The following is a 228,204-nucleotide window of genomic DNA, read 5'->3' as shown; positions in this document are numbered from 1 at the left end:
GCGACAGTCGGCCGCCGTCGTTCACCGCATCTCGGCCAGCACCCGCACCCACGCGCCGAGGAGCAGGAACGGACCGAACGGCAGGCTCGCACCGCGCCCGCCCGCCGCGACGACGCCGACGGCGGCGCAGCCGGCGGCCACGAAACCGAGGGCGATCCCGGATGCCACGGCCTCGGGGCCGAACCACCCGAGGTGCGCGCCCACGAGCGCGGCGAGCTTGACGTCGCCGCCGCCGAACGCCTCGGGCCGCGCGAGGCGCACCAACAGACACGCGCCGAACGCCCCGAGGGCGCCGAGGGCGACGTCGGCCGCGCGCGCCGGGCGGCCGGCGATCGCGGCCGCGATCGACAGGACGAGTACCGCCGCGATCGTCGCCGGGAGGACGACGACGTCGGGCAGTCGACGTCGACGCACGTCGATGACCGCGAGCACGACGCTCACGACCGCGAACAGCGAGAGGGCGAGGGCGGGGAGAGCCGTCGACGAGGCCCCGGACGACTGCCGCAGCACCGCGCGCCTCAGGCGTCGAGAACGGCGAGCTCCACCACGACCGTGCCGCCCGGTTCGATGCCCTCGGCGTCGCGGACCGCGCGCTTGAGCGGGAGGACGTAGACGCCGCCCGCCTGCGGGAAGATCGACGTGCGGAACACGGTGGCGCCGATGGTGGCGTCGACGCGGACCCCGCCGAACCCGCGGCGGAACGTCTGGGTCTCACGGATGTCGTCGCTCAGCTCGGGTGGGAGGGCGACGAAGTACCAGTCGCTGTCGCTCCGGGCCTCCCACCGGAACACGACACCGTAGAACTGCACGAGCACCGGCCCCTCCTTTCGTCGCGGAACCGTCACGCTACCGCGCGGCGCCCGGGCGTCGCGGTATCCGTCCCCGGGGAGGAGCCGTCAGGGAAAGGGCTTCGCCCCGGCAATGTCGCCGACCCTCGGCGGGGCCGCCCTCACCGCGACCGCGCCATCGCCTCGGCCCGCCGACCGCGCGCGCCCGACACCGCGCGGTCCACGCCGAGAGCGCTCGCGACGGCGAGCACATACACGACGAGATCGCGTGCGTCGAAGCCCGAGCCGAGAACGAGCGCGGCGACCGGTATCCGCTCCGCCAGGGCGACCGGCACCCCGGTCAGCTGCAGCAGTTCGACGGCGATGCACCACAGCGCCGCGGCCGCCGCGAGGACGGGCCGTCGCGCGCGCGGGAGGAGCAGGACGAGCCCGGTGTAGGCCGCGACCGCGTAGAGCGCGTCTCCGGCGACGTCGGACGCGACCGAGGCGGGCAGCAGGCGGTGCACCGCGAGTCCCGCCGCGACGACCGCGACGAGGGCGACGAGCGCCGCGAGCCGCCGGGTCACGAGAGAACCCCGGCCGCACGTGCGGGCGCCGCGTAGGCCGCGGCGAGGGAGTCGACGGTGTCATGGGCGTTCAGTCCGCTCGGGTTGGGGAGGACCCATGTCTCGCACCCGGCGATCGACGCGTCCTGCCGTCCCGCGACGGCCTTCCGGCGATCGAACCCCTGCCGATAGGCGGTCAGCCCCACGATCGCGACCACCCGGGGCCGCCAGGTCGCGACCCGCCCCGCGAGCGCCTCCGCGCCCGCGCGCAGCTCGTCGCGCGACAGCTCATCGGCCCGGGCCGTCGCGCGCGCGACCAGGTTGGTCACCCCGATGCCGGCATCGAACACGAGCCGCCGATCGGACTCCCCCAGCGTCGCCGAGTACGCGGGGACGCGGGGCAGGATCCCGGCCGTCACCAGGGCCGGCCAGAAGCGGTTGCCGGGGCGGGCGAACGGCGTGCCCGTGGCGGCCGTCCACAGCCCGGGATTGATGCCGACGAAGAGCAGCCGCACCCCGGGCTCCACGAGGTCGGGCACCGTGGCATCCCGGAAGGAGTCGAGCTCGGCGCGCGTGAAACCCATGAGACCACTATGACCAGTACCGCGGGCCGCGCGCGGCGTTCTGCCAGGATCGGAGGAATGGATGCCGTGCCCGCCCTCACCGAGATCCCTCCCGCGCAGTTCGTCATCGTCGGCGACAACGTGCGCCTCGCCACCTACTCCTGGGGCGATCCCGAGGCGGATCCCGTGTTGTGCGTGCACGGATTCGGCTCGAGCACGCGTGACAACTGGATCAACACCGGCTGGGTGCGCGACCTGCTGCGCGCGGGCTTCCGGGTGATCGCGGTGGACCAGCGCGGTCACGGGGCGAGCGAGAAGCCCCACGATGCCGCGGCGTACACCATGCCCACCCTCGTGGCCGACCTCGTCGCCGTTCTCGACACGTATCTCGTCGATCAGGTGCGCTACCTCGGCTACTCGCTCGGCGGTCGGGTGGGCTGGCAGCTCGCCGTCGACGCCCCCGAGCACGTCGAGCGCGCGGTGCTCGGCGGCATCCCCGACGGTCGACCGCTCGCGCGCCTCCAGGTCGAGCAGGCCCGGGCGTTCCTCGACCACGGCGAGGCCGTTCAGGATGCCACGACCCAGCGTTACGTCTCGCTCGCCGAGCGCGTGCCCGGCAACGACCTGCGCGCGCTCGTCGCGATCGCCGAGGGGATGCGCCTGGGCGAGACCGATCCCGACCCGACGTCTCCCCCGCAGCAGCCCGTGTTGATCGCGACGGGGACCGACGACCCGATCCACGATCAGTCCGCGCACCTGGCGAGCCTGCTCCCCCGCGGCGAGTTCGCCGACATCCCGGGGCGGCACCACGTCAACGCGCCCGGAGCGCGTGCGTTCCGCGAGGCGGGCCTGGAGTTCCTCGGCCGTCCCTAGCCGCCTCGCCCTCCCCTGGGCAGAGCCGTCCGGTGCCCGCCCGCCGCCCGCGCCGCCTCGCCCTCCCGTCGCGACGCGTCGTCCGCCGTGGCGCCCGCGGCTCGATCGAGTGTCCACAACACCCGGAGGTTCCGCGGAACCGTCCGCGTGTCCTGGACGCTCGATCCCGTCGACGGTGGCGGCGGGAGCGGCCCGATCAGGAACAGGCGTAGACCGTCGAGGGCGCGCTGCTGTCGATCGCGCAGTTCTGTCCGACCCACTCGCGGATCTGGGCCGAGGTGCTCGAGCTCGACGCGGACGACGAGCCGAACCCTCCCCCACCGCTGCGCTCCTGGCCCTCGATGACGTAGCGCACGTCGCCCGCCTTCACGAGTGAGACGAACTCGTCGAGCGTGGGCACGGCATCCGTTCCGTTGAATCCGCCGATGGGCAGGAACGATCCGCCGTCGCTGGCGAGGATGAGGGATGCCGCGGACTGCGCGCCGAAAGTCGCGGCGAGGTACTCCGAGCCCGCGGCGTTCTGCTCGAGCCACGAGAGCAGGGCCGTGTCGGCGGCGCTCGTCCCGCCGCCGACACCTCCGCCGCCGGCCGAGCGGCCCGCGCCGTCGCGCGCCGAGGAGCCGCCCGCGGCGGCGCCCGGCCCGGAGCCGCCCGCCGCGCCGCCGCCCTGCGTGCCGGGGATCGTGCCCGCACCCGGCGCCGACCCGCCCGGCGCCGCCCCACCCGGCGCTCCACCACCCGGCGCCGCAGCTCCCCCGGCGAACGATCCCGCACCGCCCGTCCCGCGGCCGGCACCCGGCATCCCTCCGCCGAAGCCGCCGCCCGACATCTCCGACACGCCGCCGGCGACCGGATTGATCGAGTTGGGATGCGCGATGGTCACCGCCGACCACACCGCCGGGGTCAGCAGCAGGCCGACCAACATCACGGCCGTGGCGAGGGTGCCCGAGCCTCGCCGCGCGATCAGCAGCACGATGGCCACCGCGGCCGCGACGGCCTGCGCGATCGAGACGGGGATGCTGTACCCGCCCGAGGCGAGCCCGATCCCCAGCGCCGTGACCGCGGCCGTGCCGACGATCGCCACCTGCGGCCACGTGCGCCCGGCGCGGTGCGCGACCGCCAGAGCCGTCGCCACGACGAGGCCGAGCGGCACGGCCAGCGCCGCGGTGTAGAACTGGTGCATCCCGGCCACCGCCGAGAACATCGCGACGAAGGTGGCCGTCCACACCGTCAGCAGCACGGTGAGCGGCCGCGGGAAGCGCAGCATCCACAGCATCGCGATCGCCACGACCGCGGCGGGGATCAGCCAAGCGATCTGCCCGGCGAGCTGCGCGTTGAACAGACGCAGCACCCCCGGATCGCCCGAGAACGGCGGAGTGAACGATTCGTAGGCGCTGCTGTCGCTCGTCGCGGTGAACCGGCCCAAGCCGTTGTAGCCGAACACCATCTCCCACGGGTCGTTCGACAGCGTGCTGCCGATGTAGGGGCGGCTGCCGGCGGGGATCAGCGCGACGATCGCCACCCACCACAGCGAGGCCGCGAGACTCACCGCCCCGGCCACCAGCAGATGCCCCACGCGGCGCAGCCACGACTGCCGCGTGAAGAGGTACGCGGCGGCGAGGGCGGGCCACACCGCCCACGCCTCGAGCATGTAGAACTGGAACGACAGCCCCACCAGCGTCCCCGCGGCGACCAGCCACCCGAAGCTGCGCTGCTGGACGGCGCGCACGGCGGCGTAGGCGGTGAGCGAGAGGCCGAGGACGAAGAACGCCTCGGGCTGATTCGACCGGGCCACCGCGACCAGGATCGGGGTGACCGCCACGATCGCGCCCGCGATCAATCCGGCACGCTCGCCCGCGAGCCGTCGCGCGGTGACGGCGGTGAGGAGGGCGGCGCCGACGGCGGCGAGGGAGTTCGGCAGGATCACCGCCCACGCCGAGTAGCCGAAGACGCGCACGAGCAGCGCCGGGACCCAGAACGAACCGGGGATCTTGTCGAGCGTGACCGTGCCCGCCGGGTCGACGGCTCCGAAGAAGAAGTTCGACCACGATCTGCTCATCGACAGCGCGATCGAGGCGTAGTACTCGCTCGGCGCCCCCGCCCACACCTGCCACCCCGTCAGCACCAGGGCGAGCAGGCCGATCGCGGAGAGCCCGAGCGTCCATCCGCCGGGACGGCGGAGCGCGCGTGGAGACGAGACGGCGGGTGTCGGTGCGGGTGTCAGAACGGCGGTCACCCGCGCAGCGTAGACAGCGCCACCCTCGGTCGACCCTCACGCTTGTTATGCGTGAGCGATGGATGCCGGCATCCCGGGCCCTCCGCCACCGTCGGCCCCGGCCGCGTCGTCACGCGCCGGTGAGACGCCCCGACTCTGCGGCGGGCCGCCGAGCGGAATCCTCAGGATGCCGAGACGCGCAGCGCGGGCGCAGCGGGCGCCTTCGTCGCCGTGGCCTGGAATCCCACCCGCACGGTCTGTCCGGGGGCGAGGGCGGCTGCCCAGTCGCTTCCGGTGCACGTCACGGTGGTACCGCCGACGGTGCACGACATGCCCCAGGCGTTGCTCACCGCCGTCGTGCCCGGGGCCTCGAACGACACCGACCAGCTCTTCACGCTCGCGCCGGCGGTGAGCGCGAGCTCGGCGACGTACCCCTCGCCCCACGCGCTCTGCGGCACCCACGCCGCCGAGAGACGGGGAGCGGACGACGGCGAGGCCGAGGGTTTCGGTGAGGCCGTCGCGCTCGGCTTCGGCGACGCCGTGGGGCTCGCGCTCGGCTTCGGCGACGCCGACGGGCTCGCAGTCGGCCTCGGCGACGTCGTGGGCTTCGGCGTCGTCGTGGGCTTCGGCGTCGTCGTGGGCTTCGGCGTCGTCGTGGGCTTCGGGGACGTCGACGCGCTCGGCTTCGGCGAGGCCGTGGGGCTCGTCGTGGGCCGGGGAGCGGGAACGGTCACAGGCGTGAGGATCGGCTGCAGCGCCGCGAGCTTGGCCTTCTGCAGCGTGCGCCAGTCGTCGGCGACCAGGCCGCCGGTGTCTCCGCTGTTCGGGTTGAACGACCAGTACGCGTAGCTGATCTTCGTCTTGGCGAGATAGGCGACGAGCGTGCTCATCCACGCCTTGTCGCTCGCGGTCTCGAGCTTCGTCCCGAATTCGCCCAGCAGCACGGGCGCGATGTTCTTGCGCACGAGGTAGCCCCAGTTGGCATCCCACACCGCTTCGAGGTTCGCGGGGTAGTTCGGTGCCGAGAACCACGACTGCTGGTGCACGGTCGCCGGATAGTCGTGCGGCGAGTACACCACGCGGTTCTTGACCGACAGGGTCACGGGCGCCGCGCCGGCGTCGCGGAGGCCGCCGCCCCACCACGTGCTCGAGCCGTCGTTCTGACGCTCGACGCCCTCGACGATGATCAGCAGGTTGGGGTTGACCGACAGCACGGCATTGCCCGCGCGGGTGGCGGCCGCCCTCCAGTCGCGCGCGGGATCGCCGCAGTTCCAGCAGGCCGGTCCGTGCGGTTCGTTGTGCAGGTCGACGCCGATCACCGCGGGTTCGTTCCGGTAGCGCTGCGCGAGCATCTTCCAGTCGTCGATCCACCGCTTCTCGCTGTAGGCGCCGGTGTACCAGAGCTCGCTCTGCGCCGCGGAGTCGGGGCGGTGACGGTCGAGGATCACCGACAGGCCGTAGGTCTTCGCCCGGGCGATCACGGTGTCCATGAGCTTCAGCGGGCTGAGGGCGACGAGATCGGCGTTGACGGCGCCGTTGATGGAGTTCGACGACGAGGCGGCGAGGCACTCGTTCGAGAAGGGGAGGCGGATCGTGTTGAAGCCCATTCCCGCGATCGCTCGCAGACCCTCGTCGAGCGAGATGGACCACAGCCCGTGCGGCGCGCAATTGGAGGTCTCCATGCCGAACCAGGCGACGGCCTTGATCGTGTACGGAGTGCCGGCGGAGGTGACGATGCTCGCCCCGCGCGTGGAGAGCCAGCCGGGCAGGGCCGTCGCCGCGGTCGCGCTCGGCGCGGAGACGGCGCCGGACACGGCGAGCGCGGCGACGGCGACCGCGGCCGCCGAGCGCAGGACGGTGCGGCGCGCAGACGACCACCGTTCGAGCCACCCCGACATCCGCACCTCCGCGGTCATCGTAGCGGCGCCGCGTGTCGGCGCGCGCACCGGAGGTGCCGCCGTGGGGAGCCGCTGAGGCCATTTACGACGGTTTCCGCGCTGTTACGCCCTCGTAAATGTCGAGATCATCATTGATTCAGCGAATGATCCGCTGATACCGTCGCCGATCATGAGCCCCACCGCCGACCGCAGCACCGTTCTCGATCGCGTCTCCAAAGCGATCGTCGAACAGTTGCAGGAAGACGGCCGTCGCTCCTACGCCGAGATCGGCAAAGCCGTCGGTCTCAGCGAGACCGCGACGCGCCAGCGGGTGCAGAAGCTCCAGGATGCCGGCATCCTGCAGATCGTCGCGGTCACCGATCCGCTGCAGTTGGGCTTCGCGCGACAGGCCATGATCGGCGTCCGCGTCTCGGGTGACACCCGCGTCGCGGCCGCGCAGATGACCGAACTGCCGGGCGTGACCTACGTGGTCTCGACCGCGGGCTCGTTCGACCTGCTCGTCGAGGTGGTCTGCGAGAGCGACGACGACCTCATCGACCTGCTGAACGACCGCATCCGGTCTCTGCCCGACGTCGTCTCGACCGAGACGTTCGTCTATCTCAAGCTCCACCGTCAGCTCTACAACTGGGGAACGCGATGACCCTCATCGAAACCGATCAGCACGCCGACCTGCAATCCAAGGCCCGCGACCACCTCTGGATGCACTTCTCGCGCCAGTCGACCATGACCGACGGCCCGGGCGTCCCGATCATCGTCAAGGGCGAGGGCCACCACATCTTCGATGCCACCGGGAAGCGCTACATCGACGGCCTCGCGGGGCTCTTCGTGGTCAACGCCGGACACGGGCGGCGCCGCATCGCGCAGGCGGCGGCGAAGCAGGCCGAGGAGCTGGCGTTCTTCCCCCTGTGGTCGTACGCCCACCCCGCGGCGATCGAACTCGCCGATCGGCTCGCCGATCTCGCCCCCGGCGATCTGAATCACGTCTTCTTCTCCACCGGCGGAGGCGAAGCCGTCGAAACGGCGTTCAAGCTGGCCAAGCAGTACTGGAAGACGCAGGGCCAGCCCACCAAGCACAAGGTCATCTCCCGGGCGATCGCCTATCACGGCACCACGCAGGGCGCTCTTGCCATCACGGGGCTGCCCGTCATGAAGCACATGTTCGAGCCGGTCACCCCGGGAGGCTTCCGGGTCCCCAACACGAACTACTACCGCGCCGAGGAGAGCGGATTCGGGGGCGGCACCCCCGAGGAGTTCGGGCTGTGGGCCGCCGACCGCATCGAGCAGATGATCCAGTTCGAGGGCCCCGAGACGGTCGCGGCGGTGTTCCTCGAGCCCGTGCAGAACGCCGGCGGCTGCTTCCCCGCACCCGCGGGATACTTCCAGCGCGTGCGCGAGATCTGCGACAAGTACGACGTGCTGCTCGTCTCCGACGAGGTCATCTGCGCCTTCGGTCGTCTCGGCCACTACTTCGGCGCCTCGGCGTACGACTACCAGCCCGACATGATCACCTTCGCCAAGGGCGTGACCAGCGGCTATTCGCCGCTGGGCGGCACGATCATCAGCGACCGCATCTACGAACCCTTCGCGCACGGCGACGCCACCTTCCCCCACGGCTACACCTTCGGCGGACACCCGGTCTCGGCTGCCGTGGCGCTGGAGAACCTCGACGTGTTCGAGGAGGAGGGGCTGCTCGAGAACGTGCGGACGAACTCCCCCGTGTTCCGGTCCACCCTCGAGCGGTTGCTCGACCTGCCGATCGTGGGCGACGTCCGCGGCGACGGCTACTTCTTCGGCATCGAACTCGTCAAGGACAAGGCGACGAAAGAGACCTTCGACGACGACGAGTCGGAGCGGCTGCTGCGCGGCTTCCTGTCGAAGGCGCTTTTCGACGCGGGCCTGTACTGCCGCGCCGACGACCGGGGCGACCCCGTCATCCAGCTCGCCCCGCCCCTGACCATCGGCCCGTCCGAATTCACCGAGATCGAGCAGATCCTGCGCTCGACCCTCACCGAGGCCTGGACCCGCCTCTGATCACGGGGGATGCCGACACCACGAGGGTCGGCATCCCTCCCCGCCCGCCGGTCGCCCCGATCGGTCGACGACCCCCATCCGGCATCACCCCGCCGACCTCCCCCGCTCTCCACCCCGAGCGGTGCTCCGATCGCTGTACCCCCGACATCAGCCCACGGACGCGACACCCGATCGCGCACCGCACCCCTTAGGAGGAGCCACGAACGAGAACCTCGCCGCCGACGCGGCCACGTCACGCTCGGGAGCCAAACTCGCCCGCACCCTCGGTCTCTGGTCGATCGTCGGCCTGGGCCTCGGGTACATGACCCCGACCGTCGTGTTCGACACCTTCGGCCTCGTCGCCGACAAGACGAACAACGTCGTCCCCGCGGCCTACGCCGTGGCCCTCGTCGTGCTCGTCTTCACCGCCATCAGCTACGGCAAGATGGTGCGCGTCATCCCGAGCGCCGGCTCGGCGTACACCTACGCGCGCGAGTCGATCCACCCCGGGGTCGGATTCGTCGTGGGGTGGACCGCGCTGATCGACTACATGCTCCTGCCGATGGTCAACGCCCTCATCCTGCGCAGCTACATGGAGGCCCTGTTCCCCGACGTGCCCGGCTGGATCTGGGTGGTCGTCTTCACCGCCGGCGTCACCGGCGTCATCTACCTGACGATGCGCGGCACCTCGAACGTCAACATGGTGCTGCTGGTGTTCTCGATCCTCGTGATGACGGTCTTCGTCGTCATGGTCGTCGTGCAGCTGGTCGGCGGCGCGGGAGCCGGCACCGCCGTGTCGCTGGCCCCCTTCGCCCACAGCGACGTGCAGTTCGGCGCCGTGCTGGCGGGGGCGACGGTCGTGTGCTTCTCGTTCATCGGGTTCGACGCGGTGTCGATGTACTCGGAAGAGGCCAAGACCCCGAAGATCATGCCGCGGGCGATCGTGCTGACCCTCATCGTGGGCGGTCTCATCTTCCTCATCGCCTCGTACGTGACGCAGTTGCGCTTCCCCGACGCCACGGCGTTCCCGCAGGAGGCCATCGAAGACAGCACGCTCCCCGAGATCGGCGTGCAGGTCGGCGGGCCGGTGCTGCAGGCCGTGCTCACCGCCGCGGGCTTCGCGGCGACCCTGGCGTCGTGGCTCGCCTCGCACGCCTCGGTGGCGCGCATGCTCATGGTGATGGGCCGCAACAACGTGCTGCCGCGTCGCATCTTCGGTTTCATCAACCCGAAGACCCACACCCCGACGTTCTCGATCGTCATCGTGGGGCTCGTGAGCCTGTTCGCGATCTCGTTCACCCTCGAGCAGATCGCGGCGTACATCAACTACGGCGCCCTGGTCGCGTTCACCTTCGTCAACATCTCGGTGATCGCGTGGTTCGCGGTGCGCAAGGGGCTCCGCAAGACCCCCGGCGACATCGCGCGCTACATCGTCATGCCCGCGATCGGCATGGTGCTGACGGGCCTGCTGTGGGTCAACCTCGACATGCACGCCCTCGTCGGCGGTCTGATCTGGACCGGCCTCGGCGTCGTCTACCTGGTGATCCTCACGCGCGGCTTCCGTCGCCCGATCGCGTCGTTCGACGAGAACCAACCGGTCACCGGCGTCAACAAGGTGGCCCCGGGCCCGCGCTCGGAGGTCTGACTCCGCACCACCCGATCGCTGCGTTTCGGCCGCGGCATCCGACACCGGATGCCGCGGCCGTCGCGTGAACGCCCCCTCCCGCGTTCCGCACACCGGCGCGGGCCACTCGGGTGCAGTCACAGCGGGCTGATAGCGGAGCCATACGCACCGCCGTTGCACGCGGAGCACTCTTCTCGTCGTGATCTCTCGCGTCGTCCTCGCGCGCTGGTGGCGCGAACCCTGGTGGGCCCGCATCTCGCTGACGCTCATCGTCGCCGCGTTCGTCGTGCTGACCTGCTGGAACCTCGCGCGCGGCGGCGACTTCTCGTTCTACGAGGCCTCGGCGCGATCAATGGCGTCGTCGTGGCACGCGATGCTGTTCGGCGCGTTCGACCCCGCGGCCACCGTCACCCTCGACAAGCTCAGCGGGTTCGCGGTCCCCCAGGCGCTCGGCATCCGTCTCTTCGGGATGTCGACCTCGGCGATCGCGCTCCCCCAGGCGATCGAGGGCGTCGTGACGATCCTCGCGTGCGCGCTCATCGGGCTGCGCTTCGGCGGGCGAGGGGTGGGGCTGGTGGCCGCGGCGGCCGCGGCCTCGACGCCGATCTTCGTGTCGATGTTCGCTCATCCGATGGAGGACGGGCTGCTCACGATGGCGCTGGCCGTCGCGGTGGTGTGGTGGCAGCGGGCCGTGCTCACCGACCGGTGGTGGCCGTTGCTGCTGTGCGCGCTGTTCATCGGCGTGGGGTTCCAGGCCAAGATGATGTCGGCCTGGTTCGTGCTGCCCGCTCTCGTCGTCGGCACCCTCCTCGCCACGGGCGGTCGTCGCCGCGCGCTGGCGCGAGCGGGTGTGATGACGGGTGCCGCGGTGGTCGCCTCCGTCGCCTGGATCACCGCGATCGCGCTCGTCCCCGCCGGCGCACGACCCTACATCGACGGCTCCACCGACGACGACGTGTTCGCGATGGTGTTCGGCTACAACGGCCTCGACCGCTTCGCTCCGGGCGCCGTGCCCGGCTCGGTCGGCGCGACGGCGTCGACGGGCGGCTGGGGCGCGACGCTGAGCGCGATCGTGCACGCGTTCACGCAGCACGGCTCCGCCTCGGGCGGGTCGTCGTCGATCACGAAGCTCCTCGAGCTGCCGCTCGTGACGCAGATCGGCTGGCTCTACCCCGCGGCGATCGCCGGCGTCGTGCTGGGCCTGTGGCGATGGGGGCGGCGCATCGGTGGCTCGCCGGTGTACCGGCGCTCGCGGACCGCGGACCCCGACGGGCCCGGCGCGGTGGCGGACCCCGGCGGTGCGGCCGGAGCCCGCGCCCGATTCGCCCTCGTCGCCGTCGCGGCGGTCTGGCTCGTCACCTCGGCGGCCGTGCTGTCGTTCACGCGGGTTCCGCACACCGCCTACGTCGCTGCGCTGGGCGTACCGCTCGTGCTGCTGACGGCCGTGGCCTGGGGCGAGGGCGTGCGCCTGCTGCGCTCGGCCTCCCGGGGGCGGCGACTCGTGCTCCCCGGCATCGTCATCGTGCAGGCGGTCTGGTGGGCGGTGCTCGTCTCCGAAGCACGACTCCCCGTCGTGCTGCTGATCCCGGCGATCGCGGCGGGAGTCGCCGGAGCGGGGATCGGGATCGTCGCGGCGATCTCGGGCGCGCACCTGCGACGCGTCGCCCCCGCCGCTCTCGCCGTGGCCCTGCTGTGCCTGCCGATCGCCACGAGCCTCCAGGTGCTCGACGACGCCCGCGACGGCAGCGGAGGCGACGCGTACGTGGGCGTCACCGCGCAGAAAGGCGATCCGAACGAGACCTTCGCCATCTCGAGTCCGGCCCCGTGGGGCGGCCGAGCGGGACTGACCCCCGCACTCGCGCAGCTCGTCGACACCGCGCGTGCCCACGGCGGCGGCAGCGACGGGCGTGCACTGATGGTCACCGACTCCTGGGCGATCTCGGCGCAGATCATCGACGCGACGGGCGACGACGTGCTCACCGACGGCGGCTATTCGGGCCACGTCAGCGTTTTCACGGTGAAGGCGCTCGAGCAGATGGTGCATTCCGGTCAGGCGCGTCTGCTGGCCGTCGCCCAGGGCGCTCCTGAGTCCGATCCCGTCCGCCACGTCGCGACGGAACCCGGATGCCGACAGGTGGGTGCGTGGTCCTTCTCCGCGGCGCACGAAGGGGGCGACGTGCAGAAGGTGTCGGGCGTCACCCTCTACGCCTGCGGCGGCGCGTGAGGCGTGCCGGTGCGCGCCGCGGAGAATAGGCGCGGCCGGCTCCCCCGCGTCATGACGGCGCGGTGAACGCGGCCGTCACCGGATCGCTCGTGACGGCGACGCCCGTCGGGAGCGTGCCGCTCGCCCCGATGCTGACGCTGTAGGAGTGCCCGGGCAGCACGTCGAGGAAGTCGGTCGACCGGGTCGCACCCGCCACGTCGACGCGGTAGACCCGCCCGCTCGTGGTGTCGGTCACGGCGATCGCGAACGAGGTGAGGGTGCCGATGTCGTTGACGGTCCACGAGAGGGTCTCTCCGCCCGTGGCACGGGTGGCCGTGACGGTGAGCACGCGCGGGACACCGCGGATCGCGGCGAAGATGTTCGCGGTGCCGTCGGGCAGGCCGGTGAGGTTCCCGCTCGCACCGGGTGTCGAGGTGAGAGCGGCCTTGACCTGCGCTGGCTTCCAGGTCGGATGCTCCTGCAGCAGGCGAGCGGCGAGACCGGCGACGTGCGGCGTGGCCATCGAGGTGCCGCTGATGGTGTTCGTCGTCGAGCCGATCCAGGTCGAGGTGATGTCGGAGCCCGGCGCGAAGAGCGTCACGCACGAGCCGACGTTGGAATACCAGGCGATCTTGCGGGGACGCTCGATCGCTCCGACCGTGATCCCGTTCGGCGCGTGCGCCGGTGAGGATGTGCAGGCGTCGACGGCGTCATTGCCCGCCGCGGAGGTCATCACGTACCCCCGGTCCACGCCCCGCTGGATGTACTTGTCGATGGTCGCGTTCACCGACGTGCTCAGACTCATGGTGACGACCGACTTCGTGCCCGAGTGGTTGTTGTAGATCCAGATCAGACCGTAGAGGAAACCCAGACCGGTTCCCTTGCCGTCGCAGCCGATCACCCGTACGGGAACGAGGCGAGTGGCCTTGGCGACACCGTAGGTCGTGCTCCCGACCGTCCCGGCGACGTGCGTGCCGTGGCCGTTGCAGTCCTCGGTGCCGTTGCCGTCGTCGACCTCGGTGTGCCCGTTCACGGCATCCACGCGTCCGCCGAAATCGGGGTGCGTCGACTGGATGCCGCTGTCCACGACGTAGACGGTGGTCCCCGCGCCGGTGGTGTCGGACAGGTAGTGCTGGTCCTGCGACGCGTCGGGGCTGTCGACGGCGTCGAGACCCCACGACGGCGTCGGAGTCTGGTCCGCGGTGGTCGTGACCTCTTGGTTGGGCGTGATGGGGCTGTCGGGGAAGGCCGTGCGCACGGCGTCGACCTGGTCGGCCGGGACGGCGACGAGGGTGGTCCCCTCGATCGACTGCGCACCGATGGCCCCGGCCGCCACCGCGCGGAGGTCGGCGAGGCGGTCGTCGGGGATCTCCACGAGCGAGTACGTCAGCTCGATGCGGCGCCGCTCCTCAGGACTCGCTCCCGGCGGCACGGGGAGCTGCTCGGCGAAGGTCGGGGCGTCGGGGGCTGCGGGCGTGGACGGCTGCTCCGCGGGCGCGGCGCTCGGTCGCTCGGGCGCGGGAGTCGGCGGGAGGGGCAGCTGGGCGGCGCCGACGAGACCGAGCACGACCGCGACGGCGGCGAGGGAGGCGAGCAGCCAGCGGCGGCGGGGAGGGATCGACATGGGGTGCATCCGTGGGTCGGGGTCAGCAGGTCGGAACGGGGGCGACGACGGGAACGGCCACGCGCGAGCCGCCCGCCGCGACCGGTACCGGCTGCCCGAACCGCCCGACGTCGAACGCGACGGCGCCGACGTCGGCTTGATGGACGGTGCTCGCCGACAGGAAGAGATCGGCCCCGATGGGCACTGCCCCCGGCGGAACCTGCGCGACGGTGCGGACATGCCCCGCGGCCACGTCGAGGAGGGCGGCCGCGCCAGCGGCGGTGCGCAGCGGCAGGAGCCGTTGACCCGAGAAGTACGGGTTCGGCGTCAATGCGCCCCACGCGTCGATCTGAGAGGCGAGGGCCCCTGTCCCGAGGGGGTTGGCCCCGTCGGCGCTGACCCGGTACAGCGTGCCGTCGGCGATGAAGAGGTCGCCGGCGACGGGGGTCGCGCCCGACGGAGGCCCTCCGGCCTGCCCGAACTCGTGCGCGGTGCGCACCTCGTCGGCCGGAGAGCGGTACAGGCGCGGCGAGCCGTCGACCGCGCGGAACGGCAGCTCGAACTGCCCGGTGGGGCCGCTCCCCTGGTCGTGCTCGACGAGCTGTCCGTAGGCGGCGACCCCGGATGCCACGGCCACGCCGCCGCGGTACAGCGTCGTGCCGGACAGGAAGAGGTCGGCCGCCACCGGCGTGGCACCCGCGGGGGTGCCGACGGCCGGAGTCGACGTGTTGCCGACGGTGTCGAACACCACCGCGGAGCCGTCGACGAGCAGCAGCGGCAGGAGGAAGGAGCCGTTCTTCGCGGGACTCTCGACCAGCGACCCCGCCGCGGCGACCTCGCGCTGCACGACGCCCACCCCGTGGCGGTAGAGCACGTGGTCGCGGAGGAACAGGTCGCCCGCCACCGGGGTGGCTCCCGCGGGCACCTCGGTGGCGGCGACGCTGCCGCGCGGGACGAACAGCACGCGACCGTCGGGCGTCGCCGACAGCGCCGCCGTCGCCGATGCCGCACCGGCCGCCGATGCGGTGATCGTGCCGACGGACCCGCCCGACGGAACATGGATGTCGCCGCACGCCGCCGTTCCGTCGGATCCGGTGACGACCGTCGTCGAGGCGGAGCCCCCGTCGAACGCGAAGCCGCCGCTGAGCTGGAGGGTCACCGCGACCCCCGGAGCGCCGGAACCCCATGCATCGGCTCGCACGGTCGCACCGATGATGCTCGCGCAGGCCGGCGCCTGGTAGGCGGTCGCCGAGAACGACAGCGCAGCGCCCGAGGCGGCGACGGCCGGTACGGTGGCCGCAACCGTCACGACCGGCAGGGCCCACGCCGCCGCCCCGATGAGCGCGCGACGCGAGGGAACCGCCCGCAGACGGGTCGGCGACACGAGCGGGGTCTCACGGTGGGCGCTCACGGAGGTCCTTCCGGCACGGGCACGCGCGGGATCGGCGGCACACAGGTCACCCGGCACTCTGCCCCGCTCCTGGAGCGCCGCGGACCCCGCCCTCCGGCCTCCTGCCGAGGTGATCCCGGTGTCGCCCTGCCCGGGCCGCTCCCCCGGCGCGGCGGCTGAGCGCGGTTCACCCGCTCCGTCATCCGCATGGCGGCCCGGGCCCGCGCCGGTAGACTCGAGCCAGTGACCCGCACCCGAGCCGAAGCCGCGTACCTGCGCTCGGCGGCGGCGTTCAAGAACCCCACGCTCGACCTGCTGCACGGGCGCTTCGCCCCCTTCGTCGTCGCCGCGCTGTCGGTGGTGTTCACGCCCGACCGCCCCGCCGTCGCGGTCGCCGACGCGCACGTGGAGGTCGCCGAGGCGATCGAGGAGCTGCGCGCCGCCGGGATCGACGCCGACGACGACCGCCGCATCCCCGCCGGCTCCGCGCGCGAGATCTGCCGCGGCTGGGTGCGCGTGGGCTGGCTGGGCCTGCAGATCGAGGACGACGTCGAGGTGTACCGGCTCTCGGCGCACGCGGTCGGGGCCCTCGAGATCGCGGGCCGCGCCGGCGGAGGACGGGCGCGCGTGTCCCGCTCGCGCGTGCGCACGCTGCTCGACGCGGTCGAGCGACTCGCCCGCGACGCCGAGAGCGACCCCGCGCGGCGCCGCGAGGCGCTCCTCGCCGAACGCGCGGCACTGGATGCCGAGATCGCCGCCCTCGACGAGGGCATCGTCGAGCCGCTCGACGACGATCACCTGCTCGAAGAGGCCGAGAACGTCATCCATCTCGCCCGCGAGCTTCCCGCCGACTTCTCGCGCGTGGCGGAGTCGATCACGGCGATGCAGCGCGACGTCGTGGCGGAGCTGCGCCGCGACGTGCGTCCGACGGGCGACGTGCTGCGCGAATACCTCGAGCGGGGGCGCCAGGTGATGCAGGCGACCCCCGAGGGCCGAGCGTTCCAGGGGGCCCTGCGCCTCATCGGCGATCCCGAGCACATCGACGACCTCACCGAGCAGCTGCACGCCGTGCTCACCCAGCCGTTCTCCCGCCTCATGACCGCCGAGCAGCGTTCGGAGCTGGATGCGATCGCGCGCCGCGTCGAAGCGGGGGTGCAAGAGGTGCTGACCGCTCAGCGGAGGGCGTCGCACGTCATCACCGCCCAGGTGCGCACGCACGATCCGATCCGCGACCGCCAGGTCGACGATCTGCTGCGCGGCGTCATGGCGGGGCTGCACCGCTGGAGCCAGACCCGGGCTCCCGGCCGCGTCGAGCCCGTGCGCACCCTCCCGCTCGCCGACATCGGGCACCTGCGCCGCTCGCTCAGCGACGTGCGTCCGCCCGGAGCGCCCGAGCCCCTGGCATCCACCCCCGACGGCGCCGACGTCGAGTTCGACACGGTCGACACGCGCGCGTGGGGCGGCCCGCACTATCCCGAGCTCGAGGCGTACGTCGCGGGGCTCGGCGACTCCTTCGACCTCGCGACGGCCTTCGCGGGCGCCGATGCGCAGACCCGGCGCCCCGTCGACCTCGTCGGCCTGCTCGAGATCGTGCACCGGAGCGGTCTGGTCGAGACCGACGAGGTCTCGATCGTGGAGGCCGTGCGACCCGACGGCACGACCCGGCGCTTCGCGTTCGGCGCGGTCCGCGCCCAGAGCCCCACAGAAACGGATGCCGATGACTGACATCGCCCTGTCCGCCGATGCCGACGCCCCCGGCGACGACACCCCCGCGTTCATCGCCCCGGTCGCGATGGAGAACGACCCCGACGCGCTCTTCGCCGGCGACCGCGGCGTGCTCGACGCCGACGTGCGCCGCGTGCTGGTGCGGATCCTCCAGCGTCGCTTCCTGCTGGCCGAGTCCTCCCCCGCCGAGTGGAAGCTGCTGCTGGAGCACCAGCAGATGATCGAGTCGCGCCTGAACGACCTGTTCGTGCGGCTCGTCGTCGACCACTCGCGGGGCGTCGCCTACAAGGAGCAGGTGCGCAGCGACGAGCTCGACGTGCCGATCCTGCTCAAGGACGAGGCGTACTCGCGCGCGGAAACCCTGGTGCTCGTCTACCTGCGCACGGTCTTCCAGCGCGAGATCACCGCGGGCACCGGCTCGGCCCGCGTCGACGTCGAAGAGGTCGAGCAGACCGTGCTGACCTACTTCTCCGAGAGCGACGGCACGCGCGCGAGCCAGCAGCGCGCCGTGCGCACCGCGATCTCGCGCCTCGACCGCGAGGGCATCATCGAGGAGGAGTCCGAGGGCCGCTACCGCATCGGTCCGCTCATCGAGATCGTCCTGAGCGCCGAGACGCTGCGCGAGCTGCAGCGCTGGCTGGACGAGCAGACGACGGATGCCGGGGCGCCCCCCGCGCGTGCAACCGAGGCGGAGCTCGTGGCATCCGGAACGACCGAGGGAGAGCTCGTATGACCATGCTCGAGACCCTCTTCGGGCTCATCCCCGCCGCCTCCCGCGGGCAGCAGTGGGTGGCCGAAGACCTGCAGCTGATCAACTGGGGCGGCTACGACGGGACGCACCGCGTGCGCTTCGCCCCCACCGCGACCCTGCTGTGCGGCGGGTCGGGCTCGGGCAAGTCGACGCTCATGGACGCCTACGTCGCGCTCATGATGCCGCACACGACCCCCTTCAACGGCGCCTCGAACGGCGCGGTCGTGGGGCGGCCCCGCGGGCAGGAGCAGCGCAACATCCTCTCGTACGGACGCGGCAAGCTCGACGAGTCCCGCACCGACGAGGGCACGAAGGTGCGGGTGCTACGCGGCGACGGTGTCGACACGTGGACCGCGATCGCGATGACCTGGGCCGACCACGACGGCGCCCGCTTCACCGCCGTGAGGGCCTGGTACATCCCGGCGGCGGCGCGCACCCTCGACGACGCGGTCAAGGTGCGCGCGACCGTGCACGGCGCGTTCGACCTGCGCGACCTCGAGAAGGCGGCTCGGAGCCACCTGTCCGACAGCGCCGTGCGGGCCACGGGGCTCGACACCCTCGCCACCGACCGCGAGTTCTCGGCGCGCCTGCACGCGGTGCTCGGGATCGGCGCCGCGGGGTCCGGGGCGAAGGCGATGAGCCTTCTCGCGCGCATCCAGGCCGGTCAGCAGATCACCACCGTCGACGACCTCTACAAGCGCATGGTGCTCGAGGAGCCCGAGACCCTCGCCGTCGCCGACGCCGTCGTGTCGCACTTCGACGGCCTCGAGGGCACGCGCACGCGCATGCTCGAGGCGCGCCAGCAGGTGCGGGCGCTCCAGCCCATCCGCGCGATGAAGACCCGCATCGACGAGGCCGCCGAGCGGCTGCGCCTCATCGACGCCCTCGGGCGCTTCGGCGACCCCGAATCGCGCGCCTCCCTCTGGCGCGCGCAGCGCCGCGTCGACCTGCTCACCGCGGTCGAGACCGAGCTGCGCGAGCGCACGCACGCCACCGACGCCCTCGTGCGCGAGCGGCAGGCGCTGGCGGATGCCGCGGAGGCCGAGCGGGAGGGACTGGGCGACGTGCTGCGCGCGGCCGGAGGCGACCAGCTCGACGCCGCGCAGCGCGAGCTCCGCGCTCTCGAGCGGCGCCTCGCCGGGATGCAGCGCGACCGGGAGCGGTTCGACGCCGCCCTCGCCGTGCTGTCGACCGAGGTCTCGTCGGCGAAGCAGTTCACCGCGATCGCCGACGAGGCGCGACGCACGCTGGGCGATGCCGATGCCAAGACCGCCGTACGCGACGCCTTCGTCGCCGCGAGCAGCCGGCACACCGAGCTGCGCCGGCAGCTCTCGGCGCTGGAGGCCGAGCACCGGCGCACCCAGACCCGCGACGACAACATCCCTCCCCGCCTGCACGAGGCGCGCGAGGCCCTCGCGGAGGCCGCGGGACTCACCGCCGCCGAGCTGCCCTTCGTCGCCGAGCTCGTCGACGTGCGCACCGAGTTCGAGCCGTGGCGCGGGGCGTTCACGCTGGCCCTCGGCGGTTTCGCGACGACCCTCCTCGTGGATGCCGCGCACCTGGCATCCTTCCGCTCGGCGATCGACGGCGTGCGCCTGTCGGAGCGCCTGCGGTTCGAGGGCGTGTCGACCGACCTGCCCGAGCGCACGGGACTCGACCCCGCGACGCTCCCCGGACGCCTGGAGTACCGCCGCTCCCCCTTCACCGGATGGCTGCAGGACCGGCTCGAGCAGCAGTTCGCCTTCGTCTGCGTGGATGCCGCAGCCGAGCTGTCGCAGCACCGTCTGGCGCTCACGATCTCGGGGCAGACCAGTCAGGGCTCCCGTGGCGCGCACGGCGGATCGGTCCGACAGAGCGTGCTGGGCTTCTCCTCCCGCGTGCGACTGACCGAGCTCGGCGAGCAGATCGTCGCGGTGCGCCGCGACCTCGCCACCGCGAAGTCCGCGGTCGACGACGCCGCCGCGGCCCTCGACGCGTTCGACGAACGGCGCAGCGCCCTCGAGAAGATCGCCGATCTGTCGTGGGACCAGGTCGACACGGCATCCGTCGAGCGCGACCTCGAACGCTGGAACGAGACGATCGTCGAGGTCACCGCGGGGAACCCCCGCATCGCGGAGTTGCAGGAGCAGATCTCCGGCACGCGCGCCCGGGCGGCGCGGTTGCGCGAGGAGATCGGTGCCGCCAAGACCGAGCAGCAGGCGCTCGCCGCGCGCTGGGCCGAGGTCACCGACGAGGTGGATGCCGCGAACGAGCGGCTGGAACGCGCCGATGACGCCGGGATGACGCTCACCTCCGACGAAGCCGCGTACCTCGACGCTCTGTTCGTCGCGCCCGCCGACGACGCCTCTCCCTCGCAGCTGCTCTCGCGCTTCGATGCCGCTCTGGAGTCCGCCTCCAAGCGCCTGCTCGAGGAGCAGCGCTCGGCGCAGGAGACGTGGAGCGACCAGCGCGAGAGCCTGCGCCGCACGCTGACGGCCTTCACCGACCGGTGGCCGAGCCCGAACCTGCTCGCCGACCCCGACGAGTCGCTCGGGGACTTCGAGCGCATCCTCGCCGACCTCGAGGCGAGCGGCCTGCACGAGCTCGAGGCGGAGTGGCGGGACTCGCTGCTGCAGCTGTCGGGGAACGACCTCACGAACCTCGACTCGGCGCTCACGCGGGCGCTGCGCGAGATCCGCGAGCGCATCGCGCCGATCAACGACATCATGCAGGACCTTCCGTTCTACGACGACGAACACCGCCTGCAGATCGTTCCGCGCGAGAACCAGTCCGAGGTGCGGCGCCGCTTCCGCCGCGAGCTGCGCGACGTGCGCGCGGCGATCGACGCGGCCTCCTCCGACGAGGAGCGCGAGGCCGTCTACGGACGCATGGCGCGCCTCATCGGGCGGATCCGGCCCACGGCTCCCGACTTCGCCGACCTCGTCGACGTGCGCAACCACGTGCGCGTCAGCGCAGAGCGCTTCCGCGCCGACACGGGCGAACACGTCGCGCTGTACGACCACATCGGCGAGAAGTCCGGCGGCGAGTCGCAGGAGCTCATCGCCTTCATCGTCGGCGCGGCCCTGCGCTATCAGCTCGGGGATGCCGGATCGGAGCGTCCGCGCTACGCCCCGGTGTTCCTCGACGAGGCGCTGATCAAGGCCGACGCGCACTTCACCAAACGGGCGATCGGCGCGTGGCGCGGTCTCGGCTTCCAGCTCGTCATCGGCGCCCCGAACGACAAGTACAGCGCCATCGAACCGCACGTCGACGTGGAGTACGACATCCTCAAGGACACCCGCGGTCGCTCGTGGGCGAAGGCGAAGGTGGGCGTCGCGGGCTGACGGTCGTGCACGCGGCCCCGTCCGCGCGCGCATAACCTCAGCGATTCGCACAACCTCCGTTCGATGCGGGCCCAGGTGACGGAGGTTGTGCGCGTCACGGAGGTTATGACGCGGCATCCCGAGCGGAGTCGCGTGCGATCTCCTCGGATGCTTCCACGCGCTCCCTCACGGGGACGACGCGCTCAGCCCTCGCGAGCCCGAAGCGCGTCGTCCACCCCGCGCAGGACGACGGGTCCGGGGCCGTCCAGCTCGGTACGCGCCGCGGGGACGTCGCGGAAATAGCGGACCACCGTGGCGACCTGATTTGGATCCGACCCCAGCGCCAGCATGGGCGCCTCGACGCGTGGCCCGGCTCCATCGGCGATGAGGTGGAGCGTGGCGACGGGACCTGCGCCGACCCCCACCTCGGCGAGCTCGTCCCACGTCCAATCGACGCGGCCGCGACCCCGGATGCCGGTGAGTCCTCTGGACGTCAGATGCAGCCCGGCCGGCTGCCGCAGACGCACGGCGCTCGTGACGACGACCCCCAAGCCGAGAAGCCCGAGGGCGTACGGCGCACGGGTGAGCAGGAACGACGGCATGGTCGGCAGGCTCAACGCATCGACGAAGATCTGGGCTACGGCGGGCAGAAGCAGCAGGATCCCCAGCACGAAAGGCACAGCGGTCGCTGCCGGGGCGGGGCGGAACCAGACCCCGGATGCCGACGGGTCGATGCGCAGCAGCCGTTCCTGGATCGTGCCGAAAAGCACGTTCAGGCAGACCGCGGCCCCGAGGATGGTGAGGGTCGATGCTCCCATGACGAGGCGCAGACCGATTCGGTCATCGGCAACCGCCATGAGGGCGGGCAGCACCGCGAAGAGGACGACGACGACGACGAGCCAGGTGGGGCGCCGGCCGTTCGGGAAGACGGGGATACGCGGTTCGGTGGACGGAAGTCTGGGCGACATCGTGGTGAGGGACACGGTCGCGTCTTTCCGTGTGCCTCCCCTTCTCCCGCCGAGCGACATCGTGGATCCCCCTGTCCGAACCGTTCGGATAGCCTATGGCGGCCGGGGAACGCCCGCCCACCGGTTGCGCGCGGACACCCCGTGCACCGAACGCGTCAGGGGTCGGGAATGTCCGAGCCCCTCTCTACGCTGAGTGCTGAGGGCACGGCGAAAGGCGGCACGCATGCAGGGACTCGAGATCACGGTTCTGCTCGGCCTCGCGATGCTCGTGGGCACGGTCCTGGCGCCCCGACTGCGCGTCGCGACACCGCTGGTGCTGCTCGTCATCGGCCTCGCGCTCGGCTTCATCCCCGAGCTCCGTCAGATCGAACTGCCGCCCGAGACGGTGCTGCTGCTGTTCCTTCCGATCATGCTGTTCCGCGAGGCATGGACGACGTCGCTCCGGTCGGTGCGCCGGTCGCTGCGCTACATCATCCCGATGAGCACGCTGCTGGTCGTGGCATCCGCGTTCGCCGTCGCCGGAGTCGCCACGCTCCTCGGTGTGCCGTGGGAGGCCGCTCTCGTGCTCGGCGCGGCCGTGGCACCACCCGACGCCACCGCGGTCGCCGCCCTGGGTCGCCTGCTGCCGGCGAAGACCTTCATGAAGCTCAAGGCCGAGAGCCTGACGAACGACGGCACGGCCCTCGTCCTCTACGCGATCGCCGTCGCGCTGCTGCTGGGCGACCAGATCACTCCGCTGCAGATCACCGACATGGTGCTGCTGTCGTACCTGGGCGGAGCGGCCGCGGGGATCGCGGTGGCCGCGGCGGCGTTCTTCGCCTTGCGACGGATGCAGTCGACCCTGACGATCAACCTCACCTTGGCGCTCGTGCCGTTCGTGTCGTTCCTGATCGCCGAGCTCATCGACGCGTCCGGCGTGCTCGCGGTCGTCTTCGCCGGCCTCATCATGGCCTGGGTGTCGCCGCGGATCACGACCGCGATGTCGCGGAGGGCGGCGGATGCCACCTGGCCCTTCGGCGTCTACCTCCTCAACGGCGCGCTCTTCGTGCTGATCGGCCTCGAGGTGCAGCTCGTGCTGCACGAGATCTCGGGGTCGGAGATCGGCATCCTGCTGATCGTCACCGTGGCGGCCTGGATCGCGCTCTTCGTGGTGCGGTACCTGTTCCAGTGGCTGTTCTCGCCTTTCTCGCGGCCCGCCGCCGGATCGTCGCGGTCGCTCCGGCATCGGTCGCGGATCGTGAGCACCGTGGCCGGGTTCCGCGGAGCCGTGTCGCTGGCCATCGCCCTGTCGGTGCCGGTCACGACGGCTGCGGGCGACCCCGTGGCGGGACGCGACGCGATCGTGTTCGTCACGGCGGGCGTCATCGTGCTCACCCTGCTGGTGCAGGGACCCCTGCTTCCGGCGGTCATCAGGTGGGCGAAGCTGCCCAATGACGACGCGGCGATCGAGGAGTACGAGCTCGCCGAACGCGCGATCTCGGGAGCCGCTCTCGCGGCCCTCGACGACCTCGCGGTCGAACACGGCATCAGCGATCGCGTGCGCGACCGCGCCCGGCGAGAGGGATACGAGCGTCTCGAGCTCGCCAACGCGCGGGCCGTCGCCCGCCAGCGCGCGATCGAGGAGCGCGACCTCGCCGAACTCGACGCCTCGCTCGACGACGACAGCTCCGCGACCGGACCCGTTCCGCCCGACGCTCCCGACACCGACCGGCGCACCGGGGACCGCGCCGTCGCCGGCGACGACGCCGAGGGCGCGGCCTTCACCGGCCCCCTTCAGATGATCGCGGTCAGCGAAGACATCGACGTCACCCAGCGCTCCCCCCTGCTGCGTCACAAGGAGGCGCAGCGTCTGCGGCTCGCGGTCCTCGACCGCAAGCGCGAGGTGCTGCTCCGGCTGCGCCGCGAGGGCACGATCGACGACCTCGTCGCCCGCAAGATCCTCGCGGGTCTCGATCTCGAGGAGATCCGCACGAGAGGCCTCGAGAAGGCGGGCGACTAGCGCCGGCACCTCGGCTCTGCCACCGGCGGGTCCCGGCCGCGCACCGCCGGCCGGAGGCGTTCGCCGCGGAGCGAGCGGCGGGGTCGGCGCCCGACGGCCGCCCCGAGCCGTGCGGTTCAGCGTCGCGCGACCCTGCCCGGCCGGAGCGTGGATGCCGTGCCCTCCCGCGTCAAGAGGGCGTCGCCGCCGCGCTCGCGAGACGCCCGCGCCGCCAGCCCCGCCTCGCTCAGCCGCCGGCGGAGACCGGACGGCAGCGCGGGCAGACTCGCCGCCATCCCCGCGGGTCGGCGCGCCAGGCCGAACAGCAGCACGAGCCCGGGTCCGATCATCGGTCGCAGTTCGAGGCGGGTCGGCGTCTCGAGCGCCGCCCACCGGATCGCCCGGAGCTCCGAGAGCGCGAGGTCGGCGATGGGCGCGGCATCCGGCATCCGCTCGACTCTGATCCGGTCGACCCCGACGCGCACCATGACCTCGACGGTGCGCGAGCGCGCGCTCAGCACCAGGCCGCCGTAGACGGGGAGGCCGACGAGCCAGCCGAGGACGACGACGATCGCCAAGGGGCTCATGCGCATCGCCGTGTCGGAGAACCCGATCACGAAGGCGAGCAGTGCTCCCCCACCGCCGGCGACCAGGATGCCGAGCACCAGGCGGTAGGTCGACAGTCGCACCGGTACGACGGGCAGGCGCAGCTCCCACGCGTCCGGCGTGCGGGTCCACTCCGGAGGGACGAGCCGTGCCGCACGACGCGCCGAGTCGGCTCGGACGAGGCCGGAGACCCGCCCGATCAGCGTCAGCCAGACCCAGCCCGCCGCCGGAACGGCCGCGAACGACACGGCGGTGGTGACCGCCGGATCGACGGGAGCGGGCGTCACCCCCCGCGTCAGCGCGAAGAGCGCCACCCCGGCGGCGACGGCGAGAACGATGTGCAGCGAGAACGACTGGGCGGCAGGGCGGAGGGACAGCAGCCCGCCCACGAGCGCGTGGGCGAGGAGCCAGCCGGCGGCGAGGCAGAGCAGGAACCCGCCGAAGTCGAACGGCGTCCCCAGCAGGGGCACGGCCGCGAGAGCGCACACCACCGCCCAGAGAAGCGGATGCGTGACGACGCGGCGTACGCCGGAAACGCGCCCTCCTCCGCTCATTCGATCCCCCGCTCGTCGACGTCGACCGGTGGCCCCCGGCGCCACGATCCTATGAGGCCCCGCGCATCGGCCGCGGCCGCGAGGTCGCCCCGATCACGAGCCGCGACCGGTCGCCGCGTCGGCTACTGAACCCGCGGCGCACAGCGATTCATCGAGTCTGGCCCGGCGACGGTTGCTCACCCCGCCCGGGTCGCCGTCACTCCCCCGGGACCAGGAGTCCGCTCTCGTACGCCGCGATCACCAACTGCGCGCGGTCGTGCGCGCCGAGCTTGAGCATCGTGTTCTTCACGTGCGTCTTCGCCGTGTGCGGAGAGATGAACAGGGATGCCGCGATCTCGTCGTTCGATCGACCGCGGGCGATGTGCCGCAGTACCTCCCGCTCCCGTTCGGTCAGCATGTCGAGCGAGGGCGCCTCCCCCGCGACCGGCGCGCCGCGCCGCACGTACTTCTCGATGAGCCCGCGGGTCGCCGTCGGCGACAGGAGCGCGCCGCCCTCGTCGACCGCGAGCACGGCGTGGATGATCTCCTCGGGCTCGGCACCCTTGCCGATGAAGCCGCTGGCTCCCGCGCGCAGGGCGGCGACGACGTAGTCGTCCTCCTCGAACGTGGTGAGGATCAGCACGCGGGTGTCGGCCAGGGTCGGGTCGGTGCAGATGCGGCGGGTGGCTTCGATGCCGTCCATCCGCGGCATCCGGATGTCGCACACGACGACGTCGGGGCGGAGAGTGGCGGCGAGCGCGACCGCCTGCTCGCCGTCGGCGGCGTCGCCGATCACTTCGATGCCGTCGGCCGCGTCGAGGAGGTCGCGCACCGCGGCACGGATGAGCGCCTGGTCGTCGACGACGAGCACGCGTGTCGGGCTCATGCGGATCCTCCCGGTCGGGTGGTGGGTCGGGTGGTGGGTCGGGTGGTCGGGCGGGCGGCGGGCACGGGGAGGCGCGCGGCGAGGCGATAGCCGCCGGGAGCGGGTCCCGCGTCGAGGCGACCCCCCGCCGACTCGACGCGTTCTCGCAGACCGATCAGGCCGAAGCCCGATGGAGAGGGCTCGGCGGCGGTCTCCGCGGGGTGGAAGGGGTTGGTGACGACGACCTCCAGATCGTCACCGTCGCGACGCAGCAGCACGTGCACGCGACGGGCCGTGCCGTGCTTGAGGGCGTTGGTCAGCCCCTCCTGCACGACGCGGTAGGCCACGATGTCGACGCCGAGGGGCAGGACCTCCGCGGGGTCGCGCTCATCGCGCACGGCCACGTCCCACCCGGCCACGCGTACCGACTCCACAACGGCCCCGAGGCGCGCGAGTCCCGGTTGGTCGCGGGCGTCGACGTCGTCGGGGGTGCGCAGGATGGCGAGCATCGAGCCGATCTCGGCGAGCACGTCCCGAGAAGCGGTGCGGATCGTGGCGAGGGCCTCGCGCGCCTTCTCCGGGCGGGTGTCGAGCGCCGAGCTGGCTACTCCCGCGTTCAGGCTGATGACCGAGATCTGGTGGGCGACGGCGTCGTGCAGGTCGCGGGCGATGCGCAGGCGCTCCTCGCTCACGCGGCGACGTGCCTCGGCCTCGCGCGTCTGCTCCGCGCGGCGGGCGCGCTCGAGAACGGCGGCGACGTACGCCCGGCGCGAGCGCGAGGCGTCGCCCAGCGCCGCGGCGAGCGCGACGGCGAGACCGACCTGCAGGAACCGTGTGTCGAGCCCCGTCATGAGGGTCACCACGATGCTGGCGCCCACGAGCCCCACGACCCCCGCGATCGCCACCGGCGCGGCTTCCCGGCGCCCGACGCGGTCGGCCATTCCGTAGGCGGCCAGGGCCGTCGCGAGGGCGGCCCCGGGTGCGAGGGTGCCGAGCGCGAGGGCGCTGACGAAGAGCGCGATGCAGGCGACGAAGACGATCCGCGGCCATCGGCGGCGCAGCGGCAGCAGCAGCGCGGGCAGCACGATCAGCACGTGGACGAGCGGACTCGACGGGCGCAGCTCGGGGAACGGGACGGGCGCGAACGACGGCACGACGACGAGGATCGCGATGACCAGGTCGACGAGCCAGGCGCGTCCCGGCGGCACCAGGCGCGGCGGGGTGTCCGTGGCCGGGTCGGGTCGCATCCTCCCAGTCTGGACTGCGCGCTCCCGCGCGGGTATCGCCCGCACGGGGCATTCGAGGAATACCCCCGCGGGGGGAGGCCGGCCCCCCGCCCGAGCGACGCGGAGCCCCGGCCTCGCGGGCGACAGTGAGGTCATGGCATCCGAACCTCCTCCCCCGCTGCTCTCCGTCACCGATCTGCACAAGTCGTACGGCCGCGGATCCGCGCGCTTCGATGCGCTGCGCGGCGTGAGCCTCGACATCCACCGCGGCGAGAGCATCGCCATCGTCGGCAAGAGCGGCTCCGGCAAATCGACCCTCATGCATCTGCTGGCCCTCATGGATGCTCCCTCCAGCGGCACCGTGCGCCTGGAGGGGAAGGATGCCGCGACCCTGCGCGGCCGCCACCTGAACCGCACGCGCAACAAGACCTTCGGCTTCGTGTTCCAGCAGTTCTTCCTCACCCCCAGCGCATCGGTGCTGGAGAACGTCATCCTGCCGTTGAAGATCGCCGGTGTCGGACGCGCGGAACGCCGTCGGCGCGGCCTCGCGGCGCTGGCCGAGCTCGACATGCAGGACAAGGCGAAGAACAGGGCCACGGCCCTCTCGGGCGGTCAGAAGCAGCGCGCTGTGATCGCCCGCGCCCTCGTGAACGACCCGCGGGTGATCTTCGCCGACGAGCCCACCGGCAACCTCGACTCCGCGACCGGCGCGGTGGTGGAGGACATCCTCTTCCGCCTCAATCGTGAGCACGGCATCACCCTCATCGTGGTCACGCACGACGACGAGCTGGCGGCGCGGTGCGACCGTCGGGTGCAGATCCGCGACGGCGTGATCGTCGCCGAAGAGCGGAGCGCCGCATGAACACCGTCGATCTGGTCGCCACGGCGGCCGCGAACACGTTCCGCTCCAAGACGCGCACGATCCTCACGGTGCTCGCGATCTTCGTCGGCGCCTTCACGCTGACGCTCACGAACGGTCTCGGAACCGGCATCAACCGCTTCATCGACGACACCGTGTCGTCCATCGGCTCAGCCGACGTGCTCACGGTGACGAAGACGGGCACCGGGGCCGCGGCATCCGGAGATCCGCAGAAGTACGACCCCGACGCCGTCGCGTCGGCGAACACGAACCCCGGACGACCCGGTGCCACCGCGACCGTGTCGGCGCTGACGGATGCCGACATCCAGACGCTCGAAGCCCTCCCGGGCGTCGCGGCAGTGACCCCGACGAAGTCCGTGCAGATCGACTACGTCCAGGTGGACGGCGGTGAGCGCTACGTGGCGAGCGCGGGGTCGCTCATCGGCGGGCAGACCCCGCAGCTGACGGCGGGCACCGCCCCCGACGCCTCCGCCGAGGCGCTCCAGACGGCGATCCCCGAGTCGCTCGTGACGCCCCTCGGCTTCTCCGATGCCGCGGATGCCGTCGGATCGACCCTCACGATCGCCGTCTCCGACCCGGTGCGCACGCAGCACGTGGTCTCGGCGACCATCACGGGTGTGACCGAGGGCGCCTTCGCCTCCGCGACGGCCCTGACCACCAACCCCGCGCTGGAGGACGCGCTCTTCGCCGCGCAGAACACGGGAGTGCCGTCCGATCAGCTCGACCGGTACGCGAGCGCGAGCCTGACCCTGTCGTCGGCGACGGCGCAAGACGTCGACGCCGTCAAGACGGCCCTGACGGATGCCGGATACTCGGGCCAGACCGTCTCGGACCAGCTGGGCACGTTCAAGGCGGTCATCGACGGGATCGTGCTCGTGCTCAACGCCTTCGCGATCATCGCCCTCCTGGCGGCGAGTTTCGGCATCGTCAACACGCTGCTGATGTCGGTGCAGGAGCGCACGCGCGAGATCGGCCTGATGAAGGCGATGGGGATGGGCAGCGGCCGGGTGTTCTCGCTGTTCAGCCTCGAGGCGGTGATGCTGGGGCTGTTGGGCAGCCTGATCGGCGCGGTCGTCGCGATCGGCGTCGGAACGGCCGTCAGCGCGCAGCTCGGGCAATCGCTGTTCAGCGACCTCCCCGGACTGCAGCTGATCGCGTTCGATCCCCTGTCGATCCTCACCACGACGGTGGCGATCATGGGCATCGCGTTCCTCGCGGGCAGCCTGCCCGCCGCGCGGGCGGCGCGGGCCGATCCCGTGGAGTCGCTGCGGTACGAGTGACGGCCGAGCGGGCTCGGGGCCACCGCCCCGGGCCCGCTCAGGCGGTGAGGCCGCGATGCGAGACGAGGCGAGGAACGGGCGGCTCGATCGCCAGGCCGCGGCGCTCGCACGACGAAGGACCGGAGCCGATCGGCATCCGGTCCTGTCGTGAGAGGCCCTCGAGGGCCCGCGGGACGCTCAGTCTCCGCCGTTGATCACCGAAAGATACGACCCGAAGGGGCGCGCGGTCTCGGAGGCGGAGAAGTCGTCGGCGATGCCCTCGTGGGGCGTGTTGTCGAACTGCATGCTTCGAGTGTGCCCGTGCGGGCACGTCACCGCGGGGCGGTTGACAAGTCGCCGATATCTCTTCTAGCTAACTACTCGCCGATCTAACTGATCGATACGCATCTCTTGAACACAGGATGCCGTCACTCCGGCGCCGCGGCAGCGGATGGCGCCACGACGATGATCCCCGCTCCCACCAGCGCGACGGCCGAGCCGACGTAGTCCCACACCGTCGGGCGGAAGCCGTCGACGACGATCCCCCAGGCCAGCGAGCCGGCGACGAACACCCCACCGTAGGCGGCGAGCACGCGCCCGAAATTCGCATCCGGCTGCAAGGCGGCGACGAAACCGTACGCTCCGAGCGCGACGATTCCGAGCAGAGCCAGCCACCAGCCCCGGTTCTCGCGCACCGCCTGCCAGATGAGCCACGCGCCGCCGATCTCGGCGAGCGCGGCGAGGGCGAAGAGCACGACGATGCGGACGGTGACCATCGGGCCATTATCCCTACGAGGCCCCGCGACACGGTGCCGGGTCGCCCCGGGAGACGACGCGGAGACGCCCCGGTTACGGTCATCGACGCACACATTACGGAGAGGGAAAATCTCGGCCGGCGCTTATCTCGAAGGACTAGATTTCCCGCAGGGAGTGATGATGACTCGACCTCGCACCGTGACACACATCTACACACTCGCGGGTGGCTGGCAGAAGGCCCCCCACGAACCCCTCACGCCAGAACGAGCCGCCGCGCTGCGCGAACAGGGGATCACGCTGGTCCGCGCGCGTCGCGGCTTCTTCGACACGCGTGAGATCTCGCTGCGGCAATATCCGCCGACACGCTGACCCTCCGAAGAGGGGACAGACACCTCGACCGACGACGCGTAACGTCGTCCTCCTCCGCTCCAATGGTGCAGCACCCTCGAAAGCCCGTTCTTTGGAGTGGAAATGACTCGCCCTCGCACCGTGACCCACGCCTACCGCATGCCCGGCGGATGGGAAGCACTCGCCCACCGCCCCCTCACCACCGAGACCGCCCACGCGCTGCGTGGCGAGGGCTACACCCTCGTCCGCGCCCGCCGCGGGTGGGGAAGCTCGAGAGAGCTCTCGCTCTCGATGTACACCCAGCAGCCCGCCGAAAACGCGCCCTGGTCGGACGCCGACATCCGACCGTCGGGGTCGACCGCGGCCTGACCCACCCGCGCTCCGAACCCGTTCCTCCCGCGGAGGAGGCGCGGATGCCGTCGGCGGTCTCGGGCAGGTGCTCGCTCCGCGCGGCGGCCTAGCGCGCGGCATCCATGTGTCGCCCGCGCGGACCGAAGGTCGGCCACCTCTGATCTGGGTCGCGTGTCGTGTTCCGGATAGCCTTAGCGCATGACGTGCACTCGCCCTCCCTTCGCCGACATCGCCCAGTGGGTGGACGACTACGAGAAGCACGACCGCGTCGCTCACGCGACCGTCCACGTCCTCCCCCAGGACGACCCGGAGCACAGCGACTCGGGTATCGTCGCCGTCCACCTCAATCACGGTCCGGCGTCCATCTACCTCAATGTGGACTGCGAGCGCACCTGGACCGCGACCCTCACCGAACGCTCCGGCGAGTTCCCGCTCACCGGGACGCACCTGATCGCCCTCGGCGAGGAGCTGCTGACCACGGGCAAGCTCTGCGAATACCTGCAGAAGCGGACGGATGCCGCCACGCGCGGCACGACAGAGAACGTCTGACGCGCCCCGGGCGTCGGCGCATCGACAACACGCGCTCGTCGATGATCTGACCGCGAAGCTCGCGACGCCGCGCACAAGGGTCCCGCGGGGCTCGGCGTCGGATGCCAGACTGCCGGTATGGAATCGCTCGAGGACTCACCGCCCCGCCGCTCCCGCGCACAACTCGAGGCCTGGGTCGCGGAGTTCGAGAACGAAGAGCACTGCATCGCCGGCTCGATCTCGATCGCGCCGCAGGAGGACGACGGCCACGACGACACGGGCCTGGTCATCCTGCGGCTGCGCAACGCATCGGCATCCATCTACATGCGGCCGCGCAGCTACGACGATCCCCTGTGGGAACTCACCCTCAGCGAGCAGCCCCAGAACCTCTCGATGTCGATCCACGACATCACGAGCCTCGCGGCCGAATACGTGATCGCGAGCAACCTCTGCACGTTCCTGCAGTGGAAGTCGCTCGAATGGGACCGCGAGAGCGGGCACCGAGCCGGCTGAGGTCCTGCCTGCGCGGAGCGTCGTTCTCGCGCACCGCGAGAGCGGGCACCGAGCCGACTGAGGTTCCGTCCGCGCGGTGCGCCGTTCTCGCGCACCGACGCGCTCAGAGAGCCGGCGATCGCGAGTTGGGCGGCCCCAGGGTGGGGCATGAGCGGACGATATACAACCCACCCCCCCGAAATCGCCCGCCCCAGCGGTCGAGGCGCACACTGGGGAAGATGCGACAGGTCAGCTATGCGGGTGGACGGTTCGTCACCACCGACGAGATCGCTGACGCGATGCTCCACCTCGTCGTGGGGATCGCTTCGACAGGCGTCCCCCAGCTCGTGGAGGTTCCCATCGTGGTCGTCGGCGCAGGTCAGGACGTGGCGTGGATGACCGTCGGGCCCTCATCGTCGATCCTCAGCATGCCGTTCGCCTGGATCGACGAGGTTCCCGATTTCTCCGATCAAGTCACCATGATGCGGATGCAGGCGTCGTACCCGAGGAGCACCAACATCACCGCGGGCTCCCCCTCCCAGGCCTGGGAATCGACCCGCGCCGCCCCCTGGGATGACGACGACTACTACGGACTGTGACAGCGCGCCCGAGGGCACCGCTCAATTCGTGACGCCGACCGCCTCCAGGTGCAGAGCGGTACGTTCGTGCACCTCGCAGCTCACGTCCACGCCCCCCGGCCAGCAGACCCGGATCACGCTCTTCATGGTGTCGGTTCCCAGCCCGAATCGACGCACCTCGAACTCGACCTCGACCCTGCCCACACCCGGTACGACGAAGGTCTCCATTCGCGCAGAATACGCCTGCGTCTGACGCGTGCGCATTCGACGTCGTCTCGACGAGGACACGAGCACAATATGCGAAACGGTTCTCACGCTTTCCGCTTCGAAAGTCAGGGGCATTGACACGGGTTGTTCAAGGTGCATGAATTCTTGAAAACCCCACTTTTCCGGGGTTCTGTGATTTTCTCGCGCTCTTCGAACGCCGCTCAACCGACCTCATTCAAGAAAATGACGGCAAATAAATATTGCGCGTACAGTCGAAGATATGTGGCGCACTCTTGTAATTCTGCTCGTCGTCTGGGCTGTGCTGGCCGTCGTGGGGTTCGCCTTCGAAGGACTCGTGTGGCTCGCCATCATCGGCATCATCCTGTTCGTGGGCACTCTCCTGTTCGGTCTGATCCGATCGCGCTCAGGACGTCGAGCCTCCTGACCCCGCCGCGATCGAGCCCCTCGACGCGAAAACCCACCCGCCCGGCTCATCCCGTGGCACCTATCGAGGAGTCCAGATCCCATGACCACTTCCGCATCGACCACATCAGACCGCTCGGACCCGCTCGGTCTCACGAACGTCCTGCCCGGCTCTCTTCCGCGCACTCTGGGCACTGCCGAAACGCCCGACTCCTATGAAGTCGACGCGGTCTTCTCCCGTCGGCCCTCCCCCGAAGAGGTGGTGGCCATCCACTCCGCGGCGACGAAGCAGGCTCTCGTGAGCGCCGGGTATCCCTCCGTGACGCTGCGGGTCTCCGACCGACGCCTCGAAATCCACGGGACGACCCTGGAACAGCTCGAGATGGGTCTGGCCACCCTGCTCGCCGACCAGCTCGCGCAGATCACCTCCCAGATCCGAGACGAGCAGGCCACCGCCCGGAAGCTCATCGAAGAGGCGGCCGGCGCGGAAACCACCAGAGCCGACTCCGTCGCGACCCGCGCAGCGGCCGTCCGATTCCAACGGTCCGACGATCGAGGGTGAGTCCGTCCTCCCCGGGTGCGCAGTGCGTCAGCGCATGCGTCGGGAGTAGACGAGACGGACCCCTGGCTCGGACCCTGATGTCGGATGCCGCTGCTGACGTCGAGCACATGCCGGGTGAGTGAGGTAGGGCTGTTCTGGCCTCATCGCAGGAATGCCTAGGCCGCTTTTCTCAGGTAGTGACGCAGATGAGGGCTGAACATCGCCTCGGGTAATTATCGGCCAAGCCCGGAATCCTATTTCCGGGCATCTTCGACGGCTGCGGACCGAACATTACGACCCCCACGGCCTCCTCTGTATCCCTTCTAGTGAGACACGGGATTTGACGGGCTGAGCCGGAATCACATCGACGTCGATTGGCTGATCGTCATTCCCGTGGGCGATGACGAGATATCGCGCACCCGAACCCCAAACAGTGCCTCCAGCGATTCGCCGCAAACGATGTCTGTCATCGTGGCGAGGACCTACCAGCGATGGGCCCGGGCAGTCGGCGAGAGCCTCCACACGTTCCGGCGCTCACACCGACTGGGCCGAACGACGACGAAGGGCCGGAATCCCTCACGATTCCGGCCCTAATGTCGACCTTGACTACCTCTGTTCCCATATATCGACCCCTGTTACGGCGGACCGGATGCGGCTGATTCTGAAGGCCGCCGATGAGGACGCGACGGTTGCTCGAACTATTACGCGTACAAGGCCGTGGACCCGCCTGTCGCCAGCGTCCCAGGATGAGGTCGTTCGTAGGTACTCAGACGGCAGCGCAACGTCGACCGCCCTCGCCGAAGAGTTCAAAGTCGCGAAGTCAACCATCCTCCGGATCCTCCGCGAGAACAACGTAGTCGTCCGTCGTCAGCCGCTTACGGGCACGCAGGTGACTCAGGCCAAGCGGCTGTACAAGTCCGGATTGTCGCTCTCGGAGGTGGCCGCGCAGATGTCGGTTAACCAGGAAACGATGCGCGTTGCCATCATCGCCGCTGGAGTGAAGCTGCGCCCGCCGACTGGCGGCCGCAAACAAAAGAGCCCGCACATCCGGTAACTCGACTCACCCCAACCGGATCCGGAGCCTACGCGCCCGCTCCTCAAATGCAGGCTTGCCGCCCTCGAGGATTTCGCACACCTCATCTCGCACCGTCGGGTTCTCGAGCCCTCCAGAGACGTACGTCAGCTTCGGCAGCCCACCGGGCACGTGTGCGCCCGCATTCGCGACAATGACCTGATCGGCATCGGTGTTCACAACCAGGTTCGCGTTGTGGGTGACGATGATGATCTGACGCCGGCGCCGAGTCTCGACGAACCGCCCAACAAGCTCGTCGAAGATCGACTTCGGATCGAGGTTCTCTTCCGGCTGGTCGATAATCAGCGGCCGGTCGTCGGACTGGTCGATCGCCAAGTAGAGCAGAAGCAGCACGATGCCACGTGTACCCGGCGAGAGCTGCTCGATATCGACGCCGTCGTACTGCACGCCGTAGCTCACCGTGATGTGGTCAGTGCTGTTCAGCCAGTCAGAGACTTCTTTGCCCCAGGCCCAAAATGCCTTGGAGTCGGTACGCGGCACTCTTGCCTGCTCCATGAGGTGCTGGTTGTGATCAGCCCGGAAGGTGTTCATCGCCTCCGCGACTGCAGTGCTCGCGCCGTCCTGCCACGCCGGGAGCAGCGTGTCTCTCGCAACTCGGAGCAGCTCGCCGCGGCCTCGGAACTCACCGGTGCGAAGGTCCAACAGGCTCTCGCCGCGCGTTGCCCACGCCTCGACATCGACGACACGGCGCACGCTGAAGTTCAGCTTGCCGAGCGTGCCCAGTTCTGATTCCAGCATCTTCTTGAGCGGCGCGTACATCGCGGTGAGCTCGTCTTGTTCGGCGGCAAACCCATCGAACAGGGACGAGTACGCCTGCTTGCGCTTGAGCTGCAGTGCCTTGATTCGGTCGCTCGCGCCCGACGCATTGGCGACCTTCTTGTCGGCTGCAGTGAGGAGCGACTCGTTCCGCGCGATGCGCGTGTTCAGCGCCTCGAGTTGCTTCTGCTTGTCGCTGTCGAGGCCGATCAGGTGACCCAACCGCCATGCCTCTGTCCGGAGCACGCTCAGGGTCTCCTTGGTGAGGTCTGCGTCATCGGCGACAAACGCAGGCATGTCGGTAGGGGGTACGTCTGGACGTGTCGGCATGACGCCGGTGAGGTCGCTGATGCTGGTCTTCACGGCGGTCAACTTGGCGTCGAGCGTGGCGACCGGGTCTCCGACGAACTGGATCTCGAATGCTTTCCACTCCTCGGCAGTTAGGCCTGCGGCTTCGTGATTACGCATGAGGGTCGCGGTAGCGCCCGGCAACCGCCGATCCTTCAGGTCCGTCGTGGCTGCGCGCAGCTCCCCGAGAGCCTGCTCGCGGCGACGAAGCCCGTCGATCGCGGCTTGCCTGGTAGCGAGTTCCGCGTTGACCTGATCAAGCCGTTGAGACCGCGCTTCGCCGCCGACGATCACGAGCTTGCTCCGCGCGCCTTTGTCCTCGGTCAGGACCTTGGTGAGCTGAGCTTGTTCGATCTTGAGGGTCGGGAGCTGGTCTAGCGTGGCGCGTTCCGCGTCAATCTCAACAGAAAGTTCGTCGATCTCTTCCTTCGCGTATTCGCGCAGACCCCGGCCGTGGCTCGCCCGGATGTCGAGCAGTTCCCGGAAGGTCGAAGCACCGAGCCGTTCCTCGAACGGATGCGCCTCGAAGATGACGCGCTCGATCTCCTCGAGCAGCTCGTCTGTGATGCCTTCGGACGAGCAGAGCCTCTCAACAAACTGCTGAGACAGGTACTGCACGGCAGGCGTCTCGTCGGGGTCCACGATAGGAGGGAGTGCGGCGTTGGTCGTGCGGCCATCTGCCCAGGTCAGGTCCACGCCGGCACCTTCGACGTGCCGCTTGGCACGCTGGAGGAAGGTCTTGTCGGTCGCGTCGTCGCTGGCTGCCCCCGCGCCGGCCGCAATGAGATCAGCAAGAGCCGTCTTTCCTGACCCGCGCGCGCCGATGATCGCGACAAGGCCGGGCGAGACCGGCACGCTTCCGTTGCTGAACCACGGAGCGCCGCTAACGGAGATCTCTTGGATGACACGGTGCGGCAAAGCACCAGACGGCGGCGTCTCGGCAACGGTGGCGCGCTCGCGCGGCTCCAGGCACGCCTGACGGAGCGCCTCGAACGTCGCGTCGCCCTTGATCCAGGAATAGCGGTTCTCTGCGGGCTTCCCGACGGCGGCAAGGCTGTGTGCGTCGCTTCCGTGGAGGCACACCTTCACGCCGTCGTACTTCTCGTTCAGAGTCTCGATCGAATCGACACCATCGCCAATCCAGAAGGCGCGCTGCTTGGGCGAGCTCGCGAAGATAACCCGGGCGACGCGCTCGATCTCGGTACGCACGGCGGCAAGGGAGGCGCCGTCATCGCGCACGCCAGCAGTTCCATCAGTGGAGCTGGCGGCGACCGCGACGATGATGTGCTGCTGCGCCCACGCGCTCTCGGAGAACGACTTCTTCAGGTTCTCCATCGTGACCTTGAAGAGGTTGGTTCCCGCGCTGAGAGCGGCGCCCTCGCCCATGATCTTGGAGTTGGACTTCTTGCCCAGGCGAATGAGGTCCGCCGGATTACAGACGTAGGTCTCCTGGCCGTACTGGAAGGTCAGGGTGTTGAGAAAGCGCTTCGCCTCTTCAACGTGGTCGGGATCTTCCGGCGAGATGAGCAGGTGGATGTTGACCGGATTGGTCGAAGTCGCAGTGGGCAAGCGCATCTCGACATTGGCGAACACGAGTCCGACGTCAGGAAGACGGCCATCCTCCTTGAATGCGACAACCTTCTCGTAGTCGGCGATGCTGTAGTAATCCGTGACTCCGAGCGCCTCGATGCGAGGCTCCGATTGCTCGATGCGCGTTAGGTACTCGTCCCAGTCATCGGCGCCGAACTGGTTGTTCAGCGCCGTCCCCGGTGCGTGGATGTGCGGATCCCACCGCCGCCACACGGAGCCCCGCGGGTCTGCTGTCGAGGTCACAGGTTCCAACTCCCCGGCACGGAGCGCGCGTAGTCCCCAACGCCGATCGCTTCGAAATGCTGCTTCGCCGACTTGATCTTGGCGAGCTCGGTCGGTCGGAGCTTCGAGTCGTCGAGCGTGCTCTTCGTCTCCCGAATCATGTACACGCGATCCTCGCCGTCCTCGTGCTTGATGATGGCCCAGTCCGGGTTGTACGGCCCAACCGGAGTGTCGATCTTGAACTTCGCCGGAAGCTTCATGAAGAGCTTCACGTCTTCGCGACCGTCCAGGAGTTCGGCGAACTGCCGCTCGACATCGGAGTCGTAAACCACGTAGTCGAAGTCTGTCTTCTGGGCGTTCTGCACCTTGTACATCTGGTCGAGGAAGCGTTCCTTCTCGTCGTCGCCGTCCTTCTGAAGTTCCCGGAGCTCGTACACCGAGCCGGAGATCTTCTCGTACTGCACGCCCTCGACAACGATCTTCGCGAGCTCGGCCTTCATGAGCCGCTTAGCCATCGCGATATAGTCGTTCGGGTTCCCGAGGAACTCGGATAGCCGATCGCTGCCGATCAGGATGTCCACGATGGTCTTGCGGGTCAGGGAGGTGGCCTCCTGCAACTCCGCGATGATGTCCGGGAGGTCGTAGCTACCCTTCAGATCTGCGGAGCGGCTGCCGAGTTCTTGACCCTTCGCTCCCCCGCGCAGCACCTTGACGCCTGCCCGGGTCACCTGAATGCGTAGTGGATCGATCTTCGGAGCTGCCTTGATCGCCTCGACGGTTTTCTCGACGATCTGCTCGCGGTCGACGCTGACGCGATAGGTAGTCCGGCGGCTGATGGCGTGCCAGAACTCTTCGAACTCGGGCGTCGCGTAGAGCTGCTTATTGACCTTTCGGGAATGACGCTTGCTCGCCGGCTTCACGTATGTCCCGATGTGAGCACGCGCAATGAGGGCAGTGATCTCGGGCTCGTAGTCGACGTAGATCTCGGGGAGGTTCAGGCTGAAGTCGATGGTGTTCGGCTGGAACTTCGCGGTCACCTTGCCGTCCACGATGAACTTTTCCCGAGCGAGGTGCTCCCATACCGAAGCCGATCGCTCGTACCCGAATAGGTCATCGGTCAGGTTGCCGTCCGCCCCGATGAGCGGGATCTTCGAGAACTCGCTTCGCCGAACCGCACCGATCTCGACGCCAGCAGACTTGTACTCGCTCTGCAGACTCTTCGCGAAGGCCTGATATGACTCGTTGGCGACGACCGTGAGCGTCGCGATGCCGGGATCTGCAACACGCACGAAGCCCTCGTCCGTCTTGGTAACGGGTAGGCGAAGGCCACGTCCGATGGTCTGTCGGCGTTCGACCTCTGCACCCATCTCGCGAAGGGTGCAGATCTGGAAGACGTTTGGGTTGTCCCACCCCTCGCGCAGCGCGGAGTGGCTGAAGATGAACCGGACATCTTCAGCCTCATCCAGCAACTGCTCCTTCGCCTGCATGATCAGCTCATAGGCGTCGTCGTCGGCCTTCGTAGCGCCGGTGCTGTCCTGGGCGATCTTCGTCTTGCCGCGTTTGATCTCGGAGAAGTACGCACGGCGGAGCGCACTCGGATCTTGCGGCAGGAGCTCTCGATAGCGAGCGAGCTTGGCGCGCTCTTCGACGAACACCTCGTCGAACCACTTCACGAAGTCACCATCGGCGGTTGCGTTATCTGTGCCGTCGCCCATGTAGCTGGCGACCTTGTCAACAAAGAACAGGCTCAAGACCTTGATGTTGCGGGGTCGCAGCATTGCCTCTTTGCGGAGGTGCTCTCGAACGGTCTCGCGGATCATCTCCTTGTAGATCGCCCCGGACGATCCACCGATGCTCTGACCTTCCTCTAGGAAGCCGTGGAGGGTGAGATCGATGAACGCTGGCTCGATGCTCATCTCATTGATGCGCCAACCGTCGTAGATCGGGTTGTTGGTCACGCGCTCGTCGGAGAGCTCCTGGTGCTGCTTGACACTGACCACGCGGCGCTCACGAGTGCCGTCCGCTTTGAGGCAGGAGAGTTCGAGCTTGGCAGTCCAGGACGGCTCCCGCTTAACCTCGACCAGCTTGATGTACGGAGTCGCATCTGCGCCCTGTTGCTGGACGTCGGCGACCACGATCTGCTTTACGAGGCCGAGGTCGTGTGCGTCCACGGGATCGAGTCGGTACACGACGTTGCGCTGCTTCTTGTGCGTAGCGCTGAAGCGGAGCGTCGCGGCCGGGTCGAGCTCGCTGACCGCCGACTGCGATAGGAGAGACTCCATGTTCTGCGGCTCGTCCATGATCACGACGGGATGCGTGGCCTTGAGGTAGTCGATAGGACGCAGCCCGTTGAGCTTGTCCTTCGCCTGATGGATGATACGCGTGTTCGCGGTACCTCGGATCGCGTCGATCGTCATCACGAGAATCTGGATGTTCGTGGCTGTCGCGAAGGACTGTACGTCCTCGGCGTTCTTGCCGCTGTACACGGAGAAGTCGAATGGCTGACCAGGGTAGAGGTCGCCGAAGTGGCCACGCATCAGGCGGATGCTCGTCGCCACCCCTTCTCGGATCGCCACGCTCGGGACAAGGATCACGAACTTCGTGAAGTTGTAGTTCTTCGCGAGCTCAAAGACGCTGCGGAGGTAGACGTAGGTCTTCCCGGTTCCGGTCTCCATCTCGATGTCGAAGTCGAGTGCTTCGTCGTAGAGCTTCGGCGCCACTTCCAAGCCGTTGCGGTCCTGGATGCGCTGCAGGTTCGAGAAGACAGTCTCGCGCTCGAGCACGAGGTTGTTTCCAATCGCTCCGACTTCTTGCGTGAGGTCGAGATCGAGGGTTGCTTGCTCCGTGTCCTTCAACACGGCCTGCCCGCGGAGGGTCAGGACGAGCTTGTCCGCGTCCTTCGGTTGGCCGTCGAATAAGTCGACGACCGAGCTCACCGCGTCGAGTTGGTACGGCTGGCTGGGATCGAACTGAAAGCCTGAACTACCCATTACGCCGTCCAGAGCTCCACGTTCTTGGACTTCGCGAGCTGCACCAGATTCGTCTTGAGTTCGTCGTCGCCTTGGAACGCGTCTTCGAGGATGATCATCCGCGTCGGCTGAGTGTCGACGATCGCGCGTAGCTGCTCCAGCGTCGGCTTCGTGTGCTCGTCGAGGTAGGCAAGAACGGCGACGTCACCATCGGCGTCGTGCACAGCGCGCAGCTCAACACCACCGATCACCGTCGTTGTGATCTTCTCCGAGAGCGAGTAGCCCTGCTTGAGCAGGATCTCGACGAGAAGGTCATCCGCGGTCGCATCGTCGGAGCTACTACTGTCACGCAGATCGAGCAGGTGCTGCTGGAGCGCGTCGACGTCAATTTCATTCGTGACTCGCCACTTGGAGAAGTTCGTGTCGGCAAGCTTGTAGGCGCGTACCCCCACATCGAAGTAGCCGCGATCGGTGAGCTGTCCGTCGAGAGACTTCGAGACTGCTTCACCGGCTGCATGAATTCGAGCAAGAGAAATGTTTGCGATCGTCTCGTGACCAACAGACGTGGCCGCATGATCGTCGCTGAGCGGCTCGGGGAGCTGCACTTGAATGAAGCGACGATTGCCCCCATCCTCCGCGTTGAGCTGCATGACGGCATGCGCGGTTGTCCCTGAGCCCGCGAAGAAGTCCAGAACCAGAGAGTCTGATTCGGTAGCTGACTCGACCAGAAGTTTGATTAGGTTGACTGGCTTGGGGTAGTCGAACCACTTTGCATCGAGCCCGAGTTTTCCGATGTCCGCAATTCCCTCATTGGTGGCCATATCCATCACAACGTCCTTGAGCGCGGCCGAATCGACATCCCTAACCTTCGTGAACACCTTCCATCCTGAGGGCGACTCCACGAAGGCAAGATCATGAGTCTCCGCAAGAACCTTGCGTGTGCTCCAACGGAAGGCGTGGTACTTGTTCGTTCCGTTGTTGTTCTTCTTGGGCGGAATCTTTGCGAAGCCAGGATGGACATGCACCTCAGAGACGGGCTCGGTCTTAACCTCTCCAGTCGAGGCGTCGAAGTAGATGTCAAAGACGAGGTTGGGCCGGGTGACTTCGTTGAACGCCGAGTTCGTGTTGTACAACTCGTTCTTCAGGACGTAGGGCCCGCGCTCGTCCGTCTGCGCGGTGTAGTTGAATCCCTTGTAGACCGTTGGCATCAGCGATTTGAGCTTCGACCCAGAGGCGCGGAACTCGCCAGCTTCGTCGCCCCTCCGGGCATAGCAGAGTATGTACTCCTTCGTGCCCGCAGCTCCACTCGCGGAGATCTGCCGCCCCTTGAGGTTGCTCACCCAGACGAAGGTGTTCAGGTAGTTTGCCTCGCCGAAGACCGCGTCGCTCAGCTTCTTCAGGTTGTCGTACTCGTGATCGTCAATCGAGATGAAGATGACGCCATCATCGGTGAGGAGATTCCGCGCCAGCTTCAGCCGCGGGTACATCATGTTCAGCCAGTTCGAGTGATAGCGCCCTTCAGTATCCGCGTTCGTTGAGAGCTTCTTGCCCTCCTCGCTTACTTGCCGCGTCCACTCGAGGTAGGTACCCAGCCCCTCCGAGTAGTTGTCCGGGTAGACGAAATCCTTGCCTGTGTTGTACGGCGGATCGATGTAGATCAGCTTCACGCTGTTGTGGTAGTGCTTTTGGAGGATCTTCAGCGCTTCGAGGTTGTCCCCCTCGATGAACACATTGGCCGTGCTCTCCCAGTTCTTCGAGTTGTCGAAGTCTGGGCGCAGCGTTGCTGACGTCGGCTCCTGGGCCGCGCGGAGCGCGCGTTTCTTGCCCGGCCAGAACAAGCCAAACCGCTCATTGCCTTCGGCAGCGTCGGTGGCCAGCAGCTCCTGGAGCTTGACGACGTCGACCTTCCCGTCGGCTATCGCCTCGGGTGCCAGCTCGGCCAGCTTCGCGGCGAGCTCGGTCTGGAAGTTAGGTGTGGTTGATGGAGTGTCGTGGATGTCGTCGCTCATGTAGGAATCTTTCTCATTACGTTGTGTTAATCGGTGTTCTCGTTCCCGCTACGCGTCGATGCGCCAGCGGATCGAGAAGAGGTGCTCTGTGGTTTGGGTGCCCCGCAGGGATTGCTCGATGAGGTCGAGGAACTGGTCTGCCTCATCACGAAGCTTCTTGCGGGCATCGCGGAACTGCTCATCGGCATCTTCGGCTCGCTGCTCCCACCGACGCGCTTCCTTCTTGAGGCGCAGCTGTTCCATCGGATCGTCCACTTGCCTCGCTCGGCGACGCGCGTCCTTCTCTTTCGCCCGGTAGTCGCGGATGGCTCCTTCGTGTTCCGCTTTGCGATCCTGTTGGTTGCGATAGATCAGTTCTTCCTGCTGGTCGTAGAACCGCGAGTTTCGGCCCTGCACCTCGCGCTCCAGTTCGACTCGACGAGCGTCCAGCATGGGTGCCAGGCGCTCCGTATCGATCTCTATGGACCCGCCGACGCCGATGCAGGCAAGATCCAGGATGTCCGCCACATGCTCATCATCGAGCGTTCCTCCGACATCGGTGCGGCCGGCGGCGAGGATGTAGGACTCGGAGATGTTCTCGTCGCGAGCCTTCATAGAGAAGGTGACCATGTCGACGATCAACTCGCCGCTCTGCCCGATGAGGTCGCGCACTCCTGCCGTGACTCGAACCGACCGCGCCGCGCTGAATGTCAGCTCACGAGACGGAGTGTCGCGGGCCTTGGCGGCCTCGATCACGTGCTGCCCCAGGGGGCTGCCATACCGGTACTGATGGGCGTTCTCTAGCGGCTTGCTCTTGAAGTAGTAGCGACCCGATGGAGCATCATCGACAGGTGAATGGTGCAGAAGGAAGGTGCGGCCGTCGCCCTCGAAAGTGGCATTGTTCTGCAACTCGTGCATCGTCACCGCTAGTAGGAGGCGCTCGAACTTGTTGAGGACGTCTCCCGACTGCGCGTCGTAGGCCTTCAGCCGGTCCTGGACGTGCGGATCGAGGTTGTCGAACACCTTCGATTTCGCGTTCGCCATCTCGCGGGAGATCTCCGGCGCGTACTGGGCTTCCAGCTCAGCGAACGCATGGTCAATCTCCGCATCCGTACGACTGCGGGTGAGGATGCCGCTGATGATCTTCTCGAAGTCGAGACCGTCTTCAATTGCGCCGAGCACCTCATCGCTGGCCCCGAAAACGCTTGAGAAGAGATGGAACTTGTTCGCGAGGAGCTCGAGGATCCGTTGCTCGGCGACGTTGCCCTTGTTCGAGAAGTTGACGACCACGACGTCGAACCTCTGGCCGAAGCGGTGCGCGCGCCCAATGCGCTGTTCGACTCGCTGAGGGTTCCAGGGAAGGTCGTAGTTGACCACCATCGAGCAGAACTGCAGATTGATGCCCTCTGCTGCCGCCTCCGTGGCGATCATGATCGTTCCCTCCGACCGGAAGTAGTCCACGAGCGCCTTGCGCCGATCCGCCGCCACGATGCCAGTTATGAGGTCGCCGTCGCGGTTCGCCTTCAACCACGCCTGGTAGATGGCAGTCTGCTCCGGCGAATCGTTGGAGCCATTGAAGAGAACGATGCCGTCGCCACGACCTGACTCGCGAAGTGTCCGAGCGATGTACTCCTGCGTCTTCGTGGAGTCGGTGAAGATGATCGCCTTCTCAGGCGCGCCGAGTTCTCGCAGCCGTTCGAATCCGCGATCAAGCGCTTCTCCGAGCTTCACCGCCTTCTGGTTGACTGTGATGGAGCGAGCCAGCGCTGCATAGTCGCGAAGCTCTGCGACCTCGGCCCTCATTGCCTCGAGCAAGTGCGGGTCTCCGAACGCTGCGGCTGCCGGGCCGAAGGTTGTCCCGGTCTCTTCCAGTTCCTCCGCCTGCTCAAGCTCGTCGCTCGTAAGATCTTGACCTACGAAGTCGGCAGCGATCAATCCACCTCGAGCGTCGCGGCGCTGGCCGGCCTCGACTTCCAGTGCGAGCCGGTTCGCGATGTTCTCGAGTGTGCTCGCGACTGCATAGGTCGAGGAGCCGAGTCGCTTACGGATGATGAGCGCGGAGAGGTGGCGCTGAGCACCGCCAAACGCGAACACCTCTTCACGCTGAAGGTAGTCGTTGACGAGGTCGTACAGTCGGACCTCATCCAGACTCGGCGTGAACTCGACAGTGAGTGGGAGCCGCTTCGTGAAGTGGATGTACTTGTCGGCATCGCGCCGGAGGGTGCGCTTAGATATTGTGCCTACGCGTTCAGCGAGGTCATCGCCGGACTGATCCCGGTCCTTGATGTACCGCTCACGAAAGGCTCCGAGCGAGTAGAAGTAGTCCGGAGAGAAGACGGATACGAGCCCGTACAGCTCCTCGAGCTTGTTCTGGAGCGGTGTGGCGGTAAGCAACACCGTCTTGTGTGCACCCGCGACGATATGGGCCATAGCTTCAGCTGCTTTGGCCTTGCCCGTCCAGAAGTTGCGGAGGCGGTGCGCCTCGTCAGCCACCACCAAGTCCCAGGCGCGCAGCAGGGACTGCTCATGCCGAAGGGCGAATTCGTACGAGCAGATCAGCACCTCGCCGTTGCGTCCCCCCGCACGCGAGAGCAAGGCGTCCTTCGACTTCGGATCGAGGATGCTGGCAGGGATGAGGAACTTCTCGTAGAGCTCCTGCTTCCACTGCTGGCGGAGGCTAGATGGGGTGACGATCAGAATGTTGCGCCGTCGCTCGGCCCAGTACTGCGAGATGACGATGCCCGCTTCGATCGTCTTCCCGAGCCCGACCTCGTCGGCGAGAATCACGCCGGGTAGGTAAGGGGTCTGCAACGCAAACAGTGCCGCGTCAATCTGATGCGGCTTCGGCTCCACCTGGGCGTCAAACAAGAGGCCAGCTAGCTTGCCGACGTGGTCACTCGCGTAGCTACGCTGCAGCTCGTGCGCGAAGTACTTGGCCTGGTAGTCGCTGAGCTCGTTCACTCAGCGCGCTCCCCGGCGCCGAAGACGCCTGTGTATCGGTCGCGTCGCTGACCCGCACCATTGCTCCCCATAGTTCTGCTGCCGATCTCCCCACGCCGAGCGTGGTCGTTAGTAATTACTTCTGCATTGCCCTCAGGTTATCGACAGCCCTATGTCGCCTCGGGTTTGCGCATTCACGGCGCGCCGAGAGCTGTGCTCAATCAGCCGTGCGCCAATACCTTATTTATAACATGACCAGGGTTTTTCGTGAATGGTCAATGGTGACAGCCCGCTGAGCCGACGCGGGCTGGCAGCCGCAGGGCATCAACGAAGAATGGAGTTGGTCGTCCGGGAGAGCGCATAGCGGCGCTCCATCCCGGACGACCGAAGGTCAGGTGCGTGTCCCGACGTAAGGTCGAACGCGAAGCTGCACGCCGGGCTTCACTGAGCGGGTGAGCAGCATGCACCACAGCGCTGCGTCGAACACGTCGTCGAAGCGTGCCTTCGTTTCGCGCCAGAAGCTGCCGGAGTGAGATCTGGCGTCGAGCGTGAACTTCGTTGCGTCGAAGACGTCGCGGACGAGCAGCTCCGGCACGCCACCGTCGTTCTCCTCGGAGACACCGCTGAAGACGACGTCGCCGCACAGCAGCGGGTGCTGCATCGGGTCGACGGCGTACAGCCACCAGAGCGCCATCGCGCGCTGGTTGAGCGGCGCGTAGTCGCGCTGGGCCGCCTCGTTGACGTAGATCGTGACGCCGATAGCGGGCGCCTCGATCAGCTCGAGCCACCCATCGACCGCCTCCTGGAAGGCGCCGATGTCAGCCATCTCCTGCAGCCGCGGCCGCTGGGATTCGTCGTGCGGGATGACGATGCTCTTGACCATCGACACCATCTCCTTACTGTTGTCGCGGCCGAGAACTCGTTCGTTCTCTTCAAGCCGCGGGGCAGCAACGAGGGCATAGGTGTCGGTGAAGCGTCGAGACGTCCGGGAGAGCACGACGGTGCTCGATCCCGGACGCCCGGCGTGGGTCAGGCCGGAGCCTGTTTGGTGGTGCGTCCGCCCTTCGGCGCGCTCCCGAAGATGGCCTCGATCGCGCTCTGCTTGGTCTTGGCCTCGCGCTCGATCTCGGCTCGCACTGTCTCGGCGCGCTGGAGCACCTTCGGGTCGGACTTGCTCGACTCGACCCAGGCCTCCAGCGCCAGACGGATCTCTTCGGTGACGCTCCGGTCGTTGAGTTGCGCGATGACCTCGAGTTGCGCTCGCAGCCCGTCGGTGATGCGCACGCTTAGCGGGCGGGTGGGACCGAGAGCCGTGGCCGGCACCTCGGGCGATTCGTTCTCGCTCATGGCGAGCCTCCTCATCGGATGCGGCCGACGAACCCCGGATGGGTTCCTCTCGGTAAAGCCGCGTCCCGGCGAGGAGGACTGCTGAGTATGACGGCTCGTTTCAGGACGTCAATGCGCCGGTCGCGCACGTTGCGAAAAGCACAACGTTCGATTACTTCTCGCTGGGCGCCTCGTTTGTCATAGTCGTAAGCAGACATGAGCACCCACCTACATTCCGAACAGCACACGCGAGCCTGCCGATGATGATCGACTACAAGGTCAGCGACCATTGGCCGAAGGACACGCCGGATTGGCTTCCCTCCCTGGTGTCGTCGCTGGATCGCCGCCACGGGCTCAGCGCCGTCCTCCCTCTGGCGGTCATCGTTAGCGAGATTGCCGAGTGGGTTCAGCTTGCAAGCGGTACCGACGCCTGGAGTCCCAAGCCGAACCGCACCTCGCTCGCGCTAGATATCCACCAGTCCGTGAGGACGCTTGGCCCCGCCCTTCGCGCCGACATTTCGGCACCGTTGGCTGCCTTCGAGGCGGCGTTCGCAGCGCTCATCGGAAGCCCTCGGGCTGTCGTCGAGCAACCGCCTGGGACGCGGAGCGCGGCCGTGTGGGTCGACGTGACGACGTCCGCCACGGCGTTGCTCACAGCGCTCGACAGCGATGCCGCTACTCGCGCTAGCTGGGACGATCTGGTTGCTGCCGCGCAGGACAGAATGCTCGTCCACGGCAATCCGGTCTCGTTCGCCGTCGTGCAGTCTGTGCGTGAGTACGCCGAGTTCATCAGCGGTACGGCACTGTACAGCGCGCTCGAGTCCTTCGTCGATGGCACCGACCCGAAGGTTGCCCTCGCGGAGCGAACTGACGAGTTCGCTGCTATGCAAGCAGGGAAGGACGCCGCGACGTATTGGCGTGAGCGCGTTGCGGCTGAGGGTTGGCCACGGCCGTAAGCCAGGGCTGTCTCGATTCAATGTCGGAGGCCGCTGTCACTCTGGGAAGGTGACTGAGCTTGCATATATGGTGCGCGAAGACTGGGGACAGCACGGCACCGCGATGATCCCGCAGAGCGCCGTGATCCGAGACTGGATCGGTGAGCCGCCGTACCTCTTCGCCGTGACGGACACCAAGAAGTTCAACCACAACGACCGCGGCGCAGACATCGAGGCCGCGGATTTCATAGCGCCCGAGAAGACCGATCGAATCGTCTTCGACATCCCGGAACTCGGCAGCTTGGAACGCGAGGACAAGGTCATCGACCACGCGGTCGTCGTGTTGCACCCATACGAGCAACGTGAGCTTGAGACGATTCGCCGCGCGGTTGAAGCAGACTCGATCGGCAAGCTCTTCGTTCTGATCTGGTCGCGGTATGACATGGTGCGCACCTGGCTCGATGGCCTCGGCGCGCTCAACCTCCACACCCGAGAAGCCCGCCCGGCCAGCGACCCGCTTCTCCTCTCGGCCGCTGAGATGATTAGGGACCACGACTACAACGGTCTGAGCTCGGGACGCGGTAAGGACGCCGTGGTGCAGCTTGTCCGAGCCTTCGCCGTCGAGGGCTATCCCGTCGAGCCGGAGACCTGGCTGCGCGCCTACTTCGCGGTCGGCGGCAGCTTTCGCCACGCCGAGTTGATCGAGAAGCTGGTCAAGGAGATGAAGGCGGGGACGCGCCACCGCGTGAAGCCGCGTTACCGCGACAACATCGTTGAGATCATGCGCGAGCAGCTGGCCGCGAAACAGTAGACGAGCCTGACGACAAGTGCGCGCGAAAGACGGCACGATCGACTCATGGCTCTGACTCTCGGCCCGCTCCTCATCGACGCCGGCATCGACCCCGCGCAGGCGCTCGTCATCCGCCACGGCTTCGTGACCGAGCCAGAGGAGAGCGGGCTGCAGGGACTGCACGCGGACTCGACCGACGCAGAGATTTTGTCCTATACGGCGACGCAATCCTCGGACACGAGACGGTTCCCCGCGGTGCCGCCGCGATTCTGGGTGGTGTTCATCAAGGAAGACGGAGACCAGGCGCGGTTCTGGTCCGTGGTGGAGAACCGTGGCCAGATCGCTTACGACGACATCCGACGCACCTTCGACGTCGTCGAGTCCGACCACATGGCCGATCTTCGGAAGCGGCTTGTCATCGGCTGGAAATCACCACGCACTTGGCGAATGAACGCAAGCACCGCTGCGAGCTATCCGGTGGTCGGCATTGCAGACGCCGAGCCGATCCCGTTCCCCGGCTTCGACCGCCTGGTCCTCAGCCATGTCCAGCTTCAGGCGGTGATGCGCGAGCATCGATACGCCTCATGGCGCACTGCGCTGCCATCGGTGGTTGGGATCTATCTCATCACCGACACTTCGGACGGGCGGCACTACGTCGGCAAGGCGGACGGCGCCGAGAGTATTCGGCAACGCTGGAACGCCTATGCCACGAATGGCCATGGCGGCAACGTCGAGCTGCGTCGTGTCGACCCGACGAGCTTCCGCTTCTCACTGCTCCGGGTCTTCGATCCGTCCACGCCAACGCGCGACATTGACGCGGCTGAGAGCCACTTCAAAGACGCGCTCGACAGCCGCCGCCACGGACTGAACCGGAACTGAACTGGATTCCGGTTCGTCACTTCTTGGCGTCGCCGGCCTCGTCCTCGGTCGCCAGACTCTCCGGAATCATCTCGGCATACTGCTCCCGAATGAAGGCCAAACCCTGGGCGAGTGACGGGTCGAACTCGAGCGAGTTCGTCACGAACTCCAAGCGACGCTTGTTCTCGTCGATGATGTCCCGCCAACGTCGCACGTAGGCGCGAACCGCTGGACGCCCCGGCTTCTTGTCGGGCTCAAACACCAACCCGAGTTCTCGATCGGATCCGATGATCGAGTTGTCCATGACCCCGTCATAGTCCGTGACGACAAGAATGAACTCCCACACGGATCGGTCGCTCGCAAACGCAGCGTTGTCGATGACGACATTGATGTAGTCCTCGATCTGGTACCGCTCAACGCGGCCTGCGGTGATGTCAGGTGCCTTCAGCTCCACCACGAGATGGCGGATCCGGTCGTGCTCCTTCGCCTTCACCGCTAGATGGAGGTCGATCCGGCCCGTCTTGCCGTCCCAGCGCTTGACAGGCTCGACCTTGCCGTCCGGGAGCCCCTCGAGCTTGAGGTGGGTACGCAGCATCTGCGTCAGCCCTCGCTCGCTGTTCATGAAGTGGTACTCCTCACCAAAGATCCAGAGCTCGTGCTCCAGGAACTTGTGGAGGTGGTCACGCTCGCCGACCTTCTGCGAGTCCTCCGGATCGAACAGCAAATGCTCGAGGCCAGCGAGGAACTTGCTGCGGCTCGTAACGAGGTTGGCGCTGCGGATCACGCCGGCCAGCGACGTTTCGCTCAGCAACTTGGTGAGTGCCTCGCGGTCCTGCTCGCTGAGCGCGACGAACTCGCTCACAAGCACGGCGAGGTTCTCGGGGTCGGTCTTCAACGCATCGCGCAACAGGTTGAGGGTGAGCTGCGCCCCGTCCCTACGCTTCGGAATCTGGGGCACCAGCGCACTCGACACGATGTCGAAGACGGCGCGCTCCGCCTTGTCCGCCTCGGTCGCGGGCTCCTCCTTGTAGGGATAGATGCCCTTGTTCTTCCATTCGTCGATCTGGTCTCTGCGACGAGCGCGACGACGCGCGGCGAAGTGGTCTTTCACCGCCGTTCGAGTCGCGCGCCAGACCGCACCGGCCGGGTCGGGAGCCATGTCGCCAAGACCGAGATCGGCGAGCGATTCCGTGTCAAACCCGGGCCAGGTGACATACGCCGAGTACGCCGCCTGCGCTTCGATCTCAGATCCGGAGGCCTCCACCACGAATCTCTCAGCATCCTCGCCGAAGTAAATCGCCCGGTGCTTGCCGGTGCGCCATTCAATGATGCGGATCGACACGACAGCATCACCGTCACTGTCGAGAACCGCGGTCACCGTCGTGTCGTCGAGGATCTCGTCGGCGGGGTCAAGCTTGGCGCCATCGAAGATGACGGTGAGGGAGTCATCGTTGAGCAAGACAGGCGCGAAGTGTGAGGTGAGCACCGTCAGCGTCGACTCGCTGATGAGCGAGTTCAGGCTGCGGTCCTGCTCGTTCATCGCGGTAACGACGGTGCCCGTCACCGTCTCCGTCGACGGAGACGCTTCCCAGCTGAAAGGTTCCGCACGCTCCTTTGCGCCCTCGATGACAACCCGCTCATGGTCGCCTGCGGTGTTGACGCTCTCGCTGGCCCAGGTCACGCGTGATCCAAGCGCGAACGCACGAAGGCGGCCTTCACCGAGCTTGCCGTGGAGTCCGCGCTTACCGTTCTTCGACCGTGCAGCGAGTGCCTTCCATGAGCCACCGATACGACCGAACGTCGCCTGCACTTCGTCGGAGGTAATGCCGTGGCCGTCGTCCTCGACCGTCACGCTCTCGATGGCGTCCATATTGGAGCGGGCCAGCGCGACACGGACGGTATTCGCCTCGGCATCAATCGCATTCCAGACGAGCTCGACGACAGCGCGAACGGGATCGCGCTCGCGCGCCAGACGGGTGACGAGGTCACCGCCGGCGGAAAGTGGAAGGTCCCTCTCCAGACTCACTGTAGGGCCCGTGTTCATCTCGAGCCCATCGGCTCAGTCCGGGAATGGCGGCTCGTCGCCCCACATGCCGGAGGCGCCGCGGTTGCCTGCACCGCTCCCTCCACGGTTCGCCGAGACCGAATGACTCGAGATCCGAGCGGAGTGCGTCGAGCGGTAGACGACCCGCTCGCCCAAGATAGTGCCCGCGTAGCGACCCGATGGGTCGAAGACGTAGTCGCCCTTGATCTTGCCCACGTACGTTCCCGAGCACATAAACAACTTGTCACCGCTGAGCCGAAGCGGACGGCCATTCTTCGTATAGAGGTCTGCCACGCCATCAGTGTGCGCTGGGCTTCCGACATCGAGAGGAGCGCCGGATGCCGAAGCTGACGGACGAGCAGAAGGCAGCCCGCGCTGCCAAGCGGCAAATGACTAACGCGCTGAAGGAGGAGGCGAGGGCGCACCGCGACGAGGCGAAGCGTCGAGAGTGGCGCGAGAAGGGGATGTACCTGACCCGCGAGCAGGCAGCGACCGGCGAGCCATGTCGAGGCTGCGGGCTGCCGGTCATCGACAACCTCGGCAACGGGCCCGGCACGATGTACCTCACGCCGGAGCAGAAGGTCGAGTACGACGCCGACCAGGCGAAGTACAAGGAGAGGCATCCGAACTGCGACGGCCACCGCTGGAGCATGTCGGGATCTCGCGCCACCCACTGCGGCTGCTGCTGTCCGCCCATCCCGATGTCGCCGGAGCAGTACGAGAACATCAGCAAGATCCTCCTGGGCAGCCCCCGCCGTGAGGAAGAGCTCGACATCTGGGAGCGCACCCTCACCTGCGGTCACACCGTGGAGCAGAGCGTCCACCACACCAATCAGCACCCGAGCTTCTCGACCGCCTGGTGTCCGGAATGTGAGCTGACCCGTGGTGTCGTGAGTTCGGTCAAGACTCTCGGAGCGGCAGTACGGATGGCCGAGGCGAAGCGCAAACGCAACGACCAGGTCGCCCGTGCCGAGCGAGAACTCAAGAACGCAGAGAAAGCAGCGAGCGAGGCTAGGAAGCGGCTTGCTGATCTGAGATCGAATCCGTAGCGCCACGCGCGCCGCCGGCAGTGCATGTCGGAGGTCGCTGCTGTAATCGAGCTATGCAGTGAGCGACATCAACCCGAACGGAGCACCCACGTGAACTTCTTGAAGTACGACCTTGGCCGCGTCGAGAAGGGCTCCACGGTTGTCGTGACGCTCAGCACCGGTGCGAATGTCCGCCTGATGGACTCGTCCAACTTCAGCAACTACCGAAACGGTCGCCGCCACACCTACTACGGCGGACTGGCGAAGGTGTCGCCGTCCCGGATCGTCGTTCCTTCGACCGGGCACTGGTACGTGACCATCGACCTCGCCGGCCTTCGTGCGAGCAACGTCCGCGCCAGCGTCAACGTGGAGCCCGGCGCGCTGCGGCCGCTGCGCTCCACAAGCGGCTCGCTGGCCGGTATCCGCTCCGAGCCGCCCGTGCGCCTCACGCCGGACGAGAGCGGCCAGACCTGGGACGTCTTCATCTCGCACGCAGGCGAGGACAAGGCCGCGGTAGCGCTGCCGCTCTACGAGGCACTGACGGCGCGCGGTCTCAAGGTCTGGCTCGACAAGGGTGAGCTCCGCATCGGAGACAGCCTGCGCCGCAAGATCGACTACGGCCTGGCGCGCTCCTCGTTCGGGGTCGTGGTGTTCTCCAAGTCCTTCTTCGCGAAGGGGTGGCCGCAGTACGAGCTGGACGGCATCGTCGGACTGTCGGTCGCCGGCAAGCAACGGATGCTCCCGATCTGGCACGAAATCTCGAAGGACGAGGTCGAGTCGCAGTCGCCATCACTCGCTGACAAGATTGCGCGCACCACGGCCACCAGCACCATCGCGGAGATCGCAGATGAGATCGCTGAGGTCGTGCTCGATGCCGACGCCGCTTGAGTAACCCTCGCGCCCGATAATCTCGACTCACCAGATCAGCGCAGCGAATGGGGCTCGTATGTCGGACGACGATGAGCGGCGCCACGAGATCGAGCTGGTCAGCGACGGAGACAGCCTTGCGGTCATTGGCGACCCGCTGGCGGTCGATCGGTTCCTCTCCACGGCGGGTGTGGCCTCCCGCGAGTTGAACCTCGCGCACGCCGTCGGCGGTGCGCTCAACGTCGGTTCGGCTGCAGCGAAGGGCGGATCCGAGGTCGCTGCCAACGCGGGGCGCTGGGTGAAGCTCACCGAGGAGTCCGCCAAGGCGCTCAGACTCGGCAACGCCATGAAGGGCTCGTCAGACAGCGTCAGCCGCGCCATCGCGACCACGAGCAAAGGCAAGATTTCGAGCATCCTCGAGTTCGTGAAGCCCGGCACCGTCGGCTCAATGCTCACCAACCCGGCGATGCTGGCCGGCGCAGCGGGCATCATGGCTCAGCTCGCCATGCAGCAGACCATGCAGGAGATCACGGACTACCTCGCCGTAAACGACGAGAAGGTCGGCGACATCTTGCGAGCGCAGAAGGACAGCGCGCTTGCAAGGCCGGCGTACTTGATCTCGCGCGATCGAGCAAGCCCTCAAGGCGCTATCGATAGCGCTCATGCTTGACATTTCAACGCTAGAGGCGCATGACTATGCCCAGAAGACATGGAGGAACTCTGGGTCTTTTCGTGTACCCACGCGAGTTCGATCCGTTCGCGGCTCCGCTCGGGAGCAAGTGCGCCTTCGTCTCGATACCGAGATGACCGCCGACCTGCGTCCGCAGGAAGGAGTCATCCGAATGGAGATAGCCCATGCTCGTGCAACAACAGAACACTGTCATCGGTCGGCGTTTGAACATTCCCCAGGTCGCCCTGACGGAGGAAGTAGAGGTCGTCGTGATCGACGGTCAGGAGTACGAAGGAGTTCGGATCGATAGCGAGCGCACGGAGTTCAGCCGAACCCTCCACGAGTGGACTGCACAGCGCCGCCTCGCTGAGACCGGCCACACCACCGACAAAAAGAAGAGAGCCTCCCGCATTTCTGCGGAAGGCTCTCTTACTTCGACCTCCACTGGCCTCAACGAGTCCAATGGTTTGAGCAACTCAATAATGGTCGGGATGACAGGATTTGAACCTGCGACCCCTTGACCCCCAGTCAAGTGCGCTACCAAGCTGCGCCACATCCCGTTCCCCGCAAGCGGGCAACTCCCCTATATTAGCCCCTCCCCGGCACTGCCGCGAACCAGCGCCCACCCCGGGCGTGTGGCGCCGCAGCTGCCGACGGCGGAGCTTCCTTGTCGATGTCGGAACCCCTCGCTAGCGTCGCGACATGACGATCGAGATCCTGCCCGCCACCGGCGACCGCTTCGACGACGCCGAGACGGCGCTCGACAGCGGTGACGGCCCCGGATGCCAATGCCAGTGGTGGCTCCTCACCAACGCGCAGTTCCAAGAGAGTTCGCGTGACGAACTCACCGCGCGCTTCCGCGCTGAGATGCAGAAGGAACGACCACCCGGACTCATCGCCTACGTCGACGGCGAACCGGCCGGATGGGTGCGCGTCGGTCCTCGCACCGCACAGGCGCGGCTACTCCGTACGCGCGACGTCAAAACCGCCACCGCCGAACCTCTCGACGCCGAAGACGTCTGGGCGGTCTCGTGCTTCGTCGTGGGCACGAGGCACCGCGGCCAGGGCCTCACCCGCATACTGCTGGATGCCGCCGTCGCCACCGCACGCGACGCCGGCGCCCGTGTCGTCGAGGCGTATCCCCTCGATCCGACCGTCTCGAAACGCTCGGCCAACCAGCTCTACCGCGGCACGGTCTCGGTCTTCGAAGACGCCGGCTTCGACATCGTCGACCGCCCCAAGCCCGACCGGGCTCTGGTCTCCCTCACGCTCCGCGACTGAGCGCCCGTCTTACGATGGAGGTTCGCCGACGAAAGATGTGACATGACGGATGCCACGACCACCGCGCGCGTCGACGCGTGGCTGTGGGCGGTACGCGTCTACAAGACGCGGTCGGCCGCGACCACGGCGTGCCGAGCCGGGCACGTGCGGGTCAACGGCGAACGGGCGAAGGCGGCCCAGCCGGTGCGGCCCGGCGACGAGCTCCGGGTGCGCATCCAGGGGTTCGATCGCATCCTCGTGGTGAAGAAGACCATCGCGAAGCGCGTGGGCGCGGCGCTGGTGGCCGAGTCGGTCGACGATCGCACTCCCCCGCCCCCCTCGAAGGAGAGCATGCCGTTCGTGCCCGTGCGCGACCGCGGCGCGGGACGCCCCACGAAGCGCGACCGCCGCGAGATCGAGAAGCTGCGCGGGCGCGAGCTCGATTGAGCGTCGCTGTCACTGCGCGCAGATCCCGGAGCTCGCGGGAGGGGCCGGTGGCTTCGACAGGCTCAGCCACCTCACGCTGCGCCAGGTCGACAGCCCACTGCACGCGGCCGGCGGCTTCGACAGGCTCAGCCACCTCACGCCGCACCAGGTCCCTGAGCTTGTCGAAGGGACCGACTGCCGCGGCGGCGTCAGCTCAACTGATCCAGCAGCCAGCGCGCGCCGCGCACGGTCGCGCCGAGAGCCTCGACGCGGGCCGAGAGCTCCCGGTCGCCGGTCACGACCACGACGGGTGCGAACGCCCCTGCGAGATCCCGGACGGCCGCGACGATCTCGTCGTCGCCCTCGCCCGGGGCCCGACGCACCTCGAGGGCGGGTGCCGGAGGCTGCGCCGCCTTGGCCTGTCCTTCGAGCACGGCGATCACCCGCGGGAACCAGCGCGTGGCGGAGAGGCCGAGGAGGTCGGCATCCACTCCGCGCTCGACGAGACGAGAGGTCTTCGTCACGAGGCGGGTCGCGGCTGCCGCGCGGTCCTTCCACCAGCCGTCGGGGACCGACCCCATGACGTTGGCCACGTCGATCACGATGGCCGGACGCGCGTCCAGCGCCGCGCGGAGCGCGGGCCACGACGCGGCGAACCCCGGATGGAGGGGGAGCTGGGTCACCCGGTCGACCGCGACCCATTCGAGGGCCACGCTCTCGGGGTCGCTGATGACCGGCTCGAACGGGGTCGTGACGTCGGCGACGAGGGTGGAGTACGACCAGATGCCCAGGTCGAGGACGCTTTCGAACCGCGCGCGCACGGCATCCACCGGTACGCCCGCCTCTTCACCCGACTCGCGCAGCGCGCCGTCGCGGGCCGACTCCCCCTCGTGACGCGCTCCACCGGGCAGTGCCCACGTGCCGCCGAAGTGGCTCCACGAGACCCGGTGCTGCAGCAGCACTCCGCGCTGGGGGTCGAGGGCGAGCAGTCCCGCGGCGCCGAAGCGTCCCCAGTACTTCTCCCCCGTGGGCGCGACGACCCACGCGTCGCCGGGGTCGCGCGGCCCGTGCGGACGCCGCGGTTCACCCGGGGCGGGAGGCTCGATGGTCATCCCGTCCAGCCTGGCACACCCCTCGGGTGAGAGCGCCGCCGCGCGTCATCTCGCGCCATGTGCCATGAACGGTCCGCCCACCGCAGAGCGCCGGGAAAGACGAACGTCCCGACCCTACGCGAGGGCCGGGACGTCCGAAGGTCGACGTCAGGCGTCGAAGCGGGCTCCGCGGGGATCGCTCGGCAGCACCTCGAAGACGAAGAGGATGATGCCGCCGACGAACGGCACGAAGGCGATGAAGATCCAGAACCCGCTGCGGTTGGTGTCGTGCAGGCGACGGACCACGAGCGCCAGGTGCGGCACGAAGGTGGCGAGACCCCACACGAAGAGCAGGACGAGGAACACCACGCCGAGACCGCTCGGCGGGAGCGGGCTACCGGAGGCGTCGACGCCCCCGCCGCCGCCCGTGATCAGCGCCAGGAGGCTGAGCACGAACGAGACGATCGCATTCGCGAGGATCCACCACCAGAACTCACTGCGGCTGGCGCGACCGCTGAAGGTCGCGTACTTCTTGAAGAAACGCTGCACTGCGGCGCCGAACGAGGCGCCGTAGAGCGGCTGAGACAGCGGAGCGGTGTTCTGCGTGTACGACATGTGTGTCCCCCTGACACGATGACGGATGATGCCCGAAGCGGCGGCTGATCGGCCCCCGCTCGTGCACTGTATCGACACCGCACGCCCGCCGTGGCAGAACGACGCTCCGTGTCGCCTCAGGCGTCGAAGCGCGCGCCTTCGGGCCGCGGCCCCTGCACCGTGAAGACGAAGAGGACCAGGATGCCGATCAGGGGCACGATCCCGATGAGAACCCACAGGCCGCTGCGACCGGTGTCGTGCAGGCGACGCACCAGCACGGCCACTGTCGGCAGGAGCGTGCCGAGGGCCCAGACGATCCAGATCAGCGACAGGATCACGCCGTGCGGCCCGGTGATGGTCGTGGAGCCGTCGGCCTCGATCCGCACACCGTCGGTCAGGGTCGGCAGCGCGTTCAGCACGGTACCCACGACGGTGCCGGTCAGCACCCACCACCAGTATTCGCTGCGACTCGCGCGCTCCCGGAAGGTCGCGTACTTCGCGAAGAACCGCCGGACCGCCGCTCCGAGGGGTGCGCCGTAGTACGGCTGGTCGAGCGGTGGTGCGATCGCGGTCATGGCGTGCCTCCCGGGAGGATCGTGGATGCCACGGCCCCCGCCGTCGCCCGTGCACTGTATCGACACCCGACGCCCGGCCGCGGGCCCTTGCATCCACGCACGCGACTCGCCACCCCGGCCACAACGCGAACGCCCCGGCCCCCACGCGGGGACCGGGGCGCGCGACGAGCAGCCTCAGCGCTGACGCTTCTCGCGGATGCGCATGTTCAGCACGATCGGGGTGCCCTCGAAGCCGTAGATCTCGCGCAGGCGCCGCTGGATGAACCGGCGGTAGCCCGGGTCGAGGAACCCGGTCGTGAACAGCACGAATGTCGGCGGACGCGTCGCCGCCTGGGTGCCGAACAGGATGCGCGGCTGCTTCCCGCCGCGCAGCGGGTGCGGGTGCTCGGCGACGAGCTCCGACAGGAACGCGTTGAACTTGCCGGTGGGGATGCGGGTGTCCCACGACTCCAGCGCCGTCTCCAGAGCCGGGACGAGCTTGTCGAGGTGGCGGCCGGTGCGCGCCGAGATGTTCACGCGCGGGGCCCACGCGACGTGCGCGAGGTCCTGCTCGATCTCGCGCTCGAGGTAGCGGCGACGGTCCTGGTTCTCCATGTCGTCGTCGTTGAGGCGGTCCCACTTGTTGAACGCCAGCACGAGCGCACGACCGGACTCGAGCACGAGGTCGATGATGTTCAGGTCCTGCACGCTGATCGGCTGCGACACATCGAGCACGACGACCGCGACCTCGCTCTTCTCCAGCGCGGTCGAGGTGCGCAGCGAGGCGTAGAAGTCGGCGCCCTGCGACAGGTGCACGCGACGACGGATGCCGGCGGTGTCCACCAGCGTCCAGAGCTTGCCGCCGAGCTCGACGACCTCGTCGACGGGGTCGCGGGTGGTCCCCGCGAGCTCGTTGACGACGACGCGCTCCTCGCCGGCGGCCTTGTTCAGCAACGACGACTTGCCGACGTTGGGCCGGCCGAGGATCGCGACGCGGCGCGGTCCGCCGATCTCGTACTTCGCGACCGCCGAGACGTCCGGCAGCACCTTCATGAGCTCGTCGAGCAGGTCGGCGACGCCGCGTCCGTGGATGGCCGACACGGGGTGCGGCTCGCCCAGACCCAGGTTCCACAGGGCCGTGGCCTCGGGCTCCTGTCGGGCGTCGTCGACCTTGTTGGCGATGAGGAAGACGGGCTTCTTGCTCTTGCGCAGCAGCTTCACGACGTGCTCGTCGGTCGAGGTCGCACCCACCGTGGCATCCACCACGAACAGCACGACGTCGGCGAGGTCGATCGCGACCTCGGCCTGAGCGGCGACGGAGCGGTCGATGCCCTTCGCGTCGGGCTCCCACCCGCCGGTGTCGACCAGCGAGAAGCGGCGGTCGAGCCACTCGGCCTTGTACGTGACGCGGTCGCGCGTGACGCCCGGGGTGTCCTCGACGACGGCCTCTCGACGGCCGAGGATGCGGTTCACCAGCGCCGACTTGCCGACGTTGGGGCGACCGACGATCGCGACCACCGGCAGCGCCGGCAGGAACTCGATCTCGCCGTCGCCCGAGGCCAGGCCCGCGAGCAGCTCGGCGTCGTCCTCGTCGAGGTCGAAGTCGGCCAGGCCGGCGCGCAGCGCCTCGGCCCGCTGTTCGGCGAGGACCTCGTCGAGGTTCTGCATCTTCTCGGCGAGCTGATCGGGCCCGCCCTCGTACTCTTCTTCTTCAACGCCCATCGCGGGCTCCCATCGTGTTGTCGACGACGCTCAGTACGGCGTCGACGGTCTGTTCGAAATCGAGGTGGGTCGAGTCGACGACCTCGACGCCGGGGGCGGCGGTGAGGAAGTCGACGACCGTGGAATCGGCGGCGTCGCGCTGGTGGAGCGCGGCGGCCACCTTGGCGGCGTCGTGGTCGGTGAGCTCGGCGCTGCGGCGGGCGGCGCGCACCTCCGGAGCCGCCGTGAGCAGGATCCGCACGGGCGCGTCGGGGAACACCACGGTCGTGATGTCGCGCCCCTCGACGACGACGCCCGGCAGAGCAGCGGATGCCACGAGCCGGCGGAACAGCTCGTTCACCGCGTGCCGCACCGAGGCGACGCGGGCCACACCGCTCACGGCATCCGTCACGCGGGGCTCGCGGATCGCGGCCGTGACGTCGACCTCGCCCACGCGCACCCAGCGATCGCGCGCGTCGAGCGAGATCGCGTAGTCGAAGTCGCCGAAGACCTCGAGCACCGCGGTGGCGTCGGAGGTGTCGGCGCCGTGCGCGAGGGCGTGCCAGGCGAGGGCGCGATAGGCGGCGCCGGTGTCGAGGAAGCCGTAGCCGAGCCGCAGGGCCGCGGCCTTCGAGACGCTCGACTTGCCGCTGCCGGCGGGGCCGTCGATGGCGACGACGACGGGCGCGGTGCCAGACGTCGTGGGAGTCGATCCCGCAGCGGGCTTGGTGAGGGGCTCAGTCATGGGTGGTGCTCGCAATCCGCCATCCGCGCTGCTGGAGCCCGTCCACGGCTCGGCGGACCGCGTCGGGCACGACGCTGATCTCGGCGAGACCGAAGGGGGCGCCCGGCGAGTGCTCGAGGCGCAGGTCTTCGACGTTGACGTCGAGGTCTCCGAGCTCGCCGAAGAGGCGGCCCAGCTGTCCGGAGGTGTCGTCGACCATGACGACGAAGGTATCGAAGCGTCGGTTCTGGCCATGCTTGCCGGGCAGGCGCTCGACGCCCTCGTTGCCCCGGCGGATGGTGTCGGCCACCGCGCGGCGGGCACCGGGAACGTCGGGGTCGCGCAGCGCGTCGGCGACGCCGGCGAGATCGGCGGCCAGCCGGTCGAGCACCTCGACCACGGGGGCGGCGTTCGCTCCCAAGATCTGCACCCACAGCTCCGGAGCGGATGCCGCGATGCGCGTCGTGTCGCGCACGCCCTGTCCGGCGAGCCGGAGGGAACCGTCGGGCGCCTCGACGAAGCGTCCGGCCAGCAGGCTCGCGACGAGCTGCGGCACGTGGGACATGAGAGCGACGGACTCGTCGTGTTCTTCCGGGGTCATCTCGATGAGCGTGGCTCCCAGGTCGAGGGCCAGGCCCTCCACCAGCGAGAGGTCGTGCGCCGAGGTCTCACCGTCGCGGCAGACGACCCACGGGCGCCCGACGAAGATGTCGGCGCGCGCCGAGATCGCCCCGCCGCGCTCACGACCGGCCATGGGGTGGGAGCCGATGTAGTGCCGCAAGTCGACCCCGCGCTCGCGCAGCGTGCGCAGCGGCTCGAGCTTGACGCTCGCCACGTCGGTGACCACGGCATCCGGGTACAGGGCCAGCTCGCGCTGGACCACGTCGGCCGTGACGTCGGGCGGGACCGCCACGACGATCAGCGACGGGGTGTCGTCGGGGCGCTCGGCGCGCCCGGCGCCGTAGTCGATCGCCAGTCGCAGCTGCGAGGGGGACGCGTCGACGAGCACCACGTCGACGCCGCGCGCGGTGAGCGCGTGGCCGATGCTCGCGCCGAGCAGGCCCGAGCCCACGACGCGCACCGTCCCGCTCGTGCGGGTCGCCAAAGGCCCCGCCGCGCGCGCGGACGCCTCGTTCGATTCGCTCATCGGGTCTCCTGCTGCCCTGGGCGACGCTTCCCGCGCCGCGGGCGCCCGGAGGCTCACTCCGCCGGATCGGCCGAAGGATCGCCGTCTTTCCGGGACAGCGTGAGAAGAGCGCCGCGTTCTACTGTAGTCAACTCGCGCGCCTTGCCCACCGGGAGTGTTCCCAGGTGCAGCGGTCCGAACTGCCGACGCACGAGTTCGACGACCGGGTGACCCACCTCGGCCATCATGCGGCGCACGATGCGGTTCTTCCCCGAGTGCAGGGTGAGCTCCACGAGGCTCTCGCCCCGCGAGGAGTCCAGCAGCCGCGCCTTGTCGGCCGCGATGCGTCCGTCTTCGAGCTCGACGCCCTTGATCAGACGCTGAATCGTCTGCGGCAGCACCTGCCCGTCGACCTTGGCGATGTAGACCTTCGTCACCCCGAACGACGGGTGGGCGAGCACGTGGGCGAGGTCGCCGTCGTTGGTCAGCACGAGCAGTCCGCTCGTGTCGGCGTCGAGGCGGCCCACGTTGAACAGGCGCTCGTCCCAGTCGGCGGTGTAGCGACGCAGGTCGGGGCGACCGCGGTCGTCGCTCATCGAGCTGACCACCCCGGTCGGCTTGTTCAGGATGACGTACCGCTTGGACGCATCCAGCTGGATCGCCGTCCCGTCGACGTCGACCAGGTCGGTGTCGGGGTGGATCCGCGACCCGAGCTCGGTCACGGTCTCGCCGTTCACCCGCACGCGTCCCTCGACGATCATCTGCTCGGCCACGCGCCGCGAGGCCACGCCCGCGTTGGCGAGCACCTTCTGCAGGCGTACGCCCTCTTCGCCCCCGGTGGCCGGGCCTGTCGAACCGTCGCTCATTTCAGTACCTCTCCGTCGAATCCGTCTGCGCCGTCGTCGAGCAACGGCGAGATGTGCGGCAGCTCGTCGAGCGAGTTGATGCCGAGGTTGACCAGCAGCTGGTCGGTCGTTCCGTAGTGGATCGCCCCCGTGTCGGGGTCGGTGAACACCTCGGTGATGAGACCCCTCGCCAGGAGGGTGCGCACCACCGAGTCGACGTTCACGGCACGGATGGATGCCACCTGCCCGCGCGTGACGGGCTGCTTGTACGCGATCACGGCCAGGGTCTCGAGCGCGGCCTGCGACAGCCGCGAGGGAGCCTGCGTGTTGACGAACTCGCCCACGACGTCGTCGTACTCCTCGCGGACGTACAGACGCCACCCTCCCCCGACCTCGCGCAGCTCGAAACCTCGGCGGGGGCCCCCGCTCTCGCCGTCGTAGTCGGCGACGAGAGCCTCGACCGCCTGACGCACGGCCGGCACCGGGGCGGCGACCGCGGCCGCCAGGCTCACGAGGCTCTGCGGTTCTTCGAGCACGAGCAGGATCGCCTCGAGGCGGCGGGCGACGGATGCCGGGTCGACGGCGCGGGGCGCGGGTGTCGGCGCCTCCGTGGCGGGAGCGGTGGCGGCGGCCGTGTCGGTGGCCGTCTCGGCGGCGGGCGGCGAAGGGTCAACGGTCATAGTCGGCTCCGAGGGCGGCGAGGTTCTCTTCGGACCACCGTTCGGCGGTCCAGCGCAGGGTCAGCTCCCCCAGCGGCTCGAGCTGCTCGAACGAGAGGGCGGCATGGCGGTAGAGCTCGAGGATCGACAGGAACCGCGCGACGACGACCCCCGTCTCGGTGACCCCGGCGACGAGGTCGCGGAAGTTCAGCGTCCCCGCCGACCGCAGGAGCGTGACCACGATCGCGGCCTGCTCGCGGATGCTGACGAGCGGCGCGTGCAGGTGATCGAGGCCCACGGTCGGGACCTGCTTCGGGGCCATGGCCACGACGGCGAGCGCCGCGAAATCCTCCACGCTGAGCGTCCACTTCAGTTCGGGCACGGCGCTGCGGTACTTCTCGTCGAGGCGCACGGCACGCGTGTGACGCTTGTCCTCGCGCTGCAGGCAGCGGGCGAACCACGCGGACACCTCCTTGAACGCGCGATACTGCAGCAAGCGCGCGAAGAGCAGGTCGCGAGCTTCCAGCAGCGCCACCGACTCGGCATCCACCAGTTCGCCCTGCGGGAGGAGTCCGGCGATCTTCATGTCGAGCAGGGTCGCGGCGACCACGAGGAACTCCGAGGCCTCGTCGAGATCGGCGTCGGGCCCGAGGGCGCGCAGGTAGGCGATGAACTCGTCGGTCACGCGGCTCAGCGCCACCTCGGTCACGTCGAGCTCGGCGCGCGAGATGAGCGTGAGGAGCAGGTCGAAGGGGCCGTCGAAGTCGGGGAGCGAGACGCGGAAGCGGGGTCCGTCCGTGCCGGTCCCTTCGACATGCTCAGGGACCTGCGTCGCGGGCTCAGGGATTTCGGACCCCAGGTGGCTGAGCCTGTCGAAGCCACCGGACGCATCGGTCCCGGTCCCTTCGACAAGCTCAGGGACCTGCGTTGCGAGCTCAGGGATTTCGGACCCCAGGTGGCTGAGCCTGTCGAAGCCACCGGACGCATCGGTCCCGGTCCCTTCGACAAGCTCAAGGACCTGCGTTGCGAGCTCGGGGACCTCGGACCCCAGGTGGCTGAGCCTGTCGAAGCCACCGGACCCGGCGGGGTCGGCGAAGGTGTCGTCAGGCGACGGCGCCACGGGCGACCAGCTCCCGCGCGAGCCGCAGGTAGGCCTGAGCGGCGGCGTGCTCGGGGGCGAATTCCGTGATGGGCATACCCGACACCGAGGCGTCGGGGAACTTCACCGTGCGGCCGATCACCGTCTCGAGCACGTCGTCGCCGAACGCCTCGACCACGCGCTCGAGCACTTCGCGCGAGTGGAGCGTGCGCGGGTCGTACATCGTGGCGAGCACCCCGTCGAGCTCGATCGCCGGGTTGAGGCGGTCGCGCACCTTGTCGATCGTCTCGACGAGCAGCGCCACACCGCGCAGGGCGAAGAACTCGCACTCGAGCGGGATGAGCACACCGTGCGCGGCGGTGAGCGCGTTCACGGTGAGCAGGCCCAGCGAGGGCTGGCAGTCGACGAGGATGACGTCGTAGTCGGCCGCGACCTTGCGCAGCACGCGCGCCAGGATCGTCTCGCGCGCGACCTCGTTGACCAGGTGCACCTCGGCCGCCGACAGGTCGATGTTGGCCGGGATGATGTCGAGGCCCTCGACGCGCGTGTGCACGATGATCTCGTGCGGGTCGCGCTTGGTGTCGAGCAGCAGGTCGTAGATCGTCGCCACGTCGTGCGTCTGGATGCCGAGACCCGCCGACAGCGCGCCCTGCGGGTCGAAGTCGATCGCCAGCACGCGTCGACCGTACTTGGCGAGCGAGGCGGCCAGGTTGATGGTGGTCGTCGTCTTGCCGACGCCGCCCTTCTGGTTGCACAGGGCGATGATGCGGGCGGGACCGTGACCGTCGAGCGGCTTCGGGGTGGGGAACCCCTGGTAGGGGCGTCCGGTGGGCCCGAGGATGACCTCGTCCACGCCCGTCTTCGTGCCCTTCGTGCTCGCCGACACCGAGTCTCCCGCCTTCGTCATAACGTCCCCGAGTCTAGCCGCCGCCCGCTCCGCGACCTGCGTGACCCGCGGGTGCGGGCAAGGTCCGCCTCCCGTGCGCACCAGAACGCCGGCCCCCGGCGTTCTGGTCCGTCGAACGGGCGCCGACGCGCGACCGGCGTGCGCACAACCTCCGCGATGCGCACGACCTCAGCCCGAGACGACCCGCACCGGCTGACTTTGCGCGCATGACCGACTTCGCACACGCGTCAGACCACCGGCTCACACTCCCGAACCCGCCGCGACAACCGCCGCGATGCGCACGACCTCAGCCCGAGACGGCGACCTTCAGCGGGCTTTGCGCGCGTCGCCGACTCTGCGCGCGCGCCGCAGCTGCACGAGAACCGCGAGAGCCAGCGTCACCGCACCCCACGCCGCGGCGACCTTCACCAGCACGCCGTAGATCAGGTGGGTCGGGGTGTAGTCGGCGTCGAAGCCTCCCGCGATCACGATGGCGACGAGGGATGCCACGACCAGCGCCAGAGGGAGCGAGAGCCACCACGCCACGCGCACGGCATCCGGAACAACCCGGTCCACCGGCTGCGGCCGCTGCCGCGACAGCCACCACACCCCGAACACCGCGAGTCCGGCCAGTCCCAGGACACCCGAGCCGTACTGCAGCCACTTCACGCCCGGCAGGGGCCCCCACGGCTGCTCCAGCGCCGGGAACAGCGCGTCGCCCGCTCGCCCCTCGTGCGTGAAGAAGTCCCACGCGATGTGCGACGCCACCCCGAGCGCGAGCGACAGCACGAGCCACAGGATGCCGACGGCTCCCCCGCTCACGCTCTCGCGCGCCGCGGCGCGGGCTCCGGCATCCCACCCCGCGGGGAGGCGCTGCGCGATGCGGCGCGGCACCACCTCGCGCGTCGCGGGGCGCAGGACGCACCGCCACACGAGCAGCAGCACGAACGCCACGACCACCGTGAGCGGCAGCCACGCGGGATCGTGCGTCATGCCGTAGTCGGGGACCATCCCGCGCAGGAACAGCGGCAGGTCGGGGGTCATCGACCCGATCGCGATCGCCGCCGGAACCAGCCGCGTGCGCAGAAACGGAAGCGCGACGACGGCGTGGCTCGGCGTGAACGGCACGTCAGCTCAGGAACAGGCCGGCGAGGGTCTTCTTGCCGCGGCGCAGCACCGAGACCCCGCCGGGGAGGGTCCCCTCGACGATCGCGTCGTCGGCGGCGACCTTGACACCGTCGAGAGAGACGCCGCCCTGCGCGATCGCACGGCGCGCGTCGCTGAGGCTCGACGACAGGCCGGTGGCCGTGAGTGCTTCGACGACCGAGGAGCCGGGGGCGAGGGTGGCGTGCGGAAGCTCCTGCAGCGCCGTGCGCAGCACCGTGGCATCCAATCCGGTCAGGTCGCCCTGGCCGAACAGCGCCTCGGTCGCGGCGATCACGCTCTCGGTCGTCTCGGCGCCGTGGACGGTGGTCACGACCTCGCGGGCCAGACGCTTCTGCGCGGCACGGCGGAAGGGCTCCTCCGCGACCAGCCGGGCGTACTCCTCGATCTCGGCCCGCGAGAGGAACGTGAACACCTTGAGACGCTCGACGACATCGCGGTCGTCGGTGTTGAGCCAGAACTGGTACATGACCCACGGGCTGCACATCTCGGCATCCAGCCAGATCGCGTTGCCCTCGCTCTTGCCGAACTTCGTGCCGTCGCTGTTGGTGATCAGCGGCGTGCCGATCGCGTGCACCGACGCGCCCTCGACCTTGCGCACGAGGTCGGTGCCGCTGGTGAGGTTGCCCCACTGGTCGCTGCCACCGGTCTGCAGCACGCAGCCGTACTGGCGGTGCAGTTCGAGGTAGTCCAGGCCCTGGAGGATCTGGTAGCTGAATTCGGTGTAGCTGATGCCCGCCTCGGAGTTCAGGCGCGCGCTCACGGCATCCTTCTTCAGCATCGTTCCGACCCGGAAGTGCTTGCCGATCTCCCGCAGGAAGTCGATCGCGCTGAGGGGGGCGGTCCAGTCGAGGTTGTTGACGATGCGCGCGGCGCTGTCGCCCTCGAAGCTCAGGAAGCGCTCCACCTGGGCGCGGAGCTTTCCGACCCACTCCTCGACGGTCTCGCGCGTATTGAGCGTGCGCTCGGCCGTGGGGCGCGGGTCGCCCACGAGCCCGGTCGACCCGCCGACGAGTCCGAGCGGACGGTGACCGGCCAGCTGGAGACGGCGCATGGTGAGCAGCTGCACGAGGTTGCCCAGGTGCAGGCTCGGCGCGGTCGGGTCGAACCCGCAGTAGAACGTGATCGGATCTCCGCCGAGCAGCTCGCGGAGCTCGCCCTGGTCGGTCGACACGTGCACCAGCCCGCGATAGACCAGCTCGTCCCAGACGTTGTCGAAGGTCGGGTCGTTGGCGGGTGCGAGGGCGCTCACGGGCGCCGCATCGGTGGAGGCAGACACCGGTTCAGGCTACCAGCGGGCTCGAGAGCCTCCGGATGCCGGGGGTGGCACGTCCCCACCACACCGCGGTCCGTCATCCGCGCGAGGAACTGCTCAGCCCGCGTTCACGCCCCACCAGACGAGGAAGGCCGCGGCGAGCGAGGTCACCCAGCTGACCAGGCTGCCGATGAGGAAGTACTCGGCCCGGTCGCCGTCGTCGCGATCACGCGAGATCTCGGGGAATCGCACGATGCCCTTCGCCGCGAGCACGGCGGCCAGCAGGGTGTAGGCGCCGGCCAGGGTGAGCACGAACACGAGGATGCGCTCGAGAGGGCCGATGAGCCGCCCGCCCTTGAGGGTGGGCGCGGACTCCTCGTCACCGGGCGCCCCGCCCATCTCCGAACGCAGGGCGATGCGCACGACGGCGTTGCCCGACTCGAGCAGGAAGACGAGGCAGCCCACCACCAGCAGCACCACGTCGATCGAGACCGCGTCGCCGGGTCGGTAGGCGGCCCAGGCCGCGCCGATGAGTCCCGGGCGCGCGCGGCCGGGGGCGATCACCACGCACGCGGCAGCCGCCAGCGCCAGCAACGCCACCGGCCAGAGACCCGCGCGCGCCGGTCCCTTCTCGGGGATCACCCGGGTCCAGATCGCAGCGACCGCGACCGCCAGCACCCCGGCGATCACGGCGTCGAGACCGGCCGAGACGACGATGAGCAGCACGGCGGCGACGGCGAACGCGATCCACCGGCGGGAACGGATCATCTGCCGCAGCAGATCGACCCCGCCCACCGCGAGCAGTAGGAGTCCCGCGGCGATCACGCGCGCACCCCCGCGACCAGCACGTCGTACCCCTCGACGATCGCGGCCGAACCGGCCGAGGCGAGCGCCTGCGACACCGCGGATTGGCTGATGCCCTCCTGCTCGGCGAGCTCGCGCTGCGACCGGCCGAGACAACGCCCGAAGGTGAGGCGGCGGGCGCGCTCGCTCATCGCGGAGACGGACTGATCACGACTCAAGGCGTAGGCGGTGGCCAGGGCGATGGTCTCGGTCATGGCGGCATCCTCTCCCTCCGCCAGCTCGATCCACGTGCGCGCGAGCGGCGCGGCGCGCTGCTGGAGGCGCTCGACCTGTTCGATCGCGGCCCGGGCCGCCCACCAGGCCGGCCCCTCGGGCAGCTCCCGCCCCTCGAGCGCGATCGGGCGCACCTCGCCGACGCCGACCCCGAAACGGCAGTCGACACCCTCGGGCAGGGCGAGGCGCAGCAGGAGGAGCGATGCGAGGGCCGTCGACAACGACGGGTACTCCCCCTGCAGCTCGTCGCCGACCACCGCCGTGAGCGGCGCCGTCGCGACCGGCAGCGCATTCTCGACCCCCGCGACGGCGTCGGCGATGGCGCGCTGCGCTCCGGCGCGGTCGGGCAGGCGCCGCGAGGCGACGATATCGGCGATGACGGCGACGCTCATGCGATAAGCCTAACGCTTATAAAACCCGTTTGATAAGCGAAAGACTGATAATTACGCCACGAGGGAACGGGCGGCCGCCTGCGCACGGGTGACCAGCTCTTCGCGTTGCTCACTCACACGCACCGGAGAGGTGCCGCCGACGCCGGTCCGGCTGGCCACCGACCCCTCGATCGTCAGCACCTCGCGCACGGCCGGAGTCAGGGCCGGGGACACCGAGGCCAGCAGTGCGTCATCGGCGTCTTCGAGGCCGATCTCGCGCTCCTCGCACGCGCGGACGAGAGCGCCCGAGATCTCGTGGGCGTCGCGGAAGGCCACGCCCTGGCGCACCAGCCATTCGGCGACGTCGGTCGCGAGCGAGAACCCCTGCGGGGCGAGCTCGGCCATGCGGTCGGCGTGGAAACGCAGCGTCGCGATCATGCCCGAGAACGCGGGGAGCACGAGCTCCAGGGTGCGCACCGAGTCGAAGACGGGCTCCTTGTCTTCCTGCAGGTCGCGGTTGTAGGCCAGCGGCAGGCCCTTCAGGGTCGCGAGCAGGCCCGACAGGTTGCCGATGAGGCGACCCGCCTTGCCGCGCGCGAGCTCGGCGATGTCGGGGTTCTTCTTCTGCGGCATGATGCTCGACCCGGTCGAGTACGCGTCGTCGAGCGTGACGAAGCCGAACTCCCGCGTGTTCCACAGGATGACGTCTTCCGACAGGCGCGAGAGGTCGACGCCGATCATCGCGGTGATGAACGCGAACTCGGCCACGACGTCACGCGATGCGGTGCCGTCGAGCGAATTCTCCGACGGGCGCGCGAGACCCAGGCGATCCGCGACGAGCTGCGGGTCGAGGCCCAGGGTCGCTCCGGCGAGCGCCCCTCCGCCGTAGGGAGAGACCGACGCGCGCACCGACCAGTCGCGCAGGCGCTCGATGCCGCGCACGAAGGCCCAGCCGTAGGCCTGCAGGTGGTGGGCGAGAAGCACGGGCTGAGCGTGCTGCAGGTGCGTTCGTCCGGGCATGATCGCCGAGCCGTTGGCCTCGGCCTGCGCGACGAGGGCGTCGATGAGGCGCAGCAGCTCGCGGGTGAGGGTGCGGGAGTGGTCGAGCAGATAGAGCCGCACGAGGGTGGCGATCTGGTCGTTGCGACTGCGACCGGCGCGCAGCTTGCCGCCGAGGGCGGGTCCGACGGTCTCGATGAGCACCCGCTCGAGAGCGCCGTGCACGTCTTCGTCACCGGGCGATGCGACGAGGGAGCCGTCTTTCACGCGCGCGGCGAGGGCGTCGAGGCCCTCGTGCATCGCCCGCGCCTCATCGGCGTCGAGGTACCCCGCCGCTTCGAGGGCCGCGGTGTGGGCGTGCGACCCCTGGATGTCGTAGAGGGCGAGGTCCCAGTCGAAGTGCGTGGAGCGGCTCAGCGCCGCGAGTTCGGGAGACGGTCCGCCCGAGAAACGGGCGCCCCATAGGGCCCCCTCGTTCGTCGCCTGGCCGGTCTCGCTACTCATCCCCCCAGCCTACCGAGGGCGGCCGACATCCCCCGAGCCGAGCCGCCGTCGCGACGGCGCCGAGGGCTCAGCGCGGCTGCGCCGCCGGGCTCTCGGCATCCCGGCCGACGACCGCCCGAACGACCCGGTCGATGAGGGTCTCGAGCGGCCCCCGCCCGATCACGAGCACCCAGACCGTGCAGAAGACGACGAGACCCGCCACGAGCGGCGTGAACAGCCCCGCCTCGCGGATGCCGTACAGATCCGACGTGTCGCCCAGGAGCGCGAGAGCGACGATCGCCCACACCACCAGCTGGAGCACGTACGCGGTGAGCGGCATCGATCCCACGGCGCGCAGCGGCACCGCCACCCACCGCAGCGGCGTGCGGCACAGCAGCAGACACGCGCCGATGACCGCGATCGCGAACCCGCCCGAGCCGATGACCTCCCACAATCCCGCCGAATGGTCCTCGGCGGTCAGAACGGTCGAGAGGTAGGCGCTGCCCTGCACCGCGGGGGCCGTGAGCAGTGCCGCGCCGTACCCGGCGAGCGCGAGGGCCCCGCCCGCGGTGACGAGCAGGCCTTGGTCGGGCAGCGCCCGCAGATCGAGGCGGCCCACCCCCATGCCCGCCAGCAGGAAGGCGATCCAGGTCGTGAACGGATAGTTCCACCCCACCAGCGCCGCGAGCTCGTCGCCGCCGGGTCCCGCCCAGATCGGCGCCGCGTCGAGGACGGGCTGCACCCACGGCATGACCAGGGCGAAGACCGCGGCCGCCGTGAACAGCCCGCGCGATCGCATGCCGAGGAACGGCAGCGCGAGCACGAACAGCAGCGCATACGCGGGAAGGATGACGTAGACGGGCACGCCGGTCATGACCAGGAGCAGTCCGATGACCCACAGCATCGCCCCGCGCATCGCCAGGCGCGCGGATGCGCGAGGGCGACGCGAGGGAGGCAGAGGACGCGTCCCACCGGTGACCAGGGCGATCGACACCCCCGCTAGCACCGCGAAGAGGATCGATGACCGGCCGTTGACCAGAGTGATCCACGACGCGGGGTCGGGGGTGAGCACCCGCTCGGTGTCGAGCAGGTGCGCGGCCAGCATGCCCAGCACCGCGAGTCCGCGGGCCAGGTCCACGCCGGCCAGCCGGCCCGGCCCGTCGAAACGGGTCCAGAGCCGGCTGGAACGCGAGGTCAGTCCTGGCGCAGAAGCCACACCAGCAACGCCTTCTGGGCGTGGAGACGGTTCTCGGCCTCGTCCCACACGACGCTCTGCGGGCCGTCGATGACCTCGGCGTCGACCTCGTAGCCCCGGTCGGCGGGCAGGCAGTGGATGAAGATCGCGTCGGCGTCGGCACGGGTCATGAGTTCGCTCGTGACCTTGAAGCCGCCGAGGTCGCGGATGCGCGCGATCTTCTCCTCCTCCTTGCCCATCGACACCCACGTGTCGGTGACGACGACGTCGGCCCCGGATGCCGCGGCCTCGGGGTCGGTGAGCAGCGTCACCGATCCGCCGGTCTCGGCGGCGATGCGCTCGGCATCCGCGATCACATCGGCGCGGGGGGCGTAGTCCTCGGGAGCGGCGACGCGCACGTGCATCCCCGCGGTGACGCCGGCGAGCACGTAGGAGTGCGCCATGTTGCTCCGACCGTCACCGAAGAACGACAGGGTGAGACCCTTCAGCTCGCCCTTGTGCTCTCGGATGGTGAGCAGGTCAGCGAGCAGCTGACAGGGGTGGAAGTCGTCGCTGAGGGCGTTGACGACCGGCACGCGGGTTCCGCGCGCCATCTCCTCCAGGCCCGCCTGCGCGTACGTGCGCCACACGATCGCGGCGACCTGACGTTCGAGCACGCGAGCGGTGTCGGAGGGGGTCTCCTTGCCGCCGAGCTGACTGTTGGCGGTCGAGATGATCAGCGGCGAGCCGCCCAGGTCGGCGATTCCGACCGCGAACGACACGCGGGTGCGCGTGGAGGACTTGTCGAAGATGACGGCGACCGTCTGCGGACCCTCGAGCGGCTTCTGCGCCCAGCGGTCCTTCTTCAGCTCGATCGCGAGGTCGAGGATCTCGGCCTGCTCGGCCGGAGTCAGGTCGTCGTCGCGCAGCAGGTGGCGGGTCATGCGGGTACTCCTACGATGAGGGCGTCGTCCACGGTGGCGAGCGCGGCGGCGAGGAGGTCGAGGAACTCGGCGACCTCGGCATCCCCGATCGTCAGTGGCGGCGCGATGCGGATCGTGTCGTCGTTCGCGGCGTTCACCACGAGCCCGTGCTGCTGGGCGGCGGCCACGACGGCCTTGGCGACGGGGCTGGTGAGGCCGATCCCGAGGAGGAGACCCTTTCCGCGCACGCCGGCGACGAGCGGCGAGCCGAGCGCGGCGATGCCCTCGCGCAGCTGCGTCTCGCGCCGAGCGGCGTTGTCGACCAGACCGGCCGATTCGATCTCCTGCAGCACGGCTCCCCCGACGGCGGTGCCCAGGGCGTTGCCGCCGAAGGTCGACCCGTGGGTGCCCGGGAAGAAGAGCTCGCTCGCGGCGCCGAAGGTGATCAGCGCCCCGATCGGGAAGCCGCCGCCGATGCCCTTGGCCACCGTGATGGCGTCGGGGACGATGCCGGAGTGCTGGAAGCCGAACCAGGCACCGGTGCGACCCGCGCCGGTCTGGATCTCGTCGACGATGAGCAGGGCGCCGTGGCGCTCGGTGATCTCCCGCGCCGCCTGGAGGTACCCCTCGGGCAGCTCGACGACACCCGCCTCGCCCTGGATGGGCTCGACGAGAAGGGCGGCGACGCGGTCGTCCATCGCGGCCTCGAGGGCCTCCACCGTCGCGTCGATGTGCTCGACGCCGGGGACCATCGGCAGGAAGTCGGCCTGCAGCGCGGGCTTGCCGGTGAGAGCCAGCGCACCCATCGTGCGCCCGTGGAAGCCGCCCTTGAGGGTCAGGATCCGCGTGCGGTCGGTGCCGCGGCCGTGCAGACGAGCGAGCTTGAGGGCTGCCTCGTTGGCCTCGGCGCCGGAGTTGCCGAAGTACACCCGGCCCGACTCCCCCGTGCCGGCGAGGCGCTTGAGCCGCGCGGCCATGGCCAGCTGGGGCGGCGTGGCGAAGTAGTTGGAGACGTGCGACAGGGTCGAGGCCTGCGCGGTGATCGCCTCGACGAACACCGGGTGGGCGTGACCCAGGGCGTTCACGGCGATCCCGGCGAGGAAATCAAGGTACTTCTTGCCGTCGCCGTCCCACACGTACGCGCCTTCACCGCGCACGAACAGCGCCATACGGTCGCCGAAGCTGCGCACGAGGTCGCGCCCGGCGTCGTCCTGCCAGGCGGCGCGGGGCGTCGCGGGTTCCTGAGTCGTGTCCGCGTTCACGCGACCACCTCCGTTCCGATTCCTTTGTTGGTGAAGAGTTCGACGAGCACCGAGTGCGGGACACGCCCGTCGATGATGGCGGCGGTGGGCACTCCCCCGTCGACGGCGTCGAGGCACGCCTGCATCTTCGGGATCATCCCCGACTCGAGCTTCGGCACCATCGCGCGCAGCTCCGTCGAGGTCAGGTGCGACACCAGCGAGTCGCGGTTGGGCCAGTCGGCGTACAGGCCCGGCACATCGGTCAGCACGACGAGCTTCTTCGCGTTGAGCGCGATCGCCAGGGCCGCCGCCGCGGCATCCGCGTTGACGTTCAGCGACGATCCGGGGTGGTCGAGGTCGGGAGCGATGCTCGAGACGATCGGCACGCGTCCGGCGGCGAGGTGGTCGAGCACCGGCTGCGGGTCGACGGTGACGACGTCGCCCACGCGCCCGAGGTCGTGCTCGACGCCGTCGACCACGACGCCGCGCCGGCGTCCGCCGAACAGGCCGGCGTCCTCTCCGCTCAGGCCCGTCGCGAGCGGTCCGTGCGCGTTGACCTTCGCGACCAGCTGCGGGTTGATCTGACCGGTCAGCACCATGCGCACCACCCCGATCGCCTCGGTCGAGGTCACGCGGTACCCGCCGCGGAACTCGCTGGGGATGTCGAGGCGGTCGAGCATCGACGAGATCTGCGGACCGCCGCCGTGCACGACGACGGGCTTGACCCCGACGTAGCGCAGATACGCGATGTCGGCGGCGAACGCGTTCTGCAGCTCGTCGCTGACCATGGCGTTGCCGCCGTACTTCACCACCACGACCTGGTCGCGGTACTTGCGGACCCACGGCAGCGATTCGACGAGCGTGACCGCCCGCTCGCTGGCTTCGGCGGGATCGGTGTCTTGGAGGTCGACGTGGGTCATGAGGAGTAGGCGCTGTTCTCGTGGACGTAATCGTGCGTGAGGTCGTTGGTGCGGATCGTCGCCGCGGCGTCGCCGACGCGGAGGTCGACGACGAGGTCGGTGGCGCGCGGCGTGAGGTCGACGTCTTCGCGGGGGCGGTCGGGGCCGCCCGCCGTGCACACGCGCACCCCGTTCATCCACACGTCGACGTCGTAGGGGTCGAAGGCGGCGTCGGTCGTGCCGATCGCGGCGAGCACGCGGCCCCAGTTCGGGTCGTTGCCGAAGATCGCGGCCTTGAAGAGGTTGTTGCGGGCGATCGAGCGGCCCACCTCGACGGCGTCGTCCTCGTTCGCGGCGTTGACGACCCGGATGGTGATGTCGTGACTCGCGCCTTCGGCGTCGCCCTGCAGCTGGGCGGCGAGGTCGTCGCACACCGCGGCGAGAGCGGCGGCGAACTCCTCGGCATCCACCCGGATGCCGCTGGCCCCGCTCGACAGCAGCGTCACCTGGTCGTTGGTCGACATGCAGCCGTCGGAGTCGAGGCGGTCGAAGCTCACGCGCGTCGCCGCGCGCAGCGCCGCGTCGGCCTCGGCGGCGTCGAGAACGACGTCGGTGGTCAGCACGACGAGCATGGTCGCAAGACCCGGGGCGAGCATCCCCGCGCCCTTCGCCATGCCGCCGATGCTCCAGCCCGCGCCGCGGTGCGCGGCGCGCTTGGGCTTCGAGTCGGTGGTCATGATGGCGAGCGAGGCGTCCTCTCCGCCATCGGCCGAGAGCGCGGCGACGCCCTTGTCGACGCCGTCGAGCACCTTGGCGCGGAACACCTCGTCGCCCGTGCCGATCAGGCCGGTGGAACACACGACGACGTCGCCCGCCCCCACGCCCAACAGCTCCGCCGCGCGCTCCGCGGTCTGGTGCGTGGTCTGGAACCCGAACGATCCGGTGAAGCAGTTCGCCCCGCCGGAGTTGAGCACGACAGCCTCGACGACGCCGTCCTTCACGACCTGCTCCGACCACAGGATCGGGTTGGCCTTCGCGCGGTTGGAGGTGAACACGGCGGCGCCCACCTTGAGCGGACCGCGGTTCACGACGACGGCGACGTCTCGCGCGCCGGTGGACTTGAGCCCGACGGCGACGCCCGCCGCTTCGAATCCAGAGGGGACCGTCACACTCACGGGGCGACTCCGTTCACGGGAAGGGCGGTGGTCTCGGCGAGGCCCAGCGCGATGTTGAGGGACTGCACGGCGGCTCCCGCCGTGCCCTTGACGAGATTGTCGACCGCGGCCACGACGGTCACGCGGTTCGCCGCGCGATCGATCGCGAGACCCATCGACGCGATGTTGGCGCCGAGCACATCGGCCGTGCGCGGGAACGTGCCCGCGGGCAGCAGTTCGACGAAGGTCTCGTCGGCGTAGGCGCTCTCCCACGCGGCGCGGATCTCGGCATCCGTGGCGCCCTCGACGATCGGCGCGGAGGAGGTGGCCAGGATGCCGCGCGCCATCGGCACGAGCACGGGGGTGAACGACAGGCGGATGCCGTCGCGCGGCGCGCCCGCGGCCGCCAGCGCCTGACGGATCTCGGGGATGTGCCGATGTGTACCGCCGACGGCATATGGATTCGCCGTGCCGAGGATCTCGCTGGCGAGCAGGTTCGTCTTGGCGGACTTCCCGGCGCCGCTCGGACCCACGGCGAGGACCGAGACGATGTCGCCCGGATCGATCACGCCCGCGGCCACGCCCGGCGCGAGCGAGAGCGCGACGGTCGACGCGTTGCAGCCGGGGGCAGCGATCCGCGTGGCCCCGCGGAGGTGCTCGCGCTGCTTCACCCCGTCGACGAGCAGCTCGGGCACGCCGTAGGCCCACGGATCGGGGTGGTCTCCCCCGTAGAACGCCGCCCAGTCCTCCGCCGACGTCAGGCGGTGATCGGCCCCCGCGTCGATGACCAGCGGGGTGCCGGCGAGGGCGTCGGTGTACTGCGCGGACTGCCCGTGCGGCAGGGCGAGCACGACGACGTCGTGACCGGCGAGCACGTCGGGCGTGGTCGGCTGCAGCTCGAGATGCGCGAGCGAGCGCAGGTGCGGTTGATGGGCGACGAGCCGCTGGCCGGCGCTGGAGTGCGCGGTGACCGTGCGGATCTCGACGTCGGGATGGTCGGCGAGGAGGCGGAGGATCTCGCCACCCGCGTAGCCGGAAGCGCCGGAGACGGCGACCGAGAGGGTCATGTATCCACCTTACGAGTCGGGGCTGATGCTGCACGCAGCGTGAAGCGGGGCGGCGACGCCCGTATGCCCGACCGGTGGCGGGTTACGAGGTCGCCGAGAATCGGCGCGCGACCCGACGTCGACGCTCGTCACCGGTGCTCACGAAGAGCTCCTCGGTGCGCGCGACGGTCGACGACATGTGGCGAGGGTATCCGCCGCGGGGCGGACGGGGCAAATCGGGGACTCTGTGGTCCGCCCGGCGGTGCTGACGGGGGCATCGACCGGGCAGCATCTGTCATGTCCCCCAAATGGGGGACAAAAGGGGGATATGCTGTGACCCTGCCCTCATCGCCGGCACTTCCGACTGCCCCCTTTCCGGCGATGAGGGCAGCCCTGCGCCTCCCCGGTCCGCGACCGGGGGAACGACCGGCCCCTCGCCCGGACGCACCGGAGCGCCGCGCGGCGTGAGCCGGGCGGCGCTCCAGGGAGAACGGCCGTCAGTCGCGGATCGCCGCACCGAACCGCTCGGCGGCCACCGCGACGCCGGCGAGCTTGGCATCCGTCGCCTCCGCCGCCGTCAGCGTGCGGTCGGCGGCGCGGAAGCGCAGCGCGAACGTCAGGCTCTTCGTGCCTTCGGCGAGTCCGGGACCGCGGTAGTCGTCGACGAGGCGGGCGCCCTCGAGCAGGGGCGCTCCCCCCTCGACGAGCGCGGCGCGCACCTCTCCCGCCGCGACGTCGAGCGGAACGGTCAACGACACGTCCTGGGTCGCCGCCGGGAATCCCGACAGGGATGCCGCGACCACCCGCGACTGCGCCAGCTCGAGCATCGCGTCGAGGTCGAGCTCGGCCACGAGCACGCGTCCGGGCAGGTCGGCCGCGGCCGACACCGCGGGCAGCAGCTCGCCGACGTAACCGACGTCCTGCCCCGAGGCGAGAACGCGGGCGGTGCGGCCCGGGTGCAGGGCGGCGCGCTGCGCCTGCACGAGCTCGATGTCGAGCCCCGCGGCCGCGGCGAGCACGCGCACCGCGTCGACGGCATCCGCGAGGTCGGCGGCCAGGGCGGGCTGCCCGGGCTGCTTGGCGACGGAGTGCCCGGTCAGCAGGATCGCGACGTGGCGGCGCTGCGGCGGGATCGACGCGTCGAGCGCGGCCAGGGTGGCGGCGTCGGGCCGCACGGCCAGCGGCGGCACCGAGGGCGTGCCGTACTGCACGCCGGGCTTCGGGAGGAACACCGTCCCCGCTTCGAAGAGCGCGAGATCGACGATGCCGCGCGAGACATTGCGGTGCGCCACCTGCAGCAGCGCCGGGATCAACGAGCGGCGCAGGAACGGCGCGAGGCCGTCGAGCGGATTCGCGAGCTTGACGCTGGGCAGCGGGTCTCCGGAGGGCGAGCCGTGCAGCGCGTTCTGCTCCTCGGTGGTGAACGGGAACGACGGCGTCTCGACGAACCCGGCCGCGGCCAGGGCGTTCGCCACGCGACGGCGGCCCTGCTGCGCCGAGGTGAGGCCCCGACCCGAGGGAGGCGTGGGGAGCACGGAGGGGATGCGGTCGTACCCCTCGATGCGGGCGACCTCTTCGGCCAGCGTCCACTTGTCGGTCAGATCGTGACGCCACGACGGCGCCGTCACCACCCACCCGCCGTCGCGCTCGTCGACGGTGCATCCGATCAGCCGGAGAGCGGCGACGGTCTCGTCGTCGGTGTAGTCCACCCCGATCAGCCCCGACACGAATCCGGCGGGCAGGGTGAGGGGCTCACGGCGGTGCGTCGAGGCGAGGGAGCCGCCGAGATCGGTGTCGAGCGTGCCGCCCGCGAGCTCCACCATCAGCGAGGCCACGCGCTCGGCCGCCACGTACGGCACCAGCGGGTCGACTCCGCGCTCGAAGCGGCGCGACGCCTCCGACGGCAGCTTGTGGCGGCGCGCGGTGCGCGCGATCGTGACCTGGTCGAAGGTCGCGGCCTCGATGAGGACGTTGCGCGTCGCATCGCTCATCTCGGTCGGCCCGCCGCCCATGACGCCGGCGAGACCGATCGGCCCCGACTCGTCGGTGATGAGCAGATCCTCGGCGTTCAGGGTGCGTACCTGGCCATCGAGGGTCTCGAGCTTCTCGCCCTGTTCCGCGCGGCGCACGGTGATGCCGCCCTGCAGGCGGTCGAGGTCGTAGCCGTGGATCGGCTGACCGAGCTCGAGCATGACGTAGTTGGTGATGTCGATGAGCACGCCGAGCGAGCGGATGCCGGCCAGCGACAGGCGCGTGATCATCCACGGCGGCGTCGGGCGTGACGGATCGACGTCGCGCACGATCCGCGCGACGAACTCGCTCGCCCCGGCGCGGCCGCGGATGGGCGCGCGGTCGTCGACGGCGATCGGGAAGCCCGAGGGCGTGCGCGAGACGGCCGCGTCGTGGCCCGTGCCGGGATCGCGGAACGCCGCGCCCGTCGCGTGCGAGTACTCGCGCGCCACCCCGCGCAGCGACAGGGCGTAGCCGCGGTCGGGGGTGACGTTGATCTCGACGGCGACGTCGTCGAGGCCGAGCAGCGCGATGGCATCCGTGCCCACCGGCGCATCGATCCCGAGGTCGACCAGACGCAGGATGCCGCTGTGCTCGCTGCCGAGGCCGAGCTCCTTGGCCGAGGCGATCATGCCGTCGGACACGTGGCCGTAGGTCTTGCGCGCCGCGATCGGGAAGGGACCGGGCAGCACCGAACCCGGCAGGGTCACCACGACCTTGTCGCCGGGGAAGAAGTTGCCCGCGCCGCACACGATGCCGCGCACGCCCCCGTGCGCCTCTCCCACGTCGACCTGGCACCAGCGGATCGTCTTGCCGTTGGACTGCGGCTCGGGGGTGAACTCGACGACCTGACCGACGACGATCGGGCCCGACAGCTCGAAGCGGTGCACGTCTTCTTCTTCGAAGCCGACCGACACGAGCGCCGCGAGGACGTCGTCGGGCGTGGCCTCGGCGGGCACGTCGACGTACTCGCGCAACCAGGAGAGCGGGACGCGCATCAGACCACCATTCCGAACTGCTCGCTGAAGCGCACATCGCCCTCGGCCATGTCGCGCATGTCTTGCACGTCGCTGCGGAACATGAGCGTGCGCTCGATGCCCATGCCGAAGGCGAAGCCCGAGTACTCCTCGGGATCGATGCCCGCGGCGCGCAGGACGTTGGGGTTCACCATCCCGCAGCCGCCCCACTCGATCCATCGCGCCCCGCCCTTGAAGGTGGGGTGCCACAGGTCGAGCTCGGCGCTCGGCTCGGTGAAAGGGAAGAAGTTGGCGCGGAAGCGCGTCTTGGCCTCGGGTCCGAACAGCACGCGCGCGGCGTGGTCGAGGGTGCCCTTGAGGTGGGCCATGGTGATGCCCTTGTCGACGACGAGCCCCTCGAACTGCGTGAACACCGGCAGGTGCGTCGCGTCGAACTCGTCGGTGCGGTACACCCGGCCCGGGCACAGCACGTAGATCGGCAGTTCGCGCTCGAGCATCGACCGCACCTGCACGGGGCTGGTGTGCGTGCGCAGCACGAGGTGGCGGGCCACCGGGTCGACGAAGAAGGTGTCCTGCATCTGTCGGGCCGGGTGGTCGACGTCGAAGTTCAGGGCGTCGAAGTTGAACCACTCGTGCTCGAGCTCCGGCCCCTCGGCGATCTCCCATCCCATGCCGACAAAGATGTCGGACACCTGCTCTTGCAGCAGCGAGATCGGATGCCGCGCCCCGACGCGCGCGCGCTGTGGAAGCGCCGTGACGTCGATGCGTTCGGCCTCGAGCTGAGCAGCCGTCTCGGCCTCGGCCAGCTCGGTCTCACGGGCGGCGAGCGCCTGGTTGACCTGCCCGCGCGCCTGGCCGACGAGCTTGCCGACCGCGGCCTTCTGGTCGGGGGCCACGTGGCGCATCTGGGCGTTCAGGCGCGCGAGGGGGGATTGCTCCCCGGTGTGAGCTGCGCGGGCGGCTTTCAGGTCGGCCGTGGTCGCGGCCGCCGCGATAGCCGCGAGGGCGGCATCCACGGCGGAGGCGACGGCCTCGGGGGTGATCTCGGGAGCGTCGGACACGAGATGAGAGTCTACCGACGGGCGGGGACACTCCCCCGCCCGTCGGCCGTTCAGATGCTGGTCGCGTCGTGCTTGCCGAGCCCGCGCTGGGCCACGATGAGCGAGGTGTCGGTCGTCCCCTGCGCCAGCGGCGGCACCGGACCCGCGACGGCACCGCGCGGCGAACGGCGCAGGCGCTTCTCCACGACGGTCGCCACGAGCGAGAGCAGCAGGCACAGCGCGATGTAGATCGCACCGACCACGATGGTCGCGGGGATGATGGGCGAGCCGACGGTCGGCTGGGCACCGATGTACTTGGCGTAGAACAGCAACTCGGGGTAGGTGATGATGAACCCGAGCGCCGTGTCCTTGAGCGTGACGACGAGCTGCGCGATGATCACCGGCATCATTGCCCGGATCGCCTGCGGCAGCAGCACGAGGCGCATGACCCCGGCCTTGCGCAAGCCGATCGCGTAGCCGGCTTCGGCCTGACCGCTGGGCAGCGACTCGACACCGGCGCGGATGACCTCCGCGAGCACGGAGCCGTTGTAGCAGACCAGGGCGATCACGACGGCCCAGTACGGCTCCATGCGGATGCCGATGACGGGGAAGCCGTAGTACAGCAGGAACATGAACACCAGCACCGGGATGGCGCGGAACACCTCGATGACCGCCGTGAACGGCCAGCGCACCCAGGCGTGATCGGAGAGGCGCCCGATCGCGAGCACGAAGCCGAGGGCGAGAGCCCCGACGGCGGCCACCACGAAGGCGGCGATCGTGCGGAGAGTGGCCTCGCCGATCTGCACCCACACGTTGGTGTAGGTGAAGGCCGACCACTTCTTGGCCGTGAACTGACCGGTGTCGGCGAGACGCCAGACGAAGAAGCCCAGGATCGCCAGCACGACGAGGACCGTGAGGACGCCGAGGATGCGGTTGCGGATGATGGCCTTCGGGCCGGGGACGTCGTACAGGACGCTGCTCATCGTGCGACCCTCCATCGGTTCTCGAGCGTTCGCTGCAGCCACGACAGCAGCAGCACCAGCGCCACGAAGACGACCATCACCCACAGGATGACGATGAACGCGTTCTCACCGCGCTCGCTGAGGTAGTTGCGCACCGAGCCCAGGTTGATGATCGAGAAGCCGGCGGCGACGGTGGTGTTCTTCAGCAGGGCGATCAGCACGCTCATCATCGGCGGGATGACCGAACGGAACGCCTGCGGCAGGACCACGAGCGTCATCACCTGCCCGAAACCCAGGCCGAGAGCACGGGCGGCCTCGGCCTGGCCCACCGGGACCGTGTTGACGCCGGAGCGGATGGCCTCGGCGACGTAGGTGGCGGTGTAGATGCCGAGCGCGCAGATGCCGAGGGTCAGCGAGACGTCACCGGTGAGCCGCAGGCCCAGCAGCGGAGGCAGGGCGAAGACGAAGGCGAAGAACACCAGGGTCAGCGGGGTGTTGCGGATGACGCTGACGTAGAAAGTGCCCACGCCGCGCGCGATCGGCACCGGGGAGACGCGCATCGCGCCGACGATGATGCCCAGCACGAGCGCGAGGGCTCCGCCGGCGAAGAACAGCACCAGCGTGCCGACGAGCGCCTGGCTCCAGATGTCGAGGTTGTCGGTGATGACACCCATGCGTGGTCCTTAGATCGGAGAACGGGATTCGGGGGCGGCGCGATCGCGCCGCCCCCGAACGGATCACTCGTCGGCGGTGGGCTGCTCGCCCTTGATGCCGGAGGGAGCGAGGTTCTTGTCGAACAGGGCCGTCCAGACGTCGCCACCGTCGTTGAAGAGGGTGTTGATGTGGTCCTTCAGGACCGTGTCGCCCTTGGGCAGGCCGACGCCGTAGCGCTCCTCGCTGAAGGTGTCTCCGGCGATCTTGAACGCTTCGGGCTCCTGCGCCACGTACCCGGCGAGGATCGCCTGATCGGTGGTCACCGCGTCGACCGAGCCGGCGCGCAGCTGCTCGAGGCACTGCGTGTAGGTGTCGTACTCGACGGTGTCGCCCGGGGAGTACTCGTCGCGGATGCGCTGCAGCGGGGTCGAGCCGGTCACCGAGCAGACGATCTTGCCGGCGAGGTCGTCGGGACCGCTGATGTCCTCGTTGTCGGCGGCGACGAGCAGGCCCTGACCGGTGATCAGGTAGGGACCGGCGAAGTCGATCGACTCCTTGCGCTTGTCGGTGATCGAGTAGGTGCCGACGTAGTAGTCGATGTTGCCGTTCACGAGCTCCTGCTCGCGGTTGGCCGAGGGGATCGTCTTGTACTCGATCTTGTCGGCGTCGAAGCCGAGGGACGCCGCGATCCACTGGGCGATCTCGACGTCGAAACCGCCGCGCTCGTTGCTGACCGGATCCTTGAAGCCCAGGCCGGGCTGGTCTTCCTTGACGCCGACGACGACCTTGTCGGCCGAGACCATGCGCTCGTAGGTGGGGCTGCCGTCGAGCGAGACGTCGGAGGCGACCTCCCACAGCTGCGTGGTGTCGGTGCCGTCGCCCTCGGCGGGAGCGGCGCCGGGGGTGCCGCTGTTGCAGGCCGTCAGGGCCAGCAGGCCGGCGGCGACGATGCTCGCGCCGGCGAGAAAACGTGTCTTACGCATGTGATGTCTCCTTGGTTACGTGTGCTGTGCGGATGAGGGTCGATGACGACGGCGCGCGAGAAGGACCGGGGGGAACGGTCGAGATGCGGTCGGCGGGAGAACCTCCTCGTTCATCGCCGTCGAAGAGGAGCGTCAGTGGGTGATGAGCTTCGAGAGGAAGTCCTTCGCCCGGTCGGACTCGGGGTGGGTGAAGAACTGCTCCGGGGCCGCCTGCTCCACGATCTGGCCGTCGGCCATGAAGACGACGCGGTTGGCGGCCTTCCGAGCGAAGCCCATCTCGTGCGTGACGACGATCATCGTCATCCCGTCTGCGGCGAGGCCGACCATCACGTCGAGGACCTCGTTGATCATCTCGGGGTCGAGGGCGGAGGTCGGCTCGTCGAAGAGCATGACCTTCGGCTTCATGGCCAGGGCCCGTGCGATCGCGACACGCTGCTGCTGGCCGCCCGAGAGCTGGGCCGGGAGCTTGTCGGCCTGGTGCCCGACGCCCACGCGGTTCAGGAGAGCGCGCGCCTCCTTCTCGGCATCCGCCTTCTTGAGCTTGCGGACCTTGATCGGCCCGAGGGTGACGTTCTCGAGGATCGTCAGGTGCGCGAAGAGGTTGAACGACTGGAACACCATGCCGACGTCGGCACGCAGCTCGGCCAGGCCCTTCCCCTCTTTGGGAAGCTCCTTGCCGTCGATGGTGATCGAGCCGCTCGTGATGGTCTCGAGACGGTTGATGGTGCGGCAGAGCGTGGACTTCCCCGACCCCGAGGGGCCGATCACCACGACGACCTCGCCGCGGTCGACGGTCAGGTCGATGTCTTTCAGGGCCTGGAACTGGCCGTAGTGCTTCTGCACATCGGACACGACGACCAGGGGCTCGGAACTCGCCGGGGGAACGGATGCCATGCCTTCACCCTATGAGGATGTTGTGCAAGCGACCACATTCCTGAGCGCGCCTTAACCGTTCTGTAACAGCCGGGGTCGCGGCGGGGCGCCGCCTGGATCAGCGCGCCCGCTGGGCGAACGCGGTCTCGTACAGGCAGACGCTGGCCGCGGTCGCGAGGTTCAACGACTCCGCGCGACCGTAGATCGGCAGGCGCAGGGCAAGGTCGGCGTGCGCCAGCGCGTCGCCGTCGAGACCCCGCGCCTCGTTGCCGAACAGCCACGCTGTCGGCTCGGCGAGACGGTCGCGGGATGCCAGGAAGTCATCGCCGTCGACATCGGCCGCGACGACGCGCAGCCCCGCCTCGTGCATGCGGGCGACGACGTCGGCGAGCTCGAGGTCGACGGCCACCGGGACGTGGAACAACGACCCCGTCGTGGAACGGACGACCTTGGGGTTGTAGGGGTCGACGGTGCGGCCGGTGAGGATGACGGCGTCGGCGCCGGCGGCGTCGGCGGCGCGGATGATCGTGCCGAGGTTGCCGGGATCGCGCACCTCCTCGCAGATCGCGACGAGGCGGGGGCCGGCCGCGAGCACGTCCTTCAACGCCGTGGGCGACTGGCGGGCGACCGCGACGATGCCCTGGGGCGTGACCGTGTCGGCCATGGCATCCAGCACCGCTTCGGTCGTGTACTGCACCTCGACGTCAGCGCGCTCCGCCGCTTCTCGCACGTCGGGGTGCTTCTCCATCGCGGTGGGCGTCGCGTACAGCTCGAGCACCGTCTCGGGCGCGTAGGCGAGCGCCTCTCGCGCGGCCTGCGGTCCCTCGAGCAGGAACAGACCGGTCTCCTGACGGGCAGCGCGTTTGCTGAGCTTGGCCACGGCGCGCACCCGCGGCGAACGGGGGTTCTCCAGCACGTGACCAGTGTATGGCGCTGGCGGCATGAGGCCCGGGATGCCGCGCGTGGACGACGAAACGGGCGCCCTCCGAGGAGGACGCCCGTTTCGGGGAAGACGAGTCTCAGACGGTCTTCGGAGCGTTGACGTCGCTGGGCAGCGCAGCCTTGGCGGTCTGCACGAGCGAGGCGAACACAGCGGGCTCGTTGACCGCGAGCTCGGCGAGCATGCGGCGGTCGACCTGCACACCCGCGAGGCCGAGGCCCTGGATGAAGCGGTTGTACGTGAGGCCGTTCTGACGCGACGCCGCGTTGATGCGCTGGATCCACAGGCGGCGGAAGTCGCCCTTGCGCTTGCGACGGTCACGGTACGCGTAGACCAGGGAGTGGGTGACCTGCTCCTTGGCCTTGCGGTACAGGCGCGAACGCTGTCCGCGGTAACCGGAGGCGCGCTCGAGGATGACGCGACGCTTCTTGTGGGCGTTTACTGCCCGCTTGACTCTAGCCATTTCTGTTTCTTCCTAACGTGCGTCGGCGCTCAGAGACCGAGGAGCTTCTTGGCGACCTTCGAGTCACCCTTGGCCAGGACCTGCTCCTGGTTCAGGCGGCGGGTGCGCTTCGAGGCCTTGCCTTCGAGGTTGTGGCGCATACCGGCCTGCTGCTTCATGAGCTTGCCGCTACCGGTGAGCTTGAAGCGCTTCTTGGCACCCGAGTGGGTCTTCTGCTTCGGCATCTGTCTTCCTTCGTTGGTGTTCCCGGCGGAGCGGGAGTCTGGGGGCTTTACTCGGCGGGGGCCGAGGTCGGCGTTTCTTCCGAGGCCGAGTCGCCACGGGCTGCGCTGCGCGCCGCCTCGCGGTTCGCCGCGCGCTGCGCGTTCTGCTCGGTCTTGACCTCGGACTTGTTCTTGTGAGGAGCGACCACCATCACCATGTTGCGGCCGTCGATCGTGGGGTTCGACTCGACCGTGCCGAACTCGGCGACGTCTTCGGCGAACTTGCGGAGCAGGCGCACACCCTGCTCGGGACGCGACTGCTCACGACCACGGAACAGGATCATGGCCTTCACCTTGTCGCCCGCCTGGAGGAAGCCCTCGGCGCGCTTGAGCTTGGTGATGTAGTCGTGGGCCTCGATCTTCAGACGGAACCGGACCTCTTTCAGGACCGTGTTCGCCTGGTTACGACGCGTTTCCTTGGCCTTCTGAGCGGCCTCGTACTTGAACTTGCCGTAATCCATGATCTTGACCACGGGCGGCTTCGAGCTCGGCGCAACCTCGACCAGGTCGAGGTCCGCTTCCTGGGCCAGGCGCAGCGCAGCTTCGATTCGGACGATGCCGACCTGCTCGCCGTTGGGTCCGACGAGACGGACCTCCGGGACTCGGATGCGCTCGTTGGTGCGGGGATCGCTGATGCGGAACTCCTCTTGTGTGCGGGTGGTGGCCGCCGCGATCCGATCGAATCGCGGGCGAAGAGGAGTACACACGCCACCCGGCACGGTGCTGTCAGCACCGGCTTCTGCACCCAGACGACCCCGTGCGAAACGGAGCGGAGTGCGGGAACCCGGTAGCCTGGAGCGGCAAGCGCGGGTGGGATGTGATCCTCTTTCGTACGGAGTGAAACACTCCGAAGCCCGCCATAGTCTAGCAGAGAGATTCACGTGGACACGATCCCCTCCGACCAGCCCTCCGACGACCAGGCCGCGCACCGTCACGGCGGAGAAGACGAGCGGCTCGCCCGCTGGGAAGAGCAGGAGCGCGCCTCGGCCTCCGCGACGCGCGACATCGCCGACGTCCCCGCCGTCGAGGTGATCACCACCGCCGCCGTCCACCTCATGAGCGCCGCCGCCGTCAAGACGGGTCTGGCCGACAACCCCGCCGAGCAGCTCGACCTCGACGAGGCCCGCAAGCTCATCAACTCCCTCGCGGGCCTCATCACGGCCGGCGCTCCGGAGATCAGCGACATGCACGCCCGGTCGCTGCGCGACGGGCTGCGCTCGTTGCAGCTCGCGTTCCGCGAGGCATCCGTCATCCCCGACCCGATCGGTAAGGGGCCGGGCGAGAAGTGGACGGGTCCTGTCACGTAGGTCGTTCGTTCTGGGGTACCGGCTACGGGGTGCCCCTCTTCGGAGGCAAGAGCGGGGCCCCTTCCCCGATTGCCTCCGAAGAGGGGCACCCCTTCGCCTGTGCCGCAGGCCGACTCCGCCGTGACACCCGCGGGGTGGGGAGCGGGGCCCCTTCCCCGATTGCCTAGGGAAGGGGGCATCACTGCGCCCTGTGCCGCAGGCCGACTCCTCCGTGACACCGTGGGGGTATGGATGGGGCCCTTCCCCGATTGCCTCCGAAGAGGGGCACCCCTTCGCCTGTGCCGCGGGCCGACTCCTCCGTGACACCCGCGAAAGTGTGAACCGCGACTCGGTCTGGACGACGGAGCTGTGGCATCCGGTCCCCACCCCCGCGCCAGGACAGGGGATGCCGCGAGAACAGGACACACGCGCCGGGCGCGGGCCTGCTCCCGAACGATCGGCTGTCGCGGAGCGGTCGCGTGCGAGGCGCGCGGGGCGGGTCAGGCGTCGGTGCTGCGGTGCAGCTTCACCGTGAGCGAGTCGACCAGCACCGCGATGCGATCGTCGGCCGACCACCGGCGTGCGAGGCGCGCGAGCACGGCATCCAATTCCTCCTGCTCGAGGCCCGACATCAGCTGGAGGTGCACGACGAGCTCCGGACCGCGCAGACGACCGGTGGGGTCGCCCGACTCGACGGCGAGGTCGAGCACGGCGAGTTCGCCGGAGATGCTCTCCTGCAGGCCGGTGAAGATCGCGGGCGAGATGTGCGCGGGCTCCCACGCCTCCCCCTGCGCGATGGCCCAGACGGCGGGGCGACGGATGACGAACTCCGTCTCCGACGCGGGGTCGATGACGATGAGCTCGGTGTCTTCGGACGCCGCGGCCAAGGCCGTGCGACGGCCGTCCGCGGGGACGGGGCGGGCCGTGGCATCCCAGGTCTGGAGGGCGGTCACCGACGTGAAGACGGGGAGCACCTTGCGACCGTCGGGGGCGGCCACCGTCACGATGGACAGTTCCTGCGTCTTGTCGACCTCGAGGCCGTGCGCCCCGATGCCGTGGTCGCCCTTCTCGGCGACCAGGGGGATCAGCAGTCGGGCGTCGCGATAGGCGTCGACGACCGCACGCGCATCGCCGTCACCGGCGCGGAACGCCACGAGAGCGGCCAGCAGCGCGGGGTCGGCCGAACCGTCGTCGCCGGAGTGCGGGTTCGACTCGAACCGGCGTCCCTCCCACGGGACACCCGCCGAATCGGCGCGGTGCCCGTGGTCGTGGGGACCGCCGGAAGAGGGATCGCCGGCGTCGCGACCGTCAGTGTCCGGCGACATCCAGCGCCTCGGCGAGGGTGAACTGCCCCGCATACAGTGCCTTGCCGACGATCGCGCCTTCGACTCCCAGCGGCACGAGCTCGCGCAGGGCGGCAATGTCGTCGAGGCTGGACACGCCGCCCGAGGCGACGATCGGCTTCGGGGTGCGCTGGGTCATCTCGCGCAGCAGTTCGATGTTGGGCCCGCGCAGGGTGCCGTCCTTGGTGACGTCGGTGACGACGTACCGGCTGCAGCCCGCATCCTCCAGGCGCTGCAGGACGGTCCACAGGTCGCCGCCGTCGCGCGTCCAGCCGCGGGCGGCGAGCGTCGTGCCGCGCACGTCGAGGCCGACGGCGATCGCCTCGCCGTAGCGGTTGATGACGTCGGCGGCCCACTCGGGGTTCTCGAGCGCGGCCGTGCCGAGGTTGATGCGGCTCGCGCCGCTCTCGAGGGCCGCTTCGAGGGAGCGGTCGTCGCGGATGCCGCCCGACAGCTCGACCTGAACGCCCTTGACCTGCTTGATGACCTTGCGCATGACGTTCGCGTTGCTCCCGCGCCCGAAGGCGGCGTCGAGGTCGACGAGGTGGATCCACTGCGCACCCTGGCGGGCGAAGTCCGCCGCGGCGTCGACGGGGTCGCCGTAGCTGGTCTCGGTGCCGGCCTCCCCCTGGGTCAGGCGGACGGCCTTTCCGTCGGCCACGTCGACCGCGGGAAGAAGGACAAGCTCGGGCGTGGACGCGAAATCGTTCATGGCTCCTCGTGCCGGCAGGCGCCTCTCGCCAGCCCCGGGCACGAGGTCACACAGTAGTCGTGCGCAGCCCGTCGATCCAATTGGCCAGCAGACGGATGCCGGCTTCGCCCGACTTCTCGGGGTGGAACTGCGTCGCCGCCAGCGGGCCGTTCTCCACCGCCGCGATGAACGGGGCACCGTAGGTGCACCACGTCACGGCGGGCTGCGGGAAGGGCGGCGTCACCTCGAGCGACCACTCCTGCGCCGCGTACGAGTGCACGAAGTAGAAGCGCTCCCGCTCGATGCCCTCGAACAGACGCGAGCCCTCGCCCGCGGTGACGGTGTTCCAGCCCATGTGCGGCAGGACGGGCGCCGCGAGCTCGTCGACCGTGCCCGGCCACTCGCCGAGTCCGGGCGTGTCGGTGCCGCGCTCGATCCCGCGCTCGAACATGACCTGCATGCCGACGCAGATGCCGAGGACCGGACGCCCGCCCGCGAGACGGCGATCGATGATCTCCCCACCCCGACTGGCGTTCAACGCCCCCATGACGGCGCTGAACGCCCCCACGCCGGGGACGAGGAGCCCGTCGGCATCCATCAGCAACGACCGGTCGGACGTCAACCGCGCGTCTGCCCCGGCTTCGACCAGAGCCTTGACCGCGGAGTGGACGTTGCCCGAGCCGTAGTCGAGGACGGCGACGACGGGCTTCGCCGTCACAGCGCGCCCTTGGTGCTCGGGATGCCGTCGACGAGCGGGTCGAGGGCCTTCGCCTGGCGGAAGGCGCGCGCGAGCGCCTTGTACTCGGCCTCGGCGATGTGGTGGGGGTCGCGCCCGCCGACCACGCGGACGTGGACGGTGAGACCGGCGTGGATCGAGATGGCCTCGAACGAGTGACGCACGAGCGACCCGGTGAAGTGTCCGCCGATGAGGTGGTGCTCGAACCCGGCGGGCTCGCCGGTGTGCACGAGGTAGGGCCGTCCGCTGATGTCGACGACGGCCTGCGCGAGCGCCTCGTCGAGCGGGACGAGCGCGTCACCGTAGCGCGCGATGCCGGACTTGTCGCCGAGGGCCTGCCGGATGGCCTGGCCGAGCACGATCGAGGTGTCCTCCACCGTGTGGTGGGCGTCGATGTGGGTGTCGCCCGTCGCGCGCACGCGCAGGTCGGTGAGCGAGTGCTTCGCGAACGCCGTCAGCATGTGGTCGAAGAACGGCACGCTCGTGGAGATGTCGCTGACGCCGCGACCGTCGAGGTCGAGCTCGAGCTCGACGCGGGATTCGCTCGTCTCGCGGGTGATCGAGGCGGTGCGGGGGGTGGCGGGGGCGGTCATGCTCGGGATCCTATCGAGGCGAGGGCGTCGAGAAAGGCGGTGGTCTCGTCGGCCGTCCCGGCCGAGACGCGGAGGTGGTGCGCGATGCCGACGTCGCGGATCAGCACGCCGCGGTCGTAGAGGGCCTTCCACGTCGCGGCGGGATCGTCGACCCCGCCGAACAGCACGAAGTTGGTCCACGACTCGTGCGCCGTGTAGCCCAGAGCGGAGACGGTCGCCGAGATGCGGTCGCGCTGCGCGACGATCTCATCGACCATCGACAGCATCGTGTCGGCGTGGGCGAGGGCCGCGGTCGCGGCCGCCTGTGTGAGGGCGCTGAGGTGGTACGGCAGGCGCACCAGACGGAGCGCGTCGACGAACACCGGATCGGCGGCGAGGTACCCCACGCGGGCTCCCGCGAACGCGAACGCCTTGCTCATCGTGCGAGAGACGACCAGGCGAGGGCGACCGGGCAGAAGCGAGATCGCCGAGGGCTCGTCGCGCGGGGCGAACTCCTCGTACGCCTCGTCGACGATGACGATGCCGTCGAAGGCGTCGTAGACGGCCTCGACGACGTCGAGGCGCAGGGGCGTACCCGTGGGGTTGTTGGGGGCGCAGAGGAAGACGATGTCGGGGCGCTGCTCACGGACCTGCGCCGCCGCGGACTCGGCGGAGAGCGTGAAGTCGTGCTCCCGCTCCCCCGCGATCCACCGGGCGCCGGTGGCGCGGGTGAGGATCGGGTACATGGAGTACGTGGGCGCGAAGCCCATGGCGGTGCGGCCGGGCCCTCCGAACGCCTGGAGGATGTGCTGCAGGACCTCGTTCGAGCCGTTGGCCGCCCAGATCTGGTCGGGATTCAGGCCGTGGCCGAGGTACTGGGCGAAAGCCTCGCGGAGGGTGGTGAACTCGCGGTCGGGATACCGGTTGACGTCGCGAAGGGCTCGGGCCACGGCATCCAGGATGTCGTCGGCGACCTCGGACGGAACGGGATGCGTGTTCTCGTTCACGTTCAGTGCAACGGGCAGCGCGGCCTGCGGTGCCCCGTAGGGCGTCATGCCCCGGAGATCGTCGCGAAGCGGGAGGTCGTCGAGGCGTACGTTCACCTCACCCATCGTAGGCGGCGACGACCTCGGCGGCTCACGCTCACGCCTCGGGCCGACGACGCCGACCGCCGACATCGATCACTTTCGGGCGGTCAGTTCGTCGGCGCGTATTCGGCCGGGATCGCGATGCGCTGACCGGCCGTGACGGACCCGCCCGACAGGGCGTTGAGGCGCGTGATCTGGGCGATCACGTCGCGCGGGTCGGCCGCGGGCGCGAGCTCTTCGGCGATCGACCACAGGGTCTCGCCGCTCATCACGGTGATCTCGGTGAACGACCCCGCGGGTGCTCCCGCCTCGTTCGATGCGAGCGCGGCTCCCCCGCCGACGACGGCGAACCCCAGGGCGATGGCGAGGGGAAGGGCGACCAGGAAGGCGAGGACGCGGCGGCCGCGAGCGGTGATGCGCAGGCGGGTGGTCGGTGCGGTGATGGCGATGCTGCTCATGATGTGCTCCTCGGTGGGGAGAGATTCGCACCCCGCCCTCGGCCGGGAGGGCAGGGGTGCGAATCTGTATTCCGAATCTATCTTCGATACTTTCGATGTGTCAAGACCGCGGATGTCGTAGACGGATCGAACGCGACACGCGCGCCGTTCCGTGTGTTTCGGCTCGTTGACCGGATACGGTTTCGACACGGAGACCTCATCACCAACCTCCGACATTCGAATTTCCGCCGCATCGACCGCGGCGCGAGGGGAGCACAGATGACCGACGCGACGACCGCCGCCGGCCGCGAACGTCCGCAGACTCGGCGACGCAAGAACCTCAGCGACAAGCAGCTCGCCATCCTCGAGGTCATCCAGCGGTCGATCGCGCGGCACGGCTACCCGCCGAGCATGCGCGAGATCGGCGACGCCGTCGGCTTGAAGTCGCTGTCGAGCGTGACCCACCAGCTCAACCAGCTCGAGCTGAGCGGCTACCTGCGGCGCGATCCCGGCAAGACGCGGGCGATGGAGGTCTTGATCGACCTCCCCGGAGCCGCGGCCGAGAACCCCGCCGACACGGCCCCCGCGCTGGGCGATGCCGCCCTCGTGCCCCTCGTCGGCCGCATCGCCGCGGGCGTGCCCATCACCGCCGATCAGCAGGTGGAGGAGATCTTCCCCCTCCCCCGCCAGCTGGTGGGCAAGGGCGAGCTGTTCATGCTGAAGGTGTCGGGCGACTCGATGATCGACGCCGCGATCTGCGACGGCGACTGGGTGGTCGTGCGCTCCCAGGCCACGGCCGAGAACGGCGAGATCGTCGCCGCGATGCTCGACGGCGAGGCGACCGTGAAGACGTTCCGCCGCCGCGACGGCCACACGTGGCTGCTGCCCCGCAACAGCGCATTCGAGCCGATCCTCGGCGACGAGGCCGTCGTGCTCGGCCGCATCGTCGCCGTGCTGCGCGCGGTCTGATCAGCCGCGCCCTCGTCGCGGCGAGCGACGGTCACGGCGCGCAGTAGCATGACCGCACGCGCGCCCGGCGGCGCGCGGAGCGAAAGCGAGAGTCGTGTCATCCAGCCCCATTCCGGCCGAGCCCGATCGGACCAACCCCGTGTCCCCCGCGAGTGCGGCCGAGACGCACGAGAGCGCGACGGCGGATGTGCCCCTCGACGGCACCGCATCGCGGTCGCGACCACGACGCAGCACCGTGGTCCTGGGCGTCGTCCTCTCCGCGGTCGTCGTGGCCTCGGGCGCGGGCTTCGCCTGGATGTCGGCGCAGCTGTCGGATTCCCGCTCGCGCATCACCGACCAGGAACAGCGCCTCCAGGACCAACAGCGCGAACTCGACGAGCAGCGCGAGGTCATCGAGCGCAAGGAGCAGTTCGGCGCGGCGATGGCCGATCTCTACGCCACGGTCGACCCCCTGGTCGGTCTGCCGTACTCCTCGCTCGTCCCCTGGGCGCAGATCGAGGCCATCGCCGGTCGCGCTTGGCAGCACCGATGGACTCCCTCCGCGCTCGACCGCGACATCCTCGACCTGGAGACGCTGACGACCGATCTCGTCGTCCGTGCCGACGCGGCGCGGGAGCAGGCGGCGACGAACGCCTCGGGCAGCGTCTGGGAGGCGACCCTCGACGAACTGGGCGGCGGATGGGTGTCGATGGGGTTCGACGAGAGCGGTCGCCCCTGCGGCCTCGAGGCGATGGCCTGCATCTCGGGGGCGTCGCCGTTCCACGTCGAGGTGAGCGCGGGAACCCGTAGCGACGGACAGCTGACGGACTGGATGCGCACCGGCGTCGCTTACCACGAGTTCGCCCACGTGCTGCAGTTCACCAACCCCGAGGCGACGGCATCCGCCCTCACGGCCTTCGCCGACGATCCCGAGACCATGGCGGACTGCTACGCGTTGACGGTGCTCGACGGATGGACGCTCGAGCACGAAGTGCCGATCGACGCCACGTCGTACTGGGAGGTGCGCCTCGGCTACGGCTACACGTGCGACGACGGCCAACGGCAGGTCATCAGGGACTGGCTGAGCGCTCTCGGCGTGCAGAAGCAGATCGTCGGGGCCTGACCCCGCCCGCGCGACCTCGCGCGGGTGGGGGGTCCGCCTGTCGTACCGCTGCACCGGCGACGCCGCCCGCCGGTGTCGGGGGCTGTCCCTAGGCTGGAGTCATGGCTGACACCCTCCCGTACGGTTCCTGGCCCTCGCCCATCACCCCCGAGTCGGTCGCGCAGGCCTCGCCCCGCGTCGACGGGGCCCGACTCGTCGGCGACGAGGTGTGGTGGGGCGAGTCCGTCCCCCACGAGGCCGGCCGCGTCGCGGTGAAGCGTCGCCGCGCCGACGGCTCCGTCGAGACCGTGCTCCCCGCCCCCGCGAACGCGCGATCGGCCGTGCACGAGTACGGCGGCGGCGCCTGGACGGCGTCCGACGACGGGGAGCTCTACTACGTCGAGAAGACCGACCAGCGCGTCTACGCGCTCCGCCCGGGCGAGACCGCACGGCCCCTCACTCCGGCCGACGACGCCGTACGCCACGGCGGCCTGCGCTGGGAGCACGGCGTGCTCCTCGCCGTCCGCGAGACCCACGGCTCGTCGCGCGTGCCCGACCGGGCGATCGTGCGCATCCCGCTCGACGGACGAGCCGAGGTCCTCGCCGAGGGCAGCGACTTCCTCGCCCAACCGGCCCTCTCGCCCGACGGGCGCCGCCTGGCCTGGGTCGCGTGGGATCACCCCGACATGCCGTGGGATGCCACGGTGCTGCGCGTCGCCGATCTCGAGACGGGTTCCGTTCACGACGTCGCGGGCGGCTCGCACCGCGCACCTCTGCAACCCGTGTGGATCGCGGACGACGAGCTGCTCTACGCCGATGACCCGGAGGGGCGGTGGAACCTCTTCCGCCGACCGCTCGACGGCGATGCGCAGCCCCTCGCCCCCGCCGACGCCGACACCGGCGGCGGCCTGTGGGTTCTCGGAACCCGGTGGTTCGGGGCGGCCGACGACGGGCGCGTCGTCGCCGTGCGCACGAACGGCGCCGACGAGATCGTCGAGATCGCCCCGAGCGGCATCCGCCCCCTCGACGTCCCGGTCGTGGCCGGCGCCGCCGTCGACGACGTGCGGGGCGCGCGCGTGCTCGTCTCGGGTTCCGATGCCGGCGGACGGTCGGGCCTCTGGCTCGTCGACCTCGATTCCGGCCTGGTCGACCTGGTGACGGGCGGCGCCGCATCGTGGGGTGACGAGTGGATGCCGACCGCCCGCGCACTGTCCACCGACGGCCCGCACGGCCCGGTGCACGCCTTCGCCTACGCCCCCACCAACCCCGACGTCGCTCCGGTCGCGGGCGAGCGCCCCCCGTACGTCGTTCTCGTTCACGGCGGACCCACCTCGCACGTCGGTCCCGCCCCGTCGGCCAAGACGGCGTTCTTCACCAGCCGCGGAATCGGCGTCCTCGACGTCAACTACGGCGGTTCGACGGGCTACGGTCGCGCCTATCGGGACCGCCTGAAGGGCCAGTGGGGCGTGGTCGACGTCGACGACGTCGCCGCGGCGGCATCCGCCCTGGCCGAGGCGGGACTCGCCGACCCCGATCGTCTCGCCATCGCGGGCGGCTCGGCCGGCGGCTGGACGGTGCTCGCCGCCGTCACCCGCACCGACGTCTTCTCGGCGGGTATCTCGCGCTATGGCGTCGGGGACGCCCGCGCTCTCGCCGAAGACACCCACGATTTCGAGGCGCGCTATCTCGACGGGCTCATCGGCCCCCTGCCCGAGGCCGAGGCGGTGTATATCGAGCGCTCACCCCTGGGGCGCCCCGAGCTCTTCCGCGTGCCGCTGCTGATCCTGCAGGGGTCGGAAGACCGCGTGGTCCCCCCGTCGCAGGCGGAGGCCATCCGCGACGCCCTCACGGCGCACGGTGTCCCGCACGCGTACGTCCTGTACGAGGGCGAAGGGCACGGGTTCCGCCGGTCGGAGACGGTGATCGACTCGCTCGAGCGCGAACTCGGTTTCCTCGGCGCGGTGTTCGGCTTCGAGACCCCGGGTGTCCCTGCGCTCGAACTCGACTGACGTCATCCGGAGCCGCGGCGCGCCCTCTCCCGCGAAAGGAGCAGACGTGCCGCCGCCGCCAAAGTCATGGGCCCCCGCGCACGCGCGGGGGCCCATGACGGCCCGGCTCAGACCTCGAACGCCGCCAGCTCGGCGGCCAGTCGTGCGCCGACGTGCGCGTGCAGGAACGTCCCGCTCTCACGGTGCTCCTGCGCGACGATGAGGCCGCTCTCGTGCACCGCCGAGACGAGGTCGCCACGGTCGTACGGCACGACCGCCTGCACCTCCACGGCGGGAAGGGGCAGCGCGTCCTCGATGGCGGCACGCAGCTCCTCGATGCCCTCGCCCGTCCGCGACGAGACGAACTTCGCGTTCGGGGCCAGTCCCCGCAGCACGAGCCGGTCGTCCTCGCTCACGAGGTCGGCCTTGTTGAAGACGACGATCTCTTGGCCGAAGTTCGCGTCGACGTCGCCCATCACGTCGCGCACCGTCATGAGCTGCGCGGCCGGATCGGGGTGCGAGGCGTCGACCACGTGCAGGATGACGTCGGCGTCACCGACCTCCTCGAGCGTCGACCGGAACGCCTCGACCAGCTGGTGCGGCAGGTTGCGCACGAAGCCCACGGTGTCGGTCAGCGTGTAGACGCGTCCGTCACTGGTCTCGGAGCGGCGGACCGTGGCATCCAGCGTCGCGAACAGGGCGTTCTCGACCAGGACACCGGCACTGGTGAGGCGATTGAGCAGGCTGGACTTGCCGGCGTTCGTGTAGCCCGCGATCGCGACCGAGGGGATCGTGTGACGCTTGCGCTCGGCGCGCTTGGCCTCGCGCGCGGGGGCGAAGTCGCGCAGCTGCTTGCGCAGCAGGGCCATCTTCGTGCGGATGCGACGACGGTCGAGCTCGATCTTCGTCTCACCCGGACCGCGCGAACCCATTCCGGCGCCACCAGCGCCGACCTGTCCACCGGCCTGACGCGACATCGAGTCACCCCATCCACGCAGCCGCGGGAGAAGGTACTCGAGCTGCGCGAGCTCGACCTGCGCCTTACCCTCGCGACTCTTGGCGTGCTGGCTGAAGATGTCGAGGATCACCGTCGTGCGGTCGATCACCTTCACCTTCACGACGTCTTCGAGGGCGCGCCGCTGGCTGGGGGCGAGCTCCGTGTCGGCGATCACGGTGTCGGCGCCCACGGCGGCGACGATGTCGCGCAACTCGGCGGCCTTTCCGCGACCGACGTACGTCGCCGGATCGGGGTGGGGTCGCCGCTGCAGCACGCCGTCGAGCACGACCGCGCCGGCCGTCTCGGCCAGAGCCGACAGCTCGCGCAGCGAGTTCTCGGCATCCGTCTGCTCACCCTGGGGGTGCACGCCGACGAGGACGACGTTCTCGAGGCGCAGCTGGCGGTACTCGACCTCGGTGACGTCTTCGAGCTCGGTCGAGAGCCCGGCGACGCGGCGCAGCGCCGCGCGTTCCTCGCGGTCCCACTGGTCGCCGTCGCTGTCGCCGCCGTACGCGGTGGTGCTGTCCTGCAGGGCCTGAGCGGCACCGAAGACCCGGACCCCGCGGTGCGCATCGGCGCGCGCGAGCACACGGTCGACCGGGTCCACGGCAGACGCGTCGATGCTCGGGGGCGTGGTCTGTTCGGTCATGTGTTCCTTTCGTCGCGGGCTCGGCCCGCGGTGGTACTGATGTTCTGGCACTTTATCCGGCCCGGCGGTCGAAGCCGCGGTCGGATATCCTGGGCGGATGGGGAGCGAGCACTACTTCAGCGCGTCGCCGTCGAGTCCCGAGCAGCTCCGCCGCATCCGCGTGACGTTGGCCGGCCGAGAGCTCGAGCTCGTCACGGCGGGCGGCGTCTTCAGTCCCGATCACGTGGATGCCGGGACCTCGGTGCTGCTCGCCAACACGCCTCCCCCTCCCGCCGGTGGGAACTTCCTCGACCTGGGATGCGGCTGGGGTCCGATCTCGATCTCGCTGGCGCTCGCGTCACCGCACGCGACCGTGTGGGCGGTCGACGTCAACGAACGGGCTCTCGATCTCGTGAGGCGCAATGCCGAGTCGCTCGGCCTCACCAACATCAACGCCGTTCGACCCGAGGATGTTCCCGACGACGTGACGTTCCGCACCATCCGGTCGAACCCGCCGATCCGCGTGGGCAAGAACGAACTTCACGAGATGCTCCAGCACTGGATCCCCCGTCTCGCCGAGCGCAGCGACGGCTGGTTCGTCGTCCAGCGCAACCTCGGATCCGACTCCCTGCAGCGCTGGCTCGCCGCGACGTTCCCCGACGGCTACAGCGTCCAGCGTGCCGCCACCGGACGCGGTTTCCGCGTGCTGCGCGTGCGTCGCCACGGTTCGCCGCCGAGCGAGCTGATCGACGTCATCCGCTGATCCGACGACACCCGTTCGCGGACTCCCGCCGCGTGCGGCGGGAGGGCAGGTCCATCGCCCGCCGAGCGGCATCCGGATGCCACGGGCCGGAGCCGACGAGTCGACGGCTGCTCAGGCGAGAGCGACCTCGCCCGTGAACACCAGCGAAGCGGGGCCGGACAGGAACACGTGCCCGTCGGCCACGCGGACCCCCAGCGTCCCGCCCGGGGTGTCGACGACCCAGTGGTCGGGAGCGGCAGCGCCGGCCCAGTGGCGAACGGCGAGCGCCGCGGCGGCGGCGCCCGTTCCGCAGCTCAGGGTCTCGCCGACGCCGCGCTCGAACACGCGCAGGCGGATCGCCCCGACGCCGTCGCGCACGAGCGGGTCGGCCGGGACGACGAACTCGACGTTGGCGCCGTGCCGCGGCGCGGGGTCGAGCACGGGCTGGAAGGTCAGGTCGAGCCCCTCGAGCTCGGCATCCGACGACAGGGCGACGACCACGTGCGGGTTGCCGACATCGATCCCCACTCCCGGGCGCGCGACGCTCAATCCCTTCGCGCGCACGAGGGTCTCGTCGGCCTCCACGACGTAGGCACCCAGGTCGACCTCGAAGCCGCGGTCGCTGCGCGTGAGGGTCTTCACCCCCGCCCGCGTGCCGATGCGCAATCCGTCGTCGATCGACGCGAGGCCGGTGTCGGTGAGGTACCGGGCGAAGACGCGCGTGCCGTTGCCGCACATCTCGGCCTTGGACCCGTCGGCGTTGCGGTAATCCATGAACCACTCGGCCCCGGATGCCGCAGCCTCGGCGCCCTCGAGGATCGCCGCCGAGCGGACGACGCGCAGCAGTCCGTCGGCGCCGATGCCGAAGTGGCGGTCGCACAGCGCGGCGACCTGCGCGTCGGAGAGGTCGATCTCGCCGTCGGGATCGGCGATCACCACGAAGTCGTTGCCGGTGCCGTGACCCTTGGTGAAAGCGAGAGAGGACATGGGACCAGTCTACGGACGACGCGCGGTCGGCCGTCCTGGTGAGAAGGCCCGGCGATCTGCGGCGGGTCGTGAGGCGCGTTGACGCCGGCGAGCGGGCCCGACGGTCTCAGGCGGGGCGACCGGGCCTGTCGACGATCAGCCGCCGGCCGGTCGCCCAGGTCTCGAACGGCTCGTAGCCGAGCGCGTCGTAGAAGCCCCGCGCTCCGGTGTTGTCGGGGCGCACCATGAGCTGCACCTTCGGGCAGCCCATCGCCTCCAGCAGACGCTCCGCCTCGGCCACGAGCGCACGCCCCACTCCCCGCCCCCGGTGCGAGGCCGCAGCGGCGAGGTAGTAGAGCCACCCGCGATGCCCGTCGTAACCCGCCATCACGCTGCCGACGATCGCCTCGTCGTCGACGGCGACGAGGAAGAGCTCGGGCTGCACGGTGAGCTTCCGACGGATGTCGGCGCGCGGGTCGTTCCACGGCCGGGTCAGTCCCGCCTCCTTCCACAGCGCGACGACCGCGTCCTCGTCGGTGGGCGCGAACGCGCGGATCGCGATGGTCATCGATCGTCCCTCTCCGCCGCGCGCACGAGCTGCGCGGCATCCGTCGTCCGGGCATCGACGATGCGGGCGTCGGCGTAGCGGCGGAACCACGACACCTGCCGGCGCGCGTACCGCCGGGTCAAGGCCTGCGTCTGCGCGATGGCGTCTTCGCGCGTCAGGTCTCCGCGCAGCTGCGCGAGCGCCTGCGCGTACCCGATCGCGCGCGACGCCGTGACGCCCCGCTCGAGCCCCTCGTCGCGGAGCCGCTCCACCTCGTCGACGAGACCCTCGGCCCACATGCCCTCGACGCGCGCGTCCAGCATCGCCACCAGCTGCTCGCGGTCCACGTGCGTCGTGACGATGCGCGTCGACGGATGCCACTGCTCCGGCGCGTGCGGAAGAGCGCCGCCGTGGGTCTCGCCGCCCTGCTCCAACACCTCGAGCGCGCGCACCACGCGTCGGCCGTTACGCGGGTCGATGCGGGCCGCCGCGTCGCGATCGGCCTCGCGCAGCCGCGCGAACAGCGCGCCGGCCCCCTCGCGCTCGAGCTCCGCCTCGAGGCGGGCGCGCAACGCCTCGTCGCGCGGCGGGAAGCGGAAGTCCCACAGCACGCTCGAGACGTACAACCCGGATCCGCCGACGAGGATCGCCTCAGCGCCCCGGCCGTGGATCTCGGAGATCGCCGCGCGGGCGGCATCCTGATACCAGGCCACCGCGGCCTCGTCGGTCACCGCGAGCGCATCGAAGAGGTGGTGCGGGATGCCGCGTCGCTCGGCCACCGGGATCTTCGCGGTGCCGATGTCCATGCCGCGGTACAGCTGCATCGCGTCGGCGTTCACGATCTCGGCCGGGCGCCCCGCGGCCGCGAGAGCCTCGGCGAGGTCGAGGGAGAGTCCGGTCTTGCCGGTGCCGGTGGCTCCGACGACGCTCCAGAGGGCGGGCCTCGTCACACGCCGACGCGGAGCGTGGGGAGTCCGAGCGACACGGCGCGGGGAGCGCCGTCGTCACCCGCGGGCGCGGGCACGCCGCACGACTCGGCCTGCGAGCGGTCCCACGCGTCGCCGGCACGTGTACGTCGGATGCGCAGGGGCGCACCGTCGACGGCGTCGGCGAGCAGGTGGAACGGCGCCGCGTGGGTCACCGTGACCGACACGACATCGCCCGGACGCGGCACGGCCGAGCCCGCCGGCAGCTCGAAGTGCACGAGGCGGTTGTCTTCGGCGCGGCCGGTGAGACGGTGGGTCTCGGCATCCTTCTTGCCTTCGCCGGTGCTGACGAGCACCTCGAGCGTGCGGCCCAGCTGCTTCCGGTTCTCCTCCGCCGAGATCCGGTCCTGCAGCGCGATGAGGCGCTCGAACCGTTCCTGCACGACGGCCTTCGGCACCTGGTCGGCCATGGTGGCCGCGGGCGTGCCCTCGCGGATGGAGTACTGGAACGTGAAGGCGCTCGAGAACCGCGACGCCTCGACCACGCGCATCGTCTCTTCGAAGTCCTCGTCGGTCTCACCGGGGAAGCCGACGATGATGTCGGTCGTGATCGCCGCGTCGGGGATCTGCGCGCGGACCCGGTCGAGGATGCCGAGGAACTTCTCGCTGCGGTACGACCGGCGCATCGCCTTGAGGATGCGGTCGGAACCCGACTGCAGCGGCATGTGCAGCTGCGGCATGACGGCCGGGGTCTCGGCCATCGCGGCAATGACGTCGTCGGTGAAGGCGGCCGGGTGGGGGCTCGTGAAGCGGATGCGCTCGAGGCCCTCGATCTCGCCCGCGGCGCGGAGCAGCTTGCCGAACGCGAGGCGGTCGCCGAACTCGACGCCGTACGAGTTGACGTTCTGGCCGAGCAGGGTGACCTCGATCGCGCCGTCGTCGACGAGCAGGCGGATCTCGTTGAGGATGTCGCCGGGACGGCGGTCCTTCTCCTTGCCGCGCAGGCTCGGCACGATGCAGAAGGTGCAGGTGTTATTGCAGCCGACCGAGATCGAGACCCATCCGCTGTGGACCGAATCGCGCTTGGTGGGCAGCGTCGACGGGAAGATCTCCAGCGACTCGAGGATCTCCAGCTCCGCCTCGCCGTTGTGGCGCGCGCGCTCGAGCATCCCGGGGAGCGAGCCCATGTTGTGGGTGCCGAACACGACGTCGACCCACGGAGCCTTCTGCTGGACCGCGTCCTTGTCCATCTGCGCGAGGCAGCCGCCGACGGCGATCTGCATGCCCGCGTGCGCGTCCTTGCGCGACTTCAGATGGCCCAGCGTGCCGTAGAGCTTGCCCGCCGCGTTGTCGCGCACGGCGCACGTGTTGATGACGACGACGTCGGCCTCGGTGCCCGCCTCGGCACGCACGTAACCGGCGCTCTCGAGCGACCCGCTCAGACGCTCGGAGTCGTGCACGTTCATCTGGCATCCGAAGGTGCGGACTTCGTAGGTACGCGCGCCGGCGTCGCCCTGGGCGGCGGCGGAGGGCGCGATGAGCGTCGGGGTCGAGACAGGGGTGGTCATGATGCGAGCAATTCTAAAGCCCGCCCCTGGAGACGACGTCGTCAGGCCCCAGGTCACGGTTTGCGGCACCGCCCTGGCGGCACGCATAGGGAATGGATAGTGTGAGCCCACGCTCACCCGTCCGCCTGCGGGTTTCCGGGGGGAGAAGTATGCGGACAACACAGGCGACCTCGTGGTCGCGCGCCCTGATCGGTTCCGACCGGGATGCCATCGAACTCGCATCCCGTGTGCATTCCGGCGTCTCGATGGTGGTGGCAGGACCTCGCGGCAGCGGTCGCAGCTACGTCATCCGCACCATCTCCGCCGAGGTGGAGAGCCTCGGACGCGAGGTCATCGTCGTCCGGCCGGCGTCGGCGCTGACGTCCGTCCCCTTCGGTGCGCTGACGGCAGCCGGCCACCCCGCCCTGCGAAACCTGATCGAGGGCGCGCCGACACCCATCGACGGCGTGATCGTCATCGACGACGTCGACACCCTCGATCCCGCCTCGGCCCGTGCGATCGCCCACGCGGTGGCGACGCGCCGGGCGACCGCCGTCCTCGGGCTGCGTACCGCCCGCGCGCGGTCGCTGCACCATCCCGACGACGCCGACGAGGTGCGGCGGACGTTCCTCGACCTCTGGATGGACGGATTCGCCCGACGCATCGATCTGTCGGAGCTCACCGACGACGACGCCCGACGCATGATCGCCCTGTTCCCGGACGCCGACCTGTTGGATGTGCCCACGCGCGCGGGTCTCATCTGGCGCGCGGACGGCTCGCGCACCCTTCTGCGCCAGCTCGTCCTGGAAGCGCTCAGAGCCGTCCGCGACGGCCGTGACCCGCTCCGGGCGATCCGCTCGGTCGCCCCCGGCAGCCGACTCGCCGTCGCGCTGGAACGTCACGTGGCGGGTTTCCTACGACAAGACCTGGAGTGCCTGGCCGGGGTGCGCCGCCTCGCCCACCTCGAATTCGCGGTCGCCACACGCCTCTTCGACCCCGAGGCCGTCGACGCCCTCATCGGCAGCGGCCTCCTCCACGCCGATTCCTCGCCCGAGCGACGTCTCACCGCCAATGACCTCTTCGCGCTGGAGGCGCACCGTCAGCTCGGCGACGACACCGTCGACGCGATGATCGATCGCGCCGGGAGGCGCATGCTCGCCGAGGCCGATCACTGGTGGAGTTCGACCATCGCGGTCTCCGTCTCCGAACGATGGCACCGACTCGGAGCCGACGCATCGGGCGAATCGGCCTACGCTCCGGACCTCCGTGCGCGCGTGGCGCTCGACGCCGCGCGGGAGGCGAATGATCGCGGCGACAGCGCGCATGCCGCCGCCCACGCCTCGCGCGGCCTCGCCGCCGTGGACGATCCGGCGCTGCGCGTCGAACTCGACCTCGCTCGCCGCTGCGCCGTCGAACCCGACGACATCCTCGCCGACGGATCCGCGCGCCGTCGGATCGCGCGCCTGCAGGCCCGCAGAGCCGCCGCCGGGATGCCGTCATCGTCCGATCCGGGGCAGATCTCCGCCGAGCAGGCCGAGGCGGACGCGCACGTGGAACGCCTGCTGGCCGAGGCGACGCGGGCCGGCAACCGTGTCGACGCCGCAAAGGCCTGCGAACTCACCGATCTCGCCGTCTCCCTCCCCGGCGCCTCCCCATTGGGGCGCCTGCGAGCCCTCGTCGCAGCCGGCACGTCGCAGACCATCCGCGGTCGATGGGCGGTCGCGAAGGCGCACTACCGCGACGCACAGCGGCTCCTGGATGCGATCCCGCGTCCGCAGGGGATCTCCACCCGCGAGCGCCTCTCGGCCCTGATGTTCCTCCTCATCGGGCATCAGATCGCCGGAGCCGACGGCTCCGCGGTCGAGCAGCGTCTGGAACGGGAACTCGGCCCGGCCGCCCGGGAGGGCGGGGTGTCGGAGCTCACCGCCGCGGGAATCGCGGCAGCGATCGCTTTCGCCGCCTCGGGTCGGCCGGAACAGTCGCATCGCGAATGGACGTCCGCGATGCAGCGCGACCCGTCCGCGCTGGGCGACCCGGAGACGGCGATGATGGAGCTGAGCGTTGCGGAGGAACTGGCCCTCGCGGAGCGCCTCGATGAGGCGCGGTCGATCCTCGCCCGGGTCGAGACCGACGGACCGATCCTCGTCCGCCGCAGCCGCCTCTACGTGGAGACGACCGTGCTGGTGGCCGAGCGACTCCTCGACGACGCGCGAGCCGCCGCTCGCGCAACCGCCGACCTGAGCCGCGGCAGCACCTCGGCGGCTTTGCGGATCCGCGACCTCTACAGACTCGTCAGTCTCGACATCGCCGACCCGGACGAGATCGACGAACTCGTGCAGCTGGCGGCCACCACGGATCTCCCCCTCGCCGCAGACGCCGTGCGCCGGGCATCCGCCCGGTCGGCGGGGAGCGAAGAAGATCGCCCCGTCGACGATCTGCGTCTGCACGCCCTGTGGTCAGCGCGCGAGGCCGACCCGACACCGTCCGACCCCGCCCCGTCTGCTGCTGCCGCGACCGCTCCCCTCCCGGAGGACCTCACGGCGCGCGAGCGCGAGATCGCCCTCCTCGCGCACGAGGGACTGACGAATCGGGCGATCGCCACGCGCCTGTTCCTGTCGGTTCGCACCGTGGAATCCCACGTGTATCAAGCCCGGTTGAAAGTCGGTGCCGCGTCGCGACGCGAGCTCGCCCGCATGGTCGCGCAGGGTGAGGTGGCGAGTCCTCCCCCGTCGCCTGACGCAGACAGGGTCAGTCGTCGGGCGTGAAACGCACTCCCGACGCCGGTCGGCCGAAGGACCGACTCCGCCCCATGCCCGCCTCGCTGAGCGCCGTCTTCGCTGCCGACAAAGCCACCGACGACGGGTATCCCCGCCGAGCCAGCTGACCGGCCAGCCGCCGGAGGGACGCCTCGTAATCCTTGCCCTCGACGCCGCGCACTTTGGACCGGGCGAACTCGAGGGCACGCTCTGCGTCGTCGTCGGGGAGCTCGGCGAGGGCCGCCTCGGCGATGTCCCGCGGGATTCCGCGCTTGCGCAGCGTCTCGGCGACGGCGCGCCGACCTTCGCCGCGCTTCTCGACCGCCGACATCGCGAGTTGTTCCGCGAACGCCGCATCATCGAGATAGCCCAGATCGACGAAACGCGCGATCAGGTCTTCGACGACGGTCTCGTCCACCCCGTCGACGCCGCGGACGGCCGTCCGCGCTTCGGACAGCGACAGCGAGCGCGAACGGAGTTTGCGGAGCAGAAGGGCTTCCGCGCGGGCAGGCGCGTCGTCGAAACCAGCGTCGTCGACACCCGCGTCGTCGGAGCGTGAGTCCGTCGGGCGGTCGCCGCGCGGATGACCCCCGGGGATGTTCCACGCCGACGGGACGGAATCGTGTCCGGACTCCCCCGAGGAGGCGTCGCTTCTCAACGCCCTCAGTCGCGGGCGCGTCACCGGCGCGGGCACGGCGTCATCCGCCGCCCCGGCGCCGACGGAAGCACGGCCGCGCGACGGGTGCGTATCGTCGGAGCCACGGCCGGAACGCGTCGCCGCCGAACCCCCGAAGAGCGGGATGACCGGCGCGAGATCCGCGTCGACGGCGCGCAACGGGGCCGTCCGGGCCGCGCGCGCATCGGTCGCGCCGTTCGAGGCAGCGCTGCCCGTGCGCTCCTCCCCCTCGTCGGCTCTGGACACGTGCCGTCCGCCGGTGTCACGGGCCCGTGGCGATTCCGCGGACTCCGACGCCGAGGGCACCCGTCCGTCGTCGTCGCCTGATCGAGGCGGACGAACGGGGCCCCGTGCGTCGACGCTCATCAGGCCGGGCGGCGCTGGGCCAGCTCGTCGTCGGCGGGTGCGGCCACCGGAGGTGCTCCACCGATACCGAGCTTGGACTTGATCTTCGACTCGATCTCGGCCGCGACATCGGGGTTCTTGATGAGGAAGTTGCGGGCGTTCTCCTTGCCCTGCCCGAGCTGCTCGCCCTCGTAGGTGTACCACGCGCCGGACTTCTTCACGATGGCGTGCTCGACGCCGAAATCGATCAGGCTGCCCTCTCGCGAAATGCCCACGCCGTAGAGGATGTCGAACTCGGCCTGCTTGAACGGCGGGGCCATCTTGTTCTTGACGACCTTCACGCGGGTGCGGTTACCGACCGCCTCGGTGCCGTCTTTCAACGTTTCGATACGACGGATGTCGAGGCGCACGGAGGCGTAGAACTTCAGCGCCTTTCCACCCGCCGTCGTCTCGGGAGAACCGAAGAAGACACCGATCTTCTCGCGCAGCTGGTTGATGAAGATCGCCGTCGTCTTGGTGGTGTTCAGACCACCCGTCAGCTTGCGGAGCGCCTGCGACATGAGGCGCGCCTGGAGACCGACGTGAGAGTCGCCCATCTCGCCCTTGATCTCGGCCTCGGGCACGAGGGCGGCGACGGAGTCGATGACGACGAGGTCGATCGCCCCGGAACGGATCAGCATGTCGGCGATCTCGAGCGCCTGCTCACCCGTGTCGGGCTGCGACACGAGCAGGGCGTCGATGTCGACGCCGAGCTTCTTGGCGTACTCGGGGTCGAGCGCGTGCTCGGCGTCGATGAATGCGGCGATGCCACCGGCACGCTGCGCATTGGCGATGGCGTGGAGCGTCAGCGTCGTCTTACCCGACGACTCCGGTCCGTAGATCTCGATGATGCGGCCACGAGGCAGGCCGCCGATGCCGAGGGCCACGTCGAGGGCGACGGAGCCGGTGGGGATGGTCTCGATCGGGGCGCGATCGTCGCTGCCCAGTCGCATGACCGAGCCCTTTCCGAACTGCCGGTCGATCTGCGCCAGGGCCGATTCAAGGGCCTTTTCGCGCTCTGCGGGTGAGGGCATGACGTCTTCTTTCTGCTCGCGTTCCGGTCGCCTATAGGCTGTCGCGTCTCCCACCGACGATGGGGGTACCCGACAAGGCGTTCAGAGTGTCGTTCGACGTTCACCACGTTAGAGAGGGCCTCCGACATTGGAGTCGGAAGATGGTCCTTCTGTGGATGAACGGTCCACGAACCTCGTTGTGCAGGAGCCTACGCCCGAATCGAACGTAGATTCGATGACACGCCGTGAATTCAACCGCGAGAGCCGAAGACGAAACGACTCGCCGCCCGGATCGCCCGCGTCACGCTCGAGACCGCGCGCGGCGCTCCTCGACCCGCGTCAGGAGCGACGCGGTTCGAGCCGGCCGACGCCGTAACGACGGTTCTCGGGCACGTCGGTCTCGGCGCAGAGCGCCAGCCACACCTCGCGGGGGTCGACGCCGGCCGCGAGTGCATCGACGCTCGTGCGTCCACCCACGGCCGACAACACGAGGTCGGTCAGGAGAGACCCGCCACGAGCGCCGAACTCATCGGCGACGGCGCGATCGAATTCACTGCGACGCATGCGGACGCGTCGTCAGCGCAAAGACAGCTCGGGCTCGACCGCGGCGACCAGGTCGTCGGGTACGACGTCGGGGAAGGACTGCAGGCCCTCGAGCACGGACAGCCGATCGCCCACCTGACGCATGATGGTCGAGATGGGCACGTCGAGCGCTTCAGCCACCGACGCGAGGATCTCGCTCGAGGCTTCCTTCTGACCGCGCTCGACCTCGCTGAGATAGCCGAGCGCGACGCTTGCGCGACTGGCGACCTGGCGGAGGGTACGGCCCTTCTGCTGGCGGAGGTCACGCAGGACTTCGCCGATCTCTTGACGAACCAGGATCATTTTGGGGCCCTCCTCACTGCTGATTCCGTCGCTGCCCGGATGAGCAACTGTAGAACACCATCTGTGGTCACCCTAATGCCGCGCGCTGTGCACCGGATGGGAATCGCTGGACGAAACCGGAGTGTGCGATCATTTGTTCCCGCACTCGGCGTCGATGCTCCACGGCCGAGGAATCACAGAGCGGCGAGGACGCGCCGGATGGCCAGATGAGTGCTCTCCCGGCGGATGCGATCGCGATCTCCCGCGATCACGAGCGAGTCGACCCGGGTGCCCAGCGGCGTGGACACCGCGATGTGCACCGTGCCGACGGGCTGCCCGTCCTGCTCGTCGGGACCGGCGACTCCGGTCGTCGCGACACCGACGTCGGCCGGAACGCCGTCCGCTCCCAGGGCATCCCGCACTCCGCGCGCCATCTGGCGGGCGACGCGGGGATGGACGGCACCGTGCGCGTCGAGCAGAGTCTGATCGACCCCGAGCACGCTGTGCTTGAGATCGGTCGCGTAGGCGACCACTCCCCCGCGTACCACGCGCGACGCACCCGGAACGTCGACCAGCGAAGCGACGACGAGACCCCCGGTGAGCGACTCCGCGACGGCGATGGTCCACCCCAGTTCGGCGAGCCTGTCCAGCAGCACCGCTGCACTCTCGCGAGGATCGCGGACGAGCGTCTCGTCGAGGTCGTCGGGCACGCCGTCGATCATCGACGGCCCCGACTCCGGCGCGCGGCACGGACTTCGGTCACGACGTAGTCGATGCCGGAAGCGATCGTCAGGATGACGGCGATCGTCATGGTGATGACCGAGACCCACCAGACGGTGCTCTGCCAGGCGCCCGCATCCGACAGACCGGCGAACGGGATGAGGGCGATCGAGAGGGCGACGGCCTGGAAGACGGTCTTGAGCTTGCCCATCCACGCCGCGGCGAGCACGTGGTTGCTCACGACGATGAACCGGTAGATCGTGATGCCGATCTCGCGGACCAGCACGACGATCGTCACCCACCAGGGCAGTTCACCGAGGATCGACAGCCCGACGAACGCCACGCCCGTGAGGGCTTTGTCGGCGATCGGATCGAGGAGCTTGCCGAGGTCGCTGACGATCTCGTACCGCCGGGCGATGTACCCGTCGACGCCGTCCGTGGCGATGGCGACGATGAACAGGACGGCGGCGGTCCAGCGGAGCGCACCGCCCTGACCCTCGTCGGCCAGCAGCAACCACAGGAACACCGGCGCGCACAGGATGCGCACGATCGTGATCGCGTTGGGGAGCTGCGGGTGCACGGCCATCAGTCGCGTCCCGTCAGCTGCCAGGCGTCTTCGGAGCCCTCGTCGTCTTCGACGACGGGGAGCCCTTCGTACTGCGCCTCGATCGGATCCTCGCCGTACCGATCATCGTCGGCCGGGGCCGCCGGCGCCTCGGGCGCCTCGTCACCGCGCAGGCGCGCGAGGACGGCGGGCAGCTGCTCGTTCGTGACCAGGACGTCGCGGGCCTTGGACCCCTCGGAGGGGCCGACGATCTCGCGCGACTCCAGCAGGTCCATGAGGCGACCCGCCTTCGCGAAGCCGACGCGGAGCTTGCGCTGCAACATGGAGGTCGATCCGAACTGCGTCGACACCACGAGCTCTGCCGCAGCCAGGAGGAGCTCGAGATCGTCGCCGATGTCGGCGTCGATTTCTTTCTTCTCCGCGGCCGCCTGCACATCGGCGCGGTACTCGGGACGAGCCTGCTGCGTGACGTGCGCGACGACCTTCTCGATCTCCTGCTCGCTCACCCACGCGCCCTGGACGCGCACGGCCTTCGACGCCCCCATGGGCAGGAACAGGCCGTCGCCCTGGCCGATGAGCCGGTCGGCCCCCGGCTGGTCGAGGATGACGCGGGAGTCCGTGACGCTCGTCACGGCGAAGGCGAGTCGCGACGGGACGTTCGCCTTGATCAGACCCGTCACGACGTCGACCGACGGGCGCTGCGTCGCCAGGACGAGGTGGATGCCGCTCGCGCGGGCGAGCTGGGTGATGCGGACGATCGAGTCCTCCACGTCGCGGGGAGCGACCATCATGAGGTCGGCGAGCTCGTCGACGACCACCAGCAGGTAGGGGTAGGGCTTGAGCACCCGTTCACTGCCGGCCGGCAGCTGGATCTCCCCCGCGACGACGGCCCTGTTGAAGTCGTCGATGTGACGGAACCCGAACGACGCGAGGTCGTCGTAGCGCATGTCCATCTCTTTCACGACCCACTGCAGCGCCTCGGCGGCCTTCTTGGGGTTCGTGATGATCGGGGTGATGAGGTGAGGCACGCCCGCGTAGGACGTGAGCTCGACGCGCTTGGGGTCGATGAGCACCATGCGCACATCGGACGGCTTGGCGCGCATCAGCAGGCTGGTGATCATCGAGTTGACGAAGCTCGACTTACCGGACCCCGTCGAACCGGCGACGAGCAGGTGGGGCATCTTCGCCAGGTTGGCGACGACGAAGCCGCCACCGACGTCTTTGCCCACTCCGATGGTCATCGGATGCGTCGACGAGGTCGCGGCATCCGATCGGAGGATGTCGCCGAGGGTCACGATCTCGCGGTCGGCGTTCGGGATCTCGACACCGATCGCGCTCTTGCCGGGGATCGGAGCGAGGATGCGCACCTCGTTGGAGGCGACGGCGTAGGCGATGTTGTTGGTCAGGGCGGTGATGCGCTCGACCTTGACCCCGGGCCCGACCTCGATCTCGTACTGCGTCACGGTCGGACCGCGCGAGAACCCGGTCACGCGCGCGTCGACCTTGAACTGCTCCATCACGCTCTCGATGGCGGCGACCACCGCGTCGTTCGCCGCGGAGCGGGCCTTGGGGGGCGTCCCGGTCGCCAGCGCCGTGACGGCGGGCAGGCGGTAGTTCGCGGCGGGCGGGGCGCCCGCACTGTCGCCGCCGAGCCCCGAGATGCCCGGCAGGTCGTCGTCGCCGCCCAGATCGATCGGCGAGTCGTCGCGCAGGCCGCGGCCCGAGACGGCACCGGCGAGCGCGCTCGCATCGAACACCTCGGTGAGGGCGTCGGGTGCGGGCGGGAGCGGTGGCGGGGTCGGCGCCTTGGTACGAGGGGCGACGGGCTCGGGTTCGACCACCGCCGACTCGAAACCGCCCTGCGTCGTGCCGGGCGAGAGCAGCGTCGTGAGGTCGTCGGAGCCGAGGGAGCCGTCGGTGTCTTCTTCGCGGCCCGACTTGTTGCGTCGCCACCAGGGCAACGACTTCTCCGCGGGGTCGTCGTCGGCGTCGTCGACGGGGAGGACCTTCGTGGTGGCATCGGACTGCTCCGCCCGCTCTACCCCGAACATCCAGGCGTAGAGATCGCCGAGTCGACGTCCGATGCGGTTGGGGGGCGTTTTGGTGAGGATCAGCACGCTGAGCACGGCCAGGAGCGACAACGCGATGTACGCCCCCACGTCGGTGAGCGCGATGGCCAGGGGCTCCCCCACGATCCAGCCGGCGATACCGCCGGCCGGGCTGATGGCGGGCAGACCGCCCTCGCTGGGGACCGGACGCCCGCCGGCGACGTGGCAGAACCCGGCGAGCGTCACGATGAACAGCCCGAATCCGATGCCGACGCGTCCGTTGTCGTGCACCGAGGCGGGATGCCGGAAGAGCCAGCCCGCCAGCAGGAGGAGCAGGACGGGGAGCACGAAGGCGACGCGGCCGAAGAGGGCGCCGAAGCTGTAGGCGCTAATCAGTGCGGCCGCTTCAGTGCCGATGAAGAACCACTCCACGACCGCGCCGAGGACGGCCAGCACGACCAGGAAGAACGGGAAGCCGTCGCGACGCTGATCGCGTTCGAGGTTCTCGGGGCCGAACGCCCGGAACATGCCACCGACGCCGTGGGCCACCGCCATCCACGCGCGTGCGAGGACCGGAGGCTTCTCGGGCTCGTCGACGTAGCGCTTCGGCGCGGGCGCCGATGCTTTCGATCGCGACGACCCCTTCGCGGGGGCGCGACCGCCGGACGGGGACGAGGTGCGAGCCATGCCTCCACGGTAGGCGCGACCTCCGACATTCGCAGGTACCGACGCGGGGTTCAGCGCAGGCGCTTGACCATGACGTCGCGGCCGATGCCCCGACGCACGACGGCGAAACCCTCGGATCGGTACAGCGACACGGCGAAGTTGTCGCGCTCCACGCTGAGGCTGATGCGGGCGTATCCCTCGCCGCGCGCGTGGTCGACGAGCCGTTGCAGCAGGGCACGCCCCGTTCCGTGCGAGCGCCAGACGGGCCGTACGCCGATGATGAGCTCCGGCACGCCCGTGCCGATCCACCCGAACCCGGGCTCGTCGCGCGGCAGCATGCGGTACCAGGCGGCGCCGACCGCCTCACCCGTCGGCGATTCGGCCACGAAACCCGCATCCCCCGGGCGCTGCCACCCGGCGATGTAACGGCGATGGTCGGGACTGCTCAGCACCTCGTGGCGGGGGCGGGCTCCGCCGGCGCGCCAGTTGGCGGCCTCGACGGTCATGTCGGCGAGGAAGGCGCCGTCGGAACGGACAGCCGCACGGATCGGGACACCGGGCATGCCCGCATGATAGCGAGCGAGCGACCTCGCCGTGCGATCGTGACGACCGCCCCGGCGCCCCGCGACCGGCATCCACGCCCCGGCGGACGGCACCACCGCGGACGGCACCCCGCCCAGGAGCCCGCACCCGCACCCCGAAGGACCCGCCGCCGCCGAGGGCACCCTGGGAACGGCGGAGCGCCACGGGGCGATCCCCGCGGCGCTCCCCGATGCTCAGGCCTCGATGACCATCGGCACGATCATGGGCCGACGACGCAGCGACTGGTTGACCCAGCGTCCGATCGTGCGACGCACGACCTGCGACAGGGCGTGGTTGTCGCGCACGCCCGACTTCGCCGCCTCGGCGAGTGCCGCGGCGATCTTCGGCTTGACACTGTCGAAGACCTTGTCGTCCTCCGCGACGCCGCGCGCGTGGATCTCGGGCCCGGACACGATCCTGCCCGTCGCCGAATCGACGACGACGATGACCGAGATGAAGCCCTCCTCGCCGAGGATGCGACGATCCTTGAGGTCGGCATCCGTGATCTCGCCCACCGACGAGCCGTCGACGTACACGAAGCCGATGTCGACCTGGCCGACGACCTCGGCGACGCCGTCGCGCAGATCGACGACCGTGCCGTTCTCGCCGAGGATGGTGTTCTTCTCCGGGATGCCGGTCTCGCGGGCGAGCTTGGCGTTCGCCATGAGGTGGCGGTACTCGCCGTGCACGGGCAGCACGTTCTTCGGCTTCAGGATGTTGTAGCAGTACAGCAACTCGCCCGCCGCGGCGTGGCCCGAGACGTGCACCTTCGCGTTGCCCTTGTGCACCACGGTCGCACCGAGCTTGGTGAGCCCGTCGATCACGCGGTAGATGGCGTTCTCGTTCCCGGGGATCTGGCTGGATGCCAGGATGATCGTGTCGCCCTCGCCCGGCTCGATCGCGTGGTCGAGGTTGGCCATGCGGCTGAGCACGGCCATCGGCTCGCCCTGCGAGCCGGTCGACATGTAGACGATCTTGTCGTCGGGCAGATCGCGCGCCTTCTTGTAGTCGATGAGCACACCGTCGGGCACGTTCAGGTAGCCGAGGTCGGCGGCGATGCCCATGTTGCGCACCATGCTGCGCCCGAGCAGGGCCACGCGGCGACCGTTGGCGTGCGCGGCGTCGAGCACCTGCTGCACGCGGTGCACGTGGCTGGAGAAGCTCGCGACCACGACGCGACGCGGCGCCTTGGCGATCACCTGGTCGAGCACCGGCCCGATGCCCCGCTCGGTGGGCGTGAACCCGGGCACGTCCGCGTTGGTGGAGTCCACCAGGAACAGGTCGACGCCCTCTTCACCGAGCCGCGCGAAGGCGCGGAGGTCGGTGATGCGGCCGTCGAGCGGCAGCTGGTCCATCTTGAAGTCGCCGGTGGCGAGAACCAGACCCGCGGGCGTGCGGATGGCGACGGCGAGGGCATCGGGGATCGAGTGGTTGACCGCGACGAACTCGAGGTCGAAGGGGCCGACCTGCTCGCGCTGGCCCTCCTTCACCGTGAGCGTGTAGGGCCGGATGCGGTGCTCCTTGAGCTTCGCCTCGATGAGGGCGAGCGTGAGACCCGAACCGATGAGGGGGATGTCGCCCTTGAGCTTGAGCAGATACGGAACGGCGCCGATGTGGTCCTCGTGGCCGTGCGTCAGCACAACGCCGACGATGTCGTCGAGTCGGTGTCTGATCGGCTCGAAGTCGGGCAGGATCAGGTCGACGCCGGGCTGGTGCTCCTCGGGGAAGAGGACGCCGCAGTCGACGACGAGCAGCTTGCCGTCGTACTCGAAGACGGTCATGTTGCGACCGACCTCGCCGAGGCCGCCGAGCGGGATGACGCGGAGGGTGCCCGCGGCGAGCGCGGGCGGGTCGAACGGGGTAGTGGGCATGTGAGCCTCCTCGGATGCCGCCTCGCGGCATCCATCTTCGTGTCGGATGCCGTTTCGCGGCATCCTTCTCGTGGCGCCCAGGCCGCGGTTCGGCGGACGCCGATGCTTATCTCGTCGTGCCGTGCACCTTCGGCAGCGCGCCGCCGGCGGCCGCGTTGCGGTCGGGGCGGAAGTTGGAGAAGTCGGCGCCGGCCACGTTCTTCACGAGGGCCAGTTCGTCTTCGATGACGGCGGCTTCCCACTCCTCCGGCCCGACGAGGGGCAGGCGGACGCGGGGGCTGCCGATGCGGCCGAGGCCGTGCAGGATGTACTTCGCCGCGACGGTGCCGGGGACGTGCGTCATGACCGCCCGCACGAGCGGCTCGAGGCCCTTGTGCGCGGCGGTGGCCGACGCCAGATCGCCCGCGTTCACGGCATCCACGATGGTGCGGTAGGGCGCGGCGGCGATGTTCGCCGTCACGCCGATGAGCCCCGAGGCGCCGATCGACAGGTGGGGCAGGACGTTGGCGTCGTCACCGGAGAAGTACATCAGGTCGGTCTGGTTGAGCACGCGGCTGACCTCGCTGAAGTCGCCCTTGGCGTCTTTGATGGCGAGGATGTTGGGGTGCTTCGCGAGGCGCAGGATGGTCTCGTACTTGATGGGCACGCCGGTGCGACCGGGGATGTCGTAGAGGATCACCGGCAGGTCGGTGGCGTCGGCGACGAGACGGAAATGGGTCAGGATGCCGGCCTGCGTGGGCTTGTTGTAGTAGGGCGTGACGATCATGATGCCGTCGGCGCCGGCCTTCTCGCTCGCCTTGTAGAGCTCGATCGCGTGCGCGGTCTCGTTCGAGCCACCGCCCGTGATGATCTTGGCGCGACCGGCGGAGACGCTCTTGCCGACTTCGACGAGCCGGAGCTTCTCGGGGTCGGTCAGGGTCGAGGTCTCGCCCGTGGTGCCCGTGACGACGATGCCGTCGGCTCCCGCGGTGATGACGTCGTCGATGTGCTTCTCGGTGGCGGGCCAATCGACTTCGCCGTCGGCGGTCATCGGAGTGATGAGCGCGACGAGCACCTGACCGAAGGGATTGCCGGAGTGCGTCATGCTCCCAGGTTATCGGTTCGAGGGCCCCCTCCCCCGGCGTCCACCGCGGTCGGTGTGAACAATGCGTGACGGCGGGGGCGTCCTAGGGTGAGCGCATGGCCTGGACGACCCGCGCGACGCGCACCGTGTACGAGAATCCCTGGATCCACGTTCGGGAGGACGAGGTGACCGGGCCGCACGGCGACGGCATCTACGGCGTCGTGCGCATGCAGAACCCCGCGGTCTTCGTCGTCGCTCTCGACGACGACGAGCGCGTCTGCTTCGTGGAGCTCGAGCGGTACACGACCGGGCGTTCGCTCGAGATCCCCGCGGGCGGGTCCGACGGGGAGGATCCTCTCGTCGCGGCGCAGCGCGAGCTCCTCGAGGAGGCCGGGGTGACGGCATCCGAGTGGCACGACCTCGGAACGATGAACGCCCTCAACGGCATCGCCGAGGCCCCCGAGCACGTCTTCCTCGCCCGCGGCCTGTCGATGACGGATGCCACGCACTCGCAGCACGAGGAGGGGATCGACGCCGTGCGATGGCTCCCGTTCGCCGACGCTCTCGCGTCGATCGCTGCGGGCGGGATCACCGACGGGGAGACGATCGCCGCCCTCGCGTTCGCCGGGATCCGGCTCGGGCGGTTCCGCTGACGCGGATGCATGTGGAGCGCCCGCGCGGCGCCGCACCCGCGGCGGTCGCGCCGGGCCCGCGGCGGGGCCGCCGTCGCCTCCGGCCTGGTCGGGTCAGCGCCCGCGCGACGCCGCGCGCACGAGCACCGCGTCGGGCAGCAGGCGCGAGCCGGCGACCAGCAGCTTGTACCGCCACGACGGCACCGACACCGAACGACCCCGCGCGGCGTCGCGCAGACCCTCGCGCACGACGGTGGCCGCGTCGAGCCACAGGCGGTCGGGAACGCCCTCCTGCCCGGGCGGGAGGCCGAGTCGCGCATGGAAGTCGGTGTGCACGAAGCCCGGGCACACGGCCGTCACGGTCACCCCGCGCGGCCCGTACACGACGTTCGCCCACCGGCTGAACGAGATGAGCCACCCCTTCGCGGCGCCGTAGGTCCCCCGCGGGACGAACCCGGCGACGGAGGCGACGTTGACGATGCGGCCGCTCCCCCGCGACAGCATGGGGGTCAGCGCCGCGTGCGTGAGCCGCATCGCGGCCTCCACGTGCAGTCGCAGGTGGCGCACCTCGGCATCGACGTCGTTCTTCTCGAAGGCGAGGTCGAGCCCGAACCCCGCGTTGTTGACGAGCACGTCGATGTCGCCGGCGCGGAGGCGCTCCTCGACGCGGGCGAGGGCGTCGGGCTCGAGGAGGTCGGCGACGACCACCTCGGCCGTGACGCCGTGACGTTCGCGCACCTCGGCGGCGATGGCCTCGAGCGCCGCCTCGTCGCGGGCGACGAGAACGACGTCGGCTCCGCGCGCGGCGAGCTGTCGGACGAACTCGGCTCCGAGGCCCGAGCTCGCGCCCGTGATCACCGCGGTCCGCGCCATGTCAGTCTCCTCGCCGGTACGTCTCGAAGCGGTACCGGATGCCGCTGCGCGACGTGCGCCACCCCTCGACGGGGTCGGCGGCGACCTGCCGCCACCCCCGGGTGGAGGGCGCTCGGGTGTCGCCCTCGACGGCGAGGTCGAGACGCGTCACCTCGAGGACGTCGGCGCGGTCCACCGCCTCGGCGTAGAGCATGCCGCCCCCGATGACCCAGACCTCACCATCGCCGGCCAGCTCGAGAGCCTCGTCGAGCGACCCGGCGCGCTCCGCCCCCTCGGCGGCCCACGCGTCGGATCGCGTCACCACGATGTTCCGCCGCCCCGGGAGCGGACGGAACCGCGGGGGCAGCGACTCCCAGGTGCGCCGGCCCATGATCACGTCGTGCGACCCCGTGATCTCGCGGAAGTGCGCCATGTCTTCGGGCACGTGCCACGGCATCCCGCCGTCCGCCCCGATGACGCCCTCGAGGGCCTCGGCCCAGACCAGACCGACCGAGGTCATACGGCGACGGCCGCGCGGATGGCGGGGTGGTGCTGATAGCCCTCGACGACGATGTCGTCGTAGGTGTAGTCGAAGATCGAGTCGGGGGTGCGAGCGAACCGCAGCACGGGAGCGGGGTACGCCTCTCGCGTGAGCTGCTCGGCCACCTGCTCGCGGTGGTTGTCGTAGATGTGGCAGTCGCCGCCGGTCCAGACGAACTCGCCCGGCTCGAGGCCCGTCTGCTGCGCGATCATCATCGTCAGCAGAGCGTAGGACGCGATGTTGAAGGGGACGCCGAGGAACATGTCGGCGCTGCGCTGGTAGAGCTGGCACGACAGCTTGCCGTCGGCCACGTAGAACTGGAAGAGCGCGTGGCACGGGGCGAGGGCCATGTCGGGGATGTCGGCCGGGTTCCACGCCGACACGATCAGCCGCCGCGAGTCGGGATCGCGACGGATCTGCTCGACGACCTGGGCGATCTGGTCGATGGTGCCGCCGTCGGCCGTCGGCCAGGAGCGCCACTGCACCCCGTAGACCGGGCCCAGCTCGCCGTCGGCGTCGGCCCACTCGTCCCAGATCGAGACGCCGTTCTGCTGCAGCCACGAGACGTTGGACTCGCCGCGCAGGAACCACAGCAGTTCGTACACGATCGACTTGAGGTGAACGCGCTTGGTCGTCACCAGGGGGAAGCCCTCGGCGAGGTCGAACCGGATCTGCCGGCCGAACACGCTCGTGGTGCCCGTACCGGTGCGATCGGACTTGTGCACGCCCCGCTCGAGGACGTCGCGGAGCAGGTCTTCGTAGGGCGTCGGGGTGTCGGCGATCACGCGCTTCACGATACCCGCGTGGACCCCCGCTCCGCCGCTCGTCCACACCTGTCCCGCGGGGGCGCACCCTGGGGAGGAGGTTCCCGCTCCTCCCGGGCCGACCGGATGCCGCTGAGCCCCGCCCGTGAGAACGCTGAGCGGGAGCGTCATGCGAGGACTCATCGGCCCGCGGCCCCTCACGGCGCACTACCGTTGACCGTCGTGAACCTGACCATCGCCCTCCTCTCGATCGCGGCTCTCGTCGTGGTGGCGACGGCCGCGGGCCTCCTCCTGCGCCGCCGCGACGGCCGCGCGCGCATCGTCGATTCGGCCGAGGTCGTCGATCCGCGCCGTCTGGGCGCCGACGCTCTGGGCGAGGAAGCGACTCTGCTGCAGTTCAGCACCGAGATGTGCACGCGCTGCCCGGGTGTGCACCGCATGCTCGGCGAGGTCGCCGACAGCCGTGACGGCGTGCGTCATCTCGACGTCGACCTCACGCACCGCCCCGACATCGCTCAGCACTTCCGCGTGCTGCAGACGCCCACCACCCTCGTTCTCGATCGCCGTGGCGTCGTGCGCACGCGCTTCGGTGGAACGCCCGGACGTGCAGTCATCGAACTCGAACTGGACACCCTTCAGAAGGAGGCCGCCCGTGCCTGACGTCTCGCGCATCGACGCCCGCGGCCCCCGGTTCGCGGCATCCATCACCGCCGTTCTGCTGCTCGTCGCGACGCTGCTGAGCCTGATCGGCCTCTCGACGCGCACCGAGGTGGCGTTCTCCGCCACCCAGCCGGCATCGGGTCGGACGTTCGTCGGGACGACCTCGGCGCTCGCCCAGGCCTCACTCGCGGAGCGCGCGGCCGATCCGGGCTTCCTGCTGCTCCTCGTCGTCGCGCTGCTGTTCGTCTGGGGCGTCGTCGCTCCTCGCACCGCGCCGTGGAGCGTGCTCTACCGCCGGGTCGTGCAGCCTCGGCTGGCTCCGCCGACCGACTTCGAGGATCCGCGCCCGCCGCGCTTCGCGCAGGGCGTGGGGCTGTTCGTCTCCGCCGTGGGGCTGCTCCTGCACCTCGCCGGTGTGCCCTGGGCCCTGCCGATCGCGGCAGCGATGGCCTTCGTCGCCGCGTTCCTGAACGCCGTCTTCGGGCTGTGCCTCGGGTGCCAGCTGTACCTCGTCCTCCAGCGCGCGGGACTGCTCGGCCGCCGCGGGCCCGCCACCGCCTGAGCGGTTCGTGAGACGGGGCTGTCAAGTCCCGCGCGTCGTCGGAACGCCTCGTTAGGCTGGCCGCGTCGCGGTCACCACCGACCGCGCCGGATCAACGGAGGTTCCCCATGGCCGTCACGAGCGAAGCCAACACCGCCTGGAAGGGCAGCCTGTTCGAGGGATCGGGCGAGGTCACGTTCACCTCGTCGGGCATCGGCACGTTCGACGTCAACTGGAAGGCTCGCAGCGAGGGCTCGAGCTCGGTCACCACGCCCGAGGAGCTGCTCGCGGGCGCCCACTCGGCGTGCTTCAGCATGGCGCTGTCGAACGCCCTCGCCGACAACGGCACCCCGCCCACGTCGGTCGACACGACCGCGTCGATCACCTTCAAGCCCGGCACCGGCATCACCGGCAGCCACCTCAACGTCAACGCCGTCGTCCCCGACCTCGACGACGCCACCTTCCAGAAGATCGCCGCCGACGCCAAGGCGAACTGCCCCGTGTCGCAGGCGCTCGCCGGTATCGACATCACCCTCGAGGCGACGCTTGCCTGAGACCCCGGCCCGACGCGTCGTCATCGCCGGCGCGTCGGGCCTCATCGGCTCGGCGCTCGCGGACTCCCTGCGCAACGACGGCGTCGAGGTCGTCTCGCTCGTGCGTCACGCCCCCTCGGCACCGCACGAGCGGCAGTGGCTGCAGGATGCCGCTCCTCTCGACCCCGACGTCATCGCCGGGGCCGACGCGGTGGTGTGCCTCAACGGCGCCTCGATCGGCCACTTCCCGTGGACCCCGTCGTACAAGTCGACGCTGCTGTGGTCGCGGGTGACGCCGACGCGCACGCTGGCCGCCGCCGTCCGCGCTCTCGGCGACGACGCTCCGGCGCTCGTCAACGCGAGCGCGACCGGCTTCTACGGCTCTCAGCCGGGCGTCGAGCTCACCGAGTCCTCACCGCGCGGAAGAGGCCTGCTCGTCGACATCTGCGTGGACTGGGAAGCGGCCGCCCGCGATGCCGGCGACAAAGCCCGCGTCGCCCTCCTGCGCACCGCTCCCGTCGTGCACGAACAGGGCGTGCTCAAACCGCTCCTGCTCCTCACCAAGCTCGGCATCTCGGGGCCCATCGGACGCGGGACCCAGGTGTGGCCGTGGATCTCGCTCGACGACGAGGTGCGTGCGATCCGTCACGTGATCGACTCCGACATCGACGGTCCCGTCAACCTGACCGGTCCGACCCGCGCGACGGCGAACGACCTCGGCTTCGCCCTGGCGCGGCGCATGAACCGTCCCTTTGTTCTGCGCGCGCCGATCTGGGGCGTCAAGCTCGCCCTCGGAACGGATGCCACCGAGGCACTGCTCACCTCCGACGCCGATGTGAAGCCGACGGTCCTGAACGAGACCGGCTTCTCCTTCACTCACCGCACGGTCGAAGACGCGGTCGCGTCGGCCGTGCCCGCAGCCGGCTGACGACGAGGCGGCGGGGCGACGACGGCACGGAGTCAGCGCCCGCGTCGCTCCTCCGCCTCGAGACGTATCGCGGTGCGCACCGCGTCACGCGCGCGTCGCCGGTCGCCCGCGGCGTCGTAGGCCAGCGCGAGACGGTAACGGGCCCGCCAATCGGCGGGGTCCGCCTCGACGTCTGCCCGATAGCGCGGGAACAGCGCGTCGCCGTCGGCGCGTTCGATGCGACCGCTCGGCCGCACGGGGAGGTCTTCGTCGGGCAGACCGCCCTCGGCGTCGAGCCTCTCACCGATCTGCTGCGCCCGAACCCCGAACCACAGCTCGCGGCCGATCGCCCAGAGGGCCAGGAGGGGAAGGACGAGCAGCGCGACGCCCATCACGACGCCGACGGTCTCTCCGCTGGAGAGCAGGACGAGCGCCCGCTGCCCCGCCAGAACGACGTAGAGCAGGAGCAGCACCGTCATGACGGCGACGGCGATGCGGACCCTCATGCGCTCGTCGCGCTCGCGACCTGACCCGAGACGTCGCCGTCGGAGACGGGCGCGCCGGTCTCGACCGGCCGCGTGCGCACGCCGATGTCGATGAAGCTGTCGAGACCGATGGTGACGCCCCGTGCCGCGCGCGCCGCCGCGAGGGCGATGCGGATCCCGGGCGCGTACGCCGTTGTCGGGTCGATCGTGTCGTGCACGATGGTCAGCGATTCCCCCGCGCCCGAGAGCACGGTCTCCTGGCGGGCGACGACGCCCGGACGACGCAGCGAGTGGATGGGGACGGATGCCACGCGCTGTCCGCGAGCGCGCTGATCGACGTGCGGCGACTCGACGGGCCCGACGTCGGCGCGGGCCGCGGCGATGAGCTCGGCCGTGCGCACCGCGGTGCCGCTGGGCGAGTCGACCTTCGTGTCGCGGTGGGCCTCGACGATCTCGATCGACGGGAAGAACGGGGCCGCGGCGGCCGCCAGCGCGCTGCCGATCACCGACCCGAGCGAGAAGTTGGGGATGAACACGACGCCCGTGCCGGCCGCCTCGGCGAGCGGACGCACGAGGGCGATGCGCTCGTTGGACCACCCCGACGTGCCGACGAGCACGTTGACGCCCCGATCGATCGCGGCGCGGACGACGTCGATGGACACCGCCGGCGTCGAGGCGTCGACCACGAGGTCGGCCCCGTCGAGCTCGGCGAGGTCGGACTGCGAGCCCAGCACGGCGGCGACCTCGTATCCGTCTTCGCCCTCGACGACCTCGCGGATCACTCCGCCGAGCTTGCCGGTTCCGCCCACGATGGCAACGCGTGTGGTCATGCCTCCAGCCTAGGCGTCGGCGGCCCCGCCGGTCCGGCGCCGTCCACAGACGCGCCGCGCGGGCGGCATCCGGATCAGACGGGCAGCGGCATCACGCGGGTAGCGGCATCACACGGGCAGCGGGTCGACCAGTCCGGTGCGCAGCTCGACCGGCAGGTGCGCGAGGTCGTTGTGCGACAACAGCGTCCAGGGGCGACCCTTCTTCTGCGCGATGACCGTGAGACCGCAGTACGCCTGGTTGATCGTCATCCAGCGCCAGTCGGGAGCCTGCAGCACCTCGCGCACGAACCACGAGATGACGAAGTTGTGGGTGATGACCAGCTCGTGCACCTCCCCCGCCTTGCGGGCGAGGAACTCGGCGGTCGCGTCGGCCATCTGCGCGCGTCCCGCGTCGATCTCGGCCTCGGTCACCGAGCCGAAGAAGGGCTCGTAGGCGGCGGGTGTCTCGGGCGTCATCCCGGTCGGGACGCAGTCGAACAACAGCGCCGATGACTCCGGCGCCACCGACGGAAGGCGGTCGGCGACGGCGCGCGCCGTCTGCGCGGCCCGCTCGAGGGGCGAGTGCCACACCGCGTCGAGGGGAAGGCCCGACAGGCGGTCGGCGAGCAACGCGGCCTGGCGCTGACCCCGCGGCGACAGAGGGCCGTCGGTGAGTCCATGCTCGGCATCCTGGTGCTCGCCATGGCGCACCAGGTAGATGTAGTGCGTCACGTCAGCTCACCCCGTTGTCGATCTGCCGTCCCCCGGCCGGTCCTCCCAGCCTACGTCACGCTCCGCAGGGGGCGGCCCTCACTCGGCCGCGCGGGCGATATCCGACAGCTGCGAGCGGCTGAGCCGCACGCCCACGGCCCGCATGCACTCCATCACGTGACGCGGGGCGAAGGCGTTGACGATGGGCGCCGTGATGATCTTCTGCGCGAGCAGCCACGCGACCGCCACCGCGGCATCCGGGATGCCGAGTTCGTTGCCGACGGCGTCGAGGGCGCGCAGGACGCGCGATCCGCGCCGGTTCAGGTGGGCCGCGACCTGGAAGCCGCGCACCGACTGCGTCGATTGGCCGCGCGTGCGCGTCTCGCCCGCGAGGAATCCGTGGGCGAGAGGATGCGACGGGGTCACCGCCATGTTCTGGGCCGACGCGATCAGACGCACGTCGCCGTCGAACTCCGAGCGCCGCAGCACGTTGTAGGGCACGTCGAGCACGGTGATCCGGGGGTACCCGGCCGAGGACAGGATGCGCGCCTCCACGAGCTGGGCGGCGGTGTAGCCATGGGCGCCGATCGCGCGCACTTTGCCGGAATCGACGAGCCACTCGCTCGTCGCGAGGGTGTCCTCCAGCATCGCCGTGTCGCCGCGTGCCGCGTCGAGCGAGAGCACGTCGATGCGGTCGGTGCCCAGGCGCGTGAGCGACGCCTCGACCGCGCGGACGAGGTTCACCGAGTCGAGGCCGGGATTGTCGGGGTGCCCGCCGATGCGCACGGTCAGGACCGTGTCGTCGCGCACGCGTCGGGAACGCATCCACGCCCCGATGATGTATTCGCTGCGGCCGGCGGCGTAGCTGTCGGCGGTGTGCACGGCGTTGCCGCCGAGTTCGGCGTACGCGTCGAGGATCTCGTGGCTCGCGGCGGCATCGACGTTCCACCCGAACTCGCCGCCGCCGAGGAAGAGCGGGAAGACGTCGAAACCCGTCTCGCCGAGCGGAACGCGCACGTGCGAGCCGAGGCCCGGTCCCTGGAGCGTGATGGGGGCGGACGGATGCGGGGCGCGATCCCGACGCAGGCGCGGCGAGGCCGTCTCGTCGACGCCCGAGCCGCTCATGGTGGGCTCCCCTCTCGCGCCGGGAATCGGTGCGGATGTGCCGCACACCCTCGCCCCCCGACGTACTTCGAGGGTATGCGTTCCCCCGGACGGGGCCGCAGTTTCACCCGGCACGGCGATAAACATTGCGTAACGCTTGAGCGGGGCGCAGCCCCATCAGCCTCGCTGGCCACTCCTGTCACACGACGGATGCCCGCCCCGCACGAGGCGGGACGGGCATCCGAGGAGGAAGGGATCAGCCTTCGGCGGGAGCCTCGGGGCCCTCGCTCGCGGCGGCCGAGCTCTGCGTGTCGGCGGGCTCGGGCGTGGTCGCCTCCTCGTCGAGCACGGGCTCGAGCGACAGCTTGCCGCGGTCGTCGATCTTCGTGATGCGCACGAGGATCTTGCGACCGACCGAGAGCACGTCTTCGACGTTCTCGACGCGCTTGCCACCGGCGAGCTTGCGGACCTCGCTGACGTGCAGCAGGCCGTCCTTGCCGGGAAGCAGCGAAACGAACGCACCGAAGGTCGCGATCTTGACGACCGTGCCGAGGAACTGCTCGCCGACCTCGGGGTTGGTCGGGTTGGCGATCGCGTTCACCTGGGCGCGGGCGGCCTCGGCCGAGGGGCCGTCGGTCGCACCGATGTAGACGGTGCCGTCGTCCTCGATCGAGATCTGGGCGCCGGTCTCGTCCTGGATGGAGTTGATCGTCTTGCCCTTGGGTCCGATGAGCTCACCGATCTTGTCGACCGGGATCTGCACGCTGATGACGCGAGGCGCGGTGGGCGCCATCTCGTCGGGAGCGTCGATCGCGGCGTTCAGGACGTTGAGGATCGTCAGACGAGCCTCCTTGGCCTGGGTGAGGGCTGCGGCCAGCACCGACGACGGGATGCCGTCGAGCTTGGTGTCGAGCTGGATCGCCGTGATGAACTCCGACGTACCCGCGACCTTGAAGTCCATGTCGCCGAGGGCGTCTTCGGCGCCGAGGATGTCGGTCAGTGCGGCGTAGCGCGTCTGGCCGTCGACCTCATCGGTGACCAGGCCCATGGCGATACCGGCGACGGGGGCGCGAAGGGGCACACCCGCGTTCAGCAGCGACAGGGTCGAGGCGCAAACGGAGCCCATCGAGGTGGAGCCGTTGGAGCCGAGGGCCTCGGAGACCTGACGGATCGCGTAGGGGAACTCCTCGCGGCTGGGGAGCACCGGAACGAGCGCGCGCTCGGCCAGGAAGCCGTGACCGATCTCGCGACGCTTCGGGCTGCCGACACGGCCGGTCTCACCGGTCGAGTAGGGCGGGAAGTTGTAGTGGTGCAGGTAGCGCTTGCTCGTGATGGGCGACAGCGAGTCGATCTGCTGCTCCATCTTGAGCATGTTCAGCGTGGTGACGCCCAGGATCTGGGTCTCGCCGCGCTGGAAGATCGCCGAACCGTGCACGCGCGGGATGACCTGCACCTCGGCGTCGAGCGGACGGATGTCGGCCAGGCCGCGGCCGTCCATGCGCACGCCCTCGGCGAGGATGCGACCGCGCACGATCGTCTTGGTGACCGACTTGTAGGCGGCGCTGAACTCCAGCGTCGCGACGGCGGGCAGTTCGCCCGACTCGACGGCGGCGAGCAGCTGCTCCTTGACCGAGGACTTGACCTCGTCATCGGCGTTCTGGCGCTCCTGCTTGTCGGCGATCTGGTACACCGGCACGAGGCGGTCGTACGCGCGGCCGGCGACGAAGTCGTAGGTCTCCTGGCTGTAGGCCGGGAAGACGGGGAACGACTGGATCTCCTTCGAGGCGCTGCGGGCGACCTCGTTCTGCGCGTCGACGAGCTGACGCAGGAAGGGCTTGGCGGCCTCGAGGCCCTCGGCGACGACCTGCTCGTTGGGCTTGGTCGCGCCGCCCTTGATGAGGTTCCAGCTGCCCTCGGTGGCCTCGGCCTCCACCATCATGATGGCGACGTCGCCGTCGTCGAGCACGCGGCCCGCGACGATCAGGTCGAAGACGGCATCCTCGAGCTGCTCGGCCTTGGGGAACGCGACCCACTGGTCGGCGTGCTCGCCCTGACCGGGGATGAGCGCGAGGCGGACACCCGCGATCGGACCCGAGAACGGCAGACCCGAGATCTGGGTCGACATCGACGCGGCGTTGATCGCGAGGGCGTCGTAGAACTCGCCGGGCGCGATCGAGAGCACGGTCACGACGATCTGGACCTCGTTGCGCAGACCCTCGACGAACGAGGGGCGCAGCGGACGGTCGATGAGGCGGCACACGAGGATGGCCTCGGTGGAGGGGCGACCCTCGCGGCGGAAGAACGAGCCGGGGATCTTGCCCGCGGCGTACGAGCGCTCCTCGACGTCGACGGTCAGCGGGAAGAAGTCGAAGCCTTCACGCGGGTGCTTGCCGGCGCTGGTGGCCGACAGGAGCATGGTCTCTTCGTCGAGGTAGGCGGCGACGGCGCCCTGGGCCTGCTGAGCGAGGCGACCGGTCTCGAAGCGGACGGTACGGGTGCCGAAACGGCCGTTGTCGAGAACGGCTTCAGCGGCGGTGATTTCTGGACCTTCCAAGAGGTCCCTCCTTCTTTGTTTAGGCTCGCCGCCCCGTATGGGCGACGAGCTGACATGCGAAGGAGCAGGAACAGGCAGAAAGGGCGCGCCGACGAATCGACCCGGAAATCCCGGCGACTGGCCACCAGTAGACGACCACCCGGCGTTCCGACGGGGAGTCCACCACAGGGGACCAGCGTCTGCCGGCCTGCTCCGTGAGCTCATATGTATTTGAGCGGATGCCAACACGGCATTCGCGCTCTACCCTACCAGCGACGACTCCCCGGGGTGGTCGCGCCACGCTTTCGTGCTCTAGCGTGACCACATGGGTCTCACGCGTCTCACCAGTCACACGCTCGCGGCGTGCCTGGTCGTGGGCGCCGCCCTCGTGCCGTTCCCGGCGTCCGCCGCCGTCACCTCGGCCGTGGCGAGCCCGCGTTCCGCCGCCGCCGACGAGTCGGCCGTGGCCGCGCTGAAAGATCAACTGGATGCCGCCGAGGCCGAGGCCGCCTCCGCCTCCCGGCGCGCGCTGGATGCATCGGCCGCCGCCGAACGCACGCGTCGGCTCGCGGAGGCGACCGCCGCTCGCGCCCAGACCCTGACCCAGCAGAGCGCGGCCGCCGACGCCGCCCTGTCGCAGGCGAGCAGCCGAGCCGGAGCGAGCGCGGCACGGCTCTATCGCACGATCTGTTCGGGCCCCCTGGTGGCGCAGCTGCTCACCGGGGCCGATCCCGATTCGCTGCTGCAGCGGCTCGGTCTGCTCGACCACGTCACCGCGGTCAGCGCGCGCACCGCGGGCGACGCCCGCTCGGCCGCGGATGTCGCGACCTCGCTGCGCACACAGGCCGAGGTGGCGCGCACAGAGGCGACCCGACTGGCGACCGAGGCGCAGACCACCGCCGCCGCAGCCCGGACCGAGGCGGATGCCGAGGCGGCCGACGTCGCGGCGGCGCAGTCGCGACTGGACGAGCTCTATGCGCAACTCGCGGCCCTGCGCGAGACCACCGCCGCCCAGGAGCGCGCGGCCCGTGAGCGGGAGAAGGCCGCGCGCGACGCCGCCGAAGTCGGCGGCGCAACCGGGGGCGGCGCGGGGTCGAGCGGCTCCGGCGGCACCGGCTCCGGCAACACCGGCTCCGGGAACGGCGGCTCCGGGAACGGGTCGGGAGGATCCGGCGGTGGGTCCGGGAACGCCGGCGGGGGTGCTGCCGACGGCAGCGGCTCGGGCGCCGGATCGGGAGGGTCGGGAGGCAGCGGCGGCGGATCGGGCGGCGGCGGCTCCGGCGGAGGCGGTTCGAACAGCGGCGGCTCCGGCGGCGGCTCGACGGCACCCGCCGGCCCGATCATGAGCCCCGGCGAGGCCCGCGATCACGCGCGGGGCGCGATCCGCTCCTACGGGTGGGGCGACGACCAGTTCTCCTGCCTGGTGTCGCTGTGGAACCGCGAATCGGGGTGGCGAGCCGACGCCCTGAATCCCTGGAGCGGCGCCTACGGGATCCCCCAGGCCCTCCCGGGCGAGAAGATGGCATCCGCCGGTCTGGACTGGCGCACCAATGCGGCGACGCAGATCTCGTGGGGTCTGTCGTACATCAGCGCGCGCTACGGCTCCCCGTGCGGTGCGTGGGCGCACTCGGAGCAGACCGGCTGGTACTGAACGGCTGAGCCGGGCGAGCCGCACCCGGACCCTTCGACGAGCTCAGGGTCCTCCCTTCACGCGGGGCGACGCAGCCGGATCCCGCCACGAGCTCAGGGGCCTCCCTTCGCGCGGGGCGACGCCGCCGGGTCCCGCCACGAGCTCACGGTCCTCCCTTCACGCGGGGCGACGCCGCCGGAGCCCGCGATCAGCTCAGGGTCCTCCCGTGCGGGCAGCCCCGGGGCACCGGCGGGCGTCACGACGTGCGGGTGCGCTCCCGGTCGCCGCGGGTGGGCAGTTCGACGTACGCCTCGTGCTTCGCGCGGACGCCGTCGCCCGCGGTGCGCCCGCGCAGGCGGCGCCACACCCACGGCAACGCGTCGCGGGTCAGCCAGCCGCCGCGCGGTGCGTCGTCGTCGGCGTGCAGCGCCTCGTCGAGGCCCAGCAGGGCGCGCGCATCGGGCACGCCGAGCGCCTCCGCCGCGCGGTAGGCGACGAGCCGGTGCCCCGAGGAGCGCAGGTGCACCAGGTCGTCGGCCCACAGCGGCAGCTCACCGATCTCGGCGGCGGCCTCCAGGTCGAGCAGGATCGCGCCCTGCTCCGCCGCGATACGTCGCAGATGCACGTTGTAGGCCGCGAAACGGCGGGCGAAGATGCGGGCCGCGGGCCGGCGCGGCAGGAAGGTCGTCACCAAAAGCACGTCGGCGCCCGTGCGTCGCACCGCGCGCACCGCCGACTCCACCTCCGCCACGATCGCCGGCAGGATCGGGGCGGGCCCGACGAGGTCGTTGGCGCCGATGAGGATGGACACGAGATCGGGCTGCAGGGCGAGGGCGGCGGGGATCTGCTCGTCGATCAGGTGCCGCACCCGGCGACTGCGCACGGCGAGGTTGGCGTAGCGGAAGGGCCCGTCGTCGCTGGTGTGGGCGAGCAGCTCCGCGAGACGGTCCGCCCACCCGCGGAACTGTCCCGAGGGCATGCGCGACGCATCGCACAGTCCCTCGGTCAGCGAGTCGCCGAGCGCCACGAAGCGGGTCCAGCGGCCCCGCGTACGCGTGGCTTCGACAGCCGCCGGGCGTGGCCCGCCACGCAGCAGCAGGTTGTCGTCGATGCGGCGCAGGGCGATGGCATCCGCGTAGTGTCCGACGAGGTCGCCCGTGAGGGCCGCCCACGTGCGCCCCTGCACGGCGTCGCGCGCCGCCCGGGCGAAGGCGCGGCGCTTCGACTCGTCGCCGACGAGATCGGCGACGCGGGCGCGCAGGTCGTCGAGGTCGCCGGGCTTGTACAGCCAGCCGTCGACGCTCGAGCGCACGAGATCGAGCGGACCGCCGACCCCCGTCGCGACCACCGGGACGCCGCTGGCCAGGGCTTCCTGGATGGTCTGCCCGAACGTCTCGCTCTCACCCGGGTGCACGAACACGTCGAAGCCGGCCATGACCGACGACAGCGCCGCGCCGGACAGGTGCCCGGTGAAGAGGGCGTCCGGGAGGGCCTTCTCGAGCGACGGGCGCGAGGGCCCGTCGCCCACGATCACCACTCGGGTCTCGGGCAGCCCGGCGAGGACGCGGAGGTCGTCGACCTGCTTCTCGGGCGCGAGCCGCCCGACGTAACCGACGATGCGCTCGCCGCGCGGGGCCACCTCGGCACGCCAGGCGTCGTCACGGTGCTCGGGGCCGAAGCGCACGGCATCCACTCCCCGACCCCAGCGACGGATGCGATCCACGCCGAGTCCCTCGAGCTGACGCATCGACGCCGACGAGGGCGCGAGGGTGAGCGTCGCGCGACGGTGCAAGCGGGCGACGTGGGCGGCGACGAGCGCCGTGGCGTGCGGCAGGCCGTACTTCTGCGAATACGCGACGACGTCGGTCTGGTAGACGGCGACGGAGGGGATCTTGAGGGCGTCCGCCGCCGCGAGTCCCTGCCACCCGAGCACGAAGGGGGATGCCAGGTGCACGACGTCGGGATCGAAGTCGCGCAGCAGGGCGCCCAGGCGCGCCGCGCGGGCGAACACCACCCGCACCTCGGGGTACGACGGCAGCGGCACGGAGCGCAGGAGCTCGGTGCGGGCACCGTGCAGGTCGGCGGTGACGTCTCCGGATTTGGGGGCGATCACGAGCGTCTCGTGCCCCGCCTCCGCCAAGTGGCGGAGGACATGGAGAACGGAACCGGTGACCCCGTTCATGTGCGGGAGGAAGGATTCGGCCAGCAGCGCGACTCTCACGAGTCCAGGGTGCGACCTCGCGCGCTCTCGCGGGGCGCGCAGAGGGCCCACGTTCGCGATGTTCACCGGATGCTCCGCGGGGCGTCACCGCCGCGTGGGCGGGGCGTCTCGATCGGCGGCGGAGAGTGACGGGATGGACGGCGTCGACGCATGGCTGCAGGCGATCGCGGCAAGCCCCTGGGCCCTGCTCGCGATGGCGGTGCTGGTGTTCGCCGATGCGTTCCTCGTCGTCATCCCGGGCGAGGCGGCGGTGACGGCGTTCGGCGCCCTCGCGGTCGCGCACGGCACTCCGTCGCTGGGCGGGGTGATCCTCGTCGCGGGAGCGGCGGCCTTCACGGGCGACCTGTGCTGCTACCTGATGGGACGCGCGGTCGGCGTCGAGCGATGGGCCTGGATGCGCGGGCCCCGCGTGTCGGCCGCGTTGGAGTGGGCGCGCCGACGCCTCGAACGCAATGCCGCGCTGGTGCTGTTCACGGCGCGATTCGTGCCGTTCGCCCGGCTCGCGGTGAACCTCGCCGCCGGAGCCTCGCGCGTGCAGCCGGCGCGGTATCTCGGCGTCGCCGCCCTGGCGGCTCTGGCATGGGCCGCCTACCAGGCGGTGATCGGCGCGGTGGTCGCCGCCGTCGTGCCCGGGGGTCCGGTGGTGGCGGTGGTGGTGTCGATCGTCGTCGCGGTGGGGATCGGCGTGGGCATCGACCTGCTGCTCGCGCGGCGCGCGAAGCGGCGGGCCGCCGCGCGGGGCTGACCCCGTCGGCTCCGGAGCGCGCAGATCGGCCGACCCCGCCCGGGAACGTGCGAGCTTCGCGCGGGATGCGGGCGCCGCGGCCCCACGCGGCGGCTCGCAGATCGGCGCGCTCCTCGCATCCCCTACCCGGGAAGGTGCGAGCTCCGCCCGCGTCTGCGACCCCCGGATGCCGAAAGCCGGCGCCTCAGGCCACCGCGAGCGTCTGCTCGGCGGCATCCACGAGGGCCCGGCCGTACGACGGTCCGTGACCGGCCGCGTGCACGGCGAGGGGGTGCAGCTGGTGCAGCGGCACGCGCTCGCGCCACCCGGCGCGCAGCGGCCGCGCGCGGTCGTAGGCGGCGAGGATGCGCTCGAGGAACGGGCAGCCGAAGAGCGCGAGCATCGCGAGGTCGGTCTCGCGATGCCCTCCGTGGGCCGCGGGATCGATGAGCACGACCCCCTCGGGAGCCCACAGCACGTTGCCCGCCCACAGGTCGCCGTGCAGCCGCGCGGGCGGCTCGTCGTCGTCGAACGCCCCGTCGGCGACGAGCCGGCAGGCGCGGCGCACAAGCTCGGCACCGGATGCCGAGAGGTTCCCCGCCGCGACGGCGATCGGCAGGAAGGGCTCGACGCGCTGAGCCGCGTAGAAGGCGCCCCAGGTCGCGGTGGGACGCGCGGGCTGCGGTCGGCGGCCGATGAAGATGTCGCCCTCCCAGCCGGGAGGCGCCGCGCCGAAGGCCGTGGCTCCGGCGGCGTGGGTCGCGGCGAGCGCGGCACCGAACGCCTCGGCCGACGCCGCGGTCGGGGGCGTCTCGGCGACGCGCTCCAGCACGATGCGCTCCTCGGTCGCCTCGACGACGCCGACGGTGCGTGCTCCGTGGGCGTCGGCGAGCCACCGCAGGCCCGCGGCCTCCGCGGCGAAGAAGCCGGCAGGCGCGTCGGCCCGGGTCTTCACGTGCTGTTCCATCGGTCCAGTCTGTCGCGATGTCGGGGGTCCGCGGCAGCATGGGGGCATGAGCGACGGCTACGACCCGGACTTCCTCGGCCTCCCCCTCCCCCTGCCCGCGCCCGCCGCACCGACGACGCGGCTCGACTACGCACGATTCTCGGTGCTGCTGCGGGAGGACCGCCGATTCGCCGCGGTCACCGCCGTCGTGATCGACGGGGCGACCCTGCGCGACCTCCCCCGCTCGGGCGAATGGCGCCTCGACCCGCGGGTGCCCGCCGATGCGCAGGCCGGTCCCGAGGTCTACAGCCGCAACGATCTCGATCGGGGCCATCTGGTCCGTCGTCGCGATCCGGGCTGGGGAGACGTCGGAGAGGCTCGGGATGCCACCGAGGCCACGTTCTTCTACACGAACGCCGCCCCGCAGGCGGCCGGATTCAACCAGTCGAAGGAGCTGTGGCTCGGTCTCGAGGACCACGTCCTCGCCTACGCCGAGACGACCGATCAGCGGCTGGCGGTGTTCACGGCGCCGGTGCTCGACGACGGCGATCCGCCGTACCGCGGCATCCGGGTGCCCCTGCGGTTCTGGAAGATCGCGGCCTGGAGACGGGGCGAGACCCTCGCCGCGGCCGGCTTCGTGCTCGATCAGAGCGAGCTCGTCGACACGCGGCAGGGGCTCACGGTGCCGCCCCTCGGGGCCTTCCGCACGTTCCAGGCACCGATCGCCGACATCGCCGCCGAAGCGGGCGTCGACGTCGGGCCGCTCGTGGCCGCCGACACCTTCGCGCGTCTCGGCCTGCGCCCGGTCGCCCCGCGGGAGCTCAGGGGACCCGACGACATCGTGCTGTGAGAGGCACGGCCGGTCGGCTCGTCGGTGCGCGCGTCCCGGCGGGTGCGGTGGCCCCGTCCGGAGGGACGGACCGTGCGCCCGTCAGCGCACCCGGACCGCGTGCAGAACGGTGTCGATCGCGGGGTGCGCGTGACCGCCGCGCAGCTCGGCATCCGCACTCGTTCGCGTGACGCGTTCGCACCTCTGGATGCGGAAGCGATCGTCGAGCGCACCGCGCAGGAGGTCGGGCGTGTAGAGGATGGCGGGATCGGAGGGTCCGTGACCTCCCGCGGCGATGTTCTCGACGTCGTGGCCGACGACGAGGAGCGTGCCTCCGGGCGCCACCCACTGCGCGATGCGCGCGACGACCGCCGCGGCATCGGGCAGGTGGAGGTAGCACGAGACGACGAGGTCGACGGGCGACTCCGGCGCCCAGTCGTGCACGTCGCCCTGGACCCATCGCACCGCATCGCCCCCGGGGCGGGCCGCGGCGAGCGCGAGCCCCGCGCCCGAGAAGTCGAGGCCGGTGCACGACCAGCCCCTCTCGGCGAGCCACAGCGCCGTGCGTCCGTCGCCGGTCGCGATGTCGACGGCGGTCGTCGGCGCCAAGGGCGTGGCGATCTCCCGCACGACGGCGGGCGGTTGGGTGGCCCACACTCCCCCGGCGGAGGCGCGGTAGCGCTCGTCCCACTGCGTGGCATCCATCCCGACTCCTTCTGCTCGCCCCCACCCTAGGCGGAGCGCCCACGGCCGCGGGACTCGCCGACTCAAGGCGCGGCCGTCCGGGGCCGCGCGGACTCGCCGACACGCGGCGCGGCCGTCCGGGGCCGCTTCGCGCGCACAACCTCCGCGATTCGCACAACCTCAGCCCGAACCGCGCGCCCGCAACGGAGTTTGCGCACATGACTGAACCTGCGACCCACGCACGACGACGCCCCGGAGCGCGCCCGCGCGCACAACCTCCGCGATTCGCACAACCTCAGCCCGAACCGCGCGCCCGCAACGGAGTTCGCGCACATGACTGAGCCTGCGACCCGCCCGTCCCCACGCACGACGACGCCCCGCCGCCACACGGGCGACGGGGCGTCGAGGCGGGTTACTCTCCCGACAAACCGCCCAGCAGGTGGCCGAACGACCGGCCCTCGCCGAGGTACGACGAGGGGTCGAAGGGGTCGGCGTCGCGCACGGGCTCGCGCGCGGCGATCGCGTCGGCGAACTCCCGCGCGCCGCGGTCGACCCGCGAACCGAGCGGTGCCACCTCGTCGGCGTTCGCGCCCCAGTCGCTCGAGGCGGCGAACACCCCGGTCGGCACCGGGTTGGCGTGCAGGTAGGTGAACAGCGGGCGGATCGCGTAGTCGATGGCGAGCGAGTGGCGGGCGGTGCCGGCGTTCGCCCCGATCAGCACCGGTGTGCCGCTCAGCGCCTGCGGGTCGAGCACGTCGATGAACGACTTGAACAGCCCCGAGTAGCTCGTGGAGAAGATCGGCGTGACGGCGATGATGCCGTCGGCCGAGACGACCGTGTTGATCATCTGCTCGAGCGCCGGCGGGGCGAAGCCCGTGAGCAGGTTGTCGGTGAGGTCGTGCGCGTAATCGCGCAGTTCGAACACGTCGGCCGTGGCCTCGATCCCCCGCTCGCGCAGCTCGGCGAGAGCGGCGTGGGCGAGTCGATCGCCGAGCATGCGGGTCGACGAGGGCGTCGAGAGTCCCGCGGTGATCACCGCGATGCGGCGGGCGGCCATCTCAGGCACCCACCTTCGTCGCGGCGGCACCGAACGCGCTGCCCGTGCGAGGCGCGGCATCCTGGTACGGGCTTCCCGAGACCATGTTGTCGCCGCGGTTGGCACCGGGCACCGCCTGACGCGGGGCCGCGCCGGCGTAGATCTTCTCGACGAGGTTGGCGTGCGTGGGCGCGTCGGGAACCTCGACCGGGCGGTTCTTCTGCAGCTCCTTGCGCAGCACCGGAACGACCTCGCCGCCGAGGATGTCGAGCTGCTCGAGCACCGTCTTGGTCGGAAGGCCCGCGTGGTCGATGAGGAACAGCTGGCGCTGGTAGTCGCCGAACGTCTCGCGCATCGCCGCGTACCGGTCGATGATCTGCTGCGGCGAGCCGACGGTCAGCGGGGTCATCTCACTGAAGTCCTCGAGGCTCGGACCGTGGCCGTAGACGGGCGCGTTGTCGAAGTACGGACGGAACTCCCGCACCGCGTCCTGCGAGTTGGCGCGCATGAACACCTGGCCACCGAGGCCGACGATCGCCTGCTGGGGCGTGCCGTGACCGTAGTGGGCGTAGCGCTCCCGGTACAGCGTGATGAGGCGCTGGTAGTGCTCCTTGGGCCAGAAGATGTTGTTCGCGAAGAAGCCGTTGCCGTAGTACGCGGCCTGCTCGGCGATCTCGGGCGTGCGGATCGAGCCGTGCCACACGAACGGGGGCACGCCGTCCAGCGGTCGCGGGGTCGAGGTGAAGCCCTGCAGCGGCGTGCGGAACTTCCCCTCCCAATCCACGACGTCCTCCCGCCACAGCTTGTGCAGCAGGTCGTAGTTCTCGATGGTGAGCGGGAGGCCCTGGCGGATGTCCTTGCCGAACCAGGGGTACACGGGGCCGGTGTTGCCGCGGCCGAGCATGAGGTCGGCGCGACCGCCCGACACGTGCTGGAGCATCGCGAAGTCCTCGGCGATCTTCACCGGGTCGTTCGTGGTGATGAGCGTGGTCGAGGTCGTGAGGATGAGGCGCTCGGTCTGCGCGGCGATGTAGGCCAGCGTGGTCGTGGGCGACGACGACCAGAAGGGCGGGTTGTGGTGCTCCCCGAGGGCGAAAACGTCGAGGCCGACCTCTTCGGTGTGCTTCGCGATCGTGAGCGTGTCTTTGATGCGCTGGGCTTCGCTCGGGGTCTTCCCCGTGGTGGGGTCCTGGGTGATGTCGCTCACCGTCATGACACCGAACTGCATGCCCGGCCAGTTGTTCGTCTCGCTCATGATGCGACCTCCGTTTGTATGCATCTGAATATACATGTCAGAACGCACGACGCCGATTTTTATTCCGCCGTACCCCATCGGCATCCGGGATCCACCCCCATGGACCCTCGCTCGCGTCGCGATTATCGTCGCCCGGGATGACGGATGCCACCACCTCGCCCCGCACGACGACCCGCACCCCGTTCTGGGACAACGCGCGCTTCGCCGCGATCGTGCTCGTCGTCTTCGGCCATGCCATCCAGCGGCTCACTTACGACTCGGATGCCGCGCAGGCGCTGTACCTGCTCGTGTACGCGTTCCACATGCCCCTGTTCGCGCTGGTGTCGGGGTATTTCTCCTCGGGAGCCGAACCCACCCGTCGCCGGATGGCCCGCGTCGTCACCGACCTGATCGCGCCGTACCTCATCTTCGAGACCCTGTGGACGATCACGCAGTTCCTGGTGACGGGGAGGACGAATCTCGACCCCGCTCAGCCGTCGTGGACGCTGTGGTTCCTCCTCGCGCTCGCGCTGTTCCGACTCGTTCTGCCGTATCTCGCGCTGGTGCGCGGACCCGTCCTGTGGGCGCTGGCGATCTCGGTGATCGCCGGCTACCTGCCGAGCATCGACTCGACGTTCTCGGTGTCGCGGTTACTGGGCCTGCTGCCCTTCTTCACCCTGGGATGGTGGCTCCGCGAGCACGACGTCGTCGCGCGCCTCGGGCTGCTCGAGCGCCGTCCGGTGTGGCTGCGGGCCGTCGCCGCCGTTGTGCTCGCGGGCGCCGGAATCCTCGCCTACGCCTTCGTCGACACCTGGAGCGAGGTGCGTCTGGGCACGTGGTTCTTCTTCGTCGACGCCTACGTCGATCTCGACGCCCCGCAGTGGTGGGCGGGAGCCGTGCGCCTCGCGATCATCGCCCTCGCGCTCGTGCTCATGTCGGCGTTCCTGCTGCTCATCCCCCGGCGGGAGACGCGCTGGAGCGTCCTGGGCCGGTACACGATGTACGTCTACCTGCTCCACACGTTCGTGCTCTACCCGTTCCGCCAGTCGGGCGTCCTTCGGGGCCTCGAGCCGATGTGGCTGTGGATCCCCGTCGTGATCGTCGCGAGCGTCCTCATCGCCGTGGCCCTGTCAAGCCGCCCCGTGCGACGCCTCACCCGCCCTCTGGTGGAGCCCCGGATGCCGTGGCTCTTCCGCGATCGCGAGCTCGGCGCCGGCCGCGCGTCCGCGGCATCCGGGACCGCGACGCACCAGGCTCAACCGCCCCGAGGGGCGCCATAGCGAGGTCCCTGAGCTCGTCGAAGGGACCGGGACCCGCAACGCCCGGTGGCTTCGACAAGCTCAGCCACCTCCGCCGCCCGCCCGAAGGGCGCCGTGGCCAGGTCCCTGAGCCTGTCGAAGGGACCGAGACCCGCAACGCCCGGTGGCTTCGACAAGCTCAGCCACCTCCGCCGCCCGACCGAAAGCCGCCGTGGCCAGGTCCCTGAGCTCGTCGAAGGGACCGAGACCCGCGACGCCCGGTGGCCTCGACGAGCTCAGCCACCTCCGCTGCTCGACCGACAGCCGCCACGCTCGGCGGCCTCGACAGGCTCCGCCGCCTCGGGACGCGCCGCCGGCTACGCCCCGAGCAGCCCCGCCCCGATCGACGTGCCGGTGGGAGCCGCCGGCGGCACGGCCCAGAGACCGGAGCCGACGTGCCGCAGGTACTCGCCCATGGCATCCGTCGCGAGGGCCCTCTGCACGGTGATGTAGCGCTCGGGACTCTTCTGGAACGACAGGAAAAAGAGTCCCGCGTTCAAGCGGCCGAGATCGGTCGTGCCGTCGACGAAGTTGTAGCCACGGCGGAGCAGGCGGATGCCACCGTTCATGTCGGGGTGCGCGAGCCGCACGTGACTGCGGGGGTCGATCGCCGGCTTCCCCCCGGCGCCGACGGCGTCGAAGTCGGGAGCGGCGAACTCGTCGCCGCCCGAGAGCGGAGCGCCGTTCGCCTTGTCGCGACCGACGACCCGGTCCTGCTCCGCGAGGCGCGTGCGGTCCCACGTCTCGATGAGCATCGCGATGCGCCGCGCGACGAGGTACGACCCGCCCGCGAGCCACGCCGGGCCCTCGGATGCCGAGACCCACACGTTCTCGTCGAGGGCGGCGGTGTCGTCGGCGAGGATGTTCGCCGTGCCGTCCTTGTAGCCGAACAGGTTGCGCGGGGTCGCCTGGTCGGAGGTGGTCTTCGAGGTGCGGCCGAAACCGAGCTGCGACCAGCGGATCGTCGCGCGGCCGAACGCGATGCGGCTGAGGTTGCGGATCGCGTGCACCGCGACCTGCGGATCGTCGGCGCAGGCCTGGATGCAGAGGTCGCCGTCGGAGCGGAGCGGATCCAGGTCGTCGCCCAGGAACGCCGGGAGTCGCTCGAGCCCCGCGGGCTTCTGCCCCTCGAGGCCGAAGCGCTGATCGAACAGCGTGGGCCCGAAGCCGAACGTGATGGTGAGGTTGCTCGCGGGAAGACCCAGGGCCTCGCCGGTGTCGTCGGGCGGCGCCTCCGGAGAGCCACCGACGGCACCGGAGGCACTGACGTCGAGGCCCTGCATCATGCGGGTCGCCGCGTACGTCCAGTCGGCGAGCAGCTCGGCGAGGTCGTCGCGGGTCGTGCGCGCCATCATGTCGTAGGCCGCGAAGTGCAGGTGGTCCTGGACCGGGGTGGTGATCCCGGGCTGGTGGATGCCGGCGGCCGGGGCCACGGCATCCATCACCGCTCGTTCCTGCTCGCGACCGTACGCCGCTCCGCTCACGAGACCGAGGCCCGATCCCACCACGAGGCCCGTGGCGCTCGCGCCGAGCGCGAGGCCCATGAGCCCACGCCGGGACAGCCCGGCGGCCCCGGATCCGGCGGACGCGGCGCCGGCGGACGCGGCGACCGCCGGGTCCGAAGACCCGGCGGTGCCGGGGGTGAGCCGTTCGTCGTCCACGGTCATTCCAGGATCGTCACCGTCAGCTGCGACAGCGGCTCGGCGAGGGCGTTGATGAGGTCGGTGAGCTGACGCTTGTCGGCCTCGGTGAGCTGGGAGTAGGGCACGAAGCCGGCCTCGGCGGATCCGTGCGCGGCGAGGGCTGCCTCAAAATCGGTGTACCCCGCGTCGATGCGACCGACCAGGCTCGCGCCCTTGTCGCCCTTGGACTCCGCGAAGTCGCGCACGAGCGAGAACGCCATCTTGGACCCCTCGACGTTGGCCGCGAAGTCGTACAGGTCGGTTCCCGACCACCAGTCCTCTTCGCCGCTGATCTTGCCCGTGGCCACCTCGTCGAGCAGCGCGATCGCGCCGTTCGAGATACCCGCGACGCCCTGGGCGTCGAGGGCCTCGGTGAAGGCGTCGGAGTGCACGTAGTCGTACAGCTCCTGCGTGTCGGCGATGAGCTTGTCGCCGTAGGTGGCGCGCTCGGCCGGCGTCGAGGGCGCCCAGTTTTGCCACGCGGGCGTCTCGCCGTCGGCGTTCAGCGCGTCCTGCGCGGGGACCCAGAGGTCCTTCTCGATGCGGTGGAACCCGGTCCAGTCCAGACCCTCGGCCACGGCGTCGACCTCGCGGTAGTCGATGCGGGGGTCGAGGTCGCCCAGCGCCTCCGCGATCGGCTCGATGCGCTCGTAGAACGCGCGGACGCGCGGGAACTGCTCGCGCGCCGCGGCATCGTCACCGCTCTCGTACACGGCGGCGAAGGTCTGCACCGCGGGGAGGAGCTGGCCGACCTGGTCCTTCACGAACGCGGCGTACAGGTCGACGGCCTGCTGCTTCTGCTCGGCATCCGGTCCGTCGACGGCCACGGCGTCGCCGGTGACGGTGAACGCCGCCTTGCCGACGCCGTCTCCCACCATTCCCGGCTTGCACAGGGTGTAGTAGTCACCCGGCTGCGCGACCACGGTGAGGCTGCGCGAGGCGCCCGGGGCGATGTTCTCGACCTCGCCGACGATGCGGAGGCCGTCGGAGGCCAACAGGTAGAACTCCGTGGTCTGCTCGCTCTTGTTGTCGACCGTGAAGGCGACGGTGCCGCTGGGGGCGCTCCCGGCCGAGACGGCGCAGCCGTCGGCCGTGGAGGTCACCGTGAGGGCGCCGGAGGCCGCGGCGTCGGTCTTGGCGACGCAGCCGGAGAGGAGGAGGACGGCCGCGCCGGCCGCGGCGCCGGCCGCGAGGAGGCGTGTCGAATTCATGGTGCTCCGTTCGAGGGAAGGATGCCGCGGCGTCGGGTGCGCGCGGGAGGAAGAATGTCTCAGGGGGCGGTGGAGGTGCCGGCCGCCGCCGGGGCGGCCGCGAGCCGGGGCTCCGCCGGCACGGTGGACGGCGAGGTCGCGGCGGGGCGCGGACGACGACCCGCACGCACGCCCCGGACGAAGGGCGGGACGACGACGGCGACGTAGACGACCCACGCGATGACCTGCAGCCACGTCATCTGCGGCATGAAGCCCACGGTCGCCTGCAGCAGCACCGCGAGCGCGCTGTCGGGGGCCACGGCGGTCGAGACGTCGAAGGCCCACCCGAAGGGGAAGCCGGCCCAGCCGGTGGCGACCAGACCGGTGGCGGGGTCGATCGGCGCACCGGCGCCGAACGGGCCGGGAAGCGCCCCGGCCTCCTGCAGGTCGTGGAAGGCGTACGCGAGCACGCCCGCCGCCACGATGATGAGGAAACCGCCCGTCCAGGTGAAGAAACGGCCGAGGTTGAGGCGCAGCATGCCGCGCGCGATGAACCAGCCGAGGACGACGGCGGTGGCGAGGCCCAGGAGCGCTCCGAGCAGGGCCACGGGGGACTCGCCGAACGACTGCACCATCGACCACAGCAGCAGGGTCGTCTCCACGCCCTCGCGGGCCACCGACACGAACCCGATCGCCACGAGCGCCCACACGCCGCCGCGCAGCGCCTTGTCGACTCCGCCCTCGAGGCCCGCCTTGAGGGTGCGGCCGGCCTTCTGCATCCAGAAGATCATCCAGGTGACCATCGCGACCGCGAGCAGCGAGAGCCCGCCGCCGAGAAGCTCCTGGGCCTCGAACGTGAGCATGTAGGCGCCGAACGTGAAGATCGCGCCGACGCCGAGCGCGAGGGCCACGGCGAGTCCGACACCGGTCCAGAGCTTGGGCAGGGCGTCGCGGCGATCGACGCGCGTGAGGTAGGCGACGAGGATGCCGACGACGAGCGCGGCCTCGAGGCCTTCACGGAGGCCGATGAGGAAGGTGGCGAAGAAGCTGGCAAGCACGGGCGGGAGTTCCGACTTTCACGAGGAGGAAGGACCGCGACGTTGCGGACCAGGTAAGGACAGCCTCACCTGACTGTGACAGATTACGCACTTTCGCCGCTTCGCGCATCCCCGATGTCGGCGGAAAGCGGATGCCGCTCGCGTGCGCGGTAACGGTCGGCAACATTCGCGCGCGCGACGAAGGCCCGACCTAGCCTCGATCCATGTCCGAGTTGAACCTCCCGATCCTCGACCTCTCGCTGCTCGATCAGGGGCCCGAGGCCGCGTCCCGCTTCCGCGACGACCTGCGCGCCGCCACCCATGACGTCGGCTTCTTCTACCTGACCGGAACCGGGGTCACGCCCGAGCTCGAAGGTCGACTGCTGCAGGCCGCCCACGACTTCTTCGCCCTCCCCGAGGCCGAGAAGCTCGCGATCGAGAACGTCACGAGCCCCCACTTCCGCGGCTACACCCGCGTCGGCGGCGAGCGCACGCTGGGGCGCGTGGACTGGCGCGAGCAGATCGACATCGGTCCCGAGCGCGACGCGATCCAGGATGCCGACGGCCCCGGCTACAACCGGCTCGTGGGGCCGAACCTGTGGCCGGCCGCCCAGCCCGAGCTCCGCGAGGTCGTCACCGAGTGGCACGATCACCTCACCGGCGTCGCCCGCAAGCTGCTGCGCGCGTGGGCCCTCGCCCTCGGCGCCGAGGAGCAGTACTTCGACCGCCACTTCGGCGACCCCCAGACGCTCATCAAGATCGTGCGCTACCCGGGCAAAGACGACCCGACCCCTCAGCAGGGTGTCGGTGCGCACAAGGACTCGGGGGTTCTCACCCTGCTCTGGGTCGAGCCCGGCAAGGGCGGTCTGCAGGTCGAGCGCGACGGCGAGTGGGTCGACGCTCCCCCGGTGCCGGGCGCCTTCGTCGTCAACATCGGCGAGCTGCTCGAGTACGCGACGCAGGGGTATCTGACCGCGACGAACCACCGCGTGATCTCGCCCTCGTTCCCCGACGAGCGCATCTCGGTGCCGTTCTTCTTCAACCCGGCCCTCGACGCGCGGCTGCCGATCATCGAGCTGCCCGCGGAGCTCGCCGCCGAGGCCCGCGGCGTCTCGCAGGATCCGTCGAACCCGATCCACGCGACCTACGGCGAGAACGCGCTGAAGTCGCGCCTGCGGGCGCACCCCGACGTCGCGGAACGGTGGCACGCCGATCTGCTGGCCGCGCGCACGGCATCCTGACCCGTTCGTCGAACGCCCGCTGCCCGGTCGCCCCGGCGGCGGGCGTTCGGCGTTCGCGAGCCCGGGTGGCTGAGCCTGTCGAAGCCACCGCTCCCTCGCGGCCCAGGTGGCTGAGCCCGTCGAAGCCACCGCCCCCTCGCGACCCAGGTGGCTGAGCCCGTCGAAGCCACCGATCCCTCGCGGCCCAGGTGGCTGAGCCCGTCGAAGCCACCGCTCCCTCGCGGCCCAGGTGGCTGAGCCTGTCGAAGCCACCGGTCCCTTCGACAGGCTCAGGGACCTCCCACGGACTCAGGGACCTCCCACGGACTCAGGGACCTTCCACGGACTCAGGGACCTCTCGAGACCACGGGGCGCGCGCCCGTCGCCCCGTCCGGGAATGACGAAGGCCGCCCCACACCGTGGGGCGGCCTTCCAAGAATGTTTTGCGCGATAGAACGCTGGTGCGATTAGCGACGCAGACCGAGACGCTCGATGAGCGAGCGGTAACGGTTGATGTCGACGTCCTGCAGGTAACCCAGCAGGCGGCGGCGCTGACCGACGAGCAGGAAGAGTCCACGGCGCGAGTGGTGGTCGTGCTTGTGGATCTTGAGGTGCTCGGTGAGGTCCTTGATGCGCTGCGTCATCATCGCGACCTGCACCTCGGGGGATCCGGTGTCACCGGGGTGCGTCGCGTACTCTTCGATGATCGCCTTCTTGACGTCTGCTTCGAGTGCCATAGATGGGATCCCCTTCCTTCTCATTGCGCGGCGCCCGTCACACGATGTGCGAGCTCTCTTTATCCGCGGCCGATCGAACGGCAACCGCATGAGTCTACCAGCATCCGGATGCCGTGAACGAACCGCTGCGTACCGGCGCCCCCTCGAGGCCCGGGGCCTCCCGCGTGCCGGGGTGTCGGAGGCCTGGCGTAGCCTCGATCCGTGCAGCTCACCGTTCGCGTCAAGCCCGGCAGCCGACGCGGCCCCCTCGTCGAAGACACCGCCGACGGCCTGATCGTGCACGTGCGCGAACGCGCGGTCGACGGGGCGGCCAACGGCGGAGTGGTGAAGGCGCTCGCCGCGCACTTCGGCGTCGCCCCCCGCGACGTCGAGATCGTCCGCGGGCACACGGCCCGGGTGAAGCGCGTGGACGTCGACGCATGAGCACCCGCGAGAGCGCCCTCATCGACCTGCGCCCGTTCACCGCCTCCCCCGCCTTCGCGCGCCTGTGGATCGGATCGACGCTCGCGGGCCTCGGCGGCCAGCTCACGGTCGTCGCGGTCATGCTGCACGTGTTCGAGCTCACGCAGAGCACGTTCGCGGTGTCGATGATCGCCGTCGCAGGACTCCTGCCGATGGTGGCCGCCGGACTGTACGGCGGCATGCTCGCCGACGCCTTCGACCGCCGCACCGTCGCGCTCCTGGCGGCCGTGGTCACCTTCGCCTCCACCGCCCTGCTCGCGACGCTCGCGTGGACGGGCCTCGAGACGGTCGGGTGGCTCTTCGTCCTCAGCGTCGTGAACTCGGCGGCGAACTCCATCGTGATGGCGACGAAATCGGCCATCACTCCCCGCCTCCTCCCCCGTGATCTGCTGCCCGCGGCTGCCGCGCTCCAGGGGGTCACCGTCGGCATCATGGTCATGGCGGGCCCCGCTCTCGCCGGCGTGCTCGTCGCGTTCGCCGGCTACGCCTGGACCTACTCGCTCGACGTCCTCCTCATGACCTCTCTGTTCCTGGGACTGTGGTCGCTGCCGAAGCTGCGCCCCGAGGGCGAGGTCGTGCGCCCGGGGCTCGCGTCGCTCCGCGACGGTGCCCGGTTCCTCCGACGCGCCCCGAACATCCGGCTGCAGTACATCCTCGACATCGTCGCGATGACCTTCGGCCAGCCGGTCGCCCTGTTCCCCGCGATCGGCGCCGTGCTCCTCGGCGGCGGCGCGATCACGACCGGTGTCCTCACGGCCGCGGTGGCGGCGGGGGCGTTCCTGTCGAGCCTGTTCTCCGGTCCGATCGGACGAGTGCGCCGCCAGGGGCTGGGCATCGAACGGTCGATCCAGGTCTACGGCCTGTCGATCGGACTCTTCGGCCTCGTCCTGCTGGCCGCCGCCCTGGGCTGGGGCCGCCCCGCCGACACGGGCGAAGACCGGGGCGCCGTGCTGCTCATCGTGCTCGCCGCCCTGACGCTGGCCGTCTCGGGCGCCGCCGACAACGTCAGCGCCATCTACCGTTCCACGATGATGCAGGCGGCGGTCCCGGATGCCATGCGCGGCCGCCTCCAGGGCATCTTCATCGTCGTGGTGGCCGGCGGCCCTCGGGTCGGGGCGCTGTACGCCGGCACCCTCGCCACCATCGCGGCGCTGTGGGTCCCACCCCTGCTCGGCGGGATCGTGATCCTGGCGCTGGTGGGCTTCCTCGTGCGCCTGTCCCCGCGCTTCCGCGACTACGACGCGCTCGACCCGCAGCCCTGACCGCGCGGTGACGTCGACCGGCTGCCGATCGTCGGCGGATTCCGGACGTCGCATCCTCGCGACCCGACCGATGTCGGCGCTTCGCCCTATCGTCGGGAGCGTGGCATCCGCTCCCTCCCCCTCCCCCGTCTCGATCGCCGTGCAGTTCGTGCTCACCGGCATCGTGTGGGGGTCGAGCTTCCTCTTCATCGCGATCGCGCTCACCGGCATGACGCCGGCGCAGGTCGCGGGCGGCCGGCTGCTGTTCGGAGCCCTCGCCCTGGGCGCCATCGTCGCGATCCGGCGAGAGCGCCTGCCCCGCGACCGGCGCGTGTGGGGCCACCTGTGCGTGCTGGGGTTCAGCTTCTGCGTCGTGCCGTTCCTGCTGTTCGCGTGGGCCGAGCAGCACGTGTCGTCGGGACTGGCCAGCATCTTCAACGCCACCACACCGATCATGACCGCGATCATGGCGTGGGCGGTGTTCCGCGTGGAGCGCCTCGAGCTCGGTCAGCTGCTCGGCATCGCCGTGGGCATCGCCGGTGTCGTCGTGATCATCGCCCCCGGCGCCGTGGCCGACGTCGGCGACAGCACGATCGCCCAGCTCGCGCTTCTCGGCGCGACGGCCTGCTACGGCTTCAGCCTCGCGTACATGCGTCGCTTCCTGGGCGACACCGGCCTGTCGGGCATCGCCTTCGCGTTCGGGTACATCGGTCCGGCCGCGGCATTCATGGTGCTGCTGTCGCCGGTCATCCTCGCGGAGCCGATGCGCCTCGACCTCCCCGTCGTCGCGAGCATCGTCGCCCTCGGCGTTCTGGGCACCGGCATCGCGTACGTCTGGAACCAGAACACCCTGCGCGCCTGGGGGCCGACCCGCGCGTCCACCGTTACGTACATCACCCCGGTCGTGGGGGTGGCGCTCGGCATCCTGATCCTCGGCGAACGCATCTCCTGGAACGAGCCGGTGGGGGCCGCGGTGGTGTTCCTCGGCATCCTGCTCGTGCAGCAGCGCCTGCGCCTGCCGCGCCGCGCGCACGCCTGAGTCGTCCCGACGGGCCGCGCATCGGGACCGGACTCCTCGGTCGATCCGACGAATCCCGTACCGCGCCCGGACGCACGAAGACCCCGGATGCGGACGGCATCCGGGGTCTTCGCGACGATCACGACCGCAGCGAGCGCTGCGGAGCGATCACGCCTGGTGCGCGAACTGCAGGTCGAGCTCGATGGTGACGTCCTTACCGACGAGGACGCCGCCGGTCTCGAGGGCGGCGTTCCAGGTGAGGCCGAAGTCTTCGCGGTTGATGACCGTCTTCGCGGTGGCGCCGACCTTGTAGTTGCCCCACGGGTCGGTGCCGAAGCCGCCGAAGTCGATCGAGAAGGTGGCGGGCTTGCTGACGCCGCGGATGGTCAGCTCGCCGTCGACGAGGTAGTCGCCGTCCTCGACGCGGGCGCCCGTCGAACGGAAGTCCATCGTGGGGTAGGTCTCGACGTCGAAGAACTCGGCCGAACGCAGGTGCTGGTCGCGACCCTCGTCCTTCGTGTCGACGGAGGTGACGTCGACGGAGGCCTCGACGGTGGCCTCGAGGGGGTTCTCCGGGGCGACGAGCGTGGCGCTCTTCATGCCGAAGGTGCCGCGCACCTTGGAGATCATCATGTGGCGGACGGTGAAGGTCACCTCGCTGTGCGAGGGGTCGAGGACCCAGGTGCCCGCCTTGTAGCCGGGGATGTCGAGGGTGGTGGTGTCGGTCATGTCACTCCTAGAGGTCTGGGGAGCCGTGTCGGCGTCCTGCGGGAGTCCAACTCCCATTCACACGAATGTATTCCACGATCGAGGGAAAAGACGAACCCGAGGGAGCCGGAGCCCCCTCGGGTTCGTGAACGTCTCGTGAAGAACGCCCGGTCAGCCGACCTTGAGCAGGTCGATGATGAAGATGAGGGTCTTCCCGCCGAGGAAGTGACCGCCGGCCGGACCGTAGGCCAGGTGCGGCGGGATGACGAGCTCGCGTCGGCCGCCGACCTTCATGCCCGGGATGCCGTCCTGCCAGCCCTGGATGAGGCCGCGGAGGGGGAACTGGATGCTCTCGCCCCGGCCCCACGACGAGTCGAACTCTTCGCCCGACTCGTACTCGACACCGGCGTAGTGCACGGTGACGGTGTCGCCGGGCTTGGCCTCGTCGCCGTCGCCGACGATGATGTCGCGGATGACGAGGTCGGAGGGGGCGGGGCCGCTGGGAGCGTCGAACTCCGGCTTGGTGCGATCAGTCATGCATCCATCCAAGCACGCCCGCGCGCCGGATGACGCCCCTGGACAAAGACTCAGCGCCCGGTGCCGCGGCGATGCCTGCGTGTCTCCCGGGCGCTGAGTTGGCCTACATCGATGGTGCTCCGACCTCCGCGTCGTGTCAAGACCCCCGGGTCGCGGTGACGCGAGGCGCCGAGGCCGCGCGCGATCACCGACACCGCCGGGCAGGGCTAACGGGCACGTACGGTCTCGGGACCCGCGTGCAGTTTCGGCGACACGTGGATGGTGCGGACGGCGCACGAGGTGCGTCAGCGCGACAGCAGCGCCGCCCGCGCGGCGGTGGTGCGCTCCAGGAGGTACCGCTCGGTCGCGGGAGCCTGGGGGTCGCGGCCCGACAGCGTGCGCTGGCGCGCGGCGGCGAGCGCGGTGGCATCCACGATGAACGCCTTCATGACGGCCGAGCGATCACCGGGCAGCGTTCGCGCCCAGGCGACCGCCGAGCGACGCCCCGGCCCCGTGGCGAGCATGTCGACCTCCTGCGGGGTGAACCACCCGGCGGCGGCGTATTCGCCCAGGCGGGCCCGGGTCAGGCGAGACTCCTCGCGACGCAGGGCCAGGATGCCGAGGATGAACAGCACGAACAGCGGGACCTGCAGCGCCGCGTAGGCCTCGAAGAAGTTCGCGAACGTGGCCGATCCGTTCCAGAGACCGTGCAGCACGATCGCCCCGATGAGGCCCGGGATGCCGTAGGCCAGGGCCGCTCCCGTGCGCAGGCCGCGACGTGCGGCGAGGCCGAATGCGAAGCCGGTGAGACTGGTGAACATCACGTGGGCGAAGGGCGAGAGCACGGCGCGCAGGAAGAACGTGCTCGCGACCTGCGCCGGTCCGCCCTCGAGGTAGCTGATAGCGAAGTACTGCACGTTCTCGGTGAGGGCGAAACCCGCCCCGATGAGCGCGCCGTAGACGATGCCGTCGACGGGCCCGTCGAAGGCTCGGCGGGCGAACGCGAAGATGAGCAGGACGCCGAGGCCCTTCGCGATCTCCTCGACGATGGGCGCCTGCACGACGGCGCTGAAGGCGGCGGGGAGCTGCCCGAGGGCGAGGGTCGGCAGCAGATCGACGCCCAGGGCGATGACCACCGACGCGATCGCTCCCCAGGCCACCGCGAAGACGAGCAGTCGACGCGGCTCGGGCTCCCAACGGTCGATGTATCGCACGGCGAACCACACGATCACGAAGGGGATGGCGGCCAGCACGAGCCCGAGGAACGTCGCGGCGGTGCCCAGGAACCCGGTGAAATACCGCACGAGGAGGGCCAGGAGCGGCACGAGCAGCACGGCGACCACCCACAGCGCCACTCCCCGACCGCGCGACCGCGGCGGAGCGGCCGACACCGCCGTCTGCGGAGCCGTGGTGATGCGGGTCGCTTCGACCGAACCGGGCCGGGAGAGCGGCGAGGGTGAGCTCATGCGCTCAGCCTAGAGCGGGGCCGGGACACGGCATCCGGGGCTTGCGGCCTCCGTCTCGCGGCGCGGGCCGGTAGCGTGGTGGCATGCGTTTCGCCCACGTCCGGTCTCAGGAAGGGGCGGAAGCCCCCCGTCTCGTCAGCGTCCACGGGGAGGAGTTCTCGTTCGTCGATGCGCTCTTCGACGGTGCCCCCACCACGCTCGAGCAGCTCATCGCCGGCGGCGACGCCCTGCTCGATCGCGTGCGCGACGCAGCCGCGACGGCTCCGCGGGAGTCCCTCACCGGCATCCGCTTCGCCTCGGCCGTGCTCGCTCCCCCGTCAATTCTCGCTGTCGGCCTGAACTACGCCGCGCACTCGGGCGAGCTGGGGCTGAAGACCGACGCGGGCCCGACCGTGTTCGTGCTGTGGCCGAACTCCCTCACCGCGCACGAGGCCACCACGTCGTGGCCGCGGGCGCTGAGCGAGGCCGTCGACTATGAGGCCGAGCTCGGGGTGATCATCGGCCGTCCCGGTCGCGACATCGCGGAGGCCGACGCCCTCGATCACGTGTGGGGCTACACCGTCGTCAACGACATCACCGCGCGCAACATCCAGTTCTCCGAGGCGCAGTGGTCGCGCTGCAAGTCGTTCGACGGCTTCACCCCGACCGGTCCGTTCGTGGTCACGGCCGACGAGATCCCCGATCCGCAGGACCTGCACATCTGGACCGTCGTCGACGGACACACCGTGCAGGATGCCAGCACCGGCCAGATGGTCCGTTCGGTGAAGACGCTCATCAACAAGCTCTCGGAATCGGCCACCCTGCTGCCGGGCACCCTCATCTCCACCGGAAGCCCGGGTGGTGCCGGGTACTCGCGCGATCCGCAGATCTTCCTCCGCGACCGCTCGACCGTGACCGTCGGCATCGACGGCATCGGCGAGCTGACCACGCACTGCCGCATCCTCGACTGACGCGGCATCCACGACGAAGGGCCGGGGCGACGCGCCCCGGCCCTTCGTGATGTCGGCGTGGACGCCGCGGGTCAGTCCTCCACGACGCTGTCGGCCGCGCGCACGATGGGGATCGCCGCCGTCACGGCCTGCAGGCCCGAGAGGCGCGCGGGCGAGATCTGCTTCATGACCTCGTCGCGCGTCATGAGCCCGGCCTCGACCACGAGGTCGGCGACGTTGCGGTGCGTCAGCAGTGCGGTCTTGGCCAGCGCGGCGGCCGCGGCGTAGCCGATGAACGGTGTGAGGGCCGTGACGACGCCGACCGAGGAACCCACCATCGCGCCCAGGCGCTCCCGGTTGGCCGTGATGCCGTCGACGCAGTTGACGCGCAGGGTCCACATCGCCTGTCGCATCCAGGTGATCGACTGGTAGATCGAGTGGGCGATGACCGGCTCGAAGGCGTTGAGCTGCAGCTGGCCGCCCTCGACCGCCATCGTCACGGTCATGTCGGCGCCGACCACCGAGAAGGCGACCTGGTTGACGACCTCGGGGATGACCGGGTTGACCTTGCCGGGCATGATGCTCGAGCCCGCCTGGCGCGCGGGCAGGTTGATCTCGCCCAGACCCGCCTGCGGGCCGCTCGAGAGCAGGCGCAGGTCGTTGCAGATCTTCGACAGCTTCACGGCGTTGCGCTTGAGCGACGACGAGAACGACATGAAGGCGCCCGTGTCGCTCGTCGACTCGACGAGGTCGGTGGCCGTCTCGAGGTCGAGACCCGTGATAGCCCGGAGGTGCCGCAGCACCGCTCCCCCGTAGCCGGCGTGCGCGGTGATGCCCGTGCCGATCGCGGTCGCGCCCATGTTGATCTCGTAGAGCAGGTAGGCGTTCTCGGTCAGGCGGTTGTAGTCCTCGCCGAGGGTGGTGGCGAAGCCGTGGAACTCCTGCCCGAGCGTCATGGGCACGGCATCCTGCAGCTGCGTGCGTCCGACCTTGAGCACGTCGTGGAACTCCTCCGACTTGCTGAGGAACGACTGGCGCAGCAGCGCGAGCTCCTCCAGCAGGCTCTGGAGCGTGAGCGACAGGCCAATCTTGATCGCCGTCGGGTACACGTCGTTGGTCGACTGACTGCGGTTGGTGTCGTCGATGGGCGAGAGGAACGCGTAGTCGCCCTTCTCGCGGCCCGCCATCTCGAGCGCGATGTTGGTGATGACCTCGTTGGCGTTCATGTTCGTCGAGGTGCCGGCCCCGCCCTGGATGACGCCGACGGTGAACTCGTCGTGGAACTCGCCGTCGATCACGCGCTGCGCGGCGCGGTCGATGAGGTCGGCCTTGCGCTCGTCGAGCACGCCGATCTCGCGGTTGGCGCGCGCCGACGCCTGCTTCACCATCGCGAGGGCCCGCACGAGGTCGGGGTACACCGAGATCGGTCGCTTCGCGATCGGGAAGTTCTCGAGGGCCCGGGCCGTGTGGATCCCCCAATACGCGTCAGCGGGGATCTCGAGGGATCCCAGGGAGTCGGTCTCGGTACGGGTACGCGTCATCGCGTCCAAAGCCATGGGTACGTCCTTGTGGGTTGTCACGGCGAGCAGGGATGCATCGAGCCTAACCACGGCGAGCGGGGCGGTCGCTGGACACGGCGGCCGGTCGTCGGATCGACACCGTCCGCGGCGTCTATTGTCCCGTCGGGCGCTTGCGCGAGAACGCCTCGAGGCGCTCCTCCGGGCTGAGGGCGGCCATACGCGCCGTCCACTCGGGGGTGAAGTACCCCGTCGCCTCCGCCTCGACCACCGGGACGACCGCATGGGTGATCGTGTCGTCCCAGATGTGGACGAGGTGGAACGATCGCCCCGCGTCCATGCCGTTGACCTCGTCGGCGGGGCGCGCGAGGTCCATCGTGTAGCAGGATGCCGACGCGACACTGACCGGAACCCCCGCGAACGTTCCGGAGGTGGAGTAGTGCAGGTGCCCCGCGAGGATCGCCCGCACATCGCTGCCCGCGATCGCCTCGGCCAGGCCCGCTTGGTCGCGCAGCTCGAGGATGTCGAAGAAGGGGATGTGCGTGGGCAGGGGCGGGTGGTGCAGGGCCAGGATCGTGCCCAGAGGGGCGGGGGTCGCCAGCTCCGACCGCAGCCACTCGAGCTGGGACCGGTCGAGGTCGCCGTGATGCCAGCCGGGCACGGTCGAATCCAGCGCGATGAGGCGCAGGCCGCCCAGATCGTGCACGCTCGTCACCGGCTCCTCGGAGGCCTCCGCGCCGAGGAGCGCGGCGCGCATCGCGGGGCGCTCGTCGTGATTGCCGGCCACCCACACCACGGGCGCGCCGAGACGCTCGGCCCAGGGCTCGACCGCCTCGCGCAGGGCGCGGTAGGCCTCGGGCTCGCCGAGGTCGGTGAGGTCGCCGGTGAAGACCACCGCATCCGGCCGCACCCCGGTCGCCTCGGCCGCGGCGAGCGTGCGGCGCAGGTGCACGGCCGTGTCGTAGCGGCCCCCGAGGAGGCGATCGCCCCCGAGCAGGTGAGTGTCGCTGAGGTGGAGGATGACGCGCGCGGCGGGCGCGTGCTGACCGAACTGCACGGATGCCATGTGCCCAGCCTAGGAGGGGGGTCCGACACCGGGAGCCCGATGACGACGACCGTCCTCGATCCTCCGGCGGAGCGGTTCCCGTGCCCGCGAGCTCCGCGAGAACGCCGAGGCGTCGGCATCCGGAACCGACGTCGCCACACGGCGACGGCCGAGATCCGACGTCAGTGGTTGAAGAGGATCAGCAGCAGCGCGCCGAGCACCGCGGCCGCGCACACCGCGAAGCACGCGTAGGCGCCCACGAGCGACAGGCGCTTCTGTCCGTCGCTGAGCGGGTTCTTCTTCGCGGCCTTGGCCACCGCCTTCTCGGCGCGCCGACGCTGCTTGTCGGTGAGCACCGTGATGGCGTCGGTGAACTCCGCGGGCGCGACCAGCGGCGGACGACCACCGCGCACGAGCAGGCGCAGCCCGAGGGCGTAGAAGGTGACGACGACCGACGCGCCCAGGAGGGCGGCGACGAAGACCTGCAGGAAGGCTCCCCAGTTGATGAGCATCAGGCGTCCTTCCCGACCTTGTCGCGCTCGAGGCGGCGCTGGCGGCGCGTGGGACCGGGCTTGCGCGGCACCTTGACCGCCGCGCCGGAGTCGGCGACCTCGCTCATCGCGTTCGCCGAGGTGACCGAGTCGCGACGCGAGCGCAGGAACAGCCCCAGCACGATCGCGACCGCGATCACGGCGTCGACGGCGACGCCCCAGCCACCCAGCCACACGACGATGAGGGCGGCCGCGGCGCCCACCGCACCGGCGGCCGGGAGCGTCAGGACCCAGCCGATCATGATGCGACCGACGGTGTTCCAGCGAACGGTCGACCCGCGACGACCCAGGCCCGATCCGATGACCGAGCCGGAGGCCACCTGCGTCGTCGACAGCGCGAAGCCGAGGGCGCTCGAGGCGAGGATCGTGGCCGCGGTCGAGGTCTCGGCCGAGAAGCCCTGGGCGGGCTTGACGTCGGTCAGGCCCTTGCCGAGCGTGCGGATGATGCGCCACCCGCCCATGTAGGTGCCGAGGGCGATCGTGATCGCGCACGCGAAGACGACCCAGAGCTGCGGGTCGGGGTTGGCGGTGGACTGCCAGCCGACGGTGATGAGCGCGAGGGTGATGACACCCATCGTCTTCTGTGCGTCGTTGGTGCCGTGGGCGAGGGCCACGAGCGACGAGGTGAAGATCTGCCCCCAGCGGAAGCCGTCGCGGCCGTCGGCCTTCGCGTCGTGCCGGCGCGTCACCCCGTACGCGATCTTCGTCACGACGAAGGCGATGATGCCCGCGGTCAGGGGCGCGATGAGGGCCGGCAGGATCACCTTGCTCAGCACGACGCCGGTGTCGATCGCCGAGGCGCCGACGCCCACGAGAGTAGCCCCGATGAGGCCGCCGAAGAGCGCGTGCGAGGAGCTGGAGGGCAGGCCCAGCAGCCACGTGAGCATGTTCCACGTGATCGCGCCGATGAGGCCGGCGAAGATGATCGGCGGGAAGATGTCGGGACTCAACTGGTCTTCGCGGATCATGCCGCCCGAGATCGTCTTGGCGACCTCGGTCGAGAGGAAGGCGCCGACCAGATTGAGGCTCGCCGCCAGCAGGACCGCGACCTTCGGCTTCAGCGCACCGGTGGCGATGGGCGTGGCCATCGCGTTCGCGGTGTCGTGGAATCCGTTGGTGAAATCGAAGAACAGTGCCAGCACGATGACCAGCACGATGATGAGGGCTGCGCTCTCCACCGTTCGCTTTCCGTGAGAAGGAGGAAGGGATGCCGACGGGATCGGCGTGACGAACGAAGAGTTCACCTGGCGTTGATCTTTCGTTCACCGAAAGACGCGACGACATCCTTTCACCCGGACCTGTGAGGGTCAAACGCGCGGATTCGCGAGCCGTCGGCATCCACCGGTGTCGCCGGGCCGGATGCCGCGGCGGCGCACTACCGTGGAACGGTGACCGACCTCGACCCGCAGCCCGTCCCTCCCGTCGCCGACCGCCGTCCCGTCGCCCGCACCCACCACGGTGACACCTTCGACGATCCCTACGAATGGCTGCGCGCGAAAGACGACGCCGAGGTCGTCGCCCACCTCGAGGCCGAGAACGCCTACACCTCCGCGCGCACCGCCCACCTGACGCGCCTGCGCGACACCATCTTCGGCGAGATCAAGGGCCGTACCCTCGAGACCGATCTCTCCGTCCCCGCCCGCCGCGGCGACTGGTGGTACTACGGACGCACCGTCGCCGGCGCGCAGTACGGCATCCAGTGCCGCGCGCCCCTCGGCTCCCCCGACGACTGGACGCCGCCGACCCTCTCCCCCGACCGCGCGGTCCCCGGCGAGCAGGTGCTGTTCGACGGCAACGTCGAGGCCGAGGGCACTGACTTCTTCTCGCTCGGGAGCTTCGAGATCTCGAACGACGGCACGCGCATGCTGTACGGCATCGACGTCGCCGGAGACGAGCGCTACACGGTCCGCGTGCGCGACCTCACGACCGGTGAGACCCTCCCCGACGAGATCCCCGGAACGTTCTCGGGCGCGACCTTCTCCCCCGACGGACGCTTCATCGTCTACACCACCGTCGACGACGCGTGGCGCCCCGACACCGTATGGCTCCACGAGATCGGGACGGGCGTGGATGCCGATGTGAAGCTGTTCCACGAGCCCGACGACCGCTACTGGGTCGGGGCCGACTTCACTCGCAGCGACAAGTACCTCGTGATCGAGATGGGTTCCTCCATCACGAGCGAGGAGTGGCTGCTCGACGCCGACGACCTGCGCGGCGAGCCGCGCGTGGTCTGGCCGCGGAAGGAGGGCGTGGAGTACTCCAGCTCGCACGCCGTGGTCGACGGCGAGGACGTGCTCTACATCCTCCACAACGACGGCGCCCTCGACTTCGAGCTGGTGCGGGTCTCGGCATCCACTCCTCAGGGTGCCCGCGAGACCGTCATCGCGCACCGCACCGGGCAACGACTGCTGGGCGTCGACACGTTCCGCGACTGGGGGGTCGTCGCCTACCGCCGCGACGGACTGGCACGCCTGGGCATGCTGTCGTACGCCGACGCAGCCGTGACCGAGATCGCGTTCGACGAGCCGCTCTACAGCGTCGGCACAGGCGGCAACCCCGAGTACGCTCCCCCGGTGCTGCGCCTGGGCTACGGCTCGTTCGTGACGCCCGGGACCGTCTACGACTACGTCGTCGACACCGGGGAGCTGCTCCTGCGCAAGCGCCAGCCCGTGCTCGGCGGCTTCGACCCCGCCGACTACGGCCAGGCCCGCGTGTGGGCCCCCGCCGACGACGGCACCCGGGTGCCGGTGTCGCTGGTATGGAAGCGCTCGTTCGGCGAACCCGGATCCGCTCCCCGCCCGGTGCACCTCTACGGCTACGGCTCCTACGAGCACTCGATCGAACCCGGCTTCTCGGTGCCCCGGTTGTCGCTGCTCGACCGCGGCGTGGTCTTCGCCGTGGCCCACGTGCGCGGCGGCGGCGAAATGGGCCGGCAGTGGTATGAAGACGGCAAGCTGCAGTCCAAGCGCAACACCTTCACCGACTTCGTCGCCGCGGGGCGGCATCTGGTGTCCGAGGGGTACACGACCCCCGACCGCATCGTCGCCGAGGGCGGCAGCGCCGGTGGCCTGCTCATGGGCGCGGTGGCCAACCTCGCACCCGAGATGTTCGCCGGCATCCTGGCCGACGTGCCGTTCGTCGATGCGCTGACCACGATCCTGGATCCGTCGCTCCCGCTCACGGTGATCGAGTGGGACGAGTGGGGCGACCCGCTGCACGACGCGGACGTGTACGCCTACATGAAGTCGTACTCGCCGTACGAGAACGTGCGCGACGGCGTCGAGTACCCCCGCATCCTCGCGGTCACCTCGCTCAACGACACGCGCGTGCTGTACGTCGAGCCGGCCAAGTGGGTGCAGCGCCTGCGCGAGGTGGGTGCCGACGCGATGCTCAAGTGCGAGATGGTCGCCGGACACGGCGGTGTGAGCGGCCGGTACAACGCCTGGCGCGAGCGCGCGTTCGAGCTCGCGTGGCTGCTCGACGTGCTGGGGCTGGCGGAGTAGGGCGGCTACGCCGCGGTCGCGGTGGCTGGGCGGTGGCGGCGCGGTCGCGGCGACGGCTGGTGGCGGCGCGGGCGCGGCGGCGGCCCTGTCGCGGCGGGGGCGCGGTGGCTGTGCGGTGGCGGCGGCTGCGGCATGTCCCACTCAAGGCGGTGCTTGTCCCACTTATGGCCAGTTGCGACCCCCTCAACCAGCCATAACTGGGACAAGGAGTCACTGACCGGGGCGCCAGCCCGCCCTGAGCAACGCCGCGCGCACGAGGGATGCCGCCGGGGCGCCGTCTCCGCGGAGGTGGTGGCTCAGGATACGGACGTGGTCCCACCCCGCATCGCGGATCGCGGCCCAGCGGTCCGCGTCGCGAGCGAACTGCCGCGGATCCTCCGCGTGCACGCGCCCGTCGTATTCGACGGCGACGCGCCAGGCCTCGAAGGTGAGGTCGATCTCCGCGACGAATTCTCCTCGAGCCGAGAAGATGTCCGCGTTGACGCCTGGTTCCGGTAAGCCGTGGCGCGCGAGGAGGAGTCGCAGGTGGGTCTCCCGCGGTGACCTTACGCCCGGGCGGGCCAGGGCGAGCGCCCTCCGGAGGATGCCACCCCGGACGTCCCCCATGAGGGTGATCTCGGCATCCAGGTCGGCGGTGTCGGCGAGCGGCTCCCGGCCGCCCAGCAGCGCGTCGGCGCCCGCGACCAGGTCGTCGAGACGCCACAGCCGGCCGCACTGCCGCCACGCACGGACGGCGTTCTCGATCGGCATCCCCTCGGGTCCGGCCTCGGTGGCCGGCTCCCGGGTCTGCAATCGGTGACCGACGACACCACGGGTGCGAGGCTCGCGGGCGGGGCGGTGCGCCGACACGTGCAGGCGCGGCGTGTGCGGCCACTCCGGTGTGCTGAGACCACGCAGCGCGAACACCGTCTCATGACTGAAGAACTGGCCCTCGGCGAGTCGTGGCGCGTAGGCCCGGCACCTTTCGAGGATGCTCTCGTCGCCGGTCGAGCGAGAACGCACGCCGTGAAAGGGCGTCACGAGGTCGGAGGCGCGGAGGCGGGTCCTGCTCGCGCCTCGTCGCAGGGCTTCCGCTACGTGGAATCGCTCGGGCAGATCGTCCGGCAGGGGATGGCGGCGAGTCATGCTCCAGGATCCCGACCGCTGACCCGTGCGCCGGCGTTCTCCACAGCCCTCACGCGCAGTCAAGGCCTGTGGAGGAGCCTCCCCATCTTCCGCCGCCCCGAGCATGTCCCACTTATGGCCGGTGCGGGGCGCCCCGACCGGCCATAAGTGGGACATGCACCGCCATAAATGGGACGAGGTTGCAGGGACGCGGCGCACGCTCGCGACGCCTCCACCCGCATCCCGCCCTGCGCGCGCACAGCCTGCGCCGCGCGCACAGCCTTCGCCCATCGCCCGCCTGCGCCGCGCGCACAGCCTGCGCCGCTCGCACAGACCGCGCCGCTCGCGCAGCCTGCGCCGCTCGCCCAGCCTGCGCCGCTCGCCGCCCACGCCAGCCCCGCACACACCGACGCCCCGCCCCGCACGAAGCGGGACGGGGCGTCGGTGCAGCAGACTCAGCCGAAGAGGGCGGCGGCCTCTTCGTAGCGGTACAGCGGGACGCTGTTCAGCTCGCCGAGGGCGTCGGCGAAGGGGACGCGCACGATGTCGGTGCCGCGCATCGCGACCATCTGGCCCCACGCACCCTCGTTCAGCGCGTCGGCGGCGTGCAGGCCGAGGCGCGTGGCGAGCACGCGGTCGAAGGCGGAAGGCGAACCGCCGCGCTGGATGTGACCGAGCACGGTGGCGCGGGTCTCGATGCCGGTGAGGCGCTCGATCTCGGGAGCGAGCAGTTCGCCGATGCCGCCCAGGCGGGGGCGGTTGAAGGCGTCGAGGCCCTTGTCGCTGAAGGCCTCGTCCATGCCCTTGAGCTTGAAGCCCTCCGACACGACGACCAGCGGGGCGCGACCACGGTCGTGGGCGCGCGTGACCTGCTCGACGATCTCGTCGATCGACATCGGCACCTCGGGGATGCAGATGACGTGGGCGCCCGCCGCGATACCGGCGTGCAGAGCGATCCAGCCGACGTGACGACCCATGACCTCGGCGACCATGCAGCGCTGGTGCGAGTCACCGGTGGTGCGGAGGCGGTCCATGGCATCCGTCGCGATGTTGACGGCGGTGTCGAAGCCGAAGGAGTAGTCGGTCGCGCGGAGGTCGTTGTCGATCGTCTTCGGCACGCCGAGCACGTTGATGCCGTCCTTCGACAGGCGGTCGGCCGCCGCGAGGGTGCCTTCGCCGCCGATCGCGAGGATGCCGTCGAGCCGGTGCCCGTACATCGTCTTGGAGATGTTCTCGGCACCGCCGCGCACGCCCTCGTAGGGGTTGGTGCGGCTGGTGCCGAGGATGGTGCCGCCGACCTTGGACAGCCCCTTCACCTCGTGACGCGTCAGGGGGAAGAAGTCGCCGTCGACGACCCCGCGCCAGCCGTCGCGGATGCCGACGAACTCGATGTCGTAGTTGGTCGTGCCCTTCAGCACGACGCCACGGATGACCGCGTTGAGACCGGGGCAGTCGCCGCCGCTGGTCAGGATGCCGATCTTCATGGGCAGAGTCCTCTGGTGCTGTGGTTCGGGTGAAGGGTCGGCGCCGTTGCCGTCTTCGACCCTATCGCCGCGGATGGAGGCGCTGCTACACGTGACGCCGGGGGTGGATGCCGGGCCCCGGCGCAGAGATACTCGCCGGCGCCGCGGCGCAGCCCGGACCGACGGCACGGCCCGGCTAGGCGGCGCAGTCCGGACCGACGGCCCCAGCCCCGCGGCTCCGGTCCCGAGCGCCGCGCCCCGACCCACGCCGCGGATACGCCGAACGCCCCGGCGCCCAAGCAGCCGGGGCGTTCGTGGCGGTGCGGATCAGGCCTTGCCGAGCGCCTGACGCAGCAGGTGCATGAGCGCAGAGAGCTGCACGGAGTCGCTCGAGCCCGGCTCGACCGCCTGGCCGTCGAGGGCGCGCTGAGCGAGACCCTCCTTGGAGTCGATCAGCTCGGCGATCTTCGTGTCGATCGTGTGCGCGGCGATGATGCGCCACGCGGTCACGGGCTCCTCCTGGCCGATGCGATGCACGCGGTCGATCGCCTGCGTCTGCTCGGCGGCCGTCCACGACAGCTCGGCGAGCACGACGTTGGAGGCGGCCTGCATGTTCAGGCCCACGCCGGCTGCGGTGAGCGAACACACCGCGATCCCCACACCGGGGTCGCTGTTGAACGCATCGATCGCGGCCTGGCGGGCGGTCGAGGTCTGCTCGCCGCGCACCGACACCGACTTCAGACCCGAGGCCTTGAAGTGGGCCTCGGCGGCATCCATCACGTCGATGTGCTTCGCGAAGAACACGACCTTGCCCACCGAGCGCTGCAGCTGCACGGCGTAGTCGGCCGCGAGGTGCGCCTTCGCCTGACCGATGCGGCGCACCATCGTGAAGACGTTCTCGCTGCCCGAACCCGCGGCCTTGCTCTCTTCGAGCTCGCCGTGGGCGACCAGGCGCACGATGTCCTCGTCGATCTCGCCGGCGGCGAGGCCGCGGTCGCCGCGCGCCTCGATGATGCGGCGGTACTTGGCGGCGAGGCGGGCGCCGAGTTCGCGCTCGGCCTGGCGGATCGAGCGGCCGTACTCGTCGTCGAGCTCGACGGGCAGGTCGGCGACCAGCTTGTCGGGCAGGTCGGCCGCGACGTCCTTCTTCTTGCGTCGCACGATGCCCATCGAGATGACGGCCTCGCGCGCCTCGGGGTAGAACGCCTTGTCGGCGGGAGTGAGGCCCGTGGCATCCAGTTTCTGCATGAGCTCGGGGCCGGGCTTCTCGCCGTTGGTCCATCCGAGGAAGCGCCAGATCGCGTCGAAGTCCTCGACGTCGTTGATCAGCGGGGTTCCGGTGAGGGCGAGCATCAGGGGGTTGCGCGTCTGTTCGCGCACCCGGGATGCCAGCGCGAGCACGTTCTGCGACCGCTGCGACGTGAGGTTCTTGATGAAGTGCGCCTCGTCGACGACGACGCCTTTGAGGCCGATCGACGACAGCCACGACAGGTGGCGGTCGAGGATCTCGTAGTTGACGATGAACACGTCGGCGAAGGCGTCGATGTCGGCGCCGCCACCGGAGATGACGGTCGCGCGGCGCTGCGGGGTCCACCGCTGCACCTCGCGCGCCCAGTTCATCTTCACGACGTTGGGAACGACGACCAACAGCGGATACGCGTCGGCGACGGATGCCGCGAGCACCGACTCCGCGGTCTTGCCGAGGCCCGGCTCGTCAGCCAGGAGGAACTCGCGGTGACCGAGGCGCACGGCCTCGAGGAAGCGCGACTGATGCGGCATGACCTCGAGTCCGCGCGGCGACAGCCGGTCGAACTCGGGCACGGGCGGCAGCTCCATGCTCGCGGCGGACCCGCCGGCGCCGGTCTCGAACGCCTTGTAGAGCGGACCCATGAGCTCCCAGCCGTCGAGGCGGCGACGCGGGGCGTCACCGCTCGGGCGCGGCGTGAGGTCGGGCGCGCGGAACGGGTTCGCCATCTGGCGCGCCTCGATGGATGCCGGCACGACCTGCTTCTCGGCGAGAGCCGCGGAGACGACCGGTGTGATCTTGGGCGTGTTGTCGGTGATGATCAGCTCGTCGGGCGGCAGCTCGGCGCCCGACTCGAGCAGCCAGTCGCGGCGCATGCGGCGGGCCACGGGAGACGTGGCCTGGTCGACCTCGAGCAGCTGGATCAGCGAGGTGTCGCGCGCGGCGGTCTTCGCGAGGATCGTCGCCACGCCGTCGAGGCGCTTGAGCAGCTCGGCGCGGGCGGCGTCGGTGATCTCGGTGTCGGCCTTGACCCGCGCGCGCTCCTCGCGCACGAGGAACGCGATGACCTGGAACTTGACGCGATTGGTGGGCCCGAGCTTGCCGCGCTGCGCCTTCGCCTCGACCTCGCGCACCTTGCGGGCGAGGATCGGGATGACGGGTGCTTCGTCGTCGCGTCGGGATGACGTGGTCTTCCTGCGCCGCTGGCTCGAGCTACGGGCGGCGGTTGCCGTGGTCGGCATGCTCCTCCTGAGCGTGTCGTCCGGAAAGGGTCCGGAACGTTCCGGCGCGAAGCCGGTGGATCAGTGACCCCGGAAAACCGCGAATCGCACGCCCGGAAAAGGCGGGATACACGCCCCACCGCGGGTATCAGCCGAAAACAGCTCACGCGGAGGGGTGACGAGGTCCACCTCCCATTCTAGCTGCTCGAGGTGGCACTCATCCCCGCACCGTGGACAAGATGTCGTCGGTGTATGAGGTGACGTCGACACTGACGTACGACGTGGACACCCACACGTCCCCCGACAACGCCTGCACCTCACCGCGCTCGAACGGCTTGTCGTCGAGCGAGACGCCACGCTGCTCGATGCGGCAGACCGTCGCCTCACCGCTGTCCTCACAGCTGAAACCGCCCGCCTCGAGAGTGCTGCGGACCGTGGCGGCCTGCCCGGGGTCGACGATCGAGACGTTCGTCGCGATCCCTCGGTCACCCGGCGCACCCCACGAGCACCGCACGGTCGGAACGACCTGGAGGAGATCCAGCAGGGCAGCCTGCTCAGTCGACAGCAGCGTCACTCCGGGATCGTTCAACGGAAGGTCGGAGTCCGCCAGCGCGGTCCGCTGCGCGGCGGACACCACGGATTCGCAGGAGGACGGCAGTGCGGTCCCCGCCGTCGGAGCGATCGTCGGGGACGCCGACGTCGTGGGCGCAGATGCGGAGGCGAAAGCCGTGGGTGTCGACGATGCGGCAGCGGACGCCGTCTGCGAGGGCGTGTCGCCCTCCGGTTCGGGGACGCACGCGCTCAGAGCGGCGACGAGGGCGAGCGAGACGGAAGCCGCGAGGGCTGCACGGGCGAGGGGGGTCATGACACCTCCAGGGTCGTCACGACCCTAACCCAGCACGTCGGCGTCGCCGTTCGCTCAGGCCGCGCGCCGCAGCCGCAGGCTGTTGAGCACGACGAAGACGCTCGAGAACGCCATCGCGGCCCCGGCGAGCATCGGGTTCAGCAGCCCGAGGGCCGCGAGCGGCAGGGCCGCCACGTTGTACGCGAACGCCCAGAAGAGGTTCCCGCGGATCACGCCCATCGTGCGCCGGCTCAGCGCCACCGCCGTGACGATACCCCGCGGGTCATCCCGCATCAGGGCCACGTCGCTCGCGTGGAGCGCGGCATCCGTCCCCCCTCCCATGGCGATGCCGAGGTCGGCGGATGCCAGGGCGGCGGCGTCGTTGACCCCGTCGCCGACCATGGCGACCGTGCGCCCCTCGGCGCGGAGCGCGGCGATCTCCGCGACCTTGCCCTCGGGCAGGACCCCGGCGCTCACCTTCTCGATGCCGAGCTCGGCCGCGACGGCGCGGGCGACGTGCGGGTTGTCGCCGGTGAGCAGCACCGGTTCGAGTCCCATCGCGCGCAGGCGGGCGACGGTGGCGGCGCTCTCCGGACGCACGGTGTCGGCGACCTCGACGACGACGCGCGCGCGCATGGCGCCCTCGTCGTCGGGCCATCCCGCCACCACGACGGTGCCGCGCCGCTCCCCCTCGGCGACGGCCGCGGCGAGCGCGTCCGGCAGAGGCGCGCCCAGATCGGCGGCGAGCGCGGGGCGCCCCGCGAACACGCGGACGCCGTCGACGACACCGACGATGCCGCGGCCGGGAAGGGCCTCGACGTCTTCGGCGACCGGACCCTCGCCCCCCGCGACCACGATCGCGTGGGCCACGGGGTGCTCCGACGCGCGCTCGAGCGCGGCCAGCAGACGCAGCGCGTGGTCGGCATCCTGGTCGGGGGCGGTGGTGACGTTCACGACGCTCATGCGCCCCGCGGTCAGGGTGCCGGTCTTGTCGAGCACGATCGTGTCGATGCGCTCGGCGGATTCCAGGGCCGCGGGGCCCGTGACCAGGATGCCGAGCTGGGCGGCGCGGCCGGTCCCGACGAGGATCGCGATCGGGGTGGCCAGCCCCAGCGCGCACGGGCAGGCGATGATGAGCACCGCGACGGCCGCGGTGAAGCCCGCCGACAGCGGCTGACCGGCGACGAGCCACCCGACGAGGGTGAGCGCGGCGAGCACGATCACGGTGGGGACGAACACCCCGGAGATGCGATCCGCGAGGCGCTGCACACGGCTCTTGCCGAGCTGCGCGTCTTCGATGAGACGGGCGATGCGGGCCAGACGCGTCTGCTCGCCGACGCCGGTCGCACGGACGACGAGGCGCCCGCCCGAGGCGATGGTGCCGCCGGTCACCGTCGATCCGGGACCCACGTCGACCGGGAGCGACTCACCGGTGAGCATGCTCTCGTCCACGGAGGCGCGTCCCTCGAGCACCTCGCCGTCGGTCGCGACGGTCGCCCCGGGGCGCACGACGAACACGTCGCCGACGGCCAGGCGGTCGATGTCGATGCGGCGCCCGTCGGCGAGTTCCGCCTCGCGCGCGCCGAGGTCGAGCAGCGAGCGCAGCGCGGCTCCGGCACGGCGGGTGGAGCGCTGCTCGACCACGCGTCCGAGCAGCAGGAACACCGTCACCGCCGCGGCGACCTCGAAGTAGACCACCGAGGTGGCGTCGTGCACGGGCCCGAACAGCATCACCTCATGACGGATGCCGATCCGCCCGGCCGTGCCGAACACGAGCGCCCAGACGCTCCACAGGTAGGCGGCGAAGGTGCCCAGGGTGATGAGGGTGTCCATCGTGGCGGCGCCGTGACGCGCGTTGCGCAGCGTGGCGCGGTGGAACGGCCATCCGCCCCAGAGCACGATCGGGGTGGCCAGCACCAGCGAGACCCACTGCCATGCGGGGAACTGCCACGCCGGGACCATGCCGAGCGCCACGACGGGGACGGCCAGGGCGAGCGACACCCACAGGCGTGTCCGCAGCGGGGTCGACCCGGGCGCGTCGGCCGTGTCGTGCACGTGCCCCGACGACGCATCCTCGGCCTCGACGTGCGTGTCGGCGGCGTGCGTGTCGGCGACGTGCGCGGACGCGGCGGGGGCGTCGGAGCCGTGCTCGTGCGAGCCGGCGGCGTCCGGAGCGCCGGAAGAGCCGCCCTCGAGCTGCGCGGCGGTCGCGGTGAGATCGCGCCCGGTCACGGCATCCACCGCTCCTCCGGGGGCGAACACGGGCACCGGGGGCGGCTCCGTGGAGGTGCGGGTGCGGACGCGGGCGTCGTAGCCGGCGGCCCGCACGGCATCGACCAGGGCGGCGGTGTCGAGGTCGGCGGGGTAGCGCACCCGCGCGGTCTCGGTCGCGAGGTTCACCGCCGCGTGCACGCCCTCGACCCGCCCGAGGCGCTTCTCGACGCGCGCGACGCAGCTCGCGCACGTCATCCCGTCGATGTCGAGCACCGCCTCGGCGGTTGCTGCGGCATCCGTGTGGTCGCTCATGGCTCCTCCTCCGCTCCCCCGGTCAGCAACAGGATACCCCCTGGGGGTATTCTAGGGGGCGAGGTTCCAGGATTCGCTCGGCGCCCGCCCGGCCGTTCGCACCGCGCTCGCCTCGCTCCCGCCTGCGCGCAACCCGGCCCGCCGCGGATCGACCGACCCTACGCTGGGGGAATGGCCGAGGCGATGACACGGGAACAACGCACGGTCCTCGCCGTCGCGGTCCTCGCCTCGTTCGTGTCGTTCCTCGACGGAACGGTCGTCAACGTCGCCCTGCCCGCCATCGCAGGCGACCTGGGCGGGGGCCTGAGCACGCAGCAGTGGGTCGTCGACGCCTACCTCGTCACTCTCGGGGCGTTCATCCTGGTTGCGGGCTCCCTCAGCGACGTGCTGGGACGGGTCGTCGTCCTGCGCATCGGCCTCATCGGCTTCGGCGTCACCTCGCTCGCCATCGCGGCCGCTCCGACCGCGGAATTCCTCATCGTGGCTCGCGCCCTCCAGGGCGTCGCCGGCGCCCTGCTCGTGCCGAGTTCCCTGGCCCTCATCACCTCGACGTTCCGCGGCGCGGCACAGGCTCGCGCGATCGGCATCTGGACGGGAGCGACCACCGTCGCCATGCTCGCGGGCCCCCTGATCGGCGGCATCTTCGTCGACACCCTGTCGTGGCGGCTGGTGTTCCTCGTCAACGTGCTCCCCATCGGCGTCACGATGTGGCTGCTCACCCGCCTGGGCCATCGCGATCACCGCCGCCCCGGCGCGCGCGTCGACATCCTCGGCGCGGTCCTGTGCGCGGCGGGTCTCGGCGGCATCGTGTTCGCCCTCATCGAGCAGCCGAACCTCGGCTGGGCCTCCCCCGTCATCTGGATGCCGGGGATCATCGGCATCCTGGCCTTCTCGGGGTTCCTCGTGCGGCAGAAGACGGCGCGCGAACCCATGATGCCGCTCGATCTCTTCCGGGCGCGCAACTTCTGGGCGGGCAACCTCGCGACCGTCTTCGTCTACGCGGCGCTGTCGTTGAACGGCTTCGTGCTCAGCGTGTACCTGCAGCAGGGGGCGGGGCTTCCCGCGACCCTCGCGGGACTCGCGTCGTTGCCGAGCACCGTGCTCATGATCGTCCTGAGCTCGCGCATGGGCGCTCTGTCGGGACGTCTCGGGCCGCGCCTGTTCATGACCGTCGGCCCCCTCGTGATGGCGGCCGGCGCCCTGCTGCTGCTCCGGGTCGGCGACGACTTCGATTACTGGACGCAAGTGCTGCCCGGGGTCATCGTGTTCGGCCTGGGTCTGACCGCGACCGTCTCGCCCTTGACGGCCGCGGTGCTCGGCGCCATCGACTCCGAGCGCTCGGGCATCGCCTCCGCCGTCAACAACGCCGTCTCGCGCGTCGCCGGCCTGCTCGCCATCGCCGCCGTGTCCGCCGTGGTCGGCGGATCGCTGGACCTCGACGGATTCCACCGGGCGGCGCTGTTCACCGCCGTGCTCATGGTGCTCGGAGCGGCAGCGTCGTTCCTCGGCATCCGGAATCACCTGTCGCGGCAGGACTGACCCGAGCGCCGTTCCACGACCCGCCCGCGACTCAGCGCAGGATCGCGCGCGAGCGCTCCACGTCGTCGGCCATCTGCGCGATGAGCGCGTCGATCCCGTCGAACGCCGTCATCCCGCGCACCCGCTCCACGAAGCGCACCTCGACGTGATGGCCGTACAGGTCGAGTCCGGTCTCGTCGATCACGTACGCCTCGACCTGCCGCGCGTTCACATCGTCGAACGTGGGGTTCGTTCCGACGCTGATCGCGGCGGGATAACTCGTGCGTCGCGCCCCGTCGACGTCGACGAGCCATCCGGCGTAGACGCCGTCGGCGGGCACGAAGCCCTCGAGATCGGGCGAGAGATTGGCGGTCGGGTACCCCAGCTCGCGTCCGCGTTTGAGGCCGTGCACGACCTCGCCCCAGACCGAGGGCGCGCGGCCCAGCAGGCGCGCGGCCGTGGCGATGTCGCCGGCCGACAGGGCCTCGCGGATCCACGTGGACGACACGCGCCGATCGGCGTGCACCGCGCGGACGTCGTCGACGACGTCGACACGGAAACCGTGTTCGGCCCCCATGCGCTCCAGCAGAGCGGGGTCACCCGCTCCCCCGGCGCCGAAGCGGAAGTCGCGTCCCACGAGAACGGTGCGGGCGTCGAGGGCGTCGACCAGGATGCCGCGCACGAACTCCTCCGCGGGGATCGCGGCCAGGGCCTCGTCGAAGGTCAGCAGCAGGGTGGCATCCACTCCGGCTCGCTCGAGCAGGTCGAGCTTCTGATGCGGGCCGATGACGTCGGCCGGGCACTTCTCGGGCCGGAGGACGCTCAACGGGTTGCGGTCGAAAGTCACCGCGACCACGCGCGCGCCGTCGGACGCGTCGACCCGGGCGCGGTCGATCACCGCGCGATGGCCGGTGTGCACGCCGTCGAACTTGCCGATCGCCACCACCGTCGGACCGAAGCCGGCGGGGACCTCGACGGGGTCCCGGAAGACGATCACGACGCCGCCCGGCGGTGCCGCACGAGCCACCAGAGACCGAGGAAGGGCAGCACGAGCGGGATGAACAGGTAGCCGTAGCCGTACACCGACCACACGGTCGGGTGCTGAAACAGCGCCGGCAGCACCAGACTCAGCGTCCCGACCACCAGGACGCCGACCAGCTCGAACCCGATCGCGATCCAGGCGACGCGGTACCACGCGGGGCGCGCGGAGAAGATCAGCGCGAGGGTCGCGAGGATGTAGACGACCGCGGCGAGGGCGGACAGCGAATACGCCAGCGGGGCGTCGTCGAACTCGCGCACGATCTGCACGAAGGAGCGGCCCGTGGCGGCGAGCGCCATGATGCCGTAGACGACGACGAGGACACGGCCGATGCCGGTCATCCCCCGGGAGCGGGTGGGAGTGGTGGATGCCATGACCTCACGATTCTAGTTCGCCCCGGCCTCGACCGAGCAGCGCGGCCTCCCCCGGGCACGCCGACGGTCGGTCCGGTGGCTTCGACAGGCTCAGCCACCTCCCCACCGAGGTCCCTGAGCCCGTCGGAGGGACCGGGACCCACCACCTCCCCACAGGTCCCTGAGCCCGTCGAAGGGACCGGACCCGCCGCGGCCGCCCGGGCCACGGCATCCTGATCCCTCAGGCGATCTGCACCGTCCAGATCACGTGCATGCGCCACACCATCACGGCGACCGCGAGGGCGGCGACCCCCATCACGACGGTGCTCCACCGGCTGCGCTCGAGCAGCGCCCACGCGACGCCCGCGATCGGCACGAGGGCCGCCGACACGAGGTAGGTCCAGAACTCGAGCAGGCTGCCCGAGGGCGGATTGCCGGCGAACGGCGCGATGATCGCGACCACGATCTGCACGATGAGCAGCAGCTCGATGAGCGCGAGCGAGCCCACGGTGACGTCTCCGGGGCGTCGGCCGATCAGCCCCGCGCCGACCGCGACGAGACCCGCGAGCACGGCGAGCCCCACCTGCACGAGGGTGAACCACAGGATCATCGGGCAACCTCCTCGGGCATGTTCATGACGCTCTTGAGCTGGGTGCCGCGCTTCTCGACGACACCGACCAGACGGCCATCGGGGTCGATGGCGGCGGCGACCGGGCCGGTCAATCGCCCACCGCCGTCGATGCGCTTGCCGTGGCGCAGATCGCGCGCCTCGTCGGCGCCCACCGCGAGCGCTCCCATCACGACCGCCGCTGCCGTCGCCGGGGCGAGCAGCGCGTCTTCGGAGAGGTCGTCGACGGATGCCGCGGCCGCGACGTCGAACGCCCCGATGCGGGTGCGCCGGAGCGCCGTCAGATGCCCGCCCACGCCGAGAGCGCGGCCGAGATCACGGGCGAGCGCGCGGATGTACGTGCCGCTCGTGCAGTCCACGACGACGTCGAGCTCGATGGTGCCGTTTCCCCGGCGCGTGGCGCGCACGTCGAAGCGCGAGACCGTGACCCGTCGGGACGTCAGTTCGACCTGCTCCCCCGCGCGCGCGAGGTCGTACGCCCGCCGCCCGGCGACCTTGATCGCCGACACCGTGCTCGGAACCTGGTCGATCTCGCCGGTGAGGGCGGCGATGCCCGCCGAGATCGCCTCATCGGCGACGGCCTCGACCGCGTCGGCATCCGCCCGCGCGGTCTCGACCCCGTCGGCGTCGTCGCTGTCGGTCGACACCCCGAGAAGGATGGTGGCCTCGTACGTCTTGTCGGCGCCGACGATATAGGTGAGGAGCCGGGTCGCGCCCTCGACGCCGAGCACGAGAAGGCCCGTCGCCATGGGGTCGAGGGTGCCCGCGTGGCCGATCTTGCGCGTCCCGAGGGCCTTGCGCGCGCGGGACACCACGTCGTGGCTGGTGATGCCTCCCGGCTTGTCGACCAGGAGGATGCCGGGACGCACCATCAGCAGAAGTCTCCGAACACCTGCACGGGGTGGGCGGGGTCGGAGTTCTCGACGATGACCGACGCGGCCGCCTTCGGCCGTGCCGTGGCGAGGTAGTGCTTCTCGGCATCCGGACGCTCCGGGCGCGGAGCACCGAGGGGAGGGTTGCTCTCGAGCCAGATCGAGAAGTTCCACAGCCCGCGCACGTCGGGATTGTGCAGGAAGCGGCCCGACACCACGAGGACCGCATCGGCGGGCGCGACGTCCCCCGGGCCGAAGGACTCACCCGCACGGAAGGGGCCGATCACCGCCTCGCGGACCTGCGGGGCCCCGTCGGCGACGGAGACGTGGAACGCCGCCGTGCCCTCTTCGACGATCGCCTTCTCGAATTCGCCGGCGAAGTCCATCGCCGCGCCGAGATCGAGCGCGTCGACCGCCACGACCACGCGCCCCGCGCGGTTGTTCTGCCGCATCAGGTCGCGCAGGCTCCGCTGCAGATCGGGGACGGTGTTCTCGGTCGACGCCATGCCTCCAGCCTACTTTCGCCCACCGACACCCGCCCTCCCCGGCGTCGCTCTCCCTCCGGATGCCCCTCGGCACCGCGACGAGAAATCCGCGCACGAACGGGCCCTCCGCGGAGGGCACCGCCGCGTGTCCGCGACCGTAGGCTGGACGGATGCCAGGACTCGCCGCTCCGCTCATCGACTGGTATCGCGACGCAGCGCGCGACCTGCCGTGGCGGCGTCCCGGGTTCGGAGCGTGGGGCACGCTCGTGAGCGAGTTCATGCTGCAGCAGACCCCCGTCGCCCGCGTCATCCCTCACCTCGAGGCCTGGCTGACCCGCTGGCCCGCCCCGGCCGACCTCGCCGCCTCTCCCCCGGGCGACGCCGTGACCCAGTGGGCGAACCTCGGATACCCGCGCCGTGCCCTCTGGCTGCACCGGGCGGCGGTGGAGATCCGCGACCGCCACGACGGCGTCGTCCCCCGCGACGTCGACGCCCTGCTCGCCCTCACCGGCATCGGCGACTACACCGCGCGCGCGGTGGCGGTCTTCGCGTACGGCGACCGGCATCCCGTCGTCGACACGAACACCCGGCGCGTGCTCGCCCGAGCCGTCGAGGGTCGTGCGCAGCCCGGCCCCCCGCACCGTCGCGACCTGGAACGGATGGATGCCGAGCTCCCCGCCGACATCGCGGCCGCCGCGGTCGTGAACGCCGCCGCCATGGAGCTCGGCGCCCTCGTGTGCACGGCGCGATCGCCGCGGTGCGACGCGTGCCCCCTGGCCGCGCAGTGCGCCTGGCGGGCGGCCGGGTACCCGGCATCCGAGGACCGGCGCCGCAAGCAGGCGACCTACGAGGGCAGCGATCGGCAGGCGCGCGGCGCCGTTCTCAAGACCCTCCGCGACGCCGCGCCGGCCTCCGTGCCGCTGTTCGCCGTCCTCCCGACCTGGCCGGATGCCGCGCAGCGCGACCGCGCGATCGACTCGCTCATCGCCGACGGCCTCGCCGAAGCGATCGAGGATCACCTGCGCCTGCCGGGGCACCCGGCATCCTGATCACCGCCGTCCGGCCGCAATCCCCCGCGCCCGCGTCGCGAGCGCACCGTCCTGCGGATCCCACGGCCGACGCGCCGCCCGGCCCGCCTCCCCCACGGCGCGCCGCCGACGAACTCCGCCCGACGGCACGCCCCACACCTCGGCACCGACGGGGAGAACGACGAACGGCCGGATGCCACGCCCTCGGGGCGGCATCCGGCCGTGCGAACCGTGGGCTCAGGCCCGGGCGGCCTCGTCCTCGTCGTCGAGCTCGTCCTGGTCGAGGTCGTCCTCGTCGTCTTCGCGCGGCTTGACGTACGGGTCGGCGTCGCCCGCGTACGCGGCCGAAGCGGCGAGACCCGCAACCGACTCGTCGCGCTCGCGCGCCTCGCGCAGCAGCGCCGAGATGTGGTCGGCGTTCTCGGGGATGCCGTCGAGGATGAACTCCAGCGACGGCGTCAGACGGGTGTTGAGGTTCTTGCCCACCTCGCTGCGCAGCATGCCGGTCGCGGACTTCAACGCCGCGGCGGTGTCGGCGCGGTGCGCCTCGTCACCCATGACGGTGTAGAACACCGAGGCGTGCTGGAGGTCACCCGTGACCCGCACGTCGGTGATGGTCACGAACCCGAGCCGCGGGTCGCGCAGCCCTTTCTCGAGCCGCTCCGCGAGCACCACGCGAATCCGGTCCGCCACCCGTGCCTGTCGTTCCCCTGCCATCGCCTTCTCCTTCTTCCAATACCGCCGCGAGTCGAGTGCCCCGCGGCTCATCGCCGGGTGAGGGCCCCGTTGGGCGACGCTGCACCCAGCGTAGGCCGGAGGGGGGTGTGCATTCCTCCGAGCATCGGGGTAGGGGCCCCGCTCTGCTCGGGGGAATGCACACCCCCGCAGGCCGAAGCGGGAGCCGCGCCCATCAGCGCGACCCCCGCTTGACGATCAGCCTCGCGGCTTCTCGACCATTTCCGTCGTTTCGATCTCGTCACCGATCTGGATGTCGTTGAACTTGCCGAGACCGATACCGGCCTCGAAGTCCGTCCGCACCTCGGTGACGTCGTCCTTGAAGCGGCGCAGCGACTCGATGGCGAGGCCATCGGCCAGCACGACACCGTCGCGGATGACGCGAGCCTTGGCGTTTCGCGTGATCGTTCCCGATCGCACGATGACACCGGCGATGTTGCCGAACTTCGAGGAGCGGAACACCTCGCGGATCTCGGCGACACCCGACTGCACCTCTTCGAACTCCGGCTTGAGCAGGCCCTTGAGTGACTGCTCGACGTCGTCGATCGCGTTGTAGATGACCGAGTAGAAACGCACGTCGACACCCTCGCGAGCGGCCCGCTCGCGGGCCTTCGTATCCGGACGGACGTTGAAGCCGATCACGATCGCGTTGTCGATCGTGGCCAGGTTGATGTCCGACTCGGTGATCGCACCCACACCGCGGTGGATGATGCGCAGCTGGACGCTGTCGTCGACCTCGATCTTGAGCAGCGACTCCTCGAGCGCCTCGACGGCACCCGACACGTCGCCCTTGATGATGAGGTTGAGCGACTCGACCTTGCCCTCTTCGAGAGCACGGGTGAAGTCCTCGAGCGAGATGCGCTTGCGGGCCTTGGCCAGCTGGGCGTTGCGCTCGGCGGCTTCGCGCTTCTCGGCGATCTGACGCGCGGTGCGGTCCTCCTCGGTGACGATGAAGACGTCACCGGCGCGGGGCACGGAGTTCAGACCCTGCACCTGCACGGGACGCGACGGGTAGGCCTCTTCGACCGCTTCGCCGTTCTCGTCCATCATCGCGCGGACACGGCCGTACGCCGTGCCGGCGACGATCGCGTCGCCGACGCGCAGGGTTCCGGACTGGATGAGCACCGTGGCGACCGAACCGCGACCCTTGTCGAGCTTCGCTTCGATCGCGACACCGCGAGCAGCCTTGTTCGGGTTGGCCGTGAGGTCCAGACCCGCGTCGGCGGTGAGCAGCACGGCATCCAACAGAGCCTGGATGTTGAGGTTCTGACGAGCCGACACGTCGACGAACATGACGTCTCCGCCGTACTCCTCGGCGACCAGACCGTACTCGGTGAGCTGCTGACGCACCTTGGCCGGGTTGGCGTCGGGCTTGTCGACCTTGTTGACCGCGACCACGATGGGCACGTTCGCCGCCTGGGCGTGGTTCAGCGCCTCGACCGTCTGGGGCATGATGCCGTCGTCGGCCGCGACCACGAGGATCGCGATGTCGGTCACCTGCGCACCACGGGCACGCATGGCGGTGAACGCCTCGTGACCCGGGGTGTCGATGAAGGTGATCGCGCGCTCGATGCCCTCGTGCTCGGTCCAGATCTGGTACGCACCGATGTGCTGCGTGATGCCGCCGGCCTCGCCCGCGACCACGTTGGTCTGGCGGATGGCGTCGAGCAGTCGCGTCTTACCGTGGTCGACGTGACCCATGACGGTGACCACGGGAGGACGGATCTCGAGATCGTCCTCGCTCTCGGCCTCGAGCTCGGCATCGAGGTCGAGACCGAAGCCCTCGAGGAGCTCCTTGTCTTCGTCCTCGGGCGAGACCATCTGGATCTTGTAGCCGAGCTCGGCACCGAGCACCTCGAAGGTGGCCTCGTCGAGCGATTCGGTCGCGGTGGCCATCTCACCCAGGTTGAACAGGATGGTCACGAGCGTGCCGGGCTGCACGGTGTAGCCGCGCAGCGCCTCGAGCTTGTCGGCGAAATCGGCGATGGAGGCACCGCGGCGCAGGCGGATGATCTCGCCGTTGCCCTTCGAGACGTTGACGCCGCCGACGACCGGCGCCGACCGCATCTCGAATTCCTGCCGCTTCGCCCGACGCGACTTGCGCTGCTTCGACTTGCCGCCGCCCTTACCGAAGGCACCCGCGGTACCACCGCCGGGACCACGGCCACGGCCACCGCCGCCACCGGGACGACCGGCGAAACCGCCACCGGGAGCGCCGCCACCGGGGCGCTGGAAGCCGCCGCCGGCACCGCCGGGACGACCGGGACCGCCGGGACGCTGCTGGAACGGGGCGCCGGGACGACCGCCGCCGCCGGGACGACCGGCACCACCGGGGCGCGGAGCACCGGGACGCGGGGCGCCGGGGCGCGGAGCCTGGGGACGCGGGATGTTGCCGGGCGTCGGGCGCTGGCCCATGCCCTGCGCCGAGGCGAAGGGGTTGTTGCCCGGACGGGGACCGGCGGGACGCTGGCCCATGCCCTGCGACGAGGCGAAGGGGTTGTTGCCCGGACGCGCGCCACCGGGGCGCGGGGGCGAGCTGGGGCCGGGCTTGGGCGCACCGGCACCGGCACCGGCACCGGGAGCGGGAGCCGCCGACGGAGCCGCGGGCTTCGCGCCGGGCTTGGCCGGTGCAGCGGGAGCGGGGGTCGACGCCGCGGGAGCCGAGGCGGCCGGGGCGGATGCCGCGGGAGCCGGGGCGGCCTCGGGAGCCGCCGGAGCGGCGGGCTTGGCGGGGCCGGGGGTCGGGCCGGAGGGACGGGCGCCGGGGGTCGCCGCGGGACGCGCGGGACCGGGACGGGCACCCGATGCCGGGCGCGCCGACGGGGCGGCGGGCTTGGCATCCGAGGATCCCGACGAGCCTTCGGCCGCGAGGGCGGCGCGGAGCTTACGGGCCACCGGGGGTTCGATGGTGGATGAGGGGCTCTTGACGAATTCGCCGAGCTCCTTCAGCTTCGCAAGCGCGACCTTGCTGTCGACGCCGAGCTCGGAAGCGATCTCGTGCACGCGTGGTTTTGCCACAATTCTCCTGTCTGAGGGCCTACCCCGGACAGGGCAGACCGCTAGTTGCGGACGGGTCTCATTTCGAGCCGTTCACTTCGTGTCCATAGCCGTTCAGCCTTTTCGCTGGAGGGTTGATTCGAAGGTCTGCGTGTCAAGCGGGCCTGACACACGCAATGCTCGTACGAAGGCGCGACGCGCGAGAGCTTTTCTCACGCACGCGTCCGTCTCGTGCACCCACGCTCCCCGTCCCGGCAGAACCGCTCGCTCGTCAGCGACGAGGATCGATCCCTGGGCGACCACACGCAGAAGCGAGGACCGGGGGGCGCGTGCGCGGCATCCGACGCACGTTCGTACTGGTTCCATCGTACACCTCGCCGTCGGCTCAGCGACGGACGCTCAGTTGTCTTCGAGGATGCTGTCCGGCTGGATGTCGATCTTCGCGCCGGTCAGCTTGGCGGCGAGGCGGGCGTTCTGGCCCTCCTTGCCGATCGCCAGCGACAGCTGGTAGTCGGGCACCAGTGCGCGGACGGCCTTGGTCGAGGCGTCGAGCACGAAGGACGACGTGACCTTCGCCGGAGACAGCGCGTTGGCGACGAAGCGCGGCAGCTCCGCGTCGTAGTCGATGATGTCGATCTTCTCGCCGGCGAGCTCCTCGGTGACCGCGCGCACGCGGCGACCGAGCTCTCCGATGCAGGCGCCCTTGGCGTTCACCGTCGGATCGTTGGCCTTGACGGCGATCTTGGAACGGTGGCCGGCCTCGCGGGCGAGCGAGACGATCTCGACCAGGCCCGCGGCGATCTCGGGCACCTCGAGGGCGAACAGCTTGCGCACGAGACCCGGGTGCGTGCGCGACACGGTGATCTGCGGGCCCTTGTTGCCCTTCGCGACGCTCGTGACGTACACGCGCAGGCGCGAGCCGTGCGAATAGGTCTCGCCCGGAACCTGCTCCTCGGGCGGGAGGATCGCCTCGACCGTGCCGAGGTCGACGTGCACCATGCGGGGGTTGGGGCCCTGCTGCACGACTCCGGCGACGATGTCGCCCTCCTTGCCGCGGAACTCCCCGAGCACCGCGTCGTCGGCGATGTCGCGCAGACGCTGGCTGATGACCTGCTTGGCGGCGAAGGCGGCGATGCGACCGAAGTCGTCGGGAGCCTGCTCCTCTTCGCCGATGACGGCGCCCTCGTCGTCGGTGACGGGGGTGAAGATGCCCACGTGACCGGTCTTGCGGTCGAGCGAGGCCCGCGCCCCGGCCGGGATCTCGCCGGACGGCGAGATGTGCTTGGCGTAGGCGGTCAGGATCGCCTGCTCGATGATGCGCGCGAGTTCGTCGAAGGGGATCTCCTTCTCGCGTTCGATCGTCTTCAGAAGTGCGAGATCGATGTCCACAAGGCCCTCCGTTGTTCAGCTTTCGTCGACGCGACCGGCGCCGACAACCCTCCTACGATACCCGGGATGCCACCCCGCTCGCGACCTGCGGAGCGATACCCGGCACCGTCGCGCAGCGGATCTCCGAGGCTGCTCCGTCGCGCTCGGCGACACGACGCAGGAGAGCGCAGGAGGAATGGCGCGTCGCGCGGCCACGGGCGGTCTCGCCGATCCTCCCGCATCGTGTCGGTTCGACTCCGCCGCCCTCAGAGCCGCTCGAGCGGATTCGCGGCGAGCTTGGCCACTACTCCCCCGTCGACCAGGCGCCGCGCGGCGGTGTCGGGCTTGCGCGCGGCCTGGTCGCGAACGCATGCGCCGAACTCCTCGGCGAGGGCTCCGCGCGGGTGAGCCGCGAGCACCTCGCGGCGGAAGTCCTTGGGCAGCGCGTCGGGGCGGGCCCCCGAGATGTCGAGACCGGTCGCGATCTCGAGCAGGTGGCCCTCGGCATCCCTCTCCACGTCGACGTGCGGCCAGTTGTGCCGCACGATCACCTCGAGCACCCGGGCGCGACGCTCCGCGGGCCACCCGGCTCCGGCGGTGAGGGCCACGCCGACGTGTCCACCGGCGTGCTCGTAGGAGATCGTGTGGTTGTCGAACTCCGTGACCGTGCCGATGTCGTGCAGCACGGCGGCGACGTAGAGCAGCTCGTGGTCGATCCCGGTGATGCCGTCGACGCGGGCGAACGCCTCCGCCCACAGCCACGACCGCAGCCCGTGCGCCGTGATCGCGGGCGACTGGTACTGCCGGGCGAGCGCGAGGGCACCGCGGGCGGCGAGGGTGTCGGGTGCGGGGAAGTCGCTGATGCGCACGGGGCCTCCGGGATCGAGTGGACTCCCACTCTCGCCCAGGTCGACCCCTCGGCGCCGTCGCCGGTCGGCCAGCCTTCGCAGCCTTCCCGCCAGCGTGGGTGCACAACTCAGGAAAAACGGCGCCGCGCGCCGCGACGCCTGCGCAATTCCGCGGTGCGCGTGCCGCGCGGCATCCGAGATTCCGGAGTCATGCACGCACCGCGGCCGTCACCGGCCCGCGTTCCGGCGGCAGGACGACGGATGCCGCGACCCCGGGCGAGCGCCCGGGTCGCGGCATCCGGAGACCGCGTCAGCTCACCGGGGTGGCGTGCCAGATGCGGTCGAGGTAGTCGCGCATCGCGCGGTCGGAGGAGAAGTAGCCGCTGCGCGCGACGTTGAGGATCGCCGAACGCACCCACCCGTCCTGGTCCGCGTAGGCGGCGTCGACGCGCTCCTGTGCGTCGAGGTAGGACGAGAAGTCGGCGAGCGCCATGAACCGGTCCTCGTAGAGGAGGTTCGACACCAGCGGCTCGAAGACCGTTCGGTCGCCGTCGGAGAAGGCTCCCGACGCGATGAGATCGATGGCGCTGCGCAGCCGCTCGTCGCGCTGGTAGAACTCGGCGGGACGGTAGCCGTCGGCCCAGAGCGCCTCGACCTCGGGCTCGCTCATCCCGAACAGGAAGAAGTTGTCGTCGCCGACGAGCTTCCGGATCTCGACGTTCGCGCCGTCGTCCGTGCCGATGGTCAGGGCGCCGTTGAGGGCGAGCTTCATGTTGCCGGTGCCCGACGCCTCCTTGCCGGCGAGCGAGATCTGCTCCGACAGGTCGGCCGCGGGGATGATGCTCTCGGCGAGGGTGACGTTGTAGTTCGCCGGGTAGAGGACCTTGAGCTTGCCCTGCACGCGCTCGTCGGCGCTGACGACCTCGCCGACGGCGTTGATGAGGTGGATGATGCGCTTGGCCATGCCGTAGCCCGGAGCGGCCTTCGCGCCGAAGAGGAAGGTGCGGGGCTGCACGGCATCCACGTCGAGCCGGCCGGTGACGATGCCCTCGTAGGTGCTGACGATGTGCAGCACCTTGAGCGTCTGCCGCTTGTACTCGTGCAGGCGCTTGATCATGACGTCGATGAGGTGGTCGTCCGACAGCGGGGTCTCTCCGCGCGCCTCGAGCACGCGACTGAGCCGACGCTTGTTCGACGCCTTCACGGCCGCGAACCGCTCGCGGAAGTCGGCGTCGTCGGCCAGGGCCTCCAGACCCCGCAGGCGCTCGAGGTCGACGGTCCACCCGGCGCCGAGCGCCTCGGTGATGAGGGCCGAGAGGTCGGGGTTCGCCAGGCGCAGGAAGCGACGGGGCGTGACGCCGTTGGTGACGTTGGTGAACTTGTCGGGCCACATCGTGGCGAAGTCCTTCAGCACGTTGTCGCGCAGCAGCTGCGAATGCAGTTCGGCGACGCCGTTGACCTTCGAGCCGGCGACCGTGGCGAGGTAGGCCATGCGCACGGAACGGGAGGGGTGCTCACCGATGATCGACATGTTGCGGATGAGCATCTCGTCGTCGCCGAAGCGCTCGCGCACCTCGAGCAGGAACTCGTCGTTGATGCGGTAGATGATCTCGAGGTGTCGCGGCAGCAGGCGGCCCAGCAGATCGACCGACCACACCTCGAGAGCCTCGGGCAGCAACGTGTGGCACGTGTAGGCGAAGCACTTCTGCGTGATCGCCCATGCGGCATCCCACTCGAGTTTCTTCTCGTCGACGAGCACGCGCATGAGCTCGGGGACGCCGATGACGGGGTGCGTGTCGTTGAGCTGGAAGATCACGCGCTCGGGCAGGTTCTCGAGATCGAAGTCCTCGGGCAGGACGTTCTCGATGAAGTCGGCGATGGATGCCGCGACGAAGAAGTACTGCTGCTGCAGGCGCAGCTCCTTGCCCTGGGGCGTGGAGTCCTCGGGATAGAGCACCTTGGAGATGTTCTCGGCGAAGGTCTGCGCGCGCACCGACTCGACGTAGTCGCCGGAGTTGAAGGTGTGCAGGTCGAACGCGTTCGTGGCAACCGCGCGCCACAGGCGCAGGGTGTTGACGCGGCCGTTGTGATATCCGGGGACCATCATGTTGTAGGGCACCGCGAGCACGTTCCACTCGGGCACCCAGCGGGTGCGCTCGACGCCCTCGTCGTCGTAGGTCTCGGTGGTGCCCGCGAACGAGATGGTCTGTGCGGCCTCGGGGTGGGCGAAGTCCCACGGCGATCCCATGCGCAGCCAGGCGTCGGGCTGCTCGATCTGCTGACCGTCGGCGAAGGCCTGGCGGAAGATGCCGTACTCGTATCGGATGCCGTAGCCGATGGCGGGGATGCTCATGGTCGCGAGCGAGTCCACGAAGCACGCGGCGAGACGGCCCAGGCCACCGTTGCCCAGGCCCGGTTCGATCTCGACCTGGCGCAGGTCGTCGATGTCGATGCCGCACTGCGCGAGCGCCTCGGTGGCGATGTCGGTCAGACGCGCCGCGAGGAGGTTGTTGTCGAGCTGACGACCCAGCAGGTATTCGGCCGAGAGGTAGCAGACGGTCTTGTTCTGCTGCGCCTTCTGCTGCGCGCGGTCGTCGAACCATCGCGCCATGAGGTAGTCGCGCACCGTGTACGCGAGGGCCAGGTACTGATCGTTGACGTCGGAGGTCGACAGCGTCACGCCCTGGTCGAAGTTGAGGTTCTGCAGGAACTGTTTCGCGAAGCCGTCGACGGATGCCGCAGGGGCGACGACGGGCGCGAGGGCCAGGGGGTGAGTCGGACGCAGCTCAGGGGTGTTGTCGGGCACGTTCCGACCGTACGCAGGTCGACCCCGCACTGCCAAGGCGGATCGGAATCGACACACGATCTTCACCCGAACGCCGCACGTCTCCCGCCGGGGATCAGCGCAGCCCGCACCCGTCGACGACCTGGTCGCGACCCTCGATGAGGTTCTTCGTCCAGCTGTACAGCACGGGCAGGAAGCGCGACTTGGGCAGGATCGGGCGCAGATGGTCGTAGCCGGCGTAGGTCGCCCACCGCACCGCCTGCCCTTCGGCGCACAGCTCCTGCACGTAGTCGCGCTGCAGCTTGGGCGGGATGACCTCGTCATCCGCGCCCCATGCGACGAGCATCGGGGTGCCGAGCGGCTCGGTCATCGCGTTCTCGGCGAGGCGGCGGCCGAGCGCGCCGTCGGTGAGGTCGGCGTTGTAGAGCGGGCGGTCCTCGCTCACCCCGAGGGCGGTGAGCACCGAGACGACCACGCCGGGCTCGCTGGGGCACCGCTGGGTCATCTCGAGCACGATCGAGCGGGATCCTTCGGCGATGTAGTCGTCGAGATGCACGTCGGCGTAGGTCTCGGAATACGGCACGAGCACCCACGACGTGATGACCGACAGCATCGCGTTCGGGGGTCCCGACAGCAGCTCGCGCGCCAGCGCGGGCGGGTCGGCGACGGGGGCCACCACCGCGGTGCCCAGCACGTCGATGCCGGGCGCGTAGTCCTCGGCGATCGCGGTGGTCCACAGGGCCGCGTGGCCACCCTGCGAATGCCCCCACACCACGGTGTCGGGCGAGAGGGTGAGATCGGTGCGAAGTTCGCTCGCGGCCAGGACGGCGTCGAGCGACGACCGGGCCTCTCCCTTTCCGATCAGGTACGGATACGCGCCGGGGGCGCCCTGGCCCGAGAAGTCGGAGGCGACCACGACCCACCCGGCCTTGAGCGCCTGCTCGAGCGCGGGGATCGACCACTTCGTCGCAGACGCGTCGCGCAGGCTCGGGGCGCACCCCTGGGCCACACCCGTCGTGCCGTGGTTCCAGACGATGACGGGGCGCGGACCCGGCGGCAGATCCTTCGGCACGATGACGAGCGCGCTGGCCACGGCGGGGCGGTTGGCGGCATCCCGGGTCGTGTAGAGCATCCGCGTGACGTCGCCGTTCTCGGGGAGGCGCCCGAGGTAGGCGTCGGAGCGGATGAGACGACCGTGTCCGCTCGGCACCTCGGCCGGCGGGTCGTAGAACGCGTCGACCACGGGGGCGCCCGCATCGAGCCAGTCGTTGAGCCACCACCCTCCAGCCGCGGTGGCCACGAGCACGAGGGACAGGGCGTAGCGCCCGGCCGCCGCCCAGCGGGCGCGCACGCGCCGACGCCGCACGGCGCGCTGCGCGTCGAACGGCTCCGCGCGATCGCGCGGGCGACGGATGCCGACCGCCCCGCGCCAGAACACGCCCAGGCCGAACACGATCGTGCGCACGCCGAACACGACGGCCAGCACGAGCACCGTCACGTCGGGCCAGGTGAAGGAGAGGACGCCGAAGGCGATCTGCGCGACGCCCCACGAGAGCGCGAGGATGCGTGCGCTCGCTCCCCCGCGACTGACGGCCCGGCCGATCGAGGCGAGGCCACCGATCACCAGCAGCACCGCGAGCACCGGCGGCAGCAGCTCGAGGCTGCGTCCGAGCCACACGAGCACCGCCAGGCCCGCGAGGATCCACGCGGCCGACACCGATCGCGCCCACCAGCTCGCCGGGCGTCCGACGAGCTCGACGATGCCCATGACGACCGCGCTCGCCCCCACGTAGACGCCCAGCAGCACGAGCGAGGTGAGGGGTCGCGAGACGATCAGCACACCGAGCGCCACCACGATCGCACCGATCACGAGCAGCACGCGCGGAGGGGCGTTGCGCACGAGGGCGGGGAGGGCGTTCCACCGTCGCGCGTGCGGTCGGCGGGTGGCGGGCATCAGGCCATGATAGGCATCGCCGGCACGCGCCTCGGGCCGGTCGCCGCCTCCCCCGCGACGGCATACGGTGGCGGGATGCCGACCTCCGCCCGCACCGCCGCCCGTGACGCCGCGGCGAACCCCGCGTTCCGCGTCGCCGCGCGCGCGGGCTACGGCGCCAACGGCATCCTGCACCTGCTCATCGGCGGGCTCGTGATCGCGGTGGGCCTCGGCGCCCAGGAGGACAGTGATCAGACCGGGGCGTTCCGCGCCCTCGCGGCGGCGCCGCTGGGCGCGGCCGCGCTGTGGGCCCTGGCGGTGGGGCTCGTCGCCCTCGGCGGGTGGCACCTGCTGCAGGCGTTCGCGCCACGCCGCCTCACGGTGTGGCGCCGGATCGGCCGCATCCTCACCGAGGCGCCGCAGGGCGTGGTCTTCGTCGCGGTCGGGCTCGTCTCGGCATCCGTCGCCCTCGGCTCGCGCCCTCACGCCGAGCAGGCCGCGGAGAACCTCAGCGAAGGGGTGCTGACGTGGTCGGTGGGCGGATTCGTGCTCGGCGCCGTGGGAGCGGTGGTGGCCGCCGTCGGCGTCGGCTTCGCGTGGATGGGGGTGCGCCGCTCGTTCCACTCCAAGGTGCGCACGCCCGACGGCCCCCTCGGCTTCGCCCTCACGGCGCTCGGGGTGGTGGGATTCGTGACGAAGGGGCTGGCGCTGCTGATCATCGGGGCCCTGCTCGTCGTCGCCGCCATCACCGTCGAGCCCGACACGGCGGGGGGACTCGACGGTGCCGTCTCAGCCGTGATCGCGCTGCCCGCCGGCCCCGTTCTGGCATGCCTGGTCGGCCTCGGCTTCCTCGCCTACGGCGTGTTCACGATTTTCCGCGCGCGTTACGCCCGTCTCGACGCCTGAGAGCCGGCCCTCGCCTCTCGCGGCGGCCGAGTCCCCCCCGCGCGGTTCTCGCACGCGACGCCCGACGGACGAGGACGCCGACGTGGCCCGCCTCAGTCGAGGTCGGGGTTGCGGCCGGTACGCTCCGCCGTGTCCAGCGTCGCGATCTGCGCGTGGTCGTCGGCGTCGAGGGTGAAGTCGAACACGTCGCCGTTCTCGCGGATGCGATCAAGCGACACCGACTTCGGGAACACGACGAGGTCGCGATCGAGGTGCCAGCGGATGACGACCTGCGCCGGCGTCTTGCCGTACTTCTCGGCGATGCGGGCCAGGACCGGCTCGTCGAGCAGCCCCCCGCGCGCGAGGGGCGCCCACGCCTCGGTGACGATGCCGTGGGCGGCGTGCCACGCCACGAGCTCGTTCTGCGGGAAGCGGGGGTGCAGCTCGACCTGATTGACCGCCGGGAGCACCCCGGTCTCGTCGCGCAGGCGCTCGAGGTGCGGCACCGAGAAGTTGCTCACCCCGATCGAGGTGGCGCGCCCCTCTTGCTGCAACCGCAGCAGCGCCCTCCACGTGTCGACGTAGCGGTCGGCGCTCGGGATCGGCCAGTGGATGAGGTACAGGTCGACCCGCTCGAGCCCGAGCTTCTCCGCGCTCGCGTCGAATGCGCGCAGCGTCTGATCGAAGCCCTGGTCGTCGTTCCAGACCTTCGTCGTGACGAACACCTCGTCGCGGGCGACGCCCGACGCCCGCAGCCCTTCGCCCACCTCGGCCTCGTTGCCGTAGAGGGCCGCGGTGTCGATGTGGCGGTAGCCCGCGGCGATCGCTCCCTCGACGAGGTCGGCGGTGACCTCGGCGGGCACCTTGTAGGTGCCGACGCCGAGCTGGGGGATCGTGGAACCGTCGCTGAGCGACAGGCGGGGCGCGGAGATCATGGCATCCACGCTATCGACCCGGAGGGCGCCCCGCGGCCTCTTGACCGCCCTCCCCCGACACCCTCCGGACACGGCGAGACGGCACCTCGCCGACGCGTCGGCTGCAGCCTGCAACCGTTCCGTCGGCGGGATGCCGTCTCGCGATGAGGGGACGGGCGTGGGAGTTCAGCGCGTCAGAGCCGCCAGAGCGTCGTCGACCGACACGGTGTCGCGCTCGCCCGTGCGGCGGTCCCACAGCTCCACCTGTCCCTCGGCCGCGCCGCGGCCGACGATGAGGATTCGCGGGATGCCGACGAGCTCGGCGTCGCCGAACTTCACACCCGGCGAGACCTTGGGACGGTCGTCATACAGCACGTCGAGACCGGCGGCCTCGAGCTGCGCGGACACGGAGGCGGCGAGATCGAAGGCCACGGCATCCCGACCCGTCGCGACGACGTGCACGTCGAAGGGGGCGACCGAGGCGGGCCAGATGAGGCCCTTGGCGTCGTTGTTGAGCTCGGCGATGATCGCGAGGATGCGGGTGACCCCGATGCCGTACGAGCCCATCGTGACGGTGGCGAGCTTGCCGTTCTCGTCGAGCACCTTCAGGCCCAGAGCCTCGGCGTACTTGCGACCGAGCTGGAAGACGTGACCGATCTCCATGCCGCGCGCCAGCTCCACGGGGCCCGAGCCGTCGGGGGCCGGGTCGCCGGGGCGCACGGTGGCGACCTCGACGAAACCGTCGCCGACGAAGTCGCGGCCCGCCACGAGGGAGTGCACGTGCTTCTGATCGACGTTCGCGCCGGTGATCCACGCGGTGCCGTCGACGACGCGGGGGTCGAGCACGTAGCGGATCTTCGTCGCCGACTCCTCGCCCAGCACGGGGCCGGTGGGCGACCAGGGACCGATGTAGCCCTTGACCAGCAGCGGGCTCTTCGCGAAGTCCTCGTCGGTCGCGGCTTCGACCTCGGCCGGGGCGAACGCCACTTCGACGCGCTTGTCGTCGACGTCGCGATCGCCGGGAAGGCCCACGACGACCAGCTCGCGCGTGCCGTCGAGGTGGGTGAGCGCGAGCACCACGTTCTTGAGCGTGTGCGCGGCCGTCCACTGCGTCGCCTCGGCGGTGGCGGGGCCTGCGATGCCGGCGGCGGGGGCCTCGAGGTGCGCGTTGGCGTGATCAACGAGGGTCGCGATCGTGGGGGTGTTCGGGGAGTCGAAGATGACGGCATCCGGCTGTCCGTCGATCGGGAGCGACTCCGGCGCGACCGTCGTGAAGGCCTCGACGTTGGCGGCGTACCCGCCGGCGGAGCGCACGAACGTGTCCTCGCCGATGGGGGTCGGGTGCAGGAACTCCTCCGACTTCGAGCCGCCCATCGCGCCCGCGTCGGCGGCGACGATGACGTACTCGAGGCCCAGGCGCGTGAAGATGCGCTCGTAGGCGTCGCGCTGCGCCTGGTACGACGCGTCGAGGCCGGCATCCGTCGCGTCGAACGAATAGGCGTCCTTCATCGTGAACTCGCGGCCGCGCAGGAGGCCAGCGCGGGGGCGCGCCTCGTCGCGGTACTTGTCCTGGATCTGGTAGATCGTCAGCGGCAGGTCCTTGTACGACGAGTAGAGGTCCTTCACCAGGAGGGTGAACATCTCCTCGTGCGTGGGAGCGAGGAGGTAGTCGGCGCCCTTGCGGTCCTGCAGGCGGAACAGCGCGTCGCCGTACTCCTCCCAGCGGCCGGTGACCTCGTAGGGCTCACGCGGCAGCAGCGCCGGGAAGTGCACCTCGAACGCGCCGGCGTTCGCCATCTCCTCCCGCACGACCGTCTCGATCTTGGCCTTGACCTTCAGACCGAGTGGCAGCCACGCGAAGATGCCCGGGGCGTTGCGGCGGATGTATCCGGCGCGCACGAGCAGGCGGTGGCTCGTGACCTCGGCATCCGAGGGGTCTTCGCGGAGCGTGCGGAGGAAGTAGTTCGACAGACGGGTGACCACGAGAGTCGAGTCTAGGCCGCGCAGGAGGGCGGGGCGGATGCCGGCGCTTCAGCCCCGCACGCCCGGGTCTTCGGCGAGCCGCGACACGAGGTCGACCCACTCGCCGGTCTCCCTCCCGCCCCCGAACACGGTGAGCCTGGTCTCCCCGACCACGGCGATGATCGTGACCGCGCCCCCGTTCTCTGCGTCGTCCTCGATCCAGGCGGCCGACGTTCCCGGGATCTCGATCGCTCGCATGCCGCGCTCTTCGAGATCGTCCGCGGAGGGCGCGCCCAGCAGCGGCTGCGTGTAGGAGCCGAGAGCGAGGGCTCGCCCGGTGTCGTCAGACGGATACGACGACCAGCCGCAGAAGCGGACGACCCCCGTGGAGACGCCGATGTCCCAGACCGGTCCCGAGGGGACGGTGTCGCTGGGGTATCCCTCCTCGACGTCGGCGCCCGCCCAGTCGGACACGAGCGCGTCGAAGTCTCTGCACGCCGGGAGGGGCTGCCCGGTCACTTCGGCGCGGGGAACGCCGACAGCGCCCGCGAGGCGCGTCTCCACCAGGGAGAGCACGTCTTCCGACGCCGCGCGCACGCGATCCACCGCCGCGGAGACCTCGGGCGACGGCTCGAGGTTGTACCCCGGGTCCCACCAGTTCACGCCGATCCACAGGTCACCGATCGTCTTCTCGGCGAGGCACAATTGGCCGGGCTCGCATCGCTCGTCGGCGCGCCACGCGTCCATGACGCCGGCGGGCACCACCGCACTCGGAAGTACTGTCACGCTGAAGCCGTCCTGGTCGGTCGACCACACGCACGACAACCCGCCCAGCAGTCCCAGGGTGTCGTTCTGCCGAGGCGGCGTCGAACGGATGCTGTTGACGAAGGGCGACGCGACCGCTCCCCGGACGAATGCGTCGGCCTCGTCGGCGTCGAGCAGCTCCGTACAGTCGCCATCGAGCACGACAGCCGCCTCCGGCGGTGCGGAAGGCGTCGCCGTCGGCGCGCTCGGGCTCGGCGAGGGCAGAGGGTCGATCACCGACACCGTCGCCGTCGGTGACGGCGTCGTCGCGATCTGCGCCGCGCCGAGGGTCGACGTCACCGCCACTCCCCCGGCGATGCCGATCACCAGCACGGCCGCGATCGACCCGGAGACGACCGCGTTGCGGTGCACCCCGACGGGCTTGATCCCGCGGGCTCCGCCCACGATGCGCGCGCGCAGGGCGGCGCGCTCGGAGGGCGTCAGTTCGTCGTTCATGCCCGTGCCCCTTCCAGCGCGAGCTCATCGCGCAACTTCGCCTTGGCGCGGGCCAGCCGCGACTTCACCGTTCCGGCCGGGATCCCGAGGGCCTGAGCGACCTCCCGCTCCGAGTAGCCCTCCAGCACCGACAGCACCACCACCGCCTGCTCGCGCTCCGGCAGACGTCTCAACGCCTCCATCACGCCGCTGTCGTCGTGCCCGTGCACCGCCCGCGGCTCGGCCACCGGCGCTCGGTCCAGGAGCGCTCGGTACCGCCGGCTCGAGCGCTCGAGATTGCGTGCGCAGTGCGCCACGGTCGTGAGCAGCCACGGCAGCGGCGACCCGTCGACCAGTCGCACCGTCGCCCGCTTGCGCCACAGCTCGAAGAAGGCGACCGTCACGGCATCCTTCGCGTCCTCCCGATGGGTCAGCAACCGCGAGGCGTGCCGGAACAACCGCCCCTCGAACCGATCGAACAGCGCGGCGAGCGCAAGTTCGTCCCCCTGGCGCACCCGGTCCCACAGCCCGGCGTCGTCATCATCCACACTTCGTAGTGTCCGCGAACCCGCGATCGGTTCACGGGAGGACGACACCGTCGATAACGAAACGGTGTCGACGCTCAGCCGGGTCGCCGACCGAGGTGCAGCGCCGTGCGCACCACGAGTCCGGCCAGCAGCGCCCAGAACGCCGCGCTCACCCCGAGCACCGCGATCCCGGATGCCGCGACGAGGAACGTCACGACGGCCGGGAGGCGCTCGCCCGGGTCGTCGATCGCCTGCTGCACCGCCGATCCGAACGCGCCGAAGAGCGCGACCCCGGCGACGGCGGGGATGACGCCCGCGGGGGCCAGCAGCACGATCGCGGCGAAGGCGGCCGACAGGGCGCCCAGCACGAGGTACGTGGCCCCGGCCGACACGCCCGCCACCCAGCGTCGGCGCGGATCGGGGTGCGCGTCCGGCCCCGCGGCGATGGCCGCGCTGATCGCGCCGAGGTTCATCGCGTGCCCGCCGAAGCCGGCCGCCGCCGCCGACCCGAGACCGGTGACGAGCATCGCGGGACGCCACGGGATCGTGTAGCCGAGGCTCTTCATCACCGCCACCCCCGGCACGTTCTGCGACGCCATCGTTACCACGAACAGGGGCAGGGCGATGCCCACGACGGCGCCGACCGTGAGCGTTGGAACGGTGATCTCCAGGCGCGGCAGCAGGGAGGCGGCATCCGCCTGCACTCCCCTGCTCGACAGCGACACCGCCACCACGACGATCGCCGCCACGAAGGCGATCGGCACCGCCCAGCGCGGCAGCAGTCGGGATGACACGAGCCACACGATCAGCACGGGGGCCACGCCCCACGGGTCGTCGACGAGGCCGACGAACGGCGCGACGCACAGGGGAAGGAGCACACCGGCGAGCATCGCCTGCGCGATCGAGGGAGGGATGCGGGCGATGAGTGCGCCCAAGGGCGGGAACAGCGCCGTGCACAGGATGAGCGCAGCGCACACGAGGAACCCGCCCACGACCGCGGACCAGCCGCCGTCGACCGCGCCCGTCGCCGCCAGCAGCGCGACACCCGGCGTGGACCACGCGACCGTGATCGGGATGCGATACCGCGACGCGAGCACGACGCACCCGATGCCCACGACGAGCGTGATGGCGAGCAGCCCGCTCGCCGCCTGCGCGGGAGATGCGCCGACCGCGCGCAGACCCGTCAGAACCACGGCGAACGTGCTCGTGAAGCCGACGAGGGCGGTGACGACCCCGGCGATGAGCGGGCGGACGAGCGAGGGCGCGGGAGTCTCGGTCATGGGACTCCCGACGCTATCGGACCCTCGAGGGCCGACATCGACGCTCCGGCGCGCGGAGACCGGGTGAGACCGGCTCAGGCCGTGATGACCTGCGCCGTCCCGGTGGCTGCGTCGGGGCCCATCTCGTCGGCGAGACGGTTGGCCTCGGCGATGAGCGTCTGCACAATCTCCGACTCGGGCACGGTCTTGACGACCTCTCCCTTGACGAAGATCTGCCCCTTGCCGTTGCCCGAGGCGACGCCGAGGTCGGCGTCGCGGGCCTCTCCCGGTCCGTTGACGACGCAGCCCATGACGGCCACGCGCAGCGGCACGGTCATGTCCTTCAGGCCCTCGGTGACGCTGTCGGCGAGCGAGTAGACGTCGACCTGGGCGCGTCCGCACGAGGGGCACGACACGATCTCGAGCTTGCGCTCGCGCAGATTCAGCGACTGCAGGATCTGGTGGCCGACCTTGACCTCTTCGGCCGGCGGAGCCGACAGCGAGACGCGGATCGTGTCGCCGATGCCCTCCGCGAGCAGGATGCCGAACGCCGTGGCGCTCTTGATGGTGCCCTGGAACGCGGGCCCGGCTTCGGTCACACCGAGGTGCAGAGGCCAGTCGCCGCGCTCGGCGAGCAGGCGGTAGGCCTTGACCATGACGATCGGGTCGTTGTGCTTGACCGAGATCTTGAAGTCGTGGAAGTCGTGCTCCTCGAACAGCGAGGCCTCCCACACGGCGCTCTCCACGAGCGCCTCGGGCGTGGCCTTGCCGTACTTCTCGAGGAGGCGGCGGTCGAGCGATCCGGCGTTGACGCCGATGCGCAGCGAGACACCGGCGTCTTTGGCCGCCTTGGCGATCGCGCCGACCTGGTCGTCGAACTTGCGGATGTTGCCCGGGTTCACGCGCACCGCGCCGCAGCCGGCGTCGATCGCCTGGAAGACGTACTTGGGCTGGAAGTGGATGTCGGCGATGACCGGGATCTGACTCTTCTTCGCGATGATGTGCAGCACGTCGGCGTCGTCCTGCGACGGCACCGCGACACGCACGATCTCGCACCCGGATGCCGTGAGCTCGGCGATCTGCTGAAGGGTGGCGTTGATGTTCGTCGTCGGCGTCGTGGTCATCGACTGGACGCTCACGGGGGCGTCGCCGCCGACGAGCACCTTGCCGACCCGGATCTGACGGGTCTTACGACGGGGAGCGAGGGTCTCCGGCACGCGGGGCATTCCGAGATTCACAGCAGGCACGGGCTCAGCCTACGCCGCCGTCGCTGGACGGAGCCGGAACAGGCTGCGAATGCTCCCTGTGGTAGGTTCGGCGCCATGCGCGCGCATTTCAGCTGGTGGCCCACCGTCTAGGCGGTGAGCACGCGTGCGACAGACCGCCCTCCCTCGGGATCCGGGCGGTCTTCGTGTTTTCGGCGGCCGCGTAGGACCCTCGCTCACAGACGGAAGTACTTCGATGACCGGGCCCGACCCCTCCTCCCTGATCCACGACCTCCTCGCCGGCTCCGCGCCGTTCGCGCTGATCGCGCGCGGCCCCGCCGCGGGTGAAGACGCCACCGTCGAGGTGCTCACCGGCGACGTCGTCGACGTGGACCTGCTCGCCGACATCCCCCTGATGGATGCCGCCGGCGTCGCCCGCGAGGTCCTCGCCCTCGTGCCGTACCGCCAGGTGCGCGAACGCGGCTTCGTCTGCCACGACGACGGCGCCCCGCTGCGATGCCTCGTCATCGGCGAGCGCGTCGTGCTCCCCCGCGCCGGGGTCATGGCATCCCTCCCCTCCGCCCCGATCGCCCTGGAGGGCGCGGGATTCGACATCGCCGACGAGGACTACGCCGACATCGTCCGGCGGGTGATCGCGGAGGAGATCGGCCGCGGAGAGGGCGCGAACTTCGTCATCCGCCGCGACTTCGTGGCCGGGGTCGACGCCGATCCGCGTGCCGCGGCGCTCACCTGGTTCCGGGCGCTGCTCGAGCACGAGAAGGGCGCGTACTGGACCTTCGCGATCGTGACCGAGGGACACGTCGCCGTCGGCGCGAGCCCCGAGGCGCACGTGAGCGCCCGCAACGGCGTCGTCACGATGAACCCGATCTCGGGCACCTTCCGCCACCCCGCGGGCGGGGCGACCGCCGAGACGCTCGCGGAGTTCCTGCGCTCGACCAAGGAGACCGAGGAGCTCTTCATGGTCGTCGACGAGGAGCTGAAGATGATGAGCGCCGTCTGCAGCGACGGCGGGCGCATCACGGGGCCCCATCTCAAAGAGATGTCGCGCCTCACGCACACCGAGTACATGCTGCGCGGGCGCAGCGACCTCGACCCGCGCGACATCCTGCGCGAGACGATGTTCGCGCCCACGGTCACCGGCTCCCCCATGCAGAACGCCTGCACCGTGATCGCCCGCCATGAGACGACCCCGCGCGGGTACTACTCCGGCGTCGCCGCGCTGTTCACGCCCAACGGCAACGCCGAGGGCCCGACGCACGACCTCGACGCACCCATCCTGATCCGCACGGCGTACCTCGTCGACGGCCGCCTGCGCGTGCCCGTGGGCGCCACCCTCGTGCGCCACTCCGACCCGTACGGCGAGGTCGGCGAGACCCACGGCAAGGCCGCGGGCGTGCTCGGTGCGATCGGCGCGATCCCCCGCGACGTGCCGGCGCTCCCCGCCGACGCCGACCCCGACGCGCCCGTCGCCGAGCGACGGCCGCTCGCCGAGGATCCCGCGATCGCCGAGCTCCTGGCATCCCGCAACGACCGCCTCGCGCCGTTCTGGATGAACCCGCAGGACCCCGACGGATCGGGCCCGTTCGCGGGTCGCACGGCCCTGGTCGTGGATGCCGAGGACCGCTTCACCACGATGCTCGCGCACCAGCTGCGCCACCTCGGCCTCGACACCCGCATCGTGCACTGGGCCGACGTCTCCGACACCGACCTGGATGCCGCCGACCTGGTCGTGTCGGGACCAGGACCCGGCGACCCGCGGGACGACACTGCGCGCATGGAGGCCATGCGCCACGTCGTCGGGCGCCGGACCGCTCGGCGCGATCCTCTGCTCGCCGTGTGCCTGAGCCATCAGATCCTCGCCGACTCGCTCGGCATCGAGCTCATGCCGCTCGATCGCCCCCATCAGGGCCTGCAGAAGAGCGTTGACGTGTTCGGCGAGGACGCCTCGATCGGGTTCTACAACACCTTCACCGCGCGCGTGAACCCCGGCGACGGACGCGGGATCTTCTCCGGGCCCGATGCTCCCGTCAGCAGCTTCGACCTCGACGTCGCCGCGGACCCCGAGACCGGCGATGTCTACGCCCTGCGCGGCCCCGGTTTCGCGAGCGTGCAGGGGCACCTGGAGTCGATCCTCTCGCGCGACGGAATGCGCACGCTGGAGCGGCTCATCGCGCACACGCTCTGACGCCGGCCCGCCGCCCGTCCGGGTGGGGGCGCCCGTCGGGACACCGTACCCGCGCGGGGGCCCGGACCCTTCGACAGGCTCAGGGTCCTCCCGGTCCAGGTTGCTGGAGCCGCCGAGCCCTGCGCTACAGCAGCTGCACCGGGTTGAACACGTCGGCGAGGAAGAGCACGCCCCCCATGCCCACCAGCAGGACGACCACGACGAAGGTCACGGGCACGAGCTTCGTGGCATCCACCGGGCGGGCGACCTTGCCGCGCAGCCGCGCGATCCAGCGCTTGAGACCGTCCCAGAGCGCCACAACGACGTGGCCGCCGTCGAGGGGCAGGAGCGGGATGAGGTTGAAGACGAACAGCGCGATGTTCAGGGCGGCGAGCAGACCGATGATCGACTGCACGCGCGCGGCGATCGGTGCGTCGACCGCGGCGTACTCCCCCGCGAGGCGTCCGGCGCCGACGACGCTGAGGGGGCCGTTCGGGTCGCGCGGCTGACCGGTGACGAGGTCGACCGCCGTGTCGTAGACGCGGACCGGCAGCTGCGTCATGATCTGCGCGACCGCACCCACCTGCTGGATGGTCGCCTCGGGCCCGGCCCAGATCGGCTGAGGGACGAGCGCCGACTGCGGGCTGAGTCCCGCGAAGCCGACGCTCTGGAACTCGGGCTGGCCGGCGTCATCGAGCACGGGACGCCCGTCGGCGCCGGTGACCGCGCGGTCGGTCTGCACGGGGGTGATCGTGAGGGTTTGCTCGGCGCCGTCACGCTGGATCACCACGGGCAGGGCCTGGCCCGGCGAGCGCTGGATGATGGCCGCGGCCTCGTCGAAGGTCGACACGGCGGTGCCGTCGATCGAGACGATGGTGTCGCCCGGCAGCAGACCTGCGGCGGCCGCGGGGGCGACGGGGTCGCTCGCCTCGCACGCCGAGCGATCGGCGCTCGCCGGGATCACGCACTGCGACACGGAGGCGACCGTGGTCGTCCCCTGCGCGATGCCGATCCCGCTCACGGCGACGGCCGACAGAACGAACGCCAGCAGCAGGTTCATGATCGGGCCGCCGAGCATGACGATGATGCGCTTGTAGACGGGCAGTTTGTAGAACACGCGGTCGTCGGCGGCGATGAGCGTCTCGGCGTTGGCGTCGCGGGCGTCCTGCACCATGGTGGCGAAGAACCGCGAGCGCTTGGTGCCGGGCTCCGCGTCGTCGGGGGCGGGCGGATACATGCCCGCCATGGAGATGAATCCGCCGAGCGGAAGCAGCTTGAAGCCGTACTCCGTCTCGCCGATCCGCTTGGACCACAGGGTGGGTCCGAAGCCGATCATGTACTGCCCGACGCGCACGCCGAAGAGCTTGGCGGGCAGCAGGTGCCCGATCTCGTGCAGCGCGATCGAGATCGCGAGACCGATCACGAGCACGAGCACGCCGATGAGGAAGGCGATCGCGGTCACCCGGCGACGATACCGCCGACAGCCTTTGAACGGCCCGTGCGGCCACGATGCGGTGTCTGTGCGACCCCGGATGCGACAATGGATCCGATGCCCAGCGACGCCCCCTCGAATCTGCCCCCCGTCCTCCGCCCGGAGCGCCCGCCCCGCCGCGACCTCGCGGAACTGGCCCGCCGATGGGGTGTGCGCACGGTCGGCGACGTCGACGGGACCGTCGTGACCGGCATCACGCTGGCCACCGCCGACCTGCGAGCCGGTGAGGCGTTCGTCGCCATCCGCGGAGTGAACCGGCACGGCGCCGAGTTCGCGGCCACGGCCGCCGAACGAGGTGCGGTCGCCGTCATCACCGACGAAGCGGGCGCCGACATCGCGGCATCCACGGGTCTTCCGATCGTGGTCGTCGACGATCCCCGCGCCCTGCTGGGCGATCTGTCGGCCTGGGTGTACGGCACCGGACCCGACGACGACCTGCCCCGCCTGCTCGCGACCACCGGCACCAACGGCAAGACGAGCGTGTCGCACCTGCTCGAGGGCATCCTCGGGCAGCTCGGCGTCGTCACCGGATTGTCGTCGACGGCCGAACGCCACATCGCGGGCGAGGTCATCGTCTCGCGCCTCACGACCCCCGAGGCGAGCGAGTTCCACGCCCTCCTCGCGCTCATGCGCGAGCGCGGCGTCGAAGCCGTGGCCGTGGAGGTGAGCGCCCAGGCGCTCACGAGGCACCGCGTCGACGGGCTCGTCTTCGACGTCGCCGGCTTCACCAACCTCACCCACGATCACCTCGACGACTATGCCGACATGCGCGAGTACTTCGAGGCCAAGCTCCCGCTGTTCCGTCCCGACCGCGCCCGTCGCGGCGTGGTCTGCCTCGACTCCCCCGCGGGCGCCGAGATCGCCGCGCGCGCGGAGATCCCGGTCGTGACCATCGCCACGCCCGCGATCGCGCACGATGCCGCCGCCGCGGCATCCGCCGACTGGACCGTCGACATCGTCGACGAGCGCCAGGAGGGCACCGAGTTCACGCTGTCGGACGGCAAGGGACGCACCCTCACCACCGTCGTGCCCGTGATCGGACGCCACATGGCCGCGAACGCGGGACTCGCGATCGTCATGCTGCTCGAGACCGGCTACACGTGGGAGCACCTGTTCAGCACCCTCGACGGCGAGCGCATCGATGCCTCCCTCCCGGGCCGCACGCAGCTCGTGTCGGGCTCGCGGGGCCCCGCCGTCTACGTCGACTTCGGGCACTCCCCCGACGCGTTCGAGAAGACGCTCGCGGCCGTTCGGCGCGTCACGCCCGGCAAGGTCGTCATGCTGTTCGGCGCCGACGGCGACCGCGACGCCACCAAGCGCCACGACATGGGGCGCACGGCGGTCGAGGGCAGCGACATCCTCGTCGTCACCGACCACCACCCGCGTCATGAGGATCCGGATGCCATCCGCGCGGTGCTCGTCGAGGGTGCGCGTCGCGCCCGACCCGACGCCGAGATCCACGAGTTCACCCCTCCCGAGCGAGCGATCCTCGAGGCCGTGCGGCTCGTCGGCGAGGGCGACGCGATCCTGTGGGCCGGACCCGGACACCAGGACTACCGCGACATCCGCGGCGTCCGCACGCCGTACTCCGCCCGTGAGCTGTCGCGGCGCGCGTTGCGGGCGGCGGGCTGGGACGTCCCCGACCCGCAGTGGCCCGTCCCCTACCCGGCCGACAGCACGCCGTCGTCCGATCCCGAGCGCCCGGTCGACTTCCCGGCCTGACCCGGCGTCGCCGCCCCAGTCTCGGCGATCACCGCTGGCACGCCTGCGCTCGCCGCGCTGGCGCCCGAGCCGACCACCGTCACCGTGCCGCGATGATCTCGTCGGCGGTGCGGCGTGCCCAGGCCTCGGCCTCGGCGAGCGACTCGCGGGTGAGGGCGGCGGGCGGCTCGTGCCGATCGACCACCCGCTCAATCAGCTCGACGATGCCGAGGAAACCCAGGCGCCCCTCGTGGAAGGCGTCGACGGCCTGCTCGTTGGCGGCATTGAACACCGCGGGGAACGTCGCTCCCGCGCGCCCGACGCGCTTGGCGAGCGCCACCGAGCCGAAGGCCTCCTCGTCGAGGGGCTCGAACGTCCACTGCGACGCGGTGGTCCAATCCAGCGGCGCCCCCACCCCGCCCACGCGGTGCGGCCAATCGAGGCCGAGCGAGATCGGCAGGCGCATGTCGGGCGGCGATGCCTGGGCGATCGTTGAGCCGTCGACGAACTCCACCATCGAGTGCACGATCGACTGCGGGTGCACGGTCACCGCGATGCTGTCGTAGGCGACGTCGAAGAGCAGGTGCGCCTCGATCACCTCGAGGCCCTTGTTGACGAGGGTGGCCGAGTTCGTGGTCACCACGCGTCCCATGTCCCACGTGGGGTGCGCGAGCGCCTCGGCGGGTGTCACGCCGATGAGGTCCGCGCGCGAGCGCCCGCGGAACGGCCCCCCGGATGCCGTGAGCACGAGCCGGCGCACCTCGCTCGCAGCTCCCGCGCGCAGTGCCTGGGCGATGGCCGAGTGCTCCGAGTCGACCGGCACGATCTGTCCCGGGGCGGCGAGCGCGGTGACGAGTTCCCCACCGACGATCAGCGACTCCTTGTTCGCCAGCGCGAGGGTGCGGCCCTCCTCCAGCGCGGCGAGCGTGGGCCCGAGGCCGACCGATCCCGTGATGCCGTTGAGCACGACATCGGCGTCGACGTCACGGACGAGCTGCTCGGCTTCGACGGCGCCGAGGGCGATGTGCTCGACGCCGAAGGCCTCCGCCTGCGCCTCGACGCCGGCGCGGTCGGTTCCCGCGGCGAGACCGACGACCTCGAAGCGGTCGCTGTTGGCGCGGATGACGTCGAGCGCCTGCGTGCCGATCGAACCGGTGGAACCGAGGATGAGAACGCGGCGCATCCCGTCAGCCTACTGAGCCCCGGCCGCCGCGGGCCGCGCCGCACGGGCGGGCCCGCGACGCGTCGGACGGGTTACTGGGCCGCGGGCGCGTGCTGCACGCCGAGGATGTCGACGACGAACACGAGCGTCGAGTTCGCCGGGATCGAGCCCTGAGCCTGGTCCCCGTAGCCGTCGGCGGGCGGGATGACGGCGACGACCTGCGAACCGACCGTCTGACCCTCGAGCGCCTTCTTGAATCCCGGGACGACGGCGGTGGTCGCGAACTGCGTCGGCGCCCCCTTGTCCCAGCTCGAGTCGAAGACGGTCCCGCCGTCGTAGAGCACGCCGGTGTACTGCACGATCACGGTGTCGCCGGGGTTGACCACGTCGCCCGAGCCCTGGCGCAGGTTCTCCACGCGGGTCTCGGTCGGGGCGGGGGTGCTCGGCACGGTGATCGTGGGCGCACCGTTGTCGGCGAAGGTCACGGTGGGCATGCCGTCGGCCGGGGCGACCTCCGTGCCGTCGGCGCGCGTCGGCAGCTCCGCGATCGCGTCGGCCACGAGCACGTAGGCGGGCGAGCCCTCACCCAGGATGCCGGCGGGGAAGGTCGACACGGTGCGCGAGCCGACGGGCACGCACGACACGGCCGCGCCGAAGATCTGCTGGGAGTTGACGATCATGTCCATCCCGGAGGGGTCGGACGACAGCGAGTCCAGCACGACGTCTCCGGTGCTGGCGTCGATCACCGTGTAGTTGGCCTTGACGATGTCGCCGGCCTGAATCTCGTCGCCACTGCCCTCGATGAGGGTGCTGCGCTGGATGTCGCCGGGCGCGAAGCCGTCGGGGCGCGTCACGGTGACGGGGCCCTGGAAGTCGCCCGACACCTCGAGGCCGGCGGGGACGTCGCCGGTGAACGGCGTCTGGCAGGCTCCGGCATCCGGGGTCGCCGTGGCGTCGGGCGTCTGCGCGTCGGTGGACGAGCCGGAGCAGCCGGCCAGCAGCAGCACCGCGACGGCGGCGACGGACAGGGAAGCGATCGGGCGGAAGCGCACGGGAGACCTCTCGGAGGAAGACGGGAAGCCCCCATCCTCGCGCATCCGGCTTTGGTGCGGCTGGGAGAGCGCGGCGCGCGAGCCGCGCGGGAGGCGCGCCGCCCCATGCACGCCCGGGCATGCGGCGGCTAGTAGCCTCGACGGGTGAGTTCCGACCTGCCCGCCGAGACCCCCGCCGCCGCTCCGCCGCAGCAGATGGGCGCGGCCTATGGACTCGGACGATTCCTCATCGCCCCCCTGGCCCGCGCCGTCTACCGTCCGCGTATCGAGGGGCGGGAGAACGTCCCGCGCACCGGTCCGGTCATCTTCGCGAGCAATCACCTGTCGTTCATCGACTCCATCGCCATCCCGGTCGCCGCGCCCCGCCCCGTGCACTTCATGGCGAAATCGGCGTACTTCGAGAAGTGGGCCTCCCGGCAGTTCTTCACCGCCATCGGCGCGATCGCCGTCGAGCGCGGCGCGGGCCAGAAGGCGCTCGACGCGCTCGACCAGCAGCGGGTGCTCCTGGAAGACGGTCGCGCCGTCGCGCTCTATCCCGAGGGCACGCGCTCCCTCGACGGCCGGCTCTACAAGGGCCGCACCGGAGTGGCGTTCCTCGCGCTGCAGACCGGCGCCCCGGTGGTCCCGGTGGGGCTCATCGGCACCGACAAGGCGATGCCGGTGGGCGCGAAGTTCCCCAGCACGAGCGAGCGCATCACGGTGCGTTTCGGCGAGCCCCTCGACCTCTCCCCGCACGGACCGGCCACCTCGGGGCGCGCCCGTCGCGGAGCCACCGACGAGATCATGGCCGCGATCCACGCCCTGAGCGGCCAGGAACTCGCGAACGCCTACAACGAGGCCCCCGCGCAGAACCCGATCGAGCGCATCAAGCAGGTCCTTCCGCACGAGCGCCTCTGAGGCACCGCCTCGCACCCGCCCCCTCGCACTCTTGACGTGGCGTCGCCCGACGAGCATGGTCATGGGAGACGGCCCGAACGGTCGACGCCACAACGAGGAGGCATCGTGAAGAAGTTCGTCAACGACCCGGCCGATGTGCTGGCCGAGGCCCTGCGCGGTATCCAGGCGGCTCACCCCGATCTCCGCGTGGATGCCGAGAACCGCGTCATCCTGAGAGCGGAACCGACCCGCGCGGGCAAGGTGGCCCTGGTCTCCGGCGGGGGCTCCGGTCACGAGCCGATGCACGGTGGCTTCGTCGGCCGCGGCATGCTCGACGCGGCCGCGGCGGGCGAGGTCTTCACCTCCCCCACGCCCGATCAGGTGCTCGCCGCCACGCAGGCGGCCGACTCCGGCGCGGGCGTGCTGCACATCGTGAAGAACTACACCGGCGACGTGCTCAACTTCGAGATGGCCGCCGAACTCGCCGCCGCCGAGGGCGTGCAGGTGGAGTCGGTCGTCGTCGCCGACGACGTCGCCGTCCAGGACTCGACGTGGACCGCCGGCCGCCGGGGCACCGGAACCACCGTCATCCTCGAGAAGATCGTCGGCGCCCTGGCCGAGGAGGGGGCCGATCTCTCCGCCGTCGCCGAGCTCGCGCGCCGCGTCTCCGTCGCCGGACGCTCGATGGGCGTGGCGCTCACCAGCTGCACCGTTCCCGCGGCCGGTCGACCCACCTTCGAGCTCCCCGACGACGAGATGGAGGTCGGTGTCGGCATCCACGGCGAACCCGGCCGCTCGCGCGTGAAGCTGGCATCCGCCCACGAGATCGCGAAGCTCACGGTCGACCCGATCGTGCACGACTTCGGCGACGCGGTGGGTCCCGCGATCGTCCTGCTGTCGGGCCTCGGAGGCACGCCGCTCATCGAGCAGTACCTGCTCTACGGCGAGATCGCGCCGCTGCTGGCCGACGCGGGCGTCGACGTGCAGCGCGTGCTCATCGGCGACTACATCACGAGCCTCGACATGGCCGGTGCCTCGCTCACGGTCGTCAAGGCCGACGACGAGATGCTGCGCCTGTGGGACGCGCCCGTCGTCACCCCCGGCCTGCGGTGGGGCGCATGAGCGGCGCCTCCGTCACGACAGAAGACCTCGTCGCGTGGGTCCACGCGTTCCGTGACGCGGTCCAGCAGCACAAAGACGAGTTGACGCGCCTCGACTCCGAGATCGGCGACGCCGATCACGGCTCGAACATGGCGCGCGGTCTCGAGGCGGTCGTGGCCAAGCTCGACCCCTCGCCGAGCAGTCCGACCGACCTGTTCAAGACGGTGGGGATGACGCTCGTCTCCACTGTCGGCGGGGCCAGCGGCCCGCTCTACGGCACCCTCTTCCTGCGCATGGGCCCCGCCCTCGCCGATGCGGACCCCGTGGATGCCGCGGCCCTCGGCGTCGCGCTCCGGGCCGGCGTCGAGGGCGTCATCGCCCGCGGCAAGGCCGAGGTCGGTGACAAGACCATGATCGACGCCCTCTCCCCCGCCCTCGAGGCGTGGGATTCCGCGGCCGAGGGGGGCGCGACGCCAGCCGACGCCGCGCGTGCCGCAGCAGAGGCCGCCGCGCGCGGCCGCGACGCGACGGAGCCCCTCGTCGCGCGGAAGGGGCGTGCGAGCTACCTCGGCGAACGCAGCGCCGGACACCTCGACCCGGGAGCGGCCTCGGCGACGCTCCTGCTCGAAGCCCTGCGCGACGCCCTGGCGGCCGACGCGTGATCGGCATCGTCGCGGTCTCGCACAGTCGCGCCCTGGCGGAGGCGGCTGTGGAGCTCGCCCTGCAGATGGGCGGGGCCGAGCCCCCGGTCGTACGCGTGGCCGCGGGCGGTCCCGACGGCGACCTCGGGACGGATGCCGTCGCCATCGCCGCCGCGATCGACGAGGCCGACTCGGGCGAGGGCGTGCTCGTGCTGATGGACCTGGGCTCGGCCCTCCTCAGCGCCGAAACGGCTCTCGAGTTCGTCTCGGGTCCCGAGCGCGTGCGGCTCAGCCCGGCACCCTTCGTCGAGGGACTGGTCGCCGCGGTGGTCACGGCCGCCGGCGGGGCGGATCTGGACGCGGTGGCGACGGAGGTGCGCGGAGCGGGCGAGGCGAAGCGGCGTCAGCTCGGCGACGACGGCGCGCCGGCATCCGTCGGGCCCCCGGAGGACGCGGCGCCGTCAGGGGATGCCGCGTCCGCCGACGAGAGGTCGTTCGAGGCGCGGATCGTCAATCCCTCGGGACTGCACGCCCGCCCCGCGGCGACCTTCGTCAAGGCGGCATCGCGGTACGACGCCGACGTGCGCATCGTCGACCTCGACGCCGGCGGCGACGAGGTCTCGGGGCGCAGCCTGCTGGCCCTCATGGCGCTGGGCGTGCGGCAGGGGGCTCGGGTACGCGTGAGCGCGTCCGGTCCGCAGGCGCAGCAGGCGCTCGACGAGCTCCGCACGCTCATCGACGACGGGTTCGGCGAGCGCTGAGGTCGGGCGACCGCGGCACCCCGGGCGGCGAGCGCGATCAGCGCGTGACGCTGAGCAGGCGTCGCGCGAGGGCTTCCTCGACGACGAGCTCGGTGACCAGCCCCGCCGCCAGCGCGCCGCGCAGCCCGTCGAGCTTCGACAGGCTCGACACGACGCAGAACCGCCGCGGGATGCGACGGACGGTGTCGAGGTCGGGTCCGCTGGAGCGCGCGTTGAGCTCGGGGATGTCGCTCGAGCCGTCGGCGCGGTAGAACACCGTCGCGCAGTCGCCGACGACTCCTTCGCGTTCGATGACGGACCGGTCGCGCTCGTCGAAGTAGTCGCCGCTGTAGACGTGCGAGGGCACGTCGGCGTGTGGCGAACCGAGGCCGAAGACGAACAGTCCCACGCGCTGCTGGATCTCCAGCACCGAGCGCACGGAACGCTCCCGCCACATCGCCTGCTTCGTGCGCGGATCGTCGAACAGCGCGGGCACCGGGAATTGGTGCACCGACGACGACCACGCCGCACCGAACTTCGACAGGATCTCCCCGGCATACGGGATGCCGGAGGTGCGGACGTTCGCGGCACCGTTCATCTGCACGATGTGGGTGTCGTGCACGTCCTTCAGCGGCACGTGACGCGCCATGGCCGAGAGCGTGGATCCCCATGCGACGCCGACGGTCATCGACGACTCGACCCGTTCGGCGAGGATCCGCGCCGCCGTCAGGGCGGTCCGCTCCAGGCGCTCGGCCTCGGAGGTGCGCGCCGGCGTGGGCACGATGTGCGCCGTGATGCCGAAGCGGTCCGCGATGCGCTGCGCCATCTGCCCGCGCGCGTCGTCGGGCGGGCTGATCGAGATCGTCACCAGTCCCACGTCGCGCGCGTGCTGCAGCAGGCGCGACACCGAGGAGCGCGAAACGCGCATCTCGTGCGCGATGGCGTCCATGGTGAGGTCCTGCATGTAGTAGAGCTGCGCGGCGCGAAGCGCGTCGCGGGAGCGCTCCTCCGCCTGTGTCGTCACCGTCCGGCCACCTTCATGGATACCATTCTGCACGTTTGTTCAAGGGGCTTGCAACAACGTGCAGACGGGCGCATCCTGATCGTCGTACCAACAACGAAAGGTCGCAGTCGACATGTCGTCCCCTACTTCTTCGCTCCGCGCCGACGTCCAGGCGCTCCGTGACGCCGAGGACCTCGACGTCCTGATCATCGGCGGGGGCATCAACGGCCTCGCCACTCTGCGCGACCTGGCCCTCCAGGGTGTCAGCGTCGCCCTCGTCGAGCGCGGCGACTTCGTGTCCGGCGCCTCCTCGGCTTCCAGCCACATGGTGCACGGCGGCATCCGCTACCTCGAGAACGGCGAGTTCCGTCTCGTGAAGGAGGCGGTCACCGAGCGCAACGACCTGCTCAAGACGGCCCCCCACTACGTCAAGCCGCTCGAGACCACCATCCCGATCTACAAGACGTTCTCCGGCATCCTGTCCGCCCCGTTCCGCCTGCTGGTGACGCACGGTCGCGGAAAGCCCAACGAGCGCGGCGCCCTGCTGATCAAGGTCGGCCTCATCATGTACGACACCTTCTCCCGCGACGGCGGCAGCGTCCCCCGTCACAAGTTCCTGGGCAAGAAGAAGTCGCTTGCGGAGCTGCCGAAGCTCAACAACGACCTCGCCTACACCGCGACGTACTTCGACGCGTCGATGCACGACCCCGAGCGCATCGCGCTCGACGTGCTGCGCGACGGCATCGAGGCCGGCGGCGGGCGCACCCAGGCGGTCAACTACGTCTCGGCGGTCGGCGCCGACGCCAACGGCGTGCGCGTGCGCGACGAGGTCTCCGGCGAGGAGTTCAGCGTCAAGGCCAAGGTCATCCTGAACACCGCCGGTCCCTGGACCGACCTGGCGAACGAGGCCATGGGCCTCAAGACCCAGTTCATGGGCGGCACCAAGGGCTCGCACATCGTGCTCGACAACCCCGAGCTGCTGGCCGCGACCGGTGGGCGCGAGATCTTCTTCGAGCACTCCGACGGCCGCATCGTCCTCATCTACCCGCTCAAGGACCGCGTCCTCGTCGGCACCACCGACATCGACGCCGACCCCTCGAAGCCGGTCGTGTGCACCGACGACGAGATCGCGTACTTCTTCGACCTCATCGGCCACGTCTTCCCCACCGTCGGCGTCGACCGCTCGCAGATCGTCTACACGTTCTCGGGCATCCGTCCGCTCCCCCGCCACGACGACACCGCTCCCGGCTTCGTCTCGCGCGACTACCGCATCGTCGAAGACGAGATCGCCGGCGTCCCCGCGATGAGCCTCGTCGGCGGCAAGTGGACCACCTTCCGCGCGCTCGCCGAGCACCTCAGCATGAAGACGCTGCAGAAGCTGCGCCGCCCCCACCGCGTCAGCACGCAGGGACTGTCGATCGGCGGCGGAGCGGGCTTCCCCGCGACGCCCGAACAGCGTCGGCGCTGGGTCTCCGCGCGCACGAATGCTCACCCCGCCGAGCTCGTGGATGCCATGCTCGAGCGCTACGGCACGCGTGCCGACGCGGTCCTCGCCGCGCTGCCGAGCGAGCCGACCCCGGTGCCCGACGCCGAGGGCTACTACCGCGAAGAGCTGGAGTTCATCGCGCAGAACGAGCAGGTCGTGCACCTCATCGACGTGCTGCTGCGCCGCACGCACCTCGCCTTCGTCGGCGGCATGACCGAGCGGACGCTCCGCGAGGTCGCCGAGGCCGTCGCCGGTCCTCTGGGCTGGGATGCCGAGCGCGTCGACGACGAGATCGCCCGCACCACCGAGATCCTGCGCTCCGCGCACCGGGTCGACCTGGCGCAGGCCGGAGTCGCGCGAATCTGAGAGAACGTGCGGGCGTGCCGTCTGTCGCACGCCCGCACCTCGCGCATAGGTTCGGAACACCGAGCCGCATCACCACCCGAGCCGAAGGTGTCCGGGTGACAGAAGAAAGGTCGATGACGACATGCAAGAAGTGAACCTGGGGCTGTACTTCCTCTCGGAGGTGGTCGGCACCGCGATGCTCATCCTGCTGGGCTGTGGCGTGGTCGCCAACGTGGCCCTGGCCAAGACCAAGGGCAACGCCGGTGGCTTCCTGATGGTGAACTGGGGGTGGGGCCTCGCCGTGTTCGCCGGTGTGATCGTCTCCGCCTACTCCGGTGCGCAGCTGAACCCCGCCGTCTCGATCGGTCTGCTCGTCGCGGGCAAGATCGGTTTCGTCCAATTCCTCGTGGCCGTGGCCGCCCAGCTCGTCGGTGCCATCATCGGTGCGGTGCTCGCGTGGGCGTCGTACAAGCAGCACTTCGACGACGAGCCCGACCCCGCCAACAAGCTGGGCGTGTTCTCGACCGGCCCCGCGATCCGCTCCTACGGCTTCAACTTCCTCACCGAGGTCATCGCGACCTTCGTGCTGGTCTTCGTCATCTTCGGCTTCAGCGATTACGGCGTGGCCGACATCGGCGTCCCCGGTGGCATCGGCGGTCTCGCCGCGGTCCCGGTGGCCCTGCTCGTGGTCGGTATCGGCGCCTCGCTCGGTGGTCCCACCGGCTACGCGATCAACCCGGCCCGTGACCTCGGCCCCCGCATCGCCCACGCCATCCTGCCCATCAAGGGCAAGGGCTCCAGCGACTGGGGCTACGCGTGGGTCCCGGTCGCCGGCCCGCTCGTCGGTGGTCTGCTCGCGGGCCTGCTGGCCCCCGTGCTCCTCAGCCTCGGCAACTGAGCCCGTCGCGGGGGCGTCCTCCGACGCCCCCGCCTCCTCTTCCCTCTTCACCCGTTCACCGAACAAGACATTCACCGAACCAGACAAAGGAGTCCTCCATGGCCGACTACGTCCTCGCCATCGACCAGGGCACGACCTCGACGCGCGCGATGATCTTCGACAAGTCCGGGAGCGTCGTCTCCGTCGGACAGAAGGAGCACGAGCAGATCTTCCCCCGCGCGGGGTGGGTCGAGCACGACCCGCTCGAGATCTGGCGCAACACCCAGGAGGTGATCGGCCTGGCCCTCAGCCGCGCCGACATCACCCGCCACGACATCGCCGCCGTCGGCATCACCAACCAGCGCGAGACCGCGGTGGTCTGGGACAAGAACACGGGCAAGCCCGTCTACAACGCGATCGTGTGGCAGGACACCCGCACGCAGTCGATCGTCGACCGCCTCGCCGACGGTGACCCCGAGCGCTACAAGAGCATCGTGGGCCTGCCGCTGGCGACCTACTTCTCGGGCACGAAGATCGTCTGGATCCTCGAGAACGTCGACGGGGCCCGCGAGAAGGCCGACGCCGGCGACCTCATCTTCGGCACGACCGACACCTGGGTGCTGTGGAACCTGACCGGCGGCATCGACGGCGGCGTGCACGCGACCGACGTCACCAACGCCAGCCGCACGCTGTTCATGGACCTCGAGACCCTCGAGTGGCGCGACGACATCCTCTCCGACTTCGGCGTGCCGCGCTCGATGATGCCCGAGATCCGCTCCTCGTCCGAGGTCTACGGCGCCGTCGAGTCGTCGTCGCTGCTGCGCGAGACCCCGATCGCCGGCATCCTGGGCGACCAGCAGGCCGCGACCTTCGGCCAGGCCGCCTTCGACCCGGGCGAGAGCAAGAACACCTACGGCACCGGCAACTTCCTCATCTTCCAGACGGGCGAGGAGATCGTCCGCTCGAAGAACGGTCTGCTCACCACGCTCGGGTACAAGCTCGGCGACCAGCCCGCGCACTACGCGCTCGAGGGATCGATCGCCGTGACCGGCTCGCTCATCCAGTGGCTGCGCGACCAGCTCGGCATCATCTCCTCGGCCCCCGAGGTCGAGGCCCTGGCCCGCACGGTCGACGACAACGGCGGGGTGTACTTCGTCCCCGCGTTCTCGGGCCTGTTCGCGCCGTACTGGCGTCCCGACGCCCGCGGTGCGATCGTCGGCATGACGCGCTTCGTCAACAAGGGCCACATCGCCCGCGCGGCGCTGGAGGCCACGGCCTTCCAGACCCGCGAGGTGCTCGAGGCCGTCAACGCCGACTCCGGCGTCGACCTGACCGAGCTCAAGGTCGACGGCGGCATGACCGCCAACGACGAGCTCATGCAGTTCCAGGCCGACATCCTGGGCGTCCCGGTCGTCCGCCCGGTCGTCGCCGAGACGACCGCGCTCGGCGCCGCGTACGCCGCGGGCCTGGCGGTCGGATTCTGGGACAACCTCGACGACCTGCGCGCCAACTGGCAGGAAGACAAGCGCTGGGAGCCCGACATGGACTCCGACGAGCGCGAGCGCGAACTGCGCCTGTGGAAGAAGGCCGTCACCAAGTCGATGGACTGGATCGACGACGACGTGCGCTGATCCCACGCCTCACGAACGGAACCCCGTCGGCCCCGCGCCGGCGGGGTTCCGTCGTCCCCGCCCGCACCCGCGGCCTCCCGACCCCACGCACCGCCGGTCCCCTAGCCCGCACCCCGCAGGTGCTCGAGCCCGCACCCCGCCGCCCCCGAGCCCACACCCCGCAGGTCCCCGAGCCCACAGCCCGCAGGTCCCTGAGCTTGTCGAAGGGACCGGTCCCCCTCACGCCGGCCGGGCCACCGGCATCCGGATGCCGAGCGCTCAGCGCCGGGGCTTGGGATACGCCGCGCGCATCGCGTCGGACTGCAGGTAGTCCGACACCCCGATGAGCAGCAGCGCGAAGAGGATCTGCTCCGTGACCACCCAGAACGGATACAGCCCGGGGATGGCCGCCAGGACGAGGGCCACCACGGGGAAGATGCGGCTGAACAGCTGCAGGCGTCGGAAGGCCCAGTACCACCCCGCGTGAGCACGCCACAGGAAGTAGAAGAGGGTCGTGGTGATGCCCAGCACGACCAGACACCGCATCCACACCGCGAATCCGACGTCCTGGCCGGTCGAGCTCATCCACAGGGCGACGACGACCGTCGCGACCCCGAGCACGAATCCGACGGCGAGCAGCACCGTCATCGCGCGGAACGCCCGCCGGACTCTCGGATCGTCGGAGGCCGCGACACGGTGATCGGCCTGGCGACCTCCGGCGATCCGGTCGAGTCGGCGCAGGGCGGGTTCGAGCTGCATGCGCTCACTGTACGACGAGACGCCGGGCCCCCGTCCGCGTCGCCGCTCAGCCGACGGTGATCACCGGTTCGTGCCGCACGGGGAAATTGACCGAGTTGGCGATGAAGCACCACTCGCGCGCCTGTCGATGGGCGGCGGTGGCGGCTTCGATCATCGCCTCCTCGGCGACCGTCACGCGCGGTCGCAGCACCACCTCGGTGAACGCGCCCCCGCTGTTGCCGTCCTCCTTCATCGTCCCCGCGGCGTCATCCTCGTACGAGGTGACGACCACTCCGGTCGTGACGCACGCGTGCAGGTACGACAGCAGGTGGCATTCGCTGAGCGCGGCCAGCAGCAGCTCCTCGGGGTTCCACTTCGCCGGGTCGCCTCGGAAGGGGGTGTCGGCGGATGCCGCGATCGCGGGCTTGCCGTCGACCTCGACGGTGACGGACCGGTCGTAGTCGCGGTATCCGCTCGTGCCGGTTCCCCGGTCTCCGGTCCAGGTCGAGCGCAGGCGGTAGTGGTGCTCTCCGTACATGCCCCCAGTCTGCCCCGTCCCCACGCGTGAGTCGCCGAAATCCGTCGCTTCGGGAGCCCCGTGAGCGACGAATCCTGGCGACTCGCACGGGCCGCCCGCCCGGGGCGGGGCGAGGGTGGCGGGATACGATGAAGGGATGCCCACCACGCCTCCCGCCTCCGTCGAACTCGCCGTCGTCGACCGCAACGGCTTCGTCGAATCACGCCACGTCGGCGTCGCCGTCGTCCTCGCTCCCGACGGCACCGAGAAGCTCACCCTGGGCGACGCGTCGGCGGCGTTCCTCCCCCGCTCGAGCATGAAGCCCCTGCAGGCCCTCGCGTGCCTGTCCGCCGGAGCGGACCTCGCGGGCGAGCGCCTCGCGATCTCCATGGCGAGCCACTGCGGCACCGACCGTCACGCCGAGCTGGCACGCGACATCCTGCAGTCCGCCGGGCTCACCGAAGACGACCTGGGCTGCCCCGCCGCCTGGCCCACCGACACCGCGTCACGCGACGAGCTCGTGCGCGATCACGGCGCCCCCTCCCCGCTGCGCATGAACTGCTCGGGCAAGCACGCGGCGATGCTGCTCACGTGCGTGGCCAACGGCTGGTCGACGGCCGACTACCTCGACCCGCAGCACCCCCTGCAGGTGCACATCCGCGAGGTGCTCGAGCGTCTCGTCGGCGAGCGCATGACGACGACGGCGATCGACGGCTGCGGCGCCCCCGTCTACGCGATGAGTCTGGTCGGTCTCGCGCGGGCCATCCAGCGCATCGCCACCTCGTCGGAGCGTTCGCCCTTCGCCCTCCACCGCAGCGCGGGTGCTCTCGTCCGTGCCGTCAAGGAGCACCCGTGGACCATCGACGGCCCCGGCCGTCCCGACACGATCGTGATCGAACGCCTCGGCGTCTTCTCGAAGATGGGCGCCGAGGGCGTCCAGGTCATGACGGCACCCGACGGCACGACCGTGGCCCTGAAAATGCTCGACGGCTCCAACCGCGCAGGGTGGGCGGTCGCCCTGCGCCTGCTCGAGCGTGCCGGGGCCCTCACCGCCGAGGCCGTCGACGAAACGCTCGCCCTGCTGCCCCTCACGGTGTCGGGTGGCGGAGCCGTCGTCGGCTCGATCCGCGCCGTGGTCTGACCGTCGGCGCACCCGACGTCCTCGGCGCGCTCCTCGCCCGCGCGGGCCTCGCGTTGCCCGTACGACCGGGCGCCGCGCCTCAGATGCCGCCGTCGACCGACCGCGGGTAGGCGATCGGCTCGTCGGGCACGAGCACCTCGGTCTCGCGGTTCAGGCTCTCGCCGCGGAAGAACGGCTTCGAGCCCGGGAACGCGAACCACACCACCATGAGCACCACGCCGACGGCGAGGGCTCCGATGCCCACGACGAACGTGCCGCCGACGCCCAGCAGCACCGTGTAGCCGTACTCGGGGTCGTACATGTCGATGGCCGACTGGACGAAGGCGTACGTCAGCATGAGCGCCCCGAGCAGCGGCAGGATGCCGCGGTACACGAGGTTCTTCCCCGACGATAAGAGCTCGCGGCGGTAGTACCAGACGCAGGCGTACCCCGTCATGGCGTAGTAGAACGCGATCGCCAGACCCAGCGACAGGATCGAGTCCTGCAGGATGTTGTCGCTGATGAGCGTCATCCCCACGTAGTAGACGCTGGCGACGATCCCCATCACCAGGGTCGAGAACGACGGCGTCTTGTAGCGGGGGTGCACGGAGCGGAACCGCGCCGGCAGTGCCTTGTAGGCCGCCATCGCGAGCGTGCCGCGGGCGGTGGGCAGGATGGTCGTCTGCGTCGACGACACCGCCGAGATGAGCACGGCGACGATGAGCACCCACCCGAACGGTCCGAACAGGCCGTCCTTCAATGCCAGGAACACGTCATCCGCGTTCTCGGGGTTGGCCAGGCCCGCGCCGTCCTCCCCCACTCCGGCGTACATCATCGCGGCGACGGTCACCGTCACGTAGGTGCCGAGCAGGATGACGGTGGTCAGCAGCGCGGCGCGACCGGGGATGCGCTTGGGGTCCTTCGTCTCCTCGTTGAGCGCGAGGCAGGTGTCCCACCCCCAGTAGATGAACAGCGCCAGCAGCACCGCCTCGGTGAATCCGCTCCAGTCGGTGAAGCCGAGCGGGTTGAACCACGCGAAATCGAAGGGAGTGGGGTTCGGTGCCGTGCCGTCGAAGAACTTCCACAGGGCGAGCACCACGAACAGCACGAGCACGAGGTACTGCACGCCCAACAGGATGTTCTGGATCCGCTCGCCGATCTCGACGCCCCGGTAGCTGATGTAGGTCATCGCGGCGATGAAGGCGACACCCGTCGCGGTCACGAGCGGCACGTTCTCGGCGAGCGAGCCGTCGCCGATGAGCGACCACAGGTAGATGCCGGCGATCTGCGAGAGGTTGGCAAGCACGACCATGCCGGCCACGGCCACGCCCCAGCCGCCCATCCACCCGATCCACGGGCCGAAGGCCTTGGTCCCCCACGTGAAGGTGGTTCCGCAGTCCGGGATCTCGTTGTTCAGCTCGCGGTACGCGAAAGCGATGAACAGCATCGGCACGAACGCGATGACGAAAGCGATGGGCGCTTGCGCGCCGACCGCCAGGACGACGAAACCGAGGGTGGCGACGAGGGAATAGACGGGGGCGGTGGATGCCAGACCGATCACGGTCGAGCCCCACAGGCCCAGCGTTCCGGAGGCGAGGCCCTTACCGGCCGTCCGTTCGGGTGCGGAGGTCATATGCCGAACGTAGAATCCGCGTCAGCCGCGGTCAAGAGGAGATTCTCAGGCGGAGCGGCGCGCGACGTCGAGTACGACGATGGTGACGTTGTCGCGCCCACCGTTCTCGAGCGCGGCCGCCATCATCGCGTCCACCGCCGCAGCGGGGTCGGGGTTCGCGGCGAGGAAGTGCCGGATGCCGAAATCGGTGAGTTCTTTCGTCAGCCCGTCGGAGCAGACGACGAACCGGTCGCCGTCGAGCACGTCGAGGCGCAGGTAGTCGGGCTTCACACTGTCGCTGGGTCCGACGGCGCGCGTGATGACGTTTCCGTACGGGTGGTTCTCCGCCTCTTCGGGGCTGAGGCGCCCCGCGGCGATGAGCTCCTGGACCACGGAGTGATCGGTCGTCACCTGAACGATCTCCTCGTCGCGCAGCAGATACACGCGGGAGTCCCCGATGTTGAGGGTGACCCAGTGCGGCTCGTCGGTGTGCGTCTCGAGGTAGAGCCCGGTGAGGGTGGTTCCCGTGCCCTCGTCGGTCGTCTCGGGGTGCGCGATGATGTCCTTCACCGCGCGCGACAGGGCCTTCTCGATGTTCTTCGTCGACACGGAGCCCGAGTCGACGACGGTGCGCAGACGGTCGACGGTGCTCGCGCTGGCGATCTCGCCGCCGAGGTGACCGCCCATGCCGTCGGCGACGACGAAGAGGGGGTATTCGGCGAGGAACGCGTCTTGATTGACCTCGCGGCGACGTCCCGTGTCGGTGCTCGCCGCCCACCGCAGATCGAGGGATCCGTCGCCGAGCGGGACGGTACGCGTGTGGGTGGTCACCTCGGGCACGAACGATCCTCCGGTTGGCCGACAGCTGCGCCGGCGGAACCGCGCGGCCCTGTCATCCTAGTCGACACGCGCATGCCGTCCGCGGACGCGCCGCAGCGACGGCACGGATGCGCCGCGTTCATCCCGCCGCCGGGTCGGCCGGCAGCCCCAGGATGCCGTCGATCTCGGCGAGATCGTCGACACTCGGCGACCACGCCGTGGCAGCGGCGGCGTTCGATCGCACCTGGGCCGCGCTCGTGGCTCCGGCGATCACACTGGAGACGAGCGGGTTCGCCAGGAACCATCCGAAGGTGGCCTCGAGCATCGAGATGCCGCGCTCGTCGCAGAAGCCCTGGTATCGCTCGAGGGCGTCCCACGGCGCATCGCGCCAGAGGTGCGGGCGCTGGCGCATGATGCGGCTGTCGTCGGGGCCGCCCTCGCGCGTGAACTTCCCGGTGAGCAGGCCGTTGTGCAGGGGGAAGAAGGGGAGGAAGCCGAGGCCGAAGTGTTCGGCGGCCGGCAGGACCTCCCGCTCCGCGGCGCGCGCGAGGAGGCTGTACTGGTTCTGCGCCGACACGAACCGTACCCCGGAGGCCGCGGCATCCGCTTCGGCGATCTGCCACCCCGAGAAGTTCGAGTGCCCGATGTAGCGGACCTTGCCCTCGCGAACGAGGTCCGCGAGGGCATCGAGCGTCTCGTCGATGGGGGTCTCGGCGTCGGGCGTGTGCAGCTGGTACAGGTCGATCCAGTCGGTGCGCAGACGTCGGAGCGACTCCTCGACCGCCCGCCGGATGTGGGCTCGCGAGCCTTTCGCGCCCCCGACCACGGCCGGGGCGAAGTCGGTGTGACCGAACTTGGTCGCGAGCACGACCCGATCCCGGCGGCCCTCGAGGGCTTCACCCATGAGCGTTTCCGACATCCCGAAGGAGCGGCCGTAGATGTCGGCCGTGTCGAGGAACGTCACCCCCGCGTCGAGGGCGGCGTCGAGGACCTGTCGCGTTCCCTCGAGCGTCTCGGTCGGCGTGCCCGCGCGACCGAAATTGTTGCACCCGAGACCGACGGCGGACACCCGCAGTCCCGAGCGGCCGACGGGACGAAGGGGCAGATCTATGGGGGTCATACTCCCACGCTATCCCCGCGACGCAAGAGGGGCTCCCCGCTCGAAGCGGAGAGCCCCTCGACGATCCCGTCGGAGATCAGACCTGCGGACCGGCCGGGGGCGCCGGCGGCGGCGGCGTGCTGCCCGAAGCGGGCGGCGTCTGCGGCGGGGTGTACCCGGGAGCCGCCGGCGGGGCGTAACCCTGCGCGGGCGGGGCGACGGGAGCACTGTATCCCCCGCCGTTCTGGCCCTGCACGTTCTGCGCGGGCTGCGCAGGGATGCCGTTCCAGAACGTCTTGTCGGCGAGGAAGGACGAGCCCCACGGCGACGGCGAGGCGGCTGCGGGGTTCCAGCGGTTGCTGCTGAAGCCCAGGATGCCGAGGAAGATCCACTGACCGAGGGGGCCGAGGATGAACAGCAGCAGGATGGGCCAGTCGCGACCGAACTTGGCGGCCACGCGGTACGAGATCATGATCAGCGCGACGACGATCGCGATACCGGCGAGGAAGTTCAGGATCGGAATGGCCGAGGCCACGGCGAGACCGAGCAGAACCCACGGCGAGAAGTCGCCCAGCTTGGCGTAGACGAGGTAGTTGTAGACCGGGACCCACGCGCGCCACTTGCCCTGCACGCCGGCCTTTTCGAAGACCTTCATCAGCAGGAAGGAGCTGATGAGGTACCCGGCGATGGCGAACAGGAACACGAAGAGGTAGGCGACGGCCAGGAATGCCGCCTCGCCGGCACTGGTCGTCCCGTAGTCGGAGTAAGCGAGATTGATGATGTTCACGTCGATCCTCTCGAGCGGCTCACGCGATCACGCGAACCGGCGGGTGTCTCCCGCGGGAGTCATGGTAGCGAACCTGAGTGTTCGCTGACATCCCCCGCTCGCGGAACGTCTCACACTGCTAGGAGCAGCTCGCTTTCACGCGAGGGGCGGACCACCCATCCGTTGCCGTTCGCCCAGCGCAGGAACTCCTCCGCACCGGACACCTCGGCACCGCTCGTCGCCATCGCGCGCACCAGCTCGCCCTTGGCGTGCTTGTTGAAATGGTTGAGCGCGCGAACGGCCCCTCCCTCCCCCTCGGTGACCACTCGCACGTACGCCGACGACACCGTGGCGGGGACGGGCCCGAGCGCCGCATAGGCCTCTGAGCGCAGATCGAGGACGAACGATGCCCCGGTGCCCGCCAGTGCTTCGGTGACCGCGTCGGCCCACACGCGACGGAGCGCCGGCAGCGCGGGAATCGACGTGCCCGCCGCCAGACGATAGGCCGGGATGCCATCGAGCGCCGCCACCGGACCGAGAGGTGCCGAATGGATGACGACATGCTCCGCGAGCCAGCCGCGGGCGTCGTCGTCGAGGCTGCCGGCATTCAGTGCGTCGTAGAGGACGCCGGTATAGCGGTCGACCGCGGCCATGGTCGGGGCGGATCGCAGAGCGGCGTTGTCGGCGATCTCGTGCCGGCGCTTCGCGCTCAGCTTGAGCACGCGTGCCGCCGTCTCCTCGTCGGCGCTCAGCGCGACGAGCGCGTCGACCACGGCCTCGCGCTGCGGGAGGAGCGACGGCGCCCACAGCGATGCGAGTGACAACGGGGCACCGTCACCGCCCGGCTTCTTGGTCTCGGATGGCGGCAACAGGACGAGCATGGGTTCTCCGGGAAAAGGCGACGCGCGCCGCCCGGAATCGGGCGACGCGCGTCAGCGATGAAGCGGTGTCAGGAGACGAGGGCTGCGTTCCCGGCGACGATCGTGAGCTCGTCGTTCGCCATCGAGAGGAAGCCGTCCTCGGCGTTGGCCAGGATCTTCGTGCCGTCGGTTCGGGTGATGCGAACCTCGCCCTGGGCGAGGATCGCGAGCACCGGCTCATGCCCCTGCATGAAACCGATCTCACCCTCGACGGTCTTGGCCACGACGAGCGAGGCCTCCCCCGTCCACACCTCGGCGTCCGCCGACACCAGGCTCACGCGCAACGACATGTCAGCCGTTCTCCTTCTGGATCTGCGCCCACTTGGCCTCGACGTCGGAGATGCCGCCGACGTTGAAGAACGCCTGCTCGGCGACGTGGTCGAAGTCACCCTTGACGATCGCGTCGAACGACTCGATGGTCTCCTTGATCGGGACCGTGGAGCCCTCGACACCGGTGAACTTCTTGGCCATGTAGGTGTTCTGTGAGAGGAACTGCTGGATGCGGCGTGCACGCGACACGACGATCTTGTCTTCCTCGGAGAGCTCGTCGACACCGAGGATGGCGATGATCTCCTGCAGTTCCTTGTTCTTCTGGAGGATCTGCTTGACGTTGGTGGCGACGCGGTAGTGGTCGGCACCGATGTAGCGCGGGTCGAGGATGCGGCTGGTCGACGTCAGCGGGTCGATGGCCGGGTACAGACCCTTCGACGCGATCTCACGCGAGAGCTCGGTCGTGGCGTCGAGGTGCGCGAACGTCGTCGCGGGAGCCGGGTCGGTGTAGTCGTCGGCGGGCACGTAGATGGCCTGGAGCGACGTGATCGAGTGACCGCGGGTCGAGGTGATGCGCTCCTGGAGCACACCCATCTCGTCGGCGAGGTTCGGCTGGTATCCCACGGCCGAGGGCATGCGGCCCAGCAGCGTCGAGACCTCGGAACCGGCCTGCGTGAAGCGGAAGATGTTGTCGATGAACAACAGCACGTCCTGCTTCTGCACGTCGCGGAAGTACTCCGCCATCGTCAGGGCCGACAGGGCGACGCGAAGACGCGTCCCCGGCGGCTCGTCCATCTGGCCGAACACGAGGGCGGTCTTGTCGAAGACGCCCGCCTCCTCCATCTCGCCGATGAGGTCGTTGCCCTCACGGGTGCGCTCGCCGACACCGGCGAACACCGACACACCACCGTGGTCCTGCGCCACGCGCTGGATCATCTCCTGGATGAGGACCGTCTTGCCGACGCCCGCGCCACCGAAGAGGCCGATCTTCCCACCCTGCACGTAGGGGGTCAGGAGGTCGATCGACTTGATGCCGGTCTCGAACATCTCGGTCTTGGACTCGAGCTGGTCGAAGCTGGGCGCCTTGCGGTGGATGCCCCAGCGCTCGGTGACCTCGATGGTCTCGCCGGGAGCGGCGTTCAGCACCTCACCGGTGACGTCGAACACCTTGCCCTTGGTCACGTCGCCGACGGGCACCGAGATGGGGCCGCCGGTGTCGCGCACGTCCTGACCGCGGACGATGCCGTCGGTGGGCTTGAGGGCGATGGCGCGGACGAGGTCGTCACCGAGGTGCTGAGCGACCTCGAGGGTGATCTCGGTCGACTCGTCACCGATGGTGATCGTGGTCTTCAGCGCGTTGTAGATCTCGGGGATCGCGTCATGCGGGAACTCGATGTCGACGACCGGGCCGGTGACGCGCGCGACGCGTCCGACGACGGCCGCGTCGGTCTTCTCGGCGGTGAGGCTCATGGCTTCTTCTCTCCTTGGGAACTTACTTGCCGGATGCCAGGGCATCGGCGCCGCCGACGATCTCGGCGATCTGCTGCGTGATCTCCGCCTGGCGCGCGTTGTTGCGCAGGCGGGTGTAGTCGGTGATGAGCTTGTCGGCGTTGTCGCTGGCCGACTTCATGGCCTTCTGGGTCGCGGCGTGCTTGGCGGCCGACGACTGCAGCAGGGCGTTGAAGATGCGGCTCTGGACGTACGTCGGCAGGAGCGCGTCGAGAACGGTCTCGGCGTCCGGCTCGAACTCGTAGAGCGGGTAGACCTCGGACTGCGCGGGTGCCTCGTCGGCCTCGAGCACTTCGAGCGGGAGCAGGCGCACGGACTCCGGCGACTGCGTCATCATGCTGACGAAGCGGTTGTACACGAGGTGGATCTCGTCGACGCCGCCCTCGTTCTCGCCGCCCGCGCGGTACGCCTCGATCACGGCATCCGAGATCTCCTCCGCGGTGGAGAACTGCGGGGTGTCGGTGTCGCCCACCCACTGCGCGACGCTCGGCATGCGACGGAACTGGAAGTATCCGACGGCCTTGCGCCCGACCAGGTAGTAGACGACCTCCTTACCCTGCGATCGCAGGAGCTCGGCCAGCTCGAGACCCTCACGGAGGATCTGCGAGTTGAACGCGCCCGCGAGACCGCGGTCGGACGTGAAGATGACGACGGCCGACCGACGGATGTTCTCGCGCTCGGTCGTCAGAGGGTGGTCGACCGAGGAGTGCGTGGCCACCGCCGAGACGGCGCTCGTGACGGCCCGCGCGAAGGGAGACGCCGCGCGCACACGCGCCATCGCCTTCTGGATGCGCGAGGCCGCGATGAGCTCCATCGCCTTGGTGATCTTCTTGGTCGTCTGAGCAGAACTGATCTTCTGCTTGTAGACCCGCAGTTGTGCGCCCATGATTTACGTTCTCGTGTCGTCGCTGTCAGCGACGGCCCTTGACGATCCGCTCCTGGTTGACGTCTTCCGCCTCGGCCGCGTCGACCTTCTCGGCGCCGACGACGCTCTGGTCCTTGCCGGGCTGGAATTCCTTCGCGAACGCGTCGATCTTCTGCTCGAGCTCGGCGAGCGTGTCGTCACCGAGCACGTTCGTCTCGCGCAGCGTGTCGAGCACGGTCGAGTTGCGGCGCAGGTAGTCGAGCAGTTCGCGCTCGAAGCGCAGCACATCGGAGACCTCGACCGTGTCGAGCTTGCCGTTGGTACCGGCCCAGATCGACACGACCTGCTCCTCGACGGGGTACGGCGAGTACTGCGGCTGCTTGAGCAGCTCGGTCAGGCGCGCACCACGGGCGAGCTGACGACGCGAGGCCGCGTCGAGGTCGCTCGCGAACATGGCGAACGCTTCGAGCGAACGGTACTGCGCGAGCTCGAGCTTCAGCGTTCCGGAGACCTTCTTGATCGACTTGACCTGAGCGTCACCACCGACGCGCGAGACCGAGATACCCACGTCGACCGCGGGGCGCTGGTTGGCGTTGAAGAGATCGGACTGCAGGAAGATCTGGCCGTCGGTGATCGAGATCACATTGGTCGGGATGTACGCCGAGACGTCGTTGGCCTTGGTCTCGATGATCGGCAGGCCCGTCATCGATCCGGCGCCGAGCTCGTCGGACAGCTTCGCGCAACGCTCGAGCAGACGCGAGTGCAGGTAGAACACGTCACCGGGGTACGCCTCGCGGCCCGGCGGGCGACGCAGCAGGAGCGACACGGCGCGGTAGGCCTCGGCCTGCTTCGACAGGTCGTCGAAGATGATCAGGACGTGCTTGCCGCCGTACATCCAGTGCTGGCCGATAGCCGAACCGGTGTAAGGGGCGAGGTACTTGAAGCCGGCGGGGTCGGACGCGGGGGCCGCGACGATGGTGGTGTACTCCATCGCACCGGCGTCCTCGAGGGCGCCCTTCACCGAAGCGATGGTCGAGCCCTTCTGACCGATGGCGACGTAGATGCAACGCACCTGCTTGTTGACGTCGCCGGACTCCCAGTTGGCCTTCTGGTTGATGATCGTATCGATCGCGATGGCCGTCTTACCGGTCTGGCGGTCGCCGATGATGAGCTGGCGCTGGCCGCGGCCGACGGGGATCATGGCGTCGATGGCCTTGATCCCGGTCTGCAGGGGCTCGTGCACGCTCTTGCGCTGCATGACGCCGGGCGCCTGCAGCTCGAGCGCGCGGCGACCCTCGGTCGCGATCTCGCCGAGACCGTCGATCGGGTTTCCGAGCGGGTCGACGACGCGACCCAGGTAGCCGTCGCCGACGCCGACCGAGAGCACCTCGCCCGTACGGGTGACGCTCTGGCCCTCTTCGATGCCGGAGAACTCGCCGAGCACGACGACACCGACCTCGTTCTCGTCGAGGTTCTGGGCGAGGCCGAGCGTGCCGTCCGCGAAGCGGATGAGCTCGTTGGCCATGACGCCGGGAAGGCCCTCGACGTGAGCGATGCCATCGGCCGCGTCGACGACGGCGCCGACCTCGGTCGCCGCGGCGCCGGTGGGCTCGTAGGCGGTGACGAAGTCCTTCAGCGCGTCACGAATGACGTCGGGGCTGATAGAGAGATCTGCCATTGTCTTCCTTCGTTCGTGGGGCCCTCGGCCCCCAAGATCACGCCCGCTCGGGCGGAAAGTCTTCAGCCGGCGATCCGCTGGCGGAGGTCGGCGAGACGTGCGGACACGCTCGCGTCGATGACATCGTCGGCGACCTGCACGCGCAGACCACCGAGAACGGTGGGGTCGATCACGGTGTTCAGCGTGACAGCCGAGCCGTAACGTGCGCTGAGAGCGTTCTGCAGACGGGTCTGCTGGTCGGCGCTCAGCGGTGCCGCGGCGGAGACGGTGGCCACGATGCGCGAGCGCTGGTCGGCCACGATGCTCTCCGCGCGGCGGAGCAGTGCGCGCACCCGACGACCGCGTGCGTGCTCGACGAGCGACGACACGATCAACGCGGTACCGGCGCTCGCACGCCCGTCGAGAAGGGTCGAGACGAGCGTGCCCTTCGCCGACGCGTCGCCGAGGCGACCGCCCAGCGCGAGTTCGAGCTCGCCGTTCGAGGCGACCGTCCGCGAGAACGAGAAGAGCTCGGCCTCGATGTCACCGGTCTCGGCGACAGCGGTGGCCCGCACGGCGAGCTCCTCGAGTCCCTCGACGAACTGCGCGGCGCTGGACCAGCGCTGCTGGGAGGCGCTCGAGAGCAGCCCCACCGTGGCAGGCCGGTACGACGGACCGAACACGGCGGAGACGAGTCCCGCCCGAGCGTCCGCCGGCACCGACGAGTCGGACAGCGCGCCGCTCAGCTGCGCCGATCCGCTCACGGCGGCCACGGCAGCGAACAGCTCGCGCGCGACGTCGAGATCGACACCCGACGCGGAGGCCAGGGCCTCCGACGTCGCGGTCCGGGCCTGAGTGGTCGCGCTGCCCATTACTTGGCCGCCTTCTCGGAAGCCTCGAGCTCGGCGAGGAAGCGGTCGACGACGGCGTTGGCGCGCGCGTCGTCCGACAGGGTCTCACCGATCACGTTGCCGGCGAGGTCGACCGCGAGGGTACCGACCTCGGAGCGCAGCTGCACGAGGGCCGTCTGACGCTCGGCCTCGATCTGGGCGTGGGCGCTGGCGGTGATGCGAGCTGCCTCCGACGCGGCCGTCTCCTTGGCCTCGGCGACGATCTTGCGACCGTCCTGGGTGGCGGACTCGCGGATCTCACCGGCTTCGCGGCGCGCCTCGGCGAGCTGCGCGGTGTACTCCTCGAGAGCGGCCTCGGCCTGTCGCTGGGCCTCGTCGGCCTTGGCGATGTTGCCCTCGATGGCAGCACTGCGCTCGTCGAGCAGCTTCGCCATGCGAGGCAGAGCGACGCGCCACACCACGACGGCGATGATGATGAAGCACACCAACGACCAGACGATGTCGTACGTAGCCGGAAGCAGCGGGTTCTGCGCTTCCTCCCCCGCGGGCTCCGCGGCGAGTGTGACAAGAGCGTTCAGCATCCTGTCTCCTTACAGTGAGTCGAGAGCGGCCGGATCAGGTGAAGATGAAGCCGGTCGCGATACCGATGAAGGCGAGCGCCTCAGTGAAGGCGATACCGATGAACATCAGGACCTGCAGGCGGCCCGCGAGCTCGGGCTGACGGGCGACGCCCTCGATCGTCTTGCCGACGACGATGCCCACGCCGATGGCGGGGCCGATGGCCGCGAGGCCGTAGCCGATCGTGGCGACGTTACCGGTGACCTGGGCGAGAACCGTAGTTGCGTCCACGGGTTTTTTCCTTTCGGTTGGGTGGCTCGGCGTGCGCCGGGCCGCTCAGTGCTCTTCTGCGACCGCGAGCTGGATGTAGACCGCGGTGAGGATCGCGAAGACGTACGCCTGGAGGAAGGCGACGAAGATTTCGAACAGGGTGAAGGCGAGGCCGAAGGCGAGCGAGCCGGCGCCGAGGGCGATCCATCCGCCGCTCAGGCCGAACACGAAGAACTGCGTCGCCGAGAAGAACAGCACCAGCATGAGGTGCCCGACGACCATGTTCATCAGAAGTCGCAGCGTCAGGGTGACGGGGCGGATGATGAAGGTCGAGAGGAACTCGAGCGGGACGATGATGATGTACAGCGGCCACGGCACGCCCGAGGGCAGCAGCGCGTTCTTGAAGAAGCCGCCGGGGCTCTTCTTGATGCCCGCGTAGATGAAGGTCACGTAGGCGACGATCGCGAGCAGCATGGGCACGGCGATGACGCTCGTTCCGGCGATGTTCAGACCGGGGATGACACCCGTGATGTTCATGAACAGCACCATGAAGAAGATCGTGGTGAGGATCGGCAGGAACCGCTTGCCGTCCTTGCGGCCCAGGATGTCTTCCGCGATGTTCACGCGGACGAAGTCCAGGCCCATCTCGACGACGCTCTGGAAGCGGCCGGGAACGACCTTCATGCGACGGGTGCCGACGATCAGCAGGATCACGAGGACCGCGGTCGCGAGGAACTGGACCAGGTTGATCCGGGTGATCTCGAACGGCGCGCCGAAAATATAAAGCCCCGGGAAGGTGATGACCGCGTCGGGGAAGAACTCGGAGATCGAGGGCGGGTGGAATTCCGCACCCGCGGACGCGAAGTTCGTGATCAGGGTCGCAGCTTGAGTAGTCAGCGCTGGCTCCAGCTTCGGGGCATCGGTGTGAACCGTTGCGACGATGGTCGGTGATCGTACCCGAAGTGCAGACGTGGAGAAGAGTTCTCGTCGCGGGTGGGTACTTATGTAACCCTATCAAACTCCCGGCGGATCCATGAGTCCGGGGCGGGTGAACCTCTCGCCGCCGGAGTATCGCGCGCGAAGCGGCGGCCGGGTGGGTTATGGGGCCGTCAGGCTCGACGGTCGCCCGCGTCGGGGTCGGTCGGCAGGGTCACGTCGCTCACGCTGGGGATGCGCAGGCGCAGCAGGACCACGACGTCGACCGCGAGCGACGCGATGACGCTCACCACCAGTGCGACGTAGAACACGACCGGATCGACCCATCCCTGTCCGCGCAGCACGACGATCGCGACGATAAAGAGCACGAGCTTCAGCAGCCACCCGCCCAGCACGATCCCGAAGAAGATGGGCACGTAGAGCGGGTCGCCGTACCACCGGTTGGCCACCAGGATGCTGATCGCCGTCACCGCCAGGAAGAACGCGCTCACCGCGACGCCCGAGAGGGCGCTGCCCAGTCCGCCGGCTCCCCCGACCGCGAAGCCCGCCACCGCGCCGATCACCAGGAGCACGGCGGTGACGATGCCGCCCCACACCAATGCGGTGCGCAGCACCGGGGTACTGGACAGGGGGCTGCGGGGGGCGGGAGAGACGCTGCTCATGAGGGGGACTCCGGTCGGGTGGGGCGGACGCGACGGGAGAGCCGTCGCAGACGGTGCGATGAGGGAAGGAGGGTCAGGACGGCGCAGGCGATGACACCGGTCACGCCGAAGGCGATCCCGATGGCGTAGTCGCCGGGCCAGCTCTGCTGGGTGCCGATGTACATGAGCAGGAACGCGAGGCTCACCACCGCGGTCCAGCTGTAGAAGATCAGGACGGCATCCCGGTCGGTGTGGCCCATGTCGAGCATGCGGTGGTGGAGGTGCTTGCGGTCGGGAGAGAAGGGCGACCGGCCGGCCCACTGCCGCCGCGCGACCGCGAGACCGAAGTCCAGCAGCGGCAGCAGAACGATGACGACGGGCAGGAGGATCGGGATGAACGCACCCAGGAGCTGCGAGCGACCAATCTTCTCGGGGTCGAGCACCGCCGGGTCGAGCTGTCCCGTGATGGCGACGGCCGAGCTCGCCATCAGCAGGCCGAGCATGAGGGCACCGGCGTCGCCCATGAAGAGCTTGGCGGGCGTCCAGTTCATCGGCAGGAAGCCGAGGCAGGCGCCGACCAGGACCGCCGCGATGAACGAGGCGAGGTTGAAGTACGTGCTGGCTCCGGTGTCGCGCACCAGCAGATAGGAGTAGGCGAAGAAGACGCCGTTGGCGATGAGGCAGACCCCGGCGACGAGGCCGTTGAGCCCGTCGATGAAGTTCACGGCGTTCATCACGACGACGAGCGCGAACACGGTGAGCAGGAAGCTCACCCAGCTCGAGCCGACCGTCAACGCACCGATGGGGAGCGAGAGGATCTGCAGCTGCCCGAACCAGGCGATGATCCCCGCAGCGACGAACTGCGCGCCGAGCTTGATCATCCAGTCGAGGTCCCACAGGTCGTCGGCCACTCCGACCAGCACGATGAGCAGGACCGCACCCAGGAGCGAGAGCACGGGGACCGGATCGGTCCAGAAGATCGAGAAGTAGGGATTCCGGCTCGACAGGGCGAAGGCCGCGACCACCCCGAGGAACATCGCCACTCCGCCCAGGCGGGGCGTGGGCGTCTTGTGCACATCGCGATCCCGGATGCCGGGATACAGCTTGAAGCGCAGGGCGAGCTTCCACACCACCCACGACAGCGCGAGCGTGACCGCCGCCGTGAAGAGGATGGTGAGGAGGTACTGGGTCACGGACCCGGAGCCTCGTCATCCGGGGCTGCGCCGGAGGGCGCGTCCGCCGGGGTCGGGGCGTCGCGGTCAACCGGGTCGGGCTCGAGCAGATCGCCGAGCACCTCGCGCAGGCGTTCGCGCGAGACGGCACCCTCACGGAGGACGCGCACCACGGGCTCGGCCCCGCCGACGAGCAGCGTGGCGTCGACGATGGTCGAGGCGACCCCCGTCTCGCTGACTCCGGCGTCGAGGTAGGCGGAGACGCTGTCGCCGAGCATGTCGCGCGCGGCGTCGATGTCGACGGCGGCGGGCATCCCGGTCAGGTTGGCGCTCGACACCGCGAGGGGGCCGGTCTCCTCGAGCAGTTCGAGGGTGAGCTTCTGCGCCGGCATGCGCACCGCGACCGTGCCGTGCGTGTCACCGAGGTCCCACGAGAGCGAGGGCTGCGCGGGAAGCACGATCGTGAGGCCGCCGGGCCAGAACTCGCGGACCAGGTCGTCGACCGCGGGAGGGATCTCCGCGACCAGGGCGCGCAGCGTGCTCACGCCCGCGACCAGGACGGGCGGGGGCTGCTGTCGGCCGCGCCCCTTCGCTTCGAGGAGCCCCGCGACGGCGCGCGTGTTGAACGCGTCGGCGGCGATTCCGTAGACGGTGTCGGTGGGGAGCACGACGAGTTCGCCTCGGCCGATCGCCTGACGCGCGTGGCGCATCCCGGACAGCAGCTGCGACTCGTCACGGCAGTCGTAGACGGGTGACATGTCGTGCGCCAGTCTAGTCGCGCCGTGCGCGATGCGCTGTCACGCGACGCGTCAGGGACGGATCGCGGTGGTGGCGCGGTCGCGCGTCGTGAGGTCGGGATGGGTGGAGGCCGAGCGCCACCCGTCGGCGGTGAGGATCCCGCGGATCGCCTCCCCCTGCCACTCCCCGTGCTCGATCACGATCGTGCCGCCGGGATGGGCGAGTCGCAGGCCCACCCGGCTCAGCACCCGAACGGTGTCCAGGCCGTCGGGCCCGCCGTAGAGGGCGGCGGGCGGGTCGAACAGGCGCACCTCGGGATCGCGCGGGATGGCGTCGTCGGGCACGTAGGGCGGGTTGGATGCCACGACCGAGACCGTCCCATCCAGCTCGGGGAAGGCGTGGGCGAGGTCGATGAACGCGAGGGTGAGATTGTCGGCGCCGATGAGGGCGTGGTTCTGCTTGGTCCAGATGAAGGCGTCGACGCTGTTCTCCGCGGCGAAGACCCGCGCGTGCGGCACCTCGGTCGCCATCGAGAGCGCGATCGCACCGCTGCCCGTTCCGAGGTCGACGGCGATGGGGGCGTCGGCGACGACGGCCCGGAGAGCGTCGATCGCGAGCTGGGCGACCATCTCGGTCTCGGGGCGCGGGACGAAGACGCCGGGGCCGACGGCGAGTTCCATCGACCGGAAGGGGGCGCGTCCGGTGAGGTGTTGCAGGGGCTCGCGCGCGCAGCGGCGGTCGACGAGGGGCGCGAGGGCGAGGGATGCCGACTTGGGCATGCGGTCTCCGCGGATCGCCGCGGCCTGCACGCCGCCCCGCGAGGAATCCGTCACGTGGGCGATGAGCAGTTCGGCATCCACCTGGGGGTCGGCGACGCCCGCGCCGCGGAGGCGGGCGACGGTCTCGCGGACGACGTCGGCGACCGAGGCGGCGAGGGGGGCGGGGGGCGTGACGGTCTCAGGCATGACGGGAGCCCAGCCTACTCGGGCGCGGTGCCCGCCCGGGGCGAGCGTGCGCCCGACGCACACGCCGGTGCGGGCCGTGTCGTCAAGCGGCGTCACACGGGCCGCCGTGTCTGGGGGCTCGCCTAAAATGATCGCGTCCCGACCGACGGCGAAAGGCGAGCCATGCCCGGCATCCACTCCGACATCACCTCTGCATTCGGCGACACGCCGCTCGTGCGGCTGAACCGCGTGGCGGAGGGCGCCGGGGGGCAGATCCTCGCGAAGCTCGAGTTCTACAACCCCGCCTCCAGCGTCAAGGACCGCCTGGGCATCGCGATCGTCGACGCGGCGGAGGCGTCGGGCGAATTGAAGCCCGGCGGGACGCTCGTCGAGTCGACGAGCGGCAACACCGGCATCGCCCTGGCGATGGTCGGCGCCGCGCGCGGCTACAAGGTCATCCTGACGATGCCCGCCTCGATGTCGAAGGAGCGCCGCATCCTGCTGAAGGCGTTCGGTGCCGAGCTCGTGCTGACCGACCCCACCAAGGGCATGTCGCACGCGGTCGACGAGGCCAAGCGCATCGTGGCCGAGACGCCGGGCGCGGTGTGGGCCCGCCAGTTCGAGAACGAGGCCAACCCGGCGATCCACCGCAAGACGACCGCGGAGGAGATCCTGCGCGACACCGACGGCAAGGTCGACTACTTAGTCGCCGGCATCGGCACCGGCGGAACGATCACGGGTGTCGGACAGGTGCTGAAGGAGCGCAACCCCGACGTCAAGATCGTCGCCGTCGAGCCGGCCGACTCCCCCGTGCTGACCAAGGGCCACCCGGGGCCCCACAAGATCCAGGGCATCGGTCCGAACTTCGTGCCCGCGATCCTCGATCGCGACATCATCGACGAGGTCATCGACGTCGAGTTCGACGACGCGATCCGCCTGGCGCGCGAGACGGCCGCGAAAGACGGCATCCTGGTCGGCATGTCGTCGGGTGCCGCCATCTGGGCGGCGCTCGAGGTCGCGCGGCGCCCCGAGGCCGCCGGCAAGAACATCGTCGTGATCATCCCCTCGTACGGCGAGCGCTACCTCTCGACCGCGCTCTACGAGCACCTGCGCGAAGACTGACGTGGGGGTCCTCTCCCGCCTCCGCGAAGACATCTCCTCGGCCAAGCTCCGCGATCCCGCGGCGCGCGGCGGTCTCGAGATCGCCCTCCTGTACCCCGGCCTCCACGCCGTGTGGTCGTACCGCATCGCGAACCGGCTCTGGCGACGGGGGCTGCGCTTCCCGGCACGGGCCCTGTCGCAGGTGACCCGCTGGCTGACCGGCGTCGAGATCCATCCGGGAGCGACGATCGGTCGGCGCTTCTTCATCGACCACGGCATGGGTGTCGTCGTGGGCGAGACAGCGGAGGTGGGCGACGACGTCATGCTGTACCACGGCGTCACGCTCGGCGGTCGGCAGCGCGAGGGCGGCAAGCGGCATCCGACCCTGCACGACGGGGTCGCCGTGGGCGCGGGAGCCAAGATCCTGGGGCCCATCACCCTCGGTGCGCGCTCGGTCGTGGGGGCGAACGCCGTGGTGACCCGCGATGCGCCGGCCGACAGCGTGCTGGTCGGTGTCCCGGCCAAGGCGCGCACGCGCCGCAGCGGCGAAGACACCCGCGCGCTGTTGACCACGCCGGAGTACTGGATCTGACCGCTCCGGGGGCTCTCCCCCACTCCGTCGCGGGGCCGTAGGCTCGGACGATGCCCCGTCTGCACGACCTCTCACTGGTGGCCCAGATCGACGGACTGCGCAGCGGCGACCTCTCGCCCACTGATCTGACGAGCCACTATCTCGACCGCATCGACCGCCACCGCGGTCTCGGCGCGTTCGTCGAGGTGACTCCGGATGCCGCGCTCCGGCGGGCCGCCGATCTCTCCCGACCGGCCGAGGGGTCGCTGTGGGGCGTTCCCCTGGCCGACAAAGACCTCGTCGCCCGGGCCGGAGTGCCCACGCGCTACGGCTCGCGCTCGCGGGCCGATCACCTGCCCACGGCATCCGATCCCCTCGCGGCGGCGCTCGACGCCGCCGGAGCGATCAACGTCGGCAAGACCAGCACGTCGGAATTCGGCCTCACCGGCTTCACCGAACCGCTGATCCACGACCCGGCGCGTGACCCGTGGCGCCCCACCGCGGGCGCGGGCGGATCGAGCGGTGGAGCGGCGGTGGCCGTCGCCGCGGGGCTCCTTCCCGCGGCCGTCGGTTCGGACGGCGGCGGCTCGATCCGCATCCCCTCCGCGACCGTGGGCGTGGTGGGGCTGAAACCCTCGCGCGGGCGGCTGCCGATCGGCTCGGGTTTCGACTCCCCCGACGGCCTCTCGGTCACCGGACCGATCGCGCGCTCGGCGGAGGACGCGGGCCTCCTGCTCGACGCCCTCGTCGGCCTCGGCCCGTTCTCGTACGCGACCGCCGCGCCCGGGTCGGGCCCCTTCGTCGACGCCGCGCGACGCGACCCCGGTCGGCTGCGCCTCGGCGTGACGACCGTTTCGCCGTGGGATGACGACGAGCACATCGTCCTCGACACCGACGCCCGCGCCGCCTTCGACACGACCATCGCCTGGCTCGACGACGCCGGTCACGCCGTGACGGATGCCGACTGGCATCCGTTCGGCTATGCGGAGCTCTTCCGCGTGCTCTGGCGTGCGAGCGCCGCGCGCATCCCGTTGAGCGGTGCCGACGCCGAGCTCGTCGAGCCGCTCACCGCGTGGCTCGTGGAGGAGGGGCGTCGCCTGTCTGCCCTCGAGCTGCTCGGCGGGCTCGCGGCCGCCCGGGCCTTCGAACGGCGCACCATCGCCGACTTCTCGGCCTTCGACGCCGTGCTCACCCCGGCGCTCGCGCAGTCTCCTCAACCGGTCGGGTCCTACGCCGGGCACCGCCCCGAGCGCACCTTCGCGATGCAGGTCGAGTACGCGCCGTACTCCAGCTTCGTCAACGTCGCGGGTCTGCCCGCGGTCACGATTCCGGTCACCACGGATACCGAGGGGCACCCCGTATCGGTGCAGCTCGTCGGCCGGCCCGGGGGCGAAGCGACGCTGCTGTCGCTCGCCGCGCAGCTCGAGGACCGTCGCGGTCCCCTCCCCCACCCGCCCGCGTGGCACCGCTGACGCACGCGGCGTGACGCGACGCAGGAGATCTCGCGGAGGTCGGGCCGGCGTCGCCGCTTCGCGCGGGTGAGGGCCAGGGGCTCCTGCACCGTGGCCGTCGCGATCCCGGACGCCCGGAGCGTCAGGGCAGAAGGCCGGCTGCGGCGAAGGCGCGCGCGTAGATCTCGCGGATCACGCCCTCCTTGCGCGCGTTGTAGGCGCTCATCAGACCGTCGGCCGCGACCGCGCGCTTGACGTCGGCGTAGCGCTCCCGATCCGTCTCGTCGACGCGCAGCCAGTCGCGGAAGATACGGTGCCGCGCGGCCTCTGGGCTGTCGGGAGGCCACACGTGCAGATTCACGGCGGGCTCCGCCGAGACCAGACAGCGGTGACCGAGCCACCACGGCTCGCGTACGCGGAGCACGAAGCCGAGCGCCTCGAGGGCTGGGACGTAGGCGTCCTCGTCGTCGGTGTCGGCGACAGTGAGGTCGATGTCGATCACGGGTTTGGCGGCCAAGCCGGGAACCGCAGTGGAGCCCACGTGGTCGACGACGAGGGCGCGTTCCCCCAGGACCGCGACGATGCGGTCGCGCACCGCGGCGAAGGTCGCCGGCCAGGCGGCATCCGGTTCGACGATCGCGATGGCGCGTGGCTGCTCCCGCTCCCCCACCCACGGGGAGAGGCCCGGCGGGGGCGGAGTGTCGTCGAACGTGGTGATCTGAGCGGGGGTGAGCACCACCCGAGCCTAGGAGTCGGCGAGGGCCGCGAGGCGCGCCTCTTCGTCGGCGGTGATCGCCGACTCGATGATCGGGCCGAGGGCGCCGTCCATCACCTGGTCGAGGTTGTATGCCTTGTAGCCGGTGCGGTGGTCGGCGATGCGGTTCTCGGGGAAGTTGTAGGTGCGGATGCGCTCGGAGCGGTCCATGCCGCGGATCTGCGACCGGCGCGCGTCGGCGGCGACGGCGTCGCGCTCCTCTTGCTGCTTCGCGAGCAGTCGGGCGCGGAGCACGCGCATTCCGGCTTCGCGGTTCTGCAGCTGCGACTTCTCGTTCTGCATCGACACGACGATGCCCGTGGGCACGTGCGTGATGCGCACCGCGGAGTCGGTGGTGTTCACCGACTGGCCGCCGGGGCCGGAGGAGCGGAACACGTCGATCTTCAGGTCGTTGGGATCGATCGCGACCTCTTCGGGCTCGTCGACCTCGGGG

The 228,204-nt window shown here is 70.3% G+C and carries 211 protein-coding genes and 1 tRNA gene (1 of these 212 cut by a window edge); 65 read left to right on the top strand and 147 right to left on the bottom strand.

Features of this window, described 5'->3' with window-relative positions:
* Positions 1 to 21: 21 nt before the first annotated feature.
* The 4 genes from Q0818_RS12810 to Q0818_RS12795 form a co-directional block, all read right to left on the bottom strand.
* A complete protein-coding gene (locus Q0818_RS12810) occupies positions 22 to 510 on the bottom strand; it encodes an A24 family peptidase (RefSeq protein WP_298875423.1) in 489 nt (162 codons plus the stop codon).
* Positions 511 to 518: 8 nt separating this feature from the next.
* Positions 519 to 815, bottom strand: coding sequence for a DUF1905 domain-containing protein (locus Q0818_RS12805; protein WP_298875420.1), 297 nt, complete (start codon positions 813 to 815; stop codon positions 519 to 521).
* 134 nt (positions 816 to 949) lie between these two features.
* Complete coding sequence (locus Q0818_RS12800; protein WP_298875417.1) at positions 950 to 1,354, bottom strand: DUF2809 domain-containing protein; 405 nt, start codon at positions 1,352 to 1,354, stop codon at positions 950 to 952.
* Positions 1,351 to 1,917: a mismatch-specific DNA-glycosylase gene (locus Q0818_RS12795; RefSeq protein ID WP_298875415.1), complete on the bottom strand. Its 567-nt coding sequence runs from the start codon at positions 1,915 to 1,917 to the stop codon at positions 1,351 to 1,353. Before Q0818_RS12795 ends, Q0818_RS12800 begins: the two co-directional genes overlap by 4 nt.
* A gap of 57 nt (positions 1,918 to 1,974) precedes the next feature.
* Between Q0818_RS12795 and Q0818_RS12790 the strand changes: the two genes are divergently transcribed.
* A complete protein-coding gene (locus Q0818_RS12790; protein WP_298875412.1) occupies positions 1,975 to 2,769 on the top strand; it encodes an alpha/beta hydrolase in 795 nt (264 codons plus the stop codon).
* A 196-nt stretch (positions 2,770 to 2,965) separates the two neighbouring features.
* Here Q0818_RS12790 and Q0818_RS12785 read toward each other — a convergent pair whose 3' ends face one another.
* Positions 2,966 to 5,005: a glycosyltransferase family 39 protein gene (locus Q0818_RS12785; RefSeq protein WP_298875409.1), complete on the bottom strand. Its 2,040-nt coding sequence runs from the start codon at positions 5,003 to 5,005 to the stop codon at positions 2,966 to 2,968.
* A 161-nt stretch (positions 5,006 to 5,166) separates the two neighbouring features.
* The gene (locus Q0818_RS12780) at positions 5,167 to 6,882 is read right to left on the bottom strand and encodes a cellulase family glycosylhydrolase (RefSeq protein ID WP_298875406.1); all 1,716 of its coding nucleotides are present in this window, start codon (positions 6,880 to 6,882) and stop codon (positions 5,167 to 5,169) included.
* A gap of 169 nt (positions 6,883 to 7,051) precedes the next feature.
* Between Q0818_RS12780 and Q0818_RS12775 the strand changes: the two genes are divergently transcribed.
* The 4 genes from Q0818_RS12775 to Q0818_RS12760 all read left to right on the top strand — a co-directional run bounded on the left by Q0818_RS12775 (position 7,052) and on the right by Q0818_RS12760 (position 12,740).
* A complete protein-coding gene (locus Q0818_RS12775) occupies positions 7,052 to 7,522 on the top strand; it encodes an Lrp/AsnC family transcriptional regulator (RefSeq protein WP_298875403.1) in 471 nt (156 codons plus the stop codon).
* Entirely contained in the window at positions 7,519 to 8,913 is a 1,395-nt protein-coding gene (locus Q0818_RS12770; protein WP_298875401.1) for an aspartate aminotransferase family protein, read from the top strand. Before Q0818_RS12775 ends, Q0818_RS12770 begins: the two co-directional genes overlap by 4 nt.
* Before the next feature lie 121 nt (positions 8,914 to 9,034).
* Entirely contained in the window at positions 9,035 to 10,537 is a 1,503-nt protein-coding gene (locus tag Q0818_RS12765; protein WP_298875399.1) for an APC family permease, read from the top strand.
* A gap of 178 nt (positions 10,538 to 10,715) precedes the next feature.
* Entirely contained in the window at positions 10,716 to 12,740 is a 2,025-nt protein-coding gene (locus tag Q0818_RS12760; RefSeq protein ID WP_298875397.1) for a glycosyltransferase family 39 protein, read from the top strand.
* Between the two features lie 49 nt (positions 12,741 to 12,789).
* On the opposite strand, the gene Q0818_RS12755 is transcribed toward Q0818_RS12760, so the two are convergent.
* Complete coding sequence (locus Q0818_RS12755; protein WP_298875395.1) at positions 12,790 to 14,343, bottom strand: S8 family serine peptidase; 1,554 nt, start codon at positions 14,341 to 14,343, stop codon at positions 12,790 to 12,792.
* Positions 14,344 to 14,365: 22 nt separating this feature from the next.
* Positions 14,366 to 15,733, bottom strand: coding sequence for a hypothetical protein (locus Q0818_RS12750; protein ID WP_298875392.1), 1,368 nt, complete (start codon positions 15,731 to 15,733; stop codon positions 14,366 to 14,368).
* Positions 15,734 to 15,955: 222 nt separating this feature from the next.
* On the opposite strand from Q0818_RS12750, the gene Q0818_RS12745 reads away from it, so the two are divergent.
* The 3 genes from Q0818_RS12745 to Q0818_RS12735 are packed head-to-tail and all read left to right on the top strand — an operon-like array spanning position 15,956 to position 21,511.
* Positions 15,956 to 17,437, top strand: coding sequence for a DUF3375 domain-containing protein (locus Q0818_RS12745; RefSeq protein ID WP_298875389.1), 1,482 nt, complete (start codon positions 15,956 to 15,958; stop codon positions 17,435 to 17,437).
* Positions 17,430 to 18,170: a DUF4194 domain-containing protein gene (locus Q0818_RS12740; protein ID WP_298875386.1), complete on the top strand. Its 741-nt coding sequence runs from the start codon at positions 17,430 to 17,432 to the stop codon at positions 18,168 to 18,170. Before Q0818_RS12745 ends, Q0818_RS12740 begins: the two co-directional genes overlap by 8 nt.
* A complete protein-coding gene (locus Q0818_RS12735) occupies positions 18,167 to 21,511 on the top strand; it encodes an ATP-binding protein (RefSeq protein WP_298875383.1) in 3,345 nt (1,114 codons plus the stop codon). The genes Q0818_RS12740 and Q0818_RS12735 overlap by 4 nt, the downstream gene beginning before the upstream one ends.
* A 182-nt stretch (positions 21,512 to 21,693) precedes the next feature.
* Here the strand turns inward: Q0818_RS12735 and Q0818_RS12730 are convergent, their stop codons facing one another.
* Positions 21,694 to 22,473: a hypothetical protein gene (locus Q0818_RS12730; protein ID WP_298875380.1), complete on the bottom strand. Its 780-nt coding sequence runs from the start codon at positions 22,471 to 22,473 to the stop codon at positions 21,694 to 21,696.
* A gap of 208 nt (positions 22,474 to 22,681) precedes the next feature.
* Between Q0818_RS12730 and Q0818_RS12725 the strand changes: the two genes are divergently transcribed.
* Entirely contained in the window at positions 22,682 to 24,457 is a 1,776-nt protein-coding gene (locus Q0818_RS12725; RefSeq protein ID WP_298875377.1) for a Na+/H+ antiporter, read from the top strand.
* A gap of 116 nt (positions 24,458 to 24,573) precedes the next feature.
* Here the strand turns inward: Q0818_RS12725 and Q0818_RS12720 are convergent, their stop codons facing one another.
* From Q0818_RS12720 to Q0818_RS12710, 3 genes are all read right to left on the bottom strand, one after another.
* Positions 24,574 to 25,596 carry a hypothetical protein gene (locus tag Q0818_RS12720; protein WP_298875374.1) on the bottom strand — a complete coding sequence of 341 codons (1,023 nt, stop codon included), beginning with the start codon at positions 25,594 to 25,596 and terminating at the stop codon, positions 24,574 to 24,576.
* Positions 25,597 to 25,792: 196 nt separating this feature from the next.
* Entirely contained in the window at positions 25,793 to 26,461 is a 669-nt protein-coding gene (locus Q0818_RS12715) for a response regulator transcription factor (RefSeq protein WP_298875373.1), read from the bottom strand.
* A complete protein-coding gene (locus tag Q0818_RS12710) occupies positions 26,458 to 27,687 on the bottom strand; it encodes a sensor histidine kinase (protein ID WP_298875371.1) in 1,230 nt (409 codons plus the stop codon). Before Q0818_RS12710 ends, Q0818_RS12715 begins: the two co-directional genes overlap by 4 nt.
* A 133-nt stretch (positions 27,688 to 27,820) precedes the next feature.
* Between Q0818_RS12710 and Q0818_RS12705 the strand changes: the two genes are divergently transcribed.
* Both Q0818_RS12705 and Q0818_RS12700 read left to right on the top strand, forming a co-directional pair.
* Entirely contained in the window at positions 27,821 to 28,528 is a 708-nt protein-coding gene (locus Q0818_RS12705) for an ABC transporter ATP-binding protein (protein WP_298875369.1), read from the top strand.
* Positions 28,525 to 29,826, top strand: a complete 1,302-nt coding sequence (locus tag Q0818_RS12700) for an ABC transporter permease (protein WP_298875366.1) — start codon at positions 28,525 to 28,527, stop codon at positions 29,824 to 29,826. Before Q0818_RS12705 ends, Q0818_RS12700 begins: the two co-directional genes overlap by 4 nt.
* Positions 29,827 to 30,233: 407 nt before the next feature.
* Here Q0818_RS12700 and Q0818_RS12695 read toward each other — a convergent pair whose 3' ends face one another.
* Positions 30,234 to 30,581: a YnfA family protein gene (locus tag Q0818_RS12695; RefSeq protein WP_298875364.1), complete on the bottom strand. Its 348-nt coding sequence runs from the start codon at positions 30,579 to 30,581 to the stop codon at positions 30,234 to 30,236.
* 178 nt (positions 30,582 to 30,759) lie between these two features.
* Between Q0818_RS12695 and Q0818_RS12690 the strand changes: the two genes are divergently transcribed.
* From Q0818_RS12690 to Q0818_RS12670, 5 genes are all read left to right on the top strand, one after another.
* On the top strand, positions 30,760 to 30,930 hold the full coding sequence (locus tag Q0818_RS12690; protein WP_298875362.1) for an alternative tryptophan synthase beta-subunit: 171 nt from the start codon (positions 30,760 to 30,762) through the stop codon (positions 30,928 to 30,930).
* A gap of 102 nt (positions 30,931 to 31,032) precedes the next feature.
* Positions 31,033 to 31,278: an alternative tryptophan synthase beta-subunit gene (locus tag Q0818_RS12685; RefSeq protein ID WP_298875360.1), complete on the top strand. Its 246-nt coding sequence runs from the start codon at positions 31,033 to 31,035 to the stop codon at positions 31,276 to 31,278.
* Between the two features lie 180 nt (positions 31,279 to 31,458).
* On the top strand, positions 31,459 to 31,809 hold the full coding sequence (locus Q0818_RS12680; protein ID WP_298875358.1) for a hypothetical protein: 351 nt from the start codon (positions 31,459 to 31,461) through the stop codon (positions 31,807 to 31,809).
* A gap of 117 nt (positions 31,810 to 31,926) precedes the next feature.
* Positions 31,927 to 32,301 carry a hypothetical protein gene (locus Q0818_RS12675; RefSeq protein WP_298875355.1) on the top strand — a complete coding sequence of 125 codons (375 nt, stop codon included), beginning with the start codon at positions 31,927 to 31,929 and terminating at the stop codon, positions 32,299 to 32,301.
* Positions 32,302 to 32,519: 218 nt separating this feature from the next.
* Positions 32,520 to 32,879, top strand: coding sequence for a hypothetical protein (locus Q0818_RS12670; RefSeq protein ID WP_298875353.1), 360 nt, complete (start codon positions 32,520 to 32,522; stop codon positions 32,877 to 32,879).
* 21 nt (positions 32,880 to 32,900) lie between these two features.
* Here the strand turns inward: Q0818_RS12670 and Q0818_RS12665 are convergent, their stop codons facing one another.
* Positions 32,901 to 33,086: a hypothetical protein gene (locus Q0818_RS12665; protein ID WP_298875350.1), complete on the bottom strand. Its 186-nt coding sequence runs from the start codon at positions 33,084 to 33,086 to the stop codon at positions 32,901 to 32,903.
* A 259-nt stretch (positions 33,087 to 33,345) separates the two neighbouring features.
* Here Q0818_RS12665 and Q0818_RS12660 point away from each other — a divergent pair, with 259 nt between their 5' ends.
* From Q0818_RS12660 to Q0818_RS12650, 3 genes are all read left to right on the top strand, one after another.
* Positions 33,346 to 33,510, top strand: coding sequence for a hypothetical protein (locus tag Q0818_RS12660; RefSeq protein ID WP_298875347.1), 165 nt, complete (start codon positions 33,346 to 33,348; stop codon positions 33,508 to 33,510).
* A gap of 81 nt (positions 33,511 to 33,591) precedes the next feature.
* Positions 33,592 to 34,050: a hypothetical protein gene (locus tag Q0818_RS12655; protein ID WP_298875344.1), complete on the top strand. Its 459-nt coding sequence runs from the start codon at positions 33,592 to 33,594 to the stop codon at positions 34,048 to 34,050.
* 628 nt (positions 34,051 to 34,678) lie between these two features.
* Positions 34,679 to 35,083 (top strand): helix-turn-helix domain-containing protein, encoded by a 405-nt coding sequence (locus tag Q0818_RS12650; RefSeq protein WP_298875341.1) that lies wholly within the window; start codon positions 34,679 to 34,681, stop codon positions 35,081 to 35,083.
* A 6-nt stretch (positions 35,084 to 35,089) separates the two neighbouring features.
* Here Q0818_RS12650 and Q0818_RS12645 read toward each other — a convergent pair whose 3' ends face one another.
* The 6 genes from Q0818_RS12645 to Q0818_RS12620 form a co-directional block, all read right to left on the bottom strand.
* On the bottom strand, positions 35,090 to 38,059 hold the full coding sequence (locus Q0818_RS12645; RefSeq protein WP_298875340.1) for a TrlF family AAA-like ATPase: 2,970 nt from the start codon (positions 38,057 to 38,059) through the stop codon (positions 35,090 to 35,092).
* Entirely contained in the window at positions 38,056 to 40,974 is a 2,919-nt protein-coding gene (locus Q0818_RS12640; protein WP_298875339.1) for a DEAD/DEAH box helicase family protein, read from the bottom strand. The genes Q0818_RS12645 and Q0818_RS12640 overlap by 4 nt, the downstream gene beginning before the upstream one ends.
* 53 nt (positions 40,975 to 41,027) lie before the next feature.
* Positions 41,028 to 43,016: a site-specific DNA-methyltransferase gene (locus Q0818_RS12635; RefSeq protein ID WP_298875336.1), complete on the bottom strand. Its 1,989-nt coding sequence runs from the start codon at positions 43,014 to 43,016 to the stop codon at positions 41,028 to 41,030.
* 48 nt (positions 43,017 to 43,064) lie between these two features.
* On the bottom strand, positions 43,065 to 45,956 hold the full coding sequence (locus Q0818_RS12630) for an SNF2-related protein (protein WP_298875334.1): 2,892 nt from the start codon (positions 45,954 to 45,956) through the stop codon (positions 43,065 to 43,067).
* 370 nt (positions 45,957 to 46,326) lie between these two features.
* On the bottom strand, positions 46,327 to 46,932 hold the full coding sequence (locus Q0818_RS12625) for a DUF3846 domain-containing protein (RefSeq protein WP_298875332.1): 606 nt from the start codon (positions 46,930 to 46,932) through the stop codon (positions 46,327 to 46,329).
* A gap of 32 nt (positions 46,933 to 46,964) precedes the next feature.
* A complete protein-coding gene (locus tag Q0818_RS12620; protein WP_298875329.1) occupies positions 46,965 to 47,282 on the bottom strand; it encodes a hypothetical protein in 318 nt (105 codons plus the stop codon).
* A gap of 242 nt (positions 47,283 to 47,524) precedes the next feature.
* On the opposite strand from Q0818_RS12620, the gene Q0818_RS12615 reads away from it, so the two are divergent.
* The 3 genes from Q0818_RS12615 to Q0818_RS12605 all read left to right on the top strand — a co-directional run bounded on the left by Q0818_RS12615 (position 47,525) and on the right by Q0818_RS12605 (position 49,865).
* A complete protein-coding gene (locus Q0818_RS12615; RefSeq protein WP_298875326.1) occupies positions 47,525 to 48,217 on the top strand; it encodes a hypothetical protein in 693 nt (230 codons plus the stop codon).
* Between the two features lie 67 nt (positions 48,218 to 48,284).
* Positions 48,285 to 49,007 (top strand): hypothetical protein, encoded by a 723-nt coding sequence (locus Q0818_RS12610; protein WP_298875324.1) that lies wholly within the window; start codon positions 48,285 to 48,287, stop codon positions 49,005 to 49,007.
* Positions 49,008 to 49,052: 45 nt separating this feature from the next.
* A complete protein-coding gene (locus tag Q0818_RS12605; protein WP_298875321.1) occupies positions 49,053 to 49,865 on the top strand; it encodes a GIY-YIG nuclease family protein in 813 nt (270 codons plus the stop codon).
* A gap of 16 nt (positions 49,866 to 49,881) precedes the next feature.
* Here Q0818_RS12605 and Q0818_RS12600 read toward each other — a convergent pair whose 3' ends face one another.
* The gene (locus Q0818_RS12600; protein WP_298875318.1) at positions 49,882 to 51,870 is read right to left on the bottom strand and encodes an ATP-binding protein; all 1,989 of its coding nucleotides are present in this window, start codon (positions 51,868 to 51,870) and stop codon (positions 49,882 to 49,884) included.
* A gap of 33 nt (positions 51,871 to 51,903) precedes the next feature.
* On the bottom strand, positions 51,904 to 52,182 hold the full coding sequence (locus Q0818_RS12595; protein WP_298875317.1) for a hypothetical protein: 279 nt from the start codon (positions 52,180 to 52,182) through the stop codon (positions 51,904 to 51,906).
* Positions 52,183 to 52,226: 44 nt separating this feature from the next.
* Between Q0818_RS12595 and Q0818_RS12590 the strand changes: the two genes are divergently transcribed.
* The 4 genes from Q0818_RS12590 (at position 52,227) to Q0818_RS12575 (ending at position 54,974) form a co-directional block, all read left to right on the top strand.
* Positions 52,227 to 52,937, top strand: a complete 711-nt coding sequence (locus Q0818_RS12590) for a hypothetical protein (protein ID WP_298875316.1) — start codon at positions 52,227 to 52,229, stop codon at positions 52,935 to 52,937.
* 90 nt (positions 52,938 to 53,027) lie between these two features.
* Positions 53,028 to 53,804: a DUF1883 domain-containing protein gene (locus tag Q0818_RS12585; protein ID WP_298875314.1), complete on the top strand. Its 777-nt coding sequence runs from the start codon at positions 53,028 to 53,030 to the stop codon at positions 53,802 to 53,804.
* Positions 53,805 to 53,862: 58 nt separating this feature from the next.
* On the top strand, positions 53,863 to 54,453 hold the full coding sequence (locus Q0818_RS12580; RefSeq protein WP_298875312.1) for a hypothetical protein: 591 nt from the start codon (positions 53,863 to 53,865) through the stop codon (positions 54,451 to 54,453).
* Positions 54,454 to 54,638: 185 nt separating this feature from the next.
* Positions 54,639 to 54,974: a hypothetical protein gene (locus Q0818_RS12575; protein ID WP_298875309.1), complete on the top strand. Its 336-nt coding sequence runs from the start codon at positions 54,639 to 54,641 to the stop codon at positions 54,972 to 54,974.
* Here Q0818_RS12575 and Q0818_RS12570 read toward each other — a convergent pair.
* Positions 54,937 to 55,013, bottom strand: a tRNA-Pro gene (locus Q0818_RS12570). The two genes, Q0818_RS12575 and Q0818_RS12570, sit on opposite strands and share 38 nt — an antisense overlap.
* A 142-nt stretch (positions 55,014 to 55,155) precedes the next feature.
* On the opposite strand from Q0818_RS12570, the gene Q0818_RS12565 reads away from it, so the two are divergent.
* On the top strand, positions 55,156 to 55,734 hold the full coding sequence (locus Q0818_RS12565) for a GNAT family N-acetyltransferase (RefSeq protein ID WP_298875307.1): 579 nt from the start codon (positions 55,156 to 55,158) through the stop codon (positions 55,732 to 55,734).
* A gap of 42 nt (positions 55,735 to 55,776) precedes the next feature.
* Positions 55,777 to 56,160 (top strand): S4 domain-containing protein, encoded by a 384-nt coding sequence (locus Q0818_RS12560; protein WP_076674808.1) that lies wholly within the window; start codon positions 55,777 to 55,779, stop codon positions 56,158 to 56,160.
* A gap of 188 nt (positions 56,161 to 56,348) precedes the next feature.
* Here Q0818_RS12560 and Q0818_RS12555 read toward each other — a convergent pair whose 3' ends face one another.
* The 31 genes from Q0818_RS12555 to infC form a co-directional block, all read right to left on the bottom strand.
* Positions 56,349 to 57,251 (bottom strand): NUDIX domain-containing protein, encoded by a 903-nt coding sequence (locus tag Q0818_RS12555; protein ID WP_298875304.1) that lies wholly within the window; start codon positions 57,249 to 57,251, stop codon positions 56,349 to 56,351.
* A gap of 147 nt (positions 57,252 to 57,398) precedes the next feature.
* Positions 57,399 to 57,845: a DUF805 domain-containing protein gene (locus Q0818_RS12550; RefSeq protein WP_298875302.1), complete on the bottom strand. Its 447-nt coding sequence runs from the start codon at positions 57,843 to 57,845 to the stop codon at positions 57,399 to 57,401.
* A 116-nt stretch (positions 57,846 to 57,961) separates the two neighbouring features.
* Positions 57,962 to 58,399: a DUF805 domain-containing protein gene (locus tag Q0818_RS12545; protein WP_298875300.1), complete on the bottom strand. Its 438-nt coding sequence runs from the start codon at positions 58,397 to 58,399 to the stop codon at positions 57,962 to 57,964.
* 174 nt (positions 58,400 to 58,573) lie between these two features.
* Positions 58,574 to 60,100, bottom strand: coding sequence for a ribosome biogenesis GTPase Der (gene der, locus Q0818_RS12540; RefSeq protein WP_298875298.1), 1,527 nt, complete (start codon positions 60,098 to 60,100; stop codon positions 58,574 to 58,576).
* Complete coding sequence (gene cmk / locus Q0818_RS12535) at positions 60,090 to 60,824, bottom strand: (d)CMP kinase (protein WP_298875296.1); 735 nt, start codon at positions 60,822 to 60,824, stop codon at positions 60,090 to 60,092. The genes der and cmk overlap by 11 nt, the downstream gene beginning before the upstream one ends.
* A complete protein-coding gene (locus Q0818_RS12530) occupies positions 60,817 to 61,950 on the bottom strand; it encodes a prephenate dehydrogenase (RefSeq protein ID WP_298875294.1) in 1,134 nt (377 codons plus the stop codon). The genes cmk and Q0818_RS12530 overlap by 8 nt, the downstream gene beginning before the upstream one ends.
* Positions 61,951 to 62,003: 53 nt before the next feature.
* The gene (locus Q0818_RS12525; RefSeq protein WP_298875292.1) at positions 62,004 to 62,795 is read right to left on the bottom strand and encodes a pseudouridine synthase; all 792 of its coding nucleotides are present in this window, start codon (positions 62,793 to 62,795) and stop codon (positions 62,004 to 62,006) included.
* Positions 62,792 to 63,454 (bottom strand): SMC-Scp complex subunit ScpB, encoded by a 663-nt coding sequence (scpB, locus tag Q0818_RS12520; protein ID WP_298875290.1) that lies wholly within the window; start codon positions 63,452 to 63,454, stop codon positions 62,792 to 62,794. Before scpB ends, Q0818_RS12525 begins: the two co-directional genes overlap by 4 nt.
* Positions 63,444 to 64,280 (bottom strand): ScpA family protein, encoded by an 837-nt coding sequence (locus Q0818_RS12515; RefSeq protein WP_298875777.1) that lies wholly within the window; start codon positions 64,278 to 64,280, stop codon positions 63,444 to 63,446. The genes scpB and Q0818_RS12515 overlap by 11 nt, the downstream gene beginning before the upstream one ends.
* A 256-nt stretch (positions 64,281 to 64,536) precedes the next feature.
* A complete protein-coding gene (locus Q0818_RS12510) occupies positions 64,537 to 65,439 on the bottom strand; it encodes a ParA family protein (RefSeq protein ID WP_298875289.1) in 903 nt (300 codons plus the stop codon).
* 306 nt (positions 65,440 to 65,745) lie between these two features.
* Positions 65,746 to 66,546, bottom strand: coding sequence for a DUF4184 family protein (locus Q0818_RS12505; RefSeq protein WP_298875287.1), 801 nt, complete (start codon positions 66,544 to 66,546; stop codon positions 65,746 to 65,748).
* Position 66,547: 1 nt separating this feature from the next.
* Entirely contained in the window at positions 66,548 to 67,861 is a 1,314-nt protein-coding gene (gene tyrS, locus Q0818_RS12500; protein ID WP_298875284.1) for a tyrosine--tRNA ligase, read from the bottom strand.
* A gap of 93 nt (positions 67,862 to 67,954) precedes the next feature.
* Positions 67,955 to 68,662: a hypothetical protein gene (locus Q0818_RS12495; RefSeq protein WP_298875281.1), complete on the bottom strand. Its 708-nt coding sequence runs from the start codon at positions 68,660 to 68,662 to the stop codon at positions 67,955 to 67,957.
* Positions 68,659 to 69,306, bottom strand: coding sequence for a SatD family protein (locus Q0818_RS12490; RefSeq protein WP_298875279.1), 648 nt, complete (start codon positions 69,304 to 69,306; stop codon positions 68,659 to 68,661). The genes Q0818_RS12495 and Q0818_RS12490 overlap by 4 nt, the downstream gene beginning before the upstream one ends.
* Positions 69,307 to 69,357: 51 nt before the next feature.
* A complete protein-coding gene (gene argH / locus Q0818_RS12485; RefSeq protein WP_298875276.1) occupies positions 69,358 to 70,788 on the bottom strand; it encodes an argininosuccinate lyase in 1,431 nt (476 codons plus the stop codon).
* A gap of 67 nt (positions 70,789 to 70,855) precedes the next feature.
* Positions 70,856 to 71,905 (bottom strand): heparan-alpha-glucosaminide N-acetyltransferase domain-containing protein, encoded by a 1,050-nt coding sequence (locus Q0818_RS12480; protein ID WP_298875273.1) that lies wholly within the window; start codon positions 71,903 to 71,905, stop codon positions 70,856 to 70,858.
* A 56-nt stretch (positions 71,906 to 71,961) separates the two neighbouring features.
* Entirely contained in the window at positions 71,962 to 72,885 is a 924-nt protein-coding gene (gene argF, locus Q0818_RS12475) for an ornithine carbamoyltransferase (protein ID WP_298875270.1), read from the bottom strand.
* A complete protein-coding gene (locus tag Q0818_RS12470) occupies positions 72,882 to 74,033 on the bottom strand; it encodes an acetylornithine transaminase (protein WP_298875774.1) in 1,152 nt (383 codons plus the stop codon). Before Q0818_RS12470 ends, argF begins: the two co-directional genes overlap by 4 nt.
* 89 nt (positions 74,034 to 74,122) lie before the next feature.
* The gene (gene argB / locus Q0818_RS12465) at positions 74,123 to 75,025 is read right to left on the bottom strand and encodes an acetylglutamate kinase (protein ID WP_298875267.1); all 903 of its coding nucleotides are present in this window, start codon (positions 75,023 to 75,025) and stop codon (positions 74,123 to 74,125) included.
* Complete coding sequence (gene argJ, locus Q0818_RS12460) at positions 75,022 to 76,179, bottom strand: bifunctional glutamate N-acetyltransferase/amino-acid acetyltransferase ArgJ (RefSeq protein WP_298875264.1); 1,158 nt, start codon at positions 76,177 to 76,179, stop codon at positions 75,022 to 75,024. Before argJ ends, argB begins: the two co-directional genes overlap by 4 nt.
* On the bottom strand, positions 76,176 to 77,225 hold the full coding sequence (argC, locus tag Q0818_RS12455) for an N-acetyl-gamma-glutamyl-phosphate reductase (protein ID WP_298875261.1): 1,050 nt from the start codon (positions 77,223 to 77,225) through the stop codon (positions 76,176 to 76,178). The genes argJ and argC overlap by 4 nt, the downstream gene beginning before the upstream one ends.
* A 476-nt stretch (positions 77,226 to 77,701) precedes the next feature.
* Positions 77,702 to 80,212, bottom strand: coding sequence for a phenylalanine--tRNA ligase subunit beta (gene pheT / locus Q0818_RS12450; RefSeq protein ID WP_298875256.1), 2,511 nt, complete (start codon positions 80,210 to 80,212; stop codon positions 77,702 to 77,704).
* The gene (pheS, locus tag Q0818_RS12445) at positions 80,212 to 81,252 is read right to left on the bottom strand and encodes a phenylalanine--tRNA ligase subunit alpha (RefSeq protein ID WP_298875253.1); all 1,041 of its coding nucleotides are present in this window, start codon (positions 81,250 to 81,252) and stop codon (positions 80,212 to 80,214) included. Before pheS ends, pheT begins: the two co-directional genes overlap by 1 nt.
* A gap of 50 nt (positions 81,253 to 81,302) precedes the next feature.
* Positions 81,303 to 82,214: an amino acid ABC transporter permease gene (locus Q0818_RS12440; protein WP_298875250.1), complete on the bottom strand. Its 912-nt coding sequence runs from the start codon at positions 82,212 to 82,214 to the stop codon at positions 81,303 to 81,305.
* Positions 82,211 to 82,867, bottom strand: a complete 657-nt coding sequence (locus Q0818_RS12435) for an amino acid ABC transporter permease (protein WP_298875247.1) — start codon at positions 82,865 to 82,867, stop codon at positions 82,211 to 82,213. The genes Q0818_RS12440 and Q0818_RS12435 overlap by 4 nt, the downstream gene beginning before the upstream one ends.
* Before the next feature lie 63 nt (positions 82,868 to 82,930).
* Positions 82,931 to 83,830 (bottom strand): glutamate ABC transporter substrate-binding protein, encoded by a 900-nt coding sequence (locus Q0818_RS12430; RefSeq protein ID WP_298875244.1) that lies wholly within the window; start codon positions 83,828 to 83,830, stop codon positions 82,931 to 82,933.
* A gap of 132 nt (positions 83,831 to 83,962) precedes the next feature.
* The gene (locus Q0818_RS12425) at positions 83,963 to 84,691 is read right to left on the bottom strand and encodes an amino acid ABC transporter ATP-binding protein (protein WP_298875772.1); all 729 of its coding nucleotides are present in this window, start codon (positions 84,689 to 84,691) and stop codon (positions 83,963 to 83,965) included.
* A 130-nt stretch (positions 84,692 to 84,821) separates the two neighbouring features.
* Positions 84,822 to 85,619, bottom strand: coding sequence for an RNA methyltransferase (locus Q0818_RS12420; RefSeq protein WP_298875241.1), 798 nt, complete (start codon positions 85,617 to 85,619; stop codon positions 84,822 to 84,824).
* A gap of 103 nt (positions 85,620 to 85,722) precedes the next feature.
* Entirely contained in the window at positions 85,723 to 86,106 is a 384-nt protein-coding gene (rplT, locus tag Q0818_RS12415; RefSeq protein WP_298875239.1) for a 50S ribosomal protein L20, read from the bottom strand.
* A gap of 29 nt (positions 86,107 to 86,135) precedes the next feature.
* Complete coding sequence (gene rpmI, locus Q0818_RS12410) at positions 86,136 to 86,330, bottom strand: 50S ribosomal protein L35 (protein WP_013583375.1); 195 nt, start codon at positions 86,328 to 86,330, stop codon at positions 86,136 to 86,138.
* Between the two features lie 47 nt (positions 86,331 to 86,377).
* The gene (infC, locus tag Q0818_RS12405) at positions 86,378 to 87,076 is read right to left on the bottom strand and encodes a translation initiation factor IF-3 (protein ID WP_298875236.1); all 699 of its coding nucleotides are present in this window, start codon (positions 87,074 to 87,076) and stop codon (positions 86,378 to 86,380) included.
* Positions 87,077 to 87,259: 183 nt separating this feature from the next.
* Between infC and Q0818_RS12400 the strand changes: the two genes are divergently transcribed.
* On the top strand, positions 87,260 to 87,676 hold the full coding sequence (locus tag Q0818_RS12400; RefSeq protein ID WP_298875770.1) for a DUF1844 domain-containing protein: 417 nt from the start codon (positions 87,260 to 87,262) through the stop codon (positions 87,674 to 87,676).
* A 479-nt stretch (positions 87,677 to 88,155) separates the two neighbouring features.
* Here Q0818_RS12400 and Q0818_RS12395 read toward each other — a convergent pair whose 3' ends face one another.
* From Q0818_RS12395 to Q0818_RS12370, 6 genes are all read right to left on the bottom strand, one after another.
* On the bottom strand, positions 88,156 to 88,980 hold the full coding sequence (locus Q0818_RS12395; RefSeq protein WP_298875233.1) for an SseB family protein: 825 nt from the start codon (positions 88,978 to 88,980) through the stop codon (positions 88,156 to 88,158).
* Positions 88,964 to 89,710, bottom strand: a complete 747-nt coding sequence (gene priA, locus Q0818_RS12390; protein ID WP_298875230.1) for a bifunctional 1-(5-phosphoribosyl)-5-((5-phosphoribosylamino)methylideneamino)imidazole-4-carboxamide isomerase/phosphoribosylanthranilate isomerase PriA — start codon at positions 89,708 to 89,710, stop codon at positions 88,964 to 88,966. Before priA ends, Q0818_RS12395 begins: the two co-directional genes overlap by 17 nt.
* A gap of 46 nt (positions 89,711 to 89,756) precedes the next feature.
* The gene (gene hisH / locus Q0818_RS12385; protein ID WP_298875228.1) at positions 89,757 to 90,407 is read right to left on the bottom strand and encodes an imidazole glycerol phosphate synthase subunit HisH; all 651 of its coding nucleotides are present in this window, start codon (positions 90,405 to 90,407) and stop codon (positions 89,757 to 89,759) included.
* On the bottom strand, positions 90,404 to 91,018 hold the full coding sequence (gene hisB / locus Q0818_RS12380; RefSeq protein ID WP_298875225.1) for an imidazoleglycerol-phosphate dehydratase HisB: 615 nt from the start codon (positions 91,016 to 91,018) through the stop codon (positions 90,404 to 90,406). The genes hisH and hisB overlap by 4 nt, the downstream gene beginning before the upstream one ends.
* Positions 91,015 to 92,109 (bottom strand): histidinol-phosphate transaminase, encoded by a 1,095-nt coding sequence (locus Q0818_RS12375; protein ID WP_298875222.1) that lies wholly within the window; start codon positions 92,107 to 92,109, stop codon positions 91,015 to 91,017. The genes hisB and Q0818_RS12375 overlap by 4 nt, the downstream gene beginning before the upstream one ends.
* A gap of 83 nt (positions 92,110 to 92,192) precedes the next feature.
* Entirely contained in the window at positions 92,193 to 92,543 is a 351-nt protein-coding gene (locus Q0818_RS12370; RefSeq protein WP_298875219.1) for a LysM peptidoglycan-binding domain-containing protein, read from the bottom strand.
* A 258-nt stretch (positions 92,544 to 92,801) separates the two neighbouring features.
* Between Q0818_RS12370 and lexA the strand changes: the two genes are divergently transcribed.
* The 3 genes from lexA to Q0818_RS12355 all read left to right on the top strand — a co-directional run bounded on the left by lexA (position 92,802) and on the right by Q0818_RS12355 (position 96,581).
* The gene (lexA, locus tag Q0818_RS12365) at positions 92,802 to 93,491 is read left to right on the top strand and encodes a transcriptional repressor LexA (RefSeq protein ID WP_298875216.1); all 690 of its coding nucleotides are present in this window, start codon (positions 92,802 to 92,804) and stop codon (positions 93,489 to 93,491) included.
* A gap of 94 nt (positions 93,492 to 93,585) precedes the next feature.
* Positions 93,586 to 94,593 carry a hypothetical protein gene (locus Q0818_RS12360; RefSeq protein WP_298875213.1) on the top strand — a complete coding sequence of 336 codons (1,008 nt, stop codon included), beginning with the start codon at positions 93,586 to 93,588 and terminating at the stop codon, positions 94,591 to 94,593.
* Positions 94,594 to 94,694: 101 nt separating this feature from the next.
* Positions 94,695 to 96,581: a prolyl oligopeptidase family serine peptidase gene (locus Q0818_RS12355; protein ID WP_298875211.1), complete on the top strand. Its 1,887-nt coding sequence runs from the start codon at positions 94,695 to 94,697 to the stop codon at positions 96,579 to 96,581.
* A gap of 107 nt (positions 96,582 to 96,688) precedes the next feature.
* Here the strand turns inward: Q0818_RS12355 and hflX are convergent, their stop codons facing one another.
* Complete coding sequence (gene hflX, locus Q0818_RS12350; RefSeq protein WP_298875208.1) at positions 96,689 to 98,206, bottom strand: GTPase HflX; 1,518 nt, start codon at positions 98,204 to 98,206, stop codon at positions 96,689 to 96,691.
* Positions 98,207 to 98,303: 97 nt separating this feature from the next.
* Between hflX and Q0818_RS12345 the strand changes: the two genes are divergently transcribed.
* Positions 98,304 to 98,948 (top strand): methyltransferase, encoded by a 645-nt coding sequence (locus Q0818_RS12345; RefSeq protein ID WP_298875205.1) that lies wholly within the window; start codon positions 98,304 to 98,306, stop codon positions 98,946 to 98,948.
* 111 nt (positions 98,949 to 99,059) lie between these two features.
* On the opposite strand, the gene dapF is transcribed toward Q0818_RS12345, so the two are convergent.
* From dapF to miaB, 4 genes are all read right to left on the bottom strand, one after another.
* Positions 99,060 to 99,914 (bottom strand): diaminopimelate epimerase, encoded by an 855-nt coding sequence (dapF, locus tag Q0818_RS12340; RefSeq protein ID WP_298875202.1) that lies wholly within the window; start codon positions 99,912 to 99,914, stop codon positions 99,060 to 99,062.
* 106 nt (positions 99,915 to 100,020) lie between these two features.
* Positions 100,021 to 100,461 carry a GNAT family acetyltransferase gene (locus Q0818_RS12335; RefSeq protein WP_298875199.1) on the bottom strand — a complete coding sequence of 147 codons (441 nt, stop codon included), beginning with the start codon at positions 100,459 to 100,461 and terminating at the stop codon, positions 100,021 to 100,023.
* A complete protein-coding gene (gene miaA, locus Q0818_RS12330) occupies positions 100,458 to 101,390 on the bottom strand; it encodes a tRNA (adenosine(37)-N6)-dimethylallyltransferase MiaA (protein ID WP_298875196.1) in 933 nt (310 codons plus the stop codon). Before miaA ends, Q0818_RS12335 begins: the two co-directional genes overlap by 4 nt.
* On the bottom strand, positions 101,387 to 102,934 hold the full coding sequence (gene miaB / locus Q0818_RS12325; RefSeq protein ID WP_298875193.1) for a tRNA (N6-isopentenyl adenosine(37)-C2)-methylthiotransferase MiaB: 1,548 nt from the start codon (positions 102,932 to 102,934) through the stop codon (positions 101,387 to 101,389). The genes miaA and miaB overlap by 4 nt, the downstream gene beginning before the upstream one ends.
* 149 nt (positions 102,935 to 103,083) lie before the next feature.
* On the opposite strand from miaB, the gene Q0818_RS12320 reads away from it, so the two are divergent.
* Positions 103,084 to 105,678, top strand: coding sequence for a LuxR C-terminal-related transcriptional regulator (locus Q0818_RS12320; RefSeq protein ID WP_298875187.1), 2,595 nt, complete (start codon positions 103,084 to 103,086; stop codon positions 105,676 to 105,678).
* Here Q0818_RS12320 and Q0818_RS12315 read toward each other — a convergent pair.
* The 10 genes from Q0818_RS12315 to dapA form a co-directional block, all read right to left on the bottom strand.
* Entirely contained in the window at positions 105,662 to 106,327 is a 666-nt protein-coding gene (locus tag Q0818_RS12315; protein ID WP_298875184.1) for a regulatory protein RecX, read from the bottom strand. The two genes, Q0818_RS12320 and Q0818_RS12315, sit on opposite strands and share 17 nt — an antisense overlap.
* Positions 106,328 to 106,710: 383 nt before the next feature.
* Positions 106,711 to 107,763 (bottom strand): recombinase RecA, encoded by a 1,053-nt coding sequence (recA, locus tag Q0818_RS12310; RefSeq protein ID WP_298875181.1) that lies wholly within the window; start codon positions 107,761 to 107,763, stop codon positions 106,711 to 106,713.
* 318 nt (positions 107,764 to 108,081) lie between these two features.
* Entirely contained in the window at positions 108,082 to 108,306 is a 225-nt protein-coding gene (locus Q0818_RS12305; protein ID WP_076674742.1) for a DUF3046 domain-containing protein, read from the bottom strand.
* A gap of 12 nt (positions 108,307 to 108,318) precedes the next feature.
* On the bottom strand, positions 108,319 to 108,627 hold the full coding sequence (locus tag Q0818_RS12300) for a helix-turn-helix transcriptional regulator (RefSeq protein WP_298875173.1): 309 nt from the start codon (positions 108,625 to 108,627) through the stop codon (positions 108,319 to 108,321).
* Between the two features lie 173 nt (positions 108,628 to 108,800).
* A complete protein-coding gene (locus tag Q0818_RS12295) occupies positions 108,801 to 109,328 on the bottom strand; it encodes a CinA family protein (protein WP_298875169.1) in 528 nt (175 codons plus the stop codon).
* The gene (gene pgsA, locus Q0818_RS12290; RefSeq protein ID WP_298875166.1) at positions 109,325 to 109,912 is read right to left on the bottom strand and encodes a CDP-diacylglycerol--glycerol-3-phosphate 3-phosphatidyltransferase; all 588 of its coding nucleotides are present in this window, start codon (positions 109,910 to 109,912) and stop codon (positions 109,325 to 109,327) included. Before pgsA ends, Q0818_RS12295 begins: the two co-directional genes overlap by 4 nt.
* On the bottom strand, positions 109,912 to 112,626 hold the full coding sequence (locus Q0818_RS12285; protein WP_298875163.1) for a DNA translocase FtsK: 2,715 nt from the start codon (positions 112,624 to 112,626) through the stop codon (positions 109,912 to 109,914). Before Q0818_RS12285 ends, pgsA begins: the two co-directional genes overlap by 1 nt.
* 50 nt (positions 112,627 to 112,676) lie before the next feature.
* Positions 112,677 to 113,168 carry a GNAT family N-acetyltransferase gene (locus tag Q0818_RS12280; RefSeq protein WP_298875160.1) on the bottom strand — a complete coding sequence of 164 codons (492 nt, stop codon included), beginning with the start codon at positions 113,166 to 113,168 and terminating at the stop codon, positions 112,677 to 112,679.
* Between the two features lie 213 nt (positions 113,169 to 113,381).
* A complete protein-coding gene (locus Q0818_RS12275; RefSeq protein WP_298875156.1) occupies positions 113,382 to 115,058 on the bottom strand; it encodes a ribonuclease J in 1,677 nt (558 codons plus the stop codon).
* A 106-nt stretch (positions 115,059 to 115,164) separates the two neighbouring features.
* Complete coding sequence (gene dapA / locus Q0818_RS12270; RefSeq protein ID WP_058232286.1) at positions 115,165 to 116,142, bottom strand: 4-hydroxy-tetrahydrodipicolinate synthase; 978 nt, start codon at positions 116,140 to 116,142, stop codon at positions 115,165 to 115,167.
* Positions 116,143 to 116,237: 95 nt separating this feature from the next.
* On the opposite strand from dapA, the gene Q0818_RS12265 reads away from it, so the two are divergent.
* Entirely contained in the window at positions 116,238 to 116,774 is a 537-nt protein-coding gene (locus Q0818_RS12265; RefSeq protein WP_298875149.1) for an NUDIX hydrolase, read from the top strand.
* 93 nt (positions 116,775 to 116,867) lie between these two features.
* On the opposite strand, the gene Q0818_RS12260 is transcribed toward Q0818_RS12265, so the two are convergent.
* From Q0818_RS12260 to Q0818_RS12250, 3 genes are read right to left on the bottom strand one after another with little or no spacing between them, the layout of a single operon-like run.
* Positions 116,868 to 117,626 carry an SDR family NAD(P)-dependent oxidoreductase gene (locus Q0818_RS12260; protein ID WP_298875146.1) on the bottom strand — a complete coding sequence of 253 codons (759 nt, stop codon included), beginning with the start codon at positions 117,624 to 117,626 and terminating at the stop codon, positions 116,868 to 116,870.
* 1 nt (position 117,627) lies between these two features.
* A complete protein-coding gene (locus tag Q0818_RS12255) occupies positions 117,628 to 118,125 on the bottom strand; it encodes a dihydrofolate reductase (RefSeq protein ID WP_298875143.1) in 498 nt (165 codons plus the stop codon).
* On the bottom strand, positions 118,122 to 118,928 hold the full coding sequence (locus Q0818_RS12250) for a thymidylate synthase (protein WP_298875769.1): 807 nt from the start codon (positions 118,926 to 118,928) through the stop codon (positions 118,122 to 118,124). Before Q0818_RS12250 ends, Q0818_RS12255 begins: the two co-directional genes overlap by 4 nt.
* Positions 118,929 to 119,132: 204 nt before the next feature.
* Between Q0818_RS12250 and Q0818_RS12245 the strand changes: the two genes are divergently transcribed.
* The 4 genes from Q0818_RS12245 (at position 119,133) to Q0818_RS12230 (ending at position 121,572) form a co-directional block, all read left to right on the top strand.
* Positions 119,133 to 119,570: a thioredoxin family protein gene (locus Q0818_RS12245; protein WP_298875140.1), complete on the top strand. Its 438-nt coding sequence runs from the start codon at positions 119,133 to 119,135 to the stop codon at positions 119,568 to 119,570.
* A complete protein-coding gene (locus Q0818_RS12240; protein ID WP_298875137.1) occupies positions 119,563 to 120,132 on the top strand; it encodes a DUF4395 domain-containing protein in 570 nt (189 codons plus the stop codon). The genes Q0818_RS12245 and Q0818_RS12240 overlap by 8 nt, the downstream gene beginning before the upstream one ends.
* Positions 120,133 to 120,239: 107 nt before the next feature.
* On the top strand, positions 120,240 to 120,665 hold the full coding sequence (locus tag Q0818_RS12235) for an OsmC family peroxiredoxin (protein WP_298875133.1): 426 nt from the start codon (positions 120,240 to 120,242) through the stop codon (positions 120,663 to 120,665).
* Positions 120,658 to 121,572, top strand: coding sequence for a TIGR01777 family oxidoreductase (locus Q0818_RS12230; RefSeq protein WP_298875131.1), 915 nt, complete (start codon positions 120,658 to 120,660; stop codon positions 121,570 to 121,572). Before Q0818_RS12235 ends, Q0818_RS12230 begins: the two co-directional genes overlap by 8 nt.
* 32 nt (positions 121,573 to 121,604) lie before the next feature.
* On the opposite strand, the gene Q0818_RS12225 is transcribed toward Q0818_RS12230, so the two are convergent.
* From Q0818_RS12225 to Q0818_RS12205, 5 genes are all read right to left on the bottom strand, one after another.
* A complete protein-coding gene (locus Q0818_RS12225) occupies positions 121,605 to 122,057 on the bottom strand; it encodes a hypothetical protein (protein WP_298875128.1) in 453 nt (150 codons plus the stop codon).
* Positions 122,054 to 122,866 carry a 4-hydroxy-tetrahydrodipicolinate reductase gene (gene dapB / locus Q0818_RS12220; RefSeq protein WP_298875125.1) on the bottom strand — a complete coding sequence of 271 codons (813 nt, stop codon included), beginning with the start codon at positions 122,864 to 122,866 and terminating at the stop codon, positions 122,054 to 122,056. Before dapB ends, Q0818_RS12225 begins: the two co-directional genes overlap by 4 nt.
* 108 nt (positions 122,867 to 122,974) lie before the next feature.
* On the bottom strand, positions 122,975 to 123,577 hold the full coding sequence (locus Q0818_RS12215) for a histidine phosphatase family protein (RefSeq protein ID WP_298875122.1): 603 nt from the start codon (positions 123,575 to 123,577) through the stop codon (positions 122,975 to 122,977).
* 78 nt (positions 123,578 to 123,655) lie between these two features.
* The gene (locus Q0818_RS12210) at positions 123,656 to 124,681 is read right to left on the bottom strand and encodes an aldo/keto reductase (RefSeq protein ID WP_298875120.1); all 1,026 of its coding nucleotides are present in this window, start codon (positions 124,679 to 124,681) and stop codon (positions 123,656 to 123,658) included.
* Positions 124,682 to 124,916: 235 nt separating this feature from the next.
* Positions 124,917 to 127,214: a polyribonucleotide nucleotidyltransferase gene (locus Q0818_RS12205; RefSeq protein ID WP_298875118.1), complete on the bottom strand. Its 2,298-nt coding sequence runs from the start codon at positions 127,212 to 127,214 to the stop codon at positions 124,917 to 124,919.
* Positions 127,215 to 127,518: 304 nt separating this feature from the next.
* Between Q0818_RS12205 and Q0818_RS12200 the strand changes: the two genes are divergently transcribed.
* Entirely contained in the window at positions 127,519 to 128,844 is a 1,326-nt protein-coding gene (locus tag Q0818_RS12200) for a hypothetical protein (RefSeq protein WP_298875115.1), read from the top strand.
* 235 nt (positions 128,845 to 129,079) lie between these two features.
* On the opposite strand, the gene Q0818_RS12195 is transcribed toward Q0818_RS12200, so the two are convergent.
* A complete protein-coding gene (locus Q0818_RS12195) occupies positions 129,080 to 131,044 on the bottom strand; it encodes a glycosyltransferase (RefSeq protein WP_298875112.1) in 1,965 nt (654 codons plus the stop codon).
* Between the two features lie 133 nt (positions 131,045 to 131,177).
* On the opposite strand from Q0818_RS12195, the gene Q0818_RS12190 reads away from it, so the two are divergent.
* Positions 131,178 to 131,789, top strand: a complete 612-nt coding sequence (locus Q0818_RS12190; RefSeq protein WP_298875109.1) for a VTT domain-containing protein — start codon at positions 131,178 to 131,180, stop codon at positions 131,787 to 131,789.
* Positions 131,790 to 131,973: 184 nt separating this feature from the next.
* On the opposite strand, the gene Q0818_RS12185 is transcribed toward Q0818_RS12190, so the two are convergent.
* Positions 131,974 to 132,735, bottom strand: coding sequence for a fructosamine kinase family protein (locus Q0818_RS12185; protein ID WP_298875106.1), 762 nt, complete (start codon positions 132,733 to 132,735; stop codon positions 131,974 to 131,976).
* A gap of 46 nt (positions 132,736 to 132,781) precedes the next feature.
* Between Q0818_RS12185 and Q0818_RS12180 the strand changes: the two genes are divergently transcribed.
* Positions 132,782 to 133,564 (top strand): DNA/RNA non-specific endonuclease, encoded by a 783-nt coding sequence (locus tag Q0818_RS12180; protein ID WP_298875103.1) that lies wholly within the window; start codon positions 132,782 to 132,784, stop codon positions 133,562 to 133,564.
* Between the two features lie 81 nt (positions 133,565 to 133,645).
* Here Q0818_RS12180 and Q0818_RS12175 read toward each other — a convergent pair whose 3' ends face one another.
* From Q0818_RS12175 to Q0818_RS12165, 3 genes are all read right to left on the bottom strand, one after another.
* The gene (locus Q0818_RS12175) at positions 133,646 to 134,248 is read right to left on the bottom strand and encodes a class I SAM-dependent methyltransferase (protein ID WP_298875100.1); all 603 of its coding nucleotides are present in this window, start codon (positions 134,246 to 134,248) and stop codon (positions 133,646 to 133,648) included.
* A 391-nt stretch (positions 134,249 to 134,639) separates the two neighbouring features.
* On the bottom strand, positions 134,640 to 135,284 hold the full coding sequence (locus tag Q0818_RS12170) for a CE1759 family FMN reductase (RefSeq protein WP_298875097.1): 645 nt from the start codon (positions 135,282 to 135,284) through the stop codon (positions 134,640 to 134,642).
* 1 nt (position 135,285) lies between these two features.
* Positions 135,286 to 136,518: an LLM class flavin-dependent oxidoreductase gene (locus tag Q0818_RS12165; protein WP_298875094.1), complete on the bottom strand. Its 1,233-nt coding sequence runs from the start codon at positions 136,516 to 136,518 to the stop codon at positions 135,286 to 135,288.
* A gap of 137 nt (positions 136,519 to 136,655) precedes the next feature.
* Between Q0818_RS12165 and Q0818_RS12160 the strand changes: the two genes are divergently transcribed.
* Positions 136,656 to 137,777 carry an acyltransferase family protein gene (locus Q0818_RS12160; RefSeq protein WP_298875092.1) on the top strand — a complete coding sequence of 374 codons (1,122 nt, stop codon included), beginning with the start codon at positions 136,656 to 136,658 and terminating at the stop codon, positions 137,775 to 137,777.
* 335 nt (positions 137,778 to 138,112) lie between these two features.
* On the opposite strand, the gene efeB is transcribed toward Q0818_RS12160, so the two are convergent.
* Genes efeB through efeU form a run of 3 tightly spaced genes read right to left on the bottom strand, consistent with a single transcriptional unit; the run spans position 138,113 to position 141,725 of the window.
* On the bottom strand, positions 138,113 to 139,456 hold the full coding sequence (gene efeB, locus Q0818_RS12155) for an iron uptake transporter deferrochelatase/peroxidase subunit (protein ID WP_298875767.1): 1,344 nt from the start codon (positions 139,454 to 139,456) through the stop codon (positions 138,113 to 138,115).
* A 2-nt stretch (positions 139,457 to 139,458) separates the two neighbouring features.
* On the bottom strand, positions 139,459 to 140,688 hold the full coding sequence (gene efeO, locus Q0818_RS12150; protein ID WP_298875089.1) for an iron uptake system protein EfeO: 1,230 nt from the start codon (positions 140,686 to 140,688) through the stop codon (positions 139,459 to 139,461).
* 59 nt (positions 140,689 to 140,747) lie between these two features.
* Positions 140,748 to 141,725 carry an iron uptake transporter permease EfeU gene (gene efeU / locus Q0818_RS12145; RefSeq protein ID WP_298875087.1) on the bottom strand — a complete coding sequence of 326 codons (978 nt, stop codon included), beginning with the start codon at positions 141,723 to 141,725 and terminating at the stop codon, positions 140,748 to 140,750.
* 203 nt (positions 141,726 to 141,928) lie between these two features.
* On the opposite strand from efeU, the gene Q0818_RS12140 reads away from it, so the two are divergent.
* Positions 141,929 to 142,945 (top strand): 2-oxoglutarate and iron-dependent oxygenase domain-containing protein, encoded by a 1,017-nt coding sequence (locus Q0818_RS12140; protein ID WP_298875084.1) that lies wholly within the window; start codon positions 141,929 to 141,931, stop codon positions 142,943 to 142,945.
* Positions 142,946 to 143,391: 446 nt separating this feature from the next.
* Here Q0818_RS12140 and rpsO read toward each other — a convergent pair whose 3' ends face one another.
* Entirely contained in the window at positions 143,392 to 143,661 is a 270-nt protein-coding gene (gene rpsO, locus Q0818_RS12135; protein ID WP_013583433.1) for a 30S ribosomal protein S15, read from the bottom strand.
* Positions 143,662 to 143,862: 201 nt separating this feature from the next.
* Between rpsO and Q0818_RS12130 the strand changes: the two genes are divergently transcribed.
* From Q0818_RS12130 to Q0818_RS12120, 3 genes are all read left to right on the top strand, one after another.
* Positions 143,863 to 144,084 carry a DUF167 domain-containing protein gene (locus tag Q0818_RS12130; protein WP_298875081.1) on the top strand — a complete coding sequence of 74 codons (222 nt, stop codon included), beginning with the start codon at positions 143,863 to 143,865 and terminating at the stop codon, positions 144,082 to 144,084.
* Positions 144,081 to 145,385, top strand: a complete 1,305-nt coding sequence (locus Q0818_RS12125; protein ID WP_298875078.1) for an MFS transporter — start codon at positions 144,081 to 144,083, stop codon at positions 145,383 to 145,385. The genes Q0818_RS12130 and Q0818_RS12125 overlap by 4 nt, the downstream gene beginning before the upstream one ends.
* Before the next feature lie 100 nt (positions 145,386 to 145,485).
* Positions 145,486 to 146,403, top strand: coding sequence for a DMT family transporter (locus Q0818_RS12120; protein ID WP_298875074.1), 918 nt, complete (start codon positions 145,486 to 145,488; stop codon positions 146,401 to 146,403).
* A 147-nt stretch (positions 146,404 to 146,550) separates the two neighbouring features.
* Here the strand turns inward: Q0818_RS12120 and Q0818_RS12115 are convergent, their stop codons facing one another.
* The 3 genes from Q0818_RS12115 to Q0818_RS12105 form a co-directional block, all read right to left on the bottom strand.
* Positions 146,551 to 147,111, bottom strand: coding sequence for a YceI family protein (locus Q0818_RS12115; RefSeq protein ID WP_298875071.1), 561 nt, complete (start codon positions 147,109 to 147,111; stop codon positions 146,551 to 146,553).
* Positions 147,112 to 147,261: 150 nt separating this feature from the next.
* Positions 147,262 to 147,627, bottom strand: coding sequence for an FKBP-type peptidyl-prolyl cis-trans isomerase (locus Q0818_RS12110; RefSeq protein ID WP_013583439.1), 366 nt, complete (start codon positions 147,625 to 147,627; stop codon positions 147,262 to 147,264).
* Positions 147,628 to 147,911: 284 nt separating this feature from the next.
* The gene (locus Q0818_RS12105) at positions 147,912 to 149,072 is read right to left on the bottom strand and encodes a PrsW family intramembrane metalloprotease (protein WP_298875068.1); all 1,161 of its coding nucleotides are present in this window, start codon (positions 149,070 to 149,072) and stop codon (positions 147,912 to 147,914) included.
* A gap of 83 nt (positions 149,073 to 149,155) precedes the next feature.
* Between Q0818_RS12105 and Q0818_RS12100 the strand changes: the two genes are divergently transcribed.
* The gene (locus Q0818_RS12100) at positions 149,156 to 150,022 is read left to right on the top strand and encodes a fumarylacetoacetate hydrolase family protein (protein WP_298875065.1); all 867 of its coding nucleotides are present in this window, start codon (positions 149,156 to 149,158) and stop codon (positions 150,020 to 150,022) included.
* A 71-nt stretch (positions 150,023 to 150,093) separates the two neighbouring features.
* Here the strand turns inward: Q0818_RS12100 and Q0818_RS12095 are convergent, their stop codons facing one another.
* From Q0818_RS12095 to Q0818_RS12080, 4 genes are all read right to left on the bottom strand, one after another.
* Complete coding sequence (locus tag Q0818_RS12095) at positions 150,094 to 151,557, bottom strand: aspartate ammonia-lyase (RefSeq protein WP_298875062.1); 1,464 nt, start codon at positions 151,555 to 151,557, stop codon at positions 150,094 to 150,096.
* A 115-nt stretch (positions 151,558 to 151,672) separates the two neighbouring features.
* A complete protein-coding gene (locus Q0818_RS12090; RefSeq protein WP_298875061.1) occupies positions 151,673 to 152,584 on the bottom strand; it encodes a phosphodiesterase in 912 nt (303 codons plus the stop codon).
* Between the two features lie 161 nt (positions 152,585 to 152,745).
* Positions 152,746 to 153,075: a peptidase gene (locus Q0818_RS12085; protein ID WP_298875058.1), complete on the bottom strand. Its 330-nt coding sequence runs from the start codon at positions 153,073 to 153,075 to the stop codon at positions 152,746 to 152,748.
* Positions 153,075 to 154,292, bottom strand: a complete 1,218-nt coding sequence (locus tag Q0818_RS12080; protein ID WP_298875765.1) for an inorganic phosphate transporter — start codon at positions 154,290 to 154,292, stop codon at positions 153,075 to 153,077. The genes Q0818_RS12085 and Q0818_RS12080 overlap by 1 nt, the downstream gene beginning before the upstream one ends.
* Before the next feature lie 210 nt (positions 154,293 to 154,502).
* Between Q0818_RS12080 and Q0818_RS12075 the strand changes: the two genes are divergently transcribed.
* On the top strand, positions 154,503 to 156,617 hold the full coding sequence (locus tag Q0818_RS12075) for a S9 family peptidase (protein WP_298875056.1): 2,115 nt from the start codon (positions 154,503 to 154,505) through the stop codon (positions 156,615 to 156,617).
* A 210-nt stretch (positions 156,618 to 156,827) separates the two neighbouring features.
* On the opposite strand, the gene Q0818_RS12070 is transcribed toward Q0818_RS12075, so the two are convergent.
* The 5 genes from Q0818_RS12070 to Q0818_RS12050 form a co-directional block, all read right to left on the bottom strand.
* The gene (locus Q0818_RS12070) at positions 156,828 to 157,619 is read right to left on the bottom strand and encodes a hypothetical protein (RefSeq protein ID WP_298875053.1); all 792 of its coding nucleotides are present in this window, start codon (positions 157,617 to 157,619) and stop codon (positions 156,828 to 156,830) included.
* Between the two features lie 557 nt (positions 157,620 to 158,176).
* Positions 158,177 to 159,205, bottom strand: coding sequence for a 6-phosphofructokinase (locus Q0818_RS12065; RefSeq protein WP_298875050.1), 1,029 nt, complete (start codon positions 159,203 to 159,205; stop codon positions 158,177 to 158,179).
* 306 nt (positions 159,206 to 159,511) lie between these two features.
* Entirely contained in the window at positions 159,512 to 161,671 is a 2,160-nt protein-coding gene (locus tag Q0818_RS12060; protein ID WP_298875047.1) for a DEAD/DEAH box helicase, read from the bottom strand.
* Between the two features lie 196 nt (positions 161,672 to 161,867).
* Positions 161,868 to 162,515: a hypothetical protein gene (locus Q0818_RS12055; RefSeq protein ID WP_298875044.1), complete on the bottom strand. Its 648-nt coding sequence runs from the start codon at positions 162,513 to 162,515 to the stop codon at positions 161,868 to 161,870.
* A 54-nt stretch (positions 162,516 to 162,569) separates the two neighbouring features.
* On the bottom strand, positions 162,570 to 165,020 hold the full coding sequence (locus tag Q0818_RS12050) for a heavy metal translocating P-type ATPase (RefSeq protein WP_298875041.1): 2,451 nt from the start codon (positions 165,018 to 165,020) through the stop codon (positions 162,570 to 162,572).
* 171 nt (positions 165,021 to 165,191) lie between these two features.
* Here Q0818_RS12050 and Q0818_RS12045 point away from each other — a divergent pair, with 171 nt between their 5' ends.
* The gene (locus Q0818_RS12045) at positions 165,192 to 166,559 is read left to right on the top strand and encodes an MFS transporter (protein ID WP_298875039.1); all 1,368 of its coding nucleotides are present in this window, start codon (positions 165,192 to 165,194) and stop codon (positions 166,557 to 166,559) included.
* 31 nt (positions 166,560 to 166,590) lie between these two features.
* Here Q0818_RS12045 and Q0818_RS12040 read toward each other — a convergent pair whose 3' ends face one another.
* The 5 genes from Q0818_RS12040 to Q0818_RS12020 all read right to left on the bottom strand — a co-directional run bounded on the left by Q0818_RS12040 (position 166,591) and on the right by Q0818_RS12020 (position 169,936).
* The gene (locus Q0818_RS12040) at positions 166,591 to 167,535 is read right to left on the bottom strand and encodes a bifunctional riboflavin kinase/FAD synthetase (RefSeq protein WP_298875037.1); all 945 of its coding nucleotides are present in this window, start codon (positions 167,533 to 167,535) and stop codon (positions 166,591 to 166,593) included.
* On the bottom strand, positions 167,532 to 167,951 hold the full coding sequence (locus tag Q0818_RS12035) for a hypothetical protein (RefSeq protein ID WP_298875035.1): 420 nt from the start codon (positions 167,949 to 167,951) through the stop codon (positions 167,532 to 167,534). Before Q0818_RS12035 ends, Q0818_RS12040 begins: the two co-directional genes overlap by 4 nt.
* A 220-nt stretch (positions 167,952 to 168,171) precedes the next feature.
* Positions 168,172 to 168,540 carry a hypothetical protein gene (locus Q0818_RS12030; RefSeq protein ID WP_136587889.1) on the bottom strand — a complete coding sequence of 123 codons (369 nt, stop codon included), beginning with the start codon at positions 168,538 to 168,540 and terminating at the stop codon, positions 168,172 to 168,174.
* Positions 168,537 to 169,430, bottom strand: coding sequence for a tRNA pseudouridine(55) synthase TruB (gene truB / locus Q0818_RS12025; RefSeq protein WP_298875029.1), 894 nt, complete (start codon positions 169,428 to 169,430; stop codon positions 168,537 to 168,539). The genes Q0818_RS12030 and truB overlap by 4 nt, the downstream gene beginning before the upstream one ends.
* Positions 169,430 to 169,936 (bottom strand): hypothetical protein, encoded by a 507-nt coding sequence (locus Q0818_RS12020; RefSeq protein WP_298875027.1) that lies wholly within the window; start codon positions 169,934 to 169,936, stop codon positions 169,430 to 169,432. Before Q0818_RS12020 ends, truB begins: the two co-directional genes overlap by 1 nt.
* 149 nt (positions 169,937 to 170,085) lie before the next feature.
* Here Q0818_RS12020 and Q0818_RS12015 point away from each other — a divergent pair, with 149 nt between their 5' ends.
* Entirely contained in the window at positions 170,086 to 170,964 is an 879-nt protein-coding gene (locus Q0818_RS12015; RefSeq protein WP_298875024.1) for an A/G-specific adenine glycosylase, read from the top strand.
* A gap of 216 nt (positions 170,965 to 171,180) precedes the next feature.
* Here the strand turns inward: Q0818_RS12015 and rbfA are convergent, their stop codons facing one another.
* The 7 genes from rbfA to Q0818_RS11980 all read right to left on the bottom strand — a co-directional run bounded on the left by rbfA (position 171,181) and on the right by Q0818_RS11980 (position 181,630).
* Positions 171,181 to 171,660 (bottom strand): 30S ribosome-binding factor RbfA, encoded by a 480-nt coding sequence (gene rbfA / locus Q0818_RS12010; RefSeq protein WP_298875021.1) that lies wholly within the window; start codon positions 171,658 to 171,660, stop codon positions 171,181 to 171,183.
* 216 nt (positions 171,661 to 171,876) lie between these two features.
* Positions 171,877 to 174,696: a translation initiation factor IF-2 gene (gene infB / locus Q0818_RS12005; protein WP_298875018.1), complete on the bottom strand. Its 2,820-nt coding sequence runs from the start codon at positions 174,694 to 174,696 to the stop codon at positions 171,877 to 171,879.
* A 93-nt stretch (positions 174,697 to 174,789) separates the two neighbouring features.
* Positions 174,790 to 175,041, bottom strand: a complete 252-nt coding sequence (locus Q0818_RS12000; protein WP_298875015.1) for a YlxR family protein — start codon at positions 175,039 to 175,041, stop codon at positions 174,790 to 174,792.
* 33 nt (positions 175,042 to 175,074) lie between these two features.
* On the bottom strand, positions 175,075 to 176,064 hold the full coding sequence (gene nusA, locus Q0818_RS11995; protein WP_298875012.1) for a transcription termination factor NusA: 990 nt from the start codon (positions 176,062 to 176,064) through the stop codon (positions 175,075 to 175,077).
* A gap of 245 nt (positions 176,065 to 176,309) precedes the next feature.
* Positions 176,310 to 176,912: an HD domain-containing protein gene (locus Q0818_RS11990; RefSeq protein WP_298875009.1), complete on the bottom strand. Its 603-nt coding sequence runs from the start codon at positions 176,910 to 176,912 to the stop codon at positions 176,310 to 176,312.
* 289 nt (positions 176,913 to 177,201) lie between these two features.
* A complete protein-coding gene (locus tag Q0818_RS11985) occupies positions 177,202 to 179,697 on the bottom strand; it encodes a glycogen/starch/alpha-glucan phosphorylase (protein ID WP_298875006.1) in 2,496 nt (831 codons plus the stop codon).
* Between the two features lie 94 nt (positions 179,698 to 179,791).
* Positions 179,792 to 181,630, bottom strand: coding sequence for a lipase family protein (locus tag Q0818_RS11980; protein ID WP_298875004.1), 1,839 nt, complete (start codon positions 181,628 to 181,630; stop codon positions 179,792 to 179,794).
* 75 nt (positions 181,631 to 181,705) lie between these two features.
* Here Q0818_RS11980 and Q0818_RS11975 point away from each other — a divergent pair, with 75 nt between their 5' ends.
* Positions 181,706 to 182,515, top strand: coding sequence for a DUF1206 domain-containing protein (locus Q0818_RS11975; RefSeq protein ID WP_298875002.1), 810 nt, complete (start codon positions 181,706 to 181,708; stop codon positions 182,513 to 182,515).
* A gap of 92 nt (positions 182,516 to 182,607) precedes the next feature.
* On the opposite strand, the gene Q0818_RS11970 is transcribed toward Q0818_RS11975, so the two are convergent.
* The 6 genes from Q0818_RS11970 to ispG form a co-directional block, all read right to left on the bottom strand.
* Positions 182,608 to 183,429 (bottom strand): aldo/keto reductase, encoded by an 822-nt coding sequence (locus tag Q0818_RS11970; protein WP_298874999.1) that lies wholly within the window; start codon positions 183,427 to 183,429, stop codon positions 182,608 to 182,610.
* Between the two features lie 165 nt (positions 183,430 to 183,594).
* Positions 183,595 to 185,391 carry a proline--tRNA ligase gene (locus tag Q0818_RS11965; RefSeq protein WP_298874996.1) on the bottom strand — a complete coding sequence of 599 codons (1,797 nt, stop codon included), beginning with the start codon at positions 185,389 to 185,391 and terminating at the stop codon, positions 183,595 to 183,597.
* Positions 185,392 to 185,439: 48 nt separating this feature from the next.
* Positions 185,440 to 186,630 (bottom strand): hypothetical protein, encoded by a 1,191-nt coding sequence (locus Q0818_RS11960; RefSeq protein WP_298874994.1) that lies wholly within the window; start codon positions 186,628 to 186,630, stop codon positions 185,440 to 185,442.
* On the bottom strand, positions 186,627 to 187,157 hold the full coding sequence (locus Q0818_RS11955) for a sigma-70 family RNA polymerase sigma factor (RefSeq protein ID WP_298874992.1): 531 nt from the start codon (positions 187,155 to 187,157) through the stop codon (positions 186,627 to 186,629). The genes Q0818_RS11960 and Q0818_RS11955 overlap by 4 nt, the downstream gene beginning before the upstream one ends.
* Positions 187,158 to 187,231: 74 nt before the next feature.
* On the bottom strand, positions 187,232 to 188,416 hold the full coding sequence (locus tag Q0818_RS11950) for a benzoate/H(+) symporter BenE family transporter (protein WP_298874989.1): 1,185 nt from the start codon (positions 188,414 to 188,416) through the stop codon (positions 187,232 to 187,234).
* A 74-nt stretch (positions 188,417 to 188,490) separates the two neighbouring features.
* Positions 188,491 to 189,642 carry a flavodoxin-dependent (E)-4-hydroxy-3-methylbut-2-enyl-diphosphate synthase gene (gene ispG / locus Q0818_RS11945; RefSeq protein ID WP_298874986.1) on the bottom strand — a complete coding sequence of 384 codons (1,152 nt, stop codon included), beginning with the start codon at positions 189,640 to 189,642 and terminating at the stop codon, positions 188,491 to 188,493.
* A gap of 214 nt (positions 189,643 to 189,856) precedes the next feature.
* Between ispG and Q0818_RS11940 the strand changes: the two genes are divergently transcribed.
* Entirely contained in the window at positions 189,857 to 191,806 is a 1,950-nt protein-coding gene (locus Q0818_RS11940; protein ID WP_298874983.1) for a chorismate-binding protein, read from the top strand.
* A gap of 124 nt (positions 191,807 to 191,930) precedes the next feature.
* Here Q0818_RS11940 and Q0818_RS11935 read toward each other — a convergent pair whose 3' ends face one another.
* The gene (locus tag Q0818_RS11935) at positions 191,931 to 193,247 is read right to left on the bottom strand and encodes an RIP metalloprotease (protein ID WP_298874980.1); all 1,317 of its coding nucleotides are present in this window, start codon (positions 193,245 to 193,247) and stop codon (positions 191,931 to 191,933) included.
* An 87-nt stretch (positions 193,248 to 193,334) separates the two neighbouring features.
* Between Q0818_RS11935 and Q0818_RS11930 the strand changes: the two genes are divergently transcribed.
* Positions 193,335 to 194,999 carry a UDP-N-acetylmuramoyl-L-alanyl-D-glutamate--2,6-diaminopimelate ligase gene (locus Q0818_RS11930; protein ID WP_298874978.1) on the top strand — a complete coding sequence of 555 codons (1,665 nt, stop codon included), beginning with the start codon at positions 193,335 to 193,337 and terminating at the stop codon, positions 194,997 to 194,999.
* A gap of 79 nt (positions 195,000 to 195,078) precedes the next feature.
* Here the strand turns inward: Q0818_RS11930 and dxr are convergent, their stop codons facing one another.
* Together dxr and Q0818_RS11920 are read right to left on the bottom strand one after the other, a co-directional pair.
* Positions 195,079 to 196,161: a 1-deoxy-D-xylulose-5-phosphate reductoisomerase gene (dxr, locus tag Q0818_RS11925; protein WP_298874977.1), complete on the bottom strand. Its 1,083-nt coding sequence runs from the start codon at positions 196,159 to 196,161 to the stop codon at positions 195,079 to 195,081.
* Between the two features lie 71 nt (positions 196,162 to 196,232).
* Complete coding sequence (locus Q0818_RS11920; protein ID WP_298874975.1) at positions 196,233 to 197,192, bottom strand: FKBP-type peptidyl-prolyl cis-trans isomerase; 960 nt, start codon at positions 197,190 to 197,192, stop codon at positions 196,233 to 196,235.
* 195 nt (positions 197,193 to 197,387) lie between these two features.
* On the opposite strand from Q0818_RS11920, the gene Q0818_RS11915 reads away from it, so the two are divergent.
* From Q0818_RS11915 to dhaM, 4 genes are all read left to right on the top strand, one after another.
* Positions 197,388 to 198,089 (top strand): 1-acyl-sn-glycerol-3-phosphate acyltransferase, encoded by a 702-nt coding sequence (locus Q0818_RS11915; RefSeq protein ID WP_298875762.1) that lies wholly within the window; start codon positions 197,388 to 197,390, stop codon positions 198,087 to 198,089.
* 105 nt (positions 198,090 to 198,194) lie between these two features.
* Positions 198,195 to 199,190, top strand: coding sequence for a dihydroxyacetone kinase subunit DhaK (gene dhaK / locus Q0818_RS11910; RefSeq protein WP_298874973.1), 996 nt, complete (start codon positions 198,195 to 198,197; stop codon positions 199,188 to 199,190).
* On the top strand, positions 199,187 to 199,831 hold the full coding sequence (gene dhaL, locus Q0818_RS11905; RefSeq protein WP_298874970.1) for a dihydroxyacetone kinase subunit DhaL: 645 nt from the start codon (positions 199,187 to 199,189) through the stop codon (positions 199,829 to 199,831). The genes dhaK and dhaL overlap by 4 nt, the downstream gene beginning before the upstream one ends.
* Entirely contained in the window at positions 199,828 to 200,571 is a 744-nt protein-coding gene (gene dhaM / locus Q0818_RS11900) for a dihydroxyacetone kinase phosphoryl donor subunit DhaM (protein WP_298874967.1), read from the top strand. The genes dhaL and dhaM overlap by 4 nt, the downstream gene beginning before the upstream one ends.
* Positions 200,572 to 200,608: 37 nt before the next feature.
* Here dhaM and Q0818_RS11895 read toward each other — a convergent pair whose 3' ends face one another.
* Positions 200,609 to 201,574: a sugar-binding transcriptional regulator gene (locus Q0818_RS11895; RefSeq protein WP_298874964.1), complete on the bottom strand. Its 966-nt coding sequence runs from the start codon at positions 201,572 to 201,574 to the stop codon at positions 200,609 to 200,611.
* Positions 201,575 to 201,686: 112 nt separating this feature from the next.
* Here Q0818_RS11895 and Q0818_RS11890 point away from each other — a divergent pair, with 112 nt between their 5' ends.
* The 3 genes from Q0818_RS11890 to glpK all read left to right on the top strand — a co-directional run bounded on the left by Q0818_RS11890 (position 201,687) and on the right by glpK (position 205,892).
* Complete coding sequence (locus tag Q0818_RS11890; protein ID WP_298874962.1) at positions 201,687 to 203,405, top strand: glycerol-3-phosphate dehydrogenase/oxidase; 1,719 nt, start codon at positions 201,687 to 201,689, stop codon at positions 203,403 to 203,405.
* Positions 203,406 to 203,526: 121 nt separating this feature from the next.
* Entirely contained in the window at positions 203,527 to 204,282 is a 756-nt protein-coding gene (locus Q0818_RS11885) for an MIP/aquaporin family protein (protein WP_298874959.1), read from the top strand.
* Positions 204,283 to 204,380: 98 nt separating this feature from the next.
* Positions 204,381 to 205,892, top strand: coding sequence for a glycerol kinase GlpK (glpK, locus tag Q0818_RS11880; RefSeq protein ID WP_298874957.1), 1,512 nt, complete (start codon positions 204,381 to 204,383; stop codon positions 205,890 to 205,892).
* Positions 205,893 to 206,150: 258 nt separating this feature from the next.
* Here glpK and Q0818_RS11875 read toward each other — a convergent pair whose 3' ends face one another.
* Both Q0818_RS11875 and Q0818_RS11870 read right to left on the bottom strand, forming a co-directional pair.
* Positions 206,151 to 206,630 carry a hypothetical protein gene (locus Q0818_RS11875; RefSeq protein WP_298874954.1) on the bottom strand — a complete coding sequence of 160 codons (480 nt, stop codon included), beginning with the start codon at positions 206,628 to 206,630 and terminating at the stop codon, positions 206,151 to 206,153.
* A gap of 46 nt (positions 206,631 to 206,676) precedes the next feature.
* On the bottom strand, positions 206,677 to 207,147 hold the full coding sequence (locus Q0818_RS11870) for an OsmC family protein (RefSeq protein WP_298874951.1): 471 nt from the start codon (positions 207,145 to 207,147) through the stop codon (positions 206,677 to 206,679).
* Positions 207,148 to 207,283: 136 nt separating this feature from the next.
* On the opposite strand from Q0818_RS11870, the gene Q0818_RS11865 reads away from it, so the two are divergent.
* Positions 207,284 to 208,267, top strand: a complete 984-nt coding sequence (locus Q0818_RS11865) for an asparaginase (RefSeq protein ID WP_298874948.1) — start codon at positions 207,284 to 207,286, stop codon at positions 208,265 to 208,267.
* 79 nt (positions 208,268 to 208,346) lie between these two features.
* Here the strand turns inward: Q0818_RS11865 and Q0818_RS11860 are convergent, their stop codons facing one another.
* The 17 genes from Q0818_RS11860 to prmC all read right to left on the bottom strand — a co-directional run bounded on the left by Q0818_RS11860 (position 208,347) and on the right by prmC (position 223,894).
* On the bottom strand, positions 208,347 to 209,879 hold the full coding sequence (locus Q0818_RS11860) for an APC family permease (RefSeq protein WP_298874945.1): 1,533 nt from the start codon (positions 209,877 to 209,879) through the stop codon (positions 208,347 to 208,349).
* Positions 209,880 to 209,924: 45 nt separating this feature from the next.
* The gene (locus Q0818_RS11855; protein ID WP_298874943.1) at positions 209,925 to 210,698 is read right to left on the bottom strand and encodes a protein phosphatase 2C domain-containing protein; all 774 of its coding nucleotides are present in this window, start codon (positions 210,696 to 210,698) and stop codon (positions 209,925 to 209,927) included.
* Positions 210,699 to 210,816: 118 nt separating this feature from the next.
* On the bottom strand, positions 210,817 to 211,797 hold the full coding sequence (locus Q0818_RS11850) for an aldo/keto reductase (protein ID WP_298874940.1): 981 nt from the start codon (positions 211,795 to 211,797) through the stop codon (positions 210,817 to 210,819).
* Between the two features lie 76 nt (positions 211,798 to 211,873).
* Positions 211,874 to 212,563 (bottom strand): DUF5684 domain-containing protein, encoded by a 690-nt coding sequence (locus Q0818_RS11845; protein ID WP_298874936.1) that lies wholly within the window; start codon positions 212,561 to 212,563, stop codon positions 211,874 to 211,876.
* 110 nt (positions 212,564 to 212,673) lie between these two features.
* Positions 212,674 to 213,423 carry a peroxide stress protein YaaA gene (locus Q0818_RS11840; RefSeq protein ID WP_298874933.1) on the bottom strand — a complete coding sequence of 250 codons (750 nt, stop codon included), beginning with the start codon at positions 213,421 to 213,423 and terminating at the stop codon, positions 212,674 to 212,676.
* Positions 213,424 to 213,491: 68 nt separating this feature from the next.
* Complete coding sequence (locus Q0818_RS11835; RefSeq protein WP_058232213.1) at positions 213,492 to 213,752, bottom strand: F0F1 ATP synthase subunit epsilon; 261 nt, start codon at positions 213,750 to 213,752, stop codon at positions 213,492 to 213,494.
* A gap of 1 nt (position 213,753) precedes the next feature.
* Complete coding sequence (atpD, locus tag Q0818_RS11830; protein WP_298874927.1) at positions 213,754 to 215,202, bottom strand: F0F1 ATP synthase subunit beta; 1,449 nt, start codon at positions 215,200 to 215,202, stop codon at positions 213,754 to 213,756.
* 22 nt (positions 215,203 to 215,224) lie between these two features.
* Entirely contained in the window at positions 215,225 to 216,127 is a 903-nt protein-coding gene (locus tag Q0818_RS11825; protein WP_298874924.1) for a F0F1 ATP synthase subunit gamma, read from the bottom strand.
* Between the two features lie 25 nt (positions 216,128 to 216,152).
* Entirely contained in the window at positions 216,153 to 217,784 is a 1,632-nt protein-coding gene (gene atpA / locus Q0818_RS11820) for a F0F1 ATP synthase subunit alpha (RefSeq protein ID WP_058232210.1), read from the bottom strand.
* A 62-nt stretch (positions 217,785 to 217,846) separates the two neighbouring features.
* Positions 217,847 to 218,635 (bottom strand): F0F1 ATP synthase subunit delta, encoded by a 789-nt coding sequence (locus Q0818_RS11815; protein ID WP_298874919.1) that lies wholly within the window; start codon positions 218,633 to 218,635, stop codon positions 217,847 to 217,849.
* Positions 218,635 to 219,195 (bottom strand): F0F1 ATP synthase subunit B, encoded by a 561-nt coding sequence (locus Q0818_RS11810; RefSeq protein ID WP_298874917.1) that lies wholly within the window; start codon positions 219,193 to 219,195, stop codon positions 218,635 to 218,637. The genes Q0818_RS11815 and Q0818_RS11810 overlap by 1 nt, the downstream gene beginning before the upstream one ends.
* Positions 219,196 to 219,229: 34 nt before the next feature.
* The gene (atpE, locus tag Q0818_RS11805; RefSeq protein ID WP_043360904.1) at positions 219,230 to 219,463 is read right to left on the bottom strand and encodes a F0F1 ATP synthase subunit C; all 234 of its coding nucleotides are present in this window, start codon (positions 219,461 to 219,463) and stop codon (positions 219,230 to 219,232) included.
* Positions 219,464 to 219,508: 45 nt separating this feature from the next.
* Positions 219,509 to 220,243 carry a F0F1 ATP synthase subunit A gene (gene atpB / locus Q0818_RS11800; RefSeq protein WP_298875758.1) on the bottom strand — a complete coding sequence of 245 codons (735 nt, stop codon included), beginning with the start codon at positions 220,241 to 220,243 and terminating at the stop codon, positions 219,509 to 219,511.
* A gap of 308 nt (positions 220,244 to 220,551) precedes the next feature.
* On the bottom strand, positions 220,552 to 221,040 hold the full coding sequence (locus tag Q0818_RS11795) for a hypothetical protein (RefSeq protein ID WP_298874913.1): 489 nt from the start codon (positions 221,038 to 221,040) through the stop codon (positions 220,552 to 220,554).
* The gene (locus Q0818_RS11790) at positions 221,037 to 222,212 is read right to left on the bottom strand and encodes an MraY family glycosyltransferase (RefSeq protein ID WP_298874910.1); all 1,176 of its coding nucleotides are present in this window, start codon (positions 222,210 to 222,212) and stop codon (positions 221,037 to 221,039) included. Before Q0818_RS11790 ends, Q0818_RS11795 begins: the two co-directional genes overlap by 4 nt.
* Positions 222,209 to 222,949, bottom strand: coding sequence for an L-threonylcarbamoyladenylate synthase (locus Q0818_RS11785; protein ID WP_298874907.1), 741 nt, complete (start codon positions 222,947 to 222,949; stop codon positions 222,209 to 222,211). The genes Q0818_RS11790 and Q0818_RS11785 overlap by 4 nt, the downstream gene beginning before the upstream one ends.
* Positions 222,950 to 223,000: 51 nt before the next feature.
* Positions 223,001 to 223,894, bottom strand: a complete 894-nt coding sequence (prmC, locus tag Q0818_RS11780) for a peptide chain release factor N(5)-glutamine methyltransferase (protein WP_298874904.1) — start codon at positions 223,892 to 223,894, stop codon at positions 223,001 to 223,003.
* Between the two features lie 162 nt (positions 223,895 to 224,056).
* Here prmC and cysK point away from each other — a divergent pair, with 162 nt between their 5' ends.
* The 3 genes from cysK to Q0818_RS11765 are packed head-to-tail and all read left to right on the top strand — an operon-like array spanning position 224,057 to position 227,017.
* A complete protein-coding gene (cysK, locus tag Q0818_RS11775) occupies positions 224,057 to 224,995 on the top strand; it encodes a cysteine synthase A (protein WP_298874901.1) in 939 nt (312 codons plus the stop codon).
* A 1-nt stretch (position 224,996) separates the two neighbouring features.
* The gene (epsC, locus tag Q0818_RS11770; RefSeq protein WP_298874898.1) at positions 224,997 to 225,566 is read left to right on the top strand and encodes a serine O-acetyltransferase EpsC; all 570 of its coding nucleotides are present in this window, start codon (positions 224,997 to 224,999) and stop codon (positions 225,564 to 225,566) included.
* Positions 225,567 to 225,616: 50 nt separating this feature from the next.
* Positions 225,617 to 227,017: an amidase gene (locus Q0818_RS11765; RefSeq protein ID WP_298874895.1), complete on the top strand. Its 1,401-nt coding sequence runs from the start codon at positions 225,617 to 225,619 to the stop codon at positions 227,015 to 227,017.
* 121 nt (positions 227,018 to 227,138) lie between these two features.
* On the opposite strand, the gene Q0818_RS11760 is transcribed toward Q0818_RS11765, so the two are convergent.
* Complete coding sequence (locus Q0818_RS11760; protein WP_298874893.1) at positions 227,139 to 227,732, bottom strand: GrpB family protein; 594 nt, start codon at positions 227,730 to 227,732, stop codon at positions 227,139 to 227,141.
* A gap of 9 nt (positions 227,733 to 227,741) precedes the next feature.
* Positions 227,742 to 228,204, bottom strand: the 3' portion of a protein-coding gene (prfA, locus tag Q0818_RS11755) for a peptide chain release factor 1 (RefSeq protein ID WP_298875755.1). Its footprint extends 614 nt past the window's final position; 463 of the gene's 1,077 nt are visible here — the last part of the coding sequence; its start codon lies off the right edge, out of view; the stop codon is at positions 227,742 to 227,744.

It is taken from the genome of uncultured Microbacterium sp. (assembly GCF_947489255.1).
GTDB lineage: Bacteria > Actinomycetota > Actinomycetes > Actinomycetales > Microbacteriaceae > Microbacterium > Microbacterium phycohabitans.
Note: the sequence above shows the minus strand (reverse complement) of the source record. Positions and strands in the feature narration are given on the sequence as shown.

What these genes read in the sequence shown, in the direction of transcription:
- Q0818_RS12170 (WP_298875097.1), bottom strand. Translation starts at nt 135,284, where the DNA reads ATGGCCGCCCGCCGCATCGCGGTGATCACCGCGGGACTCTCGACGCCC.
- Q0818_RS12275 (WP_298875156.1), bottom strand. Translation starts at nt 115,058, where the DNA reads ATGCCCACTACCCCGTTCGACCCGCCCGCGCTCGCCGCGGGCACCCTC.
- Q0818_RS12305 (WP_076674742.1), bottom strand. Translation starts at nt 108,306, where the DNA reads ATGCGTCGCAGTGAATTCGATCGCGCCGTCGCCGATGAGTTCGGCGCT.
- Q0818_RS11975 (WP_298875002.1), top strand. Translation starts at nt 181,706, where the DNA reads ATGCCGACCTCCGCCCGCACCGCCGCCCGTGACGCCGCGGCGAACCCC.
- rbfA (WP_298875021.1), bottom strand. Translation starts at nt 171,660, where the DNA reads ATGGCAGGGGAACGACAGGCACGGGTGGCGGACCGGATTCGCGTGGTG.
- Q0818_RS12755 (WP_298875395.1), bottom strand. Translation starts at nt 14,343, where the DNA reads ATGTCGATCCCTCCCCGCCGCCGCTGGCTGCTCGCCTCCCTCGCCGCC.
- Q0818_RS12335 (WP_298875199.1), bottom strand. Translation starts at nt 100,461, where the DNA reads ATGACCATCGCGATCCGCGCGTTCGCGCCCACCGACGAGGACGCGGTC.
- Q0818_RS12085 (WP_298875058.1), bottom strand. Translation starts at nt 153,075, where the DNA reads ATGCTCATCAACTGGGGAGCCTTCCTGCAGGTCTTCGTCGCCGCCCTC.
- Q0818_RS12545 (WP_298875300.1), bottom strand. Translation starts at nt 58,399, where the DNA reads ATGACCGCGATCGCACCACCGCTCGACCAGCCGTACTACGGCGCACCC.
- Q0818_RS12100 (WP_298875065.1), top strand. Translation starts at nt 149,156, where the DNA reads ATGCGTTTCGCCCACGTCCGGTCTCAGGAAGGGGCGGAAGCCCCCCGT.
- Q0818_RS11765 (WP_298874895.1), top strand. Translation starts at nt 225,617, where the DNA reads ATGCCCCGTCTGCACGACCTCTCACTGGTGGCCCAGATCGACGGACTG.
- Q0818_RS11940 (WP_298874983.1), top strand. Translation starts at nt 189,857, where the DNA reads ATGACCGGGCCCGACCCCTCCTCCCTGATCCACGACCTCCTCGCCGGC.
- Q0818_RS12590 (WP_298875316.1), top strand. Translation starts at nt 52,227, where the DNA reads ATGCCGAAGCTGACGGACGAGCAGAAGGCAGCCCGCGCTGCCAAGCGG.
- Q0818_RS12110 (WP_013583439.1), bottom strand. Translation starts at nt 147,627, where the DNA reads ATGACTGATCGCACCAAGCCGGAGTTCGACGCTCCCAGCGGCCCCGCC.
- Q0818_RS12580 (WP_298875312.1), top strand. Translation starts at nt 53,863, where the DNA reads ATGTCGGACGACGATGAGCGGCGCCACGAGATCGAGCTGGTCAGCGAC.
- Q0818_RS12055 (WP_298875044.1), bottom strand. Translation starts at nt 162,515, where the DNA reads ATGACCCCCCTCGCCCGTGCAGCCCTCGCGGCTTCCGTCTCGCTCGCC.
- Q0818_RS12165 (WP_298875094.1), bottom strand. Translation starts at nt 136,518, where the DNA reads ATGAGCGAGACGAACAACTGGCCGGGCATGCAGTTCGGTGTCATGACG.
- Q0818_RS11870 (WP_298874951.1), bottom strand. Translation starts at nt 207,147, where the DNA reads ATGTACGGAGAGCACCACTACCGCCTGCGCTCGACCTGGACCGGAGAC.
- Q0818_RS12115 (WP_298875071.1), bottom strand. Translation starts at nt 147,111, where the DNA reads ATGACCGACACCACCACCCTCGACATCCCCGGCTACAAGGCGGGCACC.
- Q0818_RS11915 (WP_298875762.1), top strand. Translation starts at nt 197,388, where the DNA reads ATGGGCGCGGCCTATGGACTCGGACGATTCCTCATCGCCCCCCTGGCC.
- Q0818_RS11885 (WP_298874959.1), top strand. Translation starts at nt 203,527, where the DNA reads ATGCAAGAAGTGAACCTGGGGCTGTACTTCCTCTCGGAGGTGGTCGGC.
- Q0818_RS12720 (WP_298875374.1), bottom strand. Translation starts at nt 25,596, where the DNA reads ATGAGCGGAGGAGGGCGCGTTTCCGGCGTACGCCGCGTCGTCACGCAT.
- Q0818_RS12015 (WP_298875024.1), top strand. Translation starts at nt 170,086, where the DNA reads ATGCCAGGACTCGCCGCTCCGCTCATCGACTGGTATCGCGACGCAGCG.
- lexA (WP_298875216.1), top strand. Translation starts at nt 92,802, where the DNA reads ATGACCGACGCGACGACCGCCGCCGGCCGCGAACGTCCGCAGACTCGG.
- Q0818_RS12000 (WP_298875015.1), bottom strand. Translation starts at nt 175,041, where the DNA reads ATGGAACCAGTACGAACGTGCGTCGGATGCCGCGCACGCGCCCCCCGG.
- Q0818_RS12695 (WP_298875364.1), bottom strand. Translation starts at nt 30,581, where the DNA reads ATGGTCACCGTCCGCATCGTCGTGCTCTTCGCCCTCGCCGCGCTCGCC.
- rpmI (WP_013583375.1), bottom strand. Translation starts at nt 86,330, where the DNA reads ATGCCGAAGCAGAAGACCCACTCGGGTGCCAAGAAGCGCTTCAAGCTC.
- Q0818_RS12710 (WP_298875371.1), bottom strand. Translation starts at nt 27,687, where the DNA reads ATGCGACCCGACCCGGCCACGGACACCCCGCCGCGCCTGGTGCCGCCG.
- atpA (WP_058232210.1), bottom strand. Translation starts at nt 217,784, where the DNA reads ATGGCAGATCTCTCTATCAGCCCCGACGTCATTCGTGACGCGCTGAAG.
- Q0818_RS12370 (WP_298875219.1), bottom strand. Translation starts at nt 92,543, where the DNA reads ATGAGCAGCATCGCCATCACCGCACCGACCACCCGCCTGCGCATCACC.
- Q0818_RS12050 (WP_298875041.1), bottom strand. Translation starts at nt 165,020, where the DNA reads ATGAGCGACCACACGGATGCCGCAGCAACCGCCGAGGCGGTGCTCGAC.
- Q0818_RS11960 (WP_298874994.1), bottom strand. Translation starts at nt 186,630, where the DNA reads ATGAACGACGAACTGACGCCCTCCGAGCGCGCCGCCCTGCGCGCGCGC.
- Q0818_RS12740 (WP_298875386.1), top strand. Translation starts at nt 17,430, where the DNA reads ATGACTGACATCGCCCTGTCCGCCGATGCCGACGCCCCCGGCGACGAC.
- Q0818_RS12160 (WP_298875092.1), top strand. Translation starts at nt 136,656, where the DNA reads ATGACGGATGCCACCACCTCGCCCCGCACGACGACCCGCACCCCGTTC.
- pgsA (WP_298875166.1), bottom strand. Translation starts at nt 109,912, where the DNA reads ATGGCCGTGCACCCGCAGCTCCCCAACGCGATCACGATCGTGCGCATC.
- Q0818_RS11835 (WP_058232213.1), bottom strand. Translation starts at nt 213,752, where the DNA reads ATGTCGTTGCGCGTGAGCCTGGTGTCGGCGGACGCCGAGGTGTGGACG.
- efeO (WP_298875089.1), bottom strand. Translation starts at nt 140,688, where the DNA reads ATGAATTCGACACGCCTCCTCGCGGCCGGCGCCGCGGCCGGCGCGGCC.
- Q0818_RS11795 (WP_298874913.1), bottom strand. Translation starts at nt 221,040, where the DNA reads ATGAGCAGCGTCTCTCCCGCCCCCCGCAGCCCCCTGTCCAGTACCCCG.
- pheT (WP_298875256.1), bottom strand. Translation starts at nt 80,212, where the DNA reads ATGCGCGTCCCGCTCTCCTGGTTGCGCGAGTACGTCGACGTGCCCGCC.
- Q0818_RS12295 (WP_298875169.1), bottom strand. Translation starts at nt 109,328, where the DNA reads ATGATCGACGGCGTGCCCGACGACCTCGACGAGACGCTCGTCCGCGAT.
- Q0818_RS12045 (WP_298875039.1), top strand. Translation starts at nt 165,192, where the DNA reads ATGGCCGAGGCGATGACACGGGAACAACGCACGGTCCTCGCCGTCGCG.
- Q0818_RS12210 (WP_298875120.1), bottom strand. Translation starts at nt 124,681, where the DNA reads ATGAGCGGCTCGGGCGTCGACGAGACGGCCTCGCCGCGCCTGCGTCGG.
- prmC (WP_298874904.1), bottom strand. Translation starts at nt 223,894, where the DNA reads ATGCCTGAGACCGTCACGCCCCCCGCCCCCCTCGCCGCCTCGGTCGCC.
- Q0818_RS11875 (WP_298874954.1), bottom strand. Translation starts at nt 206,630, where the DNA reads ATGCAGCTCGAACCCGCCCTGCGCCGACTCGACCGGATCGCCGGAGGT.
- Q0818_RS12715 (WP_298875373.1), bottom strand. Translation starts at nt 26,461, where the DNA reads ATGAGCCCGACACGCGTGCTCGTCGTCGACGACCAGGCGCTCATCCGT.
- Q0818_RS12670 (WP_298875353.1), top strand. Translation starts at nt 32,520, where the DNA reads ATGCGACAGGTCAGCTATGCGGGTGGACGGTTCGTCACCACCGACGAG.
- Q0818_RS12200 (WP_298875115.1), top strand. Translation starts at nt 127,519, where the DNA reads ATGGGTCTCACGCGTCTCACCAGTCACACGCTCGCGGCGTGCCTGGTC.
- cmk (WP_298875296.1), bottom strand. Translation starts at nt 60,824, where the DNA reads ATGACTGAGCCCCTCACCAAGCCCGCTGCGGGATCGACTCCCACGACG.
- Q0818_RS12725 (WP_298875377.1), top strand. Translation starts at nt 22,682, where the DNA reads ATGCAGGGACTCGAGATCACGGTTCTGCTCGGCCTCGCGATGCTCGTG.
- Q0818_RS12260 (WP_298875146.1), bottom strand. Translation starts at nt 117,626, where the DNA reads ATGGCGCGGACCGCGGTGATCACGGGCGCGAGCTCGGGCCTCGGAGCC.
- Q0818_RS12665 (WP_298875350.1), bottom strand. Translation starts at nt 33,086, where the DNA reads ATGGAGACCTTCGTCGTACCGGGTGTGGGCAGGGTCGAGGTCGAGTTC.
- Q0818_RS12125 (WP_298875078.1), top strand. Translation starts at nt 144,081, where the DNA reads ATGAGCACCCGCGAGAGCGCCCTCATCGACCTGCGCCCGTTCACCGCC.
- Q0818_RS12375 (WP_298875222.1), bottom strand. Translation starts at nt 92,109, where the DNA reads ATGGGTGAGGTGAACGTACGCCTCGACGACCTCCCGCTTCGCGACGAT.
- Q0818_RS11840 (WP_298874933.1), bottom strand. Translation starts at nt 213,423, where the DNA reads ATGCTCGTCCTGTTGCCGCCATCCGAGACCAAGAAGCCGGGCGGTGAC.
- Q0818_RS12510 (WP_298875289.1), bottom strand. Translation starts at nt 65,439, where the DNA reads ATGACGAAGGCGGGAGACTCGGTGTCGGCGAGCACGAAGGGCACGAAG.
- Q0818_RS12660 (WP_298875347.1), top strand. Translation starts at nt 33,346, where the DNA reads ATGTGGCGCACTCTTGTAATTCTGCTCGTCGTCTGGGCTGTGCTGGCC.
- argF (WP_298875270.1), bottom strand. Translation starts at nt 72,885, where the DNA reads ATGACCCGCCACCTGCTGCGCGACGACGACCTGACTCCGGCCGAGCAG.
- Q0818_RS12795 (WP_298875415.1), bottom strand. Translation starts at nt 1,917, where the DNA reads ATGGGTTTCACGCGCGCCGAGCTCGACTCCTTCCGGGATGCCACGGTG.
- Q0818_RS12060 (WP_298875047.1), bottom strand. Translation starts at nt 161,671, where the DNA reads ATGCCGACCACGGCAACCGCCGCCCGTAGCTCGAGCCAGCGGCGCAGG.
- Q0818_RS11890 (WP_298874962.1), top strand. Translation starts at nt 201,687, where the DNA reads ATGTCGTCCCCTACTTCTTCGCTCCGCGCCGACGTCCAGGCGCTCCGT.
- dapA (WP_058232286.1), bottom strand. Translation starts at nt 116,142, where the DNA reads ATGACGCACTCCGGCAATCCCTTCGGTCAGGTGCTCGTCGCGCTCATC.
- Q0818_RS12565 (WP_298875307.1), top strand. Translation starts at nt 55,156, where the DNA reads ATGACGATCGAGATCCTGCCCGCCACCGGCGACCGCTTCGACGACGCC.
- Q0818_RS12180 (WP_298875103.1), top strand. Translation starts at nt 132,782, where the DNA reads ATGAGCGACGGCTACGACCCGGACTTCCTCGGCCTCCCCCTCCCCCTG.
- Q0818_RS12255 (WP_298875143.1), bottom strand. Translation starts at nt 118,125, where the DNA reads ATGACCTCGGTCGGTCTGGTCTGGGCCGAGGCCCTCGAGGGCGTCATC.
- Q0818_RS11825 (WP_298874924.1), bottom strand. Translation starts at nt 216,127, where the DNA reads ATGGGCGCACAACTGCGGGTCTACAAGCAGAAGATCAGTTCTGCTCAG.
- Q0818_RS12700 (WP_298875366.1), top strand. Translation starts at nt 28,525, where the DNA reads ATGAACACCGTCGATCTGGTCGCCACGGCGGCCGCGAACACGTTCCGC.
- Q0818_RS12190 (WP_298875109.1), top strand. Translation starts at nt 131,178, where the DNA reads ATGGACGGCGTCGACGCATGGCTGCAGGCGATCGCGGCAAGCCCCTGG.
- Q0818_RS12490 (WP_298875279.1), bottom strand. Translation starts at nt 69,306, where the DNA reads ATGAGCGTCGCCGTCATCGCCGATATCGTCGCCTCGCGGCGCCTGCCC.
- argH (WP_298875276.1), bottom strand. Translation starts at nt 70,788, where the DNA reads ATGAGTAGCGAGACCGGCCAGGCGACGAACGAGGGGGCCCTATGGGGC.
- Q0818_RS12020 (WP_298875027.1), bottom strand. Translation starts at nt 169,936, where the DNA reads ATGGCGTCGACCGAGAACACCGTCCCCGATCTGCAGCGGAGCCTGCGC.
- argB (WP_298875267.1), bottom strand. Translation starts at nt 75,025, where the DNA reads ATGACCCACGTCGACCTCCAAGACACCGATCCCGCCGAAGCCAGCGAG.
- Q0818_RS12735 (WP_298875383.1), top strand. Translation starts at nt 18,167, where the DNA reads ATGACCATGCTCGAGACCCTCTTCGGGCTCATCCCCGCCGCCTCCCGC.
- Q0818_RS12530 (WP_298875294.1), bottom strand. Translation starts at nt 61,950, where the DNA reads ATGAGCGAATCGAACGAGGCGTCCGCGCGCGCGGCGGGGCCTTTGGCG.
- Q0818_RS11970 (WP_298874999.1), bottom strand. Translation starts at nt 183,429, where the DNA reads ATGATCTCCGCGCCCCGCCTGTCGCTCAGCGACGGTTCCACGATCCCC.
- Q0818_RS11785 (WP_298874907.1), bottom strand. Translation starts at nt 222,949, where the DNA reads ATGTCACCCGTCTACGACTGCCGTGACGAGTCGCAGCTGCTGTCCGGG.
- Q0818_RS12090 (WP_298875061.1), bottom strand. Translation starts at nt 152,584, where the DNA reads ATGGCATCCGTGCAGTTCGGTCAGCACGCGCCCGCCGCGCGCGTCATC.
- Q0818_RS12770 (WP_298875401.1), top strand. Translation starts at nt 7,519, where the DNA reads ATGACCCTCATCGAAACCGATCAGCACGCCGACCTGCAATCCAAGGCC.
- Q0818_RS11950 (WP_298874989.1), bottom strand. Translation starts at nt 188,416, where the DNA reads ATGACCGAGACTCCCGCGCCCTCGCTCGTCCGCCCGCTCATCGCCGGG.
- truB (WP_298875029.1), bottom strand. Translation starts at nt 169,430, where the DNA reads ATGGTGCGTCCCGGCATCCTCCTGGTCGACAAGCCGGGAGGCATCACC.
- recA (WP_298875181.1), bottom strand. Translation starts at nt 107,763, where the DNA reads ATGCCCTCACCCGCAGAGCGCGAAAAGGCCCTTGAATCGGCCCTGGCG.
- Q0818_RS12680 (WP_298875358.1), top strand. Translation starts at nt 31,459, where the DNA reads ATGACGTGCACTCGCCCTCCCTTCGCCGACATCGCCCAGTGGGTGGAC.
- Q0818_RS12395 (WP_298875233.1), bottom strand. Translation starts at nt 88,980, where the DNA reads ATGTCGCCGGACACTGACGGTCGCGACGCCGGCGATCCCTCTTCCGGC.
- Q0818_RS12470 (WP_298875774.1), bottom strand. Translation starts at nt 74,033, where the DNA reads ATGGCGCTGTTCGTGCGCGGTGAAGGCGCGTACGTGTGGGACGGCGAC.
- Q0818_RS12650 (WP_298875341.1), top strand. Translation starts at nt 34,679, where the DNA reads ATGCGGCTGATTCTGAAGGCCGCCGATGAGGACGCGACGGTTGCTCGA.
- Q0818_RS11860 (WP_298874945.1), bottom strand. Translation starts at nt 209,879, where the DNA reads ATGACCTCCGCACCCGAACGGACGGCCGGTAAGGGCCTCGCCTCCGGA.
- Q0818_RS12345 (WP_298875205.1), top strand. Translation starts at nt 98,304, where the DNA reads ATGGGGAGCGAGCACTACTTCAGCGCGTCGCCGTCGAGTCCCGAGCAG.
- Q0818_RS12095 (WP_298875062.1), bottom strand. Translation starts at nt 151,557, where the DNA reads ATGGCTTTGGACGCGATGACGCGTACCCGTACCGAGACCGACTCCCTG.
- dapF (WP_298875202.1), bottom strand. Translation starts at nt 99,914, where the DNA reads ATGTCCTCTCTCGCTTTCACCAAGGGTCACGGCACCGGCAACGACTTC.
- Q0818_RS12235 (WP_298875133.1), top strand. Translation starts at nt 120,240, where the DNA reads ATGGCCGTCACGAGCGAAGCCAACACCGCCTGGAAGGGCAGCCTGTTC.
- Q0818_RS12320 (WP_298875187.1), top strand. Translation starts at nt 103,084, where the DNA reads ATGCGGACAACACAGGCGACCTCGTGGTCGCGCGCCCTGATCGGTTCC.
- Q0818_RS12790 (WP_298875412.1), top strand. Translation starts at nt 1,975, where the DNA reads ATGGATGCCGTGCCCGCCCTCACCGAGATCCCTCCCGCGCAGTTCGTC.
- dxr (WP_298874977.1), bottom strand. Translation starts at nt 196,161, where the DNA reads ATGCGCCGCGTTCTCATCCTCGGTTCCACCGGTTCGATCGGCACGCAG.
- Q0818_RS12300 (WP_298875173.1), bottom strand. Translation starts at nt 108,627, where the DNA reads ATGATCCTGGTTCGTCAAGAGATCGGCGAAGTCCTGCGTGACCTCCGC.
- hisB (WP_298875225.1), bottom strand. Translation starts at nt 91,018, where the DNA reads ATGACCGCCCCCGCCACCCCCCGCACCGCCTCGATCACCCGCGAGACG.
- Q0818_RS12620 (WP_298875329.1), bottom strand. Translation starts at nt 47,282, where the DNA reads ATGAGCGAGAACGAATCGCCCGAGGTGCCGGCCACGGCTCTCGGTCCC.
- hflX (WP_298875208.1), bottom strand. Translation starts at nt 98,206, where the DNA reads ATGACCGAACAGACCACGCCCCCGAGCATCGACGCGTCTGCCGTGGAC.
- Q0818_RS12555 (WP_298875304.1), bottom strand. Translation starts at nt 57,251, where the DNA reads ATGACCATCGAGCCTCCCGCCCCGGGTGAACCGCGGCGTCCGCACGGG.
- Q0818_RS12550 (WP_298875302.1), bottom strand. Translation starts at nt 57,845, where the DNA reads ATGTCGTACACGCAGAACACCGCTCCGCTGTCTCAGCCGCTCTACGGC.
- Q0818_RS12030 (WP_136587889.1), bottom strand. Translation starts at nt 168,540, where the DNA reads ATGATCCTGTGGTTCACCCTCGTGCAGGTGGGGCTCGCCGTGCTCGCG.
- Q0818_RS12440 (WP_298875250.1), bottom strand. Translation starts at nt 82,214, where the DNA reads ATGAGCAGCGTCCTGTACGACGTCCCCGGCCCGAAGGCCATCATCCGC.
- cysK (WP_298874901.1), top strand. Translation starts at nt 224,057, where the DNA reads ATGCCCGGCATCCACTCCGACATCACCTCTGCATTCGGCGACACGCCG.
- Q0818_RS12185 (WP_298875106.1), bottom strand. Translation starts at nt 132,735, where the DNA reads ATGGAACAGCACGTGAAGACCCGGGCCGACGCGCCTGCCGGCTTCTTC.
- Q0818_RS12615 (WP_298875326.1), top strand. Translation starts at nt 47,525, where the DNA reads ATGATCGACTACAAGGTCAGCGACCATTGGCCGAAGGACACGCCGGAT.
- Q0818_RS12685 (WP_298875360.1), top strand. Translation starts at nt 31,033, where the DNA reads ATGACTCGCCCTCGCACCGTGACCCACGCCTACCGCATGCCCGGCGGA.
- der (WP_298875298.1), bottom strand. Translation starts at nt 60,100, where the DNA reads ATGGGCGTTGAAGAAGAAGAGTACGAGGGCGGGCCCGATCAGCTCGCC.
- Q0818_RS12635 (WP_298875336.1), bottom strand. Translation starts at nt 43,016, where the DNA reads ATGAGCGACGACATCCACGACACTCCATCAACCACACCTAACTTCCAG.
- Q0818_RS11815 (WP_298874919.1), bottom strand. Translation starts at nt 218,635, where the DNA reads ATGGGCAGCGCGACCACTCAGGCCCGGACCGCGACGTCGGAGGCCCTG.
- Q0818_RS12560 (WP_076674808.1), top strand. Translation starts at nt 55,777, where the DNA reads ATGACGGATGCCACGACCACCGCGCGCGTCGACGCGTGGCTGTGGGCG.
- Q0818_RS12065 (WP_298875050.1), bottom strand. Translation starts at nt 159,205, where the DNA reads ATGAAGATCGGCATCCTGACCAGCGGCGGCGACTGCCCCGGTCTCAAC.
- Q0818_RS12705 (WP_298875369.1), top strand. Translation starts at nt 27,821, where the DNA reads ATGGCATCCGAACCTCCTCCCCCGCTGCTCTCCGTCACCGATCTGCAC.
- rpsO (WP_013583433.1), bottom strand. Translation starts at nt 143,661, where the DNA reads ATGGCACTCGAAGCAGACGTCAAGAAGGCGATCATCGAAGAGTACGCG.
- Q0818_RS11980 (WP_298875004.1), bottom strand. Translation starts at nt 181,630, where the DNA reads ATGCCCGCCACCCGCCGACCGCACGCGCGACGGTGGAACGCCCTCCCC.
- Q0818_RS12525 (WP_298875292.1), bottom strand. Translation starts at nt 62,795, where the DNA reads ATGAGCGACGGTTCGACAGGCCCGGCCACCGGGGGCGAAGAGGGCGTA.
- Q0818_RS12105 (WP_298875068.1), bottom strand. Translation starts at nt 149,072, where the DNA reads ATGAGCTCACCCTCGCCGCTCTCCCGGCCCGGTTCGGTCGAAGCGACC.
- Q0818_RS11850 (WP_298874940.1), bottom strand. Translation starts at nt 211,797, where the DNA reads ATGACCCCCATAGATCTGCCCCTTCGTCCCGTCGGCCGCTCGGGACTG.
- rplT (WP_298875239.1), bottom strand. Translation starts at nt 86,106, where the DNA reads ATGGCTAGAGTCAAGCGGGCAGTAAACGCCCACAAGAAGCGTCGCGTC.
- atpD (WP_298874927.1), bottom strand. Translation starts at nt 215,202, where the DNA reads ATGAGCCTCACCGCCGAGAAGACCGACGCGGCCGTCGTCGGACGCGTC.
- scpB (WP_298875290.1), bottom strand. Translation starts at nt 63,454, where the DNA reads ATGACCGTTGACCCTTCGCCGCCCGCCGCCGAGACGGCCACCGACACG.
- Q0818_RS12280 (WP_298875160.1), bottom strand. Translation starts at nt 113,168, where the DNA reads ATGCCCGGTGTCCCGATCCGTGCGGCTGTCCGTTCCGACGGCGCCTTC.
- Q0818_RS12265 (WP_298875149.1), top strand. Translation starts at nt 116,238, where the DNA reads ATGGCCTGGACGACCCGCGCGACGCGCACCGTGTACGAGAATCCCTGG.
- Q0818_RS12675 (WP_298875355.1), top strand. Translation starts at nt 31,927, where the DNA reads ATGGAATCGCTCGAGGACTCACCGCCCCGCCGCTCCCGCGCACAACTC.
- Q0818_RS11930 (WP_298874978.1), top strand. Translation starts at nt 193,335, where the DNA reads ATGCCCAGCGACGCCCCCTCGAATCTGCCCCCCGTCCTCCGCCCGGAG.
- Q0818_RS11810 (WP_298874917.1), bottom strand. Translation starts at nt 219,195, where the DNA reads ATGCTGAACGCTCTTGTCACACTCGCCGCGGAGCCCGCGGGGGAGGAA.
- Q0818_RS12140 (WP_298875084.1), top strand. Translation starts at nt 141,929, where the DNA reads ATGTCCGAGTTGAACCTCCCGATCCTCGACCTCTCGCTGCTCGATCAG.
- Q0818_RS12575 (WP_298875309.1), top strand. Translation starts at nt 54,639, where the DNA reads ATGCTCGTGCAACAACAGAACACTGTCATCGGTCGGCGTTTGAACATT.
- Q0818_RS12035 (WP_298875035.1), bottom strand. Translation starts at nt 167,951, where the DNA reads ATGGCATCCACCACTCCCACCCGCTCCCGGGGGATGACCGGCATCGGC.
- dhaL (WP_298874970.1), top strand. Translation starts at nt 199,187, where the DNA reads ATGAGCGGCGCCTCCGTCACGACAGAAGACCTCGTCGCGTGGGTCCAC.
- dapB (WP_298875125.1), bottom strand. Translation starts at nt 122,866, where the DNA reads ATGACCACACGCGTTGCCATCGTGGGCGGAACCGGCAAGCTCGGCGGA.
- Q0818_RS12655 (WP_298875344.1), top strand. Translation starts at nt 33,592, where the DNA reads ATGACCACTTCCGCATCGACCACATCAGACCGCTCGGACCCGCTCGGT.
- argC (WP_298875261.1), bottom strand. Translation starts at nt 77,225, where the DNA reads ATGACCCTCTCGGTCGCCGTCTCCGGCGCTTCCGGCTACGCGGGTGGC.
- Q0818_RS12435 (WP_298875247.1), bottom strand. Translation starts at nt 82,867, where the DNA reads ATGGGTGTCATCACCGACAACCTCGACATCTGGAGCCAGGCGCTCGTC.
- miaB (WP_298875193.1), bottom strand. Translation starts at nt 102,934, where the DNA reads ATGACCACCCCTGTCTCGACCCCGACGCTCATCGCGCCCTCCGCCGCC.
- Q0818_RS11865 (WP_298874948.1), top strand. Translation starts at nt 207,284, where the DNA reads ATGCCCACCACGCCTCCCGCCTCCGTCGAACTCGCCGTCGTCGACCGC.
- Q0818_RS12355 (WP_298875211.1), top strand. Translation starts at nt 94,695, where the DNA reads ATGGCTGACACCCTCCCGTACGGTTCCTGGCCCTCGCCCATCACCCCC.
- Q0818_RS12610 (WP_298875324.1), top strand. Translation starts at nt 48,285, where the DNA reads ATGGTGCGCGAAGACTGGGGACAGCACGGCACCGCGATGATCCCGCAG.
- Q0818_RS12605 (WP_298875321.1), top strand. Translation starts at nt 49,053, where the DNA reads ATGGCTCTGACTCTCGGCCCGCTCCTCATCGACGCCGGCATCGACCCC.
- priA (WP_298875230.1), bottom strand. Translation starts at nt 89,710, where the DNA reads ATGAACGATTTCGCGTCCACGCCCGAGCTTGTCCTTCTTCCCGCGGTC.
- Q0818_RS12285 (WP_298875163.1), bottom strand. Translation starts at nt 112,626, where the DNA reads ATGGCTCGCACCTCGTCCCCGTCCGGCGGTCGCGCCCCCGCGAAGGGG.
- Q0818_RS12780 (WP_298875406.1), bottom strand. Translation starts at nt 6,882, where the DNA reads ATGTCGGGGTGGCTCGAACGGTGGTCGTCTGCGCGCCGCACCGTCCTG.
- Q0818_RS12775 (WP_298875403.1), top strand. Translation starts at nt 7,052, where the DNA reads ATGAGCCCCACCGCCGACCGCAGCACCGTTCTCGATCGCGTCTCCAAA.
- Q0818_RS12225 (WP_298875128.1), bottom strand. Translation starts at nt 122,057, where the DNA reads ATGAGGGTCCGCATCGCCGTCGCCGTCATGACGGTGCTGCTCCTGCTC.
- Q0818_RS12430 (WP_298875244.1), bottom strand. Translation starts at nt 83,830, where the DNA reads ATGCGTAAGACACGTTTTCTCGCCGGCGCGAGCATCGTCGCCGCCGGC.
- glpK (WP_298874957.1), top strand. Translation starts at nt 204,381, where the DNA reads ATGGCCGACTACGTCCTCGCCATCGACCAGGGCACGACCTCGACGCGC.
- Q0818_RS12175 (WP_298875100.1), bottom strand. Translation starts at nt 134,248, where the DNA reads ATGGATGCCACGCAGTGGGACGAGCGCTACCGCGCCTCCGCCGGGGGA.